Origin of the sequence: Streptomyces sp. NBC_01017, assembly GCF_045162795.1 — a bacterium.
Classification (GTDB): Bacteria; Actinomycetota; Actinomycetes; order Streptomycetales; family Streptomycetaceae; genus Streptomyces; species Streptomyces machairae.
Genome location: NZ_CP108683.1, coordinates 9,329,273 through 9,559,958, shown reverse-complemented (window position 1 = coordinate 9,559,958; position 230,686 = coordinate 9,329,273). Strand labels below are relative to the sequence as shown.

The window sequence follows — 230,686 nt, the reverse complement described above, 5'->3', positions numbered from 1 at the left end:
GGATGTGGCTCCTTCAGCTTTCGCTCCTTCGTACTGGACCTCGACAAACCGAACCCGCTGCTTGCCCCGGCCCGTGGGACAGACGTGACCGGAGAAGGGGGCGGCGCGGAGCCTGCCGGGCAGGGGCAGGACCACTCCGTCACGTTCCCCTTCAAGGTCTCCGAGGGGGACCCCGAGCAGTTCTGGATCTGGGTGGACACGCGTTCGTGCGACTGCGACTGGGTTCTCCACCTGGCCTGGATCGACGGCGGTGAGCGCCGCGAAACGGTGGTCTCCGACCACGGCGAACCGTTCCGCACCACGTCCGTCGCGCAGTCCCCGTCGTACAGCTACGACAGCGAGCGCCGCCGATGGCGGCCCGATGCCCGCTGCGAGGACTGTGCGCCTGCGCCCGCCGCCGCATCCGGGGCGTCTCCGGACACGGGGACGACGCCATGAGCCGCCCCTGGCCCGGATTCCGGGTGATCGCGGTGATGGCTGGGATGGTTGTGGTGGTTGTGGTGATCGCGGCCTTGGCGAACCCCTGGTCCGACGACCGTCCCGAGGGACCCGCCTACGACTCGTGGGCGCAGGTATCGGGCACCCGACTCCCCGAGGGTTTCGAGACGCGGGCCGCGGCGGCGACCCCGTACGGATTCGTCGTCGCGGGCATGGCGAGCGAGGAGGACCCCTCGGCCGAACTCGGATTCCGGCTGCTGCCCAAGGCTTTCGTGTCGTCCGACGGCCGCACGTGGCAGGCGGCCGACCTGGGACCGGCGGGCCGCAACGACGACCTCGACGCGATCGGGGCCGTCGCCATGTCCGGCAAGGGCGGCTTTCTCGTGGCCTCGGGTCGGCAGACCACTCAGGTCTGGACGTCGAAGGACGGCCGACGGTGGACGCCCGCCGCAGGGGCCGGCCGCGGAACACCGCCGCCTGCGGGAATCCTGCACGGTGCGGCCGGCACCGATACAGGTGTCGTCGCCCTGATCCAGCCGACGGACGATCCCGACCAGGGTGCGGACACCGACGTGGAGATCTGGGCCTCCGTGGACGGCTGGACCTGGGGGCGAGTCGCGCAACCCCTGCCACGTCAGGAGACAGAACTCTTCGAACTCGGTGTCTTCTCCCTCGACGACCAGGTGATGACGGCCGGATACCAACAGGATCCGCCGCCGCCCGCGGCCTCGCCCGACGACACCCCCGCATCCGTCTACTCGCCCGCCGCATGGACCTCACGTGACGGCAGCGGCGCCCGGATGTCGATGGCGAACCGGCTCCCCGGTGCGCTGTGGCCGACGGCGGCCCTGACATACCAGGGCTCCCCTCTGATCTGCGGCGCCACGGTCGCGACACCTGAACGCACGCGCGCCATGGACATGTTGGAATCCCCCTACGACGTGCACGGCCCACCCGCATGCTGGACGCGGAACTCCGACGACTCCTGGAAGCGGACCGGTCGTTTCGGGACGGGACAGCTCCCGGATCCGACCGCCGTACCCCTCACCGAGCAGCGGCTGTCGAGCGTGGTGGACGTCGACGGAACGCTGATCGGCGTGGGTGCGGCGAACCTCCCGGACGGGAAGCGGACCGTCGGGGCCGTCTGGACCTCACGGGACGGACGGACCTGGTCCGAACTGGCCGCCGCCGACAATGATTTGGCCTCCTCCACCGCGACGATCGAGCTGCGCCATGTGCTGCGGCACGACGACACCGTGATCGCGGTCGGCAAGGAGGAGACGTACAGGGACACCGAGCCGTACCACGAGGAGTACACCAGGATTTGGATCCCCAAGCCCTAGCCTCCGCACCGCCCGTCGTTCAGTCGGGCGGCGCGCCGGCCCCGTTCGGGCTCTCTTCTCCGGGGTACGGCAGCGGCAGTGCGACGGCTTCAGCCGGTCACGCCGCGCTGCCTTCGTGGCGTCCCGTTTTCGCCCGAGTACGGGCGGGCCTGATCCGGTAGGTGGTCTTGGCCGGATCGGTGACGGGCTCGCCCAGTTCGATGCGTCCGCCGGAGCGCAGCTTTTCGCACACATCGGTGGGCAGGGCGACGTAGCAGCCGCCTCTGCCTGTGGCGGCGTCGACCGGGCGCCAGTAGCCGTAGCGGGTTCGTCCGCCCTCGTGGACGGTCACGAAGACGGGTGTGCGGGAGTCGGCCACGATGCGCAGCACCTCGGATGCGAGGGAGTCGAGCGCGACCGCGGACCTGGGCGGGTGCAGTTGGAAGGGTGCGCTCGGGCAGGCCAGGTCCGCTCGGGCCACCCGCCCGGCACGGTCGGGTTCGCCGCGGCGCGCAGGGTGAACCGTGTGGGCCGCGGAGTCGGCGTCCGCGACGGAATACGAGGCGCGGGAGGTCGCGAGGGGCATCTGTACGGCCTTTCCAGGGTGGAGGACGGACAGCGCACGCCTCGTTCCGGACCCAATGTTGATCTTGCTGCACCGCATTGTTGCGCCTGCCACTGACAATGCGCCCCCATGGCCTGCGCGACACTCGTGCGGACCGCTCGACGCACCGAAGGCGCCGACACGCCCCGCGCCCTTCAGCGAACAGCCGTCGGCTCGGCGCCCGGGCGCCGAGAGAAGCACACCGGGCGCTTCAGTGGCGCCGCCCCCGCAGCTTGCCGAGCAGCCGCTGGGCCTGGGCCCGGCGCCGCGGATCGCGAGAGGCCCGGCGTACCTCCTCCACGGCACGTCGCCCCTGCGGGCTCCTGCTGAACTGCTTGATCTTGTCCAATATGCCTGGCACGGCTGTCCTCCTGAGACGGTCGACCACAACGCCCTTGCAATAAGGCCCACGTACGAACGCGGTTACCCCGGCCTCGCGGTCTCACCCCTTTCGTCGAGCAGGCGCTGCAGCCCAGGTGCGCTCCGACGGACGGCTTCGGCCCTGAGCTCTCGCAGAGGTCGCCCGCACCACTTCCGTCCCGGGCCTTGACCCGCTGGGCGGGGAGGTGCAGTCTCGTTAATGCGCATTAGGTAATACGCATTAATAGGAGCAGCCACCGTGGAACCCAGGAAGCGCCCCGGACGTACCCCCGCTCCGGCCGGACGTACGTCACGACCCCGGCAGGCCGAGGTGGCTCGGCTCGCAGGGGTCTCGCAGGCGACCGTGTCCCTGGTGCTCTCCCCGAAGCCGGACGGGAAGGGGCGCCTCATCTCCGAGGAGACCCGCCAACGGGTCCTGGAAGCGGCCCGCAGTCTCGGCTACGTGCCCGATCCGGCCGCCCGGCGGCTGGCCGCCGCCCGCAACAACCTGCTCGGCGTCTTCAGCTTCACCGCCACGTTCCCCACCGATGTGCAGCACTCGTACTACCCCTTCCTGGTCGGCGTGGAGCGCGAGGCGGCGGCACTCGGGTACGACCTGGTGCTGTTCACCGGGTCGAGCACGGGTGGCGCGGGGGCCACGGGTCCCGAAGCCCTGAGCCGGGTCCGGCTCGCGGACGGCTGCCTGTTCATCGGTCGGCACACGCCCCGGGCGGAGCTCAAGCGGCTGGTCGAGGACGGTTTCCCGGTCGTACACCTGGGGCGCCGCGAGGAGTTGGAGGGCGTGGCCTGGGTGGGCGCGGACTATGTCCGAGCCACCCGTGACGTCGTGGGCCATCTGGCCGAGTTGGGGCATCGACGGATCGTCCTCGTCCGCGAGGACGACGACGCGCCCGCTTCGACGGACCGTCAGCGCGGCTTCCTGGAGGGGTTGGAGGCGGCAGGTCTGTCCTCCGGGCCCACGTCCGTCTTCCGGTCCGCTGATCCGCAGCGGGAGCTCACGCCCGAACGGCTGCGTGCCTGGGCCGACGAGGGCGTGACGGCCTTCGTCGCGGAGGAGACCGACACCGGGGCCGTCTGGCGAGGCCTGCTGTCCGCCGTGCGTGAGGCGGGCCTCGACTGCCCCGCGGAGGCGTCCCTCGCCCTGCTCGGCAGCCCGCCCTCCGATCTGGCGAGCGAGCCCGTACCGACCGGATTCGACATCCCCCGGCCGCAGTTGGGCGCCGCGGCCGTACGTCTGCTGGCCGCGCTCGTCGCGGGCGAGGAGGCGCGCGAGCCGCTCGTCGGCTGTGCCTTCCGGCCCGGACCGACGACCGGACCGCCGCCCGCCCGTCCCTGAGCACGGTCCGAACCAGCCCCACCCCTGTGTGACCCCGATCCGGCAGCAAGGAGAAGCGTGATACCCGAAGCAGACATCCTCGTCGTGGGCGGCGGCCTCGGTGGCGTGGCCGCCGCACTCGCCGCCTGCCGGGCAGGACGCAGCGTCGTGCTGACCGAGGAGACGGACTGGATCGGCGGCCAGCTCACCAGCCAGGCCGTACCGCCCGACGAGCACCCGTGGGTGGAGCAGTTCGGCACGACCGCCACGTACCGGCGGCTGCGCGAGGAGATCCGGCGGTACTACCGCCACTGGTACCCGCTGCGGGCCGAGGCCCTGGCGCTCACCGGACTCAACCCGGGAGCGGGCCGCGTCAGCAAGATCTGCCACGAGCCCGGGGTCGCCCTCGCCGTCCTGGAGGGCATGCTCGCGCCCCACCGTGCCGCGGGCCGGCTCACCGTACTCACCGAGCACCGGCCGGTCTCCGCCGAGACTGACAACGATGTCGTACGGGCGGTGACCCTGCGGGATCTGCGTGACGGAACACACCGCACCCTCACCGCGCGCTATGTGCTGGACGCCACCGAGACCGGCGAACTCCTCCACCTCGCGGGCGTCGAGCACGCGAACGGGGCCGAGGCGCGCGCCGAGTTCGACGAGCCGCACGCCCCGGACGAGGCCCAGCCCGACAACCAGCAGGGCATCACGGTCTGCTTCGCGCTCTCCCACCACGAGGGCGAGGACCACACGATCGACCGGCCGGCGGACTACGACTTCTGGCGCGGCTACCGGCCCTCGTTCTGGCCCGGTCCGCTGCTCGGCTTCGAGGCGCCCGACCCGCGCACGCTGGAGCCGGTGCCGCGGACCTTCGTACCGAATCCCGAACTCGACCCGCTCGGTGTCTCCGCCGACCAGAGCGCCGACGCCGGCGACAAGGAACTGTGGGGCTTTCGCCGGATCCTCGCCCGCAAGCTGCACACGCCGGGCGCCTTCGATTCCGACATCACGCTCGTCAACTGGCCGCTCAACGACTACTGGCTCAAGCCGTACATCGGCCAGGAGGCCGAGGCGCTGCGCGAGGCACGGCAGTTGTCGCTGTCGCTGCTGTACTGGCTGCAGACCGAGGCACCGCGCCCGGACGGCGGCACCGGCTTCCCCGGCTTGCGGATCCGCCCGGACGTGACCGGCACGGCGGACGGCCTGGCCAAGGCGGCGTACGTCCGCGAGTCCCGCCGTATCAAGGCCGTCACCACAGTCACCGAGCACGACGTGGCGATCGACCTCGTCGGCCCGTACGGCGGCACCCGGCACCGGGACTCCATCGGCGTGGGCGGGTACCGCATCGATCTGCATCCCTCGACCGGCGGCGACAACTACGTCGACATCGGCTCGGTGCCCTTCGAGATCCCCCTCGGGGCGCTGGTGCCGCGACGCGTCCGCAATCTGCTGCCCGCGGGCAAGAACATCGGCACCACGCACATCACCAACGGCTGCTACCGGCTCCACCCGGTGGAGTGGAACGTCGGCGAGGTCGCCGGTGCACTGGCCGCCCACTGCGTGGCCGAGGACGTCGAGCCGCACCAGGTACAGGCAGAGGACAAGCGGTTCGAGGAGTTCGCGCGGCTGCTCGACCGCGACGGAGTGCAACGCCACTGGCCGGACGTACGCGGCTACTGAACGAACCCGGCGCGCTGAGGAGTTGCGCCCGCGCGAACCGATCCAGCACAAGGAGGTGCTTGGGCATGAACACACCCCGCATCCGCGTCGGCATCGACGTGGGCGGAACCTTCACCGACGCCGTGGCCGTGGACGCCACGACTCTCGAACTCCTGGGGCAGGTCAAGGTCCCCACCAGCCACCATCACGAGGACGGCGTCGCACACGGCATCGTCGAGGCGCTCGACCGGCTTCTGGAACAGACCTGCTCCGCCCCGACCGACGTCGCCTTCCTGGCGCACGGCACGACCCAGGCCACCAACGCCCTCCTGGAGGGCGACGTCGCGACCGTCGGACTGATCGGCATCGGGACCGGCCCCTCGGCGGTGTTCACCCGCCGCCTCGCCTCGTTCGGCAAGCTCGAACTCGCCCCCGGCAAAAGACTCCCGCTGGCGTACGCGCATGTCGCCGACCCCGACGACGCGGCGGCCGTCCGCCGAGCCGTCGAGCAGTTGAAGGGCGAGGGGGCTCAAGTCCTCGTCGCCAGTCAGCCGTTCAGCGTCGACCGGCCCGAGGGGGAGCAGGCCGTGCTGGACGCGGCACGGCAGTACGGGCTGCCGATGACCGCCGCGCACGAGATCACCTCGCTGTACGGGCTGCACAAGCGCACCCGCACCGCCGTGGTCAACGCGGCGATCCTGCCTCGCATGCTGGCCACCGCCGACCTCGTCGACGCCTCCATCACCAAGGCGGGCGTGACCGCGCCCCTGATGGTGATGCGCTGCGACGGCGGCGTGATGGCCCTCGACGAGATGCGCCGACGGCCGCTCCTGACCGTGCTGTCGGGACCGGCCGCCGGAGTCGCGGGAGCTCTGATGCAGGAGCGGGTGAGCGAGGGAGCGTTCCTGGAGACCGGAGGAACCTCGACCGACATCAGCGTCGTACGCCGCGGCAAGGTCGCCGTCCGGCACGCCACCATCCTCGGCAAGACCTCGTATCTGAACGCCCTCGATGTGCGCACGGTCGGCGTCGGCGGCGGCTCCATGGTGCGGATCGACGAAGGCCGGGTGACGGCTGTGGGGCCGCGCAGCGCCCACATCGCGGGGCTGCCGTACGCCTGCTTCGCCTCTCCCGACCAACTGCGCGACGCCAAGGTGGCCACTGTCCGGCCCATGGACGGCGACCCCGCCGACTACGCCGTGCTCGACGCGGCGGGCGGGCGGTTCGCCGTCACCATGACGTGTGCCGCCAATGCCCTGGGCCGCGTGCCCGAGGGCGACTTCGCCCGCTGCGACCCGGAGACCGCGCGCGCCGCGATCGCGCCGCTGGCCGCCGTGCTCGGCACCGACGTCGCGACCGCGGCCACGCGGATCCTCGACGCGGGCGTCGCCCAGGTGAAGACGGTGGTGGACGCCATGATCCGCGACTACCGCCTCGACAAGGACACGGCCGTCCTCGTCGGCGGAGGCGGCGGTGCCGCGTCCGTCACCCCGCACCTCGCCGACACCAGCGGCATGGAGGGCCGGATCGCCCGCCACAACGAGGTCATCAGCCCCATCGGCGTCGCCCTCGCGCTCGTCCGCGAGCAGGTCGAGCGGATCGTGCCCGGCGCCTCGCAGGAGCAGATCCTCGCCGTCCGTGCCGAGGCGGAGCGGGCGGTCGTCGCCCAGGGTGCCGCAGCCGAAGGCGTAGAGGTCGAGGTCACCGTCGACCCGCAGACCAGCACCGTGCGCGCGGTCGCGACCGGCGCCACCGAACTGCGCACCCAGGACAGGTCCCACCGCGCCGACGACACCGAGCGGCTGCGTGCCGCGGCGGCCAGTCTCAGGACCGACCCCACGGACGTCCATCTCCTGGCGGGCACCGCCGCGCACACCGTCTACGGCACACAGACGCACCGCCGCCTGCGGGCGGCCCGCCGGCCCGTACGGATCGTCGACATGGACGGCGTCGTACGCCACCACGCCGCCGACGCCCGCGTGGAGACCACCACCGTGGCCGGCGCCCCCGAGGTGCTGGCACGGCTGGTGAGCGAGTCCACCTCGTACGGCGACGGCGGCGTCCGCGCTCCTGCCCTGCGGCTGCTGCTCGGCTCCCGCATCGCCGACCTGTCCGGCGTCCTCGATCCACAGCCTCTGCTCGCGCTGGCCCGCAGCGAGTTGCGTGCCCGCGCCGCCGACGAGCCGGTGGTCGCGGTTCTGGAGGTGCGGTCATGACGGCCATCGAACTCACCTCAGAAGAAGGGGAGTTGACAGCTATCGCCGGCGTTGACGACATAGGCGACGTCGACGACATCGAATGGGCCGTCCGGCTGCTGGCCGCCACGCCGACCCACGAGGGCCGTGATCCGCGGCTGCTGCGCGAATGGGCTTGCAGGGCCGACGAGTTCGGATCCCGGCTCGTCCCCGTCCCGTCCACCGCGCTGGTGGTCGAGCGGGACGACGGCCTGGAGCGGATGCTGCTCGCCCGCTACACGTCACGGCCCCCGACGGTCGAGCTCTACACCGACACGCTCGCACTCGCCGAGGAGTTGGTCGACGCCCGCGGCTGGCGTGCCTGGTACCCGCCGGGTTCGGTGCGCGCGGCGGCTCTCGCTCACGAGGCCGCGCACGCCCACCTCCATCACGGCCCGGCGAAGGCCGCGCTCAAGCAGGCGCTCGGTCACACCGTGCTGCGCCTCGGCCGCCACCGCGTGGCCGGCCATGTCGCCGGTGCCGAAGAGGTCGCCGCCCACGCCTACGCCAGAACCGTCTGCGGGCTCGGCCGCAGCCCCCTGCTCCTCACCGCCGCGCTTCGCACAGCGCTCACCCGGCCCGGAAGAGAGAACTGACCCATGGGTGTCGTCATCCTCCTCGTCATGGCCGCCGGCGTCGGCCTGATGCTCACCCGCAGACTCCCCACCGCCTTCGCGCTGGTGCTGCTCGCCGTCGTCATCGCCTTCCTCGCCGGAGCACCGCTCACCGGCGAGAACAGCGTGCTGGACACCGTTCTCCAGGAAGGCGCGCCGGCCTTGGCCGCCACCATGATCGCGATCATTCTGGGCTCCTGGCTGGGCAAGCTCCTCGACGAGACCGGCATCGCGGGCACGCTCGTCCGCAAGATCGTCGAGTTCGGCGGTGACCGCCCGACCGTGGTCGCGCTCGGCGTCCTCGCCGTGTCCGCACTGGTCGGAACGGTGACGGGCTCGGCGCCGGCCGCCATGCTCGCCGGCATCATCGGCATCCCCGCCATGATCGCCGTCGGCGTGCCCAAGGTGACCGCCGCGGGCACGGTGCTGATGGGCATCGCTGTGGGCATCCCCTTCGAGCTGCCGGTGTGGCAGTTCTTCTCCACCGCGCTGGAACTGCCGATCCCGACCGTGCGCGGCTTCATGGTGAAGCTCTTCCCGTTCGCCCTGGTCGCCGCCCTGGCCTTCGTCCTTGTCGAGACGCGACGCCGTGGCACCGAGCACGCCTGGTCGCTCAAGTCCCTCGACTCCTCCGGCGCGAAGTCTCGTTCACGCCGCGCGGAGCTGGGCGACGCGCCCTGGTACGCGCTGCTCGCCCCGGCCGTCCCGCTCGTGCTCGCCCTGGGCTTCGAACTCGCCATCATCCCCTCGCTGTTGGCGGGCGTCCTGTACGCGCTGGTCACCACGACCCGGCCCGGCGCGATGAGCAAGCGGCTGCTGCGCACCCTGTACGGGGGCTTCGAGGTGGCCGCCCCGCCGATCGTCCTGTTCATCGCCATCGGCATCCTGCTCGCGGCCGTCAAACTGCCGGGCGCCGTGGACGCTCTCGAACCGCTCGTGAAGGCCGTCAGTCCGCAGAACCCCGTGCTGTTCGTCCTCGTCTTCACCCTTCTTGTCCCACTGTGCCTCTACCGCGGCCCTCTCAACGTGTTCGGGCTCGGTGCGGGCATCGCCGGAGTCCTCATCGCCACCGGCATCTACCCCGCGGCCGCCGTCCTCGGCATGACCACCTCGTACAACCAGGTCTTCGGTGTCGCCGACCCCACCAGCACCCAGACCGTGTGGAGCGCCCAGTACGCGGGTGTCACTCCGCAACAGGTCATGGTGCGCACCCTGCCGTACGTGTGGGCGGTCGCCCTCGGTGGCCTGTGCGTCACCGCCGCCACCCACCTCTGAGCCCCTCCGTCATTGGAGCCCACCATGCACGAGCACCACTTCGACCGGCGTCTCTTCCTGCGCGCCGGCGCCGCCACCGGAGCCGCTCTCACCGTCGGGACGGCCCTCGGTACGCAGCCCGCGGCCGCGGCGCCCGGCGGATTCCCCGACTACGAATACGTTCGCACCCTTCTGACGGCGTCCCAGCTGAAGTACAACCCCACCGGCGAGATCATCTTCCCCTGCATCCGGGGCGTCTACGACAAGGTGAACTCCCCGCTCGGCCGCTACTACCTGTACTACGCGCCGCACGACGCTCCCGGTGGCATCTGCCTGGCGTACGGCAACTCACTGGAGGGGCCGTTCACGGAGTACCCGTCGAACCCGATCGTCTCCAACACGTGGCCGGGGCACTACTCCGTCAGCCATGTCTCGTCGCCCCACGTCCTGTGGAACCAGGACGCCAAGGAGTTCTGGCTGTACTTCCACGGAGAGAACACCACGACCCGCCTCGCCCGCTCGGCCGACGGCATCCACTTCACGTACGACAAGGTCGTGCTGTCGACGTCCATGCTCCCGGCGGGCACCACGGAGACGTCGTACGCCCGTGTCTTCCGCCACGACCTGCCCTCGCGCGGGGCCCGCTACGTGATGGTCTTCATGCTCAACAACACCACCAACCACCGTGACATCGGATGGGGTTGGTCCGCCGACGGCCGTACCTGGAGCTACGACCAGCAGCCGCTGATCCGGCACGGCGACGTCGGCGCCGTCAATGTCGGCGGTCCGCACCTCCTGCACCGGAACAACAGCACCTACGTCGTCTACAACAAGGACAAGTCCAGCGGCGGCGACATCATGATCACCGAAGTCGGCAACGACTTCAGCAAGCGCACCCACCTCGGCGTCTTCTACAACTCGCGCAGCGCAGCTCCGGAGAACGGGCGCGCCGCGGCGCCTTCCTTCGGCACCGACGGCGGCGTCCCGTACATGATCTACGAGGCGGGAGAGCGGCTCGCGGGAGCCATCGCGGTGGCCCGGGGCTGAGCCGGCTGTCCAACAGTTGCTCTTCCGCTCAAGCAACCCGCTTCGATGTCTCGACGTCCAACTCCACAACAGACGGCTGTAGATCACCCGGGAGAGCACGTGGCGAAGAAGGACCGGACGACGGACGCGACGGCGGAGAAGGACCGCGAGAAGTGGATGGCGCGTTTCCAGGTACGGCTGGCCATGCAGCCGGGCGTGGACCGGGCAGTCGTGCTCCAGGCGGTCAAGGAGGTCACGGCGCACTGCGCGGAGACGGGAGAGCACCCGCGAACCGCCTTCGGCGACCCGGACGCCTACGCCGTGCAGGCCGCCGCACGGCTGGTCCCGGCGGACCGAGCGGCCGGCGCGAGGCGGCGCAACGCCGTCGTGGACGCGCTCGGCTCCGTACGTGACGCGGCCGGCAAACTCGGCGGTCTGTGACCGGTCGAAGCGTGACCGGCTCGGTGACCGGCTCGGTGACCGCCCGCACGGCGCTACCCGAGCCAGGCCTTCACCTTGTCGGGGTGTGCCGCGACCCATTTCTTCGCGGCCGCCTGCGGTGTCATCTTGTCGAGCGCGATGTACCTGGCGACGGTGTTCTGGTCGTCATTGGTCCAGGTGAAGCTCTTCACCAGGTCGTAGGCCGGGCTGCCGGATTTCGCGAAGCGGGTGCTGACGATCTTGTCGAGGTCGAACACCGGGTAGTCGCAGGCGACCTCGGCGGGGTCGGTGTCGCAGCCCGCCGTGTGCTGGGGCAGATCGATGTGGACCAGCGGCACCTCCGAGAACAGCCACTGTGGCTCGTAGAAGTAGCCGATCACCCACTTCTTGTTCTTCTCGGCGTCCCGGAAGGCCTGGATCAGGGCGGTCTCGCTGCCCGCGTACACCACCTTGAAGTCCAGTTTCAGGTTCTTCACCAGGGCCTCGTCGTTGGTCTGGTACGACGGGTCGCCGTCGAGGAGTTGTCCCTTGCCTCCCGACTCGGAGGTCTTGAATTTCGCGGCGTACTTGTCGAGGTTCTGCCAGTCGGTGATGTCCGGGTACTTCTTCGCGATCCACGGGGGGATGTACCAGCCGATGATTCCCTTGTTGCCGGTCGAGCCGAGGTTGACCGCGGTCTTCTGCTCGGTGATGTACTTCTTCTTCAGGTCGTCGTGGCCCCAGTTCTCCACGATGGCGTCGACCTCGCCCGTCTCGAATCCCTGCCAGCCGATCTCCGCCTTCAGATCCTTCTGGACCACCTTGCAGCCGAGTTCCTTCTCCGCGACATGGGCGATGACCGCCGCGTTCGCCTCATAGCCCACCCACGGGCTGACGGCGAGGTTGAAGGTGCCGCACTCGCCCGGACCGCCGCCCGTCCCGGCGGTGTCCTCGCCGACCTTCGCCCCGCTGCACGCGGTCAGGGTGAGGCCGAGTACGGCCGTCGCAGCGGCGCCGCGGCGCCACCTTCTTGCTCGTTGTGCCATGGTCCTGCTCCTTGTGCGCCGGGCGCCTCGCGCCGTGCGGATGGTGAGGGGGGAAGAGGGGTCAGGTCAGGTCCAGGGCGCACCGGAACCCCACGTTTCCAGTTGCCGAGTCCGCAAAGAGGCCCTGCCTCGCGGCGACCCGGTAGCGGCGGCAGTAGGAGGCGTGGCAGAGGTACGAGCCGCCCTTGGTGACACGCGGCTGTCCGCCGACGTAGGGGGAGAACGGGTCCTCGCACCATTCCCAGACGTTGCCGGTGGCGTTGTACAGACCGAAGCCGTTGGGCTCGAAGGCGTCGACGGGGCAGGTGCCGTACCAGCCGTCGGCGGTGGGGTGCCGGTTCGGGAAGTCTCCCTGCCACACGTTCATCCGGGGGCGCCCACCGGGCTCGAACTCGTCGCCCCAGGGGAACACCTTCGCGTGCAGGCCCCCTCGGGCGGCGCGTTCCCACTCCGCCTCGGTGGGCAGCCGTTTACCGGCCCACGCGCAGTAGGCGCGGGCGTCGTCCCAGTCGACATGGACGACGGGATGATCCGGCCGGGTCTCCCAGGCGGATTGCGGTCCGTCGGGACGGCGCCAGTCGGCGCCCTCGACCTGGCGCCACCAGGGGGCGGCCGCCACCGCCCGGGTGGGCGGGAAATCGTCCGGGAGCAGCCCGGCGAACACGAACGACCAGCCGATGCGCTCGGCGCAGGTGCGGTATCCGGTTTCGGCGGCGAACTGGGCGAACTGTGCGTTGGACACCGTGCAGGCGTCGATCCAGAAGGCGTCCACGTCCACCGAGCGCACAGGGCCTTCGCCGTCGGCCGGATGGGCGAGCTCGTCCTGGCTGCCCATGAGGAACCGACCCGCGGGGACGGCCACCATGCCCTCGGGTGTGGCCTGCCGCACGGCGGACGGCCGGGGCTGCGCCCGGTCCGCGGCCCGGCCGCCGGACGGCGTGCAACAGCTCACTGCGCCCCCATCACGCGCCGGTGCAGTCCCCCGTCGAACTCGGACGACGCGGCGCTCCGGTCGTCCAGGTCGATGCGCACCGTGCGGATGGTGCCGGTGAACTCGTTGTCGAGGGCGGGATAGTCGTCCGTCACCGGGGTGCTCAAGTCCACTCCGACGTCGAGTGTCTCGTCGAAGGAGAAGTAGTACGGGATGGTCCGCGCGACCCGTCCGGTCGCGTGCTTCTCGCCGTTCACCAGGAGAACGACGGTTCCGCCCCTGCCGAGCCCTCCGCCGTCGTAGTCGAACTCCAGCCGGATCTCGTGCCGCCCGGGCACCAGTAGTTCGTCGCCGCGCACGGTGTACAGGTTCATACCGAAGTAGTTGTAGGCGTAGGCCGGCCTGCCCCCGGTGACGTACAGACTCCAGCCACCGAATCGGCCGCCCTGGGAGATGATCACGCCGTCGGCCTCCGTGTCCGGAAGATCGACGTCCGCGGTGATGCTGTGCGAGCGGTTCTTGACGTTGAGGGTGGTCTCCTCGGTGAACCGTCGCATCCCCGCGCGGTAGGTGATGGACGTCCGCTCGCCGACCAGATCGATACGGCCCGCCACGGCGGGGTTCTCCCGTTCCGTGACCCGGTCGTCGAGGGGGAAGACCTGGTACTTCGCCGCCTCGATGAGGAACAGGTCCTGCAACCGGCGCAGCTTCTCGGGATGTTCGGCGGCGAGGTCGCGCGCCTGGCTCCAGTCCTGGTCGATGTCGTAGAGCTCCCAGACGTCATTGCTGAACCGCCGGTCCTTGTCCGGCACCATCTCCCAGGGGATGCCGTGCCGGGTGACCGCCATCCAGCCGTTGTGGTAGATGCCCCGGTTGCCGCACATCTCGAAGTACTGGGTACGGCGGTGCTCGGTCGCGGCGGGGTCGGTGAGCGTGCGATGCATGCTCGTGCCCTCGATGGGCTGCTGGGGCACCCCGTCCACGCTGAACGGCGCAGGGATTCCCGCGCAGTCCAGGATCGTCGGCAGGATGTCGATCACATGCGAGAACTGGTGGCGCAGCCCGCCGGGCTCGGTGACCCCGCCCGGCCAGTGCAGGATCATGCCGTCGCGGGTGCCGCCGAAGTGCGAGGCCACCTGCTTGGTCCACTGGTAGGGGGTGTTCAGGGCCAGCGCCCACCCCGCAGGTGCGATCGGGTAGGTGAGCGGTCCGCCGATCTCGTCCAGGTGGTCGATCATCTCGTCCGGGTCGTCCACCACGCCGTGCCCGAGCCGGTGCTCGACGATCGTCCCCTCGATGCCTCCCTCGCCCGAGGCGCCGTTGTCCCCAAGGATGTAGAGAAAGAGTGTGTTGTCGAGTTCGCCGAGTTCGTCGAGCGCGTCGACGAGCCTGCCGACCTGGACGTCGGCGTGTTCGGTGAAGCCGGCGAACGTCTCCATGAACCTGGCCGACAGCCGGCGCTGATTGTCGCTGAGCTCGTGCCAGTGAGGCACGCCCTCGGCCCACGGCGCGAGTTCGGCCTCCGGGGGAACGACGCCGAGTTCCCGCTGCCGCTGCAGGGTCAGTTCGCGTTGCCGGTCCCAGCCGTGGTCGAACCGTCCGCGGTACTTCTCCTGCCATGCGCGGCCGACGTGCAGCGGGGCGTGCGCGGCCCCCAAGGCCAGGTAGGTGAAGAACGGCCGGTCCGGAGTCAGCGTGCGCTGGGTGCGCACCCAGTCGATGGCGTGGTCGACGAGGTCCTCCGAGAGGTGGTAGCCGTCCTCGGGCCGGCGATCCGGCTCCACGGGGGTGGTGCCCTGGTACAGCAGCGGGTACCAGTGGTTCATTTCGGCGCCCATGAACCCGTAGAAGGTGTCGAACCCCTCCCCCGTCGGCCAGCGGTCGAACGGACCGACCGGGCTGATCTCGCGCGGCGGGGTCTGGTGCCACTTGCCGAAGGCGGCCGTGCTGTAGCCGTTGCCCTGCAGGATCTGGGCCATGGTCGCCGCGCTGCGCGGCCGGAACCCGTTGTATCCGGGGGCCGCGGTGGTCATCTCGGTGGTGCCGCCCATGCCGACCGAGTGGTGGTTGCGTCCGGTCAGCAGGGCCTGCCGGGTGGGCGAGCAGAGGGCCGTCACATGGAAGCGGGTGTAGCGCAGCCCGTTGTCCGCGAGCCGCTGCGCGGCGGGCATCTCGCACGGTCCGCCGAACGCGCTGGAGGTGCCGAAGCCGAGGTCGTCGACGAGCACGATCACCACGTTCGGGGCGCCCTCGGGCGGCGGGACCGGGCCGATGGGGGTGAAGGCGGTCTCCTGGTCGTGTACGTCCATCGCGGACGTCGGCGGCCGGCGGACATCCGGCCGCGGAAGTATGTGCCGTCCCGCGTCGAACTCAGTCATTCAATGCTCCGATTCGGTGGCCCGACGGGGAAATCACACCCTCTTTTTCGCAGCCTGAGTACCGGCGTTGCAGAACGCTGTTGAGGACTCGAAAATGCCCCGACCTGCGATGCAGTCAAGGTGTCAGTCGCCGCCGGGGCCGGTCAATGAAGTCGCTTGAGTTCACGTGAACCGGTTTTGAATGATGGCGGTAGAGACTTTCTATACCTACTGGATATGCCCGTCCCGGGCGGGCGAGGACGCCAGGTCCACGAATGCCTGGGCGGCTGGGGACAGTTGACCCGACCGCCAGACCAGTCGGCCGTGACGGAGCAGCCGCGGACGATGGGACAGCATCCGCGCCCCGCGCAGTGCGGCGTCCCGGGCCATGGAAGAGGGCAGTACGGCGGCGCCGACGCCGGAGAGGACCAGGGGCACGATCATCGCGCGGTGCGCGGTCTCCACCGCGATGCGCGGTGCGACGCCGAGTGCGGTGCACACGTCGTCGACCGCCGCCCGGGTCTCGGTGCCCGGTGGTGTCACGATCAGGTCCAGCGCCGCCAGTTGACGCGAGGTGATGGTGTCGCCCGCCGGATGCGGGTGCTCGGCGGGCAGCACCACATGCATCTCCTGCTCCGGCAGGTCGATCCCGCTGAGGTCCGCCGTGGGCACCGAGGCGTCCACCAGACCGAGTTCGCACTGCCCGGCCAGGACCAGCTGCGCCACGGCGGGCCCCCGTTCCGGGTCGACCACGCGCACACTGACCTTCGGATGCGCGCGGTGGAAGCGGCCCAGCATGTCGGCCAGGGGGTCGACGGAGAGGGTCGTCTGCGAAACGATGTCGAGCCGGCCGCCGCTGAGCCCGAGGACCTCCCGCACCAGGGAACTCGCGGTGGACAGGTCGCGCAGGACCTGCCGGGCCGGCCGCACCAGGGCCTCACCGGCGGGGGTGAGGCAGACGCCCTGCGCGAGCCGATGAAACAGCTTGCCGCCGCATTCGCGCTCCAGGGTGCGGATCGCATGCGACAGGGAAGGCTGCGCCACGTGGAGCGCGTTGGCCGCGGCCGTGAAACCGCCGTGCTCGACGACCGCGATGAAGTACTCCAGTTGACGTCGTTCCATCGGATCTCCGTCGATCTCCGCACGCCCAAGGACCACCGCACGCGCCGGCAGGCGAACGGCAGACACAGTCTGCATCGGCCGGCCGTCCGGTGCAGGACCGGTTCACCGATCGGACTTCGAAGGGACGTACTGCCCACCCCGTGCGGGTGCCCGCGAGGGGACGCTCAGTCGCTCCACTCCACCTTGAAGACCCACACGTGCTCCCCGGCCGCCCGAGCGGCCCCCGGCACGTCGATGACCAGTGCTCCACCTCGTACGGCCCAGGTCAGCGGCCGGTCGTGGCCGAGCAGCGTCACCTTGTCACCGCTGCGGATGGGCACGGGCGCCTCGACCGTCAGGCGGCTTCCCGGCTCGGCCAGGGAGTGGATGTAGAACGCCTTGCCCTGCCGCACCGTGAAACGAAGGTCCTGGCCGAGCTGCGCCATGCGGGACCAGTAGGTGGTGTCGTAGATCGCCTCGCCGTTGACCTTGAGCCAGCGGCCGGTCTCACGCAGCCGCGTCTGCATGATCTCGGGGATGGTGCCGTCGGCACGCGGGCCGATGTCGAGGAGCAGGTTGCCGTTCTTGGAGACGATGTCGACGAGGTTGTGCACGACCTCCTGCGTCGTCATATACGCGTCATCGGGAGTGGCCCGGTTGTAGCCGTAGCTGAACGGGTCCAGGCCTCGGCTGGACTCCCACTTCGCCACGACGGTGTTCGCGTAGGTCGTGTACTCGGGCGTGGTGAAGTCGTGGAAGGGGATTCCGGCTCGGTCGTTGACCGCCACGTCGACCGGCTTGCGGCTGTTCTTCGCGAGGTTGAAGTACTCGGCCAGGACGTTGCGGCTGTCGTTGACCCCGCCGATGTCGCACCACAACAGCTCCGGGGCATAGTCGTGGATCAGCTCCAGCATCTGCGGAGCCTGATAGTCCTTCACGTAGTCCTTGCCGGAGACGTATCCGGTGTACGGCAGCGGTTCGAGGGTGTAGGGATTGCGCGGAGCATGCCCCATCCAGGGGTTGTCGGGGTTGAACCACTCCGGCATCGAGAAGTACAGCCCGCGGTGCAGCTCGGGTGTGTACTTCGCCGACGCGTCGAAGAGTTCGCGCACCAGGTCCCGCCCGGGCCCCATCTTCACCGAGTTCCGTTCGGAGAGCTTGGTGTCCCACAGCGCGAAGCCCTCGTGGTGTTTCGAGGTCAGGACGTGGTACTGCGCACCCGCGTCCCGGAACAGCTCCACCCACGCCCGCGGATCGAACCGTTCCGCCCGGAACATGGGGATGAAGTCGTCGTAGGCGAAGTCCTCGCCGTACGTCTGTGCGTGATAGGCGTACAAGGCGTTGTTCCGGTCCTGCATGTGGTTCCAGTACCACTCGGCATACTGCTTGCCGACCGGCGACCAGGCCGGGACGGAGTAGACGCCCCAGTGGATGAAGATGCCGAACTTGGCGTCGCTGAACCAGTACGGCGCCTGGTGCCCGGCCAGGGAGTTGTCCGTCGCTTCGTAGTCGGCCACACCGACGGTGAGCCGGCTGCCCGCGACGGCGGCCCGCCCGCCGCGGCCGTGGGCGATGACACTGCCGTCCTGCTGGGTTCCGGGTGGCGTCTGTCCCCTGCTGCGTATCCCGATGCGGAGGCGGCTCTGCTCGCCCGGGTCGAGACGCGGCACCGACACGGGTCGCACCGTGCGGGCACCGGGCACGTCCACGCGCACGGTCACGCCGTCGGCCGCGAGGACGGGCTCCGTCCCCGCGTTGACGAGCGTCGTCTCCACGCTCTGGGCGCCGCCGGGATCCAGCAGCGAGGCCGTGGAGCGGGCAGGACGCAGCGTCAGGGCCTTGCCCTGGGCGGCCGGTTGGACCGTGAGCGCGAACACGTGGAGAGAGGCCTTGTTCGGCTCGGGTCGGTGCGTGACGGGCAGCGTGACCGCGACGGCCTCGCGCCTGGCATCGCACCACACCTCCGCCGACCCGATGCCGACGCGGTGCTCGTCCTTCGTGCCGTCCGGGCCGTACCGGTACGGGGCGGAGAGGGAGCCGCCCGCCTGGTACCAGTCGCCTCCGCCGAGTTGGGCCGTGGTCGTCGATCCGTCCGCGTAATGCACGGTCGCGGTACCGGCCGCGTCGCCGTAGCTGCCGGCCGTCAGGAACAGCAGCGACAGATGACGGCCCTTGGGAAGCTCGATGCGCTGCCCCATCGCGACCACGTTGTTCGCGCCGGAACCGGATGAGGGGAAGAGGTAGGACACCCCGTCCACTTCGACGCGACCGGCAGTCAGTTCCTCACCGGGGAAGGTGTAGCCGGACCCGTCGAAGTCCCCGCCGCGCACCGAGGCGGTGTCGATGCCGTCGTTGTCGGCATAGGCATCGAGCGGCACGGGCACGGGGTCCGGAACGGCGCCCCAGACGCCGTCCTTGCCGACCCGCACAGCCCTCTTTTCCGCGCCGCCCGGCGGCGCGGACGCGGCCAGGGACGGGGCCGCCGCGGGGATCACGCCCGCTGCGGCTGCACCCGCCGCGGCTCCGAGTACTTGGCGTCTCACGAATGAACTGGATTCCTGCACCACGGCTCTCCAATCATCGGATGTCCAGAGCATGGAATCGCAGCGCCCGCTTGTCAATGAGGCTTCAAAGGCCCGGAGTTGAAAAAATAGTCGGATGTATCGAGCCGTAGCGGCCGGAGGCCCGGCGGTGTACGAACTGATCTCATACAGGCACTCCTGGCGCGGGTGAACTGCCCGTGCGCGGCTTACGTCGTACGATCTTGCCGAGACGACGTACGTCCAAGGAGACACGAAGGCTGATGATCTTCATCACCGCCAAGTTCCGAGTCCGCCCCGAGCATGCCGACCGGTGGCCGGACATCACCGCCGACTTCACCGAAGCCACGCGCCGCGAGCCCGGCTGCCTCTGGTTCGACTGGTCGCGAAGCGTGACCGACCCCACGGAATACGTCCTGGTCGAGGCCTTCCGCGATGACGAAGCAGGCGCTGCTCACGTGCAGTCGGCGCACTTCAGGGCCGCGCAGCAGACGTTGCCGCCCCATTTGATCGAGACACCCCGCATCGTGAACGCGACCATTCCGCAGGAGGACTGGTCGCTGCTGGGCGAGATGGCCGTTCCCGAGCAGGGGTAGGGCGGTTCAGCCGTATTGACTGTCGGTCAGGTCCGGCAGGCGGGTGCATGGTGGTGTGACGGAGCGGGACACGACTCGGCCGGCTCAACCGAGCAGTTGCGCGCTGCTCACCGGTTCGTGCCGCTGTTGTCCGTTGATGCGGTGCCGCTCGATGGACGAGCGCCGGTACACCTCCTGCCGCACCCGCTGGATCTCGCCGATGGGTCGGTGCTCCTCCCGGGAGCGCCACGGTGTGATCGACGTGGCGTCGGCGGCCGCCACGTTGTCCTCCCCGCCGATGTCCTGACGCGGGAGGTCCACACGGGCGACGGTCAGCCAGGGGGACGACTCTTCGGGCCACTTCACGGAGGTGTTGTCCACCGGCATGCGAGCCAGATCGGTGTTGAGCTGCACCTGGAGCTCGAAGGAATGGTCGCGCTCCGTGGCCTCGGCAACCAGCGTGCGGCGGAACGCCTCGTTGTCCGCGCGCACGTCCACGATCTGGTGTGTGAGGGCGGCCAGGGACTCGGCCGTCGGCACGGTACGGATCTTGGCGATGTGGTCGCCGTATCGGAAGGCACCCATGCTGTTGTAGGTGTACGAAAGCAGATTCCTGCGCGGGACGGTGGTGAACGAGAGCATGGCGAACAGTTCGTCCCACAGCCAGCCGGCGGGATCGGTGAGCGTGCCCCGGCGGGTCAGGAACTCCGCCATCCAGGTCTTGCGGCGGGCGGGGTTCGCCAGGCCTTCGGGCAGCTCCGCGAACAGCTCCTCGATGACCATGTAGTCGTACGCGGTGTTCGCGAAGAAGACGTCATTGTTGATCAGGTTGAGGTCGAAGGTACCGGTGTCCGGTTCATCGGCCAGCAGTGACCGGCCGGGGACGCCGAACAGCTTGATGCCCATCCCGCACGCCGCGCCCAGCTGGTGGTCGGGACGCTGGTGGCCCAGGCCGTTGGAGTAGCGGACGACGGCGTCGTACACGGTGGGCCGGGCGAAGATGCCCTGGGCGTGGAAGCCCCGGTTGTCACCGACCGTGACGGTGGCCTTGAGGAGACCGTACGTCTTTCCGTGGGCAGTACGGACGGCGCGGCCGACGGCCTCGCGCTCGACCGAGGCGCCGGTGCGCTGCGCCACCTGTGCGACGACTGCGTCCAACTCGGCTTGATAGCCGGGACGTTCGGCGGGGCGGTAATCCTCATGGCGGACGGGATCCATGGTGCTGCCTCTCTGTGACAGTGCCGTTGATTCCCGAAATCTAGCCAACAATTAAATTGTGCACAATATAACTTGCTGTGATGAATCACACGCCGATGAGGGGCGGTCCCCAGGGACAGGGCATCGACCGGGGCCGCCCCCGTCGGCTCACTTCGCCAGCGGGCCGAACTCCTTGCGGGTGTCCACCGGCTCACCGAACAGCTGCCAGCGCTCGCCCTCGAACCGCATCAGCTGCATCGTCTCGATCGGGAAGGCGTCATCGGGCCCGGTGGAGAGGGTGACACCGGGCAGCAGCATGTCCACCTTGACGTCCTTGAGGTTGCGCACGGCGTCCCGCATCCCCTCCCTGGTCGGGCACTTCATCGCGTCCAGGGCCTTGTGCAGGCTGGAGGCGGCGGCCCAGCCGTAAGCGTTGAACTGGTTGGCCGGGTCGGAGTCGGGCGCGTACTTGCGCAGCGCGTCCTGGTACGTCTTCATCTCCGCGTCGTCGGCCCACTGCGGGTCGGCGGGGTCCTTGAAGTAGGTCGCGGAGACCACGCCCTGGACGTTCTTGAACCCGACAGGCTTGAGCACGGTGGCTGACGAGGACACGTTGTTCACGATGTGCAGCGGGTTCCATTTGGTGTTCTTGGCATCGGCGGCGAGTGCCTGGCTGCCGAACTTCGGCGTGGTGACGTTGAGCAGCACATCCGCCTTGGACCGGGCGAGGCTTGTCATCTGTGCGGAGACGGAGGGGTCGGTGACCTCGTAGCTCTCCTCGGCGACCACCTTGATGCCACTGCCGGCGAGGGCCTCCTTGAACCCGCCGAGCAGATCCTTGCCGAAGTCGTCGTTCTGGTAGAGGACGGCGACCTTGGCCTTCGGCTTCTCCTCCTTGAGGTATTTGGCGTACACCCGCGCCTCGGCGATGTAGTTGGGCTGCCAGCCGGTGGTCCACGGGTGGTTGCCGTCCGTACCCCAGACGGAGGCGCCGGTGGCGACGAAAGGCTGCGGCACCTTCCGCTTGTTGAGGTAGTCCCAGACGGCGGCGGTGGACGGGGTGCCCAGGGTCTGGAAGACGGCGAAGACCTTCTCCTGCTCGACGAGTCTGCGGGCTTCCTCGACCGCCTTGGGCGGCTGGTAGCCGTCGTCGCGGACGGTGAACTCCACCGTGCGGCCGTCGATGCCGCCCTTGTCGTTGACGTGCTTGAAGTAGGCGCTCACGCCTTTACTGATCGTGCCGTACGCGGAGGCCGGTCCCGACAGTGGGTAGATGCCGCCCAGCTTGATGGTCTTGTCGGTGATGCCGGTGGTCTGCTGGCCCTGGCACGCGCCGTCGGCGGCGGTGTCCTTGTCGTCCTGCCCGCGCTGGCTGGTGCAGGCGGTGGCGAGGAGCAGGGCGGCGGACGCGGCCGCGGCCGCCCGCAGAGTGGTCGTCTTGCGCATGTGATTCAGTCCCTTTCCGTGCGGGGCGGTGCGCCCACGGGTTCGGCATCGACAGGTTCGGGATCCGCCGGGGTGGGGGGCGCGGAGGGTTCGGAGTCGGGCTTCCGGTCGCCGACGGCGGGGGCAGTGGTGCTGGTGAGGCGACTGGCGGCGGCGCCCCGGACACGGCCCGCCAGACCGGCCAGTCCCGTCGGCGCCACGAACATCACCGCGATGATCAGCAGGCCGAACACCACGCCGGGTGCCGCCTCGCTGATGTCCTGGGCCACGTTCGGCACGTACATCACGAAGGCCGCGCCCAGCAGCGGTCCGTACAGTGAGGCGAGCCCTCCGACCACCAGGCCGGCCAGCAGCGTGATGGACAGCACGAAGCTGAACGAGTCGGGTGAGACGAAGCCGATCACCCAGGTGTAGACGCATCCGGAGACGCCCGCGAACATCGCGCTCCACGCGAAGGCGAGGGTCTTGTGCAGCGACAGCCGTACGCCCATGACCTCCGCGGCGCTCTCGTTGTCCCGCACCGCGAGCAGTGCCCGACCGACCCGGGACCGCAGCAGGTTGCGGGCGAGCAGCAGAGCCACAGCGGTGACGGCGAGGACGACGAAGTACGTCCACTGGTCCTCGGCCAGCCCGCTCCACGCGGGTGGTTGCAGCTTGTCCACGGTCAGGCCCATGGAGCCGCCCGTCACCGGTTCGAGCCGCTTGAGCAGCGGTGGCAGGAACACCGCGAACGCGAGCGTGACCAGGGCCAGGTACAGCCCGCGCAGCCGCAGGGCGGGCACGCCGAAACCGAGGCCGAGGAGGAAGCATCCGACGGCGGCGACCGGCAGCGTGGCCAAGTGGCCGGTGTCGTAGCGGTCGAGCATGACCGCGGCCGTGTAGGCCCCCGCCGCGAAGAACGCGCCGTGCCCGAGGGAGATCTGCCCGCCGAATCCGACCAGCAGGTTCAGGCCGGCCAGCGCCACGGCGTACAGCAGCACCATGGTCAGCTGGAAGACCTGGAAGGGGGCGAAGTAGAACGGTGCGCCGACGGCGACGCCCGCGGCGAGCAGCGCGGTGAGCGCGGCCCGCAGTCGGCGGGAGCGGTCGGTGCCCGGTGTTGCGGTGATCGTGCTCATGCGCGCTCCACCGCCGCCCGTCCGAAGAGGCCCTGGGGCCGCACCAGCAGCACGGCCAGGATGATCAGCAGGGGCACGCCCACCTTCAGATCGGCACCGATCACGTCCACGTACGCCCCGGCCAGCGTCTCGGCCACGCCCACGACCAGGCCGCCGACGACCGCACCGACCGGGCTGTCGAAGCCCCCGAGGGTGGCCGCGGCGAACGCGTAGATCAGGACCCCGCCCATCATGTTGGGCTCGAGGAACAGCAGCGGGGCGACGAGCACGCCCGACACCGCACCGACTGTCGCGGCCAGCCCCCAGCCGAGCATCAGCACGCGGCCCACTCGGATGCCCGACAGCCGGGCGGAGGCAGGGTTGCAGGCGACCGCCCGCATCACCAGGCCGACGGAGGTGTGCTGGAACAGCAGGTACAACAGGCCCATCACGACGGCCACCACCGCGATGATCCCGAGGCTCGACCAGTCCACGCGCACCCCGGCCAGGTCGATCCCGCCGTCGGGGAACGGCTGCGGGAAGTCCTTCACGGTGAACGACCAGATCAGACCGGCCATCGCGTTGACGAAGATGAACAGACCGACCGTGACGATGACCATCGTCAGCTCGGGCGCGTTCTGCACCGGGCGGATGACGATCCGTTCGACCAGCATGCCGCCGGCGAAGGACACCGCCAGGGTCACCGGCAGCGCCAGCCAGAACGACATCCCGGACGCCACGAGTTGCCACGCCACGTAGGTGGAGATCATGGCGAGCTCACCCTGAGCGAAGTTGACGATCCCGGTGAACCGGTGGATCAGCACCAGGGCCAGCGCCAGGCTGGCATAGACGGCGCCGGAGCCGACTCCTTCCACCACTTGCTGGAGCAGTTCGGTCACGGCACTCACCCGTCCTTTCCGGTGCGGACGGAGACACCGAGGTACACCTCGGCGACCTGTCCGTCCTCACGGATCTCCCGGGACGGCCCGGACAGCACCAGGCGGCCTGCCTCCAGTACGTGTGCCCGGTGCGCCACATCCAGCGCGAGCTGGGCGTTCTGCTCGACGACGACCACGGTGGTGCGTTCCTCCTCGTTGACGGCACGGACGATCTCGAACAGCTCGCGAGTGACCAGCGGCGCGAGCCCCAGCGACGGCTCGTCCAGGAGCAGCAGCGAGGGCCGCAGCATCAGCGCCCTGCCGATGGCGAGCATCTGCTGCTCGCCGCCGCTGAGGCTGCCGGCGGCCTGGTGGGACCGCTGGCGCAGCTTGGGGAAGTAGCCGTAGATGCGCTCCAGATCGGCCGCCACGCCTGCGCGCTCGGCACGGCCCCGCTTCCATCGGCCGGTGCGCACGTGGGCGCCGATGCGCAGGTTCTCCTCGACGGTCAGGTCGTTGAAGGTGCCGCGGCCCTCGGGTACGTGCGCCACGCCCAGACGCGCGGTCTGCTCGGGCGAGCGACCCAGCAGCTCCGTACCGTTCAACGTCACCGAGCCGCGTCCGCGGACCATGCCGCACAGGGCCCGCAGAGTGGTTGTCTTGCCCGCGCCATTGGGCCCGAGGACCGCGCACACCTCGCCTCGTGCGACGGAGAAGTCGAGCCCCTGGAGCACGCGGGCCTGCCCGTATCCGGCATGCAGGCCGGCGACCTTCAGGAAGTCCGGTTCCGCATGCGCCTGCCCGGCCTCGGTGCCGTCGGGGGTGGATTCCGTCATGCCGCCACCCCCAGGTACGCCTCGATGACCGCGGGGTCGCGCTGGATCTCCTTCGGCGAGCCCTCGGCGATCTTGCGCCCGAAGTCGAGACACACGACCTTGTCGCACAGGCCCATCACGAACCCCATGTGGTGTTCGACCACCACGAGCGTCAGGTCGAAGTCCTCGCGCACCGACCGGACCAGATCCGCGAATTGGTCGACCTCGCCGTGGCTGAGCCCGTTGACGGGTTCGTCGAGCAACAGCAGCCGGGGCCGTACCGCGAGCGCCCGGGCGAGTTCGACGCGTTTGAGCGTGCCGAACGGCAGCCCGGAGGCGGGGTGGTCGGCGACATCCGCCAGACCGAGACGCCGTAGCAAGTCGTCCGCCTGGTCACGTAGTTCCCTCTCCTCCCGCCGGACGCGGGGCAGCCGGAGCGCCGCAGCGAGGTGTCCCGTATGCCCCCGGCTGTGGGAGCCGACCATGACGTTCTCCCGGACCGTGAGCCGTGGGAACAGACCCAGATTCTGGAAGGTGCGGGCAATTCCGCGCCCGGCCACGGAGTGCGGTGGGAGGGCGAGCAGGTCCTCGTCCTCGAACCGGACCGTCCCCGCATCGGGGGTGCAGCGCCTGGTGAGGCAGTTGAACAAGGTGGTCTTGCCGGCTCCGTTCGGTCCGATGAGCCCCACGGCGGTGCCCGGCTCGACGGTGAACGCGACACCGTCCAGTGCCGTGATCCCGCCGAAGCGCACGCTGATACCGTCGACCGCGAGCATGAGTGACGCCCCTTCCGAGGTGCTGGGGGGTGGGCGAGCGTCACAGTAAGTGGGGGCCTTCCGAGCGCACATTGGGTGCGAGCACCCAACTTCGCGGCCACCGACTTGTGCGCCACGCCCAATGCCTCCGGCATCTCGCCCACCGGGCCTGTTGACGGAACACCACGAGGCCAGCGACGATCGGCGCCATGCCTCGCGGACCCGCCCTGGGCGCCCCCGCACTCTCCGAACCCCTCAGCCGGGAGCGGCACCGGATTCTGCACACCGTCCACGACCGGCTCGAGGACGTGGCGAAGACCGCCGTTGCGGTGATGCGCACGGAGATCCCGTCGTACGCGCTGCAGGACGAACGGTTCTTCGACGACGTACGGGACCAGGTCCTCACGCACTACCGGATGCAGCTGGCGGCGCTGGCCGGAGACCAGGACATCGCCCCCGAAGACCTGGTCTTCAGCCGCGCGGCAGCCATGCGCAGGGCACGCGCGGGGTTTGCCCTCGAGGACTGGATCAGTGCCTTCCGGGTGGGCCGGCAGGTGCTGTGGGACGAGCTGTTGGACTGCGCGGGCACGTCCCCCGAGGCGCAGCAGGCCGCGCTGTCCCTCGTCACACCGCTGATGCGGTACGTCGACTACGCCAGCACTCATGCCGCGCAGGCCTATGTCGAGTACCAGCAGCATGTGGTCGCCGACGCGGACCGGGAGCGCCGGGATCTCCTGGACCAGCTCCTGGCCGGCGCTGCACCGGCGCGCGGTCCGCTGCTCGCCGCGGCGCAGGCGTACGGCATCGGACCGCACTCGCCGATGATGGCGGTCGTGGCGGTGTGCGTCGGCGACACCCGCACCGGCGACCTCACCTCGGCCGAGCAGGGCTATGCGACCAGCGCATCCATCGGCGTTGCCGGTCCCTGGGCCGGCCGGACCCTGGTCGTCGTGCGGCACGGCGAGGTGGTGGCCGTGCCCGTGGTCCGCACCGGCATGGACGCGGAGGACATCTGCGCCCACTTCGAGGCGGTACAGCAACGGCTCGCGCGCGAGGGAACCATGCTGTCCATGGGCATCAGCACGGTCGCCCAGGGCGCCGGCGAACTGCCGCGCGCCTACGAGGAGGCACGGGCCGCCCTCGACCTCGTGCCGGGCGGGGGCGGGGTGGCGGCACTGCCGCGGCTGTCCCCGTTCGACTACCTGGCGCTGCGCGCCGACGACCTCGCCCGGCAGCTGGTCGATCCCCGCGTGCGTGCGCTGTTGGAGGAGGACCGCGGACGTGGCGACACGCTGGCGGTCACCATACGGGCCTTCGCGGAGGCCGACCTCAACCTGCGGCTGGCCGCCGACCGGCTGCGGGTGCACCACAACACGGCGCACTACCGGTTGCGCCGGATCGAGGAACGCACCGGGCGCAATCCGCGCCGGATCGCCGACCTCCTGGAACTGCTGGTCGCCCTCGCCATCCGCGACGGGGCCGGGGAAGGTGGGGACTGCCTGTGAGCGGCATCGTGGAGTCTGCCGGGACCGAGGCGCTACGTCAGCCGGCGGACGGGCAGGACGGAATGGACCGGCCGGAGGCGGCCACCGGGGAGCACCGAACGGTCCGCAGTGCGCTTCTCGACGCAGCGCTGGAGGTGTTCGGCGAGCGCGGTTACGCCGACGCCGGTCTCGCCGAGATCGCGGCGCGCGCCGGCATCCCGGTGGGCAGCCTCTTCCAGCACTACGGCGGCAAGCGAGGGCTTTACCTCGCCCTCTGGGAGGAGTTCCGGGAGGAACAGGAGCGCCGGACCGCAGCCACGCTGACCGCCGAGCGAGGCCGTGGCGTGGACGACCCCATCGCCCTCTTCGTGGCGGGAGCCAGGGCGTACCTGGAGGGTGCCTGGGACAACCGGCGACTCGGCAGACTCATCGCGGAGGACGACGGTCCCGCGGGCTTCGACGCCCTGCGCCGCCAGTGGGACCGCGCGTGGGTACGGCGCAACGCCCGGCTCCTGGAGGTGGACGAGAAGCGACGTGCCGGCCGGGTTCGGGTGAGAGTGCTCACCACCGTGATCGGCGGTGCGGCACGCGAGCTGGGCGACTGCGGGGACGAGACGGAGGCCTTGGAGATCGTGGACGAGGTATGCGGCATCCTGATCCATCTGACGGCACCGACTGGCTGAAACGCCCTGCGCGTGGCGGGCGACAGGACGGGGCCACAGCCCGACGGCACCCGAATCCCGGTCACCGGGCACCGGCTGCCGGGCCAGGGCCGGCGTTGCTGGCACCGCGCCCACGCCGGGTCTGACGTACGGGTGGTCAGATACCTGCGATGTCCGCGACTTCGTGGGCCTTCGCCACCAGTGCGTCGATGCGCGCAGCGGTCGGCGTTCCGGACGCGGCCTTGTTCTTCGGTTCGTCCATCGCGCGGCGCATGACGCCCTCCCCGATGATCGCGACCTTCCACAGTCCCATCGCGTGCCAGTAGCCCAACGCCGTCAGGTCCCGTCCCGACGCCGCCGAGTAGGCAGCCACGAGTTCCTCGCGGGGCGGGAAGCCGTCGAGAGTCGTCGGGACGAAGTCGCTGAAGGTGTTCTCACTCCTGGCCGGCCAGTAGGCCAGCAGGCTGCCCATGTCCGCCAGCGGGTCTCCCAGTGTCGACAGCTCCCAGTCGAGCACCGCGCTCACCTCCCCGCTGGCGTAGGAGGTGATGACGTTGCGCAGATGGAAGTCTCCGTGCACGAGCGTCAGTTCGCGCTGCTCCGGCACGGCCGCGACGAGGCGCCGGGTGAGGTCCTCCAGGGTGGGCAGCTCGCGGGTCCTGGACTTCTCCCACTGGGCCGACCACCGCTTGAGCTGACGCTGCGCATACGGCTTGTGGCCGGCCAGACCGGTCAGCCCGGCCGCGTCGAGACCGACCGCGTGGATCTTCGCCAGCGTCCGCGGCAACGACATCCCGATCGCCCGGCGACGCTCGGGCGTCAACGACCGCGCGATCGACATCCTGTCGACGACCTCGCCGTCCACGAACTCCATGAGCAGCAGCGGGACATCGGTCACGGCGGGATCATCGGTCAGCCCGAGCACCCGCGGGGTCGGGACGGCGGTGCTCTCCAGGGCCCTCAGAATCCGCGCCTCGCGGGCCACGTCGTGCGCCGACGCCAGCAGACGACCCAGTGGCGGGCGCCGCAGCACCCATCTGCGGCCGTCCTGGTCCTGTACGAGATACGTCAGATTCGACTGGCCCAGCCCGATCCGCTCGAAGGCCAAGGGCCCGGCGAAGTCGACGCCGAGGGTTGCGAACCAGCGGCCCACCGCCCCGGCGTCGATTCCGTGAAGGTCCGCGCTAGACACCGACGCCGGCCCCTTGCCTGAACGGGAGCGCGTCACCGAGCAGTTGCCCCCCGTCGATCACCATGGTCTCGCCGGTGATCCAACTCGCGGCGTCCGAGACGAGGAAGGCGACCGCGGAGGCGATATCGGCAGGCTCCCCTATGCGGCCCAGCGCCACCGAGGCGGACACCGCCTGCTCGTGTTCCTTCCACAGAGCCTCGGCCAGCTTCGTACGCACCACACCCGGTGCCACCGCGTTGACGCGGACCTTCGGCGAGAGCTCCAGGGCCAGTTGCCTGGTGAGATGGATCAGTGCGGCCTTCGACGCGTTGTACAACCCGATGTTCGCCTCGGAGGCCATGCCGCCCACCGACGCGGTGTTGACGACCGCACCGCCGTGCTCCCCCATCCAGGCCCGCGTGGCCAGCCCCGTCCACAGGACGGGCGCCCACAGGTTCACGTCGAAGGTCTTCGCGAACCGACCGTGGTCCTGGTCGATGACCGGCCCGAACGCCGGGTTGGTCCCCGCGTTGTTGACGAGGATGTCCAGGCTGCCGAAGCGCTCGAGCGTCAGTTCCACACAGCGCTGGGCCGCCTCTTCGTCGACCGCATGCGCACCGATGCCGACCGCCGTGCCCTTGACCTGGGCCGCGGCGGCGTCCGCGGCTTCCTGGGACCGGGAGGTGAGGACGACGTTTCCGCCGGCCGCGGCGATGGCCTGGGCGACCGCCAGCCCGATACCGCGTGAGGCCCCGGTGACGACGGCGGTGCGACCGGTGAGATCGAGTCCTGTCACCTCAGTTCACCGCCGCCGTCGCGTCGCGGTACTGCCGCAGTTCCTGCTTGGCGATGGCCCGCTTGTGAACCTCGTCGGGACCGTCGGCCAGCCGCAACGTCCGCAGATGCGCGTACATCATCGCCAAGGGGAAGTCGTCGGTCACTCCGGCTCCCCCGTGCACCTGAATCGCGCGGTCGACGATCTTCAACGCGATGTCGGGGGCGGCCACCTTGATGGCCGCGATCTCGGTGCGCGCTTCCTTGTTCCCGACCGTGTCCATGAGATACGCGGCCTTGAGCGTGAGCAGGCGGATCATCTCGATGTCGATACGCGCTTCCGCGATCCAGTCCTGGATGTTGGACCGTTCGGCGACCGGACTGCCGAAGGTCACCCGTGACTGTGCACGCCGGCACATCAGTTCCAGCGCCCTCTCGGCCGCGCCGATGGCTCGCATGCAGTGGTGTATACGACCGGGCCCGAGCCGGGCCTGGCTGATCGCGAAACCCTCGCCCTCGCCCTTGAGCACGTCCTTGGCCGGCACCCGGACATCCTCGAAGACGATCTCCGCATGGCCCTCGCGATCCGCGTACCCGAACACCGGGAGGTTCCTGACCACAGTGACCCCGGGGGCGTCGATCGGGACGACCATCATCGACTGCTGGCGATGCGGGGCCGCCGTGGGGTCGGTCTTGCCCATCACGATGAGCACCTTGCAGTTCTTGTGCATCGCGTTCGAGGCGAACCACTTGCGGCCGTTGAGCACGTACTCGTCGCCGTCGCGCTCCATCCGCAGCTCGATGTTGGTGGCGTCGGAGCTGGCGACCCGCGGCTCGGTCATCGCGAAGGCCGAAGCCATCGTTCCGTCGAGCAGGGGCCCCAGATACTTCTCCTTGTGCTCGTCGCTGCCGAACAGCGTGAGCACCTCCATGTTGCCGGTGTCGGGCGCGTTGCAGTTGCAGGCCTCGGAGGCGATGTGGCTGCGGCCCATGATCTCCGCCAGCGGCGCGTACTCGAGATTGGTCAGACCGGGGCCCCGGTCCGGGTGCGGGTGGAAGAGATTCCACAGTCCACGCCTGCGCGCCTCGGCCTTGAGCTCCTCGATGACCGGCGGGTGGAAGTGCGGGTCGCCCGACGCGCGCATCTGCTCGTCGTACACCGCCTCGGCGGGGTAGACGCGTGAATCCATGAACTCGAGCAGATCCGCCCGGTACTTCTTGGCGCGGTCCGACATCTCAAACAGGGACATCCGAACTCCTGACGGGTAGGGAGGGAAAGTTGGGCGGGCGCTTGTCCAGATGGCTGGCCACGCCTTCGACGACGTCGGACCCGCGGAAGGCCTGGAGCATGAGGCCTTCCGCCCGGCTCACGGAATCGGCGTAGGTGCCGTCCGCGTCGTTGCTCAGTTGGCTCTTGATGACGGCCATGGATGCCGGGGAGCAGCGCCTCGCCAGATCGGCGGCGTACTCGACAGCGGCATCCACCACGCCGGCGGTGGGGACCAGGTGGTCGAGGAGTCCGACACGGAATGCCTCTTCGGCCTCCACCATGCGACTCGACAGCAACAGGTCCGCTGCCCGGCTGTGCCCCACCAGCCGGGGCAACAGCCAGGAGATCCCGTACTCGGCGATCAGCCCGCGTTGCGCGAATGCCGTGGTGAACCGGGCCGAGGGCGAGCCGAAGCGGATGTCGCAGTAGAGCGCCTCCACCATGCCCAGGCCGGCGGCCACCCCGTTGACCGCTCCGATCAGCGGTTTGCGCAGGGTCCGCGGAACGTCCCGCGGACGGCGCCGTGCCCTGTCCGCCTCGGAGACCTCGCCGACCGCCTGCAGCCGTTGCAGGTCGGCTCCGGCGCAGAATCCGCGTCCCGCGCCGGTGACCACGACGGCACGTACGTCCGGGTCGTCCTCGGCGGCGTCGAGCAGCGCGAAATAGCGGTCCTCGAGTTCTTCGGTCCAGGCGTTCAGCTTGGCGGGCCGGTTGAACGTGAGCACCAGCACCGGCCCTCGGTGTTCGGCGAGGACGAGCTCGCCCGGCGCGCCGGTCATGCCTGCGCCAGCAGGGAGCTCTGGTACCGGCGCATTCCGCGCAGCCACCGGTCGTAGTCCGAGCCCTTGTGCCGGTACATCTCAAGAACGTCTTCGTGCGGCAGGACGAGGAAGCGCTCGTCGTCGATTGCGGCCAGGACGGCGCCGGCGACTTCGGCCGGCTCGAGGACGTCACCGGCGGAGGTGACGGCTCGCGTCGCGGCTCTTCCCAGGGCGTCCCCCGAGTCCTCCCCGGAGTACAGCAGCTTGGTGTTCACCCCCATCGGGCACAGACAGCTGACCCGGACCCCGCGATCGCCGTAGGTGACGCTCAGCCATTCGGCGAAGGCGACCGCCGCGTGCTTGGTGACGGCGTACGTGGCGGAGCCGATCTGGGTGAGCAGTCCCGCCGCCGAGGCCGTGCTCACGAAGTAGCCCTCACCGCGCTCGAGCCACCCCGGTACCAGCAGCCTCGCCGCACGGATGTGGGCGCGCAGATTCACGTCGATCGAGTGGTCCCAGTCCTGCTCGCTCGCGTCGAGGCCGGGCGCCCCGGCGATGCCCGCGTTCGCGAAGTAGAGGTCGACCGGGCCGAAGGTGCTCTCCGCCAGGTCGACCAACTGCTGGATCTGCTCGGTGTCCGACGCGTCCGCGGCGGCGCTGACGGTGCTTCCCGGATGGTCGGCGTTGACGCTCTCCGACACCGCCCGCGCGCTGTCCGCGTCGAGGTCCGCGACGACGACCCGGGCGCCTGCGCGAGCGAGCCGTGCGACCAGCGCACTGCCGATGCCTGCGCCACCACCGGTGACGACAGCGACTCTTTGTGCAACGTTCACAGCGAACCCTCTCGGTGGCGGGGCGTGCGAGGCCGGGGCCGGCCCCGAGATCGTGGGGCCGTGCTCTGCTGAACTGTATAGTTGAATCCGACGTCAAGTTCAATAGCAGGATGCAGGACACCGCACGAAGAAGAACGAACTGACCGCCCCTGCGGAGGAGGCAAAAAGGAGAAGCACCCGGCGGTGCCGGGTGCTGTGAGGCAGGTGGTGTGGTGCAGCCGCCGGATCAGCGGTGGTCGGGGAAACGAAGGGCGTTCGCCCAGAGCCGGGTGACCGTGGACACGAGCTCCTCGAAGTCCGCCGAAGCACCTTCTTCTTGCCGTTCGGCGAGTACGAAGGCGTTGTAGGCCATGACGCTGACCATGCCCGACAGCGCACGGGAGGCCATCATCGGATCGACCTCACGGTCTGCGACACCCCGCGCCTGCAGGTCGGCGATGCCGCGGGCATTGCGGCGGATGAACGCGTCGGCGCGCCGGCTCCGGAAGTCGCGGAACTCCGGCTCCACTTGGGCGACCTGCTCGAGCAGGCCCATCAGCTTCGCGTTCCGTTTGTACGCCTCGAGGTACGCGCGATTGCTCGCCTCAAGTACCGCATAGGGATCGTCGGTGCCCTGCACCCGGCGCATGCCGGGGTGCATCATGTCCTCCTGCGCCTCCAGGAGGACGGCGGCGAGCACCTCTTCCTTGTTGGCGAAGTAGGTGTAGAAGGATCCCGCCGCGCACTGAGCTTCTTTGGTGATGTCGGTCAGGCGGGTGTCGAGGTAGCCGTCCCGTTCGAACACCTTCCGTGCGGCTTTCACCAATGCGGCCCGCGTCCGAGCTCCGCGCTTCGTAGTGGGCGGCTCGCGAAGGTGCGAGAGGGGCGCCATGGGTGGCGCTTCGTCGCCGTCGATCTCCTCGGGAGCAGTGGTGTCCATCCCGGAAACTGTACTTGAATCCGACACCATGCTCACAATCCGTAAGGTGGGGACGCCGGGGACGCTCAGTGGCGGCCGGCGGCAATGTCGGCGGTCGGCGTGTCACGGGTCAGAGCGGTACGGTCGATGGACCGCTTGAGAATCTTCCCGGTCGGGCCCTTGGGGAGCGCGTCGACGAACCGGACGATGCGCGGGATCTTGTAGGCGGACAGCCTCTCTCGTGCCCAGGTCGACACCTCGCCGGCACCGAGCCCGGAACCGGGCCGGGCCGCGATGAGCGCGGCGACCTCCTCGCCGTAGTGCTCGTCCGGAACGCCGATCACGGCTGCCTCGACGATGTCCGGATGCTCGTAGAGAACCTCCTCGACCTCGCCGGGGTAGACGTTGTAACCGCCGCGGATGATCAGGTCCTTGATGCGGTCGACGATGCGCAGGTCCCCGTCCGTGTCGGTTTCACCGAGGTCGCCGGTCCGGAACCAGCCGTCGGACGAGAGGGCCGCGGCGGTGTCCACGGGGCGGTTCCAGTAGCCGCGCATCACTGTGGGTCCCTTGATGTGGACCTCTCCGACGGTGCCCGGCGGGCACTCCTGGCCCTCGTCGTCACGCACCTGAACCCGCGTCCGCGGCACCGCCCTGCCGGTGTACCCCGTCTTGCCGCCGCGGTCGATGTCGTTGAAGGTGCCGAACGCGGTGGTCTCGGTGAGCCCATACCCTTCGAGGATGGTGCAGCCGAAGCCGGCTTCGAAGGCCCGGGCGATCTCCCCGGGAAGCGACGCGCCGCCGGAGACGGCGACACGGAGCCCGGCGAAGTCCGCCGGGTTCGCATCACCCGCCGCGTGCAGCAGCGCGTTCCACATGGTCGGCACACCGGCCATGATGGTGAGCCGGTCTCGGCGGAGCATGTCCAGCATCGACGCCGGGTCGAACCGGGCCAGCAACGACATCGAGCCGCCCACCGTCAAGGTCGCCATCATGACCGATGCCTGGCCGAACACATGGAACAGCGGGAGTCCGGTGCCGGTACGGTCGGCGCTGGAGGCACGGCTGCACTCGGCGCCGATCTCCCCGGCGGACAGCAGGTTCCCGACGGTGAGTTGGGCCCCCTTCGGCCGCCCCGTGGTTCCCGAGGTGTACAGGATGGCCGCGGTCTCGTCGCGGTGCCGGTCGACGACGCCGACAGGAGCAGCGTCGGCCGACGCGCCCGGGGACAGCGTCCAAGAGGGCATTGAGAGCGCCGCGGCCGCCTCCGCGACAGCGGGGCCGAGGGCGTGCCATGCGATCGCCAATGAGCATCCGGCGTCGCCGAGAACGTACTCGACCTCGGGCCGGGTGGACATCGTGTTGACCGGCACCACGACACAGCCCGCGGCCTGAATCCCGAGGTAGGCCACCACGAACTCGGGCACCGACGGCGCCGCGAGCAGCACCCGGTCCCCCGGGGACAGGCCCGCGGCGACCAGGGCGCCCGCGTACCGCGTACTCGCGTCACGCAGCCGAAGGTAGGTCCACTGATCCGTGGCGCCGCGCAGTGCGATGTTGTCGGGAGTGGCGGCCGCGTGGCGGCACACAGGATCGAAGACGCTGGTCATGGGCGTGCCTTCCGGGACGAGAGCAGGTGATGGTGCGGGTCGCACCCGCTCCGATGGGTTGACTTGGCCCGGCTTCGGCATCAAGTCCTCGGGCGGTGCGGCCGGATGACCGACCTCACTGCGCCCGTTCGGTGGACCGTCAGGTGGTGATCCCGAAGCGTTCGGCGAGTTGGCGGCGGGTATCGGCGGCACTGGTGTGCAGTACGCCCTCGATTCCGATCCGCGCCGCTCCGTCGAGGTTCTGCTGCAGATCGTCGATCATGACGGCCGCCTCGGGCTCGATGCCGAGGCGTTCACATGCGATCGCGTAGATCCGCCGGGAGGGCTTGCGGATTCCGACCTCGGCGGAGATGACGATCACGTCGGCGACAGCGGCGAGTTCGACCCCGTCGTAGGTTCCGGTACCGAAGGAATTGGACACGAGCGCAACGGGACGGCCGGCGGCTCGGAGATCACCGAGCAGCGCGAGCATGTCCTGGTCGATCGACATCGCCGCCTGCATGCGGGCCGTGAGCCCCTCGGCCACCACGTCGGCTCCGTGCGCACGGAGCCGTGCGGCGAATCCTCGCTCGAAGGCTTCGGCGTCGATACGGCCGCACTCGTGGTCGGCCAGCAGGGTGCGTGATGCCTCGTCCTTGCCGAGGAGGTCGAGCGGCAGGCGCGGGTCGCCGCCGAGCGAGGCCCCGAAGTCGGTGAAAGCCCGCAGCACACTGGAGGTGATGACCCCACCGAAGTCCACGAGGACCGCGGTTCGCGCCTTGTCCGTCACGGTCGACACCTCAGGCAACCTCGAACAGTCCGGCTGCGCCCATTCCGCCGCCGATGCACATCGAGATCACCACATACCGGACGCCCCGGCGCTTGCCCTCGATGAGGGCATGCCCCACCAGCCGGGCACCGGTCATGCCGTACGGATGACCGACCGAGATGGCGCCGCCATCGACGTTGAACCGCTCCGGGTCGATGTGCAGTTCGTCGCGGCAGTACAACGCCTGGGAAGCGAACGCCTCATTGAGTTCCCACAGGCCGATGTCGTCAATGGTGAGGTCGTGCTGCTTCAGCAGCTTCGGAATGGCGAACACCGGCCCGATGCCCATCTCGTCCGGCCCGCAACCGGCAACGGTCATACCCCGGTAGACGCCCAGCGGTTCCAGTCCGCGACGCTCGGCCTCCTTCGACTCCATCAGCACCGACGCCGAGGCCCCGTCCGACAACTGCGAGGAGTTGCCCGCCGTGACGCTGGAATGCTCGCTCACCTGGCCGTCCGGCAGCACCGGCGCCAACCCGGCCAAGCCCTCGAGCGTCGTCGACGCGCGGTTGCCCTCGTCCCGGGTCAGGGTCACAGCCTCGTCCCGCACCTCCCCGGACTCCTTGTCCAGGACCTTCTTGACGCTGTCGAGCGCGACGATCTCCTGGTCGAATCGGCCGGCGTCCTGCGCCGCAGCGGTGCGCTGCTGTGACACCAGCGCGAACTCGTCCTGGCGTTCCCGGCTCACGCCGTAGCGCTCGGCGACGATCTCCGCCGTGTGCAGCATCGGCAGGTAGATGTCCGGCGTGTGCTCAACCAGCCAGGGGTCCGTCATGCGGTGGGTGTTCATGTGGTCGTTCTGCACCAAGGAGATCGACTCGACACCGCCGCCGACAGCGACCTGCATTCCGTCCGCGACTATCTGCTTGGCGGCTGTCGCGATGGCCATGAGACCCGACGAGCACTGCCGGTCGATCGTCATCCCCGACACGATGTCCGGAAGTCCGGCACGCAGAGCGGCCTGCCGCGCGACATTGAAACCCGAGGACCCCTGCTGCACGGCACAGCCGAAGATCACATCCTCGACCTCACCTCCCTCGAGCCCGGCGCGCTGCACCGCGTGCGAAAGGGCATGGGCGCCGAGTTCCTGCGCCTGGGTGTCGTTGAACGCGCCGCGGTACGCCTTGCCGATCGGCGTCCGTGCTGTCGAAACGATGACTGCTTCCCTCATGTCGCCTCACTGTTTCCTGTTGGTCCGGTTCGTCCGGGCCCTCGGACCGGAACTTCGAACGCCGCGATCCGGGCTCGGTTGCCGGTGGGGGTGCCGAACGCCAACTCCGGCGGGGAGAGGGCGCATTGACCGACTCCTCGGATGACCGATGACATGCCATGGCCGCAGGGGCCAGGGGTCGGCCTTCCGACTGGTTATAGTTGAATTCGGCGTCAGGTTCAATCATGCCTCGGTCTTGACAGTTCGCTCCCGCGCCTGGAAGGTACCGACCAGTCGGTACAAAGAGGTGGGCCGTGACTCAGCTGAGCATCTCCACGGGTGCGGGTTTGTTCGACGCGATCGCGGCGGGACCGCCCGAGGGCCGCCCGGTGCTGCTGCTGCACGGCTTTCCGCAGACGGGGCTGGTCTGGCGACGGCAGATCGAGGCCTTGGCCGCGCACGGCTACCGGGTGGTGGCACCCGACCAGCGTGGATACTCCCCCGGCGCCCGCCCCGCGCGGCCCGAGGACTATCGCATCGGCCTTCTCGTGGACGACGTGGTCGCGATCGGTGAGGAACTGGGCTGGGCGGCGTTCGACCTGGTCGGCCACGACTGGGGAGGCGCGGTGGCCTGGTGGACCGCGCACGCCCACCCCGACCGCGTACGCACCCTGACGGTTGTCTCGACCCCGCACCCCGGCGCTCTGGCCACCGCCCTGCGCACCGACCAGGATCAGCGCAAACGCTCCCACTACATGATCGACTGGCGCGAAACACCCGCGACCGAGGAGCGCATGCTCGCCCACGATGCCCAAGAGCTTCGGGATGTCTACGCCGGAAAGGTCCCGCAAGACAGTGCGGACGCCTACGTACGCCACCTGTCCCGGCCCGGCGCTCTCACCGCGGCGCTGAACTGGTACCGGGCCGGCCGCCCCGAAGGCGCGATCGACGTTGTCGACCTGCCCACGCTGTACGTCTGGAGCACGGAGGACAGCGCGTTCGGCCCGGCAGCCGCGCAGGAGACCGAGCGATGGGTCAACGGGCCGTACCGGTTCGAGACCCTCCAGGGCGTCAGTCACTGGATCCCCGAGGAGGCGCCCGAAACGCTGAGCCGCCTACTGCTCGAACACTTGCGAGCGCACGGCGAGTACTGAACCCGCAGCGAATTTCCCGTTCGTCGACTCTCCGGAGAGGTGACCCATGGAGACTGCGCGCGCGGCCTGGCGCCGCCTCGAGCCCGTCCACGCAATGATCTACTTCGTCCCCGAGGGGAGGCGACGGTACGCGGACCTCGGCCTGAGCGGTCGCGCCGGGTACTTCACCTCCAGGAGCGCCGCGTTCGGCCGCGCATCCGCCGAGCTGGTCATCTCGACCTTCTACAACTTCAACCCCGATGTCGTACGGCAGGCGGTCGATGGGGCCTGGGACGCAACTACGCCGCAGCAAGTGCTGGACGCGCGGTACGCCGCGGCGGGCGAAGCCCTGCGACGGGCGGGAATCCACGGGTTGCCCAACTTCGACGAGGTGCTGACGCTGACCCGCCGGGCCGCTGAGGCGGCCTGCGAACACGCGCAGGGCCGGCCGCTGTTCGCCGCGCATGCCGCACTGCCCTGGCCGCAGGAGCCGGTAGTGCAGTTGTGGCATGCTCAGACGCTGCTCCGGGAGTTCCGTGGCGACGGCCATGTCGCGTGCCTGCTGAGCGAGGGCGTCGGAGGCTTGGAAGCCCTGGTTCTGCACGCCGCGACCGGTGAGGTTCCCGTCGACTTCCTCAAGGCGAGCCGTGCGTGGCCCGAGGAGGAGTGGGCCGGCACCCAGGAGCGCCTACGCACGCGAGGTCTCCTCGACGGCGACTCCCTCAGCCCGGAAGGCGCACTCCTGCGCCGGCACATCGAGGACCGCACCGACCGCCTGGCCCTCCCCGCCTACGCCGTCCTGGGTGACGCGGACTGTGAGCGTCTCGCCGAACTCGCCAGTCCCTTCGGCCGCGCCGTCGTCGAAGCCGGCCTTCTCCATCTCGGCTGACCGGGCCCTCATCCCTCCACCCAGGTCTCCTATGATTCCGGCGGCCGAAGTCAGCACGGAACCAGCACGGGCAGGGTGGCGTGCCAACTCGGTGCCGACCGTCCTGCTTCGCCGCGCCCTCTGCGGAGCTCGACGGCTTCTCCCGGACGTCCCGGAGAACTGGACGGCCTGCGCTCACGGACCCGAATGGGTGTGCGCTGCCCACAACGTCGGGGTGCCGGGGTACCGGTCACGCAGGCGCCGCGTGGCGTGGTGCATGGCGTGGGCGCTGCGCTCGACCCGGGGCGGAATCGTTCCGTTGTCGGTGAGGTGGCCGTAGAAGTCCATCGCCAGCTCGATGGCGGTACGGTCGTCGACGGACCAGAGGGTACCGACGACATGTCGATAGCCCGCGAGCTGGAACGCGGCCGTGATGTGGAGCGCTTCGTCGGCCAGTCTGGCGGCGGTGACGCTGGTTTCACAGGCGGCCAGGTAGGCCAGCGCAACGTTCAGATGAAGGTTGCTGATGTCCGTGACGGTCAGCGGTGCGCGGGCATGGTCGGGCAGGATCAGCCGACTGCGCCCGGGGTCGGTTCCATCGGCCAGTGCGTGGCAGGCGAAGTGGGCGATCCGGTGTCCGTGCAGGGACTCCAGAACCTTGTCGCGGGTCGGATCGGCCAGCAGATGAGCGCCAGGGATGAGCGCGCTGATAGCACGCGTCTCGCCGCGGACTCCGGGCAGTGGGCTGCCAGGAGTGTCGGGCACCGGTACGACCACGGTGGTCGGCGCGCCGGCGTCGGCGCCGCGGGCGCGTGCGTGTTCCAGGGCGCCGACCGTGGTGGTGTACGACGAGACGACGCGGTCCAAGACCGTACGCGGGGCCGCCGTCCCGCCTGAACGTGCGCCGCGGTGCTCGGCGTGGTGGCCGGCAGCATGCAGCGGGAGGAAGGCCATGATGCCGACGGGACACCACCAGAGCCTGGGCCATGACTCCTCGGCGGCGGGGCAGGACGTGTGGCCCACCCGGGTCAGGACGGGTTCGGCGACGACGTCCCACAGCCATTCCAGGACGTCGAGGATCTCGCGCTGGGCCGTGATCCGCCGTTGAGGATCGATCCCAGGGTCCGCGGCATTCCGGTGAGCCGCGCGCAGCCGGTCCGCCTGGTCGTACGCCTTCGCTTGAGTCAGCCCTGGCAGGGGCACGGCCTGGACGGGCGAGTCTGTCCCTGCGGTCAGAATGAGGGCGTCACAGCGAGTGCTGCTGGTGCTGACGAAGACGACGGGACCGTCCTGGGCCTGGCGCGCCAGTCGTGCAGCAGTCGGCGCGTGCTGGAAATCGCCGAATCCGGGCCGCTGCCTGATCTGCTCGACCAGCTCCTGCCAGGCCTGATGGGCTTCGATGCGTTCCTCGGACAGCGGCCGCCCCGACGTCCCGACCGGCTCGCCATCGCCGCGCCCCGGGGATTCCTGCTCCGCCGCCGGACTCGGCGGATCGAGCTCGGCGAGACGGGTGCGCAACCGGTCCAGCCGCTCGGCCAGTTCGGGTGCGTGTGCGCGCAGGCGGATCTGCTCGGGGCTCCGCTGCGCCAGGACGTCGGCAGCGAGAATCCCACGCGTCTGTTCGAGCAGTTCGACCGCTCGGACGGTCCGACCCGCGTGCAAGGCGGCTGCCGCCGCTTCACCGGGCAGTTCGTTCAGCCGGCTCAGCTGATGCTGCCGGTCCGGCCGAACGAGGCTGCGCGGGGCGAACGTCTCCACCAGCTGGATGGCGTCCTCGATGGCTTGGAGTCCGGTCCGGGCATGGTGGGGGATGAGTCCGGCCACCCTCGCATACCGCCGGTACCCCGAGATACGCAGGAAGGTGGTGGCCGTCTGACTGTCCCCGGCCTCGCGGTAGCAGCGAAGCGCCTCGTCGAGTAGGCCCGAGGGCCCGCCCCGCTCGGCCCTGGCCTCCAGGGCGTGCCCGAGGTTGATCAGGAACTCCCCGCGCTCCGGGTGGTCGCGGGCGGTGAGCCGCACCGCGTCGCGCGCGGCTTGGACGGCTTCGTCCAAGACTTCCGCGTCGAAGAAGGGCAAAGAGGAGAACAGCTGGGAGATGGCGCCCTCGATGGGGTTCTCGAACCGCGCGACATCCTGGACGCTGACGGACGACACCGCGTTCTTGAACGCGATCAGCAAGACGGTCGCCAGGCTGTTGAGGTGCCTCGCGGCATTCGGGTGGTCCCGGGGAATGAGCGCCAGTGCCTCCCGCGCCAGCGCCACCGCTTCCCGGAGCACCTCCATGCGCTCGGTGCGGTCGTAATGCATCCTCAACAGGCTCACCAGGCCGATCAGACGTCCGGCTCGGGCCGGGTGGCTGCCCTGCGTGATCTGCACGGCCTCCCGCTGCGCCTCGATCGCCTCGTCGAGCACATCCGGCTGCTCCGTACGCATCCAGAGAATCTGCAGCGTGCTCGCCAGGTTGTTGAGATACATGGCGCGTCGGGGATGCTTGCGCGGGATCAGTGCCGTGGCCTCCCGCTCGGCCCGTACTGCCTCCTCCAGCAGCTCCATCCGGCTGACGTGAAGGTACAAGGCCCGGACTGCGCCGCCGAGACCCGTCAGGTACATGGCCCGGTTGGGGTCGTCCGGGCCGGCCAGGGCCACAGACTCCCTGCCGGCCTCCACGGCTTCCTCCAGGTCCGCCATGTGCGCGGTGCGTGCGAACAGGCGCTGCAGAGCGGTGCTGAGATTGTTGAGGTACTGCGGGCGCTTGGGTTCGCCGACGGGGGTGAGCGCCACGGCTTCGCGCTCGCAGGCGACTGCCGCTCGGAGCAGGCCGGTCCCGTCGGCGTGCTGGGAGCCCGCCCCGCCGGTCTCCCCGTGCAGCTGGGCGAGGGCGCCTCCGAGGTTCGTCAGCCGGCCAGCGCGGCGGGGGTGATCGCGAGGAGTGGCATCCACTGCTTCCCGCCCGTACCGCACCGCCTCTTTGAGCCGCTCCGGATCGCCGGTGCGCTCGTACAGCGTCTGCAGCGTGGTGCAGAGCTGGTCCAGCCGCTGCGCGCGTTCAGGCTCGTCGGGCGGAAGGGCAGGCACCGATTCCCGGGCGACCGAGACGAATTCCTCCAGCACGTCCGTACGGTCGTCGGCGTGGAAGAGGGCTTCGAGGGTGATGGTCAGGAGGTTGAGCACCTCGGTACGTCCGGCGTGCTCCCGCGGCGTCCGGGCCACTGCTTCGCGCAGGGCCTCGGCCGCAGCCTCCATGTCGTCGACGCGACCGGAGTGCGCATGGCTCAAGTGGAGCGCCAGGGCCAGGTGGTTCAGATGCTTGAAGCGGTCGGGGTGGTCCTGCGGAACGGCGTCCAGTGTCTCCCGCCCGATGTGTACCGTCTCCTCCACCAGGTCGGGGACTTGATCACGCATGGACAGTTCGAGGAGTCGGGAACCGAGGCTTGCCAGGCGGTCGATGCGTGCCGCGTCGTCAGGCGGGGTGCACCGTACGACTTCGCGTCCGGTCTCAACCGCCTCTTCGAGCAGGCCGGGCCGTCCGGTGCGCTTGTGCGCGATGGTCAGGGCGATTCCGAGATTGACCAGGTACATGGTGCGGTCCGGGCGGTCCTGCGGGGTAAGAGACACCGCTTCGCGGATCGCCCGCAGCGACTCGTCCAGACCATCGAGCCCGCCGGTGACCTGGTACTCACGGCCGAGAGCACCAGCAAGGCAGCTCAGTACGGCGGCGCGCTCCGGAGAGTTCGGCGGCAGTGCATCCAGCGCTTCCCGTACGGCCTGGACCGCTTCCGCGTACGCGCGCGGCTCGCCGGTGTACTTGGCCCGGAGCCCAAGAACATGTTCCAGGCTGGTCACCCGCAGGGCGTAGCCGGAACGTCCACGTGCGAGCCGCAGCGCCGCACGCTCGGTCGTGATGGCTTCCGCCAGCACGTCCTGGTTCTGGGTGCGTGCGTACAGGTCCCGGAGGCAGACTCCGAGGTCGCTCAGGCGCACGAGGCGATCTCGATGGCCGTGCGGCGTGCGCGCCACCGCCGCACGGAAATACGTGGCAGCGGTGCGCAGGTCCTGCAGCTCGCCGGAGCGGTCGAACGCGAACACCATGGCGGAGGCGCGGCGTCCCAACGCCTCCGGGCCCTCGCGCACGAGCGGTGCCAGCCCCGCCTCCATGCGGAAGGCCGTGCGCAACGGCTCCGGCACGAGGTCCGGGTCGGCCCAGTAGACAGGCAGCATGAACCGCAGGACCGCGTCCAGGTCGCCCATGCCGCCACGCTGGGCGAGCACTTGAGAACGTAACCAGTGGTAGGAGCCCAGTATCCGGGCCGCCTCGAGGTCTGATTCCGGTTCGACGACGGCTGTGAGGCCGACGGCGGCGCGTTCGGCTTCAGGCTCCAGAATCCCGAGGGGATCCCTGACGCAGCGGTCCAGGCACTGCTGAAGAGCGGCGAGCGCCGCCAGACGGTCCGGCACTGCAGATCCCCCCGCGATCGGCATCTGTCATCAGAATCGTATCCGCCGATAGGGCGACGCGGTGTACGCTCCGGCCCGTTCGCACGCGAGAAGCCAAGGCCGGACGGGGAGGAACAACGAGCGTGGACATGGAGGTTCGCGAACGGGTCAAGGCACTCTGCGGCCAGCTCAGTCGCTGGCCCTCGGTACGGGAGACCGTTCGCGAGGGAGCCGCTGAGGGCGCACTCGACGAACTGCTGACCCTGCTGAGAGGCCGTGAGGAGCCCGACCCGGCCCGGCTGGAGGAACTGCTCGACACGATCGGCCGGGCCGCCGCCGAGCGCGGACTGCCGGGCCTGACGAGCCGAGTGCGCGGCCCGATTCCCGCTCTGCCACACGGAATGCCCGCCGGCCCCGAAACTCTGGGATGGACGTGCCCGCTGGCACGCTGCACGCGTGTGGTGCTCGCCGGGGAGAGCGAGGGTACCCCGGTGTGCGCGGCTGCCGACCCTGGCGCGAATGCCATGACCCCCTATGCGCCCCGCCCGGGAACACGGTGAACACGTTCCTGGTGGAGTTGGCCACCAGGCTGATGGACCGCTGGCTTACCGCCCTGGTGGCACCTGGGCTGCTGTGGGTCGCGGTCCTGGTTTCAGCAACGCGGCTGGGCCAGGACGCGCCCTTCGAACTCGACCGGCTCAGCGACTGGTTGGACTGGCTCACCCGGCAACCCGCCCTGCATACACCGGCCGTGGTCATCCTGCTGGCCGTCACGGCCGTGCTCACCGCCGGCGCGGTCGGCCTTCTCGCGGGCGCCCTGGGCGGTCTGGCCGAGCGCTGTTGGGCACTTCCCGGCGCCCTGCCGCCCGCCGCCTGGCTGCTCACTGCGCGCCGCCGCCGATGGGACTGGGCAACACGCCGACTGCGGGAGGCTGTTCTGCACGCCGTCGAACTCGACGCCCAGGGGACCGATACAGGGCGCGCCGACGCCTTGGCTCTGCGGCGTCAACGACAACGCGTCCGGCTGGGCCCGGCCCGCCCGGTGCGGCCCACCCGGATCGGGGACCGTTACGCCCGAACCGCCGAGCGCGTGCAGCGCATCAACGGCCTGGATGACCTCGCTCTGGTCTGGCCCCGGCTGTGGACGGTGCTCCCAGACTCGCTACGCACCGAGATCGCCGCCGCCCGGGGCGGCACCAGCGATGCCGCGAGGCTGTTTGGCTGGGGCATGCTCTACCTCGCGATCTCGGCATGGTGGTGGCCCGCCGCCCTCCTCGGCGCGGCCATCTTCGCCGTGGCCACGGTACGGGCCCGCTCCACCAGCGAGAATCTGTCCGCTCTGATCGAGACGGCCGTGGACCTGCACAGCGCGGATCTGTCCGAACGACTCGGGTTGCCGAGCACACCCTCGCCCGTCGCCGCGGGACGTGCGATAACCGACCGGCTGAGAGGCACCTCCGGTAGGGACAACGAGGATGCGAACTGACTACCGTTCCGATCCCGAAACGGAGACCTCCGCCTGCCCCGGACTCTGAAGGGCCCGGGTCGGCGAGTTGTTGCATCAGTTCTCCGGCCAGCCGCAGCAGACCGCGCTCTGCCGGCGTCATGGTCCGTGCGAGCGCTGACGCCAGCCAGGCGTTGCCGTCCCTCACGTGCTCGCGCAACGTTTGCTCGCCCGCTTCGGTGATCTGGATGTCCTGTCGCCGCTTGTCGCTGCTGCTGCGGCGGCGGCGGCGTGTGACCCTGCCCTGACGCTCCAGGTCTTGCACGACACGGGTCAGCGACTGGGCCTGCACCCCTTCGATCGCCGCCAGTTCACTGATGGCAAGCGGACCGCGGTGCTTGAGGTTGGCCAGGATCGATGAGGAGAGCCGGATCAGCGGTTCGGGCCTTCCTGATGCTCGGCCCGCATCCGGGAAGCCAGTCGCGAGAGGCCCCACCGGAGCTTCTCGGCGGTGTACAGCTCTTCTTCTTCAGCATCCACGAACCACGCTAAGGCTTACGCCGATGCGAGAACCGTGCCTCGTCCAAGGTGTCCTCGCTGCTCTCGTGCCGGCGAGCCGAGCCGCACGACGATGTCGGGGCACCACGATGCACGGCCGAAGGCTCTTCAAGGACCCGGGCCATGGGCACGTGGGCGCGGCGCGCACCCCGAACCAACTGGAGCGCTGGGGGCCGCCCGCGATCACGGGGACGGCTCATCGCGGCTGCTGCCCTCTGACGAGCGCAGTGGGCAGTGACGCGTCGAGGATCAGATCACGCGGCAGCGCCAGTTCGAAGCGCTGCTCCAGAACGGCGAGGGAGGCACGGTGCGCCGTGTCCCTCTCCCTCTCCTCCGGGATTCCGGCCGCGTCGATTTCAGCGCGGATGAGGTCGGCGCCGGGGCCGGTGATCTCCTGCGACCAGGTGTACATGTACATGTCGAAGCCGCACACATACTGGTCGTCGTGGAAGTAGGCGAATGCGGGTGGCGGGACCTTCGGGTTCTGCTTCTCGTAGTAGAGCTCGAAGACGTGGACCCCGTCTCGGGATGTCCCGTCGTGGTACGCGGGCCCGAGGACGGACGGCCAGTGGCCGTAGGCAAGGGCGAAGCCCAGGCCGGCGTGGTCGCCGTAGCGGACGGCGATGCTGTCGGCGTCGCCGCGCTCCCCGTCGAGCTCGTCGATGAGCTCTTCGGCCTGCGGCCCGGTGGTGGCCTCGACCGGTACGGGGCCGCCGGGAGCGGCGAGGCGGGCGGCGAGCTGTTCGCCGGTCAGGCCCCGGGCCAGCTTGATGCAGTAGCCGAGCCAGGAGATGTCCCCGTCGGCTATCCATGTGATCCCGCCGGAACTCACTGCGTGTCTCCGTTCTCCGGTGTGGCGCGGCCCGGGGTCGGCCCTGTGACCGGCCCCGGGCCACACATGAGGTGTGCGTCAGTATCGTGCTACCGGATGTCGCACTTGATCGTCGGCTTCGAGGCGTCGCACTTGTCGAAGCCCGGCGTCCTGACGAAATACGCGTCCTGATCAATCAGCCGGAGCTCTTTGGCGAACGTGGGGAAGCGGCTCATCGAGGTGGAGTTGACCCACCCGGACATCGCGGACCGGCCGCATACTTCGGACCAGGTCGGAGCGGCTGTGCGCTCGTCATCGTACAGTCGCCAAGTGCCGTCCGACAGCTTGGTGGCGTAGGTCTGCGCGCACTTGTCGCCCGAGGTGACCTGGTTGGTGCCGCCCATGTCGGAGGGCATTCCGCCGCTGTTGTAACTCGCCGCGAAGGTGAACTCGTCGCAGGACGGCTTGTCGCTGGCGGAGATGTCGGTCACCGGTGTGGTATCCGGGTGGCCGGATTTGGCGGCCCAGCTGTCCGGGCAGATGACCCTGCGGTTGGCGTCGGGGTCGCGGCCGTACTTGTTGCGCTCACCGTGCTCGCCCGTATCGCCCCTGCGGTCGGGGAGGTAGCTCAGTGGCGCACCTTCGCGGATCTTCGCCTGGGTCAGCCAGGCGTGCGCGGCAGCCGCTGGGGTCTTGGCGGTGTTGAACACATAGCCGGGCATGTAGTCCCGGAACACGCAGCCCGCCGGGGAGTACACCATGTCGCAGCGCACGAACACCGGGTTGCCGAGGAAACCCTGACTGTTGTCTGTCGGGAACGTCTCCGGCACCGACGTGGAGAACGTCGCGTACGGTGCGAACGCCAGCGCCTGGGAGAGGTCGGAGTCCTTCTTCCCGGACTCGTCCGGCACCCCGCCGGACCACTGCACGGTGGCCGTCGCAGTCTCCTCGTGGGGATCGATGTCGTAGGAGCCGCCCCACATCAGCTTGCCGTCCCAGGCATAGGAGGGTTTGTCCGCGCACCCGGCGGAGCACTGCGGGGAGATCGTCAGCTTGATCGCCCCAGGCTGGGCGGGGAACGGCATGTGTCCTGCGGGCATCGGCAGCGGTGTGACACGGGCCCACAGTTTCAGCTCCGTGCCGGTCAGCGCCGTGCTCATGTGAGAGGAGTACAAGAACTCCTGATAGCCCTTCTCCTCCAGGCCCGCCTCATCGGTGACCTGGACGGAGAACTTCCCGTACATGCACGCCTTGTCGCGGGTGAAGATCGACAGGTAGGTGCCCTGAGTGGCGCCCACTTCGCAGGAGTCGTGCAGCGGCGGGTTCGCGGCCCGCGTGGACTTCAGCCTCGCCCTGGATTCGCGGGCGGCTTCAAAGTCTGCCTTCGTGGCCGGCTCCCAAGCGATGCACAGCCGGTCACCCCGCGCGGTCGCCTCACAGTGCTGTTCACCTTCGGCGTCCCTGGTCTGCACGGAACCCCAGCCGGGGACCGGCTGCCAGGAGGTGTCGAACGCCGGGTCCGTCGCGTCCCTCTTCGGCGCCGGGAGGGTGATGTCGACCTGCCGGGCCCGGGTCTTGAACGTCGCGTAGGGCGACCAGTCCGTCTCGTACAGGGAGCCGTCGTAGGCGGAGGTACGGAACGCGTAGGTGGTGGCGGGCTTGAGGTTGCCGTGCGGGACGGTGACCGTGGCCTTCGACCCCGAGGCCACCATCTTCGACACGATGACGCCGTACTCGGCGGACACGTCGCCCTGATTGGCCGGGTCGGCGTTCTGGCCCGTGAGCTTCACCTTGGCCTTCGGCTTCCCGGCCGTGTCGACGGTCCACACCTCGAAGGTGAGGTTCGCCTTGTCCCCGTCCGGGTCCGTGACCGAGTTGCGCAGCTGCGCCACGGTGCGGTCGACCTGCCACACATTGCCGCTCTGCTTCCATGTGGGTCCGGCTTCCGGCTTGCTCCCCGACGCGGGGCGGCCACCGGCTCGGGTGCCCTTCTCCGGCCCGGCGGCCGGCCGCGACGACGGAGCATAGTTCCCGTCCCCGTTGGGAGCCGGGCCGTCGGCGGCAGACGCCACGCCGGTGCCGAGTAACAGGGCCGCGGCGGTGACGGCGGTGGTTATTCGGAACAGGCAGCGTCTTCTTTTCGTCTGTCCAGACACGCTGGATGGTCCTTTCAGGCCCCGTCCCGCGAGCTCATGACTGTGTATGCCCCCGGGCCGCAGGCTGGTTGGTGGGTGGGTTGAGTCGCGCTGGAACTTTCCTACAGGCCTCCGCGTTGCCGTTCCTAGGTCACCAACTGGGGCGTTCAGCCTGAAACGCAGGTAGTGGACGTGATGAGGCCGACGTTTGGCGAGGGTTGCAGCGCGGATCCTCCAAACCCTGAGCAGCGGTCGCTGTGGACGTCCACCAACCCGCCCGCAGGCATTGAGGGTCAGAGCTGGGGGTGGTGTCTCCGGGGCGGCGCTACCGTGAGCGACACGGATGACTCCGCGCACCGTTGGTCATCCGCCGCGCGGTCAACCCGGCTAAGTGCACGCCCACTTGGGCACTGGTGGCGAGTGGAAGTGACGGCTGTCGTCATCGCCTCGGCGAGGGTCGGGGCGTGGGCACCCAGAACCTCGACGGTCTCGGCGATGTATCGGTAGGCGGTGGTGGTGCCGACGCCGAACCCGGCGGCGAGCTGGGCGCAGGTGTGCCCGCGGCGCAGGTGGGCCGGCGTCGGCTGGGCTTGCCGACAGCAACCGCAGGGCGGAACTGGACACGTCGATTCCGGACGGGACCGGCATCGATGGCCGGTCGGTCGGGTTTACTGCCGCGGAACGGCTCTCACCATCAGTCCTAAATGTCCCAGTTCAACGGAGCATAGCCAGCACCAAGTCCGAGCGGTCATGGTGGTCTGACGCATAGCCACGCCCCGAACTATGGTGTCCCACCACATGTGCGCCTGACCTGCAGGTTTCTACGGTGTCCCGACACCTACCCGTCCCCACCGCACACGAGGAAGTGGCGAACATGGCCTCCGCAACAACCGCTCCCCCACCACCCGGGAATCTCAAGCGCATAGTCGCCGCCAGCCTCATCGGCACCACGATCGAGTGGTACGACTTCTTCCTCTACGGCTCCGCCGCCGCCCTCGTCTTCAACAAGGTGTTCTTCCCGGACTCCGATCCGCTCGTCGGCACGCTGCTGTCCTTTCTGACGTACGCCGTCGGATTCGCGGCCCGTCCGCTGGGTGCGCTGGTGTTCGGGCACTACGGTGACCGGCTCGGCCGTAAGAAGCTGCTGGTGTTGAGTCTGTTGCTGATGGGTGGGGCGACCTTCGCGATCGGGCTGTTGCCGACGCACGCGACCATCGGCACCGCCGCGCCCGTGCTGCTGACCGTACTGCGCCTGGTGCAGGGCTTCGCGCTCGGTGGTGAGTGGGGCGGGGCCGTGCTGCTGGTGTCCGAGCACGGGGACGCGCGGCGGCGTGGCTTCTGGGCCTCGTGGCCGCAAACCGGCGCCCCCGCAGGCCAGTTGCTGGCGACCGGCGTGCTGTCGCTGCTGACGGCCGTGCTGTCGGACAGCGCCTTCGTCAGTTGGGGCTGGCGAATCCCCTTCCTGCTCTCCGGTGTACTGGTCATCGTCGGTTTGTGGATTCGTCTGTCTGTCGATGAATCGCCGGTCTTCAAGCAGGCGTTGGCCCAGGCAGAGGCACGCAAGGTCGCACACGCGGCCACGGCCGAGAAGGCCCCGCTGGTCTCCGTACTGCGGCACCACTGGCGTGATGTGCTAGTGGCGATGGGCGCGCGTATGGCGGAGAACATCAGCTACTACGTCATCACCGCCTTCATCCTCGTCTACGCCACCACCTCGGCCGGCATCTCCAAGCAGACCGCCCTCAACGCCGTACTCATCGCCTCCGCCGTGCACTTCGCCGTCATTCCGGCCTGGGGTGCCTTGTCGGACCGGATCGGCCGGCGTCCCGTCTACCTGCTCGGCGCGGTCGGCGTCGGGCTGTGGATGTTCCCGTTCTTCTCGCTCATCGACACCGGCAGCTTCGGCAACCTGATCCTCGCCGTGACCGTGGGGCTGGTCCTGCACGGCGCCATGTACGCGCCCCAGGCCGCCTTCTTCTCCGAGATGTTCGCGACTCGGATGCGCTACTCCGGTGCCTCGATCGGCGCGCAGTTCGCCTCGGTCGCGGCAGGCGCCCCCGCACCGCTGATCGCCACCGCTTTGCTGGCCGACTACGGCAACTCCACCCCGATCGCCCTGTACGTCATCGCCGCGGCCGTCCTCACGGTGATCGCGGTCGGGCTGGCCAAGGAGACCCGCCACCGCGATCTGGCCGACATCGAGCCCGCGGACGACGCGGAGCCTGCGGCGGCCCGGCCGGCGGACGCGCACACCGTCTGAAGCACCACGGACCTCGGTCCGAGATCTGGCCCCCGTACGCCTGCGCGTGCGGGGGTCAGCGCTGTTCCGGTGTGGACAACCGGTGCAGGCGCAGGGCCAGTTGTACCTCCAGGGCGCGGGCTGGGTTCTGCCAGTCGTCGCCGAGGAGGCGACCGACGCGTTCCAGGCGCTGGGCGACCGTGTTCACGTGGACGTGCAGTTCGTCCTTGGTGCGGGCCGGGCTCATCCCGCAGGCGAAGTACGCGTCGAGGGTGCGCAGCAGGTCGGTGCCGCGGCGGTCGTCGTAGGAGACGACCTTGCCGATCGTGCGGTCCACGAAGCCCGCGATGTCGCGGTCGCCGGCCAGTAGCAGCCCCACGAACCCGAAGTCCTCGGCGGCGGCACCGTCCCCGGAGCGGCCGAGCAGCCGCAGGGCGTCCAGGCAGCGCCGGCCTTCCTCATAGGCGGCGGCCACCGCGTCGGGGTGGGCGGCCAGGTTCTCGACCGGGGCCGAGGCACCGACCGTGACCGCCTCGTGGACGGCCGTGCCGAGATGGCGGGCGGCGCGGCGGGCCAGCGCGGTGGCCGTGTCCGATGCTTCGAGAGGGAGCAGCAGGACCGTGCCGCCGTCGCGGGCGGCGGCCAGACCGTGCCGGGTTGCGGCGAGGTGGGACGCGGCGGACCACAGGCGTCTGCGGGCGGCTGCCTCCTGGTCGGCGTCGGCCGCGGTGGCTTCTAGGCGGGCGGCGAGGACGACGTGGGTGGCATCGAGGTCGGCGGCCAGCCGCGCAGCGCGCTCGCGCAGCAGACGAGGGTCGCGGTCGCGGGCGTCGAGCAGGTCGTCCAACAGCTCGCCCCGGACACGCTGTTCGGCCTCGGCGGCGGATCGCCGGGCGAGCAGCAGAAGGGAGGTGACCATCGCTGCCCGTTCCAGGGTGCGCTGGTCGACGGGGTCGAGGCCCGGGTGGCCGCGCAGGACCAGCGCGCCGAGGAGTTCGCCGCCCGCGGCCACGGCGGCGATCCAGTCGGCTTCGTGTCGTACCGCGTGGCCTTCCACGCGGGAGGTCTCCAGCGCCCCGGCCGGTGCGGCGGTGGCCTCCTTGAACTCGACCGTGCCGTCGAGGACTTCGGAGACGGCGGCGGCGACGTCGTGCACACCGCCGCCGCGCAGCACGAGTTCGGCGAGCCGATCGTGCACGTCCGAGGCCCGTTCGATGACTCCGCTGCGATCACGGATGATCTCGTTGGCCCGCTCCAGGTCGGCGAGGGCCGAGCGGGTCTCGGTGAGCAGGTTCGCGGTGTCGATGGCGGCCGCGGCAAGGGCGGCGAAGGAGCCGAGCAGCGCGATCTGCTCCCGTTCGAAGACCCGGGCACGCCGGTCCGCCGCGAAGAGGACGCCGATCACATGGTGTCCCAGCATCAGCGGCACTCCGAGAATGGCGACCAGTCCCTCGTCCCGCACGCCGGAGTCGATGGCGAGGGTGTGCTGGAAGCGCTCGTCCTTGAAGTAGTCGTCGGTGACATACGGGCGGGCGGTCTGTGCGACCAGGCCGCCGAGGCCCTCCCCCATGCCGAGCCGCAGTTGCTGGAAGCGGGCGGCGACCGAGCCCTCGGTCACCCGCATATAGGTGTCGCCCTTGGCCGGGTCGTTCAGGCTGAGGTAGGCGACGTCCGTGCCGAGCAGCGACCGGGCACGCTGCACGATCGCCTGCAGTACGGCGTCCAGGTCCCGGAGCCCGGCCAGGTCATGGGCCGTCTCGAAGAGGGCCGACAGTTCGGCTTCTCGCCTGCGGCGCCCTTCCAGTTCGGAGCGCACGCGCAGCGCGATCAGCTTGGCCTGTTCGAGCGCGGCGATCTGCTCGGTGGCTCTGCCCTCGGCGCGGGCGAGCAGCACCGGCTGCTCGTAGGCGTCGGCGGACGCGCCCCGGGCCAGCAATTCGAGGAACGGCGCCTCGGCGCTGCTCAGGGGCGCTCCGGCATCGGCGGCGGAACGCTCGGCGGGCTGCACGTGATCGCGAGACATACCGACAGGATTACTCATCGCACCGCCACCTCGTCAGCCCTGTGGATAACTCGGAACTCCACCGGCCGACCAGTACGACCGACCGCACGGCCGATCAGTCCGCCCGATCACCGTGCCTGATCAGCCCGCCAGATCACCGTGCCTGATCAGCCCGCCCGATCACCGTGCCCGATCAGTGCGCTGTCCAGCCACCGTCGAGCACGAGCGACGTGCCGGTCACGAAGGACGCCTGCGGGCTGCACAGATACGCAACGGCCTCGGCGACCTCCTCCGGTTCGATGAGCCGCTTGACCGCGCTGTCCTGCAACAGCACCTCGGACAGCACCCGCTCCTCGGGAATCCCGTGCGCCTCGGCCTGGTCGGCGAGCTGCTTCTCCACCAGTGGAGTGCGCACATAGGCGGGGTTCACACAGTTGGAGGTGACGCCGTGGGGTGCGCCCTCCAGGGCGGCGGTCTTGGAGAGTCCCTCCAGACCATGCTTGGCGGCCACGTAGGCCGACTTGAAGGCCGAGGCACGCAGCCCATGGACGGAGGACACATTGACGATCCGGCCCCAGCCCTGCCCATACATATGGGGCAACGCGCCACGGATGAGCCGGAACGGCGCCTCCAGCATGACGGTGAGCACCGTGTGGAAGACGTCCGGCGGGAACTCCTCGATGGGGCGCACCAGTTGCAACCCGGCGTTGTTGACAAGGATGTCAGTGCCTGCGGCGGCGAGTTCGGCGGCGTCCAGGTCGGTGAGGTCCAGGACGTGCGGTTCGACGGCGCCCGCAAGCCCCCGGCTCCGCTCCGCGAGCTCCTCCAGCCCCGCGGCATCCCGGTCGACCGCTCTCACCTTGGCCCCCGCGCCGGCCAGCCGTAGCGCACAGGCGCGGCCGATGCCGCCTGCGGCGCCGGTGACAAGGGCGGTGCGGCCGCCGAGGTCGAGTGGAGAGGGCGACGACGAGCCTTGAGCGGGAAGAGTGCTGGGCGGGGTCATGGCTCGACCCTAGGCAGCGCCCTCACCTGACCACATATGGCCGCAGCCCATACTTCAGTCCGAGGTCATGTGCTCAAACCACGTGGGTTCATCGCACTGTGCCTGCTTGATCCGGAACAGCTGACTTTCGTCCATCGCGGGCAACGCGTCCACCTCGAACCATCCCACCTCCAGGGACTCGTCGTCGTTCACGCGCGCCTCGCCACCGACCGCCCGGCAGCGGAAGGTGACGTCCATGAACTGGCACATGTCGCCGTTGGGATAGGTGACCTCACTCCCGGTCCGGATGAGGACGACCCGCTCGACGACGCATCGGACACCCGTCTCCTCGTACACCTCCCGCGCGGCGGCAGCGGCGGGCTGCTCGCCCGGGTCCGGGATGCCGTTGACCACCGTCCACTTGCCGTTGTCGGCGCGCTGCCCCAGCAGGACCCTTCCCTGCTCGTCGAAGACGACGGCGCTGACGCCCGGAAGCCACAGCAGCTGATGGCCGGCCGAAGCACGGATCGTACGAATGAAGTCAGGAGTAGCCATGGTCACGACCCTAATGGGCCGGTGACGGCGCCCCCGGTGGGTTTCCGGGGCGCGCGATCCGCCTACCGCTGCACGTCGCCGGCGCGTCGCGTGCGCATGCCGGCGCCGATCGCCCAGCCGACACCACCCGCGGCGACCAGCAGCAACGCGATCTCCGGGAGGATGCCGAGCCGCGTGGCGGGCGTCTCCGTGGAGCGCAGCGGCACCTTCTGGACGAGCGAGTCGGGCACGAACATGCCCGTGCGCTGCGTGATCGTCCCGTCCGGCATGATGATCGCGCTGACCCCGCTGGTCACCGGCACCGTGACGGTCCGGCTGTGCTCGACCGCGCGGACCCGGGACATGGCGAGCTGCTGGTAGGTCATCTCGCTGCGGTCGAAGGTCGCGTTGTTGCTCGGCACGGAGATCATCTGGGCGCCGTCGACCACCTCGGAGCGCACGGCCCAGTCGAAAGCGGCCTCGTAGCAGGTGACGAGGCCGACCTTGGCGCCGTCCATGGTGAACACACCCGGCTCGCTGCCCCGGCTGAAGTCCTGGCGGACCATCGAGGTCCAGTTCTCGTTGATCGCCCCGACGAGCGAGCGCAGCGGCAGGTACTCGCCGAACGGCTGGATCTGCCGCTTGTCGTACGTGTCGACGGGCCCCTTGACCGGATCCCACAGGATCTGCTCGTTGAGCAGCTTGCCGTCCCGCTCCACGACACCACCGACGGAGATGGGCGCGCCGATCGCCTTGGCGGCCCTGTCGATGACGACGCGGGCGTCGGCGTTGGCGAACGGGTCGATGTCGGAGGAGTTCTCGGGCCACAGCACGAAGTCGGGCTGGGCTACCTTGCCCGCCTTCACCTCGGCGGCCAGGCGCTCGGTCTCACGCGCGTGGTAGTCCAGTACGGCCCGCCGCTGGGCGTTGAAGTCCAGGCCGGCGCGCGGCACATTGCCCTGGATGACGGCGACGGTCGCGGTGCCGTCCTCCGCCTTGTCGCTGACCAAGGGCTGTGCGGCCACCGCGCCCACCACCGGTACGGCCACGCTCAGCAGGGCGACCGCGGCAGTGGACCGCCGTACGACTCGCGTGCGCCGCGCCTCGACAGCCAGGCGTACGACCTCGTACAGGCCGAATCCGCACAGGACGACCGCGAAACCGAGCACCGGCGTGCCGCCCACCGCGGCCAGCGGCAGGAAGACGCCCTCGGCCTGACCGAAGGCGATCTTGCCCCAGGGGAAGCCGTTGAAGGGCGCACGCGCGCGTGCCGCTTCTCCGGCGATCCACAGCGCCGCCGCCCACACCGGCCAGCCCGGCAGCTTCGACACCGCGGCGACGCCCACGCCCACCAGCGCGACGAAGATCGCCTCGATCACGACCAGTGCCAGCCATGGCCCGGGTCCGACCTCCACGCCGGTCCACACCAGCAGCGGCAGCAGGAAGCCGAGGCCGAAGAGATAGCCGAGGCCGAAGGCCGCCTTCCAGCTGCGGCCGCGCAGCACCCAGCCGAAGACGGCGAAGGCCGGCAGGGCCAGCCACCACAGAGTGCGGGGCGGGAAGCTGACGTAGAGCAGCACTCCGGAGAGCGCCGCGGCGAGGGCCGGAACCAGGCGGCGCGCCAGCCGTGCCGCGCGCGAGGCGGTCGCGATCTGCGGCTCCAACTGGTCCGACTCGCCCACGGAAGTTGCGGTGACGGTCACTCCGGGAGTGTACGGCGGCCGACCTTGGCTCCGACAGCGCGGTCCGACGGCAGCGGGGCCCGGGCCTGCGCACGCGGGCGTGGGCACAGGTGGTCCCCCGGCCGAGGCGCACGGTCCGTCCCCTCGCAGACCAAGGCGCACAGTGCATCCCTGCACCCGGTTCTTCCTGTGACGCATCGTTCCTGCACGACACGTCCACAAATCGGCCATCACCCGTTACGGTATGCCCGAGCCTCAGTCGTACCGGCCGGTCAGGTCCGGGCGGCCGGGGCCCGTCACAGGTCGGGGGACCGGGTTCGGGGGGCGGGGTGGGTGTCACGGGGATGACGTCTGCGGCAGGTCCGGGTGAGGACTACGACAGACGAAACGTTTCTGACGCGACGGGCGTAGCGGTTCTGGGTGTCTGCGCCGCCTGGTCGCTGATCTCGGCTGCCGTGCACGACGGCCGCCCCGAGGGTGTCCTTCTCGCGATCCTCGCCGTGTCCGCCGGTTATGCCGCGGGCCGGATCACCGGGGCGCTGCTGCCCGTCGCCGCGCCCTGCGCCGGAGCACTGGCAGGAGTGAGCCTTACTCTGGCCGTTCCGCACCTCTCCCCCGGGCCCCGGATCGACGTCCCGCTGGGTCATGCCGGGGCCACCGCGGCCGTACTGACTCTCGCCGCCGGCGCCGCGTGCTGCGCCGCCTGGACCGCCTCCGCACCAGCCCTGCGACTGGGCCTGCGCATGCTTGCCGCCGGAATCGCGGTGACAGCGGCGGTTCTGGGCTCGACCACCGGCTTCGTCGCCTGTTCCGCGGTGGTGCTGTGCTCGCTCGCCGCCGGCCACATCCGCCATCGCGGTGTGGGCATCGCCGGACTGGCCCTGAGCGCCACGGCGGTCACCGGCCTGACCTGGACCGTCGCGAGCAACGTGGCGCCCGACGGACTCGCCGCCTGGCTGGAGGGTCAGCTCACCCGGCACCGCATCGAGCTGTGGCACGACGCCGTGCACCTGGCGAGCCGGGACCCGGTCCTGGGCGCGGGCCCAGGGCGCTTCGGGGAGCTCAGTACGACGGCGAGCGAGACGCTGCCGTCCGACGGCAAGCCGCACTCGGCGCTGTTGCAGCAGGCGGCGGAGCAGGGAGTCATAGGCGTGCTGCTACTGGCAGCCGGCTTCTGCTGGATGCTGTTCGCCCTGTGGCGCACCGCGCGCCCCACCCCGGTCGCGCTCACCGCGGGCGCAGCCCTGACGGCGCTGGCGGCGATCGCCGCGGTCGGCAACGCGCTGAGCTTCACCACCGTGTCGGTGGGCGCGGGCCTGCTGGCGGGGTTGGCCACTGCACGTCCGATCGTCAAGGAGCAGATGCCGCACGAGATCGACGCACACGCGCGTGGCGAGCGGCAGACCCCATGACCCGGGGCGGGATACAGGGGTCCGCAGACACACCGGGCCGCCAAGGGCCGGCTCGCGGGAAATGTTCTCAGAGCGCCGTGTCGGCCGTCCGGGTCCGCAGCCGGTCCCTGATGACCCGTACGGCTGCCTCCGCGTCGTCCACGGTGACCGTGAACGTGTGCCCGTCCCACAACTGCAGCACCAGGCCCTCACCACGCCGTACGACGACCGCGGTGCCCTTCTCGGGCCGCCACCGGTAGCCCCAGCCACCCCAGTGGCGCGGCGTGACATGCGGGACGAAATCCGCGCCCACGACCTCGGACAGGGGGATTCGGCGGCGCGGCACACCGATGTGGCCGCAGCGCACCTCGAGGCACTCCTGGTCGACCCTCAGGGCGACGTGCACGAACGCCAGAGTGCCGAAGAGGACCAGCAGCCCGGCCGCGATGCAGCCGACGACGGCCATGACCAGCGGAAGGACGCCGTCCGTCCACGGCGAGTCGATGGCCAGCTCGATCCCGAGCGCCAGGCATGCGCCGCCGACGAGCGCCAGCAGCCATTGGACCCGGTTGGTCGCCCGCCCGGTCCAGACATCGGGGTGCGGCTTCCTGCCGTGGGGGTGGTCCCTCATGGCTATGAGGTTACTCAGATTTCGCTCTGCTGGTACCGCGCTGCAGAGGGTGATTGCGCCGACCGGGCCAGGACGGACCGCGGGCGTCCGCTTGGTGACCGCCGGTTACCGGGCGGGGCTGATCGCCTGCAGCAGACGGCCTTCGTCGTAGGCGAGAGCGCGCTCGGGCAGCGTTCCCTCGCGGCCGCTCAGCAGCACCGTCAGGGTGCCGCTCGCTTCAGCCGTGGGGGCGGGCTGTTCGCCCAGCCGGCGCAGCGCCTGCGCGGCGACCGCTCCGGCGGAGCCGTGCAGGACGAGCGGCGGGAAGCCGGGGCGCTGGACGGCGGCGCGGATGCGGTCCGAGACGAGCTCGTAGTGCGTGCAGCCCAGGACGACGGTCGTCACGTCCTCGGGGGTCAGCGCGGCGGCCGCGGCGACGGCGGTGTCGATCGCCGTCTGGTCCGCGTGCTCGACCGCCTCGGCCAGCCCGAAGCACGGCACCTCGGTGACGGTGACGCCGTCGGCGAAGTCCTTGATGAGCCCGCGCTGGTAGGGGCTGCCGGTGGTGGCGGGCGTGGCCCAGATCGCGACGGGGCCGCCGCCGGCCGCGGCCGGCTTGATCGCCGGGACCGTGCCGATGACCGGAATGGCTGGTTCGAGGCGGGCGCGCAGGGTGGGCAGCGCGTGCACGGACGCGGTGTTGCAGCCGACGATCAGCACGTCGGGCCGGTGCGCGGCGGCGGCGACGGCAACGGCAACGGCACGCTGGGTGAGATCCTCGGAAGTCCTGGGACCCCAGGGCATGCCGTCCGGGTCGAGTGAGAGCACGAGATCTGCGTCGGGTCGCAGACGCCGTACTGCGGCGGTGGCCGCGAGCAAGCCGATTCCGGAGTCCATCAGCGCGATCTTCACCCGGCCACGATAGTCGATGGCCCCTTGCGGGCTGCCGAGGTGGGGCAGACTTCGCGCGTGAGCGCCATCGCGTGGACCGCCGCAGGATCACTCGCCGCCTGGCTGTGGCTTCTGCTCTGCCAGGGCTTCTTCTGGCGTACGGATGTCAGGCTTCCGCATCGGACGGAACCGGACCGGTGGCCGTCGGTCTGCGTCGTCGTCCCCGCGCGCGACGAGGCCGCGGTCCTGCCGGCGTCTCTGCCGTCCCTGCTCGCCCAGGATTATCCGGGGCACGCGGAGATCTTCCTGATCGACGACGACAGTTCGGACGGCACCGGGGAGCTGGCGCGCGAGCTGGCGCGACGGCACGGCGGACTGCCGCTGACCGTGGACTCCCCCGGCGAACCGCCGGCCGGCTGGACCGGCAAGCTCTGGGCGATGCGCCACGGCATCGGCCTGGCACGCGCGCGTGACCCCGAGTACCTGCTGCTGACGGACGCCGACATCGCGCATGCGCCCGACAGCCTGCGGGAGCTGGTCGCTGCGGCGCGCACCGGGGGCTTCGACGCCGTGTCGCAGATGGCCCGGCTACGGGTGGAGAGTCTGTGGGAGCGGCTGGTCGTACCCGCCTTCGTGTACTTCTTCGCGCAGCTGTATCCGTTCCGTCGGATCGGTAAGAAGGGGACGCGGACGGCGGCCGCGGCGGGCGGCTGCGTCCTGCTGCGTGCCGAGACGGCCGAGCGGGCGCGGATTCCCGACGCCATCCGGCACGCGGTCATCGACGACGTGGCGCTCGCGCGGGCCGTCAAGGGCGGCGGCGGCCACATCTGGCTGGGGCTGGCGGAGCGGGTGGACAGCGTGCGCCCGTATCCGCGGCTGCGCGATCTGTGGCGCATGGTCTCGCGCAGTGCGTACGCGCAATTGCGGCACAACCCGCTGCTGCTGGCGGGGACGGTCGCGGGGCTCGCGCTGGTCTATCTGGTGCCGCCCGTGGCCGTGGTCGCGGGGCCAGCGGGCGGGGACACGGTGGCGGCGGTCGTCGGCGGCCTTGCGTGGCTGGTGATGACGGGGACGTATGTACCGATGCTCCGCTACTACCGCCAGCCGCTGTGGCTCGCTCCCCTGCTGCCGTTCACCGCGTTCCTCTATCTCCTGATGACGATCGATTCCGCCGTGCAGCACTACCGGGGGCGCGGCGCGGCCTGGAAGGGCCGCACCTACGCACGTCCGGACGCGGTGACCGACGAGGTCTGACTGTTCGCGGCTGACTACTTGCGACCTGGTGTCCAGTTCATGCCCCACGCGTACGCGTAGTCGACCGTGCGCTGCGGGCTCACCCCGCGCTCGGGCACCAGGTAGCGGGCCTCGCGCTGGACGACCAGGTCGCTGCCGGTGTTGGTGATCAGGGCGAGGGCGCACACCGTCGAGGGGACCGTGCACTCGTCGAGCGAGAAGTCGATGGGGGCGCCGTGCTGCGGTGTGAGGGTGACCGTGGCGTGCAGGTCGGCGAAGGAACGCGCACCTTGGTAGATGGTCACGAAGATCAGGATGCGCCGGAAGCCCCGCTGGTGGTCGAGGTTGACGGTGAGGTTCTCGCCGCTGGCCAAGGCGCCGGTGCGGTCGTCGCCGTCGAGGTGGATGTACGGGGGCTGGTGCAGGGCGCCGTATGCGTTGCCGAGGGACTGGATGACTCCCTTGCTGCCGTCGGTCAGCTCGTACAGTGCGCACAGGTCGAGGTCGAGGTCGTTGTGCATGGCGACCGGGCGGCCCAGCTTGCCGGCCCAGCCCGAGAACTGCTTGCGCACCTCCCAGTTGAGGTTCACGCGCAGGGCGCCCGATGTGCCGCCCTGCTTGGTCAGCGACACCGAGGGCGCCGCCTTGGTGAGCGTCACCTTGCTCAGGCTGACCGGCGGAGCCTGGGGTGCGGGCGGGGGAACCGACGGCATGGCGGGCGGCTGCATCGCCGGAGGCGGGGGTGCGGGCGTGGTCATCGGGGGCGCGACAGGCGGGGCTCCGGGCGCGGGTGCGGCAGCCGCGTTCTGGGGTTCGTCGACCGTAATGCCGTAGTCGATGGCCAGGCCCTCGAGGCCGCTGCTGTAGCCCTGGCCGACGGCACGGAACTTCCAGGCGCCCTGACGGCGGTAGAACTCACCGAGGACGAAAGCTGTTTCGACGGTGGCGCCCGTGCTGTCGAAGCGGGCGACGGCGGTGCCCTGGGCGGCCTCCTTGACCTCGATGTAGAGGTCCGGGACCTGGCCGAACGATCCGCCGTCCGTGGAGGCGGCGAGGATGACGGTCTCGATCGCGGGCTCCACGCGCGCGAGGTCGACCAGCACGCTGTCGGTCACCCGGCCGCCGGCGTCCCGCTTGCCCTCGTGCCGGACGGCGCCGGAGGAGTGCTCGGGCTGGTTGTAGAAGACGAAGTCCGCGTCGGAGCGGACTTTTCCGCCGACCAGCAACAGAGCCGAGGCGTCCGCGTCGGGCACGCCCGGTCCGGAGCGCCAGCCCAATTCGACCCGCAGTGCCGTCGTCGGCACCGGAACATTCGATCCTTTCGGCATTGACATGTCCGCCCCCATCACGGGTCACCGTGCCAGGCACGTCCTGGCAGCTCATCGGCTTCTTACAGGGTCAACCTATTCTCCGCGACTTCGAACTCCCATGAGGGGCACATGAACACCGGTGGTCAACCGCCGGTCAACCGCCGGTAACCCGCCCGGAGCTCGGCATTTACACGATCCGAACGCGGATTGGCGTCCCTTTTTGCCAAGTTCGCTCGCATTGGGGATCCAGCGTCACTGCGGACACATAAAACAACCCTCTTATCGGTCTCCCCAACCAGCACATCGTGGGCTTACCTTATGTGCCATGACCTCCCCCCGCTCCACCTATGGCGGCGGCTACTACTCCGCCTCCTTCCCGGACACTCCGATCTACGACTCGCTCGTGGCCGAGCGGGGCACCCCGCAGATCGCCCCGATCCGGGTCCCCGCCGCGTACGACGCCCCGGGCAGCCACCTGCCCGCGCTCCCGTCGGCACTGCCCGCCCTCCCGGCGGCCCCGTCCCACCCCTCCTACGGTTATCCGCATGCGCAGCAGCCCGCTCCGCTGCAGCAGGCGCCCGCCGCCTACATCCCGCAGCAGGCCGCGCCGCGCGGCTATCCGGGTCCGCAGGCGCAGCAGCCTCGTCCGGTGGCCCCCGGCGGCATGGGCTACGAGGCGATGCGCCCCGCGGCTCCCCGTCCCGCGGCTCCCTACCAGGACCCGTACAACAACCAGCAGTACCGCGGCTACTGACCCCTTCCCCAACGGTTGTCGTCGCCACCTGGCACGATGACCCCATGGGGCAAGCGCAGCTGCAGTCGATCCACGTTCATCCGGTCAAGGCGTTCCGGGGCACCACGCCCCGGACAGCCGTCGTGGAGCCCTGGGGGCTGGCCGGAGATCGACGCTGGGCGCTGATCGACGCAGGGGGAAAGGTCGTGACGCAGCGCCAGCAACCGCGCCTCGCCCTGGCCGCCGCCGAGCTGTTGCCCGGCGGCGGTGTCCGCTTGTCCGCGCCCGGCACGGACCCGCTGACCGTGCCCGTGCCACGCGCGTCCGGCACGGTGCCGATGGAGATCTTCCGCGACAAGGTCGAGGCGGCCCCCGCCGATGACGAGGCCGCGCACGACTGGTGCAGCACGTATCTCGGCATCGAGGTGCGCCTCGTACACATGGCCGATCCCGGCACGTGCCGGCCCGTCGACCCGGAGTACGCCCTGCCGGGCGAGACGGTCAGCTTCGCCGACGGCTACCCGCTGCTGGTCACCACGACCGCCTCCCTCGACGCCCTCAACTCCCTCCTGGCCCGAGGTGATCATCCGGCCGAGGGTCCGCTGCCCATGAACCGCTTCCGGCCGAACGTCGTCGTGTCGGGCACCGTCGCCTGGGCCGAGGACGACTGGTCGAGCATCGCCATCGGCGAGGTCACCTTCCGTGTCGCCAAGAAGTGCGGACGCTGCGTGGTGACCACGACCGACCAGGCCACCGCGGACCGCGGCAGGGAGCCCCTGCACACCCTGGGCAGGCACCGCAGGCTGGGCGGCAAGCTGGTGTTCGGCCAGAACCTGGTGCCCCTCTCACGAGGCACGATCCGGGCCGGTGACCCGGTCACGGTCCTCGACTGAGAAAGATCTCCCACGAGCGACGACATGCGGGAACCGGGCCCGGGGGCCCGTGCGTTGGGCATTTCGTGAGAAGTTCATGAGAAGCCCTGGCGGCAGGTGATTTGGCTCTCTCTTCGCCGGGCTCGCGGGTGAGCGGCTCCGGGAGGGGCTATCACGGAGCGGGAAGGGGGTGGCGGGACATGCGGGCGATCAGCGGACTCTGGCGCTGGCGGCACAATCCGCTGTGCCGTGCGACCGATCTGGCCGAGGCCTGGGTCGCCCTCGCGGCCCTGCTGCTGATCCTGGTCGTCACACCCGTGGTCGGCTCCCTGGTCGGCGACCTCGCCCAGGACACCCTTCAGGAGTCCGTGCGCGACCAGCGCGCGGCCCGGCATCTGGTGACGGCGACCGTGGTCCGCAAGCTGCAGGGCTCCCAGCTGGACGCCGACCCCGAGGCCACCACCGGACGGGACCGTCGTACCCGCGTGGTGGCCGACTGGACCGCGCCGGACGGCAGCGTGCACCAGGGGCAGGTCATGGCCGGCCTCGACACCCCGCAGCCCGGCGACCAGTTCAAGATATGGACGGACCAACAGGGCCGCACGGTGGCCCGCCCCCTGGACTCCGCGACCGCGGCGACGCACGCCGTGCTCGCCGGGGTCGGTGCGGCCCTGCTGGCCATCGGCCTTGTCGAGGGCGGCAGACGGCTGGTCGTCTGGCGCATGGTCCGTGGCCGGTACGCGCGTTGGGACCAGGCCTGGGACAAGGCGGGCCCGGACTGGGGCCGGACCGGCACCGGCAGCTGACGGCCTTACCGCTCTGGTCAACCCACCGCCCGCGCGCACGCTACGGTGGACCGGCCGAACTCTTCGGGAGCAAAACCCGCGTACTACGAGGTGGGGGCACATCAACGCCATGGCACAGGGCACGGTCCAGGTGACGCACACCGGCACATCGCGGTGGCGGCGCCGCACGGGTGAGTATGCATCGCTCGCCGCAGCCCTGGAGGCCGCGACCGACGGTGACGTCCTCACCGTCGCGCCGGGCACCTACCGGGAGAACCTCGTCGTCCAGCGGGCGGTGACCCTGCGCGGCCCCGAGGGCTCCCCGGGCTCGGTGCGCATCGCGCCCCTGGACGGTGTGCCGTTGACCGTGCGCGCCTCGGCGGTTGTTCAGGACCTGCATGTCGAGGGCCAGGACGCTGCGGCACCCGCACTGCTCGTCGAGGAGGGCACCCCGGAGTTGTCGGACGTCCGCATCGTCACGCGGTCCGCGGCCGGGATCGAGGTGCGGGGTGGCGCGCGGCCGACCGTGCGCCGCTGCACCGTCGACAACCCGGCGGGCATCGGCATCGCCGTACTCGACGGCGGGGGCGGCGTGTTCGAGGAGTGCGAGGTCGTCGCGGCCGGCCAGGCCGGCATCGCCGTACGCGGTGGTGCGCACCCCCGCCTGGAGCGCTGCCGGGTTCACCACGCCTCGGGCTCGGGGCTGACGGCGACCGGTGAGAACTCCGCTCTGGAGGCAGTTGGTTGCGAGGTCTACGAGGTCCGGGGCTCCGGCGTCCAGATCACCGGACGTGCCACCGCCCACCTCACCGACTGCGATGTGCACCGCACCACCGCCGACGGTGTCACGCTGGACACGGACGCCGTACTGACCCTGGCCGACTGCCGTATCCACGACATCCCGGAGAACGCGGTCGACCTGCGCTCCCGCTCCGTCCTCACCCTGACCCGCACGACGGTGCGTCAGTTCGGTCGCAACGGCCTGTCGGTGTGGGACCCGGGCACGCGCGTGGACGCCAACCAGTGCGAGATCTTCGACAGCACGGGCGACTACCCGGCGGTGTGGGTCAGCGACGGCGCCACCGCGGTGCTGGACTCCTGCCGGGTGCACGACGTGCCGGACGCACTGTTCGTCCTCGACCGCGGCTCGCGCGCGGACGTCGTGGACAGCGACCTGTCGCAGGTGCGCAACACGGCCGTGTCGGTCAGCGACGGCGCCACCGCGCAGCTCGACGACTGCCGGATCCGGGACGCGGCGACCGGCGCCTGGTTCCGGGACCACGGCAGCGGCGGCACCCTCAACAACTGCACCCTGGACGGCACCCAGACCGGCGTGATCGTCACCAAGGGCGCCGACCCCACCATCGAGCGCTGCACGGTCGAGTCCCCGGCGGAGGCCGGGTTCTACGTGTCGGCGGGCGGCCGAGGCACCTTCCTCAACTGCCGGGTGAGGGGCAGCGCCGGCTATGGCTTCCATGTGATCGACGGCTGCCGCACGACGCTGCGCAAGTGCCGTACGGAGCGGTGCGCGCGGGGCGGGTACGAGTTCGCGGAGGGCGGCCCGGACGCGGCCGGGGCGGGCCCCGACGTGGAGGACTGCACCAGCGACGAGAGCGCGGGCGTCAGGCAACCGCCGTCGGCGCCGGAACCCGCCCTGCAGACGGCGCGGCAGTCCCCCGGGCTGCTCGGCGCGATCCCCGGTCAGCGCAGCACCGAGCAGGAGCCGCTGATCGCCACCGCGGAGCCCGAGAAGCCGTCTCGGACGTCCAAGGCCGTTCTCGGTGAACTGGACGCGCTGGTGGGCCTGGAGAGCGTCAAGCGCGAGGTGCGCGCCCTCACCGACATGATCGAGGTGGGCCGGCGCCGTCAGGAGGCGGGCCTCAAGGCGGCGTCCGTCAAGCGCCACCTGGTCTTCACCGGCTCCCCCGGCACCGGCAAGACGACGGTGGCCCGCCTCTACGGCGAGATCCTCGCCTCCCTGGGTGTCCTGGAGAAGGGACATCTGGTCGAGGTGTCCCGCGTCGACCTGGTCGGCGAGCACATCGGCTCCACGGCGATCCGCACACAGGAGGCCTTCGACAAGGCGCGCGGCGGGGTCCTGTTCATCGACGAGGCGTACGCGCTGTCGCCGGAGGACTCGGGCCGGGACTTCGGCAAGGAGGCCATCGACACGCTGGTGAAGCTGATGGAGGACCACCGGGACGCGGTCGTGGTCATCGTGGCGGGCTACACGGCCGAGATGGAGCGCTTCCTGTCGATCAACCCCGGTGTGGCGTCCCGCTTCTCACGGACCATCACCTTCAGCGACTACGGCCCCGAGGAACTGCTGCGGATCGTGGAGCAGCAGGCCGAGGAGCACGAGTACCGGCTCGGCCCCGGCCTCGGCGAGGCCCTGCTGAAGTACTTCACGGCGATCCCCAAGGGCCCGGCGTTCGGCAACGGTCGCACGGCACGCCAGACCTTCGAGGCGATGGTGGAGCGGCACGCGAGCCGGGTCGCCCAGCTGGACGAGCCGAGCACGGACGACCTCACGCTGCTGTACGACGAGGATCTGCCGGAGCTGGGCTGACCTCGGCGCCCGGTCAGCCCTCGGCACCGACCTCCGGCCGCTGTGCGGGCAACTCCGGCTTCAGCCTGGCCAGCAGCCGCTCCCGCTCCTCGGCGAACGCCGGATCCGCCTGGTAGTCGCCGTGGCCGAGGATGGGGGCGGGCAAGGGATGTTCAGGTGTGCGGCCGTACGCCAAGGGGTCCTCGAGAGCCGCGCGGTCCACTTCGGGGGTGCAGCTGCCGGGCAGACGGACCGGACCGCCGATGGGGTCGGTGACGCGGTACAGGTTGCGCCAGCAGTCCACCTCGGCGTGCAGGGAGGCGAGGGCGGCCGGGCCGAAGTGGGCGGGGAACCAACGGCCGTAGAGGCGTTCCAGCGGGGAGCCGTAGGTCAGCAGCGCGACCCGCTTGCGGTCGGCGGGTGTCAGCTGCCAGGCCGCCGCGGCCGCGAGCACACTGCCCTGGGAGTGCCCGGAGATGACGAGGCGGCGACCGTCATCGGCCCGGGTCCAGGTCGCCATCCGCCAGGTCAGGTCGGGCACCGCACGCTCGGCGTAGCAGGGCGGTGCGAAGGGGTGGGCGGCGCGGGGCCAGAAGGTGCCGACGTCCCACAGGATGCCGATGGTGCGCCGTGCGGAGGCGTCCTTGTAGGCGCGTCGGCCCCAGGTGACGAAGAGTATGAAGCCGAGGCCGATCAGCCAGGAGCCCAGTGCCTGTGCGGTCTCGGCGGCGCCGTGCACGAAGGCGTACGACCCGTCGGCTGCCTCGCTCGGTGTCTCGTCGGTCGTCATGGCACCGACCAGGGCTCCGGCGCCCAGGAGCAGGGTCGCGGTGGAGATGACGGCGACGACGAGGGGAGCGCGGTCGGTGAGCGTGGCCATCGCGCGCGTGCTAGCGATACGGCGGGTGCGTGCGGTGTCCCGGGGCTCCCCGGCGTAGTCGAGCTCCACCGTGCCCAGCTCGGTGCGGCGCAGCAGCCAGGCCCGCCATGCCAGCCCGCCGCAGAGCAGCAGCAGGAGGACCAGCAGCGGCGGGATCACGGACGCCTGCCAGGTCAGCAGGACCGGCGGGCCCGCGATGGACGCGCGCGTGCCGTCCAGCCAGTCGGCGACCCGCTGGGCGACGCCGCCCGACATCACCCCGCCGAGGGCGCAGGCCAGCATGACCACGGCCGGTCCGGCGAGGCCGCGCATGGCGGCGCGCGGGTCGGGCCGGGTGCGGTGCAGGGCATGGGCGACGACGGCGAGCACGATCACGAGCAGGCCCTGGAGGAAGGCGATCGCGCCGAAGGTGGGGTCGCCCGGGAGGCGGCCCGTCGACTGCCAGCCCGGCCGTTCCCACCCGGCGTACGCCAGGGCGAGCACCAGCAGGACGAGGGCGGCGAGCGGCAGGCGCCGTACGAGATGCTCGTCGAGTTCCTGGTCGAGGCGGTTCTCGCTGCGGCCCCGGCGGCTGACCACCCACACCACGACGGCCGCGCCCGCGAGGATCGTCGCTTCCAGAAGCCATCCCAGGGTGTCGAGGAGCGCGGGTCCGCCGGGCCTGCGGTCGAAGCGTGCCGCTGCCGCGCCGACCGCGGCGGCGACCGTCAGCAGGCCGGCGGCGGTGTGCGCGGCGCGCAGCCGGGCGACCAGGCGACGGCCGTACCAGAAGCCGGGGCGGCCCAGGGAGGTGCCGCCGGACTCCTCCTCGGGCCCGGGCTCACGGGACATCGGCTGCTGGGACTCGTATGCGCTCCAGGTGCGGCGGGAGAGGTACCAGAGCAGGCCGGTCAGTGCGGCGGGCACCAGGGCCGCGAGGGCGAGCCTGCGGCCGGGTCTGCTCCACCAGCCGCCGTCCGAGGCGAGCGGCGACAGGAAGCCCAGCCAGCTGTGCCGGTCGGCACACGCGCGCGTGCCCGCGCACTGCCAGGCCGTGAGGTCGAGGGCGACCTCGCAGGCGGCCGCGACGAGCAGCACCGTCAGCGTCAGCCCGGCGAGCCGTACGAGCAGGCCGTACAGCCGCACCGTCCGCGGGCGGTCCTGTGTGGTGGGGCGCATCCAGTGGGCGAGGTTGACCACCATGAACGGCAGTAACAGCAGCCACAGGGCGCGTGCGCTGTTTCCCGAGGTGAGGTTGCACCAGACGTAGGCCTCGGGCACCGGGCCGTCCCGGTGGTCGTCCGGCCGGTCCTCGGCGTCGACGTCGTCGGCGCGGCGGAACACGGCGGCCGTGTCGTCGCCGGTGATCCGCACCGTGCGCGGATCGTCGAGCATCTCCTGCGGCGTGGTGCCGCCGACCCCGTGGACCAGGAGTTCCAGGGCTGCGGCGCGGTCCTGCGCACGTTTCACTTTTCGCACTTCCCCCGTGACGAGCCTTCGGCTTCTGTCCGTGCGGGCACAAGGATCTCCCCGTGGGGGGTCCCTTACACCTCTCGTCACGGAATCTCCCCGATCCGTATGAAGAACAGGGGAACGGCAGATGCGGAAGTGACATGCGCGCGTCGGTACGGCCAGTGGCGCGACCTGTACCGACCCGTGCGAGGATGGGGCGTCCCGCGCACCGGGAGGGACGAGAATGTCCTTATCAGAGCAGGTGCGCAGGGCGGGTCGGACAGCTTGAGGCGAAAGGACCGGAGCGTACGTGAGTGAGAATCAGAACCTCCTCGCGGAGCAGCGGCGCGCCCTGATCCTGGACGAGGTACGGCGACGGGGCGGGGTGCGCGTCAACGAGCTGACCCGCAAGCTCGGCGTGTCGGACATGACGGTACGCCGCGACCTCGACGCGCTCGCCCGGCAGGGCGTGCTGGAGAAGGTGCACGGCGGCGCGGTTCCGGTGGTCGAGGCCAGCACCCATGAGCCTGGCTTCGAGGCCAAGTCGGGTCTGGAGCTGACGGCCAAGGAGGACATCGCGCGGTCCGCGGCCGAGCTGGTCGCGCCGGGCACCGCGATCGCGCTGTCGGGCGGTACGACGACGTACGCGCTGGCACACCAGCTGGTGGACGTGCCCGACCTGACGGTGGTCACGAACTCGGTGCGGGTCGCCGACGTCTTCCACGCCGCGCAGCGCACATCGGGCCCCCGGCAGGGCGCGGCCACGGTCGTGCTGACCGGCGGGGTTCGCACTCCCTCCGATTCGCTGGTGGGCCCGGTGGCCGACCAGGCGATCGCAGCGCTCCACTTCGACATGCTGTTCCTCGGAGTGCACGGCATATCGGTCGAGGCCGGCCTGTCCACACCGAACCTCGCGGAGGCCGAGACCAACCGGCGTCTGGTGCAGTCGGCGCGCCGGGTCGTGGTGGTCGCCGACCACACCAAGTGGGGTGTGGTGGGGCTGAGTTCGTTCGCCGCGCTGGAGCAGATCGACACGCTGGTGACGGACTCCGGTCTCGAGAGCGAGGCGCGCGCCGAGATCGCGGAGCATCTGCGGCTGGTCGTGGCGGGCGAGCCCGACGAGGATGCGGGCCTCTGAGCCAGGCGATGTCCCGCGGTGCAGACAGCTGACGGAGCGCCAGCTAGGGTGGCGTGCCCGGTCCAGCGTCGGCACAGGGGGTTTCGTCCATGGCTCATCTGCTGCGTGAGGTCGGTCTCGACTTCGTCGGGACCGCGCCCGTACGGCACGTCTTCGCGCGGGAGATCACCGCTCCCCCGGAGGCGGTCCACCACGCGCTGGCCGAGGACGTGTCCGGCTGGACGGAGTGGTTCTCCGCGGTGACGCTGGCCCGCCCGCTCGACGACGGTGCCCGGCGCGAGATACGCCTCAAGGGCGGTACGCGTTTCGAGGAGACGATCCTCGCGACGAAGAGCCCCGAGTTGTACGCCTACCGCATCGACATCACCAACGCGCCGGGTGCCCGGGCCATGGTCGAGGAGTGGCGGCTCGCCCCGGCGGGGTCGGGCACGCGGGTGCAGTGGACGTTCGCGGTGGACGGCACGGCGCCGTTCCGTTTTGCCTTCGGCCTCGCGCGGCCCGGTGTCGGCCGGGCGTTCCGGGACGCGGTGACCGCACTGGACAAACGGCTGACACCGTAGACGGTTCTGTCACTCGGGCCAGACGCCCGTCTGCAACAGCTGTTCGATGGCCGTCGCGTACGGCGCGATGTCCAGGCCCTGCTCAGCGAGCCAGGCGTCCGAGTAGTACTTGTCGAGGTACCGGTCCCCCGGGTCGCACAGCAGCGTCACCACGCTCCCCTGCCGGCCCTCGGCCACCATCTCGGCGACGATTTTCAGAGCGCTCCACAGCCCGGTGCCGGTGGAGCCGCCCGCCTTGCGGCCGATGCCCTGTTCCAGGGCCCGTACGGCGGCGACGCTCGCCGCGTCCGGCACCTTCATCATCCGGTCGATCGCGCCGGGCACGAAGCTCGGCTCCATGCGCGGCCGGCCGATGCCCTCGATACGGGAGCCGCAGTCGCAGGTGACGTCCGGATCGCCGGTGGTCCAGCCCTCGAAGAAGCACGAGTTCTCCGGGTCGGCCACACAGATGCGGGTGTCGTGCTGCATGTAGTGGACGTACCGGGCGATGGTCGCCGACGTGCCGCCGGTGCCGGCCGTGGCGACGATCCAGGCGGGCTCCGGGAACCGTTCCAACTCCAGCTGGCGGAAGATGGATTCGGCGATGTTGTTGTTGCCGCGCCAGTCCGTGGCCCGCTCGGCGTAGGTGAACTGGTCCATGTAGTGGCCGCCGGTGTCCACCGCGAGGCGGGCGGACTCCTCGTACATCTTCCGGGAGTCGTCCACGAAGTGGCACTGCCCGCCGTGGAACTCGATCAGACGGCACTTCTCGGCGCTCGTCGTGCGCGGCATGACCGCGATGAAGGGCACCCCGATGAGCTTCGCGAAGTACGCCTCGGAGACGGCCGTCGAGCCGCTGGACGCCTCGATCACCGGGCGGCCCGGCCGAATCCAGCCATTGCACAGGCCGTACAGGAACAGCGAGCGGGCGAGTCGGTGCTTGAGGCTGCCCGTCGGGTGGGTCGACTCGTCCTTGAGGTACAGGTCGATGCCCCAGTGCTCCGGCAACGGGAATCGCAGCAAGTGGGTGTCGGCCGAACGGTTGGCGTCGGCCTGGACCTTGCGGACGGCTTCTTTCAGCCAGGTGCGATAGGCAGCGTCGCTCTGGTCGACGTCGAGGGTCACGCCGGACGGGGTCTGCTGAAGGGTGCTCACGGCGGTACTCCTCATGTTCGGCCACAACGGCGACTCGCGGGGCCGTCACTTCGAGCATAGACATCTTCCGCACGCTTCTCACCTGCATAAACACACCTTTGAGAGCCTCAAAGGCACCCCTGGGCCGTGACCTCACCGGGCCCTGGGGGCGCATTCGCGCGAGTGCTCCGAGCACCGCGAACAGGGGGACATGCGTACTGGTGCTCGGCGCGGGACGCGGGCACACTGCCCGGGAGGGACGACGATCCCGAACGGGGTGCACACTGGATCACTACCAGGGCCGGCACCCGCGCAGGACCGGCCGGCACACCGACGCGCACAAGGGGGCGGGGCATGGCGGATCCTGAGTTCAGGGCCACGGGCGTGCGGATCGGGAAGCGGCTGCGCTCGCTGACCCGGGCCGGGCAGGTGCGGATCAGCGACGGCAGGGTGCAGCTGCTCACCAGCTACGGCAGCGAGATCGACAGTGCGCCGGTGCAGGCCGTTCGGGCGTCCAAGCCGTGGTTCTCGCCGGACGACAAGGCGCTGGCCGACATCAACGGCAAGCGCTACTCGCTGACCCTGGGTGATCACGACCCCGCTCCCGGAGAGGCGGGGCCTCCCGCGGCGCGCCGGTTCATAGAGGCCGTACGGAAGGCTGCGGGACGTAAGGGCTGAGTCACTGCGAGTTGCGGTACCGCGTCCCCTGCGTCACGCTGGTCTCACGTCACTCTGGGTTTACCGGCGATAACGCTGCGAACCAGCCCGCCGGCCACGACAGCAGGCGGCCGTTTTCCTCAAGTCCCCTGCTGGATCCGTACTCCGTGTTCTTCCGGACCTCTTCAGTCGGGGAGTCGCAGCCGTGATCAGTTACCCAAGCAGGCACTGCACGGTGGAGCTCCAAGCCCTGCCGTCGCGGATCGGTCAGGTCCGCAGAATCGTATCGGCGCAGTTGCGCTACTGGCATCTGGACGCGTTGATAGACCGCGCCGCGCTCGGTGTGACCGAGCTGCTGACCAACGTCCACCAGCACGCCCGGCCGGACAAGATGTGCACCGTGGAGATCGAGCTGCTGCTGGACCGGCTCATGGTCTCGGTGCGCGACCACGACCCGCGACTGCCGGTCGTGGCGGACGTCAGGGCCGCCGACACGCTCGCCACCTGCGGTCGCGGGCTGGCGATGGTGGCCGCCGTCAGCGAGAGCTGGGGTGTGCGGCCGGACGGCGAGTCCGGGAAGGTCGTCTGGTTCACGCTCCCGACGGCCCTGGCGCCGCGGGCCACGGCCGCGCGACCGCCGCAGCGCAGGACGGTGGACAAGCCGGTACGTCGGCTCGCGGAGGTCGGGGCGCCGGTCGATCTGCGCCGGCCCGAGCATGCTCCCGCCCGGTCGGCCGTTGTCGGCTGACCGGGCGGTGAGGGGACCTTCGACGGTGTCGTCACCGGTGTCATTCGGTGGCGATCGCCCGTAGTACGTCCAGGCGGGCCGCCCGTCGTGCCGGGCGTAGCCCCGCCAGGGCTCCGGCCGTGATGCCGACCAGGGCCACCAGGGCGAGTTGAAGCGGCGGCATCGCGAAGGCGAAGGCGCTGTCGCTCGCCCCGTCCGAGGCCTTGACCAGGACCCAGCCGAGGAAGGCGCCGAGGGCGAGACCGCCGGCTGTGCCGAAGGCTGCTACCAGGACCGACTCCCAGCGGACCATGGCGCGCAGTTGGGAGCGGGTCTGGCCCACGGCTCGCAGCAGGCCCAGTTCGCGGGTGCGCTCGTGGATCGCCAGGGTGAGGGTGTTGGCGATGCCGAGGAGTGCGATGAGCACGGCAAGGGCGAGCAGTGCGTAGACCAGGGTGAGCATCATGTCGATGCCGCCGGCCGAGGACTGCGCGTACTCGTCGCGGGTCTGCACGTCGGGGTTGCCGTACTGGTCTGCAACCCTCTCCACCGCCGCCTTGCCCTCGTCCGTCCCCACGCCGTCCTTGAAGGAGACGGCGAGCAGGGTGTCGGCGTCCTGGGTGCGGTGCGGGGCCCAGGCGGCGCGAGTGATGACGTAATCGCCGGCGAGTTCGGACTGGCCGTAGACAGCTCGGACCGTGAAGGTCACCTGGCGGCCGTCGGTGAAGGTGAGCCGGGTCCTGTCGCCGGTCGTCAGGTTCTGCTTGTCGGCCTCCTTCTCGGTGATGGCGATGCCGTCGGTGCCGAGGTCGCGCAGGGAGCCGCTGACGGAGCCGAGGTCGAAGGTGCGCTCCAGGGCGACCGGGTCGGTGACCGTCAACGCCCTTCCCTTGCCGTCGACTTCGGCGACGCCCCGGCCGAGTCCGACGGCCGTGTCCACCTCGGGCAGCCGCTGGACCGCGTCGGCGAGGCGCGGGCTCAGTCCGCTGCCGCCCGCGCCGAACGACGGGGTGCTGACGGCCACGTCGCCCGCGAACGACCGGGACACGGTCTGGTCCATGGTCGCCTTCAGCGAGGCGCCGAACACGGTGAACAGTGACACGACGGCCACACCGATCATCAGGGCGCTCGCGGTGGCGGCCGTACGCTTCGGGCTGCGCAGGGCGTTGCGGCGGGCGAGCCCGCCGGTGACGCCGCGGAGTCGGTCCAGGGGGCCGCCGAGGATCCGTACGGCCGTCGAGGAGGCGACCGGGCCGAGGACCACGAAGGCGGCCAGGGCGAGGACCGCGCCGGCTGCGGCCAGCCACATGGTCGGGGACACCAGGACGCCGGTGAGCGTCACACCGAGCGCGAGGGCGATGAGACCGAGACCGGTGACGGCGCGGGCGCGGGAGGCGCCGGAGGTGTCGACGGCCGTCTCGCGCAGGGCGGCCAGCGGCGCGGTACGGCCGGCTCGTGCGGCGGGCAGCAGCGCGGAGCCGAGGCATACCACGATGCCCACCGCGAGGGGCAGCGCCATGGAGATCGCGCTGATCACCAAGTCGCCCTCGGGGAACGGGAATCCGATCGCCGGGAACAGCGCCTGGAGGCCGGCCGCGATACCGATGCCGCCCGCCAGGCCGGCCACCGACGCGGTGACGGCCACGGCGGTCGCCTCGACGAGGGTCGACGCGGTGACCTGGCGGCGCGAGGCACCGAGGGCGCGCAACAGGGCGTTCTCGCGGGTGCGTTGGGCCACGACGATCGCGAAGGTGTTGTGGATGGAGAAGGTCGCGACGAGCAGGGCCACGCCGGAGAAGACCAGCAGGAAGGTGGTGAAGACGGTCAGGAACTGGCTGGAGATCATCTCCGTGTTCTCCTCGGCCGACTCCTGACCGGTGATGGCCTCGACGCCGCTGGGCAGGACGGACGTCAGCTCGTCGACGAGCTGCTGCTGGCTGACGTCCGGTCCGGCCCGCACCTGGATGGTCGCCGCTTCGCCGGGGCGGGCGGTGAGGTACTTCTCGGCGTCGGCCTGGGTCATGCCGGTGAAGGTCACCTGGGCCATGCCGTCCTCGCCGCCGAAGGTCGCGAGGCCGACGATGGTCACCTTGACCGGGTCGGGTGTGCGCAGGGTCGTGGTGTCGCCGATCCCCAGGTCGCCGCGGTCGGCGGTGCCCCGGTTGACGACGACCTCGCCGGCCTTCTGCGGGGCGCGGCCTTCGGCCAGGCGGTACGGGTTCAGCTCGGGGTCGTCGATCCAGTTGCCGGCGAGAGTGGGCGGGCCCTGCCCGCCGATGGGGTCGCCGTTCCTGCCGATGAGCTGGCCGGCGCCCTGGATGCTGGGCGCGGCCGCCGCGACGCCGGGGGCCTGCTCGATGGTGCGCACCAGGTCCGTGTCGACGGGCGCGCGCACGCCTTCGCTCTCGCCGGGCGTGGTGATGGCGTCGGCGCTGCGGACGACGGCGTCCGTGCCGCTGGTCGCGTTCCCGAACATCGTGTCGAAGCCGGCCCGCAGGGTGTCGCCCATGACGAGGGTTCCGGCGAGGAAGGCAACGCCGAGGAACACCGCGAGGAACGTGCCGGCGAAGCGGCGCTTGTGGGCACGCAGGGAGGACACGCTGAGGCGGACGGAGGCATTCATGACGGCACCTCGAAGGCTTTCATGCGGTCCAGGACCTTGTCGGCGGTCGGGGATTCCATGCGGTCGACCAGGCGGCCGTCCGCGAGGAAGACGACCTCGTCGGCGTGGGCGGCGGCCACGGGGTCGTGGGTGACCATGACGACCGTGCGGGCCGACTGGCGCGCCGCACGGCCGAGCAGGCCGAGGACCTCCTCGCCGGAGCGGGAGTCGAGGTTGCCGGTCGGCTCGTCGGCGAACACGACGTCGGGCCGGCCGGCGAACGCCCGGGCCACCGCAACGCGTTGCTGCTGGCCGCCGGAGAGCTCGGAGGGCCGGTGGTGGAGCCGGCCGCGCAGGCCGACGACGTCGATCAGCGCGTCGATCCACTCCGGGTCGCCCTTGCCGCCCGCGAGGTCCAGCGGCAGCGTGATGTTCTCCGCCACGGTCAGCGTCGGTACCAGGTTGTAGGCCTGGAAGACGAAGCCGACACGGTCGCGGCGCAGGAGGGTGAGGCGACGGTCGTCGAGGCTGCTCAGCTCGGTGTCGCCGATGTGCGCGGTGCCCGAGGTGAGCGTGTCCAGGCCGGCCGCGCAGTGCATCAGGGTGGACTTGCCGGAGCCCGAGGGCCCCATGATCGCGGTGAAGCGGCCGACCGGGAAGTCGACGCTCACCCCGTCCAGGGCCCTCACGCTGGTGTCGCCGGTGCCGTACACCTTCACGGCGTCCACGACGCGGGCGGCCGTCGGCGTACCTGTCGTGGTGGTCGTGACGGTCATGCCGCACCGCCCTTGCCCGTGCGGCCGAACTGCTCGTCCAGGACGGACAGCCGGCGCCAGTACTCGTCCTCGTCGATCTCGCCGGAGGCGAAGCGGTGGCCGAGCACGGTGATGGGCGAGTTGTCGTCGGGGGTGGGCCGCCCGGGGCCGCGGCGTCCGCGCCACACGGTGCGGCGCAGCAGCGTGATGCCACCGATCACGACGGCCGCCCAGATCAGCGGGAAGAGGAGGATCCACGGGCCGGGGCCGCCGTCGGCGAAGTGTGCCAGGGTCTGCATCTCGAGTCATCTCCCGGGTCGGTTCGGTCGGGTCTTTCGGTGATGTCTCGAGACTCGCGCCGTGAGGGGGTCCGGGTCGTCGTACGGCCAGCGGCAGTGTGCGTACCTCGCGGGGAGTAGGCGGGGCCGGTTCTGCTGCTCCGGACGGGCTCGACTTCTGTAACTACTAGTATGTACAGTAGGGAGCATGAGCACTCCCGACCGACTGATCGAGTCCACTCGCGAACTGCTGTGGGAGCGCGGTTATGTGGGCACCAGCCCCAAGGCGATCCTGGAGCGTGCGGGGGCCGGGCAGGGCAGCATGTACCACCACTTCAAGGGAAAGCCCGATCTCGCGCTGGCCGCGATCCGGCGGACCGCCGAGGAGATGCGGGCTACCGCCGCGGGAGTACTCGACGGTCCGGGAACACCGTACGAGCGCATCGAGGCGTATCTGCGGCGTGAGCGCGAGGTGCTGCGCGGCTGTCCGATCGGGCGGCTCACGATGGACCCGGACGTGGTCGCGAGCGACGAACTGCGGGCGCCCGTCGACGAGACGCTCGACTGGCTGCGCGAACGGCTCGCCGGGATCGTCGAGGAGGGCCAGGAGCAGGGCCAGTTCGCGCCCGGGCTCGACGGCGAGGCGATCGCGGCGACGATCGTCGCGACCGTCCAGGGCGGCTACGTCCTCGCCCGCGCGTCCGGCTCGCCCGCCGCGTTCGACATGGGTGTCCGGGGCCTGCTGTCCCTTCTTGCGCCGCGCTAGGAACGGCACCGCCCCAGGAACCGCACCGGACGCACCAGGAAGGCCGAACGATGCACGCGACGCAGTACCGGATCACCCTGCCCGCCGACTACGACATGGAGATCATCCGGCGTCGTGTGGCGAGCAAGGGGCACCTTCTCGACGACTGGCAGGGGCTCGGCCTCAAGGCGTACCTGATACGCGAGCGCGGCGTGCACGGATCACCGGTCAACGAGTACGCGCCGTTCTACCTGTGGCACACCGTCGCGGGCATGAACGCCTTCCTCTGGGGCGGCCCGTTCCAGGGCATCGCCGACGACTTCGGACGGCCGTCGGTCCGTCAGTGGACCGTGCTGGCGCACGAGGGCGCCGCTCATTCGCCTGCGCGGGTGGCGGTACTGCGGCGTCAACAGGTCCCGGACGGCGTGCAGTTGACGGGTCTGGCGGCGAACGCGGAGCGCGAGACCGAAAGGTTGGCCGACGAGGACGGTGCGGTACTCGCGGCGGCAGCCGTGGACACGAGCCGTTGGGAGCTGATCAATTTCTCCCTCTGGGAGACCGACACCCCCAAGGCCGACGGCGACGTGTACGAGGTGCTGCACCTGTCCGTGCCTGGGCGGCTGCCGCTCGACGCACCTGCCTGACTGCGCTGACTAGCGACTAGCGACTAGCGACAGGAGAACCGACCCATGCCCTTCGTCCGCATCGACGCCCTGGGAGCCGACCCCGAGCGGCTCGACGCGCTCGGTCGTGCCGTGCACGACGCCCTGGTCGAAGCAATCGGGATTCCGTCCGATGACCGGTTCCAGGTGCTGGCCGGCCACGACGGCACCCGCAGCACCCTGCGCTACGACGACGGCTATCTCGGCATCCACCGGGACGACGGCATCGTGTACGTGACGATCACCCTGCGCTCGGGCCGGACTCCCGCCCAGAAGCAGGCGCTGTACCGGCGGATCGCCGAACTCGCCCACGCCTACGCGGGGACCGAGCCTCGCAACGTGTTCGTCAACCTCATCGAGAACGAACCCATCAACTGGTCGTTCGGCGAGGGAGTCGCGCAGTACGCCGATGCCCCCGCCCCCGTCGGCTCCCCCACCTCGGAGAGCCTCACCGCTCCCTGATGTCCAGGTCGCCGATGCGGGCCACGTTCTCACGATCCTCGGCGTCGTCGCTCGCCTCGCCGGCGAACCAGGCGTCGAGGATCTCCTTGAGCAGCGGCTCGGACGTCAGGCGCAGGCTGAGCGCGAGGACGTTGGCGTCGTTCCAGCGGCGGGCGCCGTCCGCCGTGTACGCGTCCGCGCACAGGGCGGCCCGTACGCCCGGCACCTTGTTCGCGGCGATCGACGCGCCCGTGCCGGTCCAGCAGCACACGACCGCCTGGTCCGCCGTCCCGTCGGCGACCTCGCGGGCGGCCGCTTCCGAGCACGCGGCCCACTGGGGGTCCGAGTCGGGATTCAGGGCCCCGTGCGTGACCACCGCGTGGCCACGGGCGCGCAGCTCGGCCACGAGACTGCGGGCCACGGGTTCGTCCATGTCGGAGGAGACGGAGATCCGCATGTCACGAAGGGTACCCAGGTCCGCCTGCCGGTGTGCGGCCGTGGGCCGGGGGTGCGGTCGTCCCCGCTGCGGCCGAGCATGGAGGTGACCGCCAGGAGACTGGGGGAAAGGAGGCCGGGATGGATGCCGTGGATGTCGTCCAGCGCTTCAACGCCGCGATCAACGACCGTGACCTCACCGAGCTGGCCTCGCTGATGTCCGACGACCACACGTTTATCGACACCGCGGGCGACACCGTCAGCGGAAAACAGGCCTGCATCGAGGCGTGGCGCGCGTTCTTCGCGGCCTTCGCGGACTACCGGAACGTATTCACCGACGTGACCGTGGGGGACGAGGTCGTCTCGGTGTCCGGATACTCCCTGTGCTCGCGGCCCGAGCTTGCCGGTCCGGCGCTGTGGACCGCCCGCGTCACCGGTGGGCTGGTCGGCGAGTGGCGGGTGTACACGGACTCTCCGGCGGCACGCCGCGACCTCGGGCTGCCGCCGGGCGGACTCGTCTAGGGCCTGTGCGGACTCGTCCAGGGCCTGTCGTGAAAGCGGCGTCGCGCGCCAGCCACCACTTTCGCAACAGCCCTAGGTCAGCGCCCCCAGCGGATCGTCCAGGACCGGCTGCCAGGCCAACTCGGCCGCGCCGACCAGGCTGTTGTGGTCGAGGGTGCACGCGAGGATCGGGACGCTGCCGCTCTGCCCCCAGAGGCTGCGGTCGGCGACGACGGCGCGCAGGCGGTCGGGGTCGGCGTCGAGGAGGGTGGCGTGGAGGCCGCCGAGGATGATGCGGTCGGGGTTGAGGATGTTGACCAGGCCGGCGAGTCCCAGGCCGAGGCGGTCGATGAGAGCCTCGGTGGCGACGCGGATCGTGGGGTCGTCGTACTGGGTGCGGATCAGGTCCTTGGCCTGCTGGAGCAGGGAGAGCTCGGGGCCGGGCTCGCGGCCGGCGGCCGTGAGGAACGCCAGCGGGTCGGCCTCGACGTCGAGACATCCGCGGCTGCCGCAGTGGCAGGGCCTGCCCTCGGGGTTCACGGTGAGGTGACCGACCTCCAGGGCCAGGCCCGAACTGCCGGTGTGCAGGCGGCCGTCCAGCACGAGCGCACCGCCGACGCCCCGGTGCCCGGTGGCCACGCACAGCAGATCGCGGGCGCCGCGCCCCGCTCCGTGCCGGTGCTCGGCGAGCGCGACGAGGTTGACGTCGTTGCCGGTGAACGCCGGTCCGGTGATCCCGGCAGCGCGCACGCACTCCGTGAAGATGCGGCGGACGGGGGCGCCCACGGGCCACGCCAGGTGCAGGGGGTTCAGGGCCAGGCCGTCGGGTTCGGCGACCGCGGACGGTACGGCGAGACCCGCGCCGACGCAGCGCCGTCCGGTCGTGCGCAGCAGGTCGGCGCCCGCCTCGACGACGGACCCGAGCACCTTCGCCGGGTCGGCGTCCACGGTCTCGCAGCCGGGCGCGGTGGCGACGATACGGCCGCCCAGGCCGACCAGCGCCGCCCGGAACCCGTCGGCGTGCACCTGCGCGGCGAGAACGACCGGGCCGTCCTCGGCGACCGCCAGCCGGTGCGAGGGCCGCCCCTGCGAGCCCGCCGCCGCACCGGGCCGTGCGTCGACCCGGATCAGCCCGAGCGCCTCCAGCTCGGCCGCGACCGCGCCCGCCGTCGCCCGGGTCACGCCGAGCTCGGCGGTGAGGACCGCACGGGTGGGCGCGCGTCCGGTGTGCACGAGCTCCAACGCGGGTCCGAGCGCGCCGCGCCCCCGGTCCAACCGCGTCCTCGAGGTGGTCCCTTCCCCCGCCGCCCGGGGGTCCGCCTTGCCGCTCATGAGGGCGAGTCTCCCATGAGCCGCAGCTCCGGCGGCCTACCGGCCGCTCACTCTGAGCGTGATGTTCAGCCGGCCCGTCAGCCCCAACTCCGGCGGTGCGGTGCCGGGCTGCACCTTCGGCACACCGTGGTGGGCGAGTCGCGAGGGACCGCCGAACACGAACAGGTCGCCGCTGCGCAGCTCGACGTCCGTGTACGGCCGGCTCCGGGTCTCGGTGTTGCCGAAGCGGAAGACGCAGCTGTCACCGAGGCTCAGGGACACCACCGGGGCGTCCGACTTCTCGTCGCTGTCGCGGTGCATGCCCATGCGGGCGTCGGCTTCGTAGAAGTTGATCAGGGCGATGTCGTACGCCGCCTCCGGCCCGCCGAACAGGTCCGCGCCCAGTGTGTCGCGCACCGCGCGGCGGCCCAGCTCCCCCAGCCACCCGGGGAACGGCTTCACCGGGGCTCCGTCGCCGTCGACGACCGTGCGGGCGTAGGCGTACGGGTACCAGTGCCAGCCCAGGCAGACCTGGCGGGCGGTCATCGTGCCGCCGCCGGGGGTGCGCACCGTGCGCAGGCCGGCCGGTGGGCGCGCCCACGCGCGGCAGGCCTCCAGCAGCTCGCGCTGGGCCTGCGCGTCCAGCCAGCCGGGCACGTGCACCGCGCCCGGCGCGACCTCCGTACGCTCGCGGGGGAACAGCTCGGCGTCCATGTCTCCCATCCTCGTCCCCCATCCTCCCCCACCGGCCGTGAGCTGCGGATCGGCAAGCGGCGCCGCCGGGGTCGCTTAGCCTTGACGCACGATGAACGACCGTATGACGACGCCCTGGGGCGAGCTCGCGCTGTCCCGTTTCCCCGAGGACCCGCGGGACAGGCTGCGCGCCTGGGACGCCTCCGACGAGTACCTCCTCAGGCATCTGGCCGAGCAGAACGTTCCGCTGTCCGGCACGGTCGTGGTCGTGGGTGACCGCTGGGGCGCCCTGGTCACGGCGCTCGCGGCGCACCGGCCGGTGCAGATCACGGACTCCTACCTGGCCCAGGAGGCGACCCGGGCCAACCTCGCCCGCCATGGCGCCGGACCCGGCGACGTCCGGCTGCTCACGACGCAGGACCCGCCACCGGACCGCGTCGACGTCCTCCTGGTCAGGGTGCCCAAGAGTCTCGCGCTGCTGGAGGACCAGCTGCTGCGGCTCGCCCCCGCGGTGCACGAGGGGACGGTGGTGGTCGGCACGGGCATGGTGAAGGAGATCCACACCTCGACGCTCCAGCTGTTCGAGCGGATCCTCGGCCCGACCCGCACCTCGCTCGCCGAGAAGAAGGCCAGGCTGATCTTCTGCACGCCTCAGCCGGCGTCGGAGCGGCCCGCCAACCCGTGGCCGTACGCGTACACGCTCCCCGACGGCATCGGGGCGGTCTCGGGACGCACGGTCGTCAATCACGCGGGTGTCTTCTGCGCAGACCGGCTCGACATCGGTACGCGCTTCTTCCTCGGCCACCTGCCCGACAGCAAGGGCGGCCGGCGGGTGGTCGACCTCGGGTGCGGCAACGGTGTCGTCGGTACGGCGATGGCGCTGGCGAACCCGGAGGCCGAGGTGCTGTTCGTGGACGAGTCCTTCCAGGCGGTGGCCTCGGCGGAGGCGACGTACAAGGCGAACGGGGTGCCGGGGCACGCGGAGTTCCGGGTCGGGGACGGGCTGGCTGGCGTGCCGGCCAGGAGCGTCGACCTCGTGCTCAACAATCCGCCGTTCCACTCCCACCAGGCCACGACCGACTCGACGGCCTGGCGGATGTTCACGGGGGCGCGGCGCGCGCTGCGGCCGGGCGGTGAGCTGTGGGTCATCGGCAACCGGCACCTCGGCTATCACGTGAAGCTGCGGCGGCTGTTCGGCAACAGTCAACTCGTGGCCAGCGACGCGAAGTTCGTGGTGCTGAGGGCCGTCAAGAGGTGACGGGGCGGTCGGTGTCCCCGGCGCGGTAGCGGTTCAGGCGGCACGCCTCGACGTCGCGGCGCCGGATCAGCGTCATGGCCCGTAGCAGCAGCCGCAGGGAGAGCAGGGAGTGGTCGGTCAGGGTGCCCTCAGCACCCCGATGATGTCCGCCACCGCCCGCACCATCGCCTCGCGTCCCACGCTGAGGTACTTGCGTGAGTCGACCGCCTCGGGATGGGCGGCGAGGAATTCGCGGATCGCTCCGGTCATGGCGATGTTGAGGGCCGTGCCGACGTTGACCTTGGCGATGCCGCCCGCGACCGCCGCGGTCAGTTCGTCGTCGGGGACCCCGGAGGAGCCGTGCAGGACGAGGGGGACGTCCAGGGTGGCGGCGAGGCGCTTGAGGAGGTCGTGGTCGAGGGTGGCGGTGCGGGTGGTCATGGCGTGGGAGCTGCCGACGGCGACCGCGAGGGCGTCGACGCCGGAGTCGGTGACGAAGGCGTGGGCCTCGGGGGGGTCGGTGCGGGCACCGGGGGCGTGGGCGTCGAGGGGCGGCTCGCCGTTCTTGCCGCCGAGGCGCCCCAACTCGGCCTCGATCCAGAGGCCTTGGGCGTGCGCCCAGTCGGCGGCGGCCTTCGTTGCGGCCAGGTTGTCCGCGTACGGCAGGCGGGCCGCGTCGTACATCACGGAGCTGAAGCCCGCGTCCGGCGCCTGGCGCAGCAGGTCGTCGCTCTGGATGTGGTCGAGGTGCAACGCGACGGGGACGGCGGCGCGTTCGGCAGCGGCGACGGCGGCGCGGGCGAGCGGGAGGAGCCGCCCGTAGCGGAACTTGACGGCGTTCTCGCTGACTTGGAGCACGACGGGTGAACTCACCGACTCCGCACCGGCGATGACCGCCTCGACGTGCTCCAGGGTGATGACGTTGAAGGCGGCGACGGCACAGCGGGCTGCGGCGGCGCGGGTGACGAGCTCGCCGGTGGTCACGAGGGGCACGGCCTGTCCTTTCTCGGCGCGGAAGGGGACGCGTCGGACACGCCGCCGGAGGGGCGTGTCGTGGGCGCGTCAGGGGTGGGTCAGGGGGCGAGGATCACCGAGCGGGTGAGGTGGCGGGGCTGGTCCGGGTCGAGGCCGCGTGCCGCGGCGACGGCGACCGCGAGCCGCTGGGCGCGGACCAGCTCGGCGAGGGGGTCCAGGCCGCCTTCGATCCACAGCCCGCCGATGGCGCGCACCTGCTCGGCCAGCCCCTCGGGCGCCTCGCCGAACATCCAGGTCGCGGTGCCGCCGGTGGTGATGCTGATCGGGCCGTGCCGGTACTCCATGGCCGGGTAGGCCTCCGTCCACGACAGCGACGCCTCGCGCATCTTCAGCCCGGCCTCGCTGGCCAGGCCCACGGTCCAGCCACGGCCGAGGAAGGTGAACTGCCCGCACTCCACCAGCCCTTCGGGCAGTTCGTCGGCGAGCGCGGCGCGCGCGTCGGCCACGACCGCGTCGGTGTGCAGGCCGAGGTGGGCGCGGAGCAGGGTGAAGGCGGTGGTCGCGAACCTCGTCTGCACGACGGACCGTTCGTCCGCGTAGTCCAGGACCACGATCTCGTCGGCGACCGCCATGACGGGCGTGTCCGGGTCGGCGGTGATCGCGACGGTCGGCGTACGCCCCTTCAACCGCCCCAGCAGGTCCAGCACTTCGGTGGTCGTACCGGAGCGGGTGAGGGCGAGGACACGGTCGTAGGAGCGCCCGTGCGGAAACTCCGACGCGGCGAAGGCGTCCGTCTCGCCACGGCCCGACCCCTCACGCAGCGCGGCGAAGGCCTGCGCCATGAAATACGACGTCCCGCAGCCGACGACCGCGACCCGCTCCCCCGGCGCCGGCAGCACCCCGCCGAGGCCGGCCGCCTCGGTCGCGGCGCGGGTCCAGCACTCGGGCTGACTGTTGAGCTCGTCCTCGACATGCGTCATGCCGCCGTCCTCCGAACCTCTGATGGAGCCTTGAACTAGGTCATCTGATTGTTCTTGCAAGATAGCTCCCACTTTCGAGCATAATCAAGCAAACGCGGGAAGAAGCGTGCGCTAAGGTCGCGGGAGATCGAGGAATGGAGGGTGGATGTCGCGCGACGCCCGCTGGAAGGCGCTGCTGGAGCTGCTCGTGGAGCGGGGCCGGCTGGACGTCGAGGAGGCGGCCGTCGAGCTGGAGGTCTCGGCCGCCACGATCCGGCGCGACTTCGATCAGCTCGCCGAGCAGCAGATGCTGGTGCGGACGCGGGGTGGGGCGGTCGTACACGGAGTGTCGTACGAGCTGCCGCTGCGCTACAAGACGGCCCGGCACGCCTCCGAGAAACAGCGCATCGCCAAGGCGGTGGCCGACATCATCGCCCCCGGCGAGGCGGTCGGGCTGACCGGCGGTACGACGACGACCGAGGTGGCGCGTGCCCTGGCCGTGCGCAGCGACCTCGCGGCCGGGTCGCCCGCCCTGACCGTCGTCACCAACGCGCTCAACATCGCCAATGAGCTGGCCGTGCGTCCCCAGTTCAAGATCGTGGTCACCGGCGGGGTGGCGCGCCCGCAGTCGTACGAGCTCATCGGGCCGCTCGCGGACGGGGTGCTGTCCCAGATCACGATCGACGTGGCTGTTCTCGGCGTCGTCGGCTTCGACGTCACGCACGGCGCCGCCGCGCACGACGAGGCGGAGGCCGCGATCAACCGGCTGCTGTGCGAGCGCGCCGAGCGCGTGGTCGTAGCCGCGGACTCCAGCAAGCTGGGCCAGCGGGCGTTCGCCCGGATCTGCGCGGCCGAAGCGGTGAACACGCTGGTCACGGACACGGCTGCCGATCCGGAGACCCTGCGCCGCTTCGAGGAGGCGGGCCTGCGGGTCGTCGCGGTCTGAGCCCCCGGGCAGCCCCGGGATCCCGCCGCCCGGCCCGCCTCCGGCCGATTCCACCTACGCTGGGAGCGAGGCGCTTGGCGGGCCAGGGAGGCTGCGATGAGCACTACTCCGATCGAGACGGGCACACCGGGGGCGTCGCGGTACGTACCGATCGCCGATCACGGCCTGATCGGCGATCTGCGCAGCGTGGCCCTCGTGGGCATCGACGGCACGATCGACTGGTACTGCTGCCCGTCCTTCGATGCGCCCAGCGTCTTCGCGGCGATCCTGGACGCCGAGCGGGGCGGCTGCTTCGAGCTGGCGGCCTCCGTGCCGGCGCGGACCAAGCAGTTCTACTTCCCCGACACGAACGTCCTGATCACCAGGTTCTTCACCGAGGACGGCGTCGGCGAAGTGCAGGACTTCATGCCGGTCGACGACGATGTCGCCGAGGTCGAGCGGCACCGGCTGATCCGACGTGTGGTGTGCGTACGCGGCTCGATCCCGTTCCGTACGCGCATCGCACCCCGCTTCGAGTACGGCACCCGGCAGCACACCGTCCGCATGGAGGGCGAGGTGGCGGTCTTCGAGTCGGAGGAGCTGTCGGTCGGGCTGACCTCAACCGTGCCGCTGGAGATCGACGGGCCGGATGTGCACGGCGAATTCAAGCTCTCCCAGGGCGAGTCGGCGGTGCTGGCGCTGGACCGGATCAGCGGGGCGCTCGAGCTGAAACGGTGCGCGCGGGCCGAGGCCGAGAGGCAGTTCACCAGCACGGTGGCCTACTGGCGGAACTGGCTGTCCGCCTCCAAGTACCGGGGCCGCTGGCGGGAGATGGTGCACCGCTCCGCGCTCACCCTGAAGCTGCTCACCTATGCGCCCACCGGTGCCATCGTGGCCGCGCCGACGACGAGCCTGCCCGAGCAGCTCGGCGGCGAACGCAACTGGGACTACCGGTACATGTGGGTGCGCGACGCCGCGTTCTGCGTGTACGCGATGCTGCGGCTGGGCTTCACGACCGAGGCCGAGGCCTTCATGAAGTTCCTGACCGAGCACGTCAGCCGGGGCGACGGCTCGCCCACGGGTCCGTTGCAGATCATGTACGGCATCGACGGCCGCACCGATCTGCCCGAGCGCGAACTCGACCACCTGGAGGGCTATCTCGGCTCGGCTCCGGTGCGCATCGGCAACGCCGCCTCCGACCAGCTCCAGCTCGACATCTACGGCGCGTTGATCGACTCGATCTACCTCTACGACAAGTGGGCGCAGCCCATCTCCAGCGACCAGTGGGACAACGTGTGCGCGCTGGTGGAGTGGGTGTGCGAGAACTGGGACCAGCCGGACGAGGGCATCTGGGAGACCCGCGGCGGACGCAAGAACTTCCTGTACTCGCGGCTCATGTGCTGGGTGGCGATCGAGCGGGGCATCCGCATGGCCAACCGCCGCGGGCTGCCCGCCGAACTGCCGCGCTGGCAGGAGTGCCGGGACAGGATCTACCGGCGGATCATGAGCCGGTGCTGGTCCGAGACCCGCAAGGCATTCGTCCAGTGCGAGGACAGTGACGTACTGGACGCGGCCGTGCTGATGATGCCGATGGCGAAGTTCATCGCGCCGACCGACCCGAAGTGGCTGTCCACTCTCGACGCGCTCACCGAGGAACTGGTGTCCGACTCGCTGGTCTACCGCTACGACCCCGAGGCGAGCCCCGACGGAGTGCGCGGCGACGAGGGCACCTTCTCCATCTGCTCGTTCTGGTACGTCGAGGCCATGGTCCGCGCCGGCCGGGTCGACGAGGCGCAGCTGGCCTTCGAGAAGATGCTGACGTACGCCAACCATCTGGGCCTGTACGCCGAGGAGATCAGCCGCACGGGCGAGCAACAGGGCAATTTCCCGCAGGCGTTCACCCATCTCTCCCTGATCAGTGCGGCGTTCAACCTGGATCGCGCCCTGGGCTGAGGTCAGTTCACAGGCCCAACCGACAAGACATCGAACTTAGGTGAGGCTAACCTAAATAGGGTTCCCCAACTTGCTGAAGGGAAACCCGAGATGACGCCTGCCTCGATCTTCCCCTACGTCATGCCGACCCCCGCGATGCTGCCCGAGGACACCACCGGGTGGACCCTCGACCCGGGTCGCGCGGCGCTGGTGGTGCTCAACTTACAGCGGCGCTTCGTGCGCGTACTGGACCAGGAGGGAGCCCCGGTCGCCCAACTCCTCGCGAACACCGCCCGGTTGGTGCGCGCTGCGCATGCCGCGGGCGTGCCCGTCATCCACTCGGTGCCCGCCGGGGAACGCGGACCCGCCCTGTACGTACGGCGGCCCGCCGGGCCGGAGGGACCGGACGGACCGGCCGACCGGGACGGCGAGGCCTTCGCCGAACAGGTCGAGCCGCGCACCGGGGACGCCGTGCTCACGGCACGCAAGCACAGCGCTTTCGCCCGGACCCGGCTGGACAGTCGGTTGCGCGACCTGAAGCGGGACCAGGTCGTGATCATGGGACTGTTCGCCCGGGTCGGCGTGCTGATGACCGCCGCCGACGCCTGGGTGCAGGACCTGGAGCCCTTCGTCGTCGCGGACGCCATCGCCGACGCGTCGGCTGGCAGCCATGAGTTCGCGCTCGAGTGGGTGGCGGACACGTGCGGGGTGGTGACGTCCATGGATCGGGTGGTGGCCGTCCTCGACCCCGCCGTGCCCGCGGCGGAAGCGGTCTGACCCGCTCAGACGGACGCCGTACGGCGGGCCAGCAGGGACCGGTGGATCTCCCCCGCCCGGATCGCGGTGGTGGACAGCAGGGTCGAGGTGAGTCCGTGGGTGTGCTCGGTGCCGCCCTGGAGGTAGATCCCGGCGGTGACATCGGGCGCGGTCTCCACGCGGTGGTCGCGCGAGACCCGGAGCGCGTCCCCGTCGTCCCGCAGACAGACCTTCGCCGCCTCGCCGAGCAGGGCGGTGAGGTCGCGGGGCCGGTAGCCGGTGGCGTGCACGAGCACATCGGCCTGGAGGAGCTGCTGCTCCCCGGTCGGCAGGAACTCCACCGCCACGTCGAGTCCTCCGTCACCGCGCTCGCGGACGCCGCGGATGCGGGAGACGTTGAGGAAGCGCAGCCGTTCCCGGCCGTTGACCTTCTCCTGGTACGCGGTGGCGTACAGGGACTCGATCAACTCCATGTCGACGACGGAGTAGTTGGTGGAGCGGTGATAGTCGAAGAGGGACTGTTTGACCTCGGAGGGTGCGACGAAGTACACGTCCACGGCCTCCGGGTCGAAGATGCGGTTGGCGAACGGGCTGTCGTCGGCCGGGGTGTAGCCGTACTTGGCGAACACCGCGCAGACCTCCGCCTCCGGGAAGGAGCGGTGCAGATAGTCGACGGTCTCGGCGGCACTCTGCCCCGCGCCGAGGACGACCACGCGACGCACCGGCTCACCGGAGGCGGCGAGTTCGGTCACGCGGGGCAGTAACTCGCTGTTGTGCCAGACGCGTTCGGAGAGGTCGACGCCGGGCGGCACATGCGGTTCCAGGCCGACCGCCACGCTGATGTCCCGGGCGCGATACGTCACATGACGGCCGGGCCGCTCCGGGTCCCGGCAGACGACCTCGAAGTGCGTGACCGCGCCCGTGTCGTCGCGCACGGGGTCGATGGCGGTCACCACGTGGTCGTACGCCACGAGGTGCCGCACCCGCTCGGCGGCCCACTCGAAGTACTCGTGGAACTCGACGCGGAGCGGGAAGAGGGTCTTCTGGTTCAGGAAGTCGATCAGCCGGCCACGCTCGCGCAGAAAGCACAGGAAGCTGAAGTCGCTGGCCGGATCGCGCAGCGTCACAAGGTCCTTGAGAAACGACACCTGCATCGTGGCGTCATCGATGAGCATGCCCCGGTGCCAGCCGAAACTTTGCTGGCGCTCAAGGAAGAGGGCGTTGGTCCGACTGTCGGCCGGCAGGTTCGCGTTGTGTTCGTCAATCGCTATGGCCAGGGCGAGATTTGACGGCCCGAAGCCGATTCCGAGGACGTCGTGGATGGTGTCCGATCCCGTGAGCGGTGACTTCACCGTGGCATCGCCTCCCTCAGGCAGCCACATGTTAGATAAGGTTAGCCTTACCTTGCAATGGAGCCTGCCGAAGGGGAGAACCGCATGCGCGTCGCCATGTTCGGCTATCAGACCTGGGGCCACCGCACACTCCAGGCCTTGCTGGACTCCGACCACGAGGTCGTCCTCGTGGTCACCCACCCCAAGAGCGACCACGCCTACGAGAAAATCTGGGGCGACTCCGTCGCCGAACTGGCCGAGAAGCACGACGTCCCCGTCCTTCTGCGCAACCGACCCGACGACCCCGAACTCCTCGCCGCGGTACGCGAGGCCAGGCCCGACATCCTCGTCGCCAACAACTGGCGCACCTGGCTGCCGCCCGAGATCTTCGACCTCCCCCCGCACGGCACGCTCAACGTCCACGACTCGCTGCTGCCGGCCTACGCCGGCTTCTCCCCCATCATCTGGGCGCTCATCAACGGCGAGGAGCGCGTCGGTGTCACCGCGCACCGCATGAACGCCGACCTCGACGCCGGGGACATCCTCGTGCAGCGCTCGGTGGTGGTCGGACCGACCGACACCGCAACGGACCTGTTCCACCGCACAGTCGACCTGATCGCCCCCATCGTGCGCGAGTCGCTCGACCTCATAGACTCCGGCAGGGCCGCCGCGCACTGGCAGACCCAGGACCGCCGCCGCGCGAGCTTCTTCCACAAGCGGTCCCCGCAGGACAGCCGCATCGACTGGAGCTGGCCCGCGGAGCGCCTGGAGCGCCTCGTCCGGGCCCAGTCGGACCCGTACCCGAACGCGTACACGTTCCATCGGGGCCGGCGGATCAGGATCGTCTCGGCCGCCGTCTCCGAGGGCCGCTACGGCGGCACACCCGGGCGCATCTTCATCCGCGAGGGCGACGGCGTGGTCATCGTGGCCGGCACGGACGCCCACAGCGGCCGCCACCCGGGGCTGGTCATCCGGCGACTGCGCACCGAGGACGGCACGGAGCACGCGGCAACCGACTACTTCCGCACCATGGGTGGCTATCTGACCGCTCAGCCGTGATCGAGCAACGTCAACTACGGCCAAAATCAAAGAAGTTGTCCGATACGCGTTGCTAAGGCAAGCCTTACCTTGCTTTACTGGCGCGCATGTCGAGAAAGCTTCTCAGCACCCTTCTCACCGTCGCCCTGGCGGCCGCCCTGGCAGCCTGCGGCTCCGTCGAAGACGACTCCAACGCCTCCACCGATGCCTCCGGCGACGCGAAGGCGGACGCCTCGTCCGCCTTCCCGGTGTCCATCAAGCACAAGTTCGGCACCACGAAGGTCACCGAGGCGCCGGAGCGGATCGTGGTGATCGGCAACGGCGGCACCGACGACATCGACGCCCTGTACGCCCTGGGCGTCACGCCGGTCGCCGTCTCCAAGGACGCCCTCAGCAAGGACGGCGTCTACCCGTGGCTGAAGGACAGGATCGACACCGAGAAGACCGAGCTCCTCGACACCCTGACCGCGGTCGACTACGAGAAGGTCGCGTCCCTCCAGCCGGATCTGATCCTCGCCACCTCCGACTTCACCCTGGACAAGGACTACAAGAAGCTCGCCGCGGTGGCGCCGACCATCGGCTACGAGACGGCGTGGGGGCAGCAGACCTGGCAGGAGCACGTCCAGGTGGTCGCCAAGGCCGTCGGCAAGGAGGAGCAGGGCGCGCAGGTCATCAAGGCGACCGAGGACAGCATCGCCGCGGTGAGGGCGAAGCACCCGAAGCTGGAGGGCAAGACCTACAGCCTGTCGATCGGAAACACTCCGGCCAAGATCTTCACCATCGCCTCCGAGGACGACTTCGCCGCCAAGCTGATGAGCGAGGTCGGAATGGGCCTGCCCCCGGCGGTGAAGAACATCAAGACGGTCAACGGCAGCCCCACGGGTGAGCTGTCCTTCGAACAGCTCGACAAGCTCGACGCCGACCTGGTCGTCATCGCGTTCACCACGCCGGACCTGAAGAAGGCCTTCGAGTCCAGTGACCTGGTGAAGAACATGTCCGCGGTGCAGGAGGACAGGTACGTCGTGACCGACGTCGCGACCATCAGCCAGCTGCGCAGCCCGTCCGCGCTCGGTGTCCCGTGGGCGCTGGGCAACCTGGAGCCCGGGTTCAAGAAACTCGACTGAACAGCCCGAGGGGGAACGGAGGAGGGGTGGGTGCCCGAACGGCACCCACCCCTCCTTCTCATGTGTCGCGCAGTGCGGAGTCGATCTCCGCCGCCGACATGTCCTCGATCTCCAGATGGATCGCGGCGACCTGTTCCAGCCGCCCCGGCGTCTCCTCCTCGGCAAAGAGCCGCTTGGCCATCCCGCCGGCCGTGAGGGTCGCGAACAGCGAGCGTACGGTCACCTCCGAGGTGTCCAGCGCCTCGCGCAGCCGGCCGACGATCACGGTGGCCAGCACCGAGTCGCCGCCGAGGGCGAAGAATCCGTCGTCGAGGCCGACGCGTTCGACGCCGAGGACGTCCTGCCAGACGCGGGCCACGACCGTCTCCAGGGCGGTGCCGGGTGCCCGGTGCGTGTCCGTCTCCGCCACCTGCCACAGCTCCTGTACGGCGCGCCGGTCGAGCTTGCCGTTGGAGGTGAGCGGCAGTTCCTCGGCCACGGCGATCCGGGCCGGGACCATGTGCGGCGGCAGCACGGAGCGTGCCCACTCCCGCAGCTCCTCCTCGGCCGTATCCGCGTAGGCGGCGACGGCGGCCGCGAGCTGGACGCCCTGGCCCCGGGTCAGCCCGGCGACGGCACGTCGTACGGCGGGGTGACCGGCGAGCGCCGCCTCGACCTCGCCCAGTTCGATCCGGAACCCGCGCACCTTGACCTGGTGGTCCCGGCGGCCGAGGAACTCCAGGGTGCCGTCCGGCCAGTACCGCGCGAGGTCACCGGTGCGATACCAGCGCAGCCCGTCCGCCTCGGTGAACTTCTCAGCCGTGCGGGACGGATCGGCCCGATAGCCGAGCGCCACCCCCTCCCCGCCGATCCACAGCTCCCCCGGCACCCAGTCCGGGCAGTCCCGTCCGTGTACGTCGACGACCCGGCAGCGGACGTTGCGCAGCGGTGTGCCGTACGGCACCGCCCGCCAGTGCGCGGGGACTTGATGCACCGTCACCTCACAGACGGTGGAGTGGATGGCGGTCTCCGTCGTCCCGCCCAGTCCCGTGAACCGGCAGCCCGGCGCCCGTTCGGCCAGCCGCCCCGGCAGGTCGGTGCCGACCCAGTCGCCGCCGAGCAACACGGCGCACAGGCCGGTGAGTTCACCGGGTGCGGTGGCGAGGAGGAGCATGTCGAGGAGTGAGGGTACGCAGTTGAGGACGGTCACTGCGTGCGTGCGCACCAGGTCGGCCCACTGGCTCGCCTCACGCCGGTCGCCGTCGTCCACGAGGACAACCGCGCCGCCCGCACTCAGCAGCCCGAAGGTGTCGTACACGGAAAGGTCGAAGTCCAGGGCGGACAGGGCGAGACAGCGGTCCGACGTGCCCACTCCGAAGCGGTCGTTGAGGTCGTCGATGGTGTTCATGGCCGCGCGGTGCGGCACTTCCACGCCCTTGGGCTCGCCGGTCGAGCCCGAGGTGAAGAGCACGTAGGCGGGCTGCTCCTCGTCGGCCGCCACAGGTTCCGTCAGGGGCGCCGAGCGCACCGCCTCCGCGAGCGGCACGGCATCGACGCCTTCGACCGGGCGTCCGTCGGTCAACGCGACGCGGAACCCGGCCGTTGTGCGGATACGGTCGCGGCGGGCCGCAGGCTGCTCGACGCCGATCGGCACGTAGGCGGCGCCGGCGGCCAGCACGCCCAGCACGGCGGTGAGCTGGTCGGGGCCCTTGGGGAGACTGACCGCGACCGTGTCGCCGGAGCGTACGCCCCGCTCCACCAGCGCGCCGGCAGCTCGAAGCGAACGATCCGCCAACTCGCCGTAGGAGAGGGCGCCTTCGGAGGCCCACAGCAGTGCGGGAGCGTCCGGCTGCTCGGCTGCCCGCTCGAAGAAGCCCTGGTGCAGCAGCCGGTGGGTGCGCGGCCCCTCGGTGGCGTTCACCTTGGCGCGGACCGCGGACTGCTCGGCCGGCAGCAGGGCAGGCAGCGGCTGCTCCCAGACCGTGTCGTCGGTGCCGAGCCGGGTGACGAGCCCGTGGAAGGCGGCGAACATCGCGTCGACCATGCCGGCCGGGAAGGCGTCCTCACGGACGTCCCAGTTGACGAGCAGGCCGCCGTCGACCTCGGTCACCTGGGCGTCGAGGAGTACCTGCGGCCCCTGGGAGATGATCCAGACGGGCTTGCCGAAGGACTTCCGTACGCCCGAGTCGAAGAGCTCGCCGAGATTGAGCGCGCTCGTGAACACCACGGGCGCCAGGACCTGTTCACCGTTCTGCCGGGACAGGTCCCGCAGGACCTCGACGCCGGAGTAGTCGGAGTGGGCCGCGTCGGTGTGCATACGGTCCTGGAGGCGCCGCGCGTGCTCGGTGAACGAGCCCGGCTCGACCAGGTCGACGTCGAGCAGCACCGAGCTGGTGAAGTCGCCGACGAGCAGGTCGACGTCGGGGTGGGAGCCCCTGCGGTCGAACATCGGCACGTTCAGCAGGAAGCGCGGCTGTCCGCTCCAGGCGGCCAGGACTTCCGAGAAGGCAGTCGCCACCGCCATGGCCGGGGTCAGCCCGTGCTGGTGGGCGCGCGCGGTCAGCCGTCGCTTCTCCTCCGGCGGCAGCCAGTGATGCCGGCGGGTCACCCGGGTCGGGTCGGTGCGCTCCGGCTCGGGTACCAGCGGCAGTTCGGGTGCGCTCGGCAGCTCGGGGATCCGCCGCTGCCACCACTGCTGTGCCTGCTCCCGGCTCAGCCGCCGTACGTCCGTGCGCTCCGCGAGGTACTCCGGGTAGCTGGTGCGGATCGGGGGGAGCGATGCGGCGGGGTTCTCGTAGAGCTTGGCGAGGTCGGAGAGCAGCACGCGGTAGCTGAGGGCGTCGGCGGCGAGCATGTCGACGTCGACGTGCAGCCGGCTCGCCCCCTCGGGCAGCAGCGAGAGCTGCACGGAGAACACCTCGCCGGCCGCGATGTCCAGGCGGGCGTGCGAGGCGGAGTGCCGGACGTCCTCCAGTGCGGCCGTCGCCGCGTCGGCGTCCAGGGTGCGCAGGTCGTTGACGACGGTCGCGGGCAGCGCGAGGTCGGGCAGGATCTGCTGGCGGCCGTCGTCGGTGAAGCGGGCGCGGAGCATGCCGTGGCGGGCCGCCAGGGCTCGTACGGCCGTGTCCAGCCGTTCCGGGTCGACGCCCGAGCCGTCGAACTCGACGTAGAGGTGGGCGGCGACGGAACCGAAGGTGGTCTCGTCGCCTCGGCCGATCCAGTAGGCGTGCTGCATGACGGCCAGCGGGAAGGGCTCACGGGGTTCGGGGGCGGGGGGCGGCAGGGTCGGCGTCCGCTCTGCGGGCTGCGCCGCGGCCGGGACGTGGGCGGCCAGCAGCTCTCGCCAGGCGCGCAGGGTCGGTTCCTTGGCCAGTTCGGCGAAGCTGACCCGGACGCCTTGCTTGCGCCAGCCGCCCGCGATCTTCATCAGGGTGATCGAGTCCAGACCCCAGGCGATGAGGCTGTCGTCGTCGCTCGGTGCTGCCTCCGAGCCGAATGTGTCGGTGACCGAGCGGAGCAGCTCGTCCGCGGTCGGGTGGTGCTGCGTCACCGGTTCCTCCGAAGTCGTCCAGTCGTCCGTGATGGCTCAGAAGTCGTCGAAGTCGTTCTCGAAGTCGTCGATGTCCGCCTGGGTCAGTTCGACCAAGGGCAGGTCCGACGGGGTGAGGCCGCCCGCGGGGGCCTCCTCGGCGTGCCGGGCGAGGCCGTGCAGGGCGCGCTCCCAGAGGCCGAGCAGCTCACTCGCCTCGGACTCGGTCAGGGACGCGCCCGGCCAGGACGCGGAGACATGCAACCGGACATCGTCCGCCTCCTCGACGGCCACGGCGTTGATCTCCAGTCCGAAGGCCACGGGCCGCCCGCTGTCCCCGCCGTCCGGCGGCGGCACCGGCAGCATGGGGGCCTCGGGGGCCAGCTCCCAGGGCTCGCCCGCCGGGCCGGACGCGGTGAATCGGCCGAGGTAGTTGAAGAGGACCTGCGGCCGCGGCAGTTTCTCCAGGGCGGGCGCGGTGTCCGGGTTGAGGTGGCGCAGGAGGCCGTATCCGAGTCCGTGGTCCGGTACGGCGCGCAGCTGTTCCTTGATCCGCTTGAGCGCCGTGCTCGCGGCGGGTCCACCGGACAGGGCCTCGTCGAGGTCGAGCGGGCCGGGGTCGATGCCGATCGGGTGGAAGGTGGTGAACCAGCCGACCGTGGCCGACAGATCGACGCCCTCGGCGATGCCCTCCTCGCGCCCGTGCCCCTCCAGAGCGACGAGCAGCGAACCGCCGGTCAGGTCGCCGCGCTGCTCCCGCCAGGCCGCTGCGGCCAGTGCGAAGGCAGTGAGCAGGACGTCGGGGACGGCCGCATGGTAGGCGGCGGGCACCGCGGTCAGCAGCGGTCCGGTGATCGCGGGCGGGAGCACCAGCCTCTGCTCCCGCAGCGTGCCACCGGCGTCGACGGTGCGATCGAGCAGCGGCCGGCCGCTCTCCAACACCTCTGTCCACCAGGGCACTTCGCGCACCCGCTCGGCCTTGCGGGCCTCCTCACCGAGGAGCCTGCTCCAGGTTCGGAAGGACGTGCCGGTGCGCGGGGCGGTCCGCCCGGACTGCCAGGCCTCCGCCAGGTCGGAGGTGATGATCCGCCAGGACACGCCGTCGACGACCAGGTGGTGGGCCACCAGGAGCAGTCGGCCGGTGTCGGTGAACCAGACGGCCTGCAGCATGCGCCCGGCCGCGGGGTCGAGCCGGGCCACGGCGGCGGCCAGCTGATCGTCGAGCGCCGCCTCCCGCACCTGGCTCAGCACATCGCCCGCACGCACCGCTCCTTCGGCAGGCACCGCCAACTGGTCGGTCAGCCGGGCGCGGAGCATGTCGTGGCGGTCCAGTACCGCTTGGAGTACGTCGACGACGGCGTCGTGGGTGAGGTCCCGCGGGGTCACCAGCAGGACCGCCTGGGCCAGACCGTCGTAGGAACCGTCGGGGCCGGCCGTCCAGCGCATGATCGGGGTCAGGTCCGTCTCGCCGACCGGCTCGTCGACGAGGCCGGTGTCGGTGGGCTCGGCGGACGCGGCCGCCAGGCCTGCCGGGGTCGGCGTCTGGAAGACCTGCCGGGGGCTGAGGGAGATACCGGCCTTGCGGGCCAGGGTCACCAGCCGGATCGAGACGATGCTGTCGCCGCCCAGTTCGAAGAAGTTGTCGTCGACGTCGACACGCCCCAGCCCGAGGACGGATCCGAACAACTCGCAGAGCCGCCGTTCGCGTTCATTGGCAGGCTCCCGAGCCGGTGCACCGGGAGCCGTCGTCTCCGGCGCGGGCAGCGAGCCGCGGTCGACCTTGCCGGAGGGCAGCAGCGGGAAGGCGTCGAGGGCGGTGAGCGTGCGCGGCACCATGTGCTCGGGCAGCCGTTCCCGGACCCAGCCGTGCAGGTCGCCGAGGCCACCGGCGGCCAGGTAGTACCCGGCGAGCTGCTTGACGCCCGGCGCGTCCTCCCTGATGACGACGACCCCGCGCCGGACGCCCGGATGCTGTTCGAGGATCGCCTCGATCTCCTCCAGCTCGACGCGCATGCCGCGGATCTTCACCTGGTTGTCCGCCCGGCCGAGGAACTCCAGGGTGCCGTCGCGCTGCCACCTCACCAGGTCGCCGGTGCGGTAGAGCCGTTCGCCGGGCGGGCCGAAGGGGTCGGCGACCCAGTGGTCGGCGGTGCGGCTCGGGTCGTTCACATAGCCGCGGCCGAGGTAGACGCCACCGGCGTACAGCTCGCCGGGCACCCCGACCGGGGTGGGCTGCAACCGGTCGTCGAGGACGTGGAGCCGGGTGTTGCCGTTGGGCCGCCCGATGGAGACGGCACTGCGGATCGCGCCGGTTCGGTAGACGACATGGCTGACGCCGATGGTGGCCTCGGCCGGCCCGTACCCGTGGTACATCACCGCCGGGCTCGCGGCGCGGAAGCGGGCGAACAGCTCGGGCGTGAGCACCTCACCGCCGCACCACACGTGCTTGAGCGAGCGGGCCCGCCGTGCGAACCCGTCCAGCTCCAGCAGGAGGTCGAGCATCGAGGAGACGAGGTAGGTGAAGGTGACCCGGTGCCGCTCGACGGTGTCGAGGAGGTAGTCGACGTCGCGTTCGCCTCCCGGCTCGGCGATCACCACCCGGCCGCCGTTCACCAGCGGAAGGAAGATCTCGTTGATGGAGATGTCGAAGCCGAGCGGCGCCTTGAACAGGGCCGCGTCCCCGGTGCCGAAGCCGAGCAACTCGCGCTGCCACAACAGCCGGTGCGCGATGGCCCGGTGGCGGATCATGGCGCCTTTGGGGACGCCGGTGGAACCGGAGGTGTAGATGACGTACGCGAGGCCTTCGGGATCGACGGGGACGGCCGGGTTCTCCGGCTCCTGCGGCCCGTCCAGCCGCACCTCCACGAACGGCGGGGCGTCGTCGGCGAGGACGGCTCCGTCACCCTGCTTGCCCAGCACCGCCGTCAGCGTCGCGCTCCGGCACACCTCGGCGATCCGGCGCGCCGGCCAGGACGGCTCCAGCGGGACGAAGGCCCCGCCCGCCTTCAGCACGGCGAGCAGCCCCACGACCATCTCCACCGAGCGTTCCAGATGGATGCCGACGCGGCGCTCGGGCCCGACGCCCAGCGACGTCAGCTGCCGGGCAAGGGCGTTGGCGCGGGCGTTGAGCCCGGCGTACGTCAGTCGCGTACCGCCCTCGATGCCGTACTCCACGGCGGCGAGGTCGGGAGTCCTCGCCGCCTGCTCCTCGACCAGGGCGGTCAGGGTGGTGGCGGGCATGGGGTGCGCGGTGTCGTTCCACTCCCCCAGCATCAGGGAGCGCTCGCGCGGGGTGAGGACGTCGGCCAGGGTCACCGGCAGGTCCGGACTCCCGGCCAGCTCGCCGAGCAGCCGCACGAACCGCTCGACCATGTCCTGCGCGGTCTCGTGGTCGTACAGGTCACAGCTGAAGACGAGCGCGCCGGTGATGCCGTGGCCGTCCTGCCGTTCGAAGACGTGGAAGGCGAGGTCTGTCTTCGCCGTGTAGAAGTCGACGCGCAGTTCACCGAGTGTCAGCCCTGCGAAGTCCCGTGTCCCGTCCGGGGCTTGCTGATGGGCGAGCATCACCTGGAACAGCGGGTGGCGGCCCATCGAGCGGGTCGGGGCGAGCGCGTCCACCAGTCGTTCGAACGGCAGGTCCTGGTGGGCGTAGGCGTCCACGTCGGTCTCGCGCACACGGGCGAGCAGCGTGCGGAACGTCGGGTCGCCGGAGATGTCGGTGCGCAGCACCAGGGTGTTGACGAAAAGGCCCACGAGATCGTCGAGGCCCGTGTCGCCCCGTCCGGCGACCGGGGTGCCGAGGGGGATGTCGTCGCCCGCACCCAGCCGGCCCAGCAGGACCGCGAGGGCGGCCTGAAGCGCCATGAAGACGGTGCCGCCGGTCTCGGCGGCCAGGTCTCGTAGCCTGCGGTGAAGCTCCGCGTCGAGGGTGAAGTCCACGGCACCGGCCCGGTAGCCGGCAACGGCCGGGCGCGGTCGGTCCGCGGGGAGTTGGAGTTCCTCCGGGAGCCCCTCCAACTGCCTTACCCAGTAGTCCAGTTCGGACTCTGCAACGCCACCTTCGCCCAGCAACAGCCGCTGCCAGAGCGTGTAGTCGGCGTACTGCACGGCGAGCGGCGGCCATGCGGGCCGGGTGCCGCGCGTCCTCGCCGCGTAGGCAGTCTCCAGGTCGAGCAGCAGTGGTTCCGCGGACCAGCCGTCGGTGGCGATGTGGTGGACGAGCAGGAACAGGACGTGCTCGTCGGGAGCGAGGGCGTACAACGTCGCCCGTACGGGGATCTCGGCGTCCAGCGCGAAGGAGTACCGGGCGGCCTCGCTCAGCAGTGTGCCGAGTTCCGCCGGGCGGGTCGGCACCACCTCGAAGGGGACGGCCGCCTCCGGCAGGATTCGCTGGCAGGGCGCCCCGTCTGTGTCCGGGAATACCGTCCGCAGCGCTTCATGCCGGGCCACGACATCGTGGAGTGCCGTTCGCAGCGCATCGGCGTCCAGTGCTCCGGTGAGGCGTACGGCGGTGTGGATGTTGTACGTCGGACTCGGGCCCTCCAGCCGGTGGAGGAACCACAGCCTCGCCTGCGCCGAGGACAGCGGCACCAGGTCCGGGCGGCGGGCCGCACGCAGCGCGGGGCGTCGCTCGGTGACCGTGGCCTCCAGGAGCGGGGCGAGCGCGGCCACGGTCGGCGTGTCGAAGACCGCCCGCAGCGGGACGGCGGCGCCGAGCTCGGCCCGGATACGGGCGACCAGGCGCGTGGCCAGGACGGAGTGGCCCCCGAGGGCGAAGAATTCGTCGTGGACACCGACCGAGGGCAGCCCGAGCAGGTCGGCGAACAGGGCGCACAGGGTCGCCTCAGCCTCGGTGCGCGGAGCGGTGGCGGTGGTGAGGTCGGAGAGGTCGGGGGCGGGCAGGGCCGCGCGGTCGAGTTTGCCGTTGGGGGTGAGCGGCAGTTCATCGAGGATCACGACGGCGGCAGGGAGCAGGTGCTCCGGGAGCGTCGCCTTGAGGTCCTGCCGGATCCGCAACGGTTCCAGCGTGGTGCCGGGCTGGGATACGGCGTAGGCGACCAACCGCGGGTCGCTCGGCTGATCCTGACGTACCGTCACTGCCGCCTGGGACACGCCGGGCAGCGCGGCCACGGCCGCCTCGGTCTCGCCCGGCTCGACGCGGAAGCCGCGGATCTTCACCTGGTCGTCGGCCCGGCCGAGGAACTCCAGCGCCCCCTGCGCGCTCCAGCGCACCAGGTCGCCGGTGCGGTAGAGGCGGGAGCCGGGCGGGCCGTACGGATCGGCGACGAAGCGGTCGGCGGTCAGGCCGGGGCGGCGGAGGTAGCCGCGGGCGAGCTGGGCGCCGCCGAGGTAGAGCTCGCCGGGGATGCCGGGCGGGACCGGGCGCAGGTGGGCGTCCAGGACGAGGGTGCGGGTGTTCCACACCGGGCGGCCGATCGGTACGGGACCGGTGGCGGACCTCGTCCCCTCGGCGCACGGCCAGGCGGTGACGTCCACGGCGGCCTCGGTGGGCCCGTACAGGTTGTGCAGCTGGGTTCCGGGCAGCGACTCGGCGCAGCGCTCGGCGAGTTCGGCGGGCAGGGCCTCGCCGCTGCACACCAGCCGGCGCAGGACGCCTCGGGCCTGTTCGGCGGCAGGGTCGTCGAGGAAGACCCGCAGCATCGAAGGGACGAAGTGCGCGGTCGTGACGCGCCGGTCGCGGATCAGCTCGGCGAGGTAGCCGGGGTCGCGGTGGCCGCCGGGACGGGCGAGCACGAGTTCGGCCCCGGTGATCAATGGCCAGAAGAACTCCCAGACAGAGACGTCGAAACTGGCCGGCGTCTTCTGCAACACCCGGTCCTCAGGCCCGAGTTCGTATGCCTCCTGCATCCAGAGCAGCCGGTTGACGATCCCGGCGTGCGGGACGACGGCTCCCTTGGGGCGGCCCGTGGAGCCGGAGGTGTAGATGACGTAGGCGGGGTGCTCGGGGCGCAGGGGCTGGAGGCGGTCGGCGTCGGTGAGTTCGGCGGAGTCGAAGGCGGTGGTGCCCGTGCCCGTGTCCGTGCCCGTGCCCGTGTCGAGCACGAGCAGCGGTACTCCGGGGGGCAGGATTCGGGCCGTGTCCGCGGCGGTCAACACGAGCGTGGGCGCCGCGTCCTCCACCATGAACGCGAGCCGCTCTGCCGGGTAGCCGGTGTCCAGTGGGACGTAGGCGGCACCGGCCTTCAGCACGGCGAGGAGCGCCACCACGAGGTCGGTTCCGCGGTCCAGGGCCATCCCCACCAGGTGCTCGGGGCCGACGCCGTGGGAGATCAGCAGCCGGGCGAGGCGGTTGGCGCGGGTGTGCAGTTCGGCGTAGTCGAGGGCGGGCCGACCGTCGTCGGCGAGGAGGGCGGGCGCGTGGGGGGTGCGGGCGGCCTGCTCGTCGAGGAGGCCGGTGAGGTGGGTGCCGGGAACCGGATGTTCGGTGGTGTTCCATTCCTCCAGGACCTGGTGCTGCTCGGACACGGTCATCAACGGCAGCCGGGAGAGCGCCAGTTCGGGGTCGGCGAGTGCTTCGGCGAGGAGTGTCTCCAGATGCCGGAGCAGTCGGTCGACGGTGTCCGGGGTGAACAGGCGGCTGCGGTAGGTGGCCTCGATCCGCAGACGGCCGCCGGTGAGGAACGCTTCCAGGGAGAGGTCGAACTGCGTGGTGTCGTTGTGGACGGTCTCCCATTCCGCCGTCACCCCTGGCAGCTGCGGGCCTTCGAGTCCCTGGGTGAGGAAGAGGAGCATGACGTCGAAGTAGACGGAGCGCCCCGGCTGACGCTCCGGCCCCAGCTGCTCCACCAGCTTGTCGAAGGGCATGTCCTGGTGGGCGTAGCCCTCCGTGCACAACTGCCGTACCCGCTCGACGAGTTCGGCGAAGCCTGGGTCGCCGACGAGATCGGCGCGCAGGGCGAGCGTGTTGCCGAAGTTGCCGATCAGCTTTTCGAGACCCGGGACGTCGCGGTTCATGACGGCCGAGCCGATCGGGATGTCGGTGGCGCCGGTGATGCGGTGAAGCAGGGCCGACAGCCCGGCGAACAGCACCATGAAGGGGGTCGCGCCGGCGCCCCGCGCGAAGGCGGTGAGCCGGTCGCTGACGTCGGGGGCGAAGGTGTGGAAGCGGCGGTCGCCGTGCGCGGTGGGGCGGGCGGAGCGTGGGGCGTCGGTGGGCAGGGCAAGAGGGCGAGGCGCGGGGACCAGGGCGGTTCGCCAGTGGTCGAGGTGCTCGGCGAGTCGCTCGTCGGTCCAGGTGGCGTGCTGCCAGTGCGCGAAGTCGCCGTACTGGAGCGGTAGTTGTCCGAGCCCCGACCGTTCTCCGGTGGCCGCCGAACGGTAGAGGGCGCTCAGGTCTCGGGAGAGTGCGTTGAACGTCCCTCCGTCCCAGGCGATGTGATGGACGGTCAGGATCAGGGTGTGGTCCTGTTCCGCGCACTGGACGAGCAGGGTGCGCAACGGGTGGTCGGCGGCCAGGTCGAAGGCGGCCGCCGAGGCGGTGCGGGCGAGATCCGTCGCCCGGCGGTCCCGCTCCTCATCCGGCAGTGCGCGCAGGTCGGCGGTGGCGAAGTCGACCTCCGCCACGGCGTCCACGATCTGCTCCGGCGTGCCGTCCTCGGCGGCAGGGTAGCGGGTGCGCAGTACCTCGTGGCGGTCGATCAGGCCCTGTAAGGCCGTGCGGAGTGCGCCCGGGTCGAGGGGGCCGCGCAGGCGGATGGCCAGACAGACGTTGTACGCGGGGCTGGCCGGGTCGAGCTGCTGGAGCAGCCACATCCGGGACTGGGCGTACGACAGCGGCAGCCGGGCCGTGTCCGCGGGGCGTCGTGGAATCCGATCGGAGCGGGCCGCGGTGTCGGCCAGGCCGGCGCTCTCCAGCCTGCGGCGCAGAAGTTCGCGCCTGCGGGCCGCGAGGTCGGCGGTGGGGGTCTCCGTCACTGGTCTCCGCCTTTCAGGAGCAGTTCGAGGGACGTGGTCCAGAGCGCGGCCAGCCGTTGGATCTCCGCGTCGGTGACGAGCCGTTCCGGCCACTGCCAGCACACCGACAGCTCGGTTCCGGTGATCACCGCGTCGACGACGAGGGCGTAGGGGGCGGGCATCTCGGGGTCGGCGCCGCTGCCCATGGCCCCGGTCTCGGGGGCGCTCGTGAACAGGGGAGTCTCCTGGCGCTCGCCCATCGTCATCCGGCCCAGGTAGTTGAACTGGATCTGCGGCTCGGGGAGTGGGGAGAGCTGGGCGGCCGTGTCCGGGTTGAGATGACGGAGCAGGCCGTAGCCGATTCCCTTGTCGGGCAGGGCGGCCAGCTGGTCGCGGATGCGTCGCACCTGGTCCGCTCCGGGCGCGGCGCCGGGGTCCAGCCGGACCGGGAAGACGCTGGTGAACCAGCCGAGGGTGCTGGACAGGTCGGCCCCGGGCAGGAGGTGTTCCTCGCGGCCGTGGCCCTCCAGGGCGATCAGGAGGGACGAGTCGGTCGGGTCGGGGGAATCGGGTGCGGTGCGCCAGGCCGGTACCGCCAGCGCCAGCGCGGTGAGCAGCACGTCCTGGACGGCAGTGGCGGTCAGGGGTGCGGTGAGGTCCGGGCCCAGCGTGATCCAGTGTCTGCGGATCGTTGCCCTGGTGTCCCGTGCTTGGTCGAGTGGTCCTCCTCCGAGAGGCGGCTCGGGCCGGTCCAGCACGCCCTTCCAGAAGGTGAGTTCGGCCGCTCGGCCCGGTGCCAGGTCCTGCAGTGCCCGCGCCCACTCGCGGAACGACGTGCCCACGGGCGGCAGGTCCCTGCCCTCCCGGGCTGCGGCCAGGTCGGCGACCAGAACGCCCCAGGACGCCGCGTCGGTCACCAGGTGGTGCAGCACGACCAGGAGCCGTCCCTCGCGACCGGGGCCCGCGTCGAACCACAGGAACCGCGCCATCGCCCCGGACGCCGGGTCGAGCTCGGCGACCAGCTCGTCGAACGCCTCCGGCACCAGCGTGCCGATCGCCGTGTGGTCCAGCCGCTCGGCGTCGATCCGCCGTACGCAGTCGGCAGCGCGGGCCGAGCCCACGGGAGCGGCCTCGAAGCGCCACGCGCCGTTCTCGGCCAGGGCGAAGGTTGAGCGCAGCAGGTCGTGCCGGTCCAGGACGGACTGGACGATGCGGTGCAGCTCGTCGAGGTCCAGGTCGGCGGGGGTACGGAGGAACCGCGCCTGGCTCAGTGCGCGCAGCGGCCCGCCCTGCTCCGTCAGCCAGGCCAGCACGGGGGTGAGGGGGATGTCGCCGGTTCCCGCGTCGGGGTCGGCGGCCCGGCGTACGGCTGTGCCTGCGCGTTCGGCGGCGTCGACCCGTTCGGCGAGTTCCGCGATCGTGGGACGCTCGAACACGTCGCGCGGTGAGATCGCCAGACCTGCCGCCCGCGCCTGGCTGACCAGCCGCATGGAGACGATGCTGTCGCCGCCGAGGGCGAAGAAGCTGTCGTGCACGCCTACGGTGTCCAGCCCGAGCACCTCGGCGAACAGCGTGGCGAGCCGCTCCTCGACGGGGTTCCGGGGCGGCTGCCCGGCCGGCCCCGCGGACCGGGAGGGGGCCGGGAGCGCGGCGGTGTCCAACTTGCCGTTGAGGGTGAGCGGGAACCCGTCCACCGGGACGAACGCCGACGGCACCATGTAGTCGGGCAGTACGCCGGCCACGGCGCGGCGCAGCAGCTCGGCCGTGTCCTCGGCCCTCTCGGTCGGCGGCGCGCAGAGGATGACGTAGGCGACCAGGCGCCGCACGCCGGGCGTGTCCTCGCGGACGACGACCGCTGCGCGCTCGACCAGGCCGTGCTCCAGCAGGACGGCCTCGATCTCGCCGGGTTCGATCCGGTAGCCCCTGATCTTGACCTGGTCGTCGACCCGGCCCAGGCACTCCACCAGGCCGTCGGCGGTCCAGCGGGCGATGTCGCCCGTGCGGTACATGCGCGCGCCGGGGTCCGCGGAGAACGGGTCGGCGACGAAACGGCTCGCGGTGGCGGCCGGTTGGCCGAGGTAGCCGCGCGCCAGGCCGGCGCCCGCCACGTACAGCTCGCCCTCGACGCCGACCGGTGCGGGATTGAGGTGCCCGTCCAGGATGTAGAGGGTGCCGCCCGCCACGGGGCGGCCGATGGCGGGGCGCTCGGCGCGGGCGAGGTCGCAGTCCGCGGAGTCGACGGTGCACTCGGTGGGGCCGTAGAGGTTGTGCGCGGCGAGTCCGTCGGTGTTGCGCAGGGTGCGCCACAGGTCCGGCGGAACCGCCTCTCCGCCTACGCCCAGCACCTTCAACTCGGCCTGCCAGTCGCCCCCTTGAGCGACCAGCTCGCCGAGCAGCGACGGGGACAGCTCGATGAACTCGATGCCGTGCCGGCTGAGGAAGTCCCGTAGGGCGGCGGGGTCCCGGCGGACGTCCTCGGGCACCATGTGCAGCTCGTGTCCGGCGAACATCCACAGCATGGGCTGCCAGGACGCGTCGAAGGCGATGGGCCAGGCGTGGCCGATCCTCAGAGGGCGTCCGCCCACCGCCGTGGAGGCCGGTTCGTGCAGGGCGGCGTTGTGGGCGGCGAAGAGGTTGGCTATGGCTCGCTGCGGGATCACCACCGCTTTGGGGCGGCCGGTGGAGCCGGAGGTGTAGATGACGTAGGCGGGGTGCTCGGGGAGGAGGGGGGATTGGCGGTCGGCGTCGGTGAGGTTGGCGGTGGGTGTGTTCGCGAGGAGTTGACGGGTGTCGGGAGCGTCGAGGAATACGCAGGGGACGGAAGGGAACACCGGAGTCGTCGTAGTGACAAGAGCCACCGGACTCGCGTCCGCCAGCATCCCGGCGAGCCGCTCTTGTGGCCAGGCGGGGTCAAGTGGCAGATAGGCGGCGCCCGCCTTCTGGATCGCCAGCAGGACCGCCATGATGTCCGGGGTCGGCGGCAGGGCGAACGCCACGATCCGTTCCGGTCCGGCGCCCAACTCGACCAGGTGTCGGGCCAGTTGATTTGCCGCCGTGTTCAACTGCTCGAACGTCAGGCTCTGTCCGTCCCCCACCACCGCCACCGCGTCCGGCGTCCGCGCCGCCTGCGCCTCGAACGCCTCGGGCATCGTGCGGTACCGCCCCGGCAGCCGCTCCCCCGCCCCGCCCGCCAGCAGGGCAGCACGCTCCTCGGGGGCGAGGACGTGCAGGGCGGCCAAGGGGGCTTCCGGGTCTGCCAGTACGGCGAGGACCAGGCGCTCGAAGCGTCCGGCGAGTTGCTCCACCGTCGTGCGGTCGTAGCAGTCGGGGCGGAACTCGAAGACGACGCCGAGCTGTTGCTCGGCAAGCACGGCCAAGGTCAGTGGATAGTGGGTGGCTCCCGCGCCCTTGACCTCGACGATCCGGAGGCCGGCGGACGCCTCCGCCTCGGCGACCGCGGTCTCGTCGATGGGGTAGTTCTCGAAGACGAGCAAGGTGTCGAAGAGGTCGCCCGTGCCTGCGATGCGCTGGATCTCCGTCAGGCCGAGGTGCTGATGGCCCATCAGCCTCGACTGCTCGTCCTGGAGGCGGCGCAGGAAGGCACCCGCCCGCTCGCCGGGCGGTACGGTCACCCGGACCGGCACGGTGTTGATGAACAGGCCGATCATGGACTCCACACCGGCGAGTTCGGCGGGCCGGCCCGCCACGGTCGCGCCGAACACCACGTCGGTCCGGCCGGTCAGCCGCGCCAGCAGCAGCGCCCACAGCCCCTGCACGACGGTGTTGACGGTGACACCCCGGCTCCTCGCGAAGTCCTGTACACGGCCGGTCAGTTCCTCGGTCAGCCGGACGGTGTGCAGCTCGGGTGGCACCGGGACCAGCCCGGCGGCCGAGGACGCCAGGACCGTCGGTGTCGCCCCGGCCAGGGCCGTACGCCAGGCGTCGGCGGAGGCCTCCCGGTCCTGGGAGGCGAGCCAGGCCAGGAAGTCCCGGTACGGCCTCACGGCGGGCAGCGGGGCCGTGGTGCCGGGGGCGAGTTGAGCGGCGTAGAGCTGGAGAAGTTCGCGGACCAGCAGCGGGATGGACCAGCCGTCCAGCAGGAGGTGGTGGTTGGTGAGGACCAGCAGCCAGCGGTCGGGGGCCAGTTCGGTGAGCGTGAGGCGCAGCAGGGGTGGGTCGGTGAGGTCGAAGCGGGCTGAGGCGTCCGCTTCGATCATCCGGGACAGCGCCGCGTCGTCGGAGGCCCAAGCTTCGGTCCAGTGCACGGGGACCTGCTTGAGCACCACCTGCACCGGTTCATCGAGGTCCTCGTGCAGGAAGGCACTGCGCAGGTTGGCGTGCCGGGCGAAGAGCTCCTCGGCGGCGGTGCGCAGCAGGGCGGGTCGCAGGGGGCCCTCGATCTCCACCAGGGACTGCATGGTGTAGACGTCCTGGGCGCCCTCGTCGAACAGGGCGTGGAACAACAGGCCCTGTTGGAGCGGGGAGAGCGGCAGAACGTCTTCGACCAGGGAACCGTCGTCCCCGGGTGCCTTGCTCATCGAGTCCTCCACCTCGCCTTGACGTTGTCGAGCTGCGACTGGCTGAGTGACACGAGCGGGGCGCCGGTCGGAGTGAACTCCTCGGGCGTGGGGCCGGTTTCGTCGGGCAGGGCCCGGGCGAGAGCGGCCGGGGTGCGGTGGGTGAAGACGTCCCGTGGGGACAGGGCGAGTCCTGCTCTGCGGGCGCGGTCGGCCAGCCGGACCGAGACGATGCTGTCGCCGCCGCGTTCGAAGAAGTCGTCGTGGACGCCGACCCGTTCCAGCCCGAGCACCTCCGCGAACAGCCCGCACAGCACCTTCTCCGGTTCGGTGCGGGGCGGTTCGAAGGTGGACGTCTCCGTGAAGTCGGGGGCCGGCAGGGCGCGCCGGTCGAGCTTGCCGCTGGGGGTGAGCGGCAGCTCGTCCAGGACCACTACGGCCGACGGGACGAGGTGACCGGGGAGCCGCTCGGCGAGGGCGCGGCGCAGGGCGAGGGGTTCGGGTTCGTGGGTGGTGGTGCCGGGGGCTGCCACGACGTAGGCGACCAGGCGGTGGGGCGCTGAGCCGTCCTGTCCGGCCACGACCACGGCCCGGCCGACACCCGGCAGTGCGCGTACGGCCGCCTCGATCTCGCCGGGTTCGACCCTGAAGCCCCGGATCTTCACCTGGTCGTCGGCCCGGCCGAGGAACTCCACGGTGCCGTCCAGCCGGAGCCTGGCCAAGTCGCCGGTGCGGTACAGGCGGCTGCCCGGTGGGCCGAAGGGGTCGGCGACGAAGCGTTCGGCGGTGCGGCCGGGTTGGTCGAGGTAGCCGCGGGCCAGGCCGTCGCCGGCCAGGTACAGCTCGCCGACCGCGCCGAAGGGGGACGGCCGTAGGAACGGGTCCAGGACATGGGCGCGGGTGTTGGCGATCGGCCGGCCGAGGGGAACCGCGCCTTCGCCGCCGTCGTGGACGTGGATCAGGCTGTCGCCCGCCGCCTCGGAGCAGCCGTAGAGGTTGACCAGCCGGGCCCGGGGCCAGCGCCGTGTGATGGCCTCGGCCAGTTCGCCGGGGAGGGTTTCGCCACTGGAGATCCAGGTGCGGACGGAGGAGAAGGCGTCCGGCGGGGCGGATTCGACGAGGGTGGTGTACAGGCTGGGCACTGCGGTGAGGAGCGTTGCCTCGTGGCGGTCGGCGAGGGCGGCGAGGGCCGTCGGGTCGCCGGTCGTCTCGTCGTCGGCCAGTGCCACCGCGTCGCCCGCTATCAGCGCGCCGAGCAGTTCGGTGAGGCCGTCGATGAAGCTCAGGGGGCTCTTCGAGACACGGACGCCGGGCGAGGCGTCGCCCAGCTCGCGGCCCCAGGTGAGGCGGTTGGCCAGTGCCCGCTGGGTTCCGATCACGCCCTTGGAGCGGCCTGTGGAGCCCGAGGTGAAGATGACGTACGCGGGGTGTTCGGGCGACAGCTGCGGTCGACGCTGTCGGCCTACGGCGGCCTCCGCGTCCGGCGGGCACACCAACTCCCGCCTGATGACGAGCTGTTGTGCGGTCGGCGGATCGCAGATCACCAGGCGGGGCTGGGCATCGTCGAGCATCAGCGCGATGCGGTCGGGCGGGTAGCCGGGGTCGGCCGGCATGCAGGCGGCTCCGGCCTTCAGTACCGCGAGGAGTGCGGTCACCAGGGCCGGGCTGCGAGGCAGGGCCACGCCGATCACGGACTCGGGGCCGGCACCGCGCGCGGTGAGCGCGGCAGCCAACCGGTCGGCGCGGGCGTCGAGTTCGGCGAAGGTCAGGGTGGTGTCGCCCTGGAGGACGGCGACGGCATCGGGGGTGCGGGCCGCCTGGTCCTCGAACAGGGCGCGGACCGTTGAGTGCGGGAAGGAGGGATCGTGCGGGAGGGAGAGATCACGCCGGGCGTGGGGCTCGTCGACCGGCGGGACACCGAGGCGGGCGATGGGGGTTGTCGGCGCCTGAGTGAACTCCCCTATGAGAAAGGTGAGTTGTTCGGCAACGCGAGTCACCGCGGCACGGTCCAGCACGGTCGGCCGGTGGCTGAGGGTGAGTGTCAGCCGGGGGCCGGGCAGGGCGGTGAGGGTCAGCGGGTAGTGGGTGGCGTCGTGGACCGAGACCGCGGTCATGCGCAGTCCGTCGGGACCGAGCGCACGGGCGATGCCGTCGTCGTCGATGGGGTAGCTCTCGAACACCAGCAGGGTGTCGAAGAGGACGGTCTGCCCGGCGGCGCGCTGGATGTCCGCGAGTCCGAGGTGCCGGTGGTCGAGGAGGGCGGACTGCTCGGACTGGAGCCGGACGAGCAGGTCCGCGAGCGGCTCCCCCGGCCGTAACTGCACGCGGACCGGCAGGGTGTTGATGAAGAGGCCGACCATGGCGTCGATGCCGGGGACGTCTGCGTCGCGGCCGGAGACGGTGGCACCGAGGACGACGTCCGTGCGGCCGGTCAGCCGGCCCAGCAGGACGGCCCACAGGCCCTGGAGGACGGTGCTGACCGTGAGTCCGTGGGTACGGGCGGCCGCGATCAGCGCCTCGGTGGACTGCTCGGAGAGTTCCCACGCCAGCCGCTCGGGCTCCTCGGCCGGGAGGTTCCGTGCCTCGGGAGCGATGAGTGACGGCTCGTCAAGTCCGTTCAGCGCGGCCTGCCATGACCGCTCGGCGGCCGCTCGGTCCTGACGGGCGAGCCAGGCCAGGTAGTCGCGGTAGGGGCGGACATGGGGCAGGGATTCGAGGTCGCCGCCCGAGGTGTAGAGCTGGAAGAGTTCGCGCACCAGGACGGGTGCGGACCAGCCGTCCCAGAGCAGGTGGTGCGAGGAGATCACCAGGCGGTGGTGCCCCTCGTCGAAGATGACCAGCCGGAAACGGACCAGCGGTGGGCGGGCCAGGTCGAACCGCTCGGCCCGGTCCTGCGCCAGGAGCCTCTCGAAGGCGGGCCCGCGCTCGTCCGCGGGCCGGGAGGACAGGTCGGTGACCTGCCAGGGAACCTTGACCGCACTCCTGATCACCTGGACCGGCCGTCCGGAGCGCTGCGAGCGGAACGCGGCGCGCAGGTTGGCGTGCCGGGCGAGGAGCTTCTCGACGGCCACCCGCATGCGCCGTTCGTCCAACGGCCCTTCGAGACGGAGGGTCATCCGGCCGGTGTAGACGTCGTGGCCCTGTTCGTCGTACAGGGCGTGGAAGACCATCCCCTCCTGCATGGGCGACAGGGGGAGGACGTCCTCCACGGCCGGGCGGCCGGCCATCAGCCCTCGGCCCGGCGCATGGTCTCGGCCAGGCTGCGCGGGCGCATGTCCGTCCAGTGCCGCTCGACGTACTCCAGGCAGGCTGCCCTGTCGCCGGGTCCGTGCACCGACGACCAGCCCTCGGGTACGGGCGCGAAGTCCGGCCACAGGGAGTGCTGGCCCTCGTCGTTGACCAGGACGCGGAAGACGCCGCTGTCGTCGTCGAAGGGGTTGGCCATGGCTCAGTTCCTCTCCTGCTCGCCGGCCTGGCGTGGCGCGGGGTGGGTGAAGGTGCCGGAGAACTGGTCGGCCGCGCCGGGTACCGGTTCGGCGGGGTCGGCGCCCAGCGCGACGATCCGGTTGGCCTTGTCGACGTGGACGACCCGCGGCCGGTGGGCGGCGCGCTCGGCCTCGTCGAGCGCGGCGAAGGACATGATGATCACGAGGTGACCGGGGTGGACGAGATGGGCGGCGGCGCCGTTGATCCCGATGACGCCGCTGCCGCGTTCGCCGGTGATGGCGTACGTGGTCAGTCGGGCGCCGTTGTCGATGTCGACGACCTGGACGGCTTCGCCCTCGACGATGTCGGCGGCGTCCATGAGGTTCTGATCGATCGTCAGGGATCCGACGTAGTGCAGATCTGCCTGGGTGACGGTGGCTCGGTGGATCTTGCCGTTCAGCAAGGTGCGGTGCACCATGACCCCCTGAGGAGACAACTTAGGTGAGGCTAACCTAAACGAACATCGCCGGGTGTGGAAGCAGGCGTTGAAGCGAACCCGGGAGCGGGGCTGGAAGCGGGCCCGGGTTCGTACGCGACGGGACCATCGCGGAAGAAGTCCAGCAGCACCCGGTTCACCTCGTCCGGACGCTCCAGGTACCCGTAGTGGCCGCAGCCCTTGATCTCCTGGTAGACGGCACCCGGTACGGCGTCGGCGACCTCGCGCCCCAGGTGGGGCGGCAGGATGACGTCGTCGGCGAAGCCGATCACCAGACAGGGCACGTCGATCGCCCGGTAGGCCGCCAGTCGCCCCGCCGGGACCTCCAGGTCCAACTGGGCCCGCACGCCCGGCCCCTGAAGCTGCGGTGAGAACTCGAAGAGCTCCAGCCAGTCCTGGACCTGCCGGTCGTCGTCCAGGGTGGCCGGTGACAGGTTCTGCAGGGCGCGTATCCAGGCGGAGTAGGCCGTGGGAAGCTCCACCTCACCGTCGTGCAGGGCACGTTCGGCCTCGGCCATCGCGGCGCGCAGCGCGTCCGTGCGGCCACGGGTGGCCATCAGCACGCCCTGCCGGACCAGTCGGGGCCGGGCGAGCATCAGTTCCTGGACGACGTACGCACCCATGGAGACGCCGACGAACCGGCACGGCGCGAGTCCGAGGTACTCGGCCAGTCCCGCCGTGTCGTCCACGAGGTCGTCGACGGTGAAGCCTTCCGGGCACTCGTCGGTCGGTGGAATGCCCCGGTTGTGGAAGGTGACGACCCGATGGCCGGCGTCGACCAGCGCCGGCACCTGGTGGAGGTGCCAGGCCCGGCCTCCGGCACCCTGGCCCATCACCAGGACCACCGGATCGCCGGTGCCGGTGTCCTCGTAGTGGAGCCGGATTCCGTTGATCCGCGCGCTCGGCATGGTCCTCCGCCCTGTCGTGCGAGGCTGGTCCGTCGGCTGGTCAGTCGGCTGCCGGGGACGCCTCGGCGGGCGCCGCCCGGTCGTCCCCGTCGGCATCCGGAGGCCGGCTGAGCGTGGCCTTCCGCAGTCCCGGCATGGCGAGGGCCAGCGCGCCCACCCCGGCCAGACAGACCACGCCCCCGAGCACCACGGCCCCGCTCGACGACCCGAGCGCCCTGGCCACCAGGCCCGCCTCGACGTTGCCGACGGAGGGGCCGGCCGTGGCCTGGGCGAGCCACAGGCTGCCGACCCGGCCCTGGAGCCGGTCCGGTGTGTAGTGCTGGAGCAGGGCCCGGCGCAGGATCTCCGAGGCTGTGTCGCCGAGGCCGGCCAGGGCCAAAAAGGCCAGGGCGAGCCACAGGTTGGGGCTGAGGCCGAAGCAGGTGATCGCCACGCCCCACACCGCGACCGCGCCGATCAGCGCCCGTCCGGTGTGGTGCACCCGGCCGGTCCAGCCGCTGGTCAGCGCCCCGAAGAAGGACCCCACCGCGGGTGCGGTGTAGAGCAGGCCGACGGTGGAGGGGCCGCCGCCGAAGTGCTCGGTGCCGAGTTCGGGGAACAGGGCGTACGGCATCGCGAAGACCACCGCGCACACGTCGATCAGCAGCAGTCCGGCCACGACCTGGTTGCTGCGCAGGAAGCGCAGCCCCTCCCCCATCGCCTTCAGCGGATGCTGTCTCTCGGCGGGCTCCTCGGGGGCGAGCTTCGGCAGCGGGGCGAGCAGGGCGAGTCCCACGACGTAGATGGCCGCGTCGATCGCGAAGCACATGGCGACGCCGGGCCCGGCCGCGATGATGCCGGCGAGCGACGGTCCGACCATGCCGCCCAGTTGGGCGGTGAGGGTCGTCAGCGCGCCCGCCGCCGCCAACTGCCCGGGCTGCACCAGGGCCGGGGTGGCCGCCATCAGGGCCGGGCCGCCCAACCCGGCGGTGCCGCCTGCCAGTACGGCCGCCACGAAGACGAACCACACCTGCGGGTCGGGCATCGCCGCGTTCACCGCGAGCCCGGCGATGACCACCGCGGTCACCGCCCGGGTGACCAGCATGACCTTGCGCCGGTCGACCCGGTCCGCCAGCAGGCCGCCCGTGATCAGGCCGACGAGCAGCGACAGGCCCAGCACCAGGCTCATCAGGCCCACTTGGACCGACGATCCGGTGAGGTGGTAGATCTGCAGACTGGCCGCCACCGAGGTGAGGTGGGTGCCCACCATGGAGATCGCCTGGGTGGCGAAGATCAGTCTGAAGTTCCGGCTGGAGCGCAACGGCGCCACGTCGACGACGACTTCTCCCAGCTTCACGCGCGCCCCTGACCCTGTGCCGGGACCACGTAGGGGGCGACGCTGCGCAGCTTCTCGCAGGTCTCCTCCAGCTCCCGGGCCGGGGTCGAACCGGCGAGGATGCCGGCGCCGGCCCGCAGCCAGGTGCGGCCGTCCTCCTCGAAGAGGCTGCGCAGCACCAGCGCCGCGTCGAGCGACCCGTCGCTGCCGGCCCGCAGCACGGCGCCGCTGTAGATGCCGCGTGGTTCCTTTTCGAGCCGGGCGATGCAGTCGTACGCCGGCGCCTTGGGGATGCCGGAGGCGGTCACCGCGGGGAACACGGCACGCAGGGCGTCCCAGGCGGTGGCGGACTCGGCGAGCAGGCCGTGCACGCTGGAGCCGAGGTGCTGCACGCTTCCGCGCCGGCGGATGCTCAACAGGTCGCGCACCGAGACGGTGCCGGGCCGGCAGACGGTGGCCATCTCCTCCTCGGCGAGTTTGACCGACAGCACGTGTTCGGAGATCTCCTTGGGATCGGCGAGGAGTTCGGCGCGCAGGCGCTCGTCCTCAAGATCGCCGAAGCCGCGGGCGCGAGTGCCGGCGAGGGGCTGGGTGACGACCTCGCCGTCCGCGCTGACCTCGGCGACGGTCTCGGGACTGAATCCGGCGACCCGGCGCCCGCCGACGTTCAGCAGAAAGGACCGGGCGGGCGTGTTGTGCGAGCGGCCGTGGACGTAGGTGGCGACGAAGTCGACCGGGAAGGGCACGTCCACCGACCGGGAGAGTATGACCTTCTGGAGGTCGGAGGTGCGTATCTCCTCGATGGCCTGGGCCACCATGTCCGGGTAACGCCCCTCGCCGTCCGAGACGTCGATGGGGCGGGGCAGGGCGGTGCGGGGCGCGTCGGCGCCGTCGAGTAACGCGATCAGCGCGTCCAGCGTCTCCTGGTCCGCGCTGCGGATCACTGCGCCTTCCTGACGCAGCCTCACTTCGCTGTGCGGGACGATCAGATGGAGCAGGTCGTCGTCGCCGGCCCGGTCGGGGCGACCGGCGTACAGATGGGAGAACTCGAAGGCCATCCAGCCGTACGCGGTCCAGCCCTCCACCGCCAACTGGCCGAGTTCCTCGTGGACTTGATGCAGTGGATGCGATCCCAGCGGGGCCGCGGTCTCCTCGTCGAGCCATCGGCGGCGGATCTCGGAGCGGCCGACCCGGATCTCGCCGAGCGCTCCTCCGGCGAACCGGACGTCGCCGTTCTGTTCGTAGATCACGTACTGGTCGAACACGCCCGACTCCGCCAGTTTCGCCGCCAACTGGACGGGGTCTCCCGGCAGTTCCGTCTCCGCGCTCCGATAACGCAGCAAGGACCTACCTCCCTGGACTTAGGTTAACCTAACCTAATTCACTAAGACCCTAGCCTCCGTGGCGCGGCGCCGTCCAGATCACACCTCCAGGCTTGACCCCGATGAATCATTAGGCAAGCCTTTCCTAAACAGCAGGCGGGAGTTGAGGATGCTCGACGGTTGGGTGCCCTGGCCGGAGCCGTTGGCCGAGAAGTACCGCGCAGAGGGCTACTGGGAAGGCCGGCCGCTGGACCGGCTGCTGAGCGACAGCGCCGGGCGCACACCGCACCGGACCGCGCTCGTCGACGCCGAGGGCAACCGGTGGACGTACGCCGAACTCGATCTGCGCGCCGACCGCATGGCGGCGGGACTGCGCCGGCTCGGCATCGCCGGCGGGGACCGTGTGGTCGTCCAACTGCCCAACACGGGCGCCTTCGTGGTGCTCTTCTTCGCGCTGCTGAGGGCGGGCGCGATACCGGTGCTCACCCTGCCCGCGCATCGCGAGAGCGAGATCGTGCATGTCGCCGAGGTGTCCGGCGCCACGGCGTACGCGATCCCGGATCTGCACGACGGCTTCGACCACCGCGCGCTCGCCCGGGGCCTGCGCAAGGCGGTGCCCGGGGTCGAGCACGTGCTGGTGACGGGCGACGCCGCGGAGTTCACCGCGCTCGCCGACATCGACGCCGACCCGGTCCCGCCGGCCGTGCCCGACCCCGGCGATGTGGCGGTCCTGCTGCTGTCCGGCGGCACGACAGGCAAGCCGAAGCTCATCCCTCGCACCCACGACGACTACGCGTACAACGTCCGTGCGAGCGCCGAGGTCTGCGGCTTCGACCGGGACACCGTCTATCTGGTGGTACTGCCGACCGCGCACAACTTCGCGCTGGCCTGTCCCGGTCTGCTCGGCACCCTGATGGCGGGCGGCACCGTGGTGCTGTCCCCCACGCCGAGCCCCGAGGACGCCTTCACGCTGGTCGAGCGGGAGAAGGTCACCGCCACCGCCGTGGTCCCGCCGATCGCGCTGCTGTGGCTGGACGCCGTCGAGTGGGAGGAGGCCGACCTCTCCTCGCTGAGCCTGCTCCAGGTCGGCGGCTCCAAGCTGGGCGCCGAGCCCGCCGCGCGGGTCGAACCGGCCCTCGGCTGCACGCTCCAGCAGGTCTTCGGCATGGCCGAGGGGCTGCTCAACTACACCCGGCTCGACGATCCGCCCGAGCTGGTGATCGGCACTCAGGGCCGCCCGATGTCGCCCGCCGACGAAGTCCGCGTCGTCGACGAGGAGGACCGCGACGTCCCGCCCGGCGCGAGCGGCGAGTTGCTCACCCGCGGCCCCTACACCCTGCGCGGCTACTACCGCGCCGCCGAGCACAACACCCGCGCCTTCACCACCGACGGCTACTACCGCACCGGCGACCTCGTGCGGGTCCTGCCCTCCGGGCATCTGGTCGTCGAGGGCCGGGCCAAGGACCAGATCAACCGGGGCGGCGACAAGATCTCCGCCGAAGAGCTGGAGAACCACATCCTCGCCCATCCCGCCGTGCACGACGCGGCGGTGGTCGGCATGCCCGACGAGACGATGGGCGAGCGCACCTGCGCCTACCTCGTCCCGCGTGGACAGGCCCCGGTACAGCGGGAGTTGGCCGCGTTCCTCACCGAGCGAGGGGTCGCCGCGTACAAGCTCCCCGACCGGGTGGAGGTCATCGAGGCCTTTCCCCGGACGTCGGTAGGCAAGATCGACAAGAAGGCGCTCGGCCGGCTGATCGCCGAACGCCTCCGCGCGGAGGGCATCGGTGGCAACTGAGGCCGGTAGGGCCCCACTTGTACGGACGGAAAAGCGACCCACCAGGCGCCGCAACCCGACCCGCACCCTGGCCGTGCTCGGTGCCCTGCTCCTGCTGATCACCGCCGCCGTGCTCAGCCTCGCGGTCGGCTCACGCGCCCTGTCGCCGGGCGTCGTCATGGACGCGCTGTTCCACGACGACGGGTCGACCGCGGCCTCCGTCATCTGGGACGTCCGCGTACCGCGCACCCTGGCGGGCATCGCCGCCGGAGCCGCGCTCGGCGTCGCGGGCGCGCTCATCCAGGCGCTCACCCGCAACCCGCTGGCCGATCCGGGACTGCTCGGCATCAACGCGGGCGCGGCCACCGGCGTGGTCCTGTCCATCACGGTGCTCGGCATCACGAGCCTGTGGGCCTCGGTGTGGTTCGCCATGCTGGGCGCGGTGGTGGCGGGTCTGCTGGTGTACTCGCTGGCCTCGGGCGGACGCGGCGGTGCCACTCCCGAGCGGCTCGCCCTCGGCGGTGCCGTGATCGCCGCCGTGTTCACCGGCATCAGCCAGACCCTGATGCTGCTCGACGCCCAGGCCCTGGACCAACTGCGGTTCTGGAGCGTGGGTTCGCTCGCCCGGGCCGACAGCGGGACGCTGACGACGATCGCGCCGTTCGTCGCGGTGGGCCTGTTGCTCGCGCTGGCGCTGGTCCGGCCGCTGAACGCGCTCGCGCTGGGCGACGACGGGGCCAGGGCGCTGGGCGCGCATGTGGACCGGACGCGTTTCCTGGGCCTCGCGGCCATGACGGTGCTGTGCGGCGCGGCGACCTCGGCCGTCGGGCCGCTGGTCTTCGTCGGCCTCGCGGTCCCGCACATCGCCCGCATGATCGCCGGCTCCGACCAGCGCTGGACGCTCCCGCTGTCCATGCTGCTCGCACCCGCCCTGCTGCTCCTCGCCGACGTCCTCGGCCGGGTCGTCGTACGCCCCGACGAACTGGACGCGGGTGTGGTCACGGCCGTGGTCGGGGCCCCGGTGTTCATCGCGCTGGTCCGCTACCGCAGGACGGTGACGGCATGACGACGCAGGCCCCGCCACGCACCCGTACCCATGTCGTACGGAGCCGCTCGCACCGTCTCTCGCTGCGCGTGGACGTGCGCGCGGTGGCGGTCTGTGTGCTGGTGCTGGTCGCGACCGCCGCGGTCGGTGTCCTCGCGCTCGGCACCGGCGAGTACACGGTCTCCCCGCCGGACGTGGTCCGCACGCTGCTGGGGAACGGCAGCCCGCGCACCGACTTCGTGATCAACGACTTGAGGCTGCCCCGTCTGCTGACCGGCATCCTCGTCGGCGCGGCGCTCGGGCTGAGCGGTGCCCTCTTCCAGAGCCTGACCCGCAATCCGCTGGGCAGCCCCGACATCGTGGGCTTCACCTACGGCTCGGCCACCGGGGGCCTGCTGGTGGTTCTGCTCGTCGGCGGCACCGGCGGCCAGATCGCCCTCGGGGCGGTGGGCGGGGGCCTCGCGACGGCCGTGCTGGTGTATCTGCTGGCGTGGCGGCAGGGCGTCCACGGCTTCCGGCTGGTGCTGGTCGGCATCGGGGTGAGCGCCCTGCTCCAGGGTGTGAACGCCTACTTGCTGGCCAAGGCCCGCTTCACGCAGGCCGCGCAGGCGATGGTGTGGCTCAACGGCAGCCTCAACGGCCGGGGTTGGGGCGACGTCCGCCCCGCCGCCCTCGGCCTGCTCCTCGTGCTGCCGCTGGTGGCGCTCGCCGCGAGCAGGCTGCGGATCCTGGAAATGGGCGACGACGTGGCGGGCGGGCTCGGGGTGCCGGTCCAGCGGACCCGGCTGGTGATCCTGGTACTCGGTACGGCGGCCTGCGCGGTGGCCACGGCAGCCGCCGGCCCGATCCCCTTCGTGGCCCTCATCGCCCCCCAGCTGGCCCGTCGGCTCACCCGGGCCCCCGGCCCGAACCTCCTCGCGGCCACCTGCACCGGCGCACTGCTCGTGGTCGCCGCGGACTTCGTCTCCCAGCGCATCCACGAGTCGGCGCAACTGCCCGTCGGCGTGGTGACCGCGGTCGTCGGCGGGGTGTACCTGGGGCTGCTGCTGCGCAGGCAGCGGCGGGCGGGGCGGATCTGAACCGCCGCTCAGTGCCCGTGCTCCGCGGTCCCGTCCTCGTGCCCGGGCGCCTGTGAGACGGGCGCCGTCGCACCTGCCCGCACGGTGAACTCCGCCGTGTGCACCTCCCCTTCGTGCTTGAAGTCGAGGAACAGCCGGTACGCACCGCTGCTGGGCGCCGTCGCCGTGAACGAGATCGCCGGGCCGGGCTTCGTCCTGCCGTCGCCGGGCTCCCCGTTGGGGTGGACGTGGAGGTAGGCGAGGTCGCCCGAGCGCAGGGCCACCAGGTGGCCGTAGGCGCCGAGGTAGGGCTGGAGGTTGGTGACGGGGTTGCCGCCCCGAGAGACCTTCAGCTTCAGCTCGCTCTCCTTGCCCGGGCGCAGGGCGCCGTCCAGCCGGACTTCGTAGCCATGGATCTTCGCCGTGGTGTTCGGCGCCGGCATCGGCTGCGGCTCGTAGGAGCCGGCGGCGGCCAGGTCCGCGCCGAGGGTGAGGTTCTCGGCGTCCTTCTTCGCCGGGGTGAAGTCGGCGAAGACGCGGTAGCCGCCCGCGCGGGGCAGCTCGACGGGGGTGCTCCAGGTGCCGTCGGCGGCGCGGGTGGGGTGCAGGTGGCGGTAGGTGCCCAGGTCGCGTGAGGCCACGATGAGGTGGAGTTCCTTCTCGTGCTCGCGCCGGTAGGCGGTGACGGCACGTCCGTCGTCGTCGCGGATGACGAAGCTCAGGTCGGAGCGCTGTCCGGCCGTGACGCCCGGGGTCCGCAGGTCGAGGGTGTAGCCGCCCTCGGAGATCTGCAGCCCGCCGGCCGGCTTCGCCTCGTGCCCGCCGCCGTGCCCGCCGCCCTCCGGCGCCGATGACGCCTCACTGTGGCTCTCGTGGCGGGCGGGGGCCGGGTCCTCGACGACCGGGTCGACGCCCTTGCCCACGCCGTAGGCGGTGCCGAAGGTCGCGGTCAGTGCGGCGGCGAACGCGGTGATCCTCAGTCCGGCATGCATGGCGGTCTCCTGCGGGTCGGTCCTTCGATATGATCCTTCACTGCACTTCACGATACCCCTAGGGGGTATGAAGTCAACCCGGTTCCCCACTTGCCTTGCCTACCCCCTAGGGGTATACATGGACACCGGCAAGGATACCCCTACCCCGTACCCAGGTCGACCGGGACAGAGCCCCTTCTGGAGGAACCCATGACCACCACCACGTACGCCGTGTCCGGTATAGCTGCGCCCACTGCAAGGCCACGCTCACCGAGGCCATCGGCGCGCTGGACGGCGTCACCGAGGTCGGTGTCGATCTCGCGGCCGGCCAGGTCACCGTCACCAGCGCCGGCGAGCCCGACGACGCCTTGATCACCGAGGTCGTCGACGAGGCCGGCTACGAGCTGACCGGCCGCGCCGCCTGACCCGCACCCCGAATCGCCGGGGCCCGTCCGCACCGGGCTCCGCCCGCACCCCGCACGAGGAGCTGGGATGACCACCACCGCGTCCGACCCCACGACCGAGGTAGAGCTCGCCATCGGCGGCATGACCTGTGCCTCGTGCGCGGCGCGCGTCGAGAAGAAGCTGAACCGCATGGCCGGCGTGACCGCCACCGTCAACTACGCCACCGAGAAGGCGAAGGTCAGCTACGGCGACGACGTGTCCGTCCAGGACCTGATCGCCACCGTGGAGGCGACCGGGTACACCGCGCGGGAGCCCGCGCCGCCCGCACGCGAGGAGGCCGGGAGCGGCGCCGGGCCCGATGAACTGCGGCCGCTTCGGGAACGGTTGGTCACCGCCGTGACGCTCGCGGTGCCGGTCGTCGCGATGGCCATGATCCCGGCCCTGCAGTTCGAGTACTGGCAGTGGCTGTCGCTCACGCTGGCGGCGCCCGTCGTGACGTATGCCGGGTGGCCCTTCCACAAAGCGGCGTTCACCAATCTGCGGCACGGCGCGGCCACCATGGACACGCTGATCTCGGTGGGTACCTCGGCCGCGTTCCTGTGGTCCTTGTGGGCGCTGTTCTTCGGCACGGCGGGCGAGCCGGGCATGACGCACCCCTTCGAGCTGACCATCGCGCGCAGTGACGGCTCCGGGAACATCTATCTGGAGGCTGCCGCCGGTGTCATCGCCTTCATCCTGGCCGGGCGCTATTTCGAGGCACGCTCCAAGCGCAAGGCGGGTGCGGCACTGAAGGCGCTGCTGGAGCTGGGCGCCAAGGACGTGACCGTCCTGGGTGGGAGCGGCGCCGAACGGACCATACCCGTCTCGGAGTTGAAGGCCGGCGACCGCTTCCTGGTGCGGCCCGGCGAGAAGATCGCCACCGACGGGACCGTCGTCGAGGGCTCGTCGGCGGTGGACGCCTCGATGCTCACCGGCGAGTCCGTGCCGGTCGAGGTGGCCGTGGGCGACCCGGTCACCGGTGCCACGATCAACGCGGGCGGCCGGCTCGTCGTCGAGGCCACGCGGGTGGGTGCCGATACCCAACTCGCCCGGATGGCCCGGCTGGTGGAGGACGCGCAGAACGGCAAGGCAGCGGCGCAGCGGCTCGCGGACCGGATCTCCGCCGTGTTCGTGCCGGTCGTGATCGCCCTGGCGCTGGCCACCCTCGGCTTCTGGCTGGGCAACGGGGCCGAGCCGGTCGCCGCCTTCACCGCCGCGGTCGCCGTACTGATCATCGCCTGCCCGTGCGCCCTGGGCCTCGCCACGCCGACCGCGCTGATGGTGGGCACCGGACGTGGCGCGCAGCTCGGGATCCTGATCAAGGGCCCGGAAGTGCTGGAGTCGACCCGCAGGGTCGACACGATCGTCCTCGACAAGACGGGCACCGTGACCACCGGCCGGATGACCCTGTTGGCCGTGCACACCGCGGACAACGCCGACGAGGCCGACGTCCTGCTTCTCGCGGGCGCGTTGGAGCACGCCTCGGAGCACCCGATCGCCCGTGCCGTGGCCGATGGGGCACTGCAGAAGCTGGGTTCGCTTCCCACGCCGGAGGACTTCGCGAACATACCCGGCCTCGGGGTGCAGGGCGTCGTCGACGGACATGCGGTCCTGGTGGGCCGGGAGCGCCTGCTGGCCGAGTGGGCGATGGAACTGCCCGAGGAGCTCCGGCGGGCCAAGTCCGAGGCCGAGGCGGGCGGTCGTACCGCCGTAGCGGTCGCCTGGGACGGTGAGGCACGGGCGGTTCTGGAGGTCGCCGACGCGGTGAAGGAGACCAGCGCGGAGGCGATCCGGCGGCTGCGCGCCCTCGGGCTCACCCCGATCCTGCTGACCGGCGACAACAGGGCCGTCGCGCACGCCGTGGCCCGCGAGGTCGGGATCGCTCCTGAGGACGTCGTCGCCGAGGTGCTGCCGCAGGACAAGGCCGACGTCGTCAAGCGGCTTCAGAGTGAGGGCCGTTCGGTCGCGATGGTCGGCGACGGCGTCAACGACGCGGCCGCGCTCGCCCAGGCCGACCTGGGTCTGGCGATGGGCACCGGTACGGACGCCGCGATCGAGGCGGGCGACCTGACCCTGGTGCGGGGCGACCTGCGCGCCGCCGCGGACGCCATCCGGCTCTCCCGCCGGACGCTCGGCACCATCCGGTCGAACCTGTTCTGGGCCTTCTCCTACAACGTCGCCGCCCTGCCGCTCGCCGCGGCCGGTCTGCTCAACCCGATGATCGCCGGAGCGGCCATGGCCTTCTCGTCGGTCTTCGTGGTCGGCAACTCGCTGCGCCTGCGCTCGTTCCGGGCCACGAGCTGAATCGTCACGACAAGGGGGGCGCCGCTCAAGCGGCGCCCCCCTTTTTTCTGTACGGTCACTCAGCGGCTCATCAGCCGAAGGCCTTCACGGCCTGGTAGTAGGTCCAGGCCGTGCTGTTGCAGGCGGTCTGCGACGCACCGCCGTAGCCGGCGCACACGCGCTTGAGGTCCTCGTAGAAGGCGCTGTCGATGCGCGCCTTGTTGGCGCTGAACGTGCCCAGTGCCTTGTAGTTGCGGTAGCCGAAGTCGTGCCGGGCGCAGGACGTGGAGAACGGGAAGCCGAACGGGTTGTCCGGCGAGGAGGAGCAGTAGTCCGTGGACCAGTCGAAGCCGTACGCGGACCAGGCGGACTGGTTGGAGCGGGCGGCGACCCAGGAGTTGTAGCTCGACGCGCTGGTCTGGGTCCAGTTGGCCAGGACCTGGGGCTTGTCTGCGGGGGCGGCTTCTGCGGCCGGGGCGGTGGCGACGACGGCCATGAGGGAGAGGGCTGAGGCGGCAAGACCGGTGGCGAGTGTGCGGTGCATTCCACACCTCCATGAGGCTGCGACCCGCCCGTCGGGCCGCAGGTTCATGACAAGATGATTGACACCCCAACAGTCCTTTTACACCTCAAGCGACCTAATGACCCGTTAACTCTGGGACATGCGAGGAGATCAGGGGATGAATTCGCGCTCCGCGCGGCGTGCCCCCGTCTGCCTGTGCCTACCCTCCCTCCGTACGTCCACGGCGGTGACCGCCAGGGCGAGCGGCCCCGGGGCGAGGAACGCGAGCGGCACCATCATCCAGGCGCACAGGGCCGCGGTCGCCACGGCGAGCAGCACCAGGCCACTGCCTCCCACGTCCCGTACGGAGTCCCGGGCGGCCCCGCGCACGGCCGCACGCCAGTCGGTGAGCGACTCGCGGCGGGCGCAGGCCCTGAGGCCGGTCACGAGGGCGCACGCACCGATCGCGGCGGCCGGCACGGCGAACAGCGGCGCACCCGGCAGCCCCGCCCCGGCCAGCGCCAGGTCGACGGCGAGCAGCAGCACGCCCGCCGACACCAGGGCGCCCGCCGCCAGGTCGCCGGCCCGCAGTCGCCGCCGTAGCAGCGCGAAGTACCGTCCGGCGGTGGCCGGCCGCTCCTCCCGGGCGCCGCGCAGCACCGCGCACGCCGTCGACAGCGCCGCGGGCGCCGTCAGCAGCGGCAGACTGGCCACGGCTGTGGCGAGGCCGACGCTCAGCACGTCGGCGAACAGGGTCATGCGCGGGCCGAACACCTCGCCCGCCTCTCGTGCCCCTGTCCCGATCGGCCCACTCGGTCCACTCATGCCGCTCACCCCTTGAGTCCGGAGCTGGCCATGCCCTCCACCAGGAGGCGCTGGAAGGCGAGGAAGAACAGCACGATCGGCAGCAGCGCGATGACGGACAGCGCGAACATCGGGCCGAACGCCGAGGTGCTGGAGGCATCCACGAACGACCGCAGGGCGAGCGTGAGCGTGAACTTCTCGGGGTCGAAGAGATAGATGAGCTGCGTGAAGAAGTCGTTCCACGTCCAGATGAAGGTGAAGATCGCGGTGGTGATCAGCGCGGGGCGGGTGAGCGGCAGCACGATCTTGAAGAAGCTGCGGAACGGGCCGCAGCCGTCGATCCGGGCCGCCTCCTCCAGCTCGCGCGGCAGTCCGCGCATGAACTGCACGATGAGGAAGACGAAGAACGCCTCGGTGGCGAGGAACTTCGGCAGGATCAGGGGCCAGTAGGTGTTCACCAGGCCGAGTTGGTTGAAGATGATGTACTGCGGGATCAGCACCGCGTGATGCGGCAGCATGATCGTCGCGATCATGAACGCGAACAGCGGGCCACGGAAGCGGAAGCGCAGCCGCGCGAAGGCATAGGCGGCGAGCGAGCAGCTGATCACGTTGCCGAGGACCGCGCCGCCCGCGATCAGCAGCGAGTTGCTCAGCAGCCGCCAGATGGAGACGTCGTTCACGCCGTCCAGAGCGGTCCTGTAGTTGGACCACTCCAGGTGGCTGGGCAGCAGGTTGAGGCTGGCGATGACCTCGTCGGCGGGCTTGAGCGAGGTGGCCAGCAGCCACGCCAGCGGGTACAGCATGACCAGCAGCGCGGCCAGACAGCCGACGTGCAGGGCGATCCGTCCCCAGGCAACGGGCTTGCGGACGAGCGGCGTTGTGGTGGTGGTCATCGGTCCCCCTCGGAGGCGTAGAAGACCCAGGAGCGCGAGGTGCGGAACAGCACCGCGGTGACGGCGCCGATGACGATCAGCAGCACCCAGGCCATGGCGGAGGCGTAGCCCATGTGGGAGGCGACGAAGCCGCGATCGTAGAGGTACAGGGTGTAGACGAGGGTCGAGTCGGCGGGGCCGCCCTTGCCGGCGCCGATCGCGAAGGCGGGCGTGAAGACCTGGAAGGCCTGGATGGTCTGCAGGACGAGGTTGAAGAACAGGACCGGGGACAGCATGGGCACCGTGACGGACAGGAACTGCCGCCACTTCCCGGCGCCGTCCACGGCCGCCGCCTCGTACAGCTCGCCCGGGATCTGCTGGAGGCCCGCGAGGAAGATGACCATCGGCGCCCCGAACTGCCACACCGTCAGCAGCGCCACGGCCAGCAACGCCCAACCCGGCTTGTTGACCCAGCCGCCGGTGCCGAGCAGGTTGTCCACCGTGCCGCCGTCGTTGAAGATCGCGCGCCAGACGAGGGCGATCGACATCGACGCGCCGAGCAGTGACGGGGCGTAGAACGCGGACCGGTAGAAGCCCTTGCCGCGTTTCATGGACTTCAGGGCGAGCGCGACGCCCAGCGCGAGGGCGAGTTGCAGGGGCACGGCGATGACGACGTACGTCAGTGTGGTCACCACGGAGCGCCAGTAGCGCGGGTCCTCGGTGAACATCTGGACGTAGTTGCGCAGGCCCACCCAGCGCGGCGGGTTGAACAGGTCGTAGTCGGTGAAGGACAGGTACAGCGACACGGCCATCGGCAGCAGCGTCAGGACGATCGCGCCGAGCACCCATGGGGACAGGAACACCCAGGCGGGGCCCTGTGGTTCGCGCTTGGGCCGGCGCTTCGGGGCCGCGGTGGCCCGCGCTGTCCCGGCGGCGGGCGCGGAGATGTCGGTGGTGGTCATGACCTCAGCTCCGCCTTCGCCTCGGTGACGTAGTTCTCGGCCGCCTCACTCGGCGACATGCGCTCGTACGACACCTGGTCGTAGTCGCGCTGGAAGGTGGTCTGCAGGGCGTTGTCGCCCGAGGGCGGGGCCTGCGGCGGGTCCTTGAGAGAGCCCTCCAACGACGCCTGGTAGTCGGCGATCGTCCGGTCGAAGTCCTTGAGCTGCGGCTCGATCGCCTTGCGAACGGACTCGTTGACGGGGATGCCGCGGGTGGCGCCGAGGATCTGCGCCGCCTTCTCGTCGTTGATGAGGAAGTCGACGAGCTGCGCCGCCTCCTTCGGGTGGGCGGTGTTGGCGCCGACCCCGAGGAACATCGACGGCTTGAAGTACTGGCCGGGGGTGCCGTCCTCTCCGGACGGCATCGGCGCGAGCGCGACGCCGCTCGGTATGAGGGCGAGGTAACCGCTCGCCGGTGCGTCCCAGTTGGAGTCGGAGATGGCCTCGCCGCGCCCCAGCGGGGTGTTCTCCACGGAGCCGTCGAGCTGGGTGGTCTGCTCGGCGGGCGAGACGACGCCCTCGCGGCGGAGCTCGTCGGTGAAGGTCCACCAGCGGGTCAGGTCTCCGGCCGTGAAGCCGAGCCCGCCGTCCTTGGTGTAGAGGGACTTGCCCTGGCCGCGCAGCCAGACCTCGAAGCAGTCCTCGCTCTGGCCGGGGTCGGTGGCGCCGGGTTTGCCGGTCCTCTCCGCGAGGGCGCGCATGGCGTCCGCCCACTCGCTCCAGGTCCAGCTCCCGCCCGGGAGCGGAACGCCGGACTCCTTCCAGGCCTTGACGTCATGGGCGACGGTCTCGGTGCCGCGGCCCTGCGGGATCGCGTACTGCGTGCCGTCCAGCCGCCCGGTCGCGAGCAGGCCCGCGTCGATCTCACCGGTGCGCAGGACGGCCTTCTGCTGCGCGAGGTCGAGCAGGACGTCACCCGAGGCGTACTGGTCGATCTGCCGGTAGTCGAGCTGCATCACATCCGGGGCGTCGCCGCCCGCCGCCTGGGTGGCGAGCTTCTGCTTGTAGGCGTCGTAGGCCGAGAACGACGTCTGCACCTGGACGTTCGGGTGCTGTTTCTCGAACAGGGCGACGGCCTGCTCGGTGCGTTCCGCGCGGTCGGGATTGCCCCACCACGTGTAGCGCAGCACGACCTTGCCGCCGCCGACCGACTCTCCGGATCCGCCGCAACCGGCCGCCATCGCGCAGAGCACGAGTGCGGCGGCCGACGCGCAGAACCCCTTTGTCCTGTGTCCGGGCATGCCGAGGTCACCTCTCCTTTCCTCGGGATTTCTGTTGGCCCCCCTCGGCCCCCCTTGGCCTGCTCCCCGCCGGCCTGAGATTCGCCGGCTGCTACTCGCCGCCGTAAGGCAGCGTCGTCCCGGGCAGGTTGTACTCGTCGCGGCGCCCGCACATGCCGAAGCCGCCGAGTCTCGTGGGCGCGGTCTCGTACGCGGTCGCGTCGGCGAGATACGCCGGCTCGCCCGCCTCCAGCGCTTCGAGCTGGGCGCCGGTGCGCTCGGCCGTGGCCAGGGCGCCGGCCCGCCACAGCTCCCGCCAGTTCGGCACCTTGGCGCGCACGAGCCGGGCGGCGGCGCGCTGGAACTCGGCGTAGGGGCCGTTGTCACCGGCGACGAGTGCCTCGCGCAGCACGAGGTACCCCTCGACGGCGAGGTCCCGGCGCCGACGCGCGGCAGCCGCCGTCTCCGGTCCGGTGCCGGGCGGAAGGGCCGCCGCGGCGGCGTACTTCTCGGGGTCGGCGAGCACCTCGGGCGGGAAGGTGAACACGGCGTCCCCGGCCTCGGGGAGCCCGCTGTTCTGCATCAGCACGGTGATGCGCAGGTCGCCGCCCTGGACCATACGGTGCACGGTCCCCGGCGTGAACCAGGCGACCGAGCCTGCCTCCAGGGGGATGTCCCGGTAGCCGTCCGGGCTCAGCGTCTGCACGGCCCCCCGGCCGCCGGTGACGACGTACGCCTCCGTGCACACCAGGTGCAGATGCGGGCTGCCACCGCACACACCGTCGGCGGCCTCCCAGTCATAGGCGCTGAGGTGGGACAGACCGACGGCGCCGGGCAGCGGATGCGGAAGGTTCGGCTTCACCACGGCAGCCCCTCCAGGTGAGCGCCCACCTGCTCCCGGTCCCAGGCCCCGTCCGCGACGACCACCCGGTAGCGGTAGGCGAAGGACTCGCCCGGCGGCAGCTCGAACTCCTCGAAGAACGCCCACGAGAACGCCACCGTCGGGATCGGCTCGGAGCGCACGAACCAGTGGGACTCGTGGATCGCGGCCTGCTCGTCGAGGTTCTCCGGCGCATGCGCGAAGACGAGCGTGGAGTGCCCGTCGATGTCGTCGTGCTCGGTGGTGAACCCGAGCCACGGGCCCTGTGTGCCCATCAGCTTGCCCGCGTCCACGCCCGCTCCCCCGTCGAGGTCGGGGCCGAACGCGGTGCCGCCGGTGAAGTCCCGGGGGCCGCGCCACTGGAGTCCGGTGTAGCCGGCCATCTCACGGCCGGCGGTGGTGGGCGAGCCGAACGCCAGGGGCTCGTCACGGACGTTGGTCAGCCGGATCGACCAGTCGAGGGTCCAGGCGCCGGACTCCTCGTCCACCGAGTGGACGGTCAGCCCGCGCACCTCGCGCGCCCACTCCTCGCCGCCGTTCTCGACCCAGGTGAGCTCCTCGCTGAAGGCGAGCCGGTCGTCCTCGACCGTGAACTCGGTGAAGCCGTCGTGCCGCATGGAGCCGACCCGCTCGGGCAGCGGCAGATAGCCCTCGCCGTGGACGTAGCAGTTGCCGCCCCAGAAGTTCTGCCCCGACAGATGGCTCGCCGTCATCTGCAGGCCCTTGTGCCAGCGGTGGTCGTTGGGCCGGTAGCCGGTCACGGTGTGTCCGGCCAGGGTGCGCACGGGGTGGGCGTACGGTTTGCGGGACTCGAACGCCTCCGGGTCGGGGCGGTAGACGTACCGCAGGATCTCGGTGCCGTTCGCGGCCGTGACGGCGATGTGGTCGCCGTGCGCGTGGGTGACGCGGATGCTCATGCGCGCTCCTTGGGGGCCCAGTGGGGGTGGTCGCCGTGCATGGCCGGGTAGAAGGGGTCGCCGGGCCGGATCTCGCCCGCGAGCACCGGGCTTCCCGTGAACGCGGCCTTGTACAGGGCGGCGGCGAAGTCGAGGGTGGCCCGGGCGTCGGGGCCGCTGCCCGGCGGCCGGACACCGCTGTCGTAGGCGTCGAGGAGGGCGCCGAGCTGTGCCGTGTGGGAGCTGGGCTGGTCCGCGGCGGGGGTGCGCCAGGCGGTGGCGCGCTCGGCGGGGACGTGCGGGGCCGGGGTGTAGACCCAGTCGTCGTTGCGGTGGCCGTACAGGTGGGTGAGCTCGACCGTGCCGTCCGCGCAGTCGACGCGGATGCGGCTCACCTCGTGCGGGGACAGCACGCTGTTGACGACGGTGGCCAGGGCGCCGTTCTCGAAGCGTACGAGGGCCGTCGAGACGTCCTCGCTCTCGGTGTCGTGCACCAGACGCGCGGCCATGGCCCGTATCTCCGCCCACGGGCCGAGCAGGTGCAGCAGCAGGTCGAACTGGTGGATGCCGTGCCCCATCGTCGGCCCGCCGCCCTCGGTGGCCCAGCGCCCGCGCCACGGCACCGCGTAGTACGCGGCGTCCCGGTGCCAGGTCGTCTGGCAGTGCGCGACCAGCGGGGAGCCCAGCTCACCGCTCGTGATCAGCTCACGGGCGTGCACGGCGCCGGAGCCGTAGCGGTGCTGGAAGACCACGGACGCATACGCCCCCGACGCCTCCTCGGCCGCCGCGATGTCGTCGTACTCGGCGAGCGACAGACACAGCGGCTTCTCGCACAGCACCCAGGCGCCCGCCTTGAGCGCGGCGACCGTCTGCTCCCGGTGCAGCGACGGCGGCGTGCCGATCAGGACCAGGTCGGGGCGTACGGCGTCCAGCATCTCGCCGGTCGAGGTGTACCCGGCGACGTCCTCGCCCGCGAGCTCCCGGAAGGCGTTCAGCCGGGCCTGGTCCACGTCGACGGCGGCGACCAGCTCCACCCGGTCGGGGTGGGATCTCAGCGCGGGGAGGTGGCTGCCGCTGACGATGGCGCCGGTGCCGATCACCGCGACGCGGCGGCGGGCGGGGCTTGGGGACATGCAGTTCTCCTCGTACGGCGGACAGCCCGCTCAGAAAGCGCTTGCACTTCGAGGGCGACCCTAGGCAGGGACGGAATGTAAGGACAACCCCTGTGCGGCGAGATGAGCAAAGCCCGACCCGTCCGGCTCGGCCCACCTCCCGCACGCTCCCCTTTTCGACCGCCGCTCAAACGAACGAAGATCACAGGGTCGACCAGGGCTGTGGCGCGCTTCAACTCCCTTATACAGACGGCCCGTTGACAGCGTCCGGCATCCGCGTCACGGTGATGACTCGTCGTGCTCGGGAGGTCACCGATGACAGCAGCCGGCACCGATACCGATTTGGTCAACCGCGTCCGCGCCCTGCGCCCACGCGTCCGCGAACACGCGCTGCGCGCCGAGCAGGAGCGGCGGGTCACCCCCGAGGTCGCGGCGGCACTGACGGACGCCGGCATCCATCGGATGAACGTGCCCCGGCGGTACGGCGGCTACCAGAGCCGGCTGCGCACCCAGGTCGACGCGGTGGCCGAGATCGCCTCGGCGTGCGGCTCGACGGCCTTCAAGACGGTGATCCAGGCCGGCTGCTCCTACATCGCGGCACTCTTCCCCGACGAGGCGCAGGACGAGATCTTCACCAACCCGGACGCGAAGGTCGGCGGCACTCTCGTGCCGGACGCGACGGCAGTCCGCTCGGACGGCGGCTATCTGGTCAACGGCACCTCGGGCTTCGCCACCGGCTGCCACGACGCCGGCTGGCACCTGCTGACGGTCCGCGTCGAGTCCGAGTCGGGTGAGGGGCCGCCGGAGCTGCTGTGGACGGCCGTACCGATGGCCGAGCTGGAGATTCTCGACGACTGGTACGTGTCGGGGCTGGCCGGGACCGGCAGCGACAGCGTCGTGGCGCGGGACGTCTTCGTTCCGGCCCATCGGGTCCTGCCGGTCGCGCCGCTGCTGGCGGGCGAGATCGGGTCGAAGACCAACGCCGACGACCCGTTCTACCGGATGCCCGTCCTGCTGCTGTTCTGCGTGTGGACGGCGCCCAACGCGCTCGGCCTGGCCCGGTCCGCTCTGGCGGAGTTCACCGAGCGCAGCCGGCGGCGGGGCATCACCTACACGCTCCACCAGCGCCAGAACGAGGCCACGGTCACCCATCTCCAGGCGGCCGAGGCGGCCATGAAGATCTCCTGCGCCGAGCTGCTGACCGCCGAGTTCGTCGCCCTGATCGAGTCGCGGGCCGAGTCGGGCGAGCCGTACACGCCCGAGGAACGGGCCAGGATCCGGGCGCAGAGCGGCTATGTGGCGCGGCTGTGCAAGGAGGCCGTCGATCTGCTCGGCTCCGCGGCCGGGGCGTCGTCGCTGCACCGGGACGTGCCCATCCAGCGGGCGGTGCGCGATCTGCACGCGCTGAGCCTTCACGCGTTCGTGAATCCCGCGACCAATCTGGAGATCTACGGCCGGGTCCTGTCCGGAGTCGACCCGGGCACGCCCTTTCTGTGAGCCCCTTGCTCGGGGTCACCCCCTTGTTCAGGAAGCGCCGCAGCCGGGTCAGCGGCCAGGTGTTGATCACGTCGTCCTTGGTGAGCCAGCCGCGCTGGGCCGTGCCCACGCCGTAGCGCAGGTTGGCCAGATGGGTGACGGCGTGGGCGTCGCTGTCGACGGCGAACTTCACGCCGTGCCGCCTGGCCCGCAGGATGTCCTCGTCGCGCAGGTCCAGCCGGTCGGGATGGGAGTTGATCTCCAGGGCCGTGCCGGTGCGTGCGCACGCGGCGAACACGGCATCGAGATCCACGTCGATGCCGGGGCGCTTGCCGATGAGCCGGGTGGTGGGGTGCCCGATGATGTGGACGTGCGGGTTCTCGCAGGCCCGGACGATCCGCCGGGTCAGCGCCTCGCGCCCCTGGTTGAAGTGCGAGTGCACCGAGGCCACGCACAGGTCGAAGCCGGCGAGGAACTCCGCCGGCCAGTCCACCTCGCCGTCGGGGCCGATGTTCAGCTCGGCGCCGTGCAGCACCCGCATGCCGGACCGTTTGCCCCGCTTGCCGTACTCCCCGTCGAGCTCGCGGACGCGTTCGCGCTGGGCCAGGATCCGTTCGTCGGTCATCCGCTGCATGGCCATGTCCGGACCGTGGTCGGTCACCGCGTAGTAGGCGTGGCCGCGCTCGGCGGCCGCGGCGACCATCTCCTCCAGCGGGGCGAGCCCGTCGGTGAGGTCGGTGTGGGTGTGCAGGTCGCCCCGGATGTCCGTCTCCTGGATCAGGTCGGGCAGCTCGCCGCGCAGTCCGGCCTCGATCTCGCCCCGGTCCTCACGCAGGGTGGGCGGGATCCAGGGCAGGCCGAGCCGGGCGTACACGTCCTCCTCGGTCTCGGAGACGATCTTCTTGCCGGTCTCGGTGTCGAAGAGCCCGTACTCGGAGAGCTTGAGCTTCTGGCGGACGGCGATCTCCCGGGTGCGGATGTTGTGGGCCTTCGACCCGGTGAAGTACTGCATCGCCGCGCCCCAGGAGTCCGGCGGGACGACGCGCAGGTCGACCTGGAGGCCCCTGTCCGTGCGGATCGACGTCTTCTTCGCGCCGTGCGCGATCACCTCCGAGACGTACGGCAGCTCGGTGAAGGCCCGCATGATCGGCTCCGCCTTCCCCGCAGCGACGAGGATGTCGATGTCGCCGATCGTCTCGCGGACGCGGCGCAGCGAGCCGGCGTAGGAGCAGCGTTTGCAGCCGGTCACCTGGGACATCTCGGCGACGATGTCCTCGGCGAGGCTCATGGCGGCGTCGATCAGGACGCGGTCTCCGGCGGACTGGAGCAGGGCGATGCCGTGCAGGATGTTCTCCTCGGTCTTCGGCCCGAAGCCCTTCAGGTCGCGCAGCCGCTCCTCGTGGATGGCGTCGGCGAGCCCCTCGGTCGTGGAAATGCCCAGCTCCTGGTAGATGACCAGGGCCTTCTTCGGGCCGAGCGTCGGGATGGCGGTCAGCTGCCGGACCCCGGCGGGGATCTTCGCCCGTAGTTCCTCGACGGCCGAGACGCTGCCGGTGGAGAAGTACTCGACGACCTTCTCGGCGATCGACTTGCCGACGCCCGGGATCTCCTTCAGGGCCTTGACGTCGAGCGTGGACACATCGGCATGGTGGCCGCCGATCGCCCGGGCGGCCTTCTCGTAGACACGTGCCCTGAACGCGTCTCCTCCGGTGATGGAGATCAGATCCGCGTACTCCTGGAACAGTGCGGCGACCTCGTCGTTCGACCGAGCCACACCACCAGGGTAGGCAAGGAGGGGCCGGGCGGCGCGGTGCCGGACGAGCCGCCCGTTCTCCCCCGGCCTCGCTGCCGGCCCCTCTACTGGCCTCTCTACTGGCCCAGGGGTGTGGGCGGAGTCGTCGTGGTGGTGTCGGGTTCGGGTGTCCGGGCCGGGATCGGAGGGTGAGCCGGGGTCGCCAGCTCCTTCGTCAGGGCGTCGGAGATCCTGCGGGCCAGGAGCGGGTCGGCCGGCAGGGTGTGTGCCGCGAACCAGCGGGCGGCCGAGGGGTCGGGGGACGGTTCGACGAACTCGGCGCCCGCGTAGTCGTCGAGCGGCGGGTCGTAGACGTAGCCGGCGACCACGCCGTGGTCCACCAGACGTGTCACGAGGGCGTTGCGGTCGTGGACCAGGAGCGGCACCCGGAACAGTCCCGGGGAGCCGTCGTGTGCCGTCCGCTCGCGCAGGGCCGGGGTGGCCCAGGTGGTGCCCGCCAGCAGCGAGACACCGGCCCGGCGTCGGGCGAGGTCACCGTCCAGCAGAGCCATCCGCAGCTCCAACTGCCCCCGGACCAGGGCTCCGTGGCGGGAGCGGAAGCCGTGCAGGTCGACCCGGACCCAGGGCTCGTACGCGGCGAGGCTCGGCGCATGGCGTGCGCTGCCGGCGAGGCGGGGTGCGTGCAGGGCCATGCGGAAGTCGTCGCGTTCGAGCAGCCCCAGGCGCTGCATCGTGCGCCAGACCGGGCGCACCAGGTGGAGCGAGCGTACGGCGGACCGTGCCAGTGGACGCAGGGTGGTGGTCAGGTCGTGGCGGAGGCGGCGCGGGGTCAGCAGGTCGTCGCGCAGCAGCTCCAGTTCCCGTCGGGTGCGTACGTCTTCGACGGCGAGGAAACCGCCGGCCATCCCCGCCACATGCTTGGACAGGCTGAACGCCGCCGCCTGCCCGAAGGTGCCGATCGGCTGCCCGTCCACATGCGTGCCGATGGCGTGCGCCGCGTCCTCGATCAGGGGGATCCCCAACTCGTCGCAACGGCGGCGCAGTTCGACGACCCGGTCCGGCATGCCGTACAGGTTGGTGGTCAGAACGGCGTCCACGTTGCGCCACGTGGTCTCCGGTACGGCGGCCGGGTCGATGTTGCCGTCCCACTGGGACACGGGGGCTTGCACGGGGCGCAGTCCGGCGGCGAGGACGACGAAGAGGATCACGTCGTCGTTCACCGGGGACATCAACACCCGCCCGCCGGGCCGGCACCAGCGCCGCAGCGCCAGGTACAGGGCGAGTCGGGCCGAGGGCGTGTAGACGCATTCGCGTCCGATGCGCCGTGTCATCATCGCGGCGAGCCGCGATCCGTACGGCATGGTCACCTCTTCCGTGGAAGGGTCCGACGAAGGGCCGCCCGAGGCGGGCGGTGTGCACTCGCGGGCATCGTGAGGGCCCCGTGCGGGGGTTCCGAGGCAGCGAGGGCCAGGGCTACGACGCCTAGACGGCGAAGGACGAGGGGCGGGGCGCCGCTCAGCGGGGGCGGGCTCCCGCGCCTCCCGAGTGGGTCAGGACCGAGGTGCGCAGCGTGCCGACGGTCTTCAGCAGCCGGTCGGCGGGCTCGCGCAGCCCGGGGTGGGCCAGGACCGTGTTTCTCAGGCCGCGCACCGGTCTGCGCCACATCCGGTGTGCCGCCGCCACCGGGTGCGGGCGCACCGCGAACCCTTCCGCCACCCGCAGCTCACGGGACTTGAGCCAGTCCTTGTACTCCTTCTCGCCGCGCCCCATGTCCATGACCGTCACACCGTCCCGGCCCGCGGCGTCGGCCATCCGCAGATGCATCATCAGTCCCGGCGAGTAATAGCCGAACTCCGGGTCGTAGGCGGTGAACCAGGCCGCGAACACCGTGCGCGACCTCGGGCCGAAGTGCGCGGCGACCGGCCGGTCTCCGGCGTACACCACGGACAGGATGCCGGTGAAGTGCTCCTCGCGGACCTGGAAGAGGTGGTCCACCAGGTCGACTATCCACGGCTTGGAGAAGCGGTCCATCCGCCCCGTTCTGCGGTACTGGGCGGACTTCCACCGCATGAGGGTGCGCAGCACGCGCGGGTCGCGCTCGTCGTACACGAACCGGACCTCGCCCACGTTCCGCCCCAGGCGCCGCTCCTTCTTCAGCGTCGTCTTGGCGAGCCCCGGGTAGGCGCCGCGCAGCCAGTCCGCGTAACTGCCCTCGCCGGGCTTGAGGTCGAGCACGGGCGAGGAAAACGTCCCCGTGACGTACGGGCCGAAGGGCTTCTGCTCCTCGACGAGGTGGTCGAACTCGAAGACGGACAGATTGCAGGCCCGCAGCAGTTCCCGGGTGTCCCAGGTGACGCCCGGCCGGTGCACCAAGGCCTGGCAGTCGGAGAGGCCCAGGCCGATGGCTTTGCCGACGCCGTACGCGTTGCGCTCGAAGGGCAGGAAGCCGACGGCCTCCCCGTCCTCGTGCAGGACCGCCACCCGCGCCCCACCGCGGGACCTGCCGACCCCGATCGCGAACTCCGGCGCGAGGAACGGGTTGGCGTAGTCGGGCGACTCGTCCATCGCCCGGTGCCACGCCCGGCGCAGCGACTCGTTCAGTTCCTCGGGTCTGTGAATCGTGATGGCGCTAGTGGACCGCATGGCGACCGCTCCCCCCAGAATCCCCCAAGAAGCGCCTATCGGCGCCTCGCCACATTCCCCCCAAGTCGAATCCTGCCGACGTCGGTGCGGCGAGGCTCAAACGTCGCGAAACAGTACGCACGCTGTCAAGATGCCTGATGAATCCTTTAGCTGTGCTTGGTAACCGGGGAGCGACGGCCGGCCCGAGTCAGCGGATCGCGACGACGACGTGACTGTCGCCGTATTGCCAGACGGCCCCGACATGGCCGAACCCCGCCTGCCGCAGCAGCCGTTCGTGCGCGGCCACGGACAGGTGCGCCGCGCTGTCGGTTCCGGTGGCCGATTGGAGCCGTCGGCATCGGCGTCGGCGTTCGGCGTGGAGGTCGGCCAGCTCGGGATCGTCCGCGACGGACGTCCACCAGGCGTCCCAGTCCTCGTGCGCCAGAGCGTCCCCCCGCTCGGCGTGGCGGTGTCCGACGCACCCCGCGAGTCCGGCGAGCGCGGTGTCGTCGTGCGGGAAGTGGTCGCCGTTGACGAGGACCCCGCCGGGCCGCAGCAGCGCCGCGAGCTGCCGGTAGGTGCGGTGCAGGGCGTCCGGGCCGAGGTAGTGCAGGGCCGTCGTCGACACCGCGGCGTCCAGCGGGCGGTCGAGGCGCAGGGCGTGCGTCCAGCCCTCCTCGCCGATCATGGCGTCGACATAGCGGGCCGCGTCCGCGTGATGGGTGCGGGCCAGCTCCAGCAGCAGCGGGTCCATGTCGACGCCCACGATGTCCGCGTCCGGCAGCCGCCGGGCCAGCCGGGCCGCCAAGGACCCGGGACCACAGCCGAGGTCGACGACCAGCGGCCGGCCCGAGCGGCCGGTCACGGCCTGCTCCACGACATCGGCGATCACCGTGAAACGCTCCTCGCGGTCGACGGCGTACCGCTGCTGCTGGCGCTCCCAGCGCTCCACCCACCGCTCCGCCGTCGCCAGGCTCAGCCCCATCCCGCCGTGCACCTCGCCGTTCCGCACCCGTCCGCACCGTTCTGCGCAGACCCTACAGGTGGAAACGGTTCCCATTCCCCCTGATGGCGGTACGTCACCCGAGCGTGGCAAGGACGGCCAACAACCGGTCCACCTCCTCTGCGGTGTTGTAGACATGCAGACTCACCCGCACCGACCCGGTGCGCTCCCCCGCGCTGCCCTGGCAGTGCTGGTCGGAGCGGATCATGAAGCCGTGGCTGTAGAGGATGAAGCCGAGGTCTCCGGAGTCGATGGCCTGGTGCCGGAAGGTGACGATGCCCTGGCGCCGCTGCACGGACGAGTCGGCGGCCAGGCTGCTCTGGCAGCCGAGAACCTCGTACGCGTCGAGGTGGCGCAGACCGTCGGTGAGCCGGGCCGCCAGGGCGACCGTCCACTGCTCGATCCGTTCGGTGCCGGCCGCGTCCAGCCAGTCCAGGGCGCCGGCGAGGGATGCGATGCCGACGGTGTTGGGGGTGCCCGACCAGCCGCCCGGCGTGAACCGCGGCCCGCGGGCCTGGCGGGCCCAGACGGCACCCGTGCCGGGCAGGGCCATGGCCTTGTGCCCGGAGAAGACGACGAAGTCGGCGTCCAGGTCGGCCACGGACACCGGCAGATGGCCGACGCTCTGGGCGGCGTCCAGACAGATGACGGCGTCCGGGCCGACCGCCTGCCGGATGCGGTGGATGTTCATGTTGCCGCCGTACACGTGATGGACGTGGCTCGCGGCGACGAACCGGGTCCGGGGGCCCACGAGTTGGGCGAGCGAGGTGTGGTCGTAGTCGCCGGACGCCCGCTGGTACGGCATCGGCCGCACGCGGATGTGGACGCCCTGCCGGGCCAGTTCCCGCTGGGCCTCGAGCCAGGGCGCGATGTTGGCCTCGTGGTCGGCGACGGGGACCACGATCTCGTCCCCGTCGGCGAGGAGCCCGGGCAGCCAGTCACGGGCGATGGTGCGCAGGCCCTCGGTGGTGCCGCTCGTGAAGTGCACGGCCGAGCGTTCCGGGGCGGGGTCGTCGAGGAATCGCTTCACCCGGTCGCGGGCCTGCTCGACCAGGGTCGTGGTCCGGTTGGCCCAGGGGTAGGTGCCGCGTCCGGCGTTGGCGTTGGTCGTCGTGAGGTAGGTGTGGACGGTGTCGAGTACGTCCTGTGGTTTCTGGGCGGTCGCCGCGCTGTCCAGGTAGGCCAGCTCCGGGTGCGCGGTGATGATCGGGAACCTGGAGCGCAGCGCACGCTGCCAGGCGCCCAACTCCCCTATGACGGTGCGGCTTTGAGTGTCGGTCCTGGGCAGGGTCATGGGCGTCAGTCCCGTACGAGGGGTGCGCCGGCGTCGCGCCAGGCGATGACGCCGCCGGTCAGGCTGCGGACGTCCGGGTGCCCCATCCGGGTGAGCAGGGCGGCGTGGCGGGCGGACTTCTCGCCGACCGGGCAGGCCAGCAGGACGGGGCGGCTGCGGCTGAACGGCAGTCCGCCGTGGAGGAGTTCCTCGAAGAGCTCGTCGACGATGTTGACCGACCCGTCGATGTGCAGGGCGGCGTAGGCGTAAGGGCTGCGCAGGTCGACGACGAGCGGTTCGCCGGTGGCGATCCACTTCTGGGCGTCGGCGACGCCGATGGCCGGTGCCGTGCGCACCTCGGCGTCCGAGAGATCGGCCGGGGAGTTCCTGCGGCGCGGGCGGCCGAAGAGGTCGGGGCGCCGCTGCCGGACGTAGCTCAGGTAGCTCTCGACGCGGTCGCAGACGATGAAGACCGCCGACTGCCGCTCCGCACCTTCCTCGCGGTCGCGCTCCGCCAACTCCTCGTCGATGGGACGCAGTTGGCGTACGGCCCCGAAGTAGGCAGCGCCGCCGGTGGGGCCGGCGAGGATGCCGCAGCGGCGGTTGAGGGTCAGCATGCCTTCGATCGCCTCGTCGGCGCCGACCGCCTCGATCGTGTCGTAGGTGCCGGGGTCGAACAGGCCCACCTCGTGCGCCTCGTCGATGGTGCGGATACCGGGGATGAAGTCGGACTTGGCCGCGACCAGGCCGGCGACCCGTACGGCGGGGTCGTGCTCGCGCAGGGCGCGGGCGACGCCCGTGGAGGAGCCGGCGGTGCCCACGCAGGCGATGAACCAGTCCGGGGCCCGGCCGTCCAGGTCCTTCACGATCTCCGGGCCGGTGCCGGTGAAGTGGGCTTCGGTGTTGCGCGGGTTGAAGTACTGGTCGGTGTGCAGGAAGGTGCTGCCGGGCTCGGAGAGGGCCCGGTGGAACTGTGTGAGCGGATCGTCGGTGGCGGTCGGGTCCAGGCACTCGCTCTGACCGGGCAGTTCCTCGATCTCCGCGCCCAGCAGCAGGAGCAGGTCCTTGATCTCGGGGATGCGCATCCGGTTGGTGACGCTCTTGAAGGTCAGACCGTGCATGCCGGCGAGGACGGCCAGGGCCTTGGCGGTGTTGCCGCTCGACAGCTCGACGACCTGGCCGCCTTCCCCGGCCGCGGCGGCCAGGTGGGGACGCGCCATGTTCCAGGCGGCCCGGTCCTTCACCGATCCGAAGGGGCTGAGCAACTCCAGCTTGGCGTACAGGTCGATGTGCCTCAGGCCGTGCACGGCCTGGTCGATGCGCACCAGCGGTGTGTTGCCGATGGCCTCGGTGATGCTGTCGTACCTCACTGCGCTCCCCCCACGGGTGTGGTCGGCCAGTACTGGTCGTCCAGGCACCAGCGCCACGCGTCGCCCTCCTGCCAGGCGGCGACCTTGCGCGCGACGGGCTGGTGCTGGGCACGGGTGGCGTGGAAGTCCATGCAGTAGCCGGCCGTGTTGGCGAAGGCCAGCAGGTCGCCGGGTTCGGGGCGGCGGGGCAGGAAGACCGTGCGGCGGGTGATCAGGTCGGACTCCAGACACAGGTTGCCGAAGAGGTGAACGGCGACCGGTTCGGTACCGGTGTCGGCCCCGGCAGCCGCGGCGCAGCTCGTCGGGTCCCGTGGCAGGACGACGGGGTCCATGAGCACCCCGTGCTCCTCCAGAGCCACGTCGTCGGCCTTCGCCGCCAGCCGTACGGCAAGGGGGCCGCCGGGCTCCTGGTCGCGCACCTCCAGCACCTTGGTCAGGGTCAGCCCGCACTGGTCGAGCAGCGCCCGGCCGGGTTCGGTGTGCAGGTCGTAGAGGTGCTCCAGGAGTTGGGCGGCCAGGGGGCGTCCGCCGAGGGACGCGGCCGGGTGCGCGAGCAGTTCGTCGAGGTAGCGGGCGCCGGCGACCGGGCGGCGAGCGGGGTACAGGCCGAGCATGCCGCGCAGGGTGCCTGCTTCGTTGCGGAGGCCGTAGCCGTGGCCGCCGTACGTCAGCGGTGGGCGGGTGCCCAGGACGGCTTCGGTGAGTTGGGTGGTGTACCGGTCCCATTGGCCGCCGTCGGCAAGGTAGTTGATGCCGAATCCGCCCCCGATATCCACGGCCCGTGGCCTGAGCCCCCGACTCCGGCACTCCTCCAGCACCCGCAGACAGCCCTCCAGCGCCGTGGCCTTCTCGGTGAGGCTCGTCGTGTCCAGGTGGTACGCCACGCCGACCAGGTCGGCCACGTCGCCGTGCCGCTCGACGGCCTCCAGCAGCGGCTCCAACTCGCCCGCATCGGTACCGAATCGGCTGCGTCGGCTCAGCACCCGTACGCCGGACGCCTCGAAGCCCGACAGCCGGAGCAGGATGCGGGTCCTGGGCAGGGCGTGTTTGCGTACCAGCGTGGCGAGTTGCTCCAGTTCGCCAAGGGTGTCGAGGCTGACGGTGACCGACGTACGGGCCGCCAGCCACAGGAATTCCGGGTTCTTCGGCCCCGTCGCGGTGATCCGGTCGGGGGTGAAGCCGGCGCCGAGGGCGTGCTGCATCTCCCCGAGCGAGGCGACGTCGACGCCGGCGTCCGTGGCGGCGAGCCGGCGCAGCAGGGCGCTGGACCGGTTGGCCTTGTGCGCGAAGTACACCTGGCCGGAGAGATGGTGGCTGCCGTACACCGAGCGGAACTGCTGGAGGTTGTCGGCGAGTTGGTCGGGTACGACGACGTTCAGCGGCGACCCGAGGGCTTCCGTGAGCGTGTGCAACAGGCCCGGCACATTCAGCAACGAGCGCAGCCGCGACTCCAGCCGCGGTTCGAGAAACAAGGGCTGCCCGCCCATGCCTGGCCCCTCCTCAGCGCTGCGGGCCCGACACTCCGGGCGCTGACGGACACTCCCCGCGGTTTGCCGTATAGCTCCTTTCCCTGGCCGCGCGTGGTCTACGCCCCGTACCTGCCCTGCTGGGCGGTACGTCAGCAGGTGGGCTGAAAATCACCGTGCCCTGACTGACCAGGGGCTGGTCCCGGAGCCGCCCATTCCGTGATAGGGACACTTCAGTTGACGCGACAGACGGGTGGGGGCGCTGTGTTCGGTGGACGTGCGGCAGTCGTCCTGGTCGTGGCGGGTGCACTGGGTCTGGTCGGGTGCGCCGACTCGCCCGCACCGCCGACCTCGGCTTCATCCCCGCCGTCGCAGGCGACGACCTCCCCCGCTCCCCCGGCCTCGCCCTCACCCTCGCCTTCTGCGTCCCGGAGTCCCTCGACATCCCGGAGTGCCTCGCCGGTCCCGGTCACCGGGCCGGATCAGGTACTGGTGACCATGGTGGTCACCGGCGGCTACGCGGGCGTGCACAAGGAAGTGACCCTGCGGGGCGACGGCAGCGTGCACACCGACGACAAGGGGGAACGCGCCGTCCGCCGCACCGGCGCTGCGGAGTTCACCGAGCTGCGGACGCTGCTCGGCGACCCCGCACTGGACGAAGTCTCCGACTTCACCAAGGACACGGAGGGCGCGGACATGTTCCAGTACACGCTCCGCTTCGACGGCGGGACCGTCATGACGGACCGCTCCGTCGCCGAACCGGCCCTCGACCGGCTCGTCGACGCGCTGAGCGAATGGCTGCCGGAGCGGTGACCCCGGCAGCCGCGCCGGAGACGGCCTGACAGCTCGCGCTCAGCCGGCCTGACCGGCGATGTTGACCATCCACGTGATGCCGAAGCGGTCCGTACACATGCCGAAGACGTCGCCCCACATCTGCTTGTCCAGCGGCACGGTCACCGTGGCGCCGTCGGACAGCTTCTCCCAGTAGCCGCGCAGCTCGGCGTCGTCGTCGCCGCTGAGGCTCACGGAGATGTTGTTGCCGGGGCGGTGGTCGTCCGTCGGGGTGTCGGCGCCCATCAGGGTGAAGCCGTTGGGGGCCTCCAGCATGCCGTGCATGATCTTGTCGGCCATCGGGGTGTCCTTCTGACCGAACTCGCCGTAGCTGTTGAGCACCAGGGTGCCGCCGAAGACGTCCTTGTAGAACTCCATCGCCTGCCGGGCGTCGCCGGCGAAGGTGATGTAGGGGTTGAGACGCGAGGCCATGAATCCTCCAGGAATGGGGCCGCAAGCCGACTGCAAGGAAGGTAGCGCGGGCCACTGACAACGGCCCGCGCACACGACCACATGGCCTACGGCGCACCGCCTACAGGGTGCGCTCCAGACGGTCCGCGACCAGCTTCACGAACCGCGCGGGGTCCTTCGGCTGACCGCCCTCGGCGAGCACCGCAAGCGTGTGGAGCAGGTCGGCGGACTCGGCGAGCTCGGCGCGGTCCTCGCGTTCCTTGTACGCCTGGTTCAGGCCCTTCACCAGCGGGTGTCCGGGGTTGAGCTCCAGGATCCGCTTGGTCCGCGGCACCTCCTGGCCCATCGCGCGGTACATGTTCTCCAGGGCCGGCGTCAGGTCGTGCGAGTCCGAGACGACACAGGCCGCGGAGACGGTGAGCCGAGCCGACAGGCGCACCTCCTTGATGTCCTCGTCCAGTTGCTCCCGCATCCAGCCGAGCAGACCGGCGTAGTCCTCGGCCTGCTTCTCGCGCTCCTCGCCGGCCTTCTCGTCGCCGTCGGCCGCCAGGTCGATCTCGCCCTTGGTGACGGAGCGCAGCCCCTTGCCCCGGTACTCGCCCACGGCGTCGACCCACACCTCGTCGACGGGGTCGGTGAGCAGCAGGACCTCGATGCCCTTGTCGCGGAACGCCTCCATGTGCGGGGAGTTCTCGATGCTCTGCCGGGACTCGCCGGTGATGTAGTAGATGTCGTCCTGGCCGTCCTTCATCCGCTCGACGTACTGGGCCAGCGTGGTCGGCTCGTCGTCGGCGTGAGTGGTGGCGAAGGACGACACGGCGAGGATGGCGTCGCGGTTCTCGGTGTCGGTGAGCAGGCCCTCCTTCACGACGGTGCCGAACTCCCGCCAGAAGGTGGCGTAGCGGTCGGAGTCCTTGGTCATGAACTCCTTGACCGTGGACAGGACCTTCTTCGTCAGCCGGCGCTGCATCATCCGGATGTGCCGGTCCTGCTGGAGGATCTCGCGGGAGACGTTCAGCGACAGGTCGGCCGCGTCGACGACGCCCTTGACGAAGCGGAGGTAGGGCGGCAGCAGCGCCTCGCAGTCGTCCATGATGAAGACGCGCTTCACATAGAGCTGGACGCCGCGCTTGAAGTCGCGCGCGAACAGGTCCTGCGGGGCGTGGGAGGGGACGAACAGCAGGGCCTGGTACTCGAAGGTGCCCTCCGCCTGCAGCCGGATCGTCTCCAGCGGCTCGCGCCAGTCGTGGCTGATGTGCTTGTAGAGCTCGTGGTACTCGTCGTCGGAGACCTCGTCGCGCGAACGCGCCCACAGGGCCTTCATCGAGTTCAGCGTCTCGGGCTCGGGCGCGGTGTCCCCGTCGCCCTCGGCGTCACCGTCACTCGGGGCGGCAGCCTCCGGGACCATCCGGATCGGCCAGGTGATGAAGTCCGAGTACCGCTTGACGATCTCCCTGATCTTCCAGGGCGAGGTGTAGTCGTGGAGCTGGTTCTCGGGGTCGGCGGGCTTGAGGTGGAGCGTGACCGACGTGCCCTGCGGTGCGTCGGCGACCGTCTCCAGCGTGTACGTGGCCTCGCCGCGCGAGGTCCAGCGGGTGCCCTGGCTCTCGCCGGCCCGCCGGGTCACCAGCGTCACCTCGTCCGCCGCCATGAAGCCGGAGTAGAAGCCGACGCCGAACTGGCCGATCAGCCCCTCCGCCCCGGCCGCGTCCTTGGCCTCCTTCAGATCCTGGAGGAAGGTGGCCGTTCCCGAGTTGGCGATGGTGCCGATGAGCTTGCCCACCTCGTCGTACGACATCCCGATGCCGTTGTCCCGCACCGTGAGGGTGCGGGCCTCCTTGTCGACGTCGATCTCGATGTGCAGATCTGACACATCGGCGTCCAGGGCGTCGTCCCGCAGCTTCTCCAGGCGCAGCTTGTCGAGCGCGTCGGATGCGTTGGAGACGAGCTCCCGCAGGAAGACATCCTTGTTCGAGTAGACCGAGTGGATCATCAGCTGGAGCAGCTGACGGGCCTCTACCTGGAACTCAAACGTCTCGGTCGGCATGGTGTGCGACTACCTCACAGGATCTGTCACCGGAACTGGTCGCAGTCACTGTAAGACACGAGGTCAGCGCGGAGTGGCGTGATACGGAAGGTAGTGGTTCAGACGAGGTGGGCAAAGACGACCAGGTTGGCGGTGTAGTCCCTCACCTGACGGTCGTAGTCCCCCGCACAGGTGATGAGCCGGACCTGGGCCCGGGCGGTGTCGCGGTACACGCGCTCACTGGGGAAGGTGTCCTTGTCGAAGGTCTCCGCGCTGTCGACCACGAAGGACGCCTTGCGCCCGTCGGCCCGCAGCACCTGGAAGCGGTCCCCCTTCTGCAGCTCGCTCAGGCTCGCGAAGACCGCGGCGGACGTGGCCGTGTCCACGTGGCCGGCGATGATCGACGTGCCCGTCTCACCGGGGGACGCCCCCTTGGCGTACCAGCCGACGAGATTGGTGTCATGGGCCGGCGGAGGGTTGAGCCGGCCGGCACTGCCGATGGCGAGGTCGGTGAAGGGCGCGTCGACCGAGATCTTGGGGATGAGCAGACGCACCGGCCGGGACCGCGCCAGATGCTTGCCCACGGGGCGCCGGGCCGGCGAGTCCGACCTGGCACCCGGTGGGGCATGGGATTCCGCCGCCCCCGGAACCTGCGGTCCGACCGCCGGCAGGGCCTGCTGCGCACGGCCGCCCTCGGATGCCCCGTCCTGGGCTCCGGGCAGGGTCACCACCAGAACCAGGACGGCGACCACGCTCCAGAACGTCACCGCGGCCGCACGCCTTATCCGCCGGGTCGCGGAACCGGTGTCGGAACGGGCCGGGTCGTTCTCGGGGGACGAGGGACAGCCGGCGGCCATGGGGCACCACCTCACTCGGGCACGGCAGCGGACACAGCAGGACGGAGACATACAAGGAGGACAGGGGGGACGACCCGCGGGACCGCCGCGACGCACGGCGCACGTGCGGCGGCCACAGCGGCTAGGTCATCGGGCAATCGGTCACGCCACGGATCCGGCGGCCTTCTTGCGACGGAGCGCGTACATGCCGGCGCCGGCGGCACCGAGCACGGCCAGACCGCCCGCGGTGACACCCGACGAGGCGAGACCGCCACCGCCCGTGTGCATACCGCCGCGCGGCCCGTCGTGGTCGCCACCACCCCACGACTCCTTGTCGTGGTCGCCGCCGTACGAGTCGTTCTCGTGGTCGCCCTTCCACGAGTCGTCGCCGTGCTCCTCTTCCTTCCACGAGCCCTTGTCGTGGTCGCCGTGTCCCTCGTCCTTGCTGCGGTAGCTGTCCGGGTCGTGCTTCGGGTCCTTGTCGCCGCCCCAGTCATCACCGTTGGTCACGGCCGCAAGCGCTCCGCCACCGGTGTGCACCCCACCATGCGGCTTCTCGTGCTTGCTCTCCTCGTCGTACTTGCCCTCCTCGTCGTACTTGCCCTCCTCGTCGTGCTTGCTCCCCTCGTCGTGCTTCCCCTCCTTGTCGTGCTTGCCCTCCTCGTCCTTGTCCTTGTAGCCGTCCGAGCCGTCCTTCTCCTTGTCCCCGCCCCAGTCGTCGCCCTTGAACAGGGCCGCAAGCGCTCCGCCACCCGTGTGCACCCCACCGTGCGGCTTCTCGTGCTTGCTCTCCTCGTCGTACTTGCTCCCCTCGTCGTGCTTCCCCTCCTTGTCGTGCTTGCCCTCCTCGTCCTTGTCCTTGTAGCCGTCCGAGCCGTCCTTCTCCTTGTCCCCGCCCCAGTCGTCGCCCTTGAACAGGGCCGCAAGCGCTCCGCCACCCGTGTGGACTCCGCCACGCGGCTCGTCGTGCTTGCTCTCCTCGTCGTGCTCCTTGCTGTAGGAGTTGTCCTCGTGCTTCTTGCCGGAGGACTCCTCCTCGTGGTCCTTGCTGTGGGAGTCGCTGTCGTGATCCTTGCTGTGGGTGGTGTCTTCCTGGTCCCAGTCGCCCGTCGTGATGGCGTAGGCGGCGGGTGCGATCGCCAGAGCGGCCGTGGCCGTCGCGGTGGCGAGCAGCATGCGGACAGAGCGCATAGTGAGTCCTTCCGTCACGGCCTGGGCGGCTGACGCTTCATCACCACTGGAGCCAGGCCTGACGTGATCCACCGTCAGCCAATCCCTCGGGTCGCACCATTCGGAGCGATCACACGGGTTACGACCACACCCCTACGGCCCTATGACGCCGTCCCCCGGCGCCCGGGGGGCCGTGGCCGTCCGCGGAGGTTTGCCGGAGCCATAAGTGGTGAGACGCGTGGGATGCCGAATCACACCGTCACGGCTCCCGCGCCTGCCACGGCCCTGCCACCTGCGCCTTCGAAACAGCGGGACGCCTTCTTCGACAACGCCAAGTACGCGGCGATCGTCCTGGTGGCGGTCGGCCATGCGTGGGAACCGCTGCGGGACGGCAGCCGGACGGTCAACGCGCTGTACATGCTGGTGTACGCCTTCCACATGCCGGCGTTCATCGTGATCTCCGGGTACTTCTCCCGCAGCTTCGACGGCCGCCCGCAGCAGCTCAGACGGCTGGTGACCGGTCTCGTCGTCCCGTACGTCGTCTTCGAGACGGCGTACACCTTGTTCACCAGGTGGACGGACCAGGAGCCGGACCGCCCGATCAGCCTGCTGGACCCGCTGTATCTGACGTGGTTCCTCGCGTCCCTCTTCCTGTGGCGGCTCAGCGCACCGCTGTGGCGGCGGGTGCGCATGCCGCTGCCGCTGGCGCTCGCCGTGGCGATGCTGGCCACCCTTTCGCCGTCCATCGGCAACGACCTCGACCTCCAGCGCACCCTGCAGTTCCTGCCGTACTTCGTGCTGGGGCTGCTGCTGCGCCCGGAGCACTTCCGGATGGTGCGACGCCGAGCGGTGCGGATCGCGGCCGTGCCGGTGTTCGCGGGCGCGTTCGTGGTGGCGTACTGGGCGGTGCCGCGGATGGCCGGGGCCTGGTTCTACCACCGCGACAGTGCCGAGGAGCTGGGCGCGCCCCAGTGGTACGGGGCCGTGATGACGCCGGTCCTGTTCGCCTGCTCGCTGGTCCTGGTGGCCTGCTTCCTCGCCTGGGTGCCCGGGCGGCGGCTGTGGTGCACGGTGCTGGGCGTGGGCACCCTGTACGGCTATCTGCTGCACGGGTTCGTCGCCCAGGCCTCCAAGTACTTCGGCTGGTACGACCCCGCCTGGATGCAGCAGCCCATCGGCCCGGTCGTCGTCGGCGTCGTCGCAGCGGTGGTCGTGACCGTGCTGTGCACTCCCCCGGTGCGGCGGGCACTGCGGTTCGCGGTGGAGCCGGACATGCGGTGGCTCTTCCGGCGGGACGCGAAGGAGGAGGCCCGCGGTCGGGCAGCCGTACCGGGGTGACCGCCCCCGTCAGGTCTCGCACACCAGCCCGGCGATGTGCGCGGTGACCGTGTCGAGGATGCCGGTCCAGGCCGCGTCGTCGCCGAGGACCAGGTAGTTGAGCGTGAGGCCGTCGGTCATGGCGGCCAGATAGCGGGCCAGTACCGGGACGGGTACGCGCAGCCGGACGCCCATGGTCTGCCGCAGCTGCTCGATGAGCTCGGCGTAGGTCTCGGCGTACAGCTCGTACTGGCGGCGTGCCAGGTGCTCGAAGCCGGGCTGGCGCAGGGCGTACTGCGCAAGCTCGTAGGTGAGCATGTGCTCGTCCGGATGGGCGCGGACGTGGTCCCAGTACGCCTCGAAGCCGGCCCGGACGGTCTCCTCGAGGGTGGCCCGGGGCTGTAGGGCCTCCTTCACCACCGTCACGTAGTGCCCGGTGATGGTGGTGATGACGGACTCGATCAGCTCCTGCTTGGAGTCGAAGCAGTAGTGGAAGACGCTGAGCGAGACGCCCGCCTCGGCGGCGATGGACCGGGTGGTCGTCCTGGGGACGCCGTCCCGGGCCATCGCCCTGATCGCCGCTTCGGTGAGCTGTCGCCGCCGCTCGGCGGACGGCAACCGTGCCATGGAGCCCCTCTCGTGGGTGTCAGCCGCTGTGGACGCCGACTTCGTGGAGGGAGTAGCCCCAGTCGGTGCCTCGGTCCAGCCCCTGGACGCGAACGTACCTTGCCGGTGTGCCGCTGAACCGGGCGGTGTCCAGGCCGCCGTCACCGGCTGTCGTGGACCAGGCGGTCCGCCAGTTCAATCCGTCGGTGGACAGCTCGATGCGGTACGACTTCGCGTAGGCGCGTTCCCAGTCCAGGGTGACCCGCTTGACCACGCGGGTGGAGCCGAGGTCGACCTTGTACCACTGGTCGTCGTTCCAGTCGCTCGCCCAGCGGGTACCGCCGTCGCCGTCGACGGCCCGCCCCGGCTGGTAGCTCGTGAACAGGCTCCACTCCGAGGAGCTGGCGGACGTGCTCGCGCCGCGGGCGAGGTTGACCCCGGCCTCGTGGTTCTCGGAGGCCGCCCAGGTGTCGAGGTAGGACTCGGCGCCCCGGAAGAGGTCGTCGACCACGTCCTGGCCGCCGACGCGGCGGATGTCCTCGATCCAGTCGGGGACGAGGCCGTAGTGGGCGGCGCCGTCGGTGTTGAGGTCCCAGGTGCGCTCGCCGGTGGTCTGCCGGTCGATCACGGAGCCGCCGTCGACGCTCTTGAACGGGTACGTCACCTTGTTCGGGGCGTCCGCGCCGCGCGGGCCCGGCCAGCCGCCGACGCCGTTCATGTCGGTGCCGTAGCCGTAGCCGACGCCGTACTTGTCGCGCAGGGCCTCGGTGCGCTTGGCCTCCGAGATGAAGCCGTCGGAGCCGTGCATGTACTGGGCGATGAAGCCGCCGAGACCGTAGACCCGCTCGGTCCAGTCCATGTCCATCCAGCTGTGGGAGGACAGGACGCCGGGGTAGGACGCGGACTCGAAGATGTCGAGCGCCCGGCCTGCGGCCTTGACGCTCATGTGGTCGATCTCCAGCATCATGCCGCGGTCCATCATGCCCCGTACGGCGTACTCGCCGAGATGTGTGAGCCCTCTGACGTTGCACTGTGCGTCGGCGCTGTACGAGGGGACCTCCTCGCCCGCCGGGAGCTTCGCCTCGGCTGCGGCCGCCGCCGCGTTGCCGATGGGGTTGTCGTGCTGCGGACCCTTGCAGGTCTCGGTCTTCCAGTAGGTGCCGGTCGACAGGAACTGGCCGACGTTGATGGCCGTTCCGAGCGAGCCCGAGTCGAAGCGGACCCCGCACAGGGCGTTGTCGAACTTGTGGCACAGGAACATGCTGCGCACGCCCAGCGCATGCAGCTCGTCCAGGCCCTTGTCGATGTCCTCCTTGCTGCACTGCGCGATGTCGAGGATCTGCTTGCAGCCGAAGGGCTCGGAGGTCTCGACGCCGAGGATGACCGCCAGCTTGCCCTGTTCGATGACCTCACGGGCCTGCGCGCTGTCGGTGACGACGCGGAACCAGCCCTTGCCGGTGCCGCCGTACATCTTGTCGATGAAGGCCTGCATGTCGTACGTCAGCTTGGCCTGCAGCCGGATGGACGTCATCTCGTCGCAGCTGCGGTCCTTGAAGAAGTACACGGAGCAGATTACGCCGTTGGTGACGAGGTCGTTGACCAGCACGCGCTGGCCGCCTCGCCAGGCCCGCTCGACCCAGGCGTAGTAGTTCTGCTGGTGGGTCAGCGAGTCGTGCGCGGGCCAGTCCTTGAAGGTGGGCCAGCCGTTCGGGTCGTGCTTGCCGTCACCGCCGTTGGTGATGAAGTCGAAGATCGCGAGCGAGCCGTCGGGGTAGTGCTCGGGGCAGTCCTTGAGTGCGTCCGCGACGCCGGCGTCGGAGAACGGCTTTCCGCAGATCAGGCGTCCGCCGAAGGCCTCGTTGGAGAAGATGTGGTCGTGCGCGTCGACGAAACCGCGCACTTCGCCCTGGGCGTTGGTCCCCTTGAAGGGCTCTCCCGTGACGTTGACCTGGGAGTCCGGCGCCGGCCGTGCGGTCGGGTTCCACCAGTCGGTTCCGGCCGCCGAACTCGGCGTGGGGCCCAGCGCGATGGACAGCACGAAGAGGAGGAGCGACACCACGGTCACGTTCTTGCGTCGGCGGTACGGGCGTCCGGAACTGGCCACAGCCCACGTCCCTCGGTCGGCGGGATCGCGCGGTCGACTGGTTGTCATGACCTCGCACAATGTGCGACGAGGATCGCCACTCCTGCTCAATGAGTCAAGAGTCCGGGACAGTTGACCTGATGACGGGGCGTCGGCTCACACCGGATGCGTGACCCGGATCTTGGACTGGCCGTGCGGGAGTTCCTCCCAGTCCGCCATGAAGCGGGCCCGCAGGCCGTGCTTCTCGGCCAGCGTCAGGAGGGTCTCGGTGCGGTAGTAGAAGTCCTCCCGAAGGACGTGGTGCTCCTGCCCTTCGGTGCGGTCGAAGGTGAAGTCGAACCAGCCGCCGGGCGCGAGCACCCGGCCCACGCCTGCCAGGCACTCATCGATGACCGGGAGCGGTGAGTGCGAGAAGACGCTGTGGGCGTGCACCACGTCGAAGTGGGCTTCGGGCAGGAAGCTCAGCCTCAGGTCGCGCACCGGGGTCAGCGTGGGCAGCCGCTGCTGCAGACCCATCGCCACGAGGGTGTCCTGCGCGGCGAAGAGGATGTCGGGCGAGATGTCGATGCCGTAGTAGTGGCCGGGCTCCAGATGGCGGATGAACCGCCAGCCTCCTCGCAGGTTGCCGCAGCCGATCTCCAGCATCCGGTGCTCGGGGCGCAGGCCGTGGCCGAGGAGGTAGTCGAACTGCATCGCCCCGAGCGCCAGCCATCGCTCGCGGTTGTGGCTGCCGACCGCCGCGTCCGGGTCCGCCCGGGTGTCGGACCGCATCACGGCCCGGTAGTAGGAGACGTGGTCCGGGTGGCGGCGGCGCAGCCACATGTCCCGGGCGGTGCGGACGAGATGGCGGGGCACGCGGCCCGGGTGGCGCAGGGCGTAGGTGAGACGGTGGCCGAGGGCGGAGCGGTCGGCGGTGAGGTTCTTGGCCGGCATGGGTGTGCCTCCCTGGGACGCGGTACCACCGAGGATGCTCAACGGAGCCGCACGGCGCCACAGGTGCGGGCAGTGGATGAAGGAAGGTCCCATCGGGTGAAGGAGGCGTGCGCGGGAGACCCCTTCGTCGACGAGGTGGCCGTGCACGAACCGCGCCGGCGCCGGAACCCAGCGACCTCTCGCGTGAGGCTGCCGCGAAAGACTGGACCAATGTCACCCCATCCACCATGATGACGCCGCCATGACAACACAGCCGTCGGGATGGTGACCGTGCGCGGATCCTTGGTGAGGGCGACTCTCGCCGCCGTACTCCTCCTCGTCCCGCCGGCCTCCCTGCCCGAGGCCGCGGCCGAGCAGCAGCCGGCCGCCGCCGAGGCCGTCGTCCCGCCCGCCGCCACGGCCGACGCGGAGGACTGGACGCCGCCGCTGAGCACGCGGGGGCGCTGGATCGTCGACGCGGACGGCGACCGCTTCAAGCTGCGGTCCGGCAACTGGCATGGCGCCAGCGGCACTTGGAGCGGCTCGGGCGACCAGGCCGACGACGCGAGCCACCACGCCGGCGAGAACTCCGGCCGGATACCGCTCGGCCTGGACCGCGCCTCAGTGGCCGAGATCATCGCCGGGTTCCGCGAGATCGGGATCAACAGCGTCCGGCTCCCCTTCTCCAACGAGATGGTCCACGACAGCCGTCCCGTCACGGACGAATCCGTCACCGCCAACCCCTCGTTGCGCGGCAGGACGCCGCTGGAGGTGTACGACGTGGTCGTGCGCGACCTCACGGCCGCCGGCCTCGCCGTGATCCTCAACAACCACACCAACACCACGCGTTGGTGCTGCGGAGTCGACGGCAACGAACGCTGGAACGCGAGCCAGTCCACCGGGACCTGGGAGAACGACTGGCTGTTCATGGCCCGTCGCTACCGGGACAACCCGCGCGTCGTCGGCGCCGACCTCTACAACGAGGTGCGCCGCAACGTCTGGGACGACCCCAACTGGGGCCTCGGGGACGACCACGACTGGTTCGCCGCCTCCCAGCGCGTCGGTGACCGCATTCTGGCGGAGGCCAACCCGAACCTGCTGATCGTCGTCGAGGGCATCAACTGGACCGGCATCCCCGTCGACGGCCTGCCGCACGAGCGCCCCACCCTGGAGCCCGCCCGCCGCCTGTCGCACACCCTCATCGACTCCGGCAAGCTGGTGTACTCCGCCCACTTCTACGACTACACCGGCCCGAACCACAGCGGCGCCACCGGAACGGGCGAGACCAGCGACCCCCGCTACCGCGACCTGAGTCCCGCCGAACTGATCGCGGTGCTCGATCGCCAGGCCTTCTTCGTGGCCGCCGAGCAGGACCAGCACTTCACCGCCCCCGTCTGGATCAGCGAGTTCGGCGTCGGGGGCCGCGACGAGACCGGGCAGAAACCGCGGGCCTGGTTCGAGAACTTCGTGGACCAACTGATCCGCACCGACGCCGACTTCGCCTACTGGCCGCTCGTCGGCCGGCACCAGGACCGCAAGGGCAACGGCTGGGCACTGCTGCACTGGGATGCCGAAGGCCGCCGTATGGGCGTGTACGACGGCGACGACTGGCGGGCCGCCGCCTGGACGAGGCTCGTCGAGGCCGACGGCCGCACCGGGCCGGTGGCACCGGTCGCCGACTGGTCCATGCTGAGCCCCGACCACGGCGACTTCGTCCGGTCGCGGCGGATGCGGGCCCTGCCCGACTGGGATTCCGGCGCCCGCAAGGCCGCCTGCCCCGACGGACAGCGGTTGCTCGGCCTCGGCCACACGGGCAACCGGGGACTGTGCTCGGACGTGACCGCCGGCGCCCTGTGGGACCCGGCCGGCGGACACGAGGTGGTCGTGGACGAGCGGCATGTCGCGGCGGGACGGGACTGGGCGTCCGGTTACACCAAACTCCAGTGCGCCGAGGGGCAGTTCCTGATCGGCTACAGCGTCCGGGGCGCGGCCGTGTCCGCCGCCCTGTGCGCCACCGCCCCGGCCGGGAGACTCGGCGCGAGTGGCCGTACGGTCTGGTTCGACCGGGGCGACAACCGGGGGCCGGCCGCCAAGGGCGGCGACTTCGCGCAGGGGCACTACAAGGGCCAGTGCGCGGACGACGAGTACGCGGCCGGCATCGCCTACACCGGCCGGGTGGGGTCGGCCCGGACGCCCGACGCGCTGTACTGCCGCAAACTGGGCTGACCGCCGCAGCCGGGGGATGCTGGAACCCGGATGCGGATCACCTGTGCTCTTGCCGTGCTCACCGCCGCGAACCTGCTGAACAACTGGCTCGCGCGGAGCCCAGCCATGTACGTGGTCATCTGCGTGATCGCGACGGCCGTGCTGCTGATGATCGCCCGCTGGGACGGTCTCACCCCGGCCGACCTGGGGCTCGACGCGGCGGGGGTGCGCCGGGGACTGCGGTGGGCTCCCGTCCTGGTGGCGATCGTCCTGCTGGTCCTGCTGGTCCTCCTCGCCGTCCCGGCCGGGCGGGAGGCCTTCCGGGACGGCAGGGCGGCGGACCTGTCCCTCGGGCGGATGCTGTCGGGAGCGCTGGTGCGGGTGCCCTTCGGGACCGTGCTGCTGGAGGAGACCGCCTTCCGGGGCGTGCTGTGGGCCATGATCCGGCGTCGGCACGGCACGGCGTGGGCCACGAGCGTGTCGTCGCTGCTGTTCGGCGTGTGGCACCTGATGCCGTCCCGTGGCATCAACCGCTCCAACGCCGCCGTCGGGTCCGTCTTCGGGGACGGCCAGGCCGGTGTGGCACCGACGGTGGCCGCGGCGATCGTCGCCACGGCCGTCGCCGGGGTCGTCCTGTGCGAGCTGCGCCGCCGCTCCGGCAGTCTGCTGGCGCCGATGACCCTGCACTGGGCGGTCAACGGCTTCGGTTACGCGTTTGCCTGGGGCGCGGCCCGCTGGTGGCTCGACGGCTGAACGGTCAGAAGTTGATCATGTGTCCGGCGAGGCCGTGCACCGCCTCCTTGACCGCCTCGCCGAGCGTCGGGTGCGCGTGGACGTTGCGGGCGACCTCGTGGGCGGTGAGGTCCCACTGCTGGGCCAGGGTCAGTTCGGGCAGCAGCTCGGTGACCTCCGGGCCGATGAGGTGGCCGCCGAGCAGTTCGCCGTACTTGGCGTCGCTGATCAGTTTCACGAAGCCGGTCGCGTCGCCGAGGCCGTGCGCCTTGCCGTTCGCGGTGAAGGGGAACTTGGCCACCTTCACGTCGTGGCCGAGCTCGCGGGCCTGCGCCTCGGTGTAGCCGAAGCTGGCGATCTGCGGCTGGCAGAAGGTGGCCCGCGGGATCATCACATAGTTCAGCTCCATCGTCTCGGCGTCCGCGATGGTCTCGGCGGCGACGATGCCCATGGCCTCGGCGGCGTGCGCGAGCATCAGCTTCGCCGTGACGTCGCCGATGGCGAAGATGTGCGGGACGGACGTACGGCAGCGCCCGTCGACGTCGATCGCGCCGCGCTCGGTGACGGTCACGCCGGTCTTGTCCAGGCCGTAGCCCTCGATGTTCGGCTGGAAGCCGATCGCCTGCAGCACCTTGTCGGCCTCCAGGACCTGCTGGCTGCCGTCCTTGCCGGTGACCGTGACGCGCACCTGCTCGCCGGACTCGTCGATGGCGTCGACGCGGGTGGAGGTCAGGACGTCGATGCCCAACTTGCGGTACTGCTTGGCGAGTTCGGCGGAGACCTCGGCGTCCTCCAGCGGGGCCATCCGGTCCAGGAACTCGACGATCGTGACCTTCACGCCGTAGTTGTGCAGTACATAGGCGAACTCGACGCCGATCGCGCCGGCACCCGCGATGATGATCGACTGCGGCAACTCCTCGGCCAGGATCTGCTCCTCGAACGTCACCACACGCGCACTGCGCCGGGTGCCGGGCAGCATCTTGGGCGCGGCACCGGTGGCGATGATGCACTGCTCGAAGCCGATGGTGCGGGTCTCGCCGTCGTAACCGGCCACCTGGAGGGTGTGCGGGTCGAGGAAAGTGCCGCGGCCGTCGATCTCGGTGATCTTGTTCTTCTTCATCAGGTAGTGGACGCCTTTGACCCGGCCGTCGGCGACCTTGCGGCTGCGCCGGAACGCCTCGCCGAAGTCGAAGGAGAGCGTGCCGTCCACCTTGATGCCGAAGGTCTTCGCCTCGCGCGTGAAGATGTGCGCGAGTTCGGCGTTGCGCAGCAGGGCCTTGCTGGGGATACAGCCCACGTTCAGGCAGACGCCGCCCCAGTACTTCTCCTCCACGACCGCCACCCGCTTGCCCAGCTGGGCGGCGCGGATCGCGGCGACGTAGCCGCCGGGACCCGCTCCGAGGACCACGACATCGAAGCGCTCGTCCTGCTCGACCATGGAGAGTTCCTTCCTGAGTACGACGTCCTGCTCTGCTGGTGCCGGCCCTCGCCGGGCGAGGGCGTACGGCTTCTTCCAGCATGACCGCATCCACGGGGTTGTGTGGTGATGCGGGAGGGTGACGACGATCTCAGGTGAGGTGCGCTCGGGCGGTCAGGTCAGTTCCCCGGCATGGTCAGCCGACGCACAGGAGGTTGAGCACGCACAGCTGCGCCGGCGAGGTCGCTTCCGGTGCGGGGTTCGTCGGTGACGTGGAGGTGCCCGAGTCGGAGCCCTCGGTCGGCGTCGGGGTCGGCGCCTGCTGCTCGGCCTCGGTGCCGCCGCTGTCGCTGCTGCCGCCGGAGTTCCCTCGGCCGGGAGTCGTGGCGGCGGACTGCGACTGCGACTGCGACTGCGGGGCCGACGTCGCCGTGGCACTCGGAGTGGCGGCCGCGTCCGGTCGGGTGAAGTCCCGCGTGGTGCGCGGGGCCGTGACGGACTCCCGGGCGGCGTTGGTCGGGGACGGCTTCGACGTGGCCGTGTCGGTGCGCGGGGCGTCGGGGGTGTCCGGCGGAGTGGACGCCGGGCGGGTGAGCTCCGTGTGCTGCTGCTCCGGGAGACCCACGTTCGGGCGTTCCGGCGCGGTGGCCGCCTGGGCCTTGTCGCCGGCCCCGCGGTCCAGCGCCGAGACGGTCAGGCCGCCGCCGACCAGGGCGACGGCGGTCGCGACCACGGCCCGGCGCTGGTTCTTCTTCCAGCGGGCCCGCTGCCGACGCCGTGCCGCCCGGCCCTCGGGGACGGCCGGTACGCCGTCCACGGCACCGGACGGGGCTACGGGCGCCGTCACCGGGTCGGCGGACGGCGCCGCCTCGTCACGGAAGTAGCCGTCGTACCAGGTGTCGACCGCAGGGTTCTTCCGCGTCACCGCGCCCGGCGCCGCCGACACGGTGCGCCCCCCTGTCGTCGAGGGAGCGATGTCCGGGGCATAGGCGCCGCATCCGGGGCACACGAGGGCCCCGTTGAGATGCCGGCGGCACGAGGAGCAGTAGTCCATCTGCGGTCTTCCTGGGTTGACTGCGCCATCGGCTCTGCTCGGCCGCGGCCTGGTCACGTCTGCACGTGGGGTCGAACGGCCAGAACGCTAACGATCCTTTCAAAAGGCTGTGTGCATCCCGAGTGATACTCCTGCGCAGATCTTTCACGAAGTGTGTGTGTACCGTGACCTGCTCAGAGGTCACAGCACCCCTCGCGACGCATCTGGCGGCTCACCTCCAGCCAGTCGTCCGTCACCCGGCGCTCGGTGGCGGTGGCGGTGGCGAAGGCGTCCACCAGGTCCGCCTGCTCGTAGAGGACGCCGCCGCGCAGGGCCGCCACCGTGCGGATCAGGGTGGCGAAGTCGGTGAACGGGTCGCCGTCCACGACGGTGAGGTCGGCGAGCTTGCCCTCCTCCACGGTGCCCAGGTCGGCGTCGGCGCCGAAGACACGCGCGGGCAGCAGGGTCGCGGTGCGCAGCGCCTCCGCCGGTGACATGCCGGCGTTGTGCAGGGCGCGCAGGGCGAGGTGCAGATGCAGGCCGACCGGGACGATGGGTTGGTCGGTGCCGAGCGCGATCAGGCCACCGCCCGCGAGGACGCGCCGGTAGATGTCCATCTCCCGCCCCAGCGTGGCCAGTTGGGCTTCGCTGGGCGGCTGCCCGGCCTGTTGTCGGACCAGCGCCGTGTCCCAGGGCGGCATGAGGGCGGTGACGCGCGGGTCGTCCGCGAGCGCGGAGTCCGCGCCCAGCAGGGCGAGTGCCGTGAACGGCGTGGCGACGAGGTGGAAGTCGGTCGCGGTGTAGATCTCCTCGACGTCCTCGTGAGCCCGACCCCCGGCGGACGTCGCGTGGCCGAACTCCAGCCGCTGGGTCGCCTGCAAATGCGTCGTCAGGTCCTGGCCCAGCTGCACACCGGGGCTGCACAGATGACTTCCGCTGCGCACCCCCAGCCGCTCGTGGCCGAAGTCCGCGGCCTCCTTCATCACCCACCCTGGAGCCCGTACGTACGTCTTCACGAAGTCCCAGTCCAGCGCGGCACCCCGGGCCAGCGACCGGTGCAGCCCCTCGCGGGTGCGGTGGGCGCGGCCCATGCTGTAGGCGACGCGCGCCCCGTCGAGCAGCTCACCGGTGGTCAGCAGCCGGGGCCCGGCGAGGACGCCGGCGGCGACCGCCTCCCGGATGCGGGCCTGTTCGTAGGCGAAGCCGCCCAGCGAGACGGCCGTCGTGATGCCGTATGCGAGTTGCAGCGCGGTCTGACGGCCGCCGTACGTGGTCTGCCAGGGGTGGGTGTGCGCGTCCCACAGACCGGGGATCACGGTGCGGTCGCTCGCGTCGACGCGGCGTTCGGCCTGGCGGCCGGCGCGGTGCGGGGACACCTCCGCGACACGGCCGTCGCGGATCACGACGTCGACGTTCTCGCGGAGGTCCGTTCCGGTTCCGTCCCAGAGGCGGCCCGCGTGCACGACGCTGTCCGCCGGACGCGGTCTGCGGTAGTCGAGCGGGACGCGGACGGTACGGGTCTTACCGCTGCGGATGTCGGTCAGGCGCAGGGTGCCGGCGGAAAGGTGGAGCAGGGTGCGGGCGTCGGCGGACCAGGACGGGTGGTCGGCCGGTTCGGTGGTGAGCCGGCGCGGTTCGCCGTCCGGGGTGCCGTCGGCGCGGACCGGCAGCAGCCACAGCGCCGACTCCGCCACCACGGCCATCCAGCGGCCGTCCGGGGACCAGACGGGGCCGGAGTCGTACCGGTCGGAGAGCGAGGTGTGCGGGGCGAGGGCGTGCAGTTCCGCCGTGCCGGTGGTCGTGTCGACGACGCGGATGAGGTTGTAGCCCTCGCGGAACCGCTGGTTGAGGCGGTTGCGGTCGCACAGCGCCACATACCGGCCGTCCGGCGACCAGCTGGGGCGGCCGGGCAGCCCACCCGCTCCGAGCGGGGCGGCGAGGACGCGTTCGGCCCCTTCGGGCAGGTCGCGCACGACGAGGTTGCCGGACATGTCCAGGCAGGCCAGCCGCGTCCCGTCGGGTGAGAGCGCGGGGAAGACGCGACCGCCCTCCGCGAGGACGGTCTCCTCGCCGGAGCCGAGGTCCCGGCGCCGTACGGCGAACAGTCCGTCACGGTCGTCGGCGTACACCAGCGCCGTGCCGTCGGGCGTCCAGGCCGGCGCCAGCACATAGCGGGTGGCGGAGACTTGCAGGACCTTGCGGGGTGCGCGACCGCCGGTCGTCCGGGCGGTCCACAGCGCGTTGAGCGCAGCGAAGGCGACGCTACGGCCGTCCGGCGACAGGGCGGGCAGGTGCAGCGCGCGGACGGGACGGGCGCCGGCGCCCTCGAAGTCGTACGCCTTGCCCCGGTAGCGGGGCCGGTCCACCGGCAGCGTGGCGGTGAACGGGATCTCCTCGCCGTCGCCCGGCGCGTCCGGGTCGACCAGGCGGAAGTGTCCGTCGACGTTGAGGAGCAGTCGGTCGGCGTCCGTCCAGCGGGGCGGGGCGGGAAGGACGTCGCCCTGTACGGCGACCGGCGTGCCGTCCACGACGAGGGTGCAGGACGCGGCGGGCGCTGCCGTGGTGCGCAGGTGGGCGAGGCGCCCGGTGGGCGACACGGCGGGGGTCATGAGCTGGGCGCCGGAGTCGTCGGTGTGCTCGGTGGTGACCGGGCCCGTGCCGTCGGCGGCCACCGCGGCGATCGTGGTCGCGCGGAGGGTGCCGGTCTCGGATACGACGGCCCGCACGAACAGCACTCGTTGCCCGTCGGGCGACCAGGTGGGGTCGAAGTCCTCCCAGCGGGCGTCCTGCCCGGAGCCCCGCTGGTCGGGCCGCCCGGTGAGCCGGGTCAGCCTGCCGGTGCGCACGTCCACGGTCCAGATGCGGTACGGAGAGCCGGTCACGGTGTCGCCGCCGCGCTCGGAGGCGAACGCGATCCGGGTGCCGTCCGGCGACCAGGCCGGGCCCCGGTCGTCCCACGGCCCGTCGGTGAGCTGCCGCAGCCCGGTGCCGTCGGGCCGCAGTGTCCAGAGGTGGAAGCCGCCGCCGCGGTAGGCGCAGACGACGAGGCGGCTGCCGTCGGGCGAGAACTGCGGGCGGGTGGGTTCGAGGCCGGGCGGCGTGAGCGGGACGGCGGTGCCGCCCTTCCGCGGGATGGACCAGAGCACGTTCTGCACCTCGGCGACCAGGCGGTCACCGGACGGGGCGAGGGTCGCGGAGCCACCCGTGGCGGTGGTGAAGGAGAGGGTGGTCGCGGCGGAGGATGCGGCCAAGGCGGGTGTACTCACAGTGGGAAGGGCAGGACCGGTGACGGCTGCGGTGGCGGTTGCGGTGGCCTGGAGGAATCTGCGGCGCGAGAGCGGGCCGAGGCGGAGTGCGGCTGCGGTGTCTTCGGGGTCCAAGAGAGCTCCCAGGGCGCGGAGTTGGAGTGCCGGACAGGAGAGACCACTGGTGGCAACGTACGGGGCGAATCCCGGTTACGGGTCTGACCCGGCGTTTCCCGGCCGTTTCCGGCCACCCGAGGCGCCCGTTTCGGCTGGACCAGGAAGAGCAGTTGGACGGCGACGAGTACGTCGATGACTCCGCACCATTCGGCGGACGTACGCGAGACGACCTTGTCGAGCCGCAGGTGCACGAAGTCCCGGACGCCGTGGCAGAACCAGCCGGCCGCCACCAGGTACCGGCCCAGGTCCGGATCCACCGCCGGCCCCGCCGGCGCCGGCCCGCAGAAGACGACGGCACCCACGGCCTGCACCCCGAACGTGGCCCGCCCGTGGGGACTCCCGCGGAGGGCGCGCCGCCCGCACCGGCGCCTCGATCGCCGAGATCGCCGACGCCGTCCACCTGGCCCCCGGCACGGTCCGCAACTACCTCTCCGCGGCCATGGCCAAGCTGGGCACCCCCACCCGCCATGCGGCCGCGCACCGCGCCTGGGAACAGGGCTGGATCTGACCCTGCAACCCTGGCGGGGCTTCACGGCGCTCCTGGCGCCCGCTTTCTCGGTACCGCGACAGTGCCGGATGCGGCGGCCGCGAGGAGGCGGCGGAAGGTGGGGCATTCCATGTGAGTCGGAGCGGGGCAGGCCGCGGCGTGCCGCAGGGAGTCCCGCAGGACGCCCAGTTCACGGATCCTTGTGTCCAGTTCCTCCGCCTTGGCCGAGAGCGTCTGCCGGTCGATACGCGGCTGCCCGTCCGGCGTGAACATGCGTGCGATCTCGTCGAGCGAGAACCCGGCGGTGCGCCCCAGCGCGATCAGCGCCAGGCGTTCCAGTACGCCAGAATCGTACTGTCGGCGCAGGCCACGCCTGCCGGTCGAGGCGATCAGCCCCTTTTCCTCGTAGAACCGCAGCGTGGAGGCGGGAACCCCGGCGCGCTGCGCCACCTCGGCGATGTCCAGGTCCGTCATCCGCTTGACCTCAAGTCGACTTGAAGTAGCACGCTGTCACCCCGACCCGATGAACGCAAGCACTGGGAGGCGACCATGAACGTCAGGCGCGGGACCGATGACGAACAGGCGGCCCGTTGGAGCGGGGCCAGTGGCAACGCCTGGGTCGACACGCAGGCGTTGCTGGACGACATGCTCCGGCCGTTCGAAGAGCTGCTCATCGGGGCGATGCCCGCCGGACAGGCCGGGCAGGTGCTCGACGTCGGCTGCGGTACCGGTGGCACGACGGTGGCCGTGGCGCGGCTGCTCGGTCCGGCGGGTAGCTGCGTCGGCATCGACATTTCCGAACCGATGATCACCGCCGCACGGGCGCGCGCCGAGCGGGAGGGCACGCCGGTGTCCTTCATCCAGGCCGACGCGCAGGAGCATGCCTTCGAACCCGCCGCCTTCGACGCCGTCATCTCCCGCTTCGGCGTCATGTTCTTCAACGACCCCGTCCGGGCCTTCGCGAACCTGCGGGGCGCCGCCAAGGACGGGGCCGCGCTCCGGTGCGTGGTCTGGCGCGGCCCCGCCGAGAATCCGTTCATGACGACGGCCGAGCGCGCCGCGGCGCCGCTCCTGGCGAACCTCCCCGCGCGCCGGCCGGACGAGCCGGGGCAGTTCGCCTTCGCCGACTCGGACCGGCTCCAGCGCGTCCTGACGGAGAGCGGATGGGCCGGGATCGACATCCGGCCGGTCGACGTGCCCTGCACGCTGCCCGAGCGGGAGCTGGTCCGGTACTTCACCCGCCTCGGTCCGGTCGGCCAGGTGCTGCACGAGGCGGACGACCAGACCCGCGCAAGGGTCGTCGAGACCGTTCGCGCCGCCTTCGACAGCTTTGTGCAGGGCACGGAGGTCCGTTTCACGTCGGCCTGTTGGATGGTCAGCGCCACGGCGGCATCCCCGTCGACCTCGCCTGCGTCGCCTGCCTCGCCTGCCTCGCCGTAACGAAACTTTCGCAGAATCCGTCGACTCTTTCCGAGGGGCAGAAGCCCGGCGCATAGTGATGTCGCTGGTCTCCGGCCTCACGAAGGGACGAGATGACGCGGAAGAAGGCCCTGGTGGTCCGGGGCGGCTGGGAGGGGCACGACCCGGTCCGGGCCACGGAGTTGTTCCTGCCGTTCCTGCGGAGCCACGGATACTCCGTCCGGATCGAGGAGTCGACCGAGGTCTACGCCGACGCCGCCGAGATGGCCGGCACCGATCTCGTCGTGCAGTGCGTCACGATGTCGCAGATCAGCGCCGAGCAGCTGGCCGGACTGGGCGCGGCGGTCGTGGCCGGCACGGGCTTCACCGGCTGGCACGGCGGCATCGCCGACTCGTTCCGCGCCTCCTCCGACTATCTCCATCTGGTGGGTGGGCAGTTCGCGACCCATCCGGGCAAGGAGCCGTGTGAGCGCCGGGGAGTTCAGGAGGACAACTACCTGCCGCACGTCGTCACCATCACGGAGCTGGGCCGCGACCACCCCGTCACGGCCGGCATCGAGGACTTCGAACTGCACACCGAGCAGTACTGGGTGCTCCACGACGACCTGATCGACGTCCTGGCCACCACCACCCACCCCGCCCGGCCGTGGCAGCCGTGGCAACGCCCCGTCACCTCGCCGGCGATCTGGACCCGGCAATGGGGTGCCGGGCGCGTCCTGGTGACGACTCCGGGGCACAGCCTCGACGTGCTGGAGGACCCGAACGTCCGCACCGTCATCGAGAGGGGCATGCTGTGGGCGACGCGCACCGCGTCGGCGTCGTAGGACTCGGCGTCATCTTCCGCGCTTACCTGGACACACTCGTCGGCCATCCGGCCGTGCGGGTCACCGCGGTCGCCGACCTCGACGCCTCCCGGTCGGCTGCGGTCGCCGCCGAGGTCCCCGGCGTCGAGGCGCTGACCGTCGAGGAGTTGCTGAGCAGCCCGGACGTCGACACGGTGCTCAACCTCACCGTCCCCGCGGCGCACGCCGAGATCGCCCTCGGCGCCATCGGCCACGGGAAGAACGTCTACGGAGAGAAACCGCTGGCCGCCGACCTGGCCGAGGCGCACGCCGTGATGGCGGCCGCCGCAAAGGCGGGGGTCGGTGTGGGGTGCGCGCCGGACACCGTCCTCGGCACCGGCATCCAGACGGCGCGCGCGGCCGTGGCGGCGGGCAGCATCGGACGCCCTCAGTTCGCCACGGCCGTCATGATCACGCCGGGGCACGAACGCTGGCATCCCCACCCCGACTTCTACTACACGGCCGGGGGCGGCCCCCTGCTGGACATGGGGCCGTACTACCTCTCGTCCCTGATCCATCTGCTGGGTCCGGTGCGTGCCGTGATCGGGGCGGCCGGCCGGCTGCGTGCCGAGCGCGTCATCGGGTCGGGCCCACGCGCGGGCGAGCGGATCCCGGTGGAGGTGGACAGTCATGTCTCCGGTGTACTGGAGCACGTCGGCGGGACCCTTACGACGATCACGACGAGCTTCGACGGCGTGGCCACCACCGCCACGCCGATCGAGGTCCACGGCGAGACGGCGACCCTCTCGGTTCCGGACCCGAACCGCTTCGACGGCGATGTGCGGCTCTTCGAACTCGGCGACACCCAGTGGCGCACCCTCCCGCCCTCGGCCGGTTACGCCGACGGCGCCCGGGGCGTCGGTCTGCTCGACTTCATCGCCGGGGACGGGCAGCGGGCGCCCCGCGCGAACGGCGAGATCGCCCTGCACGTGCTGGAGACGATGAGCGCCCTGCTCCGTTCGTCGGCCGAGGGGCGCCGCATCGAGCTGACCACCTCGGCGGAGCCTCCGGTTCCTGTTCCCCTGACGGCCGCGGAGGAATGGAAGGGGGCGAAGAGGGACGCCGGCTGAACCGGGTCGCGGTGCCCGGGGAGGGGTCAGTCCACGGGCCAGGTGTGCGCGGCGGCGTTGAGATGCATGTAGTCCATGTACGCCGTGGTCATCTGCCGCAGGGCCTCCCTCCGGTCGGAGACACCGGCCTTCTCCAGTTGGTGCACCGTCTCCGCCTGCCACAGGGCGCCGTTGCGTGCGGTGATGCAGCGCTGCTCGACGATGCCCAGCAGGGGTTCGCGCCACGCCGCGTCCAGGCCTGCCAGTTCGAGGCCACGATGGGCCAGGGGCAGCAGGCGTCGCAACACCAGTTCCACGACCGGCACTTCGCCGATGCCGGGCCAGTACAGGCGGGCGTCGATGCCGTCGCGGGCCGCGGTGTGGAGGTTCTCCTCGGCGACCGCGAACGACATCCGCGTCCAGATCGGCCGGTCCTCGTCGACGAGGGCGCGGGTCAGGCCGTAGTAGAAGGCGCCGTTGGCGATGATGTCGGCCACCGTGGGCCCGGCCGGCAGGACCCGGTTCTCGATGCGCAGATGCGGACCGCTGTCGGTGACGGCGTAGATCGGGCGGTTCCAGCGGTAGATCGTGCCGTTGTGCAGCGTGAGTTCGCCCAGTTCCGGCGCACCGCCGTGGTTGAGGGCGTGCTGCGGGTCCTCGTCGTCGCACAGCGGCAGGAGCGCCGGGAAGTAGCGCACGTTCTCCTCGAACAGGTCGAAGACGCTGGTGATCCAGCGCTCCCCGAACCACACCCGGGGCCGCACGCCCTGGGCCTTGATCTCCTGCGGGCGGGTGTCGGTGGCCTGCTCGAACAGCGGGATACGGGTCTCGCGCCACAGCTCCCGGCCGAAGAGGTACGGCGAGTTCGCCGCCAGCGCGATCTGCACGCCAGCGACGGCCTGGGCCGCGTTCCAGTAGGCCGCGAACTCCTTCGGTGCGACCTGAAGGTGGAACTGGGTGCTGGTGCAGGCGGCTTCGGGGGTGATGGTGTCGGCGTAGGTCGCCAGGCGCTCCACACCGTCCACCGTGATCCGCAGGTCCTCGCCGCGAGCCGCGAAGATCTGCTCGTTGAGCAACTGGTACCGCGGATCGCCGGACAGGGCCCGCCCGCCCACGTCCGTCTCCCCCAGCGTCGGCAGAATGCCGATCATGATCAGGTGGGCGCCCACGGCCGAGGCGCGGTCCTCCGCGTGGTTGAGCGCGTCACGGATCGCCTGCTCCCAGGCGCCGGGGCCACCGGCGGTCAGCTCCCTGGGCGGAATGTTGATCTCCAGATTGAAGCGGCCCAGCTCGCTCGACCAGGCGGGGTCGGCGATCGCCTGGAGCACGTCGGTGTTGCGCATCGCCGGCAGCCCGTCGTCGTCCACCAGGTTGAGCTCGATCTCCAGCCCGACCTGGGGCCGCTCGCTCTCGAAGGTCGACTCGCGCAGCATCTGCGCCAGCACATCGAGGCAGGTGTGCATCTTCTCCCGGTACCGACGGCGATCCTCCCGTGTGAACACCAGGGCCGGCACGTCACGTCCCATGCGCCCTCCCGAGTCCCCTCGGCGGATACCTCTGGTCATAGCGTCGCACTTCGGGCGGCAGCGGGACAGTCAGGGCACCGACCCGGTCCGGCCCGTCTCCCGGTTCCTCCCTTGTCGTCACCCCCGATTCCCCCTTGTCGTCACCCTCGGCCCCGCTTAGCCTGAGTTTGTGCCGCAAATAAACAAAGCCCGATCGCACAACGCCGTGCCGGGCACCCCGCAGGACCTCTCCCGCCTCCGCATCGCCCTGACCACGTTCTTTGCCCTGGACGGCTTCCTGTTCGCCGGCTGGGTCGTCCGCATCCCCGCCATCAAGGAGCAGACCGGCGCGTCGGCCAGCGACCTCGGCCTGGCCCTCCTCGGCGTCTCCGCCGGTGCCGTGCTCACCATGACGCTCACCGGTCGGCTCTGCCGCCGTTTCGGCACCCACGAGGTCACCGTGGTCTGCGCCGTCCTGCTCTCCCTCAGCGTGGCGCTGCCTCCGCTCACGCACTCGACGCTCGCGCTCGGCGCCGTCCTGTTGATCTTCGGGGCCGCCTACGGCGGAATCAACGTCGCATTCAACAGCGCCGCCGTGGACCTGGTCGCCGCCCTGCGCCGACCCATCATGCCCAGCTTCCACGCGGCCTTCAGCCTCGGCGGCATGGTCGGCGCGGGCCTCGGCGGGCTGGTCGCCGGGAGCCTCTCGCCGACCCGGCATCTGCTGAGCCTCGCCGTCATCGGGCTGCTGGTGACGGCCGTGGCGGGACGTACGCTGCTGCGCCAAGAGCCGCCGACGGCCGCTAGCCCCTCACGCCCCGCGAAGGACACCCCGCGCCGCCTGGATTCCAGGACGCGCGGACTGGTGATCGTCTTCGGCCTGATCGCCCTGTGCACGGCCTACGGCGAGGGCGCCATGGCCGACTGGGGCGCCCTCCACCTCGAACAGGACCTGGACGCAACACCCGGCGTCGCCGCCATCGGCTACTCCTGCTTCGCCCTGGCCATGACCATCGGCCGGCTCTCCGGTACGGCCCTCCTCGAACGGCTCGGCCACGGCCGTACCGTCGTCGCGGGCGGCGCCACCGCGGTGGCCGGGATGCTCCTCGGCTCGCTCGCGCCCTCTCTGTGGGCGGCGCTGCTCGGATTCGCGGTGACCGGGCTCGGTCTCGCCAACCTCTTCCCCGTCGCCGTCGAGCGCGCGGGCACCCTCGCAGGACCGAGCGGAGTCGCGACCGCCTCCACCCTCGGCTACGGCGGCATGCTCCTCGGACCACCCGCCATAGGCTTCATGGCGGACTGGTTCTCCCTGCCGGTCGCCCTCACCAGCGTCGCCGTACTGGCGGCGATCGCCACGCTCATCGGCGTCGCGACCCGGCGTACGACGCCCAACTGACCGAGCCCGTACGCCCTCCCCGGACCCGGACGTTGTCCGGCCCGTGCCCCGGCCCCATGCTGACCGGATGGCACGCCTTCACGACCTCGTCCTCGACTGTGCCCACCCGGCCGCGACGGCCCGCTTCTGGGCCGCAGCCCTCGACGGTTACTACGTCGCCCCGTACGACGACGCCGAGCTGGCGCGGCTGCGGGCGCAAGGCATCTCGGGCCCGGAGGACGATCCGACGGTGCTCGTCGAACCCCGTGGCGGCGGCCCTCGGCTGTGGTGTCAGCTCGTCCCGGAGCCCAAGCGCGTGAAGAACCGCCTCCACCTGGACCTGGTCTCCACCGACCCGGAGGCCGAGCTCGGCCGGCTCGCCGCCCTCGGCGCGACGGTCCAGGACCGCCACGAGGACCACTGGGTCCTTGCCGACCCCGAGGGGAACGAGTTCTGCCTGTTTCCCAGCCCGTCCTGAACGCCCCTCAGACCCGCGCAAGCTCCGCCGCCCCGAACGACACGTCGAAGCGGTCGCACCAGATGCTGACGCTGCTGTAGCGGGACAGGTCGACGTCCTGCGGCACCACGTAGTTCTGGCTGCCCTTGTTGCCCTTGAGCTTGCCGAGGCTGATGTGCGCGCCGTCGTCGAAGACGCGCCAGCCGGCCGTGCCCTCCTTCACGGGCGCGTCCGTCAGCAGCACCCGCAGGTCCGGCCCGTTGCTGGTCTCCAGCTTCTCCAACCGCACGACATGGGAGCCGTCGGCCAGCCGTACGAGCTTCACCGTGCCCGACGTCGCGTGCTCATGGCTGATCAGCTCACCGTCGGCCAGCGTCTCGGGGCCGGGCGCCGAAGAGGCCGCCCCCTCCGGGGAGGTCGCCCCGGTGGAGGAGGTCGCTCCCGCCGGGGTCTGCGCCGCCGCGGGCAGGGCCTCCTCCACGGTCCGGTCCTGCCACAGCTTCCACGGCTGGAACCAGTACAGCCCGAAGCCGCCCACGGCCACGGTCAGCACCAGGACCCCGATGCCCCACGGCCCGAACAGCTTCCTCCGCACCCGTCCCATAACCGCCTCGCTTCCCGAGAGTCATCCGTCGACCGTCCGTCGACGTCCATTCAACGGAACTCGAGGCCCGCCGTGCATACCGAGGGTGATGACGAAACCCTTACGTCCCGACGTCCCGACGTCCCGACGCCCCGACGCCCCGCCGCCAGGACGGCCGGCGCTCCGTCCGGCACACTCGCCCCATGGAAACCGCCGACTTCGTCCGAACCCTGGACCGCGAGGGTCAGCTGCTGGCAGCGGCAGCCGAGGAGGCCGGGTCCGAGGCCGAGGTGCCGACCTGTCCGGACTGGCAGGTGCGGGATCTGCTGCGGCACACAGGCATGGTGCACCGCTGGGCGGCGGCGTTCGTGGCCGAGGGTCACACCTGCGCGCACCCCGACGGCGGCCTGCCCGACCTCGACGGCGCCGCGCTGCTGGCCTGGTTCCGGGAGGGGCACCGCCACCTGGTCGACACACTGGCCGGCGCCCCGGCCGACGTGCAGTGCTGGCAGTTCCTGCCCGCTCCGTCGCCCCTCGCGTTCTGGGCCCGCAGACAGGCGCACGAGACGACCGTGCACCGCTTCGACGCGGAGACGGCACGCGGCGGCACCCCGAGCGGGATCCACCCCGACTTCGCGGCGGACGGCATCGACGAGTTGCTGCTGGCCTTCCACGCCCGGCGCAGGAGCCGGGTCCGCAGCGCCGAACCCCGGGTGCTGCGGGTGCGGGCGACGGACACGGACGGCGCGGTGTGGACCGTACGGCTGTCGCAGGAACCGCCGGTGGCCGTGCGCGGCGATACCGCAGGGGCCGACTGCGAGATCTCCGGTCGGGTCGCACAGCTGTACGTGGCGCTGTGGAACCGGTTGCCGTTCCCGCACGTGACGGGCGACGCCGCCGTCGCCCGGCTGTGGCGGGAGAACTCGGCCGTCACCTGGAGCTGAACGGCGTCACCGCGCGCCTCAACCCGGGCCGCACGCAGGTCAGTTCGCCAGCATCCTCGTCAGCACCGCGCGCTGTACCGGCAGCACTTCGCCGTGCAGCGTGCGCCCTTTCGCCGTGAGGGCCACCCGCACACCCCGGCGGTCCTCCGCGCACATGCCGCGCTCGACGAGTCCGTCCTTCTCCAGCCGGGCGATCAGCCGCGACAGGGCACTCTGGCTCAGATGGACGCGCTCGGAGATCTCCTGGACGCGGTACGAACAGGCGCCGTCCGCCAGCACGTCCAGGACCTCGAAGTCGCTGGCGCACAGGCCGTGTTGGTGCAGCGCACGGTCGAGTTCGCACTGGGTACGCGCGTGCAGCGCCAGGATGTCCCGCCACTGGTCCACGAGCGCCCGCTCGGCCTTCGTCGCCGCCATGGCCGCACCGTAGCAGAAATCGCGTTTTGTTGCACGCGAATTAAATGCGCTTGCATTCGATGCATGCGCATGTAGTGTCTCGGCCATGACCTCTCCGCTCATCACCCCCGCGTCCGACGGACGTTGGACCCCCCGGCTGTGGGGCACCTTGCTGGTGCTGTGCGCCGCGATGTTCCTGGACGCACTCGACGTGTCGATGGTCGGCGTCGCCCTGCCGTCCATCGGCGCCGACCTGGGCCTGTCGACCTCGACCCTGCAATGGATCGTCAGCGGTTACATCCTCGGCTACGGCGGCCTGCTCCTCCTCGGCGGACGGGCCGCCGACCTGCTGGGCCGACGCCAGGTCTTCCTGGTGGCCCTCGCCGTCTTCGCGCTGGCCTCCCTGCTCGGCGGGCTCGTCGACTCGGGCCCGCTGCTGATCGCAAGCCGCTTCATCAAGGGCCTGGCCGCCGCCTTCACCGCACCGGCCGGCCTGTCCATCATCACCACGACGTTCGCCGAGGGCCCCGTACGCAACCGGGCACTGGCGATCTACACCACCTGCGGTGCCACCGGCTACTCGATGGGCCTGGTCTTCTCCGGCCTGCTCACCGAGGCCAGTTGGCGCCTGACCATGCTGCTCCCGGCGCCCGTCGCGCTGATCGCCCTGGCCGTCGGCCTGAAGCTGCTGCCGCGCACCGAGCGCGAGAAGACCACCGGCGGCTATGACATCCCGGGTGCCGTCCTCGGTACCGCCTCGATGCTGCTGCTCGTCTTCACCGTCGTCGAAGCGCCGGAAGCGGGCTGGGGCTCGGCGCGCACGGTCCTGTCCTTCGTCGCCGTCGTCGTCCTGCTGACGGCCTTCGTCCGCGTCGAGCGGCGCAGCCCGAGCCCGCTGATCCGGCTCGGCGTCCTGCGCTCCGGGGCCCAAGTACGGGCACAACTGGGTGCGTTGACGTTCGTCGGCAGCTACATCGGCTTCCAGTTCCTGGTCACGCTCTACATGCAGGAGCTGCTCGGCTGGTCGGCGCTGCACACGGCTCTGGCGTTCCTGCCGGCGGGCGCGCTCGTGGCGCTGTCGGCGACGAAGGTCGGTGCGATCATCGACCGGTTCGGCACGGCACGGCTGATCGCGATCGGCTTCGCCCTGATGGTCGCCGGCTATGTCCTGTTCCTGCGCATCGACCTCGACCCGGTCTACGCGGCGGTGATCCTGCCCACCATGCTGCTGGTCGGCTCGGCCTTCGCGCTGACCTTCCCCTCGCTGAACGTCCAGGCCACGAACGGCGTCGACGAACACGAGCAGGGCATGGTCTCGGGCCTGCTGAACACCTCGGTCCAGGTGGGCGGCGCGCTCTTCCTTGCCGTGGTGACGGCGGTGCTGACCGCGAACACGCCCGAGGAGTCCGCCTCCCCGCAGGCCCACCTCGACAGCTACATGCCGGCGCTGGTCGTGATCACGGGCATCGCGGTCGTGGGTCTGCTGATCGCCCTCACCGGACTGCGCACGCGCCGCGAGCCGCGGACCGTCGTGGTCGCCAAGTCCACGTCCCGGGAGGCGGAACGTGTCACCGTACGCGACTAGGCGTCCCGTGAGGATCACGTGACGGAGGACCACACACCGAACCACGCCTCGGCACCGTACTCCTCGAACCGCTCCACCTCGGTGAACCCCAGCTTGGCCGCGAGGCGCATCGAGCGGTCGTTGGCGGTCCGGGTGCAGAGCACGACCGGCTCGCCGGGAAGCGCTCCGGCGAACCAGGCGAGTGCCGCCGAGCACGCCTCCGCTGCGTACCCGAATCCCCACGCCTCCGGCAGGAACAGATAGCCGAGTTCGGCCTCTTCGGCCTCCGCAAGGACATGCCCCGGCCGCTCTGCGTCGCGCCGATCGAGTGTGATCATGCCGATCATCGCTCCGTCGAGATCGATCACGAACAGGCCGGGGCGCCGCCCGGGCACCTCGGGCACCGCGCGTTCGAGATCGTCACGCGGGCGAGGGCCACCGGTGTAGGTGCCCACCTCCGGCGAGGCGAACAGCTCGATGAACGCCGCTCGGTCCCGGGCTTCGGACGCGCGGAGCACGAGCCGCTCGGTCCTGATCGGGGCAGGTGGCCAGGCCACTGGTCCGAGCTCGGTCATGGCGGGCAACGTATCGCACGCCCGTGAGAGTGCTCCGGGAGAGACGGTCGAGGGAAGCCTCCTGGCCTCCTCGCGTGCGCCCGGCGGCGCCCCCTTGCTCCGCCGGGCGCACGCCTGTGAAACTCCCTGTATGGCCATGTATGGGGGACGGCGCAGTCAGGCCGAGCGGGACGCGATCACCGTCGAGATCGGATACGCCCTGTGCAGTGCGGCGTTCGCGGCGGCCTTGCTGTTCGGGGCCGTGGCCGGACCGGCGTTCGCCTTCGACGTGTCGGCCGGGACGCGCGGCACACTCGTCGCGGCGGGGGCGACCGCGGCCGCGGTGCTGTTCGTCGCCCGCGTCGTCAGCGTGCTGGTCCGCTTCGGGCAGCGGAAGGCCGCCGGGGGCGAAGGCAGTCAGCCCAGCCAGCCCGGCCGTACCAACCCGGACTCGTAGGCCAGCACCACGAGTTGGGCCCGGTCGCGGGCGCCGAGCTTCACCATCGTGCGGCTGACGTGGGTCTTCGCGGTGAGCGGGCTGACCACCAGGCGCCGGGCGATCTCCTCGTTGGACAGTCCGATGCCGACCAGCGCCATCACCTCCCGCTCGCGCTCGGTGAGTTCGGCGAGGGCGTCGGCGGCAGCGGGCTCCTTGGAGCGGGCGGCGAACTCGGCGATGAGGCGGCGGGTCACCCCCGGCGACAGCAGCGCGTCACCCTCGACCACCGCCCTTACGGCGCGCAGGAGTTCGTCGGGCTCGGTGTCCTTGACCAGGAAGCCGGAGGCACCCGAGCGGATGGCCTCGAAGACGTACTCGTCGAGTTCGAAGGTGGTGAGCATGACCACCTTGACGCCCGTGAGGTCGCCGTCGTCGGTGACCCGGCGGGTGGCGGCGAGGCCGTCGAGGAGCGGCATGCGGATGTCCATCAGGACGACGTCGGGCCGCAGTTCGCGCACCTTGCGCACCGCCTCCTCGCCGTCGGACGCCTCCCCCGCCACCTCGATGTCGGGCTGCGCGTCCAGCAGCGCGCGGAAGCCGGCCCGCACCAGTGACTGGTCGTCGGCGAGCAGTACGCGGATCACCGGTCCTCCTTGACGTGGTTGCTCGGTTCGCCTGCGGGAGCCTTCAACGGCAGTACGGCAAGCACCCGGAACCCGCCGTCGGCACGCGGGCCCGCCTCGATCGTGCCACCGAGGGCGGCCGCCCGCTCCCGCATTCCGGCGAGTCCGTTGCCGCTGCCGCCCGCGTCGGTGCCGGTCGCGGGACCGTCGTCGTCGATGCGCAGCCGTAGCGTCGTCCTGTCGGAGGGATCGAGACGCACGCGTGCGTGCCGTGATTCCGAGTGGCGTACGACGTTGGTGAGGGCCTCCTGGATGATCCGGAAGGCGGCGAGGTCCGTGCCGGGTGCCAGGCGGGGCGGCTCGCCCTCGACCTCGACGGTGAGGCCCGCGCTCGCTGCCTGCTCCACGAGTTCGGGCAGCCGGTCGAGGCCGGGGGCCGGGGCGCGGGGCGCGTCGCCGGGGGTGCGCAGGGTGTCGAGGACCTGGCGGACCTCGCCGAGCGCCTCCTTGCTCTTGTCCTTGATGGTGGTGAGGGCCGTACGCGCCTGCTCGGGGTCGGTGTCGAGGAGGGCGAGCCCCACGCCCGCCTGCACGTTGATCACGGAGATGCTGTGCGCGAGGACGTCGTGCAGTTCGCGGGCGATCCGCAGCCGCTCCTCGTCGGCCCGCCGCCGCGCCGCCTGCGCCCGCTCGGCCCGCTCCCGCACCCACTGCTCGCGTCGTGTTCTGGCCAGCTCCGACACCGCCACGATCGCCGCCACCCAGGCGGCGATCACGCCCTCCTGTCCCCAGGGTGCGGCCGTGTCACCGGAGGGCGGCAGCCACTGGTACAGCCAGTGGGCGACCAGGGCGTGCCCGATCCACAGCACGCCGACCGCCGCCCATGCGGCCTTGCGGTGTCCGGTGACGATGGCGTTGAAGCAGGCCACGGCGACGGCCAGGAAGACCGGGCCGTACGGGTATCCGGCGCCGAGGTAGAGCGTGGCGGCGACCGCCGTCCCGAAGACCACGGCCACCGGGTACCGCTTGCGCCACAGCAGCAGGGCGGACGCCACGAACAGCAGGACGCGCGCGAAGGGGTCGAGCGGGGCCCGGTCGTCCAACTGCCCCTCGGCCGCGAAGTTCGAGCCGGCCATCACGAAGACCGTGATCAGCAGCGTGGAGCGCCAGGGCCAGCGATGGGCGTGCTCCTCGTCCTCCCAGCGGTTCCACCACGGCGGCCCCTGCCGCCACCACATCGGCGGACCGCCGCCCCGGCGTACCTGCTGCTCATCCATGTCCGCCACGCTAGACGCGATGACCGCCGGGCGGCGTCACCCCGGCGTGGTGATCACGGATACTCCCCGCGAAGTACGCCCTCCCCTCCTTCCTCGGCGGCTCACGCCAGGCCGACGTCCTGGGCGAGCCGGCCCACCGCGTGCCGGAAGAACGTCTCGCGGTCCTCCACGACCCGGTGGAACTGCCCGAACAGCTCGAACCCGACGAGCCCGAACAGCTGGGCCCAGGCGGCGATCAGGGCCGCGACCGTCGCCGGGGGGAGATCAGGGGCCAGGTCGGCGGCCATGCGCTCGGCCTCGGGGCGCAGCTCGGCGGACAGGGGCGGTTCGGTGAGGCCGGAGTCCTGGTGGGCGTCGCGGAGGATGCCGATGAAGAGGAGGCCGACGCGGGAGGCGGGCGGGACCGTGGTGTCGGGCGCGGTGTAGCCGGGCACGGGCGAGCCGTAGATCAGCGCGTACTCGTGCGGATGCCGCAGCGCCCAGTCGCGTACGGCCTCCGCGACCGCCGTCCAACGCCCCACGGGCCCGGCGTCGGCGGCCTTGCCGTGCGCCCGCTCCGCGCACTCGCCGAGGGAGTCGTAGGCGTCGATGATGAGAGCGGTCAGCAGGTCGTCCCGGCTGGGGAAGTACCGGTAGAGCGCGGAGGAGACCATGCCGAGTTCGCGGGCCACTGCGCGCAGCGAGAGCTTCGCGGCGCCCTCGGCCGCGAGCTGTCTGCGCGCCTCGTCCTTGATGGCCGCCGTGACTTCCAGCCTGGCTCGGGCACGTGCGCCCTGTGTGGTGCTGCTCATGTGAGCCAGTCTCCCACGATTCACGGAGCAGTGCACATATTCGAGAGCACTGCTCTTGCTCTGGATCGGCAGCCTCGTGCACACTGCTCTCAAGCGAGAGCACCGCTCTCGCAACTCCAGATCACTCTCCAGATCACACTCCGGGAGTCACCATGTCGTCGCCGTACTACGTCAAGGGCAGCCCGCTGAACGTCCGCTTCAACAGCGTCGTCGGCTGGCTGGCCCGGCACGGGTTCAGCATCGCGGGCACGGCGGAGATGTCCGTGCGCGGGCGCAAGAGCGGCACCATGCAGCGCATCCCGGTCAACCCGCACACGTACGAGGGCACGCAGTACCTCGTGTCGGCCCGCGGCCACTCCCAGTGGGTGCGCAACATGCGCGCCGCCGGCGGCGGGGAACTGCGCGTGGGGCGCAAGCTGCGCCAGTTCTCCGCGGTGGAGATTCCCGACGAGATGAAGCTCCCGATCCTGCGGACCTACCTGGAGAAGTGGGGCTGGGAGGTCAACCAGTACTTCGACGGGGTCACCGCGAAGTCCTCCGATGCGGAGATCATCGCGGCCGCCCCGGACCATCCCGTCTTCCGGATCGCCGTCGAGAAGTGACCCGGGAAGTGACCGGGGCGTCGTACGGAAGTGCCCCGGTCGTCGTCACGCAGTGACCCGGATCGTCGTCAGGACGTGGCCTCGTCGGCCGCCGGAGCCGGCGCCGCAGACGCAGTCGCGTCCGGCGCCTGACGGTTGTCCAGCGCGGTCAGGGCGCGCTGGGCCATGGGGTGGCCACGGACCATCTCACCCAGTGACGTGGCACCGCGGGTGATGTCCATGAACGCCTTCCAGGCCGGCCGGAAACCGGTCAGCGCCATGTGGAAGAGCCCGGGACGGCGCTCGAACGCCGTCAGCAGCCGCTTGCCGACACTCATCTCGACGCCGAGTCCCGCCTTGATCGCGAAGGCGTAGTTCAGGGCCTGGCGCCGGGTGTCCACCGCGTCGTGCGCCTCGGAGATCCGCACCGCCCACTCCCCCGCGAGTCGCCCCGACCGCAGCGCGAACGAGATTCCCTCGCGCGTCCACGGCTCCAGCAGGCCCGCCGCGTCACCGCACACCAGCACCCGCCCGCGCGACAGCGGCGAGTCGTCGGCGCGGCAACGCGTCAAGTGACCCGAGGAGATGCTCGGTTCGAACCCGGCGAGCCCGAGCCGCCCGATGAACTCCTCCAAGTACCGCTTGGTCGCGGCGCCTTCACCGCGCGCCGAGATCACCCCGACCGTGAGCGTGTCGCCCTTGGGGAACACCCAGCCGTAACTGCCGGGAATCGGCCCCCAGTCGAGGAGCACCCTCCCCTGCCAGTCCTCGGCGACCGTCTCCGGCACCGGGATCTCCGCCTCCAGGCCGAGGTCCACCTGGTCCAGCTTCACCCCGACGTGGGCTCCTATCCGGCTGGCGCTGCCGTCCGCGCCGACGACGGCCCGCGCGAGCAGCGTCTCGCCGCCTTGCAGGACCACTGCGACGCTGCGCCGGTCCGGCACCGCCGATCCGTGCTGCTCGACGCGCTGCACGGTCACACCCGTACGCACCTCGGCGCCCGCCTTCTGCGCGTGCTCGACCAGTTGCTGGTCGAACTCGGGCCGGTTGATCAGCCCGAACAGCATGTGCTTGGAGCGGCGGGTGCGGGTGAAGCGGCCGTTGTTGGAGAACGTGACCGCGTGCACCCGGTCGCGGAGGGGCAGCTCGAAGCCGGGTGGGAGTGAGTCGCGCGAGGGGCCGATGATGCCGCCGCCGCATGTCTTGTAGCGCGGCAGATCCGCTTTCTCCAGCACCAGCACGCTCCGCCCGGCGACGGCCGCCGCATAAGCGGCCGAGGCCCCCGCAGGTCCCGCGCCCACCACGACGACGTCCCACACCTGCTGCACGTCGTCCGCCGAAGAGTTCTCGCTGCTCACGATGGTCTACTGCTCCCGATCAAGCCGCCTACGCCTGCTGTCCCCCGCATCCTACGGCGGGCATCGCCGCAGGCCGCTGTGGGAGGATCACAGCACTCACTGGTACAACGTCGCACCCACAAGGAGCGTGCCCATGTCGTCGAATCCGGTCGCCGAGACCGTCGCCTCGCTGATGCCAAGGGCGAAGGCGGAGCTCACCGAACTGGTGGCATTCAAGTCGGTGGCGGACTTCGACCAGTTCCCAAAAAGCGAGAGCGAGGGCGCCGCCCGCTGGGTCGCCGACGCCCTGCGCGCGGAGGGCTTCGAGGACGTGGCCCTGCTGGACACCCCCGACGGCACGCAGTCGGTGTACGGCTACCTGCCCGGCCCCGCGGGCGCGAAGACGGTCCTGCTGTACGCCCACTACGACGTGCAGCCCCCGCTGGACGAGGCCGCCTGGCACACCCCGCCCTTCGAGCTGACCGAGCGGGACGGCCGCTGGTACGGGCGCGGCGCCGCCGACTGCAAGGGCGGCCTGATCATGCACCTGCTGGCGCTGCGCGCGCTCAAGGCCGACGGCGGCGTGCCGGTGCACGTGAAGGTGATCGCCGAGGGCTCGGAGGAGATGGGCACGGGCGGTCTGGAGCGGTACGCCGAGGCGCACCCCGACCTGCTGGCGGCCGACACCATCGTGATCGGCGACGCGGGCAACTTCCGCGTCGGACTGCCGACGGTCACCTCGACGCTGCGCGGTATGACCCTCATGCGCGTGCAGATCGACACGCTCGAAGGCAATCTGCACTCCGGCCAGTTCGGCGGAGCCGCTCCGGACGCGCTCGGCGCGCTGATCCGCGTCCTGGACTCGCTGCGCGCCGAGGACGGTTCGACGACGGTGGACGGGCTGACCGACGAGTCGGCGTGGCAGGGGCTGCAGTACGAGGAGGCGCAGTTCCGCAAGGACGCCAAGGTCCTCGACGGCGTCGAGCTGATCGGCTCCGGCACGGTCGCCGACCGGATCTGGTCACGCCCCGCCGTCACCGTCCTCGGCATCGACTGCCCGCCGGTCGTCGGCGCCACCCCGTCCGTGCAGGCGAGCGCCCGGGCGCTGATCAGCCTGCGGGTGCCGCCGGGCGTGGACGCCGCCGGGGCGACGAAGCTGCTCCAGGCCCACCTGGAGACGCACACGCCGTGGGGTGCCCGGGTGCGCACCGAGCAGATAGGCCAGGGCCAGGCGTTCCGCGCCGACACGAGCAGCCCGGCGTACCAGGCCATGGCGGACGCGATGGCGGTGGCGTACCCGGGCCAGGAGATGCAGTACGCCGGCCAGGGCGGCTCGATCCCGCTGTGCAACACCCTCGCCTCCCTCTACCCGCACGCGGAGATCCTCCTCATCGGCCTGAGCGAGCCGGAGGCCCAGATCCACGCCGTGAACGAGAGCGTGTCCCCACAGGAACTGGAGCGCCTGTCGGTCACCGAGGCCCTGTTCCTGCGCAACTACGCGGCAAGCTGAGGCACTTGCGCTGAGGATGGGTCCATGACCCGCACCGGGCGCCTCACCGCCCACACCGACATCGCCACGTCCCTGGCGCTTCTCTCCGACCACGAGCTCGCGGACCTCGTGGCGGAGGGGACGCCGCTCGGCACGGGAATCGGCGGACGGTCGACGCTGATCGAGGTCGACGGCAAACACGTGTTCGTGAAACGAGTCCCGCTCACCGACGTCGAGTTGCGGCCGGAGAACGCTCGCTCCACGGCGAACGTCCTGGACCTGCCGGCCTACTTCCACTACGGCATCGGCAGCCCGGGCTTCGGCGCCTGGCGCGAACTCGCCGTGCACACGATGACCACGAACTGGGTGCTGGCCGACCGGTTCACGGGCTTCCCGCTGACCCACCACTGGCGGATCCTGCCGCAGCCGCCGCAGCCCCTCCCCGCCGAACTGGCCGACGCGGAGCGGGCCGTCGCCTACTGGGGCGGCGGCCCGCAGGTGCGCGAGCGCATCGAGGGACTACGGACGGCGACCGCGTGCTTGGCGCTTTTCCTGGAGTACGTTCCGCACACCCTGCACGACTGGCTGGACGCACGGCTGCGCACGGACGAGGCCGATACCGCGTGCGCCTTCGTGGAAAAGGAGCTCACGGCCCTCACGGACTTTCTCCACGAGGCCCGGCTGCTGCACTTCGACGCCCACTTCCAGAACGTCCTCACCGACGGGCGCCGGCTCTACCTCGCCGACTACGGCCTCGCTCTCTCCGCCCGCTTCCGCCTCACCCCGCAGGAGCGCGACTTCTTCGAGCGGCACCGGCACTACGACCGCGTCCACACCGCCTTCCACATGGTGAACTGGCTCGCGACCGCCCTGTACGGCCATGGCCGGGACGACCGCGAGACCTTCGTGCGTGCCTGCGCCGAGGGCTTCAGGCCCCACGGGATCCCGCGGGTCGCCGCCGGCATCATCGAGCGGTTTGCGCCGCTCGCCGTCGTGATGGGTGACTTCGCCCGGCGGCTCCGGAACGAGAGCCGCCGGACGCCGTACCCGTACGAAGCGCTGGAGCTCGCTCAGGAAGGCGCCGGCATACCCGCCTCCAGATAGAGCGCCGCCCCGCGTTCGCGCGCCCGAAGCGCCCAGCGCAGCCGCTCGTACCGCACCGGCGGCAGCAGATCGGCCGCCTCCGCCTCGGTCACGAAGCGCCAGTCGCGCAGTTCGGGCCCGGGCAGCAGGAGCTGTTCGGCCTCCGCCGAGTCGAGCCGCCCGCCGTCGAAGAGGAGGCGCAGCCCCCCGTATCCGGGGGGCGAGGGCCGCTCCCAGTCGACGACGAGGAGGCGCGGCACGTCCTCCAGCCGTATCCCCGTCTCCTCGGCGACCTCGCGTATGCCCGCGCGCGCGGGCGCCTCGCCGGGTTCCACGACGCCACCGGGGAACTCCCAGCCGGCCTTGTAGGTGGGGTCGACCAGCAGCACGCGGTCCTCCTCGTCGAAGAGCAGGACACCCGAAGCGAGGGTCTCGGCGGTGGGCTCGGGCGTCTGCACGATGTCGCAGGCGGGAACCGAACCGCTGCCGACGGCCTCGGAGATGCGGACGGCGGTCTCGTACGGGGTCAGGCCGCCGTTGTCGACGGGATACGCGTCGGCGGTGAGCCAGGAAGCGAGTGCGGCGCGATACGGCTCCATGCGGTCGTACGACCACTGCCGGACCCGTATCTCGCCGTCGGGCAGGTCGGACGGGACCTCCCGCCCGGCTATTCGCTCCCGCAGGATCGTTTCCGCCGGGGCGAGGAGCACATGCTGGACGGTGATACGGCGGGCGGCGAGGCCACCGAAGATCTCGTCGCGGTACTCCTGGCGCAGCAGCGTCGTGGGTACCACTAGGGTCCCGCCGAGCTCGGCGAGCAGCGCGGCCGCCGTGTCGATCACGAGACGTCGCCAGATCGGCAGGTCCTGGAAGTCACCGACCTCGGTGAGGTGTTTGGGCGGGAGCAGGTGAGTAAGTGCTCCGCCGATGACCTCGGGGTCGAAGAGCGTGCTGTTCGGGATCAGCTCGATCAGTTCCCGTGCGGTGGTGGTCTTCCCCGCACCGAACGCACCGTTGATCCAAACGATCACGTTTCCCCCTCTTCTGTTGGCCCCCTGTGGCTTGCCCGCTCCACCCTGCCACGGAAACCAGCTCCCGTAGAGAGCGCATGACAACGGCGCCGGAGCCCCGCGGATTCGGGGGCTCCGGCGCCGTGCGGTCGTGGCGGTGGGCTCGTCAGCCCTTCTTGCCGTTCTTGGTCTTCCCGTGCGGGGCGTCGTTCACGGCCCGGTCCGTCTCCCGGTTGATGGCGCGGCCGACGGTGTCCAGGGCATCGTTCACGTTCACGCCGGCGACCTTCGTCTGAGCGCCGCTGACCGGGATCCCGGCGTCGGGCAACCCGGTGGCGGGGGTCTCGGCGGCGTGGGACGGGGTGACCGCCGCGACGACGAATCCGGTGGCCAGGGAGGCGATGGCGAGCATGCTGCGCTTCTTCATGGCCGGTTCAACTGCGGAACGGGCCGGGAGTCACGCTCCCCTTCGCGCGCTCAGGTCAGTGACGGAGCTCCGGCCCCGGCCCGGCCCGGGTCGAGCCGGCGCTGCCGCACGCGCCGTACGAGATCGTCGGCCGCTTCCGGCCAGCGGGCGTACTCGAAGGCGAACCCCGCGTCGAGCAGCCGGCCGGGGACGACGCGGCGGCTCTTGAGCAGCAGCTCGGTGTCCGAGCGCAGCGCGAACGCACCTATCTCCGCCATCCACCTCGTCGCGGGCAGGCCCACGGGGACGCGCGACGCGGAGCGAAGGTCCCGCATGAACGCGCGTTGCGGGAGCGGTTCGGGGGCGGCGATGTTCACCGGCCCGACGAGGTCCTCGCGCTCGATCAGGAACTCGACCGCGCGGACGAAGTCGCGGTCGTGGATCCAGGAGATGTACTGGCCGCCGCCCGCGACAGGGCCGCCGAGGCCCAGCCGCGCGAGCCGCAGCAGCATGTCGAGGACGCCGCCGCGATCGGGGCTCATCACCATGGCGGAGCGCAGGGCGACCTTCCGGGTGTGCGGCGTGTCGGCCTCTTCCTGCGCCCGCTCCCAGGACCTGGCGATGTCGATGCTGTAGGCCCAGTAGTCCGGCACATCGGGCTCACTGCCGCCGATGATGCCCGTCGCCTCGTCATTGGGCGCGTCGAAGCGGTGGGCGTAGATGGTGGCCGTGCTCATCTGCAGCCAGATCCGCGGCGGCCGGGCCGCGCTCGCGATCGCCTCGCCGACGACCTGGGTGGAGTGCACCCGCGAATCCATCATGGCCTGCAAATTGGGCGCGGTGTAACGGCAGCTGACACTGCGCCCCGCCAGGTTGATCACGACGTCGCTGCCGTCGATCGCCGCGGCCCACGGCCCCAGGGTCTCGCCGTCCCAGTACACCTCGCCGTCGCGCGTGGGCCGTCTCGTCAGGACGACGACCTCGTGGCCCGCACTGCTCAGCGCACGGTTCAGGACCGCGCCCACCTGCCCGGTTCCCCCGGGAATCACGATCTTCATCGGCTCCCCCTCTCGTGTGGGAACGACCTTACCCCAGAACGTTGAACATGTTCAAAAACTCTCTTCGGCTCACCATTCCGTCCTCCGACGACTTCCAACACAGTCCGACAGGTTCTACCGTGAACGCACTATGACGCGTACATGCCGTCATCCGTCTTCGCAGGTACGGAGGAACGTAACGGTGCGTAACCTTCACACCCGCACAACCCGCACCAGAGTGGTCGGAGCACTCGCCGCAGGCTTGCTCTGCGCGGCGGGACTGGCCGCCCCCGCTGCCGCGGCCCCCGCGGCCCCCGCGGCTCCCGCCCCGGCGGAGGGCCTCGCCCTCACCCCGCCCATGGGCTTCAACAACTGGAACTCCACGCACTGCCGTGCCGAGTTCGACGAGGCCATGGTCAAGGGGATCGCGGACATCTTCGTCGAGAAGGGCCTCAAGGACGCCGGATACGAGTACGTCAACCTGGACGACTGCTGGGCCCTGCCCTCCAGGGACGCGAACGGCAAGCTCGTACCCGACCCGGTCCGCTTCCCGAACGGGATCAAGGCGGTCGCGGACTACGTGCACTCCAAGGGCCTGAAAATAGGCATCTACACCAGCGCGGGCACGAAGACCTGCAACACCGCCGGCTTCCCGGGCTCCCTCGGCCATGAGTACAGCGACGCCCAGCAGTTCGCGGACTGGGGCGTGGACTACCTCAAGTACGACAACTGCAACAACCAGGGCGTGGACGCCAAGCTGCGCTACACGACCATGCGCGACGCGCTCCGGGCCACGGGCCGGCCCATCGTCTACAGCATCTGCGAGTGGGGCGAGAACAAGCCCTGGGAGTGGGCAGCCGACGTCGGTCAGCTGTGGCGCACGACCGGCGACATCAGCGACAACTGGGGCTCGATGCTGTCGATCCTCAAGCAGAACCTGCCGCTCGCCCCGCACGCCGGTCCCGGCCGCTGGAACGACCCCGACATGCTGGAGGTCGGCAACGGCGGCATGACGGACACCGAGTACCGCTCGCACTTCTCGATGTGGGCGATCATGGCCGCGCCGCTCCTCATCGGCTCCGACCTGCGCTCGGCCGGCGAGGAGACCTTCGAGATCCTCGGCAACCGCGAGGTCATCGCGGTCGACCAGGACCCGCTGGGCAAGCAGGGCACGGTGATCTCCTCGCAGAGCGGGCGCTGGGTCGTCGCCAAGGAGATGCGGGACGGCAGCCGCGCGGTGGCACTCTTCAACGAGTCCGGAACCGCCCAGCGCATCACCACGAGCGCCGACGCGGTCGGCCTGCCCGCCGCCGACGCCTACGCACTGCGCGACCTGTGGCAGCACCGGAGCTACAACACCGCGGGCACGATCTCCGCGACCGTCCCCGCGCACGGCACCGTCCTGCTGCGCGTCGCCGCCGATCCCAAGTCGGTCCAGCACCCGCCCGCCGTCGAACTCGGCCTGAACGGCAGCCCGTTGGTCGAGGCGGGCAAGAAGACCGCCCTCACGTCGACGGTCACCGACCTCGGGCGTACGACGGCCAAGCGCGTGTCCGTCTCGCTGACCGGACCCTCGGGGTGGTCCGTCAAGGCGACGTCACCGACCACCTCGCCCGCGCTCTCCACAGGCCGCTCCCTGCGCACCCAGTGGGCGGTCACCGCACCGCAAGGGACGCCGCCGGGGTCGTACGGCCTCACTCTCAAGGCGAGTTACCGCTCCCCCTCCGGTGTCCGCGTCGACAGCGCGCTGCCGCTGACCGCGACGGTGGCGGTGGCGCCGCCCTCGGGGACGTCCGCCCTCGGTGACCTTGCGTGGCTCTCGGCCGCCAACGGATGGGGCCCCGTCGAGCGCAACACCAGCAACGGCGAGAGCGACGCGGGCGACGGGAATCCGATCACCATCGGCGGGGTGGTGTACGGCACGGGGCTCGGCGTCCACGCCGACAGCGCCGTCGAGTACTACGCCGGCGGCGCCTGCGAGGCGGTCACCGTGCAGGTCGGGGTCGACGACGAGGAGGGCGCCGACGGCACCGTCGCCTTCGAGATCTGGGCGGACGGCACCCGGGCCGCGTCGACCGGCGTCCTGACCAACGCGATGCCGGCCCAGGCCCTCACGGCCGATGTGACCGGCGCCCAGGTGATCCGGCTCGTCGTCACCGACGGCGGCGACGGCGTCACCTCGGACCACGGGGACTGGGCGGAGGCGCGACTGACCTGCTGAGCGCTCCGCCCGCCCCCACCCGGTGACTGAACGTTCCTGCCCGCCGGGGTGCTCAGACGCCCGCCGCCGCGCCCGCCTTCCCGGCGAGCGCGGCCGCCGCGGCCCCCACCAGCCCGGCGTCCGTGCCCATCTGGGCCGGGGTGATCGTCAGGCGCTGGACGAAGGACAGGGTGGCGTAGTCGTGCAGGGCCTTGCGGAGCGGGGTGAACAGGACGTCGCCCGCCTTGCCCACTCCGCCGCCGATCACGGCGATGTCGATCTCGACGAGGGTCGCGGTGGCCGCGATACCGGCGGCGAGGGCCTGCGCGGCGCGTTCGAAGGAGGCCACGGCGACCGGGTCGCCGTCCCGCGCGGCGGCGGCCACCGCGGCGGCGGACGTGTCGCCGTCCGGGCCCGGCCGCCAGCCCTTCTCCAGCGCCCGCCGGGCGATGTTGGGACCGCTCGCGATGCGCTCCACGCAGCCCCGCGAACCGCACGGGCACAGATCGCCGTCCAGATCGACGCTGATGTGACCGATGTGGCCGGCGTTGCCGGTGGGGCCGGGGTGCAGTCGGCCGTTCAGGACCAGGCCACCGCCGACGCCCGTCGAGACGACCATGCAGAGCGCGTTGTCGTGCCCCCGGGCCGCTCCCTGCCAGTGCTCGGCCGCCGTGATGGCCACGCCGTCGCCGATCAGCTCGACGGGCAGGCCACCGGCCGCCTCGCGGACGCGCCGGACCAGTGGATAGTCGCGCCATCCGGGCACGTTGACCGGACTCACGGTGCCCGCGGAGGCGTCCACCGGTCCCGCGCTGCCGATGCCGAGTGCCGTGGCGCGTCCCCACAGGGGCGACGCGGTGAGTTCGCCGACGACCTCCTCGACGGCCCGCATCACGGTGTCGCCGTCCTCCCGCGCGGGCGTCGCGCGCTGAGCCCGGACCACGATCTTGCCGTGGCCGTCCACCAGCGCTCCGGCGATCTTGGTGCCGCCGATGTCGAGCGCAGCCACGAGGTCGGTGTGCATCAGTGTCAGTTCTCCCCGTCAACCATTCGGATCTCCCCGTCAACCACGGGAATTGGGCGAGCCGGTCTCGCGGTGGGGGCGCAGGCCGGAGATTGCGGTGGACAGTGTCCCCTGGATCTGACAACGTTGTCCAGGCTCTATGCTCGACGCCACATCCTCATACAAACCCATGGACCGACGCATCCCCATGGACCGACGCATCCGCGCGGACCGCGTGAGCCTCATGGATCGACTCGTCCCGTGGACGACGACAGGACAGGACACCGCATCGTGGCCGAGACCATCCGCCGCTCCGACCGCCACCCGGAGAACCGCTACGGCAACCGTCCGACCATGAAGGACGTCGCGGCGCGTGCCGGAGTCGGCCTCAAGACCGTCTCGCGCGTGGTCAACGGAGAGCCGGGCGTCACCCCGGAGACGGAGCGTCGCGTCCAGGAGGCCATCGACGCCCTGGGCTTCCGCCGCAACGACAGCGCGCGGGTGCTGCGCAAGGGCCGCACGGCGAGCATCGGCCTGGTCCTGGAGGATCTCGCGGACCCCTTCTACGGCCCGCTCAGCCGGGCGGTCGAGGAAGTCGCCCGAGCGCACGGCGCCCTGCTCATCAACGGCTCCAGCGCCGAGGACCCGGACCGCGAGCAGGAACTGGCGCTGGCACTGTGCGCACGGCGGGTGGACGGGCTGGTCATCATTCCGGCCGGTGACGACCACCGGTACATGGAACCCGAGCTCAAGGCGGGCGTCGCCACCGTGTTCGTCGACCGCCCGGCCGGGCAGATCGACGTCGACTGCGTCCTGTCCGACAACCACGGCGGTGCCCGCGACGGGGTCGCGCACCTCATCGCCCACGGGCACCGCAGGATCGGCTTCATCGGCGACATGCCCCGCATCCACACGGCCGCCGAGCGGCTGCGCGGCTACCGGGCCGCCATGGAGGACGCGGGCATACCGGTGGAGGACGCCTGGATGTCCCTGGGCGTCACCGACCCGGTGCGGGTGCGCCGGGCGGCCGAGGAGATGCTCTCCGGCCCCTCCCCCGTCACCGCGATCTTCGCGGGCAACAACCGGGTGACGGTCACCGTGATCCGTGTCCTCGCCGAGCAGGCCCGTCGTGTCGCGCTCGTCGGCTTCGACGACATCGAACTCGCCGATCTGCTGCAGCCCGGCGTCACGGTCGTCGCCCAGGACGCCGCGGCTCTGGGCCGTACCGCCGCCGAGCGGCTGTTCCGTCAGCTGGACGGCACCCTGGTCACCCCGGAACGCATCGAGTTGCCGACGCGACTGATCACCCGCGGCTCGGGCGAGCTGCCGCCGGCGGACTGAGGGGCCCATGGACCACCGCACGAGCGGCTCGCAGCCCTTGCACGACCGCACCCTGGAGGCACTCGGCCTGGCCGAGGCGCCGCGCGACCATCCGCTGCTGTATCCGGGCGCGTGGCCGTCGGACTCCGGACTCCTCGACGGGGACCGGCTGTTGCCCCTGGACCGTCTGGTGTACGACGACCGCGTGCCCGTCCTCGCGGTCGGCTCCAACGCCTGTCCCGGCCAACTGCGGCGCAAGATGGCCGCCTTCGGAATCGTCACTCCCCTCCCGATGGTGAAGGTGCGGGTGACGGGCGTCGAGGTCGGTGTCTCCGCGCATGTGAGCCGCATGGGGTACGTGTCCGCGTCGCCCTTCGAAGCGCCGGGCCACGTACGGGAGTTGTTCATCACCTGGCTCGACTCGGAGCAGCTCGCGGTGATCGACGCCAGCGAGGGCGTGCCGACGCCGGACGGCAACTTCGGCCGCGCCTGGCTGCCCGCGCCCGACGTACGGATCGAGACGGCGGACGGCACCGCGCTCCCGGGCACCTTCGTGTACGTCAACCGCCATGGCGTCCTGCACGACGGCTCCGGCGCGCCACGCACCCACCCCGGCCAGCGGCCGATGATCTCGGAACTCCTGCTTGGCTCGGCCCGGTTGCGGGAGCTGTTCGGGGCCACTCCCGAGGAGTTCTGCGAGCGTGCGCGCGCCGACGCGAGGTTGTGCGACCGGGGAACGCGGCTGCTGGTGGAGGAGCGACTGGTGACGGCGTCCGGCCTGGAGAAGTACCTCCGCGTTGACCGGAACTGAGCTCAGCAGACCGGGAGTCCCGGCACCGGCTCGTCGTTGTTGCCGCCCTCGAGGTAGACATCGCTGACGAAGACGTTCGTGTTGCCGCTGTCGTCGTCCGTCTTGGCCCACCAGACGTTGGTCCACTGGCCGGACGTCTCCCGGCGGCCCAGGTTCTGCTGGCAGTAGAAGTAGTTGGTGCCCGCGTTGAGGATGCCGACCTCGCTGCCGGAGGCGGTGTAGGACTTGGCGGTCTTCCAGACCGTGCAGTTGTACTTGCCGCCGCCGATGGCGAAGCAGGACGGGTCCGGCGTGGTGCCGCCGCCTCCACTCGTGGTTCCGCCGCCGCCTGTGGTTCCGCCACCGCCCGTGGTGCCGCCGTCGCCGGAACCGCCGCCCGTGGTTCCGCCGTCGGTGCCGCCCGATCCCGAGGTCTTGGTCGGGGACGAGGTGCTGGGGCGATCGGAGGGCTCGCCGTCCGCCGTGCGGCTGGGGGACTTGGACGCGCCGGGGGACTTCTTGTCGTCGTCCTTCTCGGTCAGGCCGCCGTCGCCCGAGCGGTCGGCGTCGGGGCTGCCGCTCGCCTCGGCGGACTTGTCCGTGGCGGCGACCGCCGAGGTGCCCGGCTCCTCGGCCTTGGTGTCGCCCGTGTTGTTCAGCAGAGCGACCGTGACTCCACTGGCCGCGAGGACGACGGTGACGGCCGCGGCGGCGAGCAGAGCGCGGCTCCTGCGCCGGGAGGGGGTGCCGGACGAGGACGTGACCATGGGGCCGGTGGCGGCGGAGTCGTACGGCGAGGGGCTGGGGCTGCCGTAGCCGTGCGGGGGTTGGCCGGAGTGCCCCGGCACACTTCCGTACGGCGATGCGGCGGGCTGCCCTTGGGTGCCGGGGCCGTGTCCGGGTACGGGCGAGCCGGGTCGGCCCCCGGCGCCCAAGCCCGGTGCCGGTGGCGTGCCTTGGCCAGGAGTCGCCGGGCTGTTCGTGCCCTGCCCCGCAGTTCCGAAGCGTGGCGCCCCGGGCAGGTCCGACGCGGGTACGCCCTGCTGGGGCGTGTCGCCGCCCTGAGGCCCTTGCGCGCCCTGGCCCTGGCCGCCGTACGCCTGTCCGGCGGGCCCGGTCGGCGCGGGCGCCCCGGACCCCTGCCCGTCGGGAGCGACCGCGGGTGTGGGCCCGAACCCGGGCGGCACCGAGGGGACGTTGCGCTCGGTCTCGTCCCGCCCGGGCCCGGAGTCCGCGGAGCTCCGCAGGGCCGCCGTCGGCGCGTCCGTGCCGCCCGACTCGGCCACCGTCTGGAGGAGTTCGCGTGCCTCGTCGGCCTCCGGGCGGGACTCGGACCGCTTGTCCATCAGACGCGCCAGGACGGGACCGAGCGGCCCGGCGTTGACGGGCTCCGGCAGGGGTTCGGAGACGATCGCGGTGAGCGTGGAGAACGTCGACGTACGGCGGAAGGGCGCGGAGCCCTCCACCGCGGCGTACAGCGTGGCGCCCAGGGCCCAGACGTCCGAGGACGGGCCCGGGTCGGCGCCCTGTGCGCGCTCGGGGGCCAAGTAGTCCAGGGAGCCGACGAGATGGCCGGTGCGGGTGAGCTGGGTGGCCGCGCCGTCGCCCGGGTCGTCCATGGCGGCGATGCCGAAGTCGGTCAGGACGACCCGGCCGGAGCGGTCGAGCAGGATGTTGCCCGGCTTGACGTCGCGGTGCAGGACGCCGGCGCGGTGGGCGGCGGCCAGCGCGTCCATGACCTTGGCGCCGATCCCGGCCGCCTCACGCGGGTCGAGGGTGCCGCGCTCGCGCAGCACCGCCTCCAGGGAGGGGCCGTCGACCAGCTCCATGACGATCAGCGGGCGTCCGTCGACCTCGGCGACGTCGTGGACGGCCACGACGCCCGAGTGCTTGACCCGGGCCGCCGCACGGGCCTCGCGCTGCATCCGCAGCCGCAAATCGGCCAGTTCGGGACCGTCGGCGTCCGAGTAGGTACGCAGTTCCTTGACGGCGACCTCGCGGCCCAGCACCTCGTCGACGGCCCGCCAGACCACGCCCATGCCGCCGCGCCCGAGTTGCGCCACCACGCGATAGCGCCCGGCCAGCAGCCGACCGGTCTCGTCCGCCTGTCCGTTCTCCCCCGATGACACCGCTGCCCCGTTCCTGTGACACCACTGACATGCCTTGCGTGGCGTACAGACTACGGGGCAGCAGTGACAACGCCAGCCGGCGGTTGCGAATGTGACAGGGCCGCTACTTCGCGGAAGCCGTCAAATCGCCCCTCCTGGGCGCCGCGAAGCCCTCCAGGTCGGCGCGGGTCAGGCCGGTCAGCCGGGCGACCTCGCCGATGTCGAGGGCACCGCAGTCCAGGCCGCGCAGCAGGTAGCCGCTGAGCGCCTTGGCGGTGGCGGGTTCGTCCATGACGTCGCCGCCGGTCCGGTTGGCGTACCGGGCGAGGCGGGCCGCCGCCTGCTCGAAGCCCTCGCGGTAGAAGGCGAAGACGGCCGCGTAGCGGGTCGGGATGTGGCCGGGGTGCATGTCCCAGCCCTGGTAGTAGGCGCGGGCCAGGGCACGGCGGGTGAGGCCGTAGTGCAGTCGCCAGGCGTCGTGGACCTTCGCGGTCGGACCGACCGGCAGGACGTTCGTCGAGCCGTCGCAGACGCGTACGCCGGTGCCCGCCGCGGCGACCTGCATGATCGCCTTGGCGTGGTCGGCGGCCGGGTGGTCGCTGGCCTGGTAGGCGGCGGAGACACCGAGGCAGGCGCTGTAGTCGAAGGTGCCGTAGTGCAGGCCCGTGGCACGGCCCTCGGCGGCCTGGATCATCCGGGCGACGGCGGCGGTGCCGTCGGTGGCGAGGATGGACTGGCTGGTCTCGATCTGGATCTCGAAGCCGATCCGGCCGGGCTCGAGCCCGCGCGCCTTCTCGAACTCCTCCAGGAGCCGCACCATGGCGGTGACCTGCTCGGGGTACGTCACCTTGGGCAGGGTGAGCACCAGCCCGTCGGGCAGGCCGCCGGCCTCCATCAGGCCGGTGAGGAAGATGTCGAGGGTGCGGATGCCCCGGTCGCGTACGGGCACCTCCATGCACTTCATGCGGATGCCCATGTACGGGGCCGCCGTGCCGTTCTCGTACGCCTCGGCGATCAGCCGTGCCGCGCGGGCGGCCGCCTCGTCCTCCTCGGCGTCCGGGCGGGGGCCGTAGCCGTCCTCGAAGTCGACGCGCAGGTCCTCGATGGGCTCGCGTTCCAGCTTGGCGCGCACGCGCGCGTGCACGGGCTCGGCGAGTTCGTCCGGCAGCCCGAGCACGGCGGCGAAGGACGCGGCGTCCGGGGCGTGTTCGTCGAGGAGCGCGAGGGCCTGGTCGCCCCAGGAGCGGATGGTGTCGGCGGCGAAGACGTCACCGGGGACGTAGACGGTGTGGACGGGCTGGCGGGTGCCGGGGTCTCCGGGGTAGCGGCGCTCCAGCTCGGCGTCGACCGGCGCGAGGGAGGCGCTGATCTCCTCGCTGACCGCACCCGCGAGGCTTGTCGCCACCTTCTCCTGCTGGCCCTGGCCCATCCCACATCCTCCTGACTTCCGCGATACGGAATCAACAATCCGTAGAATGAAGTTATCCGGCGACCTTCCGGCTGGTCAACACCATGTCCACGGGGAGTCACTCACCCATCCCGCCATGTTCACGCTCATCTCAGGGCGCGGTATCACACTTCCATACGCACGCCTCGCACGACTCGTCCGGTAGTTCCCACCGAAGGAGCCCGAAGTGTCGAACCACAGCCGAGTCACGCGCCGTCTGGGTCTGAAGGCCGTGTTGGCCGCGGCGGTCACCGCACCCCTGTCCAGTACAGCACTGCCCACGACGTCCGCCTCGGCGGGCGAGCGCCCACCCGCCCGCCGGCACCTCCAGGTCATGTCGTTCAACCTGCGCTTCGCGAGCACCACCGAGCCGAACAGCTGGACGGTGCGCAGACCGGTGATGCGCGAGCTGCTGCGCCACGAGGCCCCGCACGTCCTCGGCACCCAGGAGGGCATCTTCTCCCAGCTGCTCGACATCGACTCCGACCTCGGCCCGCGCTACGACTGGGTCGGCACCGGCCGACTGCACGGCAGCCGCGACGAATCCATGGCGATCTTCTACGACTCCCACCGGCTGCGCCCGACCGAGTACGACCACTTCTGGCTCTCCGAGACCCCCGACGTGATCGGCTCCAACACCTGGGGCGCGGCCTTCGCCCGCATGGTCACCTGGGTCCGCTTCCGCGATCTGACCGACGGCGGACGGGAGTTCTACGTCCTCAACACCCACTTCGACCACGTGAGCCCGTACGCGCGTGAGCGCAGCGCCGCACTCATCGCCGAGCGGATCGCCGGCTTCGACCGCTCCCTGCCGGTCGTGGTGACCGGGGACTTCAACGTCGCCGCCCACAAGGACACGGTGTACGACACACTGCTCGGTGCCGGTCTCGTCGACACGTGGGACACCGCCAGCGAGCGCAGCGCGCTGTACGCGACCTTCCACGGCTTCAAGCCGCTGACGCCGAACGGTGACCGGATCGACTGGGTCCTGACCACGCCCGGTGTCACGGCGCACCGGGCGACGATCAACACCTTCGCCGACGACGGCCAGTTCCCCAGCGACCATCTGCCCGTGCAGGCGTCCCTGACCCTGGGCTGAACGGGCCGAGGCCCCCGTGACCGCCGGACGGTCACGGGGGCCTCGGTGTGCCCGTGCAGGGATCAGCCCTTGCGGGTCTTGATCTCCTCGGTGAGGGTCGGGACGACGTCGAAGAGGTCGCCGACGACGCCGTAGTCGACCAGGTCGAAGATCGGGGCCTCGGCGTCCTTGTTGATCGCCACGATCGTCTTCGAGGTCTGCATACCGGCGCGGTGCTGGATCGCACCGGAGATGCCGGAGGCGATGTACAGCTGCGGCGAGACCGACTTGCCGGTCTGGCCGACCTGGTTGGTGTGCGGGTACCAGCCCGCGTCCACGGCGGCACGCGAGGCGCCGACGGCCGCGCCGAGCGAGTCGGCGAGGGCCTCGATGATCGCGAAGTTCTCCGCGCCGTTGACGCCACGGCCACCGGAGACCACGATCGCGGCCTCGGTCAGCTCCGGACGACCGGTCGACTCACGCGGCGTGCGGCCGGTGACCTTGGTGCCGGTCGCCTGGGCGGAGAAGGACACCGACAGCGCCTCGACCGCGCCGGCGGCCGGGGCGGCCTCCACGGCGGCCGAGTTCGGCTTGACCGTGATGACCGGGGTGCCCTTGGAGACACGGGACTTGGTGGTGAAGGACGCGGCGAACACCGACTGGGTGGCCACCGGGCCCTCGTCGCCGGCCTCGATGTCGACGGCCTCGGTGATGATGCCGGAGCCGATGCGCAGCGCCAGACGGGCGGCGATCTCCTTGCCCTCCGCGGAGGACGGCACCAGGACGGCGGCCGGGGAGACGGCCTCGACGGCGGCCTGAAGGGCGTCGACCTTCGGGACGACCAGGTAGTCGGTGTACTCGGCGGCCTCGTGGGTGAGGACCTTGACCGCGCCGTGCTCGGCGAGCGTGGCGGCGGTGTCGGCGGCGCCGTTGCCCAGCGCGACGGCGACCGGCTCGCCGACGCGGCGGGCCAGGGTCAGCAGCTCCAGGGTGGGCTTGCGGACGGCACCGTCCACGTGGTCGACGTAGACGAGAACTTCAGCCATGGGATTGCTCTCCTGCGGATTGCGAAGGCTTAAGGGGCGAATGGGGTGTTGAGCCTCAGCGGGCCGACGGACCCTTAGATGAACTTCTGGCTCGCGAGGAACTCGGCGAGCTGCTTGCCGCCCTCGCCCTCGTCCTTGACGATCGTGCCGGCGGTGCGGGCCGGACGCTCGGCCGCGCCGTCCACGACGGTGTACGCACCCTCCAGGCCGACCTCCTCGGCCTCGATGTCGAGGTCGGACAGGTCCCAGGACTGAACCGGCTTCTTCTTGGCGGCCATGATCCCCTTGAAGGAGGGGTAGCGCGCCTCGCCCGACTGGTCGGTGACCGACACGACGGCCGGCAGGGAGGCCTCGAGCTGCTCGGAGGCGGCATCGCCGTCCCGGCGGCCCTTGACCGTGCCGTCCTCGACGGAGACCTCGGACAGCAGGGTGACCTGCGGGACGCCCAGGCGCTCGGCCAGCAGGGCCGGAACGACACCCATGGTGCCGTCGGTGGAGGCCATGCCGGAGATCACCAGGTCGTAGCCGGCCTTCTCGACCGCCTTGGCCAGCACCAGCGAGGTGCCCAGGGCGTCGGTGCCGTGCAGGTCGTCGTCCTCGACGTGGATCGCCTTGTCGGCGCCCATGGACAGCGCCTTGCGCAGCGCGTCCTTGGCGTCCTCCGGGCCCACCGTCAGAACGGTGATCTCCACGTCGTCGTCGGAGTTCTCGGAGATCTGCAGCGCCTGCTCGACCGCGTACTCGTCGAGCTCGGAAAGCAGACCGTCCACGTCGTCCCGGTCGACGGTCAGGTCATCGGCGAAGTGCCGGTCGCCAGTGGCGTCGGGCACGTACTTCACGGTGACAACGATCCTCAAGCTCACGCCGGCTCTCCTACTGCGTCGACATTTCTCTGCTGCCTACTTGCAGGCAGCATAGGCGCCCCAAGCGGCCGTTCCCGTTCGGGGCGACTCGCGCTCCGAGCGAAATATTACTCGTCAGTACACCCAGTTCATTCCCGCTAAGCAAGCGCTTTGAACTGTGACCTTTGCAACGCAGCGTAATCGGAAACCGACGGCTTCGCAGAACCGTGGCCAGCCGGTTCCGTCACATCGGTGCGGTGAGGTCAGTCACGCAGGCCGTTGAACCGGCCCTGGTGGTACAGAAGAGGACGCCCGGGACCCGTGGAGTCGCCGAGGACGACCTCGGCCAGCACGATGCGGTGATCGCCGGCCGGCACGCGTCCCACCACCCGGCACACCGTCCAGGCGAGGACGTCGTCGAGGACGGGGACACCTTCGGGACCCTCGCCCCAGGCCGTGGGCGGACCGAAGCGGTCGGCGCCGCTGCGGGCGAAGGTGGCGGCGAGCTCCTGCTGGTGCTCGCCGAGTACGTGGACGCCGACGTACTCCGTCGTGGCTATCGCCGGCCAGCTGGACGCACCGGTGCCGATGCCGAAGGAGAGCATCGGGGGGTCCGCGGAGACGGACGTGACAGAGGTGGCGGTGAAGCCGACCGGACCCGTCTCACCGCGGGCGGTGATCACTGCCACACCTGCCGCATGCCGCCGGAAGACGGAGCGGAGCAGATCGGGAGAGGCGAGCCGAGAGGTACCGAGGCCGGACGTGGCCGTCATGGAGTTGTCCTTCTGCGAGGAGAGGCGTGGCGATCCGTGGGCGCTCAACAGCCCGGACAGCGCGCGCTCGCGGTGCGGGCCGGATCGACGTGAGCCCGTACAAAAAGAAGGAGTTCCTCAGGCATAAGGTCAGGCTGACGATAGGTGGTAGGCACAGTCAAGTGGGTTCCGGGATATGGGAGATGGCTCACCCTCGGCCTCACAGCCCCTCAGACCGCTTCGCCCAGCGCCGCGATCACGTCCGCCTTGCGCGGCTGACCGGTGGCCCGCCGTACGACGTTTCCGTCGGCGTCGAGGACCAGCACGGTCGGCGTCTTGAGGATGTCGAACCGGCGTACGAGGTCCAGGTGGTCCTCGGCGTCGATCTCGACGTGGGTCACGCCCGGGACCATGCCGGCGACCTCGTCGAGCACGCGCCGGGTGGCCCGGCAGGGGGCACAGAAGGCGCTGGAGAACTGCACGAGGGTGGCACGCTCGCCCAGCGCCGCGCCCAACTCGGCCGCCCCGAGCCGCTTTCCGTCATCGCGCCCGCGCACCCTTACTCTCCCGCTCCGCCGCCGCTGCAGCACTCCGTAGGCGCTCGCCGCCGCGAGCACCACCACGCACACCACCAGTCCGGTCATCACCCTGCTCAAGCGTTCACGAGACTGCAAAGATTCCCGCCCCCTGGGAGCGTGTCCGTTGCGGAATGCTTGATTCATGGACATCGATGTGAGGGGGCCGCGCTTCGGGGCGGCCGTGACGACCGTGGTGCTGGCAGCCGTCCTGGTCACCGGGAGCGCCTGGCTGCTGGCCTGGCAGACCCTGGCGTTCGCGCTCGGCGCGGCGGGCGGGGTGGGCCGTTCGCCTTACGGATGGCTGTTCCGCACAGCTGTACGGCCGCGGCTCGGACCGCCGACCGAGTTCGAGTCCCCGGAGCCGCCGCGGTTCGCCCAGGCGGTAGGGCTGCTCTTCGCGGGTCTCGGGCTGGTCGGGTACACGCTCGGGCCCGAATGGCTGGGGCTCGCCGCCACCGGAGCCGCGCTCGCGGCCGCTTTCCTGAACGCCGTCTTCGGCTACTGCCTGGGCTGCGAGGCGTATCTGTTGCTGCGGCGAGTGACGGTGCGCGCCGAGTAAAGACGGCACAAAAGCCCGAGGTGGATCACGGGTCGACGTGACGAGGATCTCGCCGTTCCCAGGCACTTGGGCTTGGCCCTCGGCCGTTCTTGGGGCACGATCTGCGACAAGCCGTAAACCTACGGCTGCGTAACTTTTCCACTGGGAGCACTCCTTCCCAGGCAGAGAAGGAAGGGTCCACCCCGTCCATGGCAGAGCTTGTCTACCGTCCCGTCGTCGGTCTCGCCCAAGCGTTGTTCAAGGCGTGGGACCTCAAGATCGACTGCAAGGGATCGGAGAACATTCCGCGCTCGGGCGGCGCCGTACTGGTGAGCAACCACATCAGCTACCTGGACTTCGTCTTCGACGGCCTGGCGGCACTCCCGCAGAAGCGCCTCGTGCGCTTCATGGCGAAGGAGTCGGTGTTCCGGCACAAGATCTCCGGTCCGCTGATGCGGGGGATGAAGCACATCCCGGTGGACCGCAAGCAGGGTGAGGCGGCGTACGCCCACGCACTGCAGTCGCTGCGGTCCGGCGAGATCGTCGGGGTCTTCCCGGAGGCCACCATCTCGCAGTCGTTCACGCTGAAGAGCTTCAAGTCGGGTGCCGCGCGGATGGCCCAGGAGGCCGGCGTGCCGCTGATCCCGATGGCCGTGTGGGGCACACAGCGCCTGTGGACCAAGGGCCACCCGCGCAACTTCAAGCGCAGCCACACCCCGATCACCATCCGGGTCGGCGAAGCGATCGAGGCCTCCAAGGACAAGTACGCGGGCGCGATCACCCGCCAGTTGCGCGAGCGCGTCCAGGAGCTGCTGGAGGCCGCCCAGCGCGCCTACCCCGTACGCCCGAAGGACTCGGACGACACCTGGTGGATGCCGGCCCACCTCGGCGGCACGGCACCTACGCCGGAGCAGGTTCGCGAGGCCGAAGCACGCTAGGCGCTCCGCTCCGGGCGCCTCGATGAACCGTCGATCGCCTGCGCCACCGGCGTGACCGATCGCGCCCACGCGGGGAACCGCATGTCGGTACAGTCCCGCGCCCTTTGAGGCGCTGCTGCACTGCCCTTCAGCGGTGCACGGAGATGTGCGCTCCCGGGCTGAACTTCTGCAGGAGCTCGGCGAGTTCGGCCGCTGCCTGCTCGGCTTCGGCGACCGGCATGGGCGACAGGCTCTCCAGGAGGAAGATCCCGGAGACGGAATCCTCGGTGAGCCGGGTGCGGGGCCCTTGGCGCCAGTTCCAGCGGCGGCAGGTCACGCCCGCGTCGTCGCGCCACACAACCTCGCCCGCGTCGGGGTGCTCGACGACCTCTTCGCCGCCCGCGACGGTCACGAAGTCCTCTTCGCCCGTCGCGCGCACCAGGCGCATGCCGCCCTCGATGTGGTCGACGTCCTCGCCGCCGACGGGGACGAGGTGGGCGACGCTGATGGCGTTGTAGACGTCCACCAACAGGTTGATCCGGGGCAGTCCCGCCTCCGACAGTGCCCTTTTGGCCAGCGCCTCCGCGGAGTTGCGGGTCCGGGACGGCTTCGACCCGAACGCCGTGTAGACCTCGCGCCAGGCCGCCATGTGCGGGTCCTCGTGCGGAGCACGCCCGTCCAGGCGTACGGCGAGCCGGCGGGCCGCATCGTCGAGGAGCTCGGAACTCGCCTCGCTACTGGGTCCGTTGACCAGGCCGTGCGCCTCGACCGCCACGTGGGTGAAGCCGGGTGCCAGGGTGCGCACCTCGTCGGAGACGGTCAGGGTGAGAGTCATGGTCCGCCTTGTCTCGGGGTTCACAGTGCGGTGGGCAGGTGCTGCCACAGATACGCCCGGTCAGGGGCGGCCTTGAGGGCATCGAGTACGGCCGGGTGCGGTGCAGCATACAGGACCGGGTAGTCCATCTCATTGGACGCCGGATCGGGTGCGAAGGCCAGCCGTTCGCCGTCCAGCGAGAACTGGGCGTCCACGCCGGGCTTGTTGCCCCGAGGATCCTGCCGATGCCAGGCACCGTTGAACCGCACGGCGACCAAACCGTGCACCACTTCGAATTTCTGGTAGCACAGCGCCGTCGGGATGTCCTCGGCCCGCAACAACGCGGCCAGCGCATGAGCCTTGGCGTAGCAGATGCCGGTGCCCTGCACCAGGACGTCGGAGGCGCGCCAGGTGACGCGGGGATCGCCCGAGTCCTGCGAGTGCGGGATGACATCGCGTACGAACTCGAACGCCGCTCGTGCATATTCATACGAGTCCGCCGCACCGCTGGCAAGCCTCGCAGCCGTCTCACGAACGACTGGATGATGATGGTCGATCGCCTCATCAGCAGCCAAGTAGGCGGAGAGGTCGGCGGTTTGCTGGATCATCTGCATGGGAGCTGAGCGTAAGCGTAAGCCGCGATGATCGTCAATCAACTTTCCATGCAATGCATATCTATACATTCAGCGGGCAAGCCGCTTCCGTCTCCGTGAGAACGGCCGAACATCGCCGCAACCAGGCCGGCGGGTACAACCCCTCCCCCGTGCCGCCGGTCTCGTCACCGACCGGTCATCAACAAGGGGGAGTTCATGAAGCATCGACTGCTCGGAGCCGCGCTCGCCGGCTGTGCCCTGGCCGCGGTCGGGGCCGGGCCCGTGCACGCCGCGTCCGATCAGCTGTGGATCAGCGTGCCGTCCGAGACCGTGTTGCCGGGCCCCGACACGGACGGCGCGGCGTCCGAGCGTGTCCTCGACGTCGGGGTCACCCACGACAACACCGGGAACGGGGTGCCGGCCGGCCAACTGACCGTGGACGTCGGCGAGATCGCCTCGTTCGCGCGAGTGTCGTGGCCCGCGAACTGCGTGCCCGAGTCGGCCCTCAAGGCGGTCTGCGACTTCCCCCAGATGCCGGTGGGGACCGACGGCGTGGCGGCAGCCCGGCTCGGACTCCGCGCGCTGCCGGACGCCGACCTCAGCGCGTCCGGAAACGTGCGCTACTCGGCCGCCGCCGGGGACCTGACGGCAGTTCCGGCGGAGACCCGGATCACCCTGGGCGACGGCCCGGACCTCGGGCTCAGCCAGGCCGCGCACCAGCGGGACCTCACGCCCGGCACGAACACCCAGGTACGGGCGACGGTCGCCAACAACGGCAACCGCACCGCGGACCGCACACTGCTGTCGATCTACTCGTCGTACGGCCTTCGGTTCGAGGAACGGCACTCCAACTGTGAGTACCGGGACCACGCCATCGGTACGTTCGCGCTGTGCGTGCTGGACGAGGCGGTGGCTCCGGGCGAGCGGTACGCCCTGACGACCGCCCTCCGTGTCGGGCGGAACGCGCTGTACGAGCGGTTCGACCACTCCGTACTGCCGTATTCGGACGAGGCACTCGAAGAGGCCCGGGGCAGCGAGACGTGGACCCCGGGCACGGGCGACGAGCTGAACCTGCGCCCCGTGGCGGCGCAGCGGGCCGCCGTCGGCGAAGAGGACCTGGATCTGTTGGACAACTATCGGACCGTCATCCTCGACGCCAGGAACACGGCCGACCTGAAGGTCACCGGCAGCAAGGTGCGCGGGGCGGTCGGGGACACCGTGACCGCGCGTGTCACCGTTCACAACCGCGGCCCGGCATGGGTGGCGTCGCTGGGCGTGGGCGCGGCCGTCGCCACCGTGCGGTTCCAGGCGCCGGAGGGGACGACCGTCGTAGGCCTGCCGGAGGACTGCTCGACCCCGGAGCCGCCCGAGGAGGGGTCTCCCGTGGAGACCTACTTCTGCCGGACGCCGATCCACCTGCACGACAAGGCGTCCCACAGCTTTGAGGTGCGGCTCCGGATCGACCGGGTGGTGCGCGGGGCACGCACCACCGTCGAAACCCTCAACGACGATCCGGAGCTGTCCATCAGGAAGTTCGACCCGAACCTGCGCAACAACAGCGCCGCGATCGTCGTCAACGGCTGATCGGTGCCGAGGGAGGAGAAGGCCTAGCGGGCCATCTCCTCCTTCAGCGCCGCCACGAACGCGTCCACGTCGTCCTCGGTGGTGTCGAACGCGCACATCCAGCGCACGACGCCGGCCGCCTCGTCCCAGAAGTAGAACCGGAACCTCTTCTGAAGGCGCTCGCTCACGTCGTGCGGGAGCTTGGCGAAGACGCCGTTGGCCTGCACGGGGTAGAGGATCTCGACGCCGTGCACGGCGCGGACGCCCTCGGCGAGGCGCTGGGCCATCTCGTTGGCGTGCCGGGCGTTGCGCAGCCAGAGGTCCTTGGCGAGCAGAGCCTCCAACTGCACCGACACGAAGCGCATCTTGGAGGCGAGCTGCATGGACAGCTTGCGCAGGTGCTTCATGTGGCTGACGGCGTCCTGGTTGAGGACGACGACCGCCTCGCCGAACAGGGCGCCGTTCTTGGTGCCGCCGAGGGAGAGGATGTCGACGCCGACGGCGTTCGTGAACGTCCGCATGGGCACGTTCAGAGAGGCGGCCGCGTTGGCTATCCGGGAGCCGTCCAGGTGCACCTTCATGCCGTGCGCGTGGGCGTGCTCGCAGATCGCGCGGATCTCGTCCGGCGTGTAGAGCGTGCCGAGTTCGGTGCTCTGGGTGATCGAGACGACCTGGGGCATCGCCCGGTGCTCGTCCTCCCAGCCGTACGCCTGCCGGTCGATCAGCTCGGGGGTGAGCTTGCCGTCGGGCGTGGGCACGGTGAGCAGCTTGAGGCCACCCATCCGCTCCGGCGCCCCGCCCTCGTCCACGTGGATGTGCGCGCTCTCGGCGCAGATCACCGCACCCCAGCGGTCGGTGACCGCCTGGAGCGCGACGACGTTGGCGCCGGTGCCGTTGAACACCGGGAACGCCTCGGCGGTGGCGCCGAAGTGGCTGCGGACGATCCGCTGGAAGTTCTCGGTGTAGTCGTCCTCGCCGTACGCGACCTGGTGCCCGCCGTTGGCCAGGGCCAGGGCGGCGAGCACCTCCGGGTGGGCACCGGCGTAGTTGTCACTGGCGAAGCCGCGGACGTCCGGGTCGTGGTGGCGACGGGCGTCGGTCTTCGGAGGGTTCACGGCTTCTCGGTCAGCCACAGGCGCTTTCCGTTCACTTCGGCGGCGGGCTTGTCCCAGACGCCGACGACGGCATCGGCCAGGTCCTTGACGTCCGTGAAGCCCGCGAACTTCGCGTTGGGGCGGTCGGCGCGCATCGCGTCGTGCACCAGCGCCTTCACCACCAGGATGGCAGCCGCGGAGGTCGGACCCTCGGGGCCCCCGGCCTTGCGGAAGGCGTCGGCCAGCGCGAGCGTCCAGGCCTCGGCGGCGGCCTTGGCGGCGGCGTACGAGGCGTTGCCCGCGCTCGGCTTCGACGCACCGGCGGCGCTGATCAGTACATACCGTCCCAGCTCGCTGCGCTGGAGGCCCTCGAAGAACGCCAGCGAGGTGTGCTGCACGGTGCGGATCAGCAGCAGTTCCAGGAAGTCCCAGTCGTCGAGACTCGTCTTGATGAAGGTCTCGCTGCCGCGCCAGCCGCCGACGAGATGGACCAGACCGTCGACACGGCCGAAGTCCTTCTCGATGCGGTCCGCCCACTCGCGGGTGGCCTCACGGTCGAGCAGGTCGACCGTGTCCCCGACGACGGTGGCGCCGCCGTGCGCGTAGCTCGCCGCGTCCACGGCCTCGGCGAGCCGCTCCGGGTCGTTGTCCGAGCCGATGACGGTCGCGCCCGCCTCGGCCAGTCGCAGCAGCGCCGCCTGCCCGGCGGGTCCGCCCGCGCCGGCCACCGCGATCACTGCACCGCTGAGAGCTCCGTTCCCCGCCATCTTCTTCGCCTCCTGCTGAGCTGTGTTCTCGGTGCTGCGGTCGCTCACGCGGCGATCCGCTCTGCGCTGTCCGCCGTGATGCCCTTGGTGGAGGCGATCACGTTCTTGAGTTTCTTGGACAGTGCCTCATAGAACATGCTCAGCGGAAACTCGTCCGGAAGCACGTCATCGACGAGCTTGCGCGGCGGCAGGCTCAGGTCCAGGGCGTCGGGACCCTTGGCCCACTTGGATCCCGGGTGCGGGGAAAGGTAGGCGGAGACGAGCTCGTAGCCGGCGAACCAGTGGACGAGCTTGGGGCGGTCGATGCCGTCGCGGTACAGCGTCTCGATCTCGGCGCACAGCTGGTTCGTGACCTGCGGGGCGCGCTGCCAGTCGATGAACAGCTTGTTGTCGGTCCAGCGGACCACGTCGTGCTTGTGCAGATAGGCGAAGAGGAGCTGGCCGCCGAGGCCGTCGTAGTTGCGCACCCTCTCGCCGGTGACCGGGAAGCGGAACATGCGGTCGAGCAGCACCGCGTACTGCACGTCACGGGCCTGCGGGACGCCGTCGGCCTGAAGCTTCACGGCCTCCTTGAAGGCGGTGAGGTCACAGCGCAGCTCTTCCAGGCCGTACATCCAGAACGGCTGGCGCTGCTTGATCATGAACGGGTCGAACGGCAGGTCGCCGTGGCTGTGGGTCCGGTCGTGGACCATGTCCCACAGGACGAAGGCCTCCTCGCAGCGCTTCTGGTCGTGGACCATCGCGGCGATGTCCTCGGGCAGGTCGAGGCCCAGGATGTCGACTGCGGCGTCGGTGACGCGGCGGAAGCGGGCGGCCTCGCGGTCGCAGAAGATGCCGCCCCAGGTGAAGCGCTCCGGGGCCTCACGTACGGCGATCGTCTCGGGGAAGAGCACGGCGGAGTTGGTGTCGTAGCCCGCGGTGAAGTCCTCGAACTTGATGCCGCAGAACAGCGCGTTGTCGTAGCGGGTGCGCTCCAGCTGGGCCAGCCAGTCCGGCCAGACCATGCGCAGCACGACCGCTTCGAGGTTGCGGTCGGGGTTGCCGTTCTGCGTGTACATCGCGAAGACGACGAGGTGCTGGAGGCCGTCCGCGCGGCTCGCGGCCGGCTGGAAGGCCAGCAGCGAGTCGAGGAAGTCGGGCACCTGGAAGCCGGCCTCGGCCCAGCGGCGCAGGTCCTTCACGAGGGCCTCGTGGTAGGCGGCGTCGTGCGGCAGCAGCGGGGAGAGCTCCAGCACCGCGTCCACGACACGCCGTACGGCGGCCTCGGCGTCCGTGCGCTCGGGCGCACCCTCGGCCTCGAAGTCGATCGACCCGTCCTTGGACTGCCATGGCCGGATCTGCTCCACGGCATCCTTGAGCACGGGCCACGCCGGGTGCTCCACCACCCTGGTCGCAGGAGGAACCTGCTCCTCCGTAGCCGTCTGCACAAGAATTTCCGTCATTTTCCATCCTCCACGGGAGAACCTCGCGTATGGAGACCGTATACACACGAGGTTCCTCCGAGCAAGTGAAGAGTCGGGAAATTATCCTGTGAACCCCCATGGTCACCGCAACTTTTGCTGTTGGCCATCCAGACGGCGCATACCCCGTCCGTGCGCGGGCATGCCAGGGATGAACAGGCGGTCCACGGCGGCAGGTCAATCCCTGCGGGACTCGCCCACGGCAGAGTGACGATGCGGAGGGGTGCGATCCAGGTGCGACATGTCCACTGCCGCAAACCCTGCGTACACGTGGGGTTCATCACGCGCCGGGGCCACTAGGCTGCGGATCTGCCGCGCGAACAGTCCGCTCCGGTTCGCGCGCACGCCGAGCCGCCGTCGACGGAAGCGAGTTGAACCTTGAACTTCCTTACCATCGGTCATCGCGGAGTCATGGGTGTCGAACCCGAGAACACCCTCCGTTCGTTCGTCGCCGCCCAGCAGGCCGGCCTCGACGTCATCGAACTCGATCTCCACCTGAGCAAGGACGGCGCCCTCGTCGTCATGCACGACACCGACGTGGACCGCACGACCGACGGCACCGGCGCGATCGCCGACAAGACCCTCGCCGAGCTGCGCGCCCTGGACGCGGGCCGCGGCGAGCGCGTCCCGGTCTTCGAAGAGGTCCTCGACGCCGTGAAGTCGCCGCTGCAGGCCGAGATCAAGGACGTCGCGGCGGCTCGGGCGCTCGCCGAGGTGATGACCAAGCGCGACCTGGTCGCCCGGGTCGAGGTGTCCTCGTTCCACGACGACGCCGTTGCCGAGATCGCCCGTCTCGTACCCGGCGTACGGACCGCGCTGATCGCCAGCCGCTACGGCACCGACATCGTGGACCGTGCCGTCGAGGCCGGCGCGGCGACGGTCTGCCTCAACATCCGCCGGCTCACCCTGGAGGTCGTGGAGCACGCCCGCAAGGCGGACCTCAGGATCATCGGCTGGGTGGTGAACACCCAGGACCATCTGCGTCTCGTACGGGCCCTGGAACTGGACGGTGCGACCACCGACTACCCGGAGATCAAGCGCACCGGCCGTTTCACGGCGTAAGCACTCCGCCGGGTCGTGCCGCGACAGGGCCGTCGATCGTCTGCGGCCCGTCGTGGCCGGTCGCGCAGTTCCCCGCCCCCCTTGAGGGCGCTGCCGCCACCGTGACGGTCAGGCAAGCTCCTTGACCAGCAGCTCGAACTGCAGGTCGGCGCGCCGGCCGAAGCACTCGTTGCCGTACGGGTACGGGGTCATCCGTCCCGTACGGCGGTAGCCGCGCCGCTCGTACCAGGCGATCAGGTCGTTCCGTACGGAGATCACGGTCATGTGCATCTCGGTGACACCCCAGGTCGCGCGGGCCTGCCGCTCGGCCTCCGCGATGATCACCTTGCCGAGGCCGGCGCCCTGGAGTGCGGGGCTCACCGCGAACATCCCGAAGTAGGCGTGGTCGTCACGGTGTTCCAGCTGGCAGCAGGCCACGAGCTGCCCGTCCCGCTCGACGGTGAGCAGCCGGCTGTCCGACGACTTGATGACCGCCAGCACGCTCTCCTGGTCGGTCCGCCGGCCTTCGAGGATGTCCGCCTCGTTCGTCCATCCGGCCCGGCTGGCGTCCCCGCGGTAGGCGGACTCGATCAGCGCGACCAGCGCGTCCACGTCGGCGTCGGTGGCGTCACGGAAGGTGAGTCCGTCGGCGGCGGTCGCGGTGGGGTCCATGGGGTGCTCCTCCACTTCTCGGGCACGACTCGGGCACCGCTGAGGGTAACGCGCCGCTAGGATCCCGCTGCATGGTGCACGTACTGAGCGGACGGACCCTGCTTCACCCCACCGACCCCGAGCGCTCCCGTGTCTTCTACGGCGAGCAGCTGGGCCTGGCCATCCATCGCGAGTTCGGAACGGGGCCGGAGCGCGGCACCGTCTACTTCCTCGGCGGCGGCTTCCTGGAGGTCTCCGGCCGTTCCGAGTCCCCGCCGTCCCCGGCCGTCCGGCTGTGGCTGCAGGTCGAGGACGTGGCGGCGGCGCAGGACGAACTACTGGGCAAGGGCGTCGAGATCGTCCGGCCGCCGGTGAAGGAGCCTTGGGGGCTCATCGAGATGTGGATCGCCGATCCGGACGGGACGCGGATCGTGCTGGTGGAGGTGCCCGCGGATCATCCGCTGCGGTACCGGCCCGGAATCTAGGGCCGGTGTTCCCAGCCTCGGTCGGTGCGGGTCAGTTCCCGGAAGCCGGCCGAGGTCAGGCGGTCGATCACCGTGACGTCGGTGGCCCGTTCGTAGGCGAGGAGCCGGTCCACTCCGCACAGCCGCAGCCAGTCGGCTGCCTCACCGAGCAGCCGGTGTTCCAGGCCCTCGCCGTACGTCGTCGGGTCGGTGTGCAGGTTGCCGATGTCGGCGAGGCCCGTGCCGCGCGCGCGGCGTTCGGGGCGGGACAGGGACGTGTCGACCTCGATGAAGCCGAGGGCGTGCCCGTCGGCGTACGCCGTGAAGCGCGTGCCGCACTCCCCCAGGGTGGGATCGACGGTCTCGCCCGGCCGCGGCTCGTGGGCCGGCAGGTCGGCCACGTGCGCGATCAGGATCACCTCGGTGTCGCCGACGTACCGGAAGCCCGCGCGCTCATGGAGGGCGCGGATGTGCGGCCAGGTGCGGGGCAGGCCGTAGACGGCCGGGGCCGGGAGCTCGCCGCCCGCGTACCGGACGCGTACGTTCCAGCGGGCCGGCTGGGCCAGGCAGGCGTTCATCAGCAGGGCGGCGGCCTCGTCGGAGTCCGGCCAGAACGAGGCCGGCGGGCGGCACACGAACCAGTCGATCTCGCCGATGTCCCGGTAAGCGACGCCCACCTCGTCGTCCGCCCGGTAGCGCAGCAGATGGGCGGCGGCCACGACGTGCTCGCGCTGCTCGGCGACCAGGGTCAGGCGCCGGCCGACCAGGGGTCGGCGATGTACTCGTCCGGTTGCCGCTCCAGAGCGCTGAGCACGGTGTTCACGCAGACGCCGGGGACGACCGCGGCGACATGCATGTTGATCCCGGGCTCCAGTGGAATTCCGCCGGATGGCCGGGGCCCTGGGAGGGGCTTAGCGTGCTGGAGGGGGCTCTCTGCGGGAGGAGCGCGCTGTGAAGCTCGACAAGCCGGTGACCGGTGGGCCCTGCTGGACCGAGCTCGGGACCAGCGACGTGGCCGCGGCCAAGAAGTTCTACGCGGCGTTGTTCGGCTGGCGCGCCGAGACCGATCCGCGTCAGGAGGCCGGCGGCTACACCGTCGCGCACCTCGGGGACGCGGCGGTTGCCGCGCTGACGCCGCTGTACCAGGAGGGGCAGCCGGTGGCGTGGAACGTGTCGTTCGCGGTGCAGGACGCGGACGCCGCCGCCGCGCAGGTGACGGAGGCCGGCGGCACGGTGCTGGTCGGCCCGATGGACGTGTTCGACGTGGGCCGCTTCGCCGTGGCCGTGGACCCGACGGGTGCGGTCTTCCAGCTCTGGCAGGCCCGGTCGTTCCCCGGCGCGGGGCTGCTCAGCGCCCCCGGCGCGCTGGGCTGGGTGGAACTGCTGACCCGGGCGCCCGAACGGGCCGTGGAGTTCTACACGACGGTGTTCGGCTGGAGCGTCAACGCCTCGGAGCACTACACGCAGTGGGGCATCGACGGCGACGACTTCGGCGGCATGCTGACGATGGACGACAAGTTCCCGCACGAGGTGCCCGCGCACTGGCTGCCGTACTTCGCCGTGGTGGACGTGGACGGCAAGGCGGCGGACGCGACCGAGGCGGGCGGCACCGTTCTCATGGAGCCCACCTCCGTCCCCGACGGACCGCGGATCGCCGTACTGCGGGACCCCCAGGGAGCAGTGTTCGGCGTGTACCGCGCGGCTGACGAGAAGTGACGCGACTGGCGGGCGTTGACACCGCCCCCGATCGGGTCAGCCGCGCAGCGCCCCCAACTGTCCCTCCAGCCGGCCAAGCAACTCACTGAGCAGAGCGGCCAGTTCGTCCTGCCCCTGCGGGTCCACGCCGGACAGTACCGCCCTCTCGTACGCGAGCTGTTCGGGCAGGATGCCGTCGACCAGGTCGCGGCCCGTGTCGGTGAGGCGGACATGGGCGACACGACGGTCGCGGGTGTCGCCGCGGCGCTCCACCAGACCGCGCTCGGTCAGCTGCTTGAGGCGCTTGGTGACGGCGGCGCCCGAGGAGAAGGTCTCCCGGGCGAGTTCGCTGGGGGTCAGTTCGTGGCCGGTGCGGCGCAGCGCGCCGAGCAGGTCGAACTCGGGGCGGCTGAGGCCCGCCCGGCGCAGGGGGGCGTCCTCGGCCTGCTGGAGGAGGGCGGCACAGCGGTTGATGCGGCCGATGATCTCCATCGGGGCGGTGTCGAGGTCGGGGTGGACGCTTCTCCACTGCCGGACCACGGCGGCCACCGTGTCCCGTCTCGTCCCGGTCGGCCCGCCGTTCGTCGCCGTCATGGCCGTACGCCCTCCGTCGTGTCGCCTGTGCGCTGGTCCGGGCGCGGTCCCTGGCTACGCCCCGTGGCCGCGAGCGTACGGGGTCCGCTCCGCCCGGCGCGCACGACCCGCTGCCACCGCCGGTCCGGTACGGCCACCGCGGCGACGAGGCCGACCAGGGCGCCGACCAAGGTGTCCACGACCCGCTCGGTGATCAGCCGCCCGGGCTCCTGGAACCCGGCGAACTCGGTGATGAGCAGTGCCATCGGGGTCACGCAGACGCTGCCGAGCCAGTAGTTGCGGCTGATCAGCGCCTCGGCGCCGAAGTTGAGGGCGAGGCAGCACAGGACGAGGGCGACCTCGCCGGTGTGGGCGAGCGGGACGAGCGCGGCGAAGAGGAGGACGCCCAGCAGGTTGCCGATGACGCGCTGGACGCCGCGGCCCCAGGTGAGGGTGAGGTTGGCCTGATACAGGCAGGCCGCGGTGACCAGGGCCCAGTAGGGGCGGCCGATCCCCAGGGCGAGCGAGGCGTATCCGGCGAGGGCGCAGCCGAGGGCGGTGCGTACGGCGAGCGGGGTCAGGGGGGCGAGGCGGCGCCACAACGGCGCGGTGGGCGAGGCGAGTTCGGCCCCGCTGCCGGTGAGGTCGTCGAGCTCCGGCACGGGCCGGTTGCCGCGCACCTGCCGGGCCCAGGTGCGCAGCAGTACAGGGTCGGCGTCGCCGGGCGCGGCGAGGGCGATCTCGGCGCGGACCACGAGGCGTTCGAGGGCGCGGCGCGTGCCAACGGCGGGGCCAGGGCGGCCCGCGGAGTGCAGCGCCTGACAGGCGGCGTGCACGGCGGCGGCTGCGGTGGTGTGGGTACGGGTGCGACGGTCGTCCGGGCTGCTCGGGCTGCTCGTCGCGCCTGTCCCCCCGGTGCCGCCCGTCTCGACGTACGCGGCAGCCGCGTGCAGGGCCGCCGCGGTGGCCCGGCGCTCCGGGCCGTGCGGTCGCAGCAGGCCGGGTGCCATGCCGACGAGCCAGGCCCAGGCGGCGGCCGTGGCGGCAAGACCGACATGGCCGGGGATGCGGTCGAGGGACTGCGGGGCGAACAGGGCGGCGGAGCTGATGAAGGTGAGCACCACGTTGCCAGGCGGACCGATACGGGTCGCGTCGCACAGCATCTTCTGCACGGCGGCCAGTACCGCGCCCACGGTGACCAGCACGACGGCACTGGTGGTGAGCGAGGCAGCGACCAGCGCCGTGGCCAGGCCGCCGAGCATGCCGAGCGCGACCCATGCCAGGGCGCGGGCCCGGGCGGCGTAGGGGCGGTTGTGGGCATAGAGCGCGCACAGGGATCCGGCCATCGTGTACATCGCCAGGTCCAGCCGACCGAGGAGCAGCAGGGCGATGTTGGGCGGGGCGACGGCGACGACCACGCTCAGGGCGGGCTTGAACCAGATGTCCGACGGCCGGCCGAGACGCAGCACGCCGACGAGCGGATGGCGGCTGCTCATGCCCATCACCAGTTTCATGTCCATCACCTTAGCAAGTGTTTTACTGGTAAAAGACATGGATTGATGTGGGACGTGTCATGCCCGACGACCTGCCGCGCTCCGCCGAATGCTCCCCGCGTACACCCTTGCGCTCGCATGCGCGCCGGACGTCCGGGGCATCGACGGACTGTCCGACACCGTCGAGCGGGAGGTGCGCGTGCACGGACCGGCTTCGCACGGCTGGCTGCTGGTCGCGCTGTGCGCGGCGACCGGGGCCTACTGTCTGCTGCGGATGCGCAGCCATGTCGAGGAGCAGCGTCGGGCCGCGGGCGGCGAGGCGCTGATGGGCTTCGGGATGGCCGCGATGGCGGTGCCTGCCGCGGTGTTCACGCCGCCGTCGTGGGCCTGGCCCCTCTACGCGGCCGTGTTCGGCGCTGCGGCCCTGCAGGCCCTGTGGTCGGTACGGGCCAACGCCCACCATCTGCACCACCTGGTGGGGGCGTCGGCCATGGTCTACATGGCGGTCGCGATGGCCGCCTCACCCGGCCGGCACGGCGGGCACGGCGATTTCGGCATCCCGCTCCTGACGGGCGTTCTGCTCTTGTACTTCACGGGCTACGTGCTGCTGTCGGGCGTCCGGTTGGTGCCCGTGGCCGTCGCCGCCGGTGGCGGGGGCGGGGGTGGGGGTGAAGGGGTCGGATGGGGCGACCGGCCGGAGCTGGCGCGCGCGTGCCGGCTGTCGATGGGGATCGCCATGGTGGCCATGCTGCTCGCTCTCTGAAAGCCCTGACTCTCCGAAAGCCACTGATTCTTTGAAGTGCCGCCGGCTCTCGGGCAGTGGCGCGTCCGTGGTCTGTGTCACTTGCCGCTGCGGGCCGTACCCCTGAGCCGTGCGGCGCTCATAGGGTGCTGCCCATGATGGTCCCCGCGGCACTGTTGCTGCTCGGCGCCCTGACCGCCGTGGTCGCCCCTCGGATGCTCGCCCGGGCCGACTGGCCGGACCGTGAACCGGTGGTCGCGCTGTGGGTGTGGCAGTGCGTGGTGGCGGCCGTTCTCCTGTGCTGTGCCCTGTCGATGACGCTCAGTGCGGCGGCCGCGTGGCAGGCGGTGCGCGGCCATGTCTTCGCCCCTGCGCCGAGTGCCGTGGTGGAGGCGTACGCGTTCGGGGTGGGCGGTCCGTGGGCGGCGACGACCGCGGTGACGCTCGCGTGCGGTGGGCTGTGGACCGTGGCGATGCTGGTGCGCGAGGTCGCACACGCGCGTGCCCGGCGTCGGCGGCGACGGACCGAACTCCTCGTGCACGCCCCGCTGTTGCCCGGCGAGACGACCGGGAACGACCGCCTGATGATCCTGGAGGGCGAGCGTTCGGACGCCTGGTGGCTGCACGGTGCGGCGCCCCGGCTCGTCGTCACCACCGCCGCGCTGCGCCGCCTGAAGGGGCGGCAACTGGACGCCGTCCTCGCCCATGAGCAGGGGCACGCACAGGCCCGGCACGACTGGCTGCTGCACTGCTCGGGTGCGCTGGCGGTCGGGTTTCCGCAGGTGCCGGTGTTCGCCGCGTTCCGTGACGAGATGCACCGGCTGGTCGAACTCGCCGCCGACGACATGGCGTCCCGCCGCTTCGGCCGGCTGACGACGGCTCTCGCCCTGGTCGAACTCAACGAGGACCGGGGCGTGTTCGGCCGCTCCCCGGCCGATCGGGCGCAGGTGCCGCAGCGGGTGCACCGGCTGCTGACTCCCCCGGACCGGCTCACGCCAGGCCGACGGCTCCGGCTGACGGCGGCTGCCGCGCTGGTGCCGGTGGTTCCGGTACTGGTGGCGTTCGTGCCGGGACTGCGCGCGCTGGGATAGCCGGGGCGGCTGACGGGTACCCGGATCCGTCCGGGGGTAGGCCCCGGGGCCGCCCGGTATGGACCGGGACGGCCCGGTACTCCTGTGGCGGGCGTCGCAAATGCATCCCCTGCATTGGCCTCTCGCCCCATCCGTCGGCGAGGATCGCACCATGCACACCCAGTCCGTCGAATCCCCGCCCCGCCCGCCGGCCGAGCGCAGGACCGTCAGCTGGGCCGGTGCCCTGGCCGTGGGCTCCGCGCTGCTGCTCGCCCTGGTCGCGCTGCGGTGGCACCCGCTGATGAGCCTGGACAGCGACGTCGCGCGGACGACGCACCGCTGGGCGGTCGACGAGAGCGGCGTCACCCACGCGTTCCGCATCCTGACGGACTGGGTCTGGGATCCGTGGACGATGCGCCTGCTGACGTTCGCGGTCGCGATCTGGCTGGTGTGGCGCAGAGCCGCGCGCTGGACGGCCGTATGGCTGGTGGTCAGCTGTGCGCTCGCCACACTGGTCCAGCAGGCCCTCAAGGCCCTGGTCGACCGCCCGCGCCCCGTCTGGCCCGACCCCGTCGACTCGGCCCACTACGCCGCCTATCCCTCCGGCCACGCCATGACGGCCACGGTGGTCTGTGGCCTCCTGCTGTGGCTCGTGCACCGCTACGGCGCCGGCCGCGCCCTGTGGCGTACGGCCGTCGCCGTGACCGCGATCTCCGTGGCCGGCGTCGGGCTGACCCGGGTGTGGCTGGGCGTCCACTGGCCCACGGACGTCGTCGGCGGCTGGCTGCTGGGCGCGCTGGTCGTGGTGCTGGCGGTGCGGGTGCACATGCGGTGGCAGGTGTGAGGGCACCGGAGCCGGAACGGCCCTACGGCTATGTGGGGCCGGCCGAGTTGTACGCCACCGTCCGGCCGGATTCCGAGGGCCGGGTCGTGCGGTCGGCCGCCGACCTGGGTGCCTGGCTCGCGGAGTGCTCACCGGCCGAGCGGGCCGAACCCTTCACGTACGTCGTCGGCACGGACGGATGGCTGCGGCTCGCCGCCCGCCGGAGCGAGCACGTGGCGTGCGCCGCGGGCAGGGACGTCCTGGCCGCCGGCGAGATGCTCTTCGAGCCCGACACGGGCTGCGGAACCGCCGTGGAGATCAGCAACCAGTCCACCGGCTACTGCCCCGACCTCGACTCCTGGACGGCGGTCGCCCGGGCCCTGGACCGGGCCGGCGTCGGGCATCCCGGCGGGTTCACGCACGCGGTGGTGTTCCGGCGCTGCGAGGGGTGCGGTGAACGCGCCATCGTCCGCGAGGACGACTTCGTCTGTGTGTTCTGTGGCGGCAATCTTCCCGAGCAGTGGAATCTGGCCCCGTAGGATCCGCTCCATGACCGCAGTTCTGTTCGATTTCTCCGGAACCCTCTTCCGTGTCGAGTCCACCGAGTCCTGGCTGCGCGGAGCGCTCACCGAGGCCCAGGTGGAGCTCGCCGAGGAGGAGTTGGTCGAGGCCGCGCAGGCGTTGGAGGCCATGGGCGCCCTGCCGGGCGGGGTCGATCCGTCCTGGCTGCCCGAGGACGTCGCGAGTGTCTGGGGCGTGCGGGACAAGAGCGCGGAGCTGCACCGGGCGGCCTACACCGCGCTCTCCCGGCATGTCCCGCTCCCCGACGACCGGTTGCACGACCTGCTCTACGACCGCCACATGGCACCGGCCGCATGGGGCCCGTACCCGGATGCCGCCGACGTGCTGCGGGGGCTGCGCGAGCGCGGCGTCCGCGTCGGGGTGGTGAGCAACATCGGCTGGGATCTGCGGCCGGTGTTCCGGGAGCACGGTCTCGATCCGTATGTCGACACGTACGTGCTGTCGTACGAGCACGGCATCCAGAAGCCCGACCCCCGCCTGTTCGAGGCGGCCTGCGCGGCGCTGGACGCCGATCCGCGCGACGTCGTCATGGTCGGCGACAACCGGCGGGCCGACGGCGGTGCGGCGGCGCTGGGCTGCGCGGTGCACTTCGTGGACCATCTGCCGGCCGACCGGCGGCCGGACGCGCTGCGGCCGGTGCTGGATCTCGTGGGGGCGACCCCGCGGGCCAACAGTTCGGGATTTCGGGCGAACAAGTAGCCTCCGGCCACCATCCCGATCCAGGGGTCGGGTCCGCCCTGGACGATCCCCCGCGTCGCCCAGGGCAGACGGCAACCCCGACCAGGCCCTGTACGGGCCGGACCGGACGCGTTGAGTATAGTTGGCTGGCAGCCAGTCAACGCAGGAGTCCAGCATGTCCCCGCGCAGCGCCTCGGTCAATGAAGAGTTGCGGCGGCGTTCCCGGGAGCGGCTTCTGCAGGCGGCGGTGGAGCTGGTCAGCGAGCGCGGCTACGACGCCACCACGCTGGGTGACATCGCGGACCGGGCGGGCTCGGCGCGCGGCCTGGTGTCGTACTACTTCCCCGGAAAACGCCAACTGGTGCAGTCCGCCGTGCACCGGCTGATGCACCGCACGCTGGAGGAGGCGCTGGAGCGTGAGCCGCACACCGAGGACGGGCGGGAGCGGATGGCCAGGGCCGTCGACGCGATCCTGGGCCTGGCCCGGGACCGGCCCGTGCTGATGCGCCAGCACATGGCGGGGATCCTCCAGGCCGAGGGTTTCGTGCAGTGCCCGGAGCAGCGGCGGCTGGCCGAACTGCTGCGGGACACCTGCGTACGGTACGGCTCACCGGACGCGGACTCCGACTACCCGATGCTGCGCGCGCTGCTCATGGGCGCCGTCTACGCGGCGTTGGTGCCCGGGGTGCCGATGCCCGTGCCGGTGCTGCGGGCCGAGTTGTTCAAGCGTTACGGGCTGGACCGGGGGCTGGGAGTCCCGCCGGACTCGGGGGCCGTGCCCGGCGGGACGTGCGACACGGATCTGTCGCGGTTCTTCGCGACCGGGTCCGCACCCGGCTGCCCTGAGGGTCAGTCGAAGTAGTCCGGCTGAGTCTGGACGTTGAGTTCGCGCATGTGCACCCAGCGGGCCGGGGCCGTGCGGCGGTCGTCGATCTTCAGGACGTCGAAGCCTCGGGCGTACTCGTTGGAGTAGATGTAGCCGTTGTAGTAGTAAGCCGACCACGAGCCGCCCGACTTGATCGTGTCCGTGGTCAGCGGGCCGCGGTCGAAGTAGGCGATCTCCTTCGGGTGGTCCGAGTCGGTGAACTCCCAGACGGAGACGCCGCCCTGGTACCAGGCCTGGACCATGATGTCGCGCCCCTTGACCGGGATCAGCGAGCCGTTGTGGGCGACGCAGTTCTCGGTGTCCGCCTGGTGGCGGGGGATCTTGAAGTAACTGCGGAAGACGAGCTTGCGCTTGTCGCCCTTGCCGACGATGTCGTAGATGCCGTCGGCGCCGCGGTCCGGGCCGATCTCCGCGTTGCAGGTGGCCGCGCCGCCGCCGCCCAACTCGTCGGTGAACACGACCTTGTTCGCCTTCTGGTTGAAGGTCGCCGAGTGCCAGAACGCGAAGTTCACGTCGTCCCGGACCTGGTCGATGACCTTCGGGCGCTCCGGGTCCTTGATGGACAGCAGGATGCCGTCGCCCATGCAGGCGCCGGCGGCCAGGTCCTTCGAGGGCAGCACCGTGATGTCGTGGCAGCCGGTGGTCTTGCGGACGCCGCCGGGCGGACCCGGGTTGCCGCCACCGTCCGGACCCTCACCGGGGAAGAGCACCGGGAAGCCGACGACCGCCGCCTTCTCGGGTGCGTGGCGCGGCACCTTGATGATGGAGATGCCGTCGTGCGGGGGCCGGCAGTCGGGGTAGCCGGCGTCGGGCGAGTACGAGGAGACGTAGACGTACACGTTCCTGCGCTCGGGCACCAGCGTGTGGGTGTGGGAGCCGCAGGCGGTCTCGACGGCGGCGACGTACTCGGGGTTCCTCTTGTCGCTGATGTCGAAGACCTTCATGCCCTCCCACGAGGACTTCTCGGTCGCGGGCTGGGTGGTGCTGTTGCAACTGCTGTCGCTGCGCGAGGAGTCGGTGGACAGGAACAGCAGGTCACCGGAGACGGAGACGTCGTTCTGCGAGCCGGGGCACAGAACCTGGGCGATGGCCCTGGGTGCCTTCGGATTGCTGATATCGAAGACGTTGAAGCCGTCGTAGTTGCCGGCGAAGGCGTAATTGCCCTGGAAGGCGATGTCCGAGTTGGTGCCCAGCAGCGCGTCCTTGGGGACGTGGGCCAGGTGCTGGATGTTGTCGGAGTGGACGATCTCGTGCTGACCGGGTATCTCGCCGTCCGCGAGGGCCTCGCGCACCTCGGCCCGGGTGCTCTCGGAGACCTCCTTCTCCACGACGGGGCCGTCCCCCGGGTCGGGGGTCGCGCCGGCCGGTTGCGCGGTGAGCAACGCGGCCAGGAGCCCGGCAGCCGCAGCGGCACCTGCCAGGCGTCTGCGTCGGGTTCGGGGATTGCCGAACAGGATCACTGTTTTCCTCCCTTGTGCCGTTCGCACTGGAACGGTTCACGCACGCCCGAGTATCGTCTTCATCATGCACATTTCAAGAGCGGGCAATAGACATGTAACGAAAGCGCCTTGCAGCCGGGCGCGCTTCGCTACGGCCTCCCTGGCCGCCCTGACCGTGCTCGTGCTCGGCGGCTGCGACTCCGATTCCGACGCCAAGTCGGCCCCGCGGAGCGGCCCTTCGGTGATCGTGCCGGGCAAGCCCGGGGAGTCGAACCGGGTGCTGTCCGCCGAGGAGGCGGCACAGCAGCGCGCCGAGGACGACTCCCCCAACTCGGCGGACGTCTCCTACGCGCGGATGATGATCGAGCACCACGCCCAGGCCCTGGAGATGACCGAACTCGTCCCGGACCGGGCCGAGTCGGCGCAGGTCAGGAAACTCGCCGAGCGCATCGGCGCCGCGCAGGGTCCGGAGATCACCGCCATGAAGGGCTGGCTGAAGAACCACGGCAAGGCCGAGAAGAGCGACGGCCACGAGCACGGATCCATGCCCGGCATGGCGACCGAGGCACAGCTGGAGAAGCTGCGGGCGGCGCAGGGGAAGGCGTTCGACCAGCTCTTCCTGACGCTGATGATCACCCATCACGACGGGGCGGTCACCATGGCCACCGACGTGAAGGGGCAGGGCAACAACATCCAGATCGAGGAGATGGCCGACGAGGTGGCGGCTCAGCAGACGAGCGAGGTCACGCGGATGCGGGACATGCTCTGACGGCTCCGGTCGCCACGCCCGCCGCCGGGACCGCCATCCGGGCCACGCTCAGCGGCGGGCCCGGCGCCGGGTCAGGAAGCCGGCGTCACGCGCCTGCCCGATCAGCCTGAGCGACTTCCGGCGGTCCTGCCCCGTCGCACGCATCACCGCGAGGACGGGGTCGACGCCCTGCTCCTGGGCCGCACGGTACTTCTGCGCCACCAGCCACTGCCCCTCGACGCCCCGGGGCCAGGCCGGCACGACCAGACCGGACCCGGCACCCTCGCCGTCCGCCCCGGGCCCCGCCCCGACCCCGCACGCCTCGGACAGCGGAGCCTCGATCCAGTCGGCGAGCGCCGTGAGGTCGTCGAGGGACAGCGCCGGCTCGGCCCGTACGTCCTCGATCGAGACGCACCCCTCGCACACCACGGCGAGCGCGTCGACCCGGGCGCCGTCGCCGAACTCCAGCCGGATCCCGAACCACGCGGTGGCCCCGGTGTCGTCCCGCACTGCCCACGCGGGCCACACGGACACGGCAGCGTCCGTCGCACGGCGATCGGAAAGATTAAGAAAGGATGCTTCCAGCACACACGCAACGTAACCGCATGATCACATTCCATACGAACGAACACGCGTCCCGTACGGCGCACAGCACCCTGTCAGCGGAGCGGAAGCGGTGCGATGCTGGACTCGAGAGCGACTCCTGAAGACCCCCGAAGGTCCCTCCGACAAGGAGTTCCGCCGTGCTGCATGTCGCCGTGGTCGGCTCCGGGCCGAGCGGGTGCTACACCGCCCAGGGCCTTGTACAGCAGGACCCCGACGTGGTCGTCGACGTCCTGGACCGGTTGCCGTGCCCGTACGGCCTGGTGCGCTACGGGGTGGCGCCGGACCACGAGAAGATCAAGTCCCTGCAGAACAATCTGCGGACCGTCCTGGAGCACGAGCGGGTGCGGTTCCTCGGCGGCGTCCAGATCGGCCCGGACGGGGTGCCGACGGCCCGGTTGCGGGAGCTGTACCACGCCGTCGTGTACTGCGTGGGCGCCGCCACCGACCGGCACCTCGGGATTCCCGGCGAGGACCTGCCGGGCAGCTGGTCGGCGACCGAGTTCGTGTCCTGGTACAGCGCCCACCCGGACGCCATCGACGACGGTTTCGTCCTCGGCGCGCGCTCGGCGGTGGTCATCGGCGTCGGGAACGTCGCGGTCGACGTCACGCGGATGCTCGCGCGGGGCACGGCGGAGCTGAGCCCCACCGACATGCCGCAGGCGGCACTCACCGCCCTCGCAGCGAGCCGGGTGGCCGACATCAGCATGGTGGGCCGACGTGGCCCTTCGCAGGCCCGCTTCACCACCAAGGAGCTCCGCGAGCTGGGCACCCTGCCGGACACCGAAGTGATCGTGGATCCGCAGGAGCTGGCGTTGGATCCCGACTACGCCGACCCCTCCGCACTGCCCGCCGCGCAGCGCCGCAACGTGGAGGCGCTGCGCGCCTGGGCCGGGGCACCGGCACAGGGCGCCGGCCATCGCATCGCGCTGCGCTTCTTCCTGCGCCCCGTCGAACTCCTCGCCGACGCCGGACGCGTGGGCGCGGTCCGTTTCGAGCGGACGGCGCCGGACGGACAGGGCGGGGTGACGGGCACGGGCCGGTACGAGGACATCGAGGCCCAGTTGGTGCTGCGTTCTGTCGGCTATCGCGGAGTCCCCCTGGAGGGCCTGCCGTTCGACCCCGCGACCGGCACGGTCCCGCATCTCGCGGGCCGCGTCCTGCGCGAGGGCCTCGTCGCGCAGGGCGAGTACGTCGCCGGCTGGATCAAGCGCGGCCCGACGGGCGTCATCGGCACGAACCGTCCGTGCGCGAAGGAGACGGTGACGTCACTGCTGGAGGACGCCTCCGCACTCGTACAGCGGGAGTTGCCCGAGGATCCGCTCACGGCACTGCGCGCCGAGGGGATCGACCCGGTCGAGTGGCAGGGCTGGTGCGCGATCGAGCGGGCGGAGGTGGCGCTGGGTGCGTCGCTGGGCAGGGGTGTGGTGAAGCTCCCCGACTGGGAGTCGCTGATGAACGCCGCGCACAGCAACGAATCAGCAACACCTCCGTAATCAACACTCTGTTCAAGGAGCCTACGGTCTCGCCCATGACCGCAACAGCACCCGTGCACCCTGTCGACGAGATCCCGCCCAAGCGCCAGCTGGCCGCCTTCGGCCTCCAACACGTCCTCGCGATGTACGCGGGTGCCGTCGCCGTCCCCCTCATCGTCGGCGGCGCGATGAAGCTCCCGCCCGCGGACCTGGCGTATCTGATCACCGCCGACCTCCTGGTGTGCGGCATCGCGACGCTGATCCAGTGCATCGGCTTCTGGCGCTTCGGCGTGCGGCTGCCGATCATGCAGGGCTGCACCTTCGCCGCCGTATCGCCGATGGTGCTCATCGGCACCACGGGTGGCGGACTCCCCGCGATCTACGGTTCGGTGATCGTCGCGGGCCTCGCGATCGTGCTGCTGGCACCGGTCTTCGGAAGGCTGCTCCGATTCTTCCCTCCCCTCGTCACCGGCACCGTGATCCTGATCATCGGGCTGTCGCTGCTGCCGGTCGCGGGCAACTGGGCCGCGGGTGGCGCCGGTTCGGCGGATTTCGGGGAACCGAAGAACCTCGCGCTGGCGGCGTTCGTCCTGGCGGTGGTGCTCGGGGTGCAGCGGTTCGCGCCGGCGTTCCTGAGCCGGATCGCGGTACTGATCGGCATCGTGGTCGGGCTCGCGGTGGCCGTGCCGTTCGGGTTCACGGACTTCGGCGGAGTCGGGGACGCCGACTGGGTCGGGATCAGCACGCCGTTCCACTTCGGGGCGCCCACCTTCGAGTTCTCGGCCATCGTGTCGATGCTGGTGGTGGCGCTGGTGACGATGACCGAGACGACCGGTGACCTGATCGCGGTCGGCGAGATGACGGACCGCAAGGTCGAGCCGCGCTCCCTGTCGGACGGCCTGCGTGCCGACGGCCTGTCGACCGTGCTGGGCGGCGTCTTCAACACCTTCCCGTACACGGCGTACGCACAGAACGTGGGCCTCGTCGGCATGACCCGCGTGCGCAGCCGCTGGGTGGTCGCGACCGCGGGCGGGATCCTCGTGCTGCTCGGTCTGCTGCCCAAGCTGGGCGCGGTGGTGGCGGCGATACCGGCTCCGGTGCTGGGCGGTGCGGGCCTGGTGATGTTCGGGACCGTGGCCGCCAGCGGCCTCAGGACGCTCACCCAGGTGGACTTCAGGGGCAACAACAACCTGACGGTGGTGGCCGTTTCCGTGGCCATGGGCATGCTGCCGGTCGGTGTGCCGACGGTCTACGAGAAGTTCCCGGACTGGTTCCAGACGGTGATGAACAGCGGGATCAGCGCGGGCTGTCTGACGGCGATCGTGCTGAACCTGCTCTTCAACCACCTGCCCGCGAAGGCCGGTTCAGACCGTTCAGGTGGTTCAGCGGATTCAGGCGCCGAGCCGGACGGCCTGTCTGGCGGCGGCGTCGAGAAGGGCGTCGAGAAGTCCCGGGAAGAGGCCGTCTAGGTCGTCCTTGCGCAGGCCGTTCATCTTGGCCGTGCCCCGGTAGACCTGCTGGATCACACCGCTCTCGCGCAGCACCCGGAAGTGGTGCGTGGTGGTGGACTTGGTCACGGGCAGGTCGAACTGCGAACAGGAGAGCTCGTCGCCGACGGCGGCGAGCTCTCGCACGATCTGCAGCCGCATCGGATCGGACAGCGCGTGCAGCACGCCTTCCAGAAGGATCTCCTCGCGCGCCGGGTGCGGGAGGTCACGGCTGCTGACAGCGGCGCTGGTCACGGCGGCTCCACTTCGTCGGGTTCCCGTGCTCGGGATTCCCCCTTGCTCGGGTTCCCCCATTGTACGAGAGCTCTCGTAGTTTGACACATGCCGTACTACGATGCCTATCGTACGAGTCGACCGCTGGTCCCCGTGACGAATGGAGTCCGCCGTGAGTGCGCTCTTCGAGACCTACACCCTGCGCGATGTGACGATCCCGAACCGGGTGTGGATGCCCCCGATGTGCCAGTACTCGGCCGCGCCGGAGGGCCCCGACGCGGGCGCCCCCAACGACTGGCACTTCGCGCACTACGCGGCCCGCGCGGCCGGCGGCACAGGGCTGATCATCGTCGAGGCCACGGGCATCAGCCCCGAGGGCCGGATCTCCCCGTACGACCTGGGGATCTGGAACGACACCCAGGTAGAGGCGTTCCGCCGGATCACCCGCTTCCTGGTGTCGCAGGGCACGGTGCCGGCGATCCAGCTGGCCCACGCCGGCCGCAAGGCGTCGACCGACCAGCCCTGGAAGGGCGGCGCGCCGGTGGGACACGACGGCCACGGGTGGCAGCCGGTGGCGCCGAGCGCGGTCCCGTTCGCCGACGGGCACCCGGTGCCGACCGAGCTGACGGTCGCCGAGATCCAGGAGGTCGTGGGGCAGTTCGCGGACGCCGCGCGCCGCGCCCTCGCCGCGGGCTTCGAGATCGCCGAGATCCACGGCGCCCACGGCTATCTGATCAACGAGTTCCTCTCCCCGTACTCCAACCACCGCACCGACGAGTACGGCGGCTCGTACGAGAACCGCACCCGTTTCGCGCTCCAGGTCGTGGACGCCGTTCGGGAGGTGTGGCCGGACGACAAGCCGCTGTTCTTCCGGATCTCGGCGACCGACTGGCTGGAGGAGGACGGCTGGACCGCCGACGACACGGTCCGCTTCGCCGCCGACCTCAAGGCACACGGCATCGACCTGCTGGACGTCTCGACCGGCGGCAACGCTTCCGGCGCCCGGATCCCCGTCGGCCCGGGCTACCAGGTGCCGTTCGCCGCGCGGGTCAGGACGGAGACCACGTTGCCGGTCGCCGCGGTCGGACTGATCACGGACGTCGAACAGGCGGAGAAGATCATCGCGAACGGCGAGGCGGACGCCGTCCTGCTCGGCCGTGAGCTGCTGCGCAGCCCGTCGTGGGCGCGGCACGCGGCTCGGGAGCTCGGCGGGGACGTGCACGTGCCCGACCAGTACCACCGGTCCGTCTGATCACGCGGCGGACGCCGCCGATGCCGCGTCGCCGGAGGTGGTCGGCAGGTACCGGGCCACCATCCGCTCCAGGTGCGGCAGGGTGCGCTGGCCGAACACCGCGAGCGCGATCGACGCGGCGACGCCCGCCCAGGCGACCGGGCCGAGCGGCGTGCAGCCGAAGAGCCGGCTGAGGCCGGGGATCTCGACCAGGACGGCGAGGGCCGCCGCCGAGCCGAGGGCGGTCACGCGGACCAGCGTGCTGCCCCGGCGGTCGGCCAGGGTCTGGGCGAGCTGCGTGCCGACCACCGCGCACAGGGCCATCGTGGTGGAGCGGCGGGCGGTGCCCGGGGTGAAGCGGCCGATCAGCCAGGCGGACGTGGCGCCCAGGGTGGTGGTCAGGGCGCGGTGGCGGATCTTGCGGATCAGGGGTGCGCCGAGGAGTGAGGTGCCCAGGGGTTCGGTTCCTGCGGGGGCCGCTTCGGAGGCCGCGCCCTGCTGCTCCGCATCCGCGTCCTCCGTCGCGGATTCCGCATCGGCTCCCTCCGGCTCCTTCGGCGTCACCGCCACCGCCATGGCCGGGAACAGGTCCGTGAACAGGTTCACCAGCAGCATCTGACGGGTGGACAGGGGCGCGGCGCCCGACAGGAGCGTGCCGAGGAGGCCGAAGCCCACCTCGCCGGCGTTGCCGCCGATCAGGATGGCGATGGCGTCGGCGACGCTGTGCCACAGGGCCCGGCCCTCGGCGACCGCCTCGATCAGGACCGTCAGGTCGGCCGTGGTGAGGACGAGGTCGGCGGCGTTGCGGGCGGCCGCCGAGCCGCGGGCGTCGATGCCGACGCCGATGTCGGCGGCGCGGATGGCCGCGGCGTCGTTGGCCCCGTCGCCGACCATGCCGACCACGCGCCCGGCGTCCCGCAGTGCCTCGACGACCTGGAGTTTCTGCTCGGGGGCGACGCGGGCCACGACGCCCATGTCGCGCAGCATCCGGGCGCGTTCCTCCCGGTCCGCGGACGCCAGTTCGTCGCCCGTGACCACGCCGGTGTCCTCGGGCCAGCCCAGTTCGGCGGCGATCGCCCGCGCGGTCTGCGGATGGTCGCCGGTCAGCATGACGGGTCGTACGCCTGCCTCGCGCAGGCCCTCGACCAGAGCTGTGGAGGTGGCTCGCGGTACGTCGGCGAGGGCGAGCAGGCCGGTGAACTCCAGGCCTTCCAGGGGCTGTTCCAGGACGTCCGCATCCTTGTCCGCCGAGTCGAGCCGGCGCCGGGCCACCGCCAGGACCCGCAGTCCGCCGCCGGCCAGCTCGTGGGCCGCGTCCGATGCCGAGGAGGGCAGGTCGGCGCAGGCGGGCAGCACCGTCTCGGGGGCGCCCTTGACGACGAGTACCGCGGTGCCGTCCCCGGCCCGGCCGACTGCGGCGGCGTAGCCACGGTCGGCCGCGAAGGGCAGGCCCTCGTTCTGGGACCACTCGGGGTCGGGGCCGGCCGCGTCCAGGACGGCCTCGTCGGTGGCGTGCACCGGCCGGTCCGAGCCGCCGTTCAGCTGGGGGCAGGCGCGTGCCGCGGTCCGCAGCGTGTCGTCGTCTTCCTCGGGCTTGTGCACCTTGCCGTCGGCGTCCGTCACGCGGACCAGGCGGAGCTTGTTCTCGGTGAGGGTGCCGGTCTTGTCGAAGCAGATGGTGTCCATCCGGCCGAGCGCCTCAAGGGTGCGCGGGGCGCGGACGAGGACTCCGCGGCGGCTGAGCCGACGGGCGGCGGCCAGTTGCGCGACGGTCGCCACCAGCGGCAGCCCTTCGGGCACGGCGGCGACGCCCACCGCCACCCCTCCGCTGACCGCCCGGTGGATCGGCGTGCCGCGCAGCAGCGACAGCGCGGTCACCCCGGCGCCGCCGGCGAGGGTCAACGGCAGGGCCTTGTCGGTGAGTTCCCGCAGCCTGGCCTGTACTCCGGCGGACGGCGGGGTGCGGGCGGCGAGGGCCACGGCCCGGGCGGCCTCCGTCCGGTCCCCGGTGTCCACCACGATGGCCCGGGCATGTCCGGCCACCACGGTGGTGCCCTCGAAGATCATGGAGCTGCGGTCCGGCACGGCGGCGTCCGGCGTCGGTTCGATCCCCTTGTCCGCGGCCAGGGACTCCCCCGTCAGCGCGGACTCGTCCACCTCCAGGCCGTCCTCCCACACCAGCCGGGCATCGGCGGGCACCACGTCGTCCGCCCGGAGTTCGATCAGGTCGCCGGGGCTGAGCCTGGCGGCGTCCACGACGTGCGGCTGGGACTCGGGTTCCTCGGTGGTGACGCGCGCCTTCTGCTGCTGCTTCGCCAGCAGTCCGGACAGGGCCCGCTCGGCCCGCATCCGCTGGACGCCGCCGACCAGGGCGTTCAGGTCGAGCGCGCCGACGACCAGGAGGGCGTCCACCACGGAGCCGAGGATCGCCTCGGCGGCCGAGCCGACGGCCAGCACCGGGGTGAGGGGGTCGTCGAGCTCGCCGCGCACGGCCCGGGCGAGCTGGACCGGTCCGCTCAGCGGTGCGAACAGGGGGTGCCGGCCCATCCTGCGGATCGTCTTGCGCGCGCCGCCGGTGACCTGCTCGGGGACGGTCGGCTCCGGGCCCGTCTCGTGCTCCAGCCGTTCGCGGACCTCGGTGTGCTCCAGTTCGTGCCAGGCCACGCGCGGCCGGGGGTGCGGTGCGCGGGCCGTCGCAACCCCGAGGGCCGCTCGTCCGCCGGTCAGCAGGGCCCATGCGGCGCTGACGTCGACCGGCGTGTGCCGCAGCCCGGGCCACGGCGTGGGGCGCCCGCGCGCGGACTTGCCGATGGCCACCAGGAGTCCGGACAGGGCGGCACCGGAGCGGGCCAGCACCTGCGACCTGCGACCGACGCCGCGCGCGGCCGGAACCGCCCGCAACAGCCGCCACACGTCCGCAAGCCCGTGCAGGGCCAGCACGTCGGCGCTCCAGACGACGGCTCCGTCGCGGTCGGTGAGGGCGACGGCGACATCGCCGGCGAGCAGTCCGGCGAGGATGTCCTCGTCGTCCTGCGCCGGCCGCGCGACCGTGACGACGACGCTGTCCTTCTCGGCGCGCAGCGCGTTCACCACGTCGCTCAGCGACCGCTCGTCGCGGACCACCTGGTCGGCGAGGTTCGTGAAGTCGGCCAGCGCAGGGTCGTCCACCATCACGACCCGCAGACCCGCGCGCCGCGCCGCGTCCAGCACGGTCTCCGCCCACGGGTCGGCGTCGGCGCCCGGGGTCCGCAGGGCGCTCGGATGCAGGACCACGGTGTCGGCCATCTCCAGCTGCCGCAGCCGCTCCGGGTCCCGCACCAGGACGCCGTCGCGGGACAGCGCGGAGCTCAGTACGGCGTGGAAGGCGGCGGGTCCGTAGCGTGCGGCCTTGGGCGAGCCGGCGAGCACCGCCTCCGCCGCCTCGGTGCCGTCGTGTTTGACCAGCAGCATGGCCGCCGCACCGACCAGGCTGCCGGTCTCGGCGTGCGCGGCGTACTCCTGGGCCGGCGAGGTGCGCAGCGGCGGGCGCGGGAAGTGTGCCCCGGCCACGCTGGGCCGGTCCGGCGCGGAGACCTCGTCGTGGACCTTCTCGAACGCCGCCACGCGGGCCACCGTCTCCGCCAGCTGGAGCGAGCGCAGCGTGCCGTCGAGCACGAGAGCGGTCGGGGTCCGGCCGGCCCCGTGGACGGCCGCGTTAGCCATGGCCAGCACCAGGTCCATGCGGGAGCGGCCGATCCTGGCACGCAGCCAGCCCCGGAAGCGCGGGTTCTCCCGCAGCAGCGTCACGAGCGCGGTCACCGACCGGGGCGTGGTCGGCAGGCGCAGCGCGTAGCCGGCGAACGCCGCCGCGATGCCCACCCCGTCGGCGGCGAGCGTCGTGGCGGCGGCCCGCACCCCGGCGGGGTCTGCGGGGTGGGTGATCTCGTCGACCGAATTGTCCGTCCGGGCCAGGCCGTGCCGTGCCGCGATCTCGACCGCCCTGTCCACCACCTGGTCGCCGGCCGACTCCTCGACGGCGGTCACCACGAGTCGGCTCAGCCCGCCGTCCCAGTAGGCGAGCGCCACGTCGGGCCGCTCCATCAGCGTCTCGGCGACCTTGCGGGCGGCGTGCTCCATGCCGCCCTCCAGCCCTACTCGCTCCGGCGCCTCGGGGCGCAGGGCGAGATGGGTCCGGGCGCCGGACCGCCAGGGTTGCGGGCGAAGGGGCAGCGAGTTGCGGGCGACGCGCACGACACGCGCCGCGCTGTCGGCACTCCGTACCCCGGCCCGGGCCGTTCCGGCGACCGCCCCGGCGGCGATTCCCACCGCGGGAGCGGCTCCTCGGGCGAGCAGCCGGGGCCCGGCCGCGACCATCTCGGCTGCGGCGGCCGTCGGACGTGTGAGCAGTCCCAGAACCATCGCTCGCCCTCGCTCAGCTCGTTCGACGTCGGCTTCCGTGCCGCCGGGTTCCCGCAAAACGGCATGTCATCCGCGCACAGGGACGCGAAGGATCTCCCCCGGCCCTGCCTCGTCGTCGAGGTCGATCACCCTGAAGCGCAGGCCGTCCCGCCCAGCGTGAAGGCGCCCGGCGCCGCGCTGTTCCCGGTGTGGTCCGCCTGGTAGCCGATGCTGACGCTCGCCCCGGGCGCGAGCACCGCGTTGTACGGGGCGCTGCTCCCCGTCACCGCGCCGGCGGCCGGGGCGTACGTGGCTCCCCGTCCGCTGGTGATGGACTGGCCGGCGGGCAGGGTGAAGCCGAGCCTCCAGCCGTTGATCGCCGTCGTGCCCGTGTTGGTGATCGTCACGGAGGCGGTCAGGCCCGTGTTCCAGGCGTTGGTGGTCGCGGTCACCTTGCAGGCGCCGGGCTGCGGCTGGGGTGCGGGGCCGCCGCTGTCGAGGCCGAAGAAGGCGAGCACCCGGGCAGCCATGCCGTAGCCGTACAGGTTGTGGCCGACGCCCTGGAGGCTGATCGCCTCGACGGGGGCGCGGTCGCCGGTGCCGCCGTAGCGGGTGCGGGTCCAGCCGGACTGGGGCGTGTCCGTGGCGGCCGGGGTCTGACTGACGCCCTGGACATTCGTCCACTGCTTGATCATCTCCCCGAGGTTGGGGTGGCGCAGGACGTCGTCCTCGGTGCCGTGCCACAGCTGCATGCGCGGGCGGGGTCCGCTGAAGCCGGGGTAGGCGCCCCGCACCAGGTCACCCCACTGCTGCGGGGTGTGCGTGACGGTGCCGTTCGCGCAGGCGCTGTTCCACTCGGCGCCGTCGGTGGTGGCGAAGCAGCCGAAGGGGACGCCCGAGAAGGCGGCGCCCGCGGCGAAGACGTCGGGGTAGTCGCCGAGCAGGACGTTCGTCATCATCGCGCCGGAGGAGATGCCGGTGGCGAAGACACGGCCGGTGTCGGCGTCGTAGGTGCGGGTCACCCAGTCGACCATGGACCTGATGCCGACCGGGTCGCTGCCGCCGTCGCGCCGCAGCGCCTGCGGCGAGGAGACGTCGAAGCACTTGCTGCTGCGGGTGACGGACGGGTAGACCACGACGAACCCGTACTGGTCGGCGAGTGTGTCGTACTCGGTGCCGTTGTACATGTCCGGCCCTGAGCCGGTGCACCAGTGCACGGCGACCAGGACCGCCGGGTTGGCGGTGACGCCGGCCGGTACGTACACGTACATCCGCAGGTTGCTGGGATTGGTGCCGAAGTCGGTGACCTCGGTGAGGGTCGCGGTCGGCACGGCGTCGGCGGCGTCGGTGCGTGCGGCGGCCGTGGGGGCGGCGACGAGCAGGGCCGCCAACAGCGGCAGGAGGGCGGCGAGCAGCGTCCGGAGCTTTCTTGTCGCGGTCGTGCGGATGGGGGTGGGCACGTCCTCGTCCCTTCGGGTCGCGGGAGTGGCCTCTCCGGGCGCGGCAGAGGCCTCACAGCGAGGGCATCGTGACATGGACACGGCCACCATGGAAGCGCTCCCACACCTCAAGCATGAGAGCCCTTACCCCCACCAGGGCTGACCGAATTCTTCTGCGCAAAGCGTTGACCAGAAAGCGCTTGCCCTCTACGTTCCGTTCAGCAGTGTGACCGACTCGCTTCGCAGCACCCCCGACATGGCCACACCGCCCGCGCGCGGCGTTCTGCATGACGTTCACAGTTCACGTACATGATCGTGTCGCTCCTCCCGAAGGGACGCACCCGCATGCGAACTCTCCCCCCACGTGCACGCCCGCAAAGAACCGCACTGGCGACGGCCGCAGCAGCCGTCCTCGCCACCGCGGCCGTCATCGTCCTGCCGCAGCCGGCCGGTGCGGCCGAGACCTCGCCGGTCGGGTTCGGTGCCGGGACGACCGGCGGCGGCAATGCCTCGGCGGTCACCGTCTCGACGCTGGACGCCTTCAGGACGGCGGTGACCGGCAACTCCGCCAAGGTCGTCCGGGTCAACGGCCTCATTTCGCTGAGCGGTCAGGTCGACGTCGGCTCCAACACCACGGTGCTGGGCGTCGGTTCGTCGTCCGGCTTCACCGGCGGCGGGCTGCGCCTGAAGGAGGTCACCAACGTCGTCGTCCGGAACCTGAACATCAGCAAGCCGGTGGCGCCTGCCGACGGCGTCACGGTCCAGGAGTCGACGAAGGTGTGGATCGACCACAACTCCTTCTCGGCCGACCGCGATCACGACAAGGACCACTACGACGGCCTGCTGGACATCAATCACGGCTCGGACGACGTCACGGTGTCCTGGAACACCTTCAAGGACCACTTCAAGGGCTCGCTCGTCGGACACAGCGACAACAACGCGAGCGAGGACACCGGGCACCTGAAGGTGACGTACCACCACAACCAGTTCAGCAATGTCTACTCGCGCATCCCCAGCCTGCGCTTCGGCACCGGGCACTTCTACAACAACCACGTGACCGGCGCCGACACCGCCTGCCACTCGCGCATGGGCGCCCAGATGCTCGTGGAGAACAACGTCTTCCGCGACACCAAGATCGCCGTCACCACGAACCGCAGCAGCGACGTGGACGGCTACGCCAACCTCCGCGGCAACGATCTCGGCGGGGCCGCGACCGAGATCTCCCGGGTCGGCACCTTCACCACGCCGCCCTACGGCTACACCGCGGAGTCCGCGTCCACCGTCGTCGCCTCGGTGACGTCCGGCGCGGGCGCCGGGAGGCTCTGACCTCCCCACAGGTCTGCCCACCCCCGCCAGGAAGAAGATCCGGCACCACCCATCCGACACCCCCACAACCGGAAGAAGGCATACGGGACATGACTTCACCCGCAAAGCCCCGCGCCCGTCGGCGCGCACTGACCGGCGGTCTGACCGCTCTCGGCCTCTCATCTGTCATGATCACGACAGTCGGCGCACCGCCCGCGAACGCCGCCACCTGGCCCACGCCGAGCAGCAGCCAGCCGGTGAGCTCCACCATCTCCGTGTCCGGCGTCCGCGACGGCGGCATGGTCCGCTACTACGGCAGCGGCGACCTCGCCGGCGACGGTCAGGAGGAGGGCCAGGACCCGATCTTCAAGCTCGCGGCCGGCGCGACGCTGAAGAACGTCATCATCGGCGCACCCGGCGCCGACGGCATCCACTGCGAGGGCAACTGCACGCTGCAGAACGTGTGGTGGGAGGACGTCGGCGAGGACGCGGCCACCTTCCGGGGCGGCTCCACCTACACCGTGACCGGCGGTGGCGCCAAGAAGGCCGCCGACAAGGTCTTCCAGCACAACGGGCCCGGCACCCTGAACATCTCCAACTTCGCCGTCAGCGACTTCAAGACGCTGTACCGCTCGTGCGGCGACTGCTCCACGCAGTACACGCGCAAGGTCAACCTCAGCAACATCGAGGTGACCGGTACGGGGTCCACCGCACGCCTCGTCGGCATCAACGTCAACCGCAACGACGTGGCGACGCTGCGCGGCATCACGATCCTCAACGACGCCGGCCGCAAGGTCGTCCCGTGCCAGAAGTACAACAACAACACGGCCGTGGGTACCGGGCCGGACAGCACGAACTGCCTGTACTCCAGCTCGGACATCACCTACCGGTAGCACCCGCTCGCACGTAGCCCCCCACGGTGAACGCGGCCGTCCGAAGCGTCCCCGCACGGCGCTTCGGGCGGCCGTCGTGTCGTGTGCGGTCAGTTGCGGGCACGCGCGCGTGCGCTGTCGGTGGCGTCGTGCCCGTCACGCGCGCGTACGTCCTCCGCGAGCTCCCGTCGGTAGTCCGCGTACGCGGCGCGCAGCCGGTCACCCGGCCAGTCGGCCGGGAGGAGTTCAGGGGGCAGTACCGGGTCGGCGAGCAGGTGCCGTACGACGGCCGCGAAGGCGGTGAAGCGGTCGGACGGCCGCCGCGCGTGGGCGACCCGGGCGAGCAGGGCACGTCCGGTGCGGGCCCAGGCGTCCAGCGGCCACAGGCTCGCGGCGAGCTCGGGTGCGGGGCGGTCGGGGCGGGCCGTGTAGCTCTGGGCCACCTGGGCGACGTCGCCCGGCAGGGGCCGGAGCAGATTGGCCGGGCGCAGCCAGACGCCCTCGCGGAGCTCGGCGAGCCGGAGCCGGGTCAGCTCGGTGCGCAGTTCAGCGCGTTCGGCGGGGCCGCGGCCCGTGGCGGTGACGACGATCATCTCCCAGTCGCCGTCCCAGGGCAGGGTCTCGGGGTGAACGGCGTCGTCCTGGCGTCGCTGGCGTTCCAGCAGCCGGTCGCTGAGCCGGTAGACCGTGTCGGCGCGCCGCAGGTCACCGGCCGCCACCATCCGGCTGAGCGCGGCCCGCACGGTGGACCCCGCGATCCCGAACGGCTCCACGCTGCGCACCAGCTCCTTCACCGGCAGCTCGGGCGGATGCAGACCCAGCAGCAGGCTCAGGACGACCGACCGGGCGGACAGCGGGCGCAGGTCCGCCTCCCCGGTCGGCGGTGACGCGTTGTTCGGCATGACCAGGACCTTACGTGCCGGCTCGGAGTATTACAGGATTGCTGCAACCGCAGCGACAGTGCAACACTGCGGCATGGTCTCGATACTCGCGCAGGAGCAGTCCGGAGCCGCGCCGGAGCAGTCCGGGCAGTACGGCACCCACGACGTCACCAACCAGCCCCCTCCCCTGGCGCCGTACGACGCGTCCGAGGACACGGCCCTGATCGAGGGGCTGCGCCGCGAGGGGGCCGCGTGGGCCGAGGAGGACATCCGGCGGCTGGGCCTGCGGGCCGGGAGCGCCGAGGCGCAGGAGTGGGGTGAGCAGGCCAACCGCCACGAGCCCGAGCTGCGTACGCACGACCGGTACGGCCACCGGGTCGACGAGGTCGAGTTCCATCCGAGCTGGCACCACCTGATGCGGGTCGCGGTCGGCGAGGGGCTGGCGGCGGCGCCCTGGGCGGACGAGCGGCCCGGAGCGCATGTCGCGCGGACCGCGGGCGGGCTGGTGTGGGGGCACACGGAGGCGGGGCACGGCTGCCCGACGTCGATGACGTACGCCGCCGTCCCCGTGCTGCGCCGGCAGCCCGAGCTGGCGAAGGTCTACGAACCGCTGCTGACCAGCCGGGAGTACGACCCGGAGCTGCGCGTGCCCACCGAGAAGCGGGGGCTGCTCGCGGGCATGGGGATGACCGAGAAGCAGGGCGGCTCCGACGTCCGTACGAACACCACCACGGCGTCACCGACGGCCGAGCCCGGGGTGTACACCCTGCGCGGGCACAAGTGGTTCACCTCGGCGCCCATGTGCGACGTCTTCCTGGTCCTGGCGCAGGCGCCGGGCGGGCTGTCCTGCTTCCTCGTGCCGCGAGTCCTGCCCGACGGCAGCCGCAACACGTTCCGCATCCAGCGCCTGAAGGACAAGCTGGGCAACCGCTCCAACGCCTCCTCCGAGCCCGAGTTCGACGGCACCGTCGCCTGGCTGGTGGGGCCCGAGGGACGGGGCGTCAAGACGATCATCGAGATGGTCAACTGCACGCGGCTGGACTGCGTGATGTCGTCGGCGGTGCTGATGCGCAAGACGCTCGTCGAGGCGGGCCACCATGTGCGCCACCGCAGCGCGTTCGGGGCTCGGCTGCTCGACCAGCCGCTGATGCGCAACGTCCTGGCCGACCTGGCGCTGGAGTCCGAGGCCGCCACGACGCTCACGCTACGGCTGGCCGGCGCGGCCGACCGGGTGGTGCGCGGGGACGACGCGGACGGGACCGAGGCGGCGTTCCGCCGGATCGCCACCGCCGTCGGCAAGTACTGGGTCACCAAGCGCGGTCCGGCCTTCACCGCGGAGGCCCTGGAGTGCCTCGGCGGCAACGGCTACGTCGAGGAGTCGGGCATGCCCCGCCACTACCGCGAGGCTCCGCTCCTGTCGATCTGGGAGGGCTCGGGGAACGTCAACGCCCTTGACGTCCTACGGGCGTTGAGTCGAGAGCCGGACACGGCCGAGGCCCTCTTCGCCGAACTCGCCCTGGCGCAGGGGGCGGACGCGCGTCTGGACGCGTCGGTGGCACGCCTGAAATCCCTGCTCGCCACGGGCTCCGAGGCCGCCGCCCGCCGCCTGGTCGAGCTGATGGCCCTCACCCTCCAGGCCTCCCTCCTGATCCGCCACGCCCCCACACCGATCGCCGACGC

General features: G+C 71.0%; 193 protein-coding genes and 4 pseudogenes (2 of these 197 cut by a window edge). 82 read left to right on the top strand and 115 right to left on the bottom strand.

Translation table 11 applies throughout. The features are described from left to right. Window positions 1-438, top strand: partial view of a hypothetical protein gene (locus OG331_RS43700; RefSeq protein ID WP_406207726.1) — the 3' portion only. 372 nt of this gene lie to the left of the window's left edge; 438 of the gene's 810 nt are visible here — the last part of the coding sequence; its start codon lies beyond the left edge, outside the window; it ends in the stop codon at window positions 436-438. Beyond that, on the top strand, window positions 435-1,781 hold the full coding sequence (locus OG331_RS43695) for a hypothetical protein (RefSeq protein WP_406207724.1): 1,347 nt from the start codon (window positions 435-437) through the stop codon (window positions 1,779-1,781). The genes OG331_RS43700 and OG331_RS43695 overlap by 4 nt, the downstream gene beginning before the upstream one ends. Before the next feature lie 97 nt (window positions 1,782-1,878). Here the strand turns inward: OG331_RS43695 and OG331_RS43690 are convergent, their stop codons facing one another. Then, complete coding sequence (locus tag OG331_RS43690; RefSeq protein ID WP_406207722.1) at window positions 1,879-2,346, bottom strand: cell envelope biogenesis protein OmpA; 468 nt, start codon at window positions 2,344-2,346, stop codon at window positions 1,879-1,881. A 229-nt stretch (window positions 2,347-2,575) separates the two neighbouring features. Continuing rightward, on the bottom strand, window positions 2,576-2,725 hold the full coding sequence (locus OG331_RS43685) for a hypothetical protein (protein ID WP_406207720.1): 150 nt from the start codon (window positions 2,723-2,725) through the stop codon (window positions 2,576-2,578). Window positions 2,726-2,983: 258 nt separating this feature from the next. Here OG331_RS43685 and OG331_RS43680 point away from each other — a divergent pair, with 258 nt between their 5' ends. The 7 genes from OG331_RS43680 (at window position 2,984) to OG331_RS43650 (ending at window position 11,285) form a co-directional block, all read left to right on the top strand. After that, entirely contained in the window at window positions 2,984-4,081 is a 1,098-nt protein-coding gene (locus OG331_RS43680) for a LacI family DNA-binding transcriptional regulator (protein WP_406207717.1), read from the top strand. A gap of 57 nt (window positions 4,082-4,138) precedes the next feature. After that, window positions 4,139-5,737, top strand: a complete 1,599-nt coding sequence (locus OG331_RS43675; RefSeq protein ID WP_406207714.1) for an FAD-dependent oxidoreductase — start codon at window positions 4,139-4,141, stop codon at window positions 5,735-5,737. 65 nt (window positions 5,738-5,802) lie between these two features. Next, window positions 5,803-7,932 carry a hydantoinase/oxoprolinase family protein gene (locus OG331_RS43670; RefSeq protein WP_406207711.1) on the top strand — a complete coding sequence of 710 codons (2,130 nt, stop codon included), beginning with the start codon at window positions 5,803-5,805 and terminating at the stop codon, window positions 7,930-7,932. Further along, window positions 7,929-8,546: a hypothetical protein gene (locus OG331_RS43665; protein WP_406207708.1), complete on the top strand. Its 618-nt coding sequence runs from the start codon at window positions 7,929-7,931 to the stop codon at window positions 8,544-8,546. Before OG331_RS43670 ends, OG331_RS43665 begins: the two co-directional genes overlap by 4 nt. A gap of 3 nt (window positions 8,547-8,549) precedes the next feature. After that, complete coding sequence (locus OG331_RS43660; RefSeq protein WP_406207705.1) at window positions 8,550-9,839, top strand: transporter; 1,290 nt, start codon at window positions 8,550-8,552, stop codon at window positions 9,837-9,839. Window positions 9,840-9,863: 24 nt separating this feature from the next. Further along, entirely contained in the window at window positions 9,864-10,865 is a 1,002-nt protein-coding gene (locus OG331_RS43655) for a hypothetical protein (protein ID WP_406207703.1), read from the top strand. A gap of 99 nt (window positions 10,866-10,964) precedes the next feature. Further along, window positions 10,965-11,285 (top strand): hypothetical protein, encoded by a 321-nt coding sequence (locus tag OG331_RS43650; protein ID WP_406207701.1) that lies wholly within the window; start codon window positions 10,965-10,967, stop codon window positions 11,283-11,285. Between the two features lie 53 nt (window positions 11,286-11,338). Here OG331_RS43650 and OG331_RS43645 read toward each other — a convergent pair whose 3' ends face one another. From OG331_RS43645 to OG331_RS43625, 5 genes are all read right to left on the bottom strand, one after another. Continuing rightward, entirely contained in the window at window positions 11,339-12,310 is a 972-nt protein-coding gene (locus tag OG331_RS43645) for an ABC transporter substrate-binding protein (protein WP_406207698.1), read from the bottom strand. A gap of 61 nt (window positions 12,311-12,371) precedes the next feature. Continuing rightward, the gene (locus OG331_RS43640; protein ID WP_406210705.1) at window positions 12,372-13,175 is read right to left on the bottom strand and encodes a formylglycine-generating enzyme family protein; all 804 of its coding nucleotides are present in this window, start codon (window positions 13,173-13,175) and stop codon (window positions 12,372-12,374) included. Between the two features lie 83 nt (window positions 13,176-13,258). Next, on the bottom strand, window positions 13,259-15,619 hold the full coding sequence (locus OG331_RS43635) for an arylsulfatase (protein ID WP_406207695.1): 2,361 nt from the start codon (window positions 15,617-15,619) through the stop codon (window positions 13,259-13,261). 207 nt (window positions 15,620-15,826) lie between these two features. After that, window positions 15,827-16,720 (bottom strand): LysR family transcriptional regulator, encoded by an 894-nt coding sequence (locus tag OG331_RS43630; protein WP_406207692.1) that lies wholly within the window; start codon window positions 16,718-16,720, stop codon window positions 15,827-15,829. A 164-nt stretch (window positions 16,721-16,884) separates the two neighbouring features. Next, window positions 16,885-19,242, bottom strand: coding sequence for an alpha-L-fucosidase (locus OG331_RS43625; protein WP_406207689.1), 2,358 nt, complete (start codon window positions 19,240-19,242; stop codon window positions 16,885-16,887). A gap of 260 nt (window positions 19,243-19,502) precedes the next feature. Here OG331_RS43625 and OG331_RS43620 point away from each other — a divergent pair, with 260 nt between their 5' ends. After that, window positions 19,503-19,835, top strand: coding sequence for a putative quinol monooxygenase (locus OG331_RS43620; RefSeq protein ID WP_406207687.1), 333 nt, complete (start codon window positions 19,503-19,505; stop codon window positions 19,833-19,835). A gap of 84 nt (window positions 19,836-19,919) precedes the next feature. Here the strand turns inward: OG331_RS43620 and OG331_RS43615 are convergent, their stop codons facing one another. The 6 genes from OG331_RS43615 to OG331_RS43590 all read right to left on the bottom strand — a co-directional run bounded on the left by OG331_RS43615 (window position 19,920) and on the right by OG331_RS43590 (window position 26,023). Next, on the bottom strand, window positions 19,920-20,972 hold the full coding sequence (locus tag OG331_RS43615) for a catalase family protein (protein ID WP_406207684.1): 1,053 nt from the start codon (window positions 20,970-20,972) through the stop codon (window positions 19,920-19,922). Window positions 20,973-21,179: 207 nt separating this feature from the next. Beyond that, complete coding sequence (locus OG331_RS43610) at window positions 21,180-22,457, bottom strand: ABC transporter substrate-binding protein (RefSeq protein WP_406207681.1); 1,278 nt, start codon at window positions 22,455-22,457, stop codon at window positions 21,180-21,182. Window positions 22,458-22,462: 5 nt separating this feature from the next. Beyond that, on the bottom strand, window positions 22,463-23,575 hold the full coding sequence (locus OG331_RS43605) for a branched-chain amino acid ABC transporter permease (protein ID WP_406207679.1): 1,113 nt from the start codon (window positions 23,573-23,575) through the stop codon (window positions 22,463-22,465). Continuing rightward, window positions 23,572-24,453 (bottom strand): branched-chain amino acid ABC transporter permease, encoded by an 882-nt coding sequence (locus tag OG331_RS43600; protein ID WP_406207676.1) that lies wholly within the window; start codon window positions 24,451-24,453, stop codon window positions 23,572-23,574. The genes OG331_RS43605 and OG331_RS43600 overlap by 4 nt, the downstream gene beginning before the upstream one ends. 5 nt (window positions 24,454-24,458) lie before the next feature. Further along, the gene (locus OG331_RS43595) at window positions 24,459-25,268 is read right to left on the bottom strand and encodes an ABC transporter ATP-binding protein (protein WP_406207673.1); all 810 of its coding nucleotides are present in this window, start codon (window positions 25,266-25,268) and stop codon (window positions 24,459-24,461) included. Further along, entirely contained in the window at window positions 25,265-26,023 is a 759-nt protein-coding gene (locus OG331_RS43590) for an ABC transporter ATP-binding protein (protein ID WP_363032048.1), read from the bottom strand. The genes OG331_RS43595 and OG331_RS43590 overlap by 4 nt, the downstream gene beginning before the upstream one ends. Window positions 26,024-26,211: 188 nt before the next feature. Between OG331_RS43590 and OG331_RS43585 the strand changes: the two genes are divergently transcribed. Together OG331_RS43585 and OG331_RS43580 are read left to right on the top strand one after the other, a co-directional pair. Continuing rightward, window positions 26,212-27,507: a PucR family transcriptional regulator gene (locus OG331_RS43585; protein ID WP_406207669.1), complete on the top strand. Its 1,296-nt coding sequence runs from the start codon at window positions 26,212-26,214 to the stop codon at window positions 27,505-27,507. Beyond that, entirely contained in the window at window positions 27,504-28,169 is a 666-nt protein-coding gene (locus OG331_RS43580) for a TetR/AcrR family transcriptional regulator (protein ID WP_406207667.1), read from the top strand. Before OG331_RS43585 ends, OG331_RS43580 begins: the two co-directional genes overlap by 4 nt. A gap of 136 nt (window positions 28,170-28,305) precedes the next feature. Here OG331_RS43580 and OG331_RS43575 read toward each other — a convergent pair whose 3' ends face one another. The 9 genes from OG331_RS43575 to OG331_RS43535 form a co-directional block, all read right to left on the bottom strand. After that, window positions 28,306-29,340: a phosphotransferase family protein gene (locus OG331_RS43575; protein WP_406207664.1), complete on the bottom strand. Its 1,035-nt coding sequence runs from the start codon at window positions 29,338-29,340 to the stop codon at window positions 28,306-28,308. Beyond that, on the bottom strand, window positions 29,333-30,115 hold the full coding sequence (locus OG331_RS43570) for an SDR family oxidoreductase (RefSeq protein ID WP_406207661.1): 783 nt from the start codon (window positions 30,113-30,115) through the stop codon (window positions 29,333-29,335). Before OG331_RS43570 ends, OG331_RS43575 begins: the two co-directional genes overlap by 8 nt. Window position 30,116: 1 nt before the next feature. Then, on the bottom strand, window positions 30,117-31,343 hold the full coding sequence (locus OG331_RS43565) for an acyl-CoA dehydrogenase family protein (RefSeq protein ID WP_406207658.1): 1,227 nt from the start codon (window positions 31,341-31,343) through the stop codon (window positions 30,117-30,119). After that, entirely contained in the window at window positions 31,330-32,142 is an 813-nt protein-coding gene (locus OG331_RS43560) for an enoyl-CoA hydratase-related protein (protein WP_406207655.1), read from the bottom strand. Before OG331_RS43560 ends, OG331_RS43565 begins: the two co-directional genes overlap by 14 nt. After that, a complete protein-coding gene (locus tag OG331_RS43555) occupies window positions 32,139-32,957 on the bottom strand; it encodes an SDR family oxidoreductase (protein WP_406207653.1) in 819 nt (272 codons plus the stop codon). The genes OG331_RS43560 and OG331_RS43555 overlap by 4 nt, the downstream gene beginning before the upstream one ends. A gap of 226 nt (window positions 32,958-33,183) precedes the next feature. Beyond that, complete coding sequence (locus OG331_RS43550; protein ID WP_328429572.1) at window positions 33,184-33,876, bottom strand: TetR/AcrR family transcriptional regulator; 693 nt, start codon at window positions 33,874-33,876, stop codon at window positions 33,184-33,186. 65 nt (window positions 33,877-33,941) lie between these two features. Continuing rightward, a complete protein-coding gene (locus tag OG331_RS43545; protein WP_406207649.1) occupies window positions 33,942-35,465 on the bottom strand; it encodes an AMP-binding protein in 1,524 nt (507 codons plus the stop codon). Window positions 35,466-35,604: 139 nt separating this feature from the next. Next, complete coding sequence (locus OG331_RS43540) at window positions 35,605-36,234, bottom strand: HAD family hydrolase (protein ID WP_406207646.1); 630 nt, start codon at window positions 36,232-36,234, stop codon at window positions 35,605-35,607. Window positions 36,235-36,244: 10 nt separating this feature from the next. Next, a complete protein-coding gene (locus OG331_RS43535) occupies window positions 36,245-37,444 on the bottom strand; it encodes an acetyl-CoA C-acyltransferase (protein ID WP_406207643.1) in 1,200 nt (399 codons plus the stop codon). Window positions 37,445-37,737: 293 nt separating this feature from the next. On the opposite strand from OG331_RS43535, the gene OG331_RS43530 reads away from it, so the two are divergent. Continuing rightward, window positions 37,738-38,577, top strand: a complete 840-nt coding sequence (locus tag OG331_RS43530; protein WP_406207640.1) for an alpha/beta fold hydrolase — start codon at window positions 37,738-37,740, stop codon at window positions 38,575-38,577. 46 nt (window positions 38,578-38,623) lie between these two features. Further along, window positions 38,624-39,445 (top strand): SCO6745 family protein, encoded by an 822-nt coding sequence (locus OG331_RS43525; protein ID WP_406207637.1) that lies wholly within the window; start codon window positions 38,624-38,626, stop codon window positions 39,443-39,445. Between the two features lie 174 nt (window positions 39,446-39,619). Here the strand turns inward: OG331_RS43525 and OG331_RS43520 are convergent, their stop codons facing one another. Continuing rightward, complete coding sequence (locus OG331_RS43520) at window positions 39,620-43,879, bottom strand: CHAT domain-containing protein (RefSeq protein WP_406207635.1); 4,260 nt, start codon at window positions 43,877-43,879, stop codon at window positions 39,620-39,622. Between the two features lie 122 nt (window positions 43,880-44,001). On the opposite strand from OG331_RS43520, the gene OG331_RS43515 reads away from it, so the two are divergent. Then, window positions 44,002-44,418, top strand: a complete 417-nt coding sequence (locus tag OG331_RS43515; RefSeq protein WP_406207632.1) for a hypothetical protein — start codon at window positions 44,002-44,004, stop codon at window positions 44,416-44,418. Then, the gene (locus tag OG331_RS43510) at window positions 44,415-45,344 is read left to right on the top strand and encodes a hypothetical protein (protein ID WP_406207629.1); all 930 of its coding nucleotides are present in this window, start codon (window positions 44,415-44,417) and stop codon (window positions 45,342-45,344) included. Before OG331_RS43515 ends, OG331_RS43510 begins: the two co-directional genes overlap by 4 nt. Window positions 45,345-45,618: 274 nt before the next feature. Here the strand turns inward: OG331_RS43510 and OG331_RS43505 are convergent. The 4 genes and pseudogenes from OG331_RS43505 to OG331_RS43490 form a co-directional block, all read right to left on the bottom strand. Further along, window positions 45,619-45,798, bottom strand: a pseudogene (locus OG331_RS43505) (hypothetical protein); the annotation flags it as partial. Window positions 45,799-46,056: 258 nt separating this feature from the next. Continuing rightward, complete coding sequence (locus tag OG331_RS43500; RefSeq protein WP_406207626.1) at window positions 46,057-46,692, bottom strand: hypothetical protein; 636 nt, start codon at window positions 46,690-46,692, stop codon at window positions 46,057-46,059. 89 nt (window positions 46,693-46,781) lie between these two features. After that, entirely contained in the window at window positions 46,782-48,827 is a 2,046-nt protein-coding gene (locus tag OG331_RS43495; RefSeq protein ID WP_406207623.1) for a hypothetical protein, read from the bottom strand. A gap of 410 nt (window positions 48,828-49,237) precedes the next feature. Beyond that, a pseudogene (locus OG331_RS43490) lies at window positions 49,238-49,402 on the bottom strand (transposase family protein); the annotation flags it as partial. Between the two features lie 278 nt (window positions 49,403-49,680). On the opposite strand from OG331_RS43490, the gene OG331_RS43485 reads away from it, so the two are divergent. Further along, window positions 49,681-51,066: an MFS transporter gene (locus OG331_RS43485; RefSeq protein ID WP_406207621.1), complete on the top strand. Its 1,386-nt coding sequence runs from the start codon at window positions 49,681-49,683 to the stop codon at window positions 51,064-51,066. A gap of 55 nt (window positions 51,067-51,121) precedes the next feature. Here OG331_RS43485 and OG331_RS43480 read toward each other — a convergent pair whose 3' ends face one another. The 4 genes from OG331_RS43480 to lnt form a co-directional block, all read right to left on the bottom strand. Beyond that, complete coding sequence (locus OG331_RS43480) at window positions 51,122-53,068, bottom strand: helix-turn-helix domain-containing protein (RefSeq protein WP_406207618.1); 1,947 nt, start codon at window positions 53,066-53,068, stop codon at window positions 51,122-51,124. Window positions 53,069-53,240: 172 nt separating this feature from the next. Beyond that, window positions 53,241-54,050, bottom strand: coding sequence for a 3-hydroxybutyrate dehydrogenase (locus OG331_RS43475; RefSeq protein ID WP_406207614.1), 810 nt, complete (start codon window positions 54,048-54,050; stop codon window positions 53,241-53,243). A gap of 54 nt (window positions 54,051-54,104) precedes the next feature. After that, window positions 54,105-54,584, bottom strand: coding sequence for an NUDIX hydrolase (locus OG331_RS43470; RefSeq protein WP_406207611.1), 480 nt, complete (start codon window positions 54,582-54,584; stop codon window positions 54,105-54,107). Between the two features lie 62 nt (window positions 54,585-54,646). Beyond that, entirely contained in the window at window positions 54,647-56,266 is a 1,620-nt protein-coding gene (gene lnt / locus OG331_RS43465) for an apolipoprotein N-acyltransferase (RefSeq protein WP_406207609.1), read from the bottom strand. A 323-nt stretch (window positions 56,267-56,589) separates the two neighbouring features. On the opposite strand from lnt, the gene OG331_RS43460 reads away from it, so the two are divergent. Beyond that, window positions 56,590-57,657, top strand: coding sequence for an O-antigen ligase family protein (locus OG331_RS43460; protein ID WP_406207606.1), 1,068 nt, complete (start codon window positions 56,590-56,592; stop codon window positions 57,655-57,657). Between the two features lie 67 nt (window positions 57,658-57,724). Here the strand turns inward: OG331_RS43460 and OG331_RS43455 are convergent, their stop codons facing one another. Further along, entirely contained in the window at window positions 57,725-58,267 is a 543-nt protein-coding gene (locus OG331_RS43455) for a hypothetical protein (protein ID WP_406207604.1), read from the bottom strand. 105 nt (window positions 58,268-58,372) lie between these two features. After that, on the bottom strand, window positions 58,373-59,158 hold the full coding sequence (locus tag OG331_RS43450; RefSeq protein ID WP_406207602.1) for a glutamate racemase: 786 nt from the start codon (window positions 59,156-59,158) through the stop codon (window positions 58,373-58,375). Window positions 59,159-59,197: 39 nt separating this feature from the next. Here OG331_RS43450 and OG331_RS43445 point away from each other — a divergent pair, with 39 nt between their 5' ends. Further along, window positions 59,198-60,391: a glycosyltransferase gene (locus tag OG331_RS43445; RefSeq protein WP_406207600.1), complete on the top strand. Its 1,194-nt coding sequence runs from the start codon at window positions 59,198-59,200 to the stop codon at window positions 60,389-60,391. Between the two features lie 14 nt (window positions 60,392-60,405). On the opposite strand, the gene OG331_RS43440 is transcribed toward OG331_RS43445, so the two are convergent. Beyond that, a complete protein-coding gene (locus OG331_RS43440; RefSeq protein WP_406210702.1) occupies window positions 60,406-61,698 on the bottom strand; it encodes a TerD family protein in 1,293 nt (430 codons plus the stop codon). A gap of 307 nt (window positions 61,699-62,005) precedes the next feature. On the opposite strand from OG331_RS43440, the gene OG331_RS43435 reads away from it, so the two are divergent. The 4 genes from OG331_RS43435 to OG331_RS43420 all read left to right on the top strand — a co-directional run bounded on the left by OG331_RS43435 (window position 62,006) and on the right by OG331_RS43420 (window position 66,639). Further along, the gene (locus OG331_RS43435) at window positions 62,006-62,434 is read left to right on the top strand and encodes a DUF6643 family protein (RefSeq protein WP_406207597.1); all 429 of its coding nucleotides are present in this window, start codon (window positions 62,006-62,008) and stop codon (window positions 62,432-62,434) included. A 44-nt stretch (window positions 62,435-62,478) separates the two neighbouring features. After that, on the top strand, window positions 62,479-63,306 hold the full coding sequence (locus OG331_RS43430; RefSeq protein WP_406207594.1) for an MOSC domain-containing protein: 828 nt from the start codon (window positions 62,479-62,481) through the stop codon (window positions 63,304-63,306). A gap of 179 nt (window positions 63,307-63,485) precedes the next feature. Further along, complete coding sequence (locus tag OG331_RS43425) at window positions 63,486-64,091, top strand: hypothetical protein (protein WP_406207592.1); 606 nt, start codon at window positions 63,486-63,488, stop codon at window positions 64,089-64,091. A 109-nt stretch (window positions 64,092-64,200) separates the two neighbouring features. Beyond that, complete coding sequence (locus OG331_RS43420) at window positions 64,201-66,639, top strand: right-handed parallel beta-helix repeat-containing protein (protein ID WP_406207589.1); 2,439 nt, start codon at window positions 64,201-64,203, stop codon at window positions 66,637-66,639. A gap of 13 nt (window positions 66,640-66,652) precedes the next feature. Here OG331_RS43420 and OG331_RS43415 read toward each other — a convergent pair whose 3' ends face one another. Beyond that, the gene (locus OG331_RS43415) at window positions 66,653-68,947 is read right to left on the bottom strand and encodes a hypothetical protein (protein WP_406207587.1); all 2,295 of its coding nucleotides are present in this window, start codon (window positions 68,945-68,947) and stop codon (window positions 66,653-66,655) included. A gap of 292 nt (window positions 68,948-69,239) precedes the next feature. Between OG331_RS43415 and OG331_RS43410 the strand changes: the two genes are divergently transcribed. Both OG331_RS43410 and OG331_RS43405 read left to right on the top strand, forming a co-directional pair. After that, on the top strand, window positions 69,240-70,067 hold the full coding sequence (locus tag OG331_RS43410; protein WP_406207585.1) for a DeoR/GlpR family DNA-binding transcription regulator: 828 nt from the start codon (window positions 69,240-69,242) through the stop codon (window positions 70,065-70,067). Window positions 70,068-70,156: 89 nt separating this feature from the next. Next, window positions 70,157-70,627 (top strand): SRPBCC family protein, encoded by a 471-nt coding sequence (locus tag OG331_RS43405; protein WP_406207582.1) that lies wholly within the window; start codon window positions 70,157-70,159, stop codon window positions 70,625-70,627. A 9-nt stretch (window positions 70,628-70,636) separates the two neighbouring features. Here OG331_RS43405 and OG331_RS43400 read toward each other — a convergent pair whose 3' ends face one another. Beyond that, entirely contained in the window at window positions 70,637-71,761 is a 1,125-nt protein-coding gene (locus tag OG331_RS43400; RefSeq protein ID WP_363032020.1) for a PLP-dependent cysteine synthase family protein, read from the bottom strand. Between the two features lie 333 nt (window positions 71,762-72,094). Between OG331_RS43400 and OG331_RS43395 the strand changes: the two genes are divergently transcribed. Beyond that, entirely contained in the window at window positions 72,095-72,418 is a 324-nt protein-coding gene (locus OG331_RS43395) for a hypothetical protein (RefSeq protein ID WP_406207579.1), read from the top strand. A 184-nt stretch (window positions 72,419-72,602) separates the two neighbouring features. Further along, window positions 72,603-73,145 (top strand): ATP-binding protein, encoded by a 543-nt coding sequence (locus OG331_RS43390; RefSeq protein WP_406207576.1) that lies wholly within the window; start codon window positions 72,603-72,605, stop codon window positions 73,143-73,145. A gap of 40 nt (window positions 73,146-73,185) precedes the next feature. On the opposite strand, the gene OG331_RS43385 is transcribed toward OG331_RS43390, so the two are convergent. From OG331_RS43385 to OG331_RS43375, 3 genes are read right to left on the bottom strand one after another with little or no spacing between them, the layout of a single operon-like run. Further along, window positions 73,186-75,747: an ABC transporter permease gene (locus OG331_RS43385; protein ID WP_406207573.1), complete on the bottom strand. Its 2,562-nt coding sequence runs from the start codon at window positions 75,745-75,747 to the stop codon at window positions 73,186-73,188. Next, on the bottom strand, window positions 75,744-76,502 hold the full coding sequence (locus OG331_RS43380) for an ABC transporter ATP-binding protein (protein WP_406207570.1): 759 nt from the start codon (window positions 76,500-76,502) through the stop codon (window positions 75,744-75,746). Before OG331_RS43380 ends, OG331_RS43385 begins: the two co-directional genes overlap by 4 nt. Beyond that, on the bottom strand, window positions 76,499-76,780 hold the full coding sequence (locus OG331_RS43375) for an SHOCT domain-containing protein (RefSeq protein WP_328883496.1): 282 nt from the start codon (window positions 76,778-76,780) through the stop codon (window positions 76,499-76,501). Before OG331_RS43375 ends, OG331_RS43380 begins: the two co-directional genes overlap by 4 nt. Before the next feature lie 187 nt (window positions 76,781-76,967). Here OG331_RS43375 and OG331_RS43370 point away from each other — a divergent pair, with 187 nt between their 5' ends. The 3 genes from OG331_RS43370 to OG331_RS43360 are packed head-to-tail and all read left to right on the top strand — an operon-like array spanning window position 76,968 to window position 78,628. Next, complete coding sequence (locus tag OG331_RS43370; protein ID WP_406207568.1) at window positions 76,968-77,525, top strand: TetR/AcrR family transcriptional regulator; 558 nt, start codon at window positions 76,968-76,970, stop codon at window positions 77,523-77,525. Between the two features lie 50 nt (window positions 77,526-77,575). Further along, window positions 77,576-78,148, top strand: a complete 573-nt coding sequence (locus OG331_RS43365; RefSeq protein ID WP_406207565.1) for a DUF4865 family protein — start codon at window positions 77,576-77,578, stop codon at window positions 78,146-78,148. A 45-nt stretch (window positions 78,149-78,193) separates the two neighbouring features. Beyond that, on the top strand, window positions 78,194-78,628 hold the full coding sequence (locus tag OG331_RS43360; protein ID WP_406207562.1) for a tautomerase family protein: 435 nt from the start codon (window positions 78,194-78,196) through the stop codon (window positions 78,626-78,628). Here OG331_RS43360 and OG331_RS43355 read toward each other — a convergent pair. After that, a complete protein-coding gene (locus OG331_RS43355) occupies window positions 78,615-79,064 on the bottom strand; it encodes an RpiB/LacA/LacB family sugar-phosphate isomerase (RefSeq protein ID WP_406207559.1) in 450 nt (149 codons plus the stop codon). The two genes, OG331_RS43360 and OG331_RS43355, sit on opposite strands and share 14 nt — an antisense overlap. A gap of 119 nt (window positions 79,065-79,183) precedes the next feature. Between OG331_RS43355 and OG331_RS43350 the strand changes: the two genes are divergently transcribed. After that, window positions 79,184-79,564, top strand: a complete 381-nt coding sequence (locus tag OG331_RS43350) for a YybH family protein (RefSeq protein WP_406207557.1) — start codon at window positions 79,184-79,186, stop codon at window positions 79,562-79,564. Between the two features lie 72 nt (window positions 79,565-79,636). Here the strand turns inward: OG331_RS43350 and OG331_RS43345 are convergent, their stop codons facing one another. Both OG331_RS43345 and OG331_RS43340 read right to left on the bottom strand, forming a co-directional pair. After that, a complete protein-coding gene (locus tag OG331_RS43345) occupies window positions 79,637-80,875 on the bottom strand; it encodes an ROK family protein (RefSeq protein ID WP_406207554.1) in 1,239 nt (412 codons plus the stop codon). Window positions 80,876-80,911: 36 nt separating this feature from the next. After that, on the bottom strand, window positions 80,912-81,568 hold the full coding sequence (locus tag OG331_RS43340) for an alpha-ketoglutarate-dependent dioxygenase AlkB family protein (protein ID WP_406207552.1): 657 nt from the start codon (window positions 81,566-81,568) through the stop codon (window positions 80,912-80,914). A 103-nt stretch (window positions 81,569-81,671) separates the two neighbouring features. On the opposite strand from OG331_RS43340, the gene OG331_RS43335 reads away from it, so the two are divergent. Beyond that, the gene (locus OG331_RS43335; protein WP_406207550.1) at window positions 81,672-82,805 is read left to right on the top strand and encodes a methyltransferase; all 1,134 of its coding nucleotides are present in this window, start codon (window positions 81,672-81,674) and stop codon (window positions 82,803-82,805) included. Between the two features lie 117 nt (window positions 82,806-82,922). Here OG331_RS43335 and OG331_RS43330 read toward each other — a convergent pair whose 3' ends face one another. Next, window positions 82,923-83,777, bottom strand: coding sequence for a ketose-bisphosphate aldolase (locus tag OG331_RS43330; protein ID WP_406207547.1), 855 nt, complete (start codon window positions 83,775-83,777; stop codon window positions 82,923-82,925). Window positions 83,778-83,857: 80 nt separating this feature from the next. Next, window positions 83,858-84,739: an SIS domain-containing protein gene (locus tag OG331_RS43325; RefSeq protein WP_406207545.1), complete on the bottom strand. Its 882-nt coding sequence runs from the start codon at window positions 84,737-84,739 to the stop codon at window positions 83,858-83,860. A gap of 145 nt (window positions 84,740-84,884) precedes the next feature. Here OG331_RS43325 and OG331_RS43320 point away from each other — a divergent pair, with 145 nt between their 5' ends. The 3 genes from OG331_RS43320 to OG331_RS43310 all read left to right on the top strand — a co-directional run bounded on the left by OG331_RS43320 (window position 84,885) and on the right by OG331_RS43310 (window position 88,352). After that, window positions 84,885-85,664 (top strand): DeoR/GlpR family DNA-binding transcription regulator, encoded by a 780-nt coding sequence (locus OG331_RS43320; protein WP_406207543.1) that lies wholly within the window; start codon window positions 84,885-84,887, stop codon window positions 85,662-85,664. Between the two features lie 96 nt (window positions 85,665-85,760). Then, the gene (locus OG331_RS43315; RefSeq protein ID WP_406207540.1) at window positions 85,761-87,596 is read left to right on the top strand and encodes a glycoside hydrolase family 15 protein; all 1,836 of its coding nucleotides are present in this window, start codon (window positions 85,761-85,763) and stop codon (window positions 87,594-87,596) included. A 90-nt stretch (window positions 87,597-87,686) separates the two neighbouring features. Further along, a complete protein-coding gene (locus tag OG331_RS43310; protein WP_406207538.1) occupies window positions 87,687-88,352 on the top strand; it encodes an isochorismatase family protein in 666 nt (221 codons plus the stop codon). A 5-nt stretch (window positions 88,353-88,357) separates the two neighbouring features. On the opposite strand, the gene OG331_RS43305 is transcribed toward OG331_RS43310, so the two are convergent. Further along, window positions 88,358-89,683 (bottom strand): lysine N(6)-hydroxylase/L-ornithine N(5)-oxygenase family protein, encoded by a 1,326-nt coding sequence (locus OG331_RS43305; protein ID WP_406207536.1) that lies wholly within the window; start codon window positions 89,681-89,683, stop codon window positions 88,358-88,360. A gap of 84 nt (window positions 89,684-89,767) precedes the next feature. On the opposite strand from OG331_RS43305, the gene OG331_RS43300 reads away from it, so the two are divergent. Next, entirely contained in the window at window positions 89,768-90,721 is a 954-nt protein-coding gene (locus tag OG331_RS43300) for a methionyl-tRNA formyltransferase (protein WP_406207533.1), read from the top strand. An 86-nt stretch (window positions 90,722-90,807) separates the two neighbouring features. After that, entirely contained in the window at window positions 90,808-91,824 is a 1,017-nt protein-coding gene (locus OG331_RS43295) for an iron-siderophore ABC transporter substrate-binding protein (protein ID WP_406207531.1), read from the top strand. Window positions 91,825-91,882: 58 nt separating this feature from the next. On the opposite strand, the gene OG331_RS43290 is transcribed toward OG331_RS43295, so the two are convergent. Genes OG331_RS43290 through OG331_RS43250 form a run of 9 tightly spaced genes read right to left on the bottom strand, consistent with a single transcriptional unit; the run spans window position 91,883 to window position 115,251 of the window. After that, window positions 91,883-95,353 carry an amino acid adenylation domain-containing protein gene (locus tag OG331_RS43290; protein ID WP_406207528.1) on the bottom strand — a complete coding sequence of 1,157 codons (3,471 nt, stop codon included), beginning with the start codon at window positions 95,351-95,353 and terminating at the stop codon, window positions 91,883-91,885. Between the two features lie 36 nt (window positions 95,354-95,389). Next, window positions 95,390-103,267 (bottom strand): amino acid adenylation domain-containing protein, encoded by a 7,878-nt coding sequence (locus OG331_RS43285; protein WP_406207525.1) that lies wholly within the window; start codon window positions 103,265-103,267, stop codon window positions 95,390-95,392. After that, window positions 103,264-107,784, bottom strand: a complete 4,521-nt coding sequence (locus OG331_RS43280; protein WP_406207523.1) for an amino acid adenylation domain-containing protein — start codon at window positions 107,782-107,784, stop codon at window positions 103,264-103,266. Before OG331_RS43280 ends, OG331_RS43285 begins: the two co-directional genes overlap by 4 nt. Further along, window positions 107,781-110,990: an amino acid adenylation domain-containing protein gene (locus OG331_RS43275; protein WP_406207520.1), complete on the bottom strand. Its 3,210-nt coding sequence runs from the start codon at window positions 110,988-110,990 to the stop codon at window positions 107,781-107,783. The genes OG331_RS43280 and OG331_RS43275 overlap by 4 nt, the downstream gene beginning before the upstream one ends. Continuing rightward, window positions 110,990-111,208, bottom strand: a complete 219-nt coding sequence (locus OG331_RS43270) for an MbtH family protein (RefSeq protein ID WP_406207517.1) — start codon at window positions 111,206-111,208, stop codon at window positions 110,990-110,992. The genes OG331_RS43275 and OG331_RS43270 overlap by 1 nt, the downstream gene beginning before the upstream one ends. Before the next feature lie 3 nt (window positions 111,209-111,211). After that, a complete protein-coding gene (panD, locus tag OG331_RS43265; protein ID WP_406207515.1) occupies window positions 111,212-111,667 on the bottom strand; it encodes an aspartate 1-decarboxylase in 456 nt (151 codons plus the stop codon). A gap of 29 nt (window positions 111,668-111,696) precedes the next feature. After that, window positions 111,697-112,593 (bottom strand): alpha/beta fold hydrolase, encoded by an 897-nt coding sequence (locus tag OG331_RS43260; protein ID WP_406207512.1) that lies wholly within the window; start codon window positions 112,591-112,593, stop codon window positions 111,697-111,699. Between the two features lie 40 nt (window positions 112,594-112,633). After that, entirely contained in the window at window positions 112,634-113,929 is a 1,296-nt protein-coding gene (gene entS / locus OG331_RS43255) for an enterobactin transporter EntS (RefSeq protein WP_406207509.1), read from the bottom strand. Then, window positions 113,926-115,251 carry a salicylate synthase gene (locus OG331_RS43250; RefSeq protein ID WP_406207506.1) on the bottom strand — a complete coding sequence of 442 codons (1,326 nt, stop codon included), beginning with the start codon at window positions 115,249-115,251 and terminating at the stop codon, window positions 113,926-113,928. Before OG331_RS43250 ends, entS begins: the two co-directional genes overlap by 4 nt. Window positions 115,252-115,399: 148 nt before the next feature. Between OG331_RS43250 and OG331_RS43245 the strand changes: the two genes are divergently transcribed. The 3 genes from OG331_RS43245 to OG331_RS43235 are packed head-to-tail and all read left to right on the top strand — an operon-like array spanning window position 115,400 to window position 119,131. Continuing rightward, the gene (locus OG331_RS43245; protein ID WP_406207504.1) at window positions 115,400-117,028 is read left to right on the top strand and encodes a (2,3-dihydroxybenzoyl)adenylate synthase; all 1,629 of its coding nucleotides are present in this window, start codon (window positions 115,400-115,402) and stop codon (window positions 117,026-117,028) included. Next, on the top strand, window positions 117,018-118,073 hold the full coding sequence (locus OG331_RS43240) for a FecCD family ABC transporter permease (protein WP_406207502.1): 1,056 nt from the start codon (window positions 117,018-117,020) through the stop codon (window positions 118,071-118,073). The genes OG331_RS43245 and OG331_RS43240 overlap by 11 nt, the downstream gene beginning before the upstream one ends. Further along, a complete protein-coding gene (locus OG331_RS43235) occupies window positions 118,070-119,131 on the top strand; it encodes a FecCD family ABC transporter permease (RefSeq protein ID WP_406207499.1) in 1,062 nt (353 codons plus the stop codon). Before OG331_RS43240 ends, OG331_RS43235 begins: the two co-directional genes overlap by 4 nt. Window positions 119,132-119,139: 8 nt before the next feature. Here OG331_RS43235 and OG331_RS43230 read toward each other — a convergent pair whose 3' ends face one another. Continuing rightward, window positions 119,140-120,102, bottom strand: a complete 963-nt coding sequence (locus tag OG331_RS43230) for a hypothetical protein (RefSeq protein WP_406207496.1) — start codon at window positions 120,100-120,102, stop codon at window positions 119,140-119,142. 134 nt (window positions 120,103-120,236) lie between these two features. Between OG331_RS43230 and OG331_RS43225 the strand changes: the two genes are divergently transcribed. Together OG331_RS43225 and OG331_RS43220 are read left to right on the top strand one after the other, a co-directional pair. After that, window positions 120,237-120,506, top strand: coding sequence for a heavy-metal-associated domain-containing protein (locus tag OG331_RS43225; protein WP_406210699.1), 270 nt, complete (start codon window positions 120,237-120,239; stop codon window positions 120,504-120,506). 67 nt (window positions 120,507-120,573) lie between these two features. Then, window positions 120,574-122,829: a heavy metal translocating P-type ATPase gene (locus OG331_RS43220; protein WP_406207493.1), complete on the top strand. Its 2,256-nt coding sequence runs from the start codon at window positions 120,574-120,576 to the stop codon at window positions 122,827-122,829. A 70-nt stretch (window positions 122,830-122,899) separates the two neighbouring features. Here OG331_RS43220 and OG331_RS43215 read toward each other — a convergent pair whose 3' ends face one another. From OG331_RS43215 to OG331_RS43180, 8 genes are all read right to left on the bottom strand, one after another. Further along, window positions 122,900-123,352, bottom strand: a complete 453-nt coding sequence (locus tag OG331_RS43215; RefSeq protein WP_406207490.1) for a phospholipase — start codon at window positions 123,350-123,352, stop codon at window positions 122,900-122,902. Window positions 123,353-123,481: 129 nt separating this feature from the next. Continuing rightward, complete coding sequence (locus OG331_RS43210; RefSeq protein ID WP_406207488.1) at window positions 123,482-124,135, bottom strand: hypothetical protein; 654 nt, start codon at window positions 124,133-124,135, stop codon at window positions 123,482-123,484. Window positions 124,136-124,140: 5 nt separating this feature from the next. Next, a complete protein-coding gene (locus OG331_RS43205) occupies window positions 124,141-125,007 on the bottom strand; it encodes a carbohydrate ABC transporter permease (protein ID WP_406207486.1) in 867 nt (288 codons plus the stop codon). Beyond that, window positions 125,004-125,948, bottom strand: a complete 945-nt coding sequence (locus OG331_RS43200; RefSeq protein WP_406207483.1) for a carbohydrate ABC transporter permease — start codon at window positions 125,946-125,948, stop codon at window positions 125,004-125,006. Before OG331_RS43200 ends, OG331_RS43205 begins: the two co-directional genes overlap by 4 nt. Next, complete coding sequence (locus OG331_RS43195; protein WP_406207480.1) at window positions 125,945-127,228, bottom strand: ABC transporter substrate-binding protein; 1,284 nt, start codon at window positions 127,226-127,228, stop codon at window positions 125,945-125,947. Before OG331_RS43195 ends, OG331_RS43200 begins: the two co-directional genes overlap by 4 nt. A gap of 91 nt (window positions 127,229-127,319) precedes the next feature. Continuing rightward, on the bottom strand, window positions 127,320-128,072 hold the full coding sequence (locus tag OG331_RS43190; protein ID WP_406207477.1) for a cupin: 753 nt from the start codon (window positions 128,070-128,072) through the stop codon (window positions 127,320-127,322). Then, entirely contained in the window at window positions 128,066-129,004 is a 939-nt protein-coding gene (locus OG331_RS43185) for a PmoA family protein (protein ID WP_406207474.1), read from the bottom strand. Before OG331_RS43185 ends, OG331_RS43190 begins: the two co-directional genes overlap by 7 nt. Further along, window positions 129,001-130,116 (bottom strand): Gfo/Idh/MocA family protein, encoded by a 1,116-nt coding sequence (locus OG331_RS43180; protein ID WP_406207471.1) that lies wholly within the window; start codon window positions 130,114-130,116, stop codon window positions 129,001-129,003. Before OG331_RS43180 ends, OG331_RS43185 begins: the two co-directional genes overlap by 4 nt. A gap of 294 nt (window positions 130,117-130,410) precedes the next feature. On the opposite strand from OG331_RS43180, the gene OG331_RS43175 reads away from it, so the two are divergent. After that, a complete protein-coding gene (locus OG331_RS43175; protein ID WP_406207468.1) occupies window positions 130,411-131,592 on the top strand; it encodes an acyl-CoA dehydrogenase family protein in 1,182 nt (393 codons plus the stop codon). A 19-nt stretch (window positions 131,593-131,611) separates the two neighbouring features. Here OG331_RS43175 and polX read toward each other — a convergent pair. From polX to OG331_RS43140, 7 genes and pseudogenes are all read right to left on the bottom strand, one after another. Further along, window positions 131,612-133,345 (bottom strand): annotated as a pseudogene (gene polX, locus OG331_RS43170) (DNA polymerase/3'-5' exonuclease PolX); the annotation flags it as partial. A gap of 95 nt (window positions 133,346-133,440) precedes the next feature. Beyond that, window positions 133,441-134,685, bottom strand: a complete 1,245-nt coding sequence (locus OG331_RS43165; protein WP_363031982.1) for a DegT/DnrJ/EryC1/StrS family aminotransferase — start codon at window positions 134,683-134,685, stop codon at window positions 133,441-133,443. Window positions 134,686-134,839: 154 nt separating this feature from the next. Beyond that, the gene (locus OG331_RS43160; protein ID WP_406207465.1) at window positions 134,840-135,967 is read right to left on the bottom strand and encodes a GNAT family N-acetyltransferase; all 1,128 of its coding nucleotides are present in this window, start codon (window positions 135,965-135,967) and stop codon (window positions 134,840-134,842) included. A gap of 187 nt (window positions 135,968-136,154) precedes the next feature. Beyond that, a complete protein-coding gene (locus OG331_RS43155; RefSeq protein ID WP_406210696.1) occupies window positions 136,155-136,931 on the bottom strand; it encodes a class I SAM-dependent methyltransferase in 777 nt (258 codons plus the stop codon). A 94-nt stretch (window positions 136,932-137,025) separates the two neighbouring features. After that, on the bottom strand, window positions 137,026-138,243 hold the full coding sequence (locus OG331_RS43150; RefSeq protein ID WP_406207462.1) for an aminotransferase class V-fold PLP-dependent enzyme: 1,218 nt from the start codon (window positions 138,241-138,243) through the stop codon (window positions 137,026-137,028). A 5-nt stretch (window positions 138,244-138,248) separates the two neighbouring features. Beyond that, entirely contained in the window at window positions 138,249-139,592 is a 1,344-nt protein-coding gene (locus OG331_RS43145) for a pyridoxal-phosphate dependent enzyme (RefSeq protein ID WP_406207459.1), read from the bottom strand. After that, window positions 139,589-141,079, bottom strand: coding sequence for a Y4yA family PLP-dependent enzyme (locus tag OG331_RS43140; RefSeq protein WP_406207456.1), 1,491 nt, complete (start codon window positions 141,077-141,079; stop codon window positions 139,589-139,591). Before OG331_RS43140 ends, OG331_RS43145 begins: the two co-directional genes overlap by 4 nt. A 471-nt stretch (window positions 141,080-141,550) precedes the next feature. On the opposite strand from OG331_RS43140, the gene OG331_RS43135 reads away from it, so the two are divergent. Then, window positions 141,551-141,871 carry a hypothetical protein gene (locus OG331_RS43135; protein ID WP_406207453.1) on the top strand — a complete coding sequence of 107 codons (321 nt, stop codon included), beginning with the start codon at window positions 141,551-141,553 and terminating at the stop codon, window positions 141,869-141,871. 39 nt (window positions 141,872-141,910) lie between these two features. Here the strand turns inward: OG331_RS43135 and OG331_RS43130 are convergent, their stop codons facing one another. The 4 genes from OG331_RS43130 to OG331_RS43115 form a co-directional block, all read right to left on the bottom strand. Next, entirely contained in the window at window positions 141,911-142,321 is a 411-nt protein-coding gene (locus tag OG331_RS43130; protein ID WP_328429504.1) for a VOC family protein, read from the bottom strand. Window positions 142,322-142,421: 100 nt separating this feature from the next. After that, window positions 142,422-144,347, bottom strand: coding sequence for a molecular chaperone HtpG (gene htpG, locus OG331_RS43125; RefSeq protein WP_406207450.1), 1,926 nt, complete (start codon window positions 144,345-144,347; stop codon window positions 142,422-142,424). 98 nt (window positions 144,348-144,445) lie between these two features. Then, entirely contained in the window at window positions 144,446-145,183 is a 738-nt protein-coding gene (locus OG331_RS43120; RefSeq protein ID WP_406207447.1) for a class F sortase, read from the bottom strand. A gap of 141 nt (window positions 145,184-145,324) precedes the next feature. Beyond that, window positions 145,325-146,353 carry a hypothetical protein gene (locus tag OG331_RS43115; RefSeq protein WP_406207444.1) on the bottom strand — a complete coding sequence of 343 codons (1,029 nt, stop codon included), beginning with the start codon at window positions 146,351-146,353 and terminating at the stop codon, window positions 145,325-145,327. Between the two features lie 222 nt (window positions 146,354-146,575). Between OG331_RS43115 and OG331_RS43110 the strand changes: the two genes are divergently transcribed. Further along, window positions 146,576-147,670, top strand: coding sequence for an acyltransferase family protein (locus tag OG331_RS43110; RefSeq protein WP_406207442.1), 1,095 nt, complete (start codon window positions 146,576-146,578; stop codon window positions 147,668-147,670). Window positions 147,671-147,679: 9 nt separating this feature from the next. On the opposite strand, the gene OG331_RS43105 is transcribed toward OG331_RS43110, so the two are convergent. The 3 genes from OG331_RS43105 to OG331_RS43095 form a co-directional block, all read right to left on the bottom strand. Next, window positions 147,680-148,276: a TetR/AcrR family transcriptional regulator gene (locus tag OG331_RS43105; protein WP_363031972.1), complete on the bottom strand. Its 597-nt coding sequence runs from the start codon at window positions 148,274-148,276 to the stop codon at window positions 147,680-147,682. 19 nt (window positions 148,277-148,295) lie between these two features. Continuing rightward, window positions 148,296-150,359 carry a discoidin domain-containing protein gene (locus OG331_RS43100; RefSeq protein WP_406207438.1) on the bottom strand — a complete coding sequence of 688 codons (2,064 nt, stop codon included), beginning with the start codon at window positions 150,357-150,359 and terminating at the stop codon, window positions 148,296-148,298. A 135-nt stretch (window positions 150,360-150,494) separates the two neighbouring features. Continuing rightward, entirely contained in the window at window positions 150,495-151,271 is a 777-nt protein-coding gene (locus OG331_RS43095; protein WP_406207436.1) for a class I SAM-dependent methyltransferase, read from the bottom strand. Window positions 151,272-151,532: 261 nt separating this feature from the next. On the opposite strand from OG331_RS43095, the gene OG331_RS43090 reads away from it, so the two are divergent. Next, entirely contained in the window at window positions 151,533-153,476 is a 1,944-nt protein-coding gene (locus OG331_RS43090; RefSeq protein WP_406207433.1) for a glycoside hydrolase family 5 protein, read from the top strand. Window positions 153,477-153,506: 30 nt separating this feature from the next. Beyond that, window positions 153,507-154,208: a CPBP family intramembrane glutamic endopeptidase gene (locus tag OG331_RS43085; RefSeq protein ID WP_406207430.1), complete on the top strand. Its 702-nt coding sequence runs from the start codon at window positions 153,507-153,509 to the stop codon at window positions 154,206-154,208. 4 nt (window positions 154,209-154,212) lie between these two features. Here the strand turns inward: OG331_RS43085 and lpdA are convergent, their stop codons facing one another. The 4 genes from lpdA to OG331_RS43065 all read right to left on the bottom strand — a co-directional run bounded on the left by lpdA (window position 154,213) and on the right by OG331_RS43065 (window position 160,361). Continuing rightward, window positions 154,213-155,625 (bottom strand): dihydrolipoyl dehydrogenase, encoded by a 1,413-nt coding sequence (lpdA, locus tag OG331_RS43080; protein WP_406210693.1) that lies wholly within the window; start codon window positions 155,623-155,625, stop codon window positions 154,213-154,215. Between the two features lie 175 nt (window positions 155,626-155,800). After that, window positions 155,801-156,658: a hypothetical protein gene (locus OG331_RS43075; protein WP_406207427.1), complete on the bottom strand. Its 858-nt coding sequence runs from the start codon at window positions 156,656-156,658 to the stop codon at window positions 155,801-155,803. A gap of 173 nt (window positions 156,659-156,831) precedes the next feature. Next, window positions 156,832-160,017: an amidohydrolase family protein gene (locus OG331_RS43070; protein WP_406207424.1), complete on the bottom strand. Its 3,186-nt coding sequence runs from the start codon at window positions 160,015-160,017 to the stop codon at window positions 156,832-156,834. Next, entirely contained in the window at window positions 159,900-160,361 is a 462-nt protein-coding gene (locus tag OG331_RS43065; protein WP_406210944.1) for a hypothetical protein, read from the bottom strand. The genes OG331_RS43070 and OG331_RS43065 overlap by 118 nt, the downstream gene beginning before the upstream one ends. Window positions 160,362-160,408: 47 nt before the next feature. On the opposite strand from OG331_RS43065, the pseudogene OG331_RS43060 reads away from it, so the two are divergent. Then, window positions 160,409-160,567: pseudogene (locus tag OG331_RS43060) on the top strand (response regulator transcription factor); the annotation flags it as partial. A 21-nt stretch (window positions 160,568-160,588) separates the two neighbouring features. Here the strand turns inward: OG331_RS43060 and OG331_RS43055 are convergent. Further along, a complete protein-coding gene (locus OG331_RS43055) occupies window positions 160,589-161,020 on the bottom strand; it encodes a helix-turn-helix domain-containing protein (protein ID WP_406207421.1) in 432 nt (143 codons plus the stop codon). Window positions 161,021-161,095: 75 nt separating this feature from the next. On the opposite strand from OG331_RS43055, the gene OG331_RS43050 reads away from it, so the two are divergent. The 3 genes from OG331_RS43050 to OG331_RS43040 all read left to right on the top strand — a co-directional run bounded on the left by OG331_RS43050 (window position 161,096) and on the right by OG331_RS43040 (window position 163,877). Next, window positions 161,096-161,986 (top strand): class I SAM-dependent methyltransferase, encoded by an 891-nt coding sequence (locus OG331_RS43050; RefSeq protein WP_406207419.1) that lies wholly within the window; start codon window positions 161,096-161,098, stop codon window positions 161,984-161,986. 92 nt (window positions 161,987-162,078) lie between these two features. Then, window positions 162,079-162,789 carry a ThuA domain-containing protein gene (locus tag OG331_RS43045; protein WP_406207416.1) on the top strand — a complete coding sequence of 237 codons (711 nt, stop codon included), beginning with the start codon at window positions 162,079-162,081 and terminating at the stop codon, window positions 162,787-162,789. After that, the gene (locus OG331_RS43040; protein ID WP_406207413.1) at window positions 162,759-163,877 is read left to right on the top strand and encodes a Gfo/Idh/MocA family protein; all 1,119 of its coding nucleotides are present in this window, start codon (window positions 162,759-162,761) and stop codon (window positions 163,875-163,877) included. Before OG331_RS43045 ends, OG331_RS43040 begins: the two co-directional genes overlap by 31 nt. A 26-nt stretch (window positions 163,878-163,903) precedes the next feature. On the opposite strand, the gene OG331_RS43035 is transcribed toward OG331_RS43040, so the two are convergent. Continuing rightward, window positions 163,904-165,382, bottom strand: coding sequence for a glutamate--cysteine ligase (locus OG331_RS43035; protein WP_406207410.1), 1,479 nt, complete (start codon window positions 165,380-165,382; stop codon window positions 163,904-163,906). Between the two features lie 205 nt (window positions 165,383-165,587). Between OG331_RS43035 and OG331_RS43030 the strand changes: the two genes are divergently transcribed. After that, window positions 165,588-166,757, top strand: a complete 1,170-nt coding sequence (locus OG331_RS43030; protein ID WP_406210690.1) for an MFS transporter — start codon at window positions 165,588-165,590, stop codon at window positions 166,755-166,757. Between the two features lie 67 nt (window positions 166,758-166,824). After that, the gene (locus OG331_RS43025) at window positions 166,825-167,214 is read left to right on the top strand and encodes a VOC family protein (RefSeq protein ID WP_406207408.1); all 390 of its coding nucleotides are present in this window, start codon (window positions 166,825-166,827) and stop codon (window positions 167,212-167,214) included. A gap of 7 nt (window positions 167,215-167,221) precedes the next feature. On the opposite strand, the gene OG331_RS43020 is transcribed toward OG331_RS43025, so the two are convergent. Continuing rightward, on the bottom strand, window positions 167,222-167,797 hold the full coding sequence (locus OG331_RS43020) for a DM13 domain-containing protein (protein ID WP_406207405.1): 576 nt from the start codon (window positions 167,795-167,797) through the stop codon (window positions 167,222-167,224). A gap of 182 nt (window positions 167,798-167,979) precedes the next feature. On the opposite strand from OG331_RS43020, the gene OG331_RS43015 reads away from it, so the two are divergent. Then, window positions 167,980-168,720 carry a maleylpyruvate isomerase family mycothiol-dependent enzyme gene (locus OG331_RS43015; protein WP_406207402.1) on the top strand — a complete coding sequence of 247 codons (741 nt, stop codon included), beginning with the start codon at window positions 167,980-167,982 and terminating at the stop codon, window positions 168,718-168,720. Between the two features lie 39 nt (window positions 168,721-168,759). Here the strand turns inward: OG331_RS43015 and OG331_RS43010 are convergent, their stop codons facing one another. After that, complete coding sequence (locus tag OG331_RS43010; RefSeq protein WP_328429485.1) at window positions 168,760-169,137, bottom strand: MarR family transcriptional regulator; 378 nt, start codon at window positions 169,135-169,137, stop codon at window positions 168,760-168,762. Between the two features lie 85 nt (window positions 169,138-169,222). On the opposite strand from OG331_RS43010, the gene OG331_RS43005 reads away from it, so the two are divergent. Beyond that, complete coding sequence (locus OG331_RS43005) at window positions 169,223-170,701, top strand: MFS transporter (RefSeq protein ID WP_406207399.1); 1,479 nt, start codon at window positions 169,223-169,225, stop codon at window positions 170,699-170,701. A gap of 14 nt (window positions 170,702-170,715) precedes the next feature. Here OG331_RS43005 and OG331_RS43000 read toward each other — a convergent pair whose 3' ends face one another. Next, window positions 170,716-171,255: a GNAT family N-acetyltransferase gene (locus tag OG331_RS43000; RefSeq protein WP_406207396.1), complete on the bottom strand. Its 540-nt coding sequence runs from the start codon at window positions 171,253-171,255 to the stop codon at window positions 170,716-170,718. 130 nt (window positions 171,256-171,385) lie between these two features. Between OG331_RS43000 and OG331_RS42995 the strand changes: the two genes are divergently transcribed. Next, window positions 171,386-171,691 (top strand): DUF6332 family protein, encoded by a 306-nt coding sequence (locus tag OG331_RS42995; RefSeq protein WP_406207393.1) that lies wholly within the window; start codon window positions 171,386-171,388, stop codon window positions 171,689-171,691. On the opposite strand, the gene OG331_RS42990 is transcribed toward OG331_RS42995, so the two are convergent. From OG331_RS42990 to OG331_RS42980, 3 genes are all read right to left on the bottom strand, one after another. Beyond that, window positions 171,652-172,317, bottom strand: a complete 666-nt coding sequence (locus OG331_RS42990; RefSeq protein ID WP_328883422.1) for a response regulator transcription factor — start codon at window positions 172,315-172,317, stop codon at window positions 171,652-171,654. The two genes, OG331_RS42995 and OG331_RS42990, sit on opposite strands and share 40 nt — an antisense overlap. After that, a complete protein-coding gene (locus OG331_RS42985) occupies window positions 172,314-173,573 on the bottom strand; it encodes a sensor histidine kinase (RefSeq protein WP_406207389.1) in 1,260 nt (419 codons plus the stop codon). The genes OG331_RS42990 and OG331_RS42985 overlap by 4 nt, the downstream gene beginning before the upstream one ends. 101 nt (window positions 173,574-173,674) lie before the next feature. Beyond that, the gene (locus OG331_RS42980; protein WP_406207387.1) at window positions 173,675-174,364 is read right to left on the bottom strand and encodes a TetR/AcrR family transcriptional regulator; all 690 of its coding nucleotides are present in this window, start codon (window positions 174,362-174,364) and stop codon (window positions 173,675-173,677) included. 152 nt (window positions 174,365-174,516) lie between these two features. Here OG331_RS42980 and OG331_RS42975 point away from each other — a divergent pair, with 152 nt between their 5' ends. Next, window positions 174,517-174,966: a nitroreductase/quinone reductase family protein gene (locus OG331_RS42975; RefSeq protein ID WP_406207384.1), complete on the top strand. Its 450-nt coding sequence runs from the start codon at window positions 174,517-174,519 to the stop codon at window positions 174,964-174,966. Between the two features lie 68 nt (window positions 174,967-175,034). Here OG331_RS42975 and OG331_RS42970 read toward each other — a convergent pair whose 3' ends face one another. Beyond that, window positions 175,035-176,303: a geranylgeranyl reductase family protein gene (locus OG331_RS42970; protein ID WP_406207382.1), complete on the bottom strand. Its 1,269-nt coding sequence runs from the start codon at window positions 176,301-176,303 to the stop codon at window positions 175,035-175,037. Between the two features lie 133 nt (window positions 176,304-176,436). On the opposite strand from OG331_RS42970, the gene OG331_RS42965 reads away from it, so the two are divergent. Beyond that, window positions 176,437-177,792, top strand: coding sequence for a dipeptidase (locus OG331_RS42965; protein ID WP_406207379.1), 1,356 nt, complete (start codon window positions 176,437-176,439; stop codon window positions 177,790-177,792). 24 nt (window positions 177,793-177,816) lie between these two features. Beyond that, a complete protein-coding gene (locus tag OG331_RS42960; protein WP_406207376.1) occupies window positions 177,817-178,875 on the top strand; it encodes a protein kinase family protein in 1,059 nt (352 codons plus the stop codon). Here OG331_RS42960 and OG331_RS42955 read toward each other — a convergent pair. From OG331_RS42955 to OG331_RS42945, 3 genes are all read right to left on the bottom strand, one after another. After that, the gene (locus OG331_RS42955) at window positions 178,842-179,885 is read right to left on the bottom strand and encodes an NUDIX domain-containing protein (RefSeq protein ID WP_406207374.1); all 1,044 of its coding nucleotides are present in this window, start codon (window positions 179,883-179,885) and stop codon (window positions 178,842-178,844) included. The genes OG331_RS42960 and OG331_RS42955 overlap by 34 nt on opposite strands. 145 nt (window positions 179,886-180,030) lie before the next feature. Then, window positions 180,031-180,291 carry a hypothetical protein gene (locus OG331_RS42950; protein ID WP_406207371.1) on the bottom strand — a complete coding sequence of 87 codons (261 nt, stop codon included), beginning with the start codon at window positions 180,289-180,291 and terminating at the stop codon, window positions 180,031-180,033. A 50-nt stretch (window positions 180,292-180,341) separates the two neighbouring features. After that, window positions 180,342-181,328 carry a TIGR01777 family oxidoreductase gene (locus OG331_RS42945; protein ID WP_406207368.1) on the bottom strand — a complete coding sequence of 329 codons (987 nt, stop codon included), beginning with the start codon at window positions 181,326-181,328 and terminating at the stop codon, window positions 180,342-180,344. A 217-nt stretch (window positions 181,329-181,545) separates the two neighbouring features. Here OG331_RS42945 and OG331_RS42940 point away from each other — a divergent pair, with 217 nt between their 5' ends. Next, window positions 181,546-183,528, top strand: coding sequence for an NPCBM/NEW2 domain-containing protein (locus OG331_RS42940; protein WP_406210687.1), 1,983 nt, complete (start codon window positions 181,546-181,548; stop codon window positions 183,526-183,528). A 52-nt stretch (window positions 183,529-183,580) separates the two neighbouring features. On the opposite strand, the gene OG331_RS42935 is transcribed toward OG331_RS42940, so the two are convergent. Further along, window positions 183,581-184,531 carry an ROK family protein gene (locus tag OG331_RS42935; RefSeq protein ID WP_406207366.1) on the bottom strand — a complete coding sequence of 317 codons (951 nt, stop codon included), beginning with the start codon at window positions 184,529-184,531 and terminating at the stop codon, window positions 183,581-183,583. Window positions 184,532-184,801: 270 nt separating this feature from the next. Between OG331_RS42935 and OG331_RS42930 the strand changes: the two genes are divergently transcribed. Together OG331_RS42930 and OG331_RS42925 are read left to right on the top strand one after the other, a co-directional pair. After that, entirely contained in the window at window positions 184,802-185,851 is a 1,050-nt protein-coding gene (locus tag OG331_RS42930) for a LacI family DNA-binding transcriptional regulator (protein ID WP_328883412.1), read from the top strand. 7 nt (window positions 185,852-185,858) lie between these two features. Beyond that, the gene (locus tag OG331_RS42925; RefSeq protein ID WP_406207363.1) at window positions 185,859-186,641 is read left to right on the top strand and encodes a hypothetical protein; all 783 of its coding nucleotides are present in this window, start codon (window positions 185,859-185,861) and stop codon (window positions 186,639-186,641) included. A gap of 2 nt (window positions 186,642-186,643) precedes the next feature. Here OG331_RS42925 and OG331_RS42920 read toward each other — a convergent pair whose 3' ends face one another. Both OG331_RS42920 and OG331_RS42915 read right to left on the bottom strand, forming a co-directional pair. Next, a complete protein-coding gene (locus tag OG331_RS42920; RefSeq protein ID WP_406207360.1) occupies window positions 186,644-188,749 on the bottom strand; it encodes a protein kinase domain-containing protein in 2,106 nt (701 codons plus the stop codon). A 103-nt stretch (window positions 188,750-188,852) separates the two neighbouring features. Then, window positions 188,853-190,157, bottom strand: a complete 1,305-nt coding sequence (locus OG331_RS42915) for a DUF6986 family protein (RefSeq protein WP_406207357.1) — start codon at window positions 190,155-190,157, stop codon at window positions 188,853-188,855. A gap of 205 nt (window positions 190,158-190,362) precedes the next feature. On the opposite strand from OG331_RS42915, the gene OG331_RS42910 reads away from it, so the two are divergent. Continuing rightward, complete coding sequence (locus OG331_RS42910) at window positions 190,363-191,274, top strand: endonuclease/exonuclease/phosphatase family protein (protein WP_406207354.1); 912 nt, start codon at window positions 190,363-190,365, stop codon at window positions 191,272-191,274. Between the two features lie 62 nt (window positions 191,275-191,336). Here the strand turns inward: OG331_RS42910 and OG331_RS42905 are convergent, their stop codons facing one another. From OG331_RS42905 to OG331_RS42890, 4 genes are all read right to left on the bottom strand, one after another. Further along, a complete protein-coding gene (locus OG331_RS42905) occupies window positions 191,337-192,299 on the bottom strand; it encodes an electron transfer flavoprotein subunit alpha/FixB family protein (protein WP_406207351.1) in 963 nt (320 codons plus the stop codon). Between the two features lie 74 nt (window positions 192,300-192,373). Further along, window positions 192,374-193,162, bottom strand: coding sequence for an electron transfer flavoprotein subunit beta/FixA family protein (locus OG331_RS42900; protein WP_406207348.1), 789 nt, complete (start codon window positions 193,160-193,162; stop codon window positions 192,374-192,376). Window positions 193,163-193,404: 242 nt separating this feature from the next. Then, a complete protein-coding gene (locus OG331_RS42895) occupies window positions 193,405-193,914 on the bottom strand; it encodes a flavin reductase family protein (protein ID WP_406207346.1) in 510 nt (169 codons plus the stop codon). Window positions 193,915-194,123: 209 nt separating this feature from the next. After that, window positions 194,124-194,537 carry a thioredoxin family protein gene (locus OG331_RS42890; protein WP_406210684.1) on the bottom strand — a complete coding sequence of 138 codons (414 nt, stop codon included), beginning with the start codon at window positions 194,535-194,537 and terminating at the stop codon, window positions 194,124-194,126. Window positions 194,538-194,613: 76 nt separating this feature from the next. On the opposite strand from OG331_RS42890, the gene OG331_RS42885 reads away from it, so the two are divergent. Together OG331_RS42885 and OG331_RS42880 are read left to right on the top strand one after the other, a co-directional pair. Further along, a complete protein-coding gene (locus OG331_RS42885; RefSeq protein ID WP_406207343.1) occupies window positions 194,614-195,030 on the top strand; it encodes a DUF4395 domain-containing protein in 417 nt (138 codons plus the stop codon). A gap of 188 nt (window positions 195,031-195,218) precedes the next feature. Further along, window positions 195,219-195,947: a lysophospholipid acyltransferase family protein gene (locus tag OG331_RS42880; RefSeq protein WP_328883402.1), complete on the top strand. Its 729-nt coding sequence runs from the start codon at window positions 195,219-195,221 to the stop codon at window positions 195,945-195,947. Window positions 195,948-196,074: 127 nt separating this feature from the next. Here OG331_RS42880 and OG331_RS42875 read toward each other — a convergent pair whose 3' ends face one another. Both OG331_RS42875 and OG331_RS42870 read right to left on the bottom strand, forming a co-directional pair. After that, complete coding sequence (locus OG331_RS42875; RefSeq protein ID WP_406207339.1) at window positions 196,075-196,761, bottom strand: B3/4 domain-containing protein; 687 nt, start codon at window positions 196,759-196,761, stop codon at window positions 196,075-196,077. Window positions 196,762-196,781: 20 nt separating this feature from the next. Further along, entirely contained in the window at window positions 196,782-197,354 is a 573-nt protein-coding gene (locus OG331_RS42870) for a transglutaminase domain-containing protein (RefSeq protein WP_406207336.1), read from the bottom strand. A gap of 195 nt (window positions 197,355-197,549) precedes the next feature. Here OG331_RS42870 and OG331_RS42865 point away from each other — a divergent pair, with 195 nt between their 5' ends. Beyond that, the gene (locus OG331_RS42865) at window positions 197,550-198,917 is read left to right on the top strand and encodes a hypothetical protein (RefSeq protein WP_406207333.1); all 1,368 of its coding nucleotides are present in this window, start codon (window positions 197,550-197,552) and stop codon (window positions 198,915-198,917) included. A gap of 23 nt (window positions 198,918-198,940) precedes the next feature. Here the strand turns inward: OG331_RS42865 and OG331_RS42860 are convergent, their stop codons facing one another. Genes OG331_RS42860 through OG331_RS42850 form a run of 3 tightly spaced genes read right to left on the bottom strand, consistent with a single transcriptional unit; the run spans window position 198,941 to window position 202,199 of the window. Beyond that, complete coding sequence (locus OG331_RS42860) at window positions 198,941-200,011, bottom strand: threonine aldolase family protein (RefSeq protein WP_406207330.1); 1,071 nt, start codon at window positions 200,009-200,011, stop codon at window positions 198,941-198,943. Continuing rightward, the gene (locus tag OG331_RS42855; RefSeq protein WP_406210681.1) at window positions 200,008-200,757 is read right to left on the bottom strand and encodes an SDR family NAD(P)-dependent oxidoreductase; all 750 of its coding nucleotides are present in this window, start codon (window positions 200,755-200,757) and stop codon (window positions 200,008-200,010) included. Before OG331_RS42855 ends, OG331_RS42860 begins: the two co-directional genes overlap by 4 nt. Before the next feature lie 44 nt (window positions 200,758-200,801). Then, window positions 200,802-202,199, bottom strand: a complete 1,398-nt coding sequence (locus tag OG331_RS42850) for a DUF6421 family protein (protein ID WP_406207328.1) — start codon at window positions 202,197-202,199, stop codon at window positions 200,802-200,804. Between the two features lie 396 nt (window positions 202,200-202,595). Here OG331_RS42850 and OG331_RS42845 point away from each other — a divergent pair, with 396 nt between their 5' ends. Further along, window positions 202,596-203,279: a glycerophosphodiester phosphodiesterase family protein gene (locus OG331_RS42845; protein WP_328883396.1), complete on the top strand. Its 684-nt coding sequence runs from the start codon at window positions 202,596-202,598 to the stop codon at window positions 203,277-203,279. Between the two features lie 108 nt (window positions 203,280-203,387). On the opposite strand, the gene OG331_RS42840 is transcribed toward OG331_RS42845, so the two are convergent. Beyond that, the gene (locus tag OG331_RS42840; protein ID WP_406207325.1) at window positions 203,388-203,930 is read right to left on the bottom strand and encodes a GNAT family N-acetyltransferase; all 543 of its coding nucleotides are present in this window, start codon (window positions 203,928-203,930) and stop codon (window positions 203,388-203,390) included. A 71-nt stretch (window positions 203,931-204,001) separates the two neighbouring features. Here OG331_RS42840 and OG331_RS42835 point away from each other — a divergent pair, with 71 nt between their 5' ends. After that, window positions 204,002-204,394 (top strand): VOC family protein, encoded by a 393-nt coding sequence (locus OG331_RS42835; protein WP_406207322.1) that lies wholly within the window; start codon window positions 204,002-204,004, stop codon window positions 204,392-204,394. Here OG331_RS42835 and OG331_RS42830 read toward each other — a convergent pair. Then, complete coding sequence (locus OG331_RS42830; RefSeq protein WP_406207319.1) at window positions 204,391-205,092, bottom strand: N-acetyltransferase; 702 nt, start codon at window positions 205,090-205,092, stop codon at window positions 204,391-204,393. The two genes, OG331_RS42835 and OG331_RS42830, sit on opposite strands and share 4 nt — an antisense overlap. Before the next feature lie 232 nt (window positions 205,093-205,324). Here OG331_RS42830 and OG331_RS42825 point away from each other — a divergent pair, with 232 nt between their 5' ends. Further along, window positions 205,325-206,089, top strand: coding sequence for a VOC family protein (locus OG331_RS42825; RefSeq protein ID WP_406207317.1), 765 nt, complete (start codon window positions 205,325-205,327; stop codon window positions 206,087-206,089). 36 nt (window positions 206,090-206,125) lie between these two features. Here the strand turns inward: OG331_RS42825 and OG331_RS42820 are convergent, their stop codons facing one another. Further along, window positions 206,126-206,662 (bottom strand): MarR family winged helix-turn-helix transcriptional regulator, encoded by a 537-nt coding sequence (locus OG331_RS42820; RefSeq protein ID WP_406207314.1) that lies wholly within the window; start codon window positions 206,660-206,662, stop codon window positions 206,126-206,128. Further along, a complete protein-coding gene (locus tag OG331_RS42815) occupies window positions 206,659-208,155 on the bottom strand; it encodes an FUSC family protein (protein ID WP_406207311.1) in 1,497 nt (498 codons plus the stop codon). The genes OG331_RS42820 and OG331_RS42815 overlap by 4 nt, the downstream gene beginning before the upstream one ends. 178 nt (window positions 208,156-208,333) lie before the next feature. On the opposite strand from OG331_RS42815, the gene OG331_RS42810 reads away from it, so the two are divergent. From OG331_RS42810 to OG331_RS42785, 6 genes are all read left to right on the top strand, one after another. Then, on the top strand, window positions 208,334-208,897 hold the full coding sequence (locus tag OG331_RS42810) for a DUF5134 domain-containing protein (RefSeq protein ID WP_406210678.1): 564 nt from the start codon (window positions 208,334-208,336) through the stop codon (window positions 208,895-208,897). A gap of 134 nt (window positions 208,898-209,031) precedes the next feature. Continuing rightward, window positions 209,032-209,967, top strand: a complete 936-nt coding sequence (locus OG331_RS42805; protein WP_406207309.1) for a M56 family metallopeptidase — start codon at window positions 209,032-209,034, stop codon at window positions 209,965-209,967. A gap of 151 nt (window positions 209,968-210,118) precedes the next feature. After that, window positions 210,119-210,790 carry a phosphatase PAP2 family protein gene (locus OG331_RS42800; RefSeq protein WP_406207306.1) on the top strand — a complete coding sequence of 224 codons (672 nt, stop codon included), beginning with the start codon at window positions 210,119-210,121 and terminating at the stop codon, window positions 210,788-210,790. Further along, complete coding sequence (locus OG331_RS42795; RefSeq protein ID WP_406207303.1) at window positions 210,778-211,308, top strand: hypothetical protein; 531 nt, start codon at window positions 210,778-210,780, stop codon at window positions 211,306-211,308. Before OG331_RS42800 ends, OG331_RS42795 begins: the two co-directional genes overlap by 13 nt. 10 nt (window positions 211,309-211,318) lie before the next feature. After that, entirely contained in the window at window positions 211,319-212,050 is a 732-nt protein-coding gene (locus OG331_RS42790) for an HAD family hydrolase (protein ID WP_406207300.1), read from the top strand. 154 nt (window positions 212,051-212,204) lie between these two features. Beyond that, complete coding sequence (locus OG331_RS42785; RefSeq protein WP_328883385.1) at window positions 212,205-212,891, top strand: helix-turn-helix domain-containing protein; 687 nt, start codon at window positions 212,205-212,207, stop codon at window positions 212,889-212,891. Here the strand turns inward: OG331_RS42785 and OG331_RS42780 are convergent. Beyond that, entirely contained in the window at window positions 212,879-214,375 is a 1,497-nt protein-coding gene (locus OG331_RS42780) for an LVIVD repeat-containing protein (protein ID WP_406207296.1), read from the bottom strand. The two genes, OG331_RS42785 and OG331_RS42780, sit on opposite strands and share 13 nt — an antisense overlap. Before the next feature lie 64 nt (window positions 214,376-214,439). On the opposite strand from OG331_RS42780, the gene OG331_RS42775 reads away from it, so the two are divergent. Next, entirely contained in the window at window positions 214,440-215,123 is a 684-nt protein-coding gene (locus OG331_RS42775; RefSeq protein WP_406207293.1) for a DUF305 domain-containing protein, read from the top strand. 48 nt (window positions 215,124-215,171) lie between these two features. Here the strand turns inward: OG331_RS42775 and OG331_RS42770 are convergent, their stop codons facing one another. Beyond that, window positions 215,172-215,636 carry a DUF6214 family protein gene (locus tag OG331_RS42770; protein ID WP_406207290.1) on the bottom strand — a complete coding sequence of 155 codons (465 nt, stop codon included), beginning with the start codon at window positions 215,634-215,636 and terminating at the stop codon, window positions 215,172-215,174. Window positions 215,637-215,845: 209 nt separating this feature from the next. Here OG331_RS42770 and OG331_RS42765 point away from each other — a divergent pair, with 209 nt between their 5' ends. Together OG331_RS42765 and OG331_RS42760 are read left to right on the top strand one after the other, a co-directional pair. Beyond that, window positions 215,846-217,201: an FAD-dependent oxidoreductase gene (locus OG331_RS42765; RefSeq protein WP_406207287.1), complete on the top strand. Its 1,356-nt coding sequence runs from the start codon at window positions 215,846-215,848 to the stop codon at window positions 217,199-217,201. A gap of 35 nt (window positions 217,202-217,236) precedes the next feature. Continuing rightward, window positions 217,237-218,649, top strand: a complete 1,413-nt coding sequence (locus OG331_RS42760) for a nucleobase:cation symporter-2 family protein (RefSeq protein ID WP_406207284.1) — start codon at window positions 217,237-217,239, stop codon at window positions 218,647-218,649. Here the strand turns inward: OG331_RS42760 and OG331_RS42755 are convergent. Beyond that, window positions 218,572-218,922 carry an ArsR/SmtB family transcription factor gene (locus tag OG331_RS42755; RefSeq protein ID WP_406207282.1) on the bottom strand — a complete coding sequence of 117 codons (351 nt, stop codon included), beginning with the start codon at window positions 218,920-218,922 and terminating at the stop codon, window positions 218,572-218,574. The genes OG331_RS42760 and OG331_RS42755 overlap by 78 nt on opposite strands. Window positions 218,923-219,073: 151 nt before the next feature. Between OG331_RS42755 and OG331_RS42750 the strand changes: the two genes are divergently transcribed. Beyond that, the gene (locus OG331_RS42750; protein WP_406207279.1) at window positions 219,074-220,153 is read left to right on the top strand and encodes an NADH:flavin oxidoreductase/NADH oxidase; all 1,080 of its coding nucleotides are present in this window, start codon (window positions 219,074-219,076) and stop codon (window positions 220,151-220,153) included. Here the strand turns inward: OG331_RS42750 and OG331_RS42745 are convergent, their stop codons facing one another. After that, complete coding sequence (locus OG331_RS42745) at window positions 220,154-224,530, bottom strand: HAD-IC family P-type ATPase (RefSeq protein ID WP_406207276.1); 4,377 nt, start codon at window positions 224,528-224,530, stop codon at window positions 220,154-220,156. 125 nt (window positions 224,531-224,655) lie between these two features. Continuing rightward, window positions 224,656-225,969, bottom strand: a complete 1,314-nt coding sequence (locus tag OG331_RS42740; RefSeq protein WP_406207273.1) for a PHB depolymerase family esterase — start codon at window positions 225,967-225,969, stop codon at window positions 224,656-224,658. 324 nt (window positions 225,970-226,293) lie between these two features. On the opposite strand from OG331_RS42740, the gene OG331_RS42735 reads away from it, so the two are divergent. Then, window positions 226,294-227,274: a polysaccharide lyase family 1 protein gene (locus OG331_RS42735; protein WP_406207270.1), complete on the top strand. Its 981-nt coding sequence runs from the start codon at window positions 226,294-226,296 to the stop codon at window positions 227,272-227,274. Window positions 227,275-227,363: 89 nt separating this feature from the next. After that, window positions 227,364-228,146: a pectate lyase gene (locus OG331_RS42730; RefSeq protein ID WP_406207267.1), complete on the top strand. Its 783-nt coding sequence runs from the start codon at window positions 227,364-227,366 to the stop codon at window positions 228,144-228,146. An 89-nt stretch (window positions 228,147-228,235) separates the two neighbouring features. On the opposite strand, the gene OG331_RS42725 is transcribed toward OG331_RS42730, so the two are convergent. Continuing rightward, window positions 228,236-229,027, bottom strand: coding sequence for a PaaX family transcriptional regulator C-terminal domain-containing protein (locus tag OG331_RS42725; RefSeq protein ID WP_406207264.1), 792 nt, complete (start codon window positions 229,025-229,027; stop codon window positions 228,236-228,238). A 73-nt stretch (window positions 229,028-229,100) separates the two neighbouring features. Between OG331_RS42725 and OG331_RS42720 the strand changes: the two genes are divergently transcribed. Further along, window positions 229,101-230,686, top strand: partial view of a DNA alkylation response protein gene (locus OG331_RS42720; protein ID WP_406207261.1) — the 5' portion only. Its footprint extends 112 nt past the window's final position; only the first 1,586 of its 1,698 coding nucleotides appear in the window; the start codon lies at window positions 229,101-229,103; its stop codon lies beyond the right edge, outside the window.

What these genes read in the sequence shown, in the direction of transcription:
- OG331_RS43275 (WP_406207520.1), bottom strand. Translation starts at nt 110,990, where the DNA reads ATGGCCGGCCGCCCGGCCGTGGAGGACGTCCTCCCCCTGTCGCCCATG.
- OG331_RS42790 (WP_406207300.1), top strand. Translation starts at nt 211,319, where the DNA reads ATGACCGCAGTTCTGTTCGATTTCTCCGGAACCCTCTTCCGTGTCGAG.
- OG331_RS42850 (WP_406207328.1), bottom strand. Translation starts at nt 202,199, where the DNA reads ATGACGGAAATTCTTGTGCAGACGGCTACGGAGGAGCAGGTTCCTCCT.
- OG331_RS43340 (WP_406207552.1), bottom strand. Translation starts at nt 81,568, where the DNA reads ATGGACGCCGAGCTGTTCCCCCGCGAGCGTACGGAGGTCGCGCCGGGC.
- OG331_RS43380 (WP_406207570.1), bottom strand. Translation starts at nt 76,502, where the DNA reads ATGACCGTCACGACCACCACGACAGGTACGCCGACGGCCGCCCGCGTC.
- OG331_RS43055 (WP_406207421.1), bottom strand. Translation starts at nt 161,020, where the DNA reads ATGACGGACCTGGACATCGCCGAGGTGGCGCAGCGCGCCGGGGTTCCC.
- OG331_RS43005 (WP_406207399.1), top strand. Translation starts at nt 169,223, where the DNA reads ATGACCTCTCCGCTCATCACCCCCGCGTCCGACGGACGTTGGACCCCC.
- OG331_RS43180 (WP_406207471.1), bottom strand. Translation starts at nt 130,116, where the DNA reads ATGTCCCCAAGCCCCGCCCGCCGCCGCGTCGCGGTGATCGGCACCGGC.
- OG331_RS43160 (WP_406207465.1), bottom strand. Translation starts at nt 135,967, where the DNA reads ATGCGGTCCACTAGCGCCATCACGATTCACAGACCCGAGGAACTGAAC.
- OG331_RS42965 (WP_406207379.1), top strand. Translation starts at nt 176,437, where the DNA reads ATGTCGTCGAATCCGGTCGCCGAGACCGTCGCCTCGCTGATGCCAAGG.
- OG331_RS43375 (WP_328883496.1), bottom strand. Translation starts at nt 76,780, where the DNA reads ATGCAGACCCTGGCACACTTCGCCGACGGCGGCCCCGGCCCGTGGATC.
- htpG (WP_406207450.1), bottom strand. Translation starts at nt 144,347, where the DNA reads ATGCCGACCGAGACGTTTGAGTTCCAGGTAGAGGCCCGTCAGCTGCTC.
- OG331_RS43310 (WP_406207538.1), top strand. Translation starts at nt 87,687, where the DNA reads ATGACGCCTGCCTCGATCTTCCCCTACGTCATGCCGACCCCCGCGATG.
- OG331_RS42935 (WP_406207366.1), bottom strand. Translation starts at nt 184,531, where the DNA reads ATGCACACCGACCTCGTGGCTGCGCTCGACATCGGCGGCACCAAGATC.
- OG331_RS43345 (WP_406207554.1), bottom strand. Translation starts at nt 80,875, where the DNA reads ATGAGCGGCAAGGCGGACCCCCGGGCGGCGGGGGAAGGGACCACCTCG.
- OG331_RS43105 (WP_363031972.1), bottom strand. Translation starts at nt 148,276, where the DNA reads ATGGCACGGTTGCCGTCCGCCGAGCGGCGGCGACAGCTCACCGAAGCG.
- OG331_RS43455 (WP_406207604.1), bottom strand. Translation starts at nt 58,267, where the DNA reads ATGAGGGACCACCCCCACGGCAGGAAGCCGCACCCCGATGTCTGGACC.
- OG331_RS43050 (WP_406207419.1), top strand. Translation starts at nt 161,096, where the DNA reads ATGAACGTCAGGCGCGGGACCGATGACGAACAGGCGGCCCGTTGGAGC.
- OG331_RS42730 (WP_406207267.1), top strand. Translation starts at nt 227,364, where the DNA reads ATGACTTCACCCGCAAAGCCCCGCGCCCGTCGGCGCGCACTGACCGGC.
- OG331_RS43695 (WP_406207724.1), top strand. Translation starts at nt 435, where the DNA reads ATGAGCCGCCCCTGGCCCGGATTCCGGGTGATCGCGGTGATGGCTGGG.
- OG331_RS43175 (WP_406207468.1), top strand. Translation starts at nt 130,411, where the DNA reads ATGACAGCAGCCGGCACCGATACCGATTTGGTCAACCGCGTCCGCGCC.
- OG331_RS42775 (WP_406207293.1), top strand. Translation starts at nt 214,440, where the DNA reads ATGCACATTTCAAGAGCGGGCAATAGACATGTAACGAAAGCGCCTTGC.
- panD (WP_406207515.1), bottom strand. Translation starts at nt 111,667, where the DNA reads ATGGTGCACCGCACCTTGCTGAACGGCAAGATCCACCGAGCCACCGTC.
- OG331_RS43640 (WP_406210705.1), bottom strand. Translation starts at nt 13,175, where the DNA reads ATGGTGGCCGTCCCCGCGGGTCGGTTCCTCATGGGCAGCCAGGACGAG.
- OG331_RS43610 (WP_406207681.1), bottom strand. Translation starts at nt 22,457, where the DNA reads ATGCGCAAGACGACCACTCTGCGGGCGGCCGCGGCCGCGTCCGCCGCC.
- OG331_RS42785 (WP_328883385.1), top strand. Translation starts at nt 212,205, where the DNA reads ATGTCCCCGCGCAGCGCCTCGGTCAATGAAGAGTTGCGGCGGCGTTCC.
- OG331_RS42905 (WP_406207351.1), bottom strand. Translation starts at nt 192,299, where the DNA reads ATGGCTGAAGTTCTCGTCTACGTCGACCACGTGGACGGTGCCGTCCGC.
- OG331_RS43420 (WP_406207589.1), top strand. Translation starts at nt 64,201, where the DNA reads ATGGCACAGGGCACGGTCCAGGTGACGCACACCGGCACATCGCGGTGG.
- OG331_RS43035 (WP_406207410.1), bottom strand. Translation starts at nt 165,382, where the DNA reads ATGGGACGTGACGTGCCGGCCCTGGTGTTCACACGGGAGGATCGCCGT.
- OG331_RS43165 (WP_363031982.1), bottom strand. Translation starts at nt 134,685, where the DNA reads ATGCCGTACGGATCGCGGCTCGCCGCGATGATGACACGGCGCATCGGA.
- OG331_RS43395 (WP_406207579.1), top strand. Translation starts at nt 72,095, where the DNA reads ATGGCGGATCCTGAGTTCAGGGCCACGGGCGTGCGGATCGGGAAGCGG.
- OG331_RS42875 (WP_406207339.1), bottom strand. Translation starts at nt 196,761, where the DNA reads ATGACTCTCACCCTGACCGTCTCCGACGAGGTGCGCACCCTGGCACCC.
- OG331_RS43200 (WP_406207483.1), bottom strand. Translation starts at nt 125,948, where the DNA reads ATGACCACCACCGACATCTCCGCGCCCGCCGCCGGGACAGCGCGGGCC.
- OG331_RS43120 (WP_406207447.1), bottom strand. Translation starts at nt 145,183, where the DNA reads ATGGCCGCCGGCTGTCCCTCGTCCCCCGAGAACGACCCGGCCCGTTCC.
- OG331_RS42925 (WP_406207363.1), top strand. Translation starts at nt 185,859, where the DNA reads ATGGACCACCGCACGAGCGGCTCGCAGCCCTTGCACGACCGCACCCTG.
- OG331_RS42820 (WP_406207314.1), bottom strand. Translation starts at nt 206,662, where the DNA reads ATGACGGCGACGAACGGCGGGCCGACCGGGACGAGACGGGACACGGTG.
- OG331_RS43090 (WP_406207433.1), top strand. Translation starts at nt 151,533, where the DNA reads ATGGTGACCGTGCGCGGATCCTTGGTGAGGGCGACTCTCGCCGCCGTA.
- OG331_RS43595 (WP_406207673.1), bottom strand. Translation starts at nt 25,268, where the DNA reads ATGACGGAATCCACCCCCGACGGCACCGAGGCCGGGCAGGCGCATGCG.
- OG331_RS42870 (WP_406207336.1), bottom strand. Translation starts at nt 197,354, where the DNA reads ATGCAGATGATCCAGCAAACCGCCGACCTCTCCGCCTACTTGGCTGCT.
- OG331_RS43195 (WP_406207480.1), bottom strand. Translation starts at nt 127,228, where the DNA reads ATGCCCGGACACAGGACAAAGGGGTTCTGCGCGTCGGCCGCCGCACTC.
- OG331_RS43355 (WP_406207559.1), bottom strand. Translation starts at nt 79,064, where the DNA reads ATGCGGATCTCCGTCTCCTCCGACATGGACGAACCCGTGGCCCGCAGT.
- OG331_RS43010 (WP_328429485.1), bottom strand. Translation starts at nt 169,137, where the DNA reads ATGGCGGCGACGAAGGCCGAGCGGGCGCTCGTGGACCAGTGGCGGGAC.
- OG331_RS42840 (WP_406207325.1), bottom strand. Translation starts at nt 203,930, where the DNA reads ATGGACCCCACCGCGACCGCCGCCGACGGACTCACCTTCCGTGACGCC.
- OG331_RS42835 (WP_406207322.1), top strand. Translation starts at nt 204,002, where the DNA reads ATGGTGCACGTACTGAGCGGACGGACCCTGCTTCACCCCACCGACCCC.
- OG331_RS43435 (WP_406207597.1), top strand. Translation starts at nt 62,006, where the DNA reads ATGACCTCCCCCCGCTCCACCTATGGCGGCGGCTACTACTCCGCCTCC.
- lpdA (WP_406210693.1), bottom strand. Translation starts at nt 155,625, where the DNA reads ATGGTCGAGCAGGACGAGCGCTTCGATGTCGTGGTCCTCGGAGCGGGT.
- OG331_RS42880 (WP_328883402.1), top strand. Translation starts at nt 195,219, where the DNA reads ATGGCAGAGCTTGTCTACCGTCCCGTCGTCGGTCTCGCCCAAGCGTTG.
- OG331_RS43550 (WP_328429572.1), bottom strand. Translation starts at nt 33,876, where the DNA reads ATGGACACCACTGCTCCCGAGGAGATCGACGGCGACGAAGCGCCACCC.
- OG331_RS43025 (WP_406207408.1), top strand. Translation starts at nt 166,825, where the DNA reads ATGGCACGCCTTCACGACCTCGTCCTCGACTGTGCCCACCCGGCCGCG.
- OG331_RS42885 (WP_406207343.1), top strand. Translation starts at nt 194,614, where the DNA reads ATGGACATCGATGTGAGGGGGCCGCGCTTCGGGGCGGCCGTGACGACC.
- OG331_RS43185 (WP_406207474.1), bottom strand. Translation starts at nt 129,004, where the DNA reads ATGAGCATCCGCGTCACCCACGCGCACGGCGACCACATCGCCGTCACG.
- OG331_RS43280 (WP_406207523.1), bottom strand. Translation starts at nt 107,784, where the DNA reads ATGAGCAAGGCACCCGGGGACGACGGTTCCCTGGTCGAAGACGTTCTG.
- OG331_RS43320 (WP_406207543.1), top strand. Translation starts at nt 84,885, where the DNA reads ATGTCGCGCGACGCCCGCTGGAAGGCGCTGCTGGAGCTGCTCGTGGAG.
- OG331_RS43110 (WP_406207442.1), top strand. Translation starts at nt 146,576, where the DNA reads ATGCCGAATCACACCGTCACGGCTCCCGCGCCTGCCACGGCCCTGCCA.
- OG331_RS43220 (WP_406207493.1), top strand. Translation starts at nt 120,574, where the DNA reads ATGACCACCACCGCGTCCGACCCCACGACCGAGGTAGAGCTCGCCATC.
- OG331_RS43665 (WP_406207708.1), top strand. Translation starts at nt 7,929, where the DNA reads ATGACGGCCATCGAACTCACCTCAGAAGAAGGGGAGTTGACAGCTATC.
- OG331_RS42950 (WP_406207371.1), bottom strand. Translation starts at nt 180,291, where the DNA reads ATGAAGAAGCGCAGCATGCTCGCCATCGCCTCCCTGGCCACCGGATTC.
- OG331_RS43655 (WP_406207703.1), top strand. Translation starts at nt 9,864, where the DNA reads ATGCACGAGCACCACTTCGACCGGCGTCTCTTCCTGCGCGCCGGCGCC.
- OG331_RS42915 (WP_406207357.1), bottom strand. Translation starts at nt 190,157, where the DNA reads ATGGGCCAGGGCCAGCAGGAGAAGGTGGCGACAAGCCTCGCGGGTGCG.
- OG331_RS43480 (WP_406207618.1), bottom strand. Translation starts at nt 53,068, where the DNA reads ATGTCTCGCGATCACGTGCAGCCCGCCGAGCGTTCCGCCGCCGATGCC.
- OG331_RS43115 (WP_406207444.1), bottom strand. Translation starts at nt 146,353, where the DNA reads ATGCGCTCTGTCCGCATGCTGCTCGCCACCGCGACGGCCACGGCCGCT.
- OG331_RS43630 (WP_406207692.1), bottom strand. Translation starts at nt 16,720, where the DNA reads ATGGAACGACGTCAACTGGAGTACTTCATCGCGGTCGTCGAGCACGGC.
- OG331_RS43045 (WP_406207416.1), top strand. Translation starts at nt 162,079, where the DNA reads ATGACGCGGAAGAAGGCCCTGGTGGTCCGGGGCGGCTGGGAGGGGCAC.
- OG331_RS43370 (WP_406207568.1), top strand. Translation starts at nt 76,968, where the DNA reads ATGAGCACTCCCGACCGACTGATCGAGTCCACTCGCGAACTGCTGTGG.
- OG331_RS43000 (WP_406207396.1), bottom strand. Translation starts at nt 171,255, where the DNA reads ATGACCGAGCTCGGACCAGTGGCCTGGCCACCTGCCCCGATCAGGACC.
- OG331_RS42725 (WP_406207264.1), bottom strand. Translation starts at nt 229,027, where the DNA reads ATGCCGAACAACGCGTCACCGCCGACCGGGGAGGCGGACCTGCGCCCG.
- OG331_RS43475 (WP_406207614.1), bottom strand. Translation starts at nt 54,050, where the DNA reads ATGACCCCGCCCAGCACTCTTCCCGCTCAAGGCTCGTCGTCGCCCTCT.
- OG331_RS43660 (WP_406207705.1), top strand. Translation starts at nt 8,550, where the DNA reads ATGGGTGTCGTCATCCTCCTCGTCATGGCCGCCGGCGTCGGCCTGATG.
- OG331_RS43440 (WP_406210702.1), bottom strand. Translation starts at nt 61,698, where the DNA reads ATGCCGAAAGGATCGAATGTTCCGGTGCCGACGACGGCACTGCGGGTC.
- OG331_RS42855 (WP_406210681.1), bottom strand. Translation starts at nt 200,757, where the DNA reads ATGGCGGGGAACGGAGCTCTCAGCGGTGCAGTGATCGCGGTGGCCGGC.
- OG331_RS42945 (WP_406207368.1), bottom strand. Translation starts at nt 181,328, where the DNA reads ATGAAGATCGTGATTCCCGGGGGAACCGGGCAGGTGGGCGCGGTCCTG.
- OG331_RS43565 (WP_406207658.1), bottom strand. Translation starts at nt 31,343, where the DNA reads ATGTCCCTGTTTGAGATGTCGGACCGCGCCAAGAAGTACCGGGCGGAT.
- OG331_RS43075 (WP_406207427.1), bottom strand. Translation starts at nt 156,658, where the DNA reads ATGGACTACTGCTCCTCGTGCCGCCGGCATCTCAACGGGGCCCTCGTG.
- OG331_RS43690 (WP_406207722.1), bottom strand. Translation starts at nt 2,346, where the DNA reads ATGCCCCTCGCGACCTCCCGCGCCTCGTATTCCGTCGCGGACGCCGAC.
- OG331_RS43605 (WP_406207679.1), bottom strand. Translation starts at nt 23,575, where the DNA reads ATGAGCACGATCACCGCAACACCGGGCACCGACCGCTCCCGCCGACTG.
- OG331_RS43620 (WP_406207687.1), top strand. Translation starts at nt 19,503, where the DNA reads ATGATCTTCATCACCGCCAAGTTCCGAGTCCGCCCCGAGCATGCCGAC.
- OG331_RS43085 (WP_406207430.1), top strand. Translation starts at nt 153,507, where the DNA reads ATGCGGATCACCTGTGCTCTTGCCGTGCTCACCGCCGCGAACCTGCTG.
- OG331_RS43425 (WP_406207592.1), top strand. Translation starts at nt 63,486, where the DNA reads ATGCGGGCGATCAGCGGACTCTGGCGCTGGCGGCACAATCCGCTGTGC.
- OG331_RS43260 (WP_406207512.1), bottom strand. Translation starts at nt 112,593, where the DNA reads ATGCCGAGCGCGCGGATCAACGGAATCCGGCTCCACTACGAGGACACC.
- OG331_RS43590 (WP_363032048.1), bottom strand. Translation starts at nt 26,023, where the DNA reads ATGCTCGCGGTCGACGGTATCAGCGTGCGCTTCGGCGGGATCACGGCA.
- OG331_RS42975 (WP_406207384.1), top strand. Translation starts at nt 174,517, where the DNA reads ATGTCGTCGCCGTACTACGTCAAGGGCAGCCCGCTGAACGTCCGCTTC.
- OG331_RS43525 (WP_406207637.1), top strand. Translation starts at nt 38,624, where the DNA reads ATGGAGACTGCGCGCGCGGCCTGGCGCCGCCTCGAGCCCGTCCACGCA.
- OG331_RS43585 (WP_406207669.1), top strand. Translation starts at nt 26,212, where the DNA reads ATGCCTCGCGGACCCGCCCTGGGCGCCCCCGCACTCTCCGAACCCCTC.
- OG331_RS42800 (WP_406207306.1), top strand. Translation starts at nt 210,119, where the DNA reads ATGCACACCCAGTCCGTCGAATCCCCGCCCCGCCCGCCGGCCGAGCGC.
- OG331_RS43015 (WP_406207402.1), top strand. Translation starts at nt 167,980, where the DNA reads ATGGAAACCGCCGACTTCGTCCGAACCCTGGACCGCGAGGGTCAGCTG.
- OG331_RS43670 (WP_406207711.1), top strand. Translation starts at nt 5,803, where the DNA reads ATGAACACACCCCGCATCCGCGTCGGCATCGACGTGGGCGGAACCTTC.
- OG331_RS43405 (WP_406207582.1), top strand. Translation starts at nt 70,157, where the DNA reads ATGGCTCATCTGCTGCGTGAGGTCGGTCTCGACTTCGTCGGGACCGCG.
- OG331_RS43020 (WP_406207405.1), bottom strand. Translation starts at nt 167,797, where the DNA reads ATGGGACGGGTGCGGAGGAAGCTGTTCGGGCCGTGGGGCATCGGGGTC.
- OG331_RS43635 (WP_406207695.1), bottom strand. Translation starts at nt 15,619, where the DNA reads ATGACTGAGTTCGACGCGGGACGGCACATACTTCCGCGGCCGGATGTC.
- OG331_RS43300 (WP_406207533.1), top strand. Translation starts at nt 89,768, where the DNA reads ATGCGCGTCGCCATGTTCGGCTATCAGACCTGGGGCCACCGCACACTC.
- OG331_RS43645 (WP_406207698.1), bottom strand. Translation starts at nt 12,310, where the DNA reads ATGGCACAACGAGCAAGAAGGTGGCGCCGCGGCGCCGCTGCGACGGCC.
- OG331_RS43245 (WP_406207504.1), top strand. Translation starts at nt 115,400, where the DNA reads ATGCTCGACGGTTGGGTGCCCTGGCCGGAGCCGTTGGCCGAGAAGTAC.
- OG331_RS43095 (WP_406207436.1), bottom strand. Translation starts at nt 151,271, where the DNA reads ATGCCGGCCAAGAACCTCACCGCCGACCGCTCCGCCCTCGGCCACCGT.
- OG331_RS43155 (WP_406210696.1), bottom strand. Translation starts at nt 136,931, where the DNA reads ATGGGGCTGAGCCTGGCGACGGCGGAGCGGTGGGTGGAGCGCTGGGAG.
- OG331_RS43470 (WP_406207611.1), bottom strand. Translation starts at nt 54,584, where the DNA reads ATGGCTACTCCTGACTTCATTCGTACGATCCGTGCTTCGGCCGGCCAT.
- OG331_RS42985 (WP_406207389.1), bottom strand. Translation starts at nt 173,573, where the DNA reads ATGGATGAGCAGCAGGTACGCCGGGGCGGCGGTCCGCCGATGTGGTGG.
- OG331_RS43270 (WP_406207517.1), bottom strand. Translation starts at nt 111,208, where the DNA reads ATGGCCAACCCCTTCGACGACGACAGCGGCGTCTTCCGCGTCCTGGTC.
- OG331_RS42865 (WP_406207333.1), top strand. Translation starts at nt 197,550, where the DNA reads ATGAAGCATCGACTGCTCGGAGCCGCGCTCGCCGGCTGTGCCCTGGCC.
- OG331_RS43150 (WP_406207462.1), bottom strand. Translation starts at nt 138,243, where the DNA reads ATGACCCTGCCCAGGACCGACACTCAAAGCCGCACCGTCATAGGGGAG.
- OG331_RS43210 (WP_406207488.1), bottom strand. Translation starts at nt 124,135, where the DNA reads ATGAGTGGACCGAGTGGGCCGATCGGGACAGGGGCACGAGAGGCGGGC.
- OG331_RS43545 (WP_406207649.1), bottom strand. Translation starts at nt 35,465, where the DNA reads ATGACCAGCGTCTTCGATCCTGTGTGCCGCCACGCGGCCGCCACTCCC.
- OG331_RS42960 (WP_406207376.1), top strand. Translation starts at nt 177,817, where the DNA reads ATGACCCGCACCGGGCGCCTCACCGCCCACACCGACATCGCCACGTCC.
- OG331_RS42890 (WP_406210684.1), bottom strand. Translation starts at nt 194,537, where the DNA reads ATGACCGGACTGGTGGTGTGCGTGGTGGTGCTCGCGGCGGCGAGCGCC.
- OG331_RS43350 (WP_406207557.1), top strand. Translation starts at nt 79,184, where the DNA reads ATGGATGCCGTGGATGTCGTCCAGCGCTTCAACGCCGCGATCAACGAC.
- OG331_RS42895 (WP_406207346.1), bottom strand. Translation starts at nt 193,914, where the DNA reads ATGACGGCCACGTCCGGCCTCGGTACCTCTCGGCTCGCCTCTCCCGAT.
- OG331_RS43315 (WP_406207540.1), top strand. Translation starts at nt 85,761, where the DNA reads ATGAGCACTACTCCGATCGAGACGGGCACACCGGGGGCGTCGCGGTAC.
- OG331_RS43560 (WP_406207655.1), bottom strand. Translation starts at nt 32,142, where the DNA reads ATGACCGGCGCGCCGGGCGAGCTCGTCCTCGCCGAACACCGAGGGCCG.
- OG331_RS43130 (WP_328429504.1), bottom strand. Translation starts at nt 142,321, where the DNA reads ATGGCCTCGCGTCTCAACCCCTACATCACCTTCGCCGGCGACGCCCGG.
- OG331_RS42745 (WP_406207276.1), bottom strand. Translation starts at nt 224,530, where the DNA reads ATGGTTCTGGGACTGCTCACACGTCCGACGGCCGCCGCAGCCGAGATG.
- OG331_RS43205 (WP_406207486.1), bottom strand. Translation starts at nt 125,007, where the DNA reads ATGACCACCACCACAACGCCGCTCGTCCGCAAGCCCGTTGCCTGGGGA.
- OG331_RS43295 (WP_406207531.1), top strand. Translation starts at nt 90,808, where the DNA reads ATGTCGAGAAAGCTTCTCAGCACCCTTCTCACCGTCGCCCTGGCGGCC.
- OG331_RS43360 (WP_406207562.1), top strand. Translation starts at nt 78,194, where the DNA reads ATGCCCTTCGTCCGCATCGACGCCCTGGGAGCCGACCCCGAGCGGCTC.
- OG331_RS43235 (WP_406207499.1), top strand. Translation starts at nt 118,070, where the DNA reads ATGACGACGCAGGCCCCGCCACGCACCCGTACCCATGTCGTACGGAGC.
- OG331_RS43485 (WP_406207621.1), top strand. Translation starts at nt 49,681, where the DNA reads ATGGCCTCCGCAACAACCGCTCCCCCACCACCCGGGAATCTCAAGCGC.
- OG331_RS43325 (WP_406207545.1), bottom strand. Translation starts at nt 84,739, where the DNA reads ATGACGCATGTCGAGGACGAGCTCAACAGTCAGCCCGAGTGCTGGACC.
- OG331_RS43385 (WP_406207573.1), bottom strand. Translation starts at nt 75,747, where the DNA reads ATGAATGCCTCCGTCCGCCTCAGCGTGTCCTCCCTGCGTGCCCACAAG.
- OG331_RS43335 (WP_406207550.1), top strand. Translation starts at nt 81,672, where the DNA reads ATGACGACGCCCTGGGGCGAGCTCGCGCTGTCCCGTTTCCCCGAGGAC.
- OG331_RS43535 (WP_406207643.1), bottom strand. Translation starts at nt 37,444, where the DNA reads ATGAGGGAAGCAGTCATCGTTTCGACAGCACGGACGCCGATCGGCAAG.
- OG331_RS43460 (WP_406207606.1), top strand. Translation starts at nt 56,590, where the DNA reads ATGACGTCTGCGGCAGGTCCGGGTGAGGACTACGACAGACGAAACGTT.
- OG331_RS42995 (WP_406207393.1), top strand. Translation starts at nt 171,386, where the DNA reads ATGGCCATGTATGGGGGACGGCGCAGTCAGGCCGAGCGGGACGCGATC.
- OG331_RS42760 (WP_406207284.1), top strand. Translation starts at nt 217,237, where the DNA reads ATGACCGCAACAGCACCCGTGCACCCTGTCGACGAGATCCCGCCCAAG.
- OG331_RS43215 (WP_406207490.1), bottom strand. Translation starts at nt 123,352, where the DNA reads ATGCACCGCACACTCGCCACCGGTCTTGCCGCCTCAGCCCTCTCCCTC.
- OG331_RS43230 (WP_406207496.1), bottom strand. Translation starts at nt 120,102, where the DNA reads ATGCATGCCGGACTGAGGATCACCGCGTTCGCCGCCGCACTGACCGCG.
- OG331_RS42980 (WP_406207387.1), bottom strand. Translation starts at nt 174,364, where the DNA reads ATGAGCAGCACCACACAGGGCGCACGTGCCCGAGCCAGGCTGGAAGTC.
- OG331_RS42815 (WP_406207311.1), bottom strand. Translation starts at nt 208,155, where the DNA reads ATGAAACTGGTGATGGGCATGAGCAGCCGCCATCCGCTCGTCGGCGTG.
- OG331_RS43140 (WP_406207456.1), bottom strand. Translation starts at nt 141,079, where the DNA reads ATGGGCGGGCAGCCCTTGTTTCTCGAACCGCGGCTGGAGTCGCGGCTG.
- OG331_RS43430 (WP_406207594.1), top strand. Translation starts at nt 62,479, where the DNA reads ATGGGGCAAGCGCAGCTGCAGTCGATCCACGTTCATCCGGTCAAGGCG.
- OG331_RS43365 (WP_406207565.1), top strand. Translation starts at nt 77,576, where the DNA reads ATGCACGCGACGCAGTACCGGATCACCCTGCCCGCCGACTACGACATG.
- OG331_RS42805 (WP_406207309.1), top strand. Translation starts at nt 209,032, where the DNA reads ATGATGGTCCCCGCGGCACTGTTGCTGCTCGGCGCCCTGACCGCCGTG.
- OG331_RS42735 (WP_406207270.1), top strand. Translation starts at nt 226,294, where the DNA reads ATGCGAACTCTCCCCCCACGTGCACGCCCGCAAAGAACCGCACTGGCG.